This is a genomic window from Waddlia chondrophila WSU 86-1044, from assembly GCF_000092785.1.
Lineage (GTDB): Bacteria > Chlamydiota > Chlamydiia > Chlamydiales > Waddliaceae > Waddlia > Waddlia chondrophila.
Genome location: NC_014225.1, coordinates 690,658 through 921,343 on the forward strand (window position 1 = coordinate 690,658; position 230,686 = coordinate 921,343).

Below are 230,686 nucleotides of genomic sequence, written 5' to 3' on the forward strand. Positions count from 1 at the left end.
GTTTGCCCAATGTTTTTTGAGTCACATCATCTGTTTCTTTTAACTCCCAATCAATTCCAAGATGGGGTACTTCATCAACGTGAAGATGTCTAAGTTTTTTGGGAGAAAGTAGTTTGACTCCCACTTCATCGTCAATTCGCAGGCGCCCTTTATATTGCTTTTCTTGTTCAGCACGTTTTTTGAACAGGTGATGACCAGGGTTATGGGTCGCTTTTTGATCCAAGCGATTGATCACTGGGTTGCGTTGTATAATGGAGCGTTGACGCTCATCTCTAGCTGTACGAAGTTTTAAGAATCGAATTTTCAGATCATCATCTTCTCCCATCCATGCTTCTAGTTCAAGCGGATATTGATCGAGATAATGCGCATTTCCAGCAAATGCGTTGAGCTCAAATATTCCTCTTTCTACGCATTCTTCTTCCAGAGGGAATAGTGAGTGATCTGTCCCAGTCGCAAATGAAGAACCATCTAGTTGGACGAGCCAAACGCCTTCTACCTCTTTAGAAGAGTTAGAGTCTTCTGCATTTTCAGCATACATTTTTAATAAATGTTTTCTTGCTGCATTTGCCTCTCTCTCTGAAAGAAGAAGCCAACAAAACTGATCCTCTGCAACTTGAATTGCTAGAACTTGTTGTGGTGGGCGCTGTGTTTGATGAAAAACAGGTAAAACTTCACCTTCTACTGTGTGGAAAAAGGCGTGAGTGCCGTAAATAGGTTCGCGAAAGGCGTTTTCATAGTGAAATCGATCTTCAAATAGGCCATATGAATAGGAAGCTAGTTGACGTTGTAGAGAAACAACTCTCATCGGAATCTCTTCTTGTTTTCTGGCAGTTTGAATCAAGGTCAAAAAAGTTTTCCGATCCATTTTTTCTTCTTTTAAAAGTGGTTGCCTAGGTAGTCTTTCATAGTGCTCAAGCTCTAATCGAATTTCTTGCTCCAGTTCATTTTCGATCATTATCTGGTCTTCAACATTGAATTCGACGCGCATCTCAACTTCTTGCTCGATTCCGATAGAAGACGCTCTTTGAGTAGATTGCTCTGGCAAGCAGGTGGCGTTCTGGATATGTTTACTCAACTCCTCCTGTTCTTTAAGGATCGATTCACGCGCTTTATGATCATTGATTTGATCGGTAAATGCCTCCACTTTCTGCTTGAGTTGCTGGGCAAGCATCTCTTTCGTTTCAACTTTAGATTCTAGCTTTCCATGTGAAAGATAGAACTGATTGCTCATCTTTGTGACATAAAAGGGTTCATTTTTTCCGACTTCTTCAATAAACGCATCTTCAGAGCCTTCTTGGTCAAGTAGAAGAGCTGCATCGGTAATCCTTTCGACAGCAAGGTCGCGAGCAGATGCCTCAATTTGCTGCCTGAAGTAGCGCACCATGTGATCTGTTTTGCGCATTGATTGATTCTTTTCAGCTGAGAGGATAAAATCTTCTAAGTTCCCACCTCCATTGATGATGAGCTGCCGTGTTCCTTTTGTGACCACTAATTCGACATTTTGCTCATACAAATACTGCCGCAAGCGCATTGTTCCCTGTCCAATCGTTCTTCTCAACATTTTTTCGTCAAAAGTGAGAAGGTTAACTGCTTCCGGAAGTTGTAGAATATCGACACCTGTTGTGTGCCGTTCGTCATAGTAGACAAAATATTTCGAAGGATCTAAACCTCGGGCACGAAGTGTTTCCTTTGAACTGCCTCCTATCCGCTCAGGCTGATTGGCTCCTTTCTTCCAAACGTAGAGGGTATCCGATTGTTCTTGACCTGAATCTCGGTGGAAAAAGAGCACCCCTTCAATGCTTGCATCGACACGTCCATCATTTTGCCAATTTGCAAGGCATTCCATGATTTGACGCGCCACTTGAGCGTTATCTTCGAAGGCTTTAAAAATTCCACCCGTTTCAATAATTCCCCGAATTTTTATCGGATCTGGGTGGTTGTGAAAAATTTGAGTCAGAAAATCCTCAACGGTTTGGAAGTCGACTTCATGGATCTGCCCTTCTTTCGCTTTTTTGGCCATCGTATGAAGAATTTTTCCTTCAGTACCGATATCATGTTCCAATCGGTTAAATAACTTTCGATCATACCCCCCGGCATTCCAGGGTGTTCCTGACATGGTACGTCTGGTATTTACCTGTCGAAGAAGATGACGTCCATTACTTGTTAAACGTTCTGATCGGAATCCTACTTTTTCAGCGACAATCTCGAATTGAAAATCCAACCGTTTTTCCACGTCTTGAGAAATGTTAAAGACGGCACGCTTGAGCATTTCAGGATCTTTCACCTGATCGAGTGTAATTCCAAATAATTTGTAAAATTCTTGATATTCAACTGTTTGCTCGAATTTCTCTCGATTTTTCTCGACGTAGTATCTGGCTGCAGATTCAGCTGTTGTCGCCACATTCAATACATCTTGTTCTTGGATAGGAAATCCTGCGATCCACTGGTAATAGTAGCAAGCCTCTTCTAAGTAGTAGCCAAATTGTGTTGTTGCAGGTGCATGTACACCAATATAAGGAATAATGGTGAGTGATTTGTCTTTGAGAGAGGGGCCGTAGCTGCGGCACCCACTCTTGCTTAATGTTGCAGGAAGAATGTCATTAAGAAGGTGGCGCGTGAGGGCGATGAGGTTGGTTCCTTTTTGTGACTCTTCATCTTTTGCATGGTACTGGTGCTCCAAGTATCGGAGAAAAGCGATATCTAACTCTGCCATTTCTAGTGAGTAGCCCAATTGATCCCAATTTGGAATAGCTTCTTTTAACACTTGAAGATCGACTGGCCGGCCTTCATCATCTGCATACTCTTGTAAAATGGATGGAATTTGATTCGAAGCATACCGGATAAAGCTCTCTTGAAACTCTTCAGGCACAAAATTCTTAATGGGTTCAAAAGAATCAAACAGGTACTTGGAAACGACAGGAATAATTTTATTCAAATACCGATGGGTATCCATCAGAGTTTGTGCATTTTCTTCTAAACGCACAACGTCTGCAACGGAAATTTTCTTTTGCTCATCGACCATCAGTTTTTTGCTGACTAAAGCTTTAAAACATGTGTGGATCAAGCTATTCGTCGTCGGATCGATTGGCACTGTTTCTCCATCAGGAAAATTGACCTCTTGGAGGCAGTCTAAAAGAAGGTCTACCTCATCCATCAAAGCATCACATTGTGTGGCAAACCTCTTTGTCACTTCAGCTAACTTCATGATCTTTAACTTAGATGTATGATGGATTGCACGATGAGCTTCTAACGCCTGTTCGAGTTGGTTCAAAACAGCTGTTAATTGCTTCAGTTTGTCTTGTTTTCGGAGAACTTCAACCGATTGTTGATGCTGGTTCATTAAAAGCCAGCTAGTAAGCTCTTCTTTTTTCCTTAAACATTCTTTTTGTTTTTCCAGCAAATGTTTTTGCTTTTCCGAATATTTTTTGAATAGACGTCCTTGATACAGCAGCTCAAGTTCAAGAGTTTGAAGAGTTGTGGCTTTCACAACAATGGGTTGCTGTTTCTGTTGAGCCTGCTCTAACTGTTCGATCAATTGATCAAGTTTATAGAGTGTTAAATCTTCCCGATTGAGATCAATCGATTGCACATGTTTTTGAAAGGCATTCCAAATCGATTCACTGATATTGGTTTCTACAGTCGAAAATAACGAAGGAGGCACAATAAACAATGCTAATCTTCCTTTCCGTTTAGCTGCGAGATAAAGAATAATGGTTGCTAGCACAGAAGTCTTTCCGCCGCCCATGATGAGCTGGATGATGATATCTTTATAGCGCTCAGGATTTTCCTCTTCCATTTCCAGCATTTTTTTGATCAAATCTGCTTGCTTTTTGTGGGGAATCATTCCTGTTTGACCAGAAAAAACCCTTAGAGCTGCATGGACTTGCTTTTCCTCTTCAAAAGATTCAAAATAGTATTCAGCCTCTAATTGGTCTGTTAGCTGCTGGCAGAGGTAACGGCGGGTTGGGTCATTGACGTTATCGATCTTTTTGATTTGCCGAGCAAGGTGATGAATCTGACCTGTTTGCGCAAGATAGGATTTAAGATCCTCGATTTCAATTGTCATTGAAGCAATCTTGTTGATCTCTTGTTCACTTAGATTCGGATTGAGTTGTTTCAATCCCTGAGAATCGAACGACAATACGAGCTCTAAACAGTGAGAGAAAGAGATCCTTTGTTTCGTCCCTCCTCCTATGGAAGCAAACTCAGCTTGCCTTGTGTGTAAATGATCAGATGCTTGATTGGCGGCATGGAGCAAAGTCTGCATTTTCTCTTTTAATTCAATCTCAAGCTGCTGCTTGACCAATCCTGATTGAATCATTAATTCTTTCGCATGGTCTTTGGTGATGTTCCACTGTATTTTTCTTTCATTTTGCTTCTTACCCGAAAGGTATTCCTGCCTTAATGCAAAGAGATCATTTGCTACGGTTTTTTCATATTCATCTTCGCCAGGATTCAACAAGGATTTCTGATAGTCAAATTTAAAATCTTCATAATTCGTGACCTCTTGGTCATTAGGAGGAGTAAGAAACCTTGATTTCCAATCCCTTAACGTCAACCAACGTTCATCATTTGAGGGAAATGAAAAGTTGAGAGGAGATGGTTGAGGCAAAAGATTGCTTTGAAGAGCCAAAGCGCTGCGGGTAGGGATAGGATAATGTCCAGTTTCAGTTCTATCTTCGAAAATGATTTCTTGAGGAGGTGAGAGGAAGTTTTGAACACATTTCAACGTTTGAGATCCAGAAATTTCATCGCGCCAATTGTCATATGCTTTTTTTAGATGATTAAGGTAGTCCCTTTTTTGTTCACTGGAAGGACTATTAGAAAGATGAAGAGGGTCTGGATATTTTTCCGGTTCCAAAAGGATATGAATCATGAGGTCCAGCTGCATGATATTGTCTTTAACGCCATTGGAATGGAGCCTCCATTGCCATAGGCGATAGACAGTTTCTCTTCTTGCATCGATTGACTCTTCTTTTGCGATTCTGTGAACTTCTAAGAGCATCGCTCCGTTTTTTTTCAAACCGACATGTTTAGAAGGTCTTGTACATAGTGTTGAGTTGGAACCATGAGAAAGCCAGGCAACAGAATGCTGGAGTTGTTCTAAATATCTCTCGTATACTTCTTGCGCTTCTAGCATTTCTTGTTCAGCTGCATCACCATAAAGACGTTTGTAAATCTCGAGATCGTATACTCGGAATTGATAAGGAAGATCAAAATCGATCTGCTGGCAAAAGGGCTGACGGTAGCGCCCGTTTGTATCAGAATCGGGAAGGGTCCTCTCTCCATAGCTGCCAACTTTTGGCAGTTTGTAGGATTGAGTTTCTAATAACTCTAAACGTCGTTCTAGTTGTTGGATGAACCCATCGAATGCACCGATAGAAAGAGGTTCTGCTTTAAAGATAAGATCTCTTTTTGTTTTTCCTTCTTGTAGAAGTTTTAACAGGAGGTCATGCTCTTGTTCGAAAGATAAACGGCAGGCAAGATCCACATTATTTAAAGACTGGAGGTATTCGTGAGTTCTGACAATTGTTCCCCAAAGCTTAGTTAATCCTTCCTGACCGGGATAAAATTCTTCTATCTTGGTTGTGGATTGTTTCTCTCTATGTGTGATCGAGAGCGATTCCGCATGAAGATAAACAGCGCGGGAGTTTGGGTCATCTTCACCAAATGGGGAGGAAAGGATCAGGTCGATGATTTTTTCACATTGAGGAGTGAGTTTTTGAGTCGGCTTAATTTCTCTTAGCCCTTTAACAGCTTCTCGATAATTTTTTTGTGAAAGAGAGAGATAACTGAGAAAAAGCTGTCCTTCTAATGTTGTAGAAGTGACTTTTCCATTGATAATATTGTAAACAAAATATTGATAACGTCCCCACTGTTCGCCGTTTGAAGAATCTATTGGAGGGACAAGTGATTCAATAGACAGCGTTCCATCGGCAGCAGGGATTGACTGGGATTCAATGGTTTGAAAGGGGACAAGAAGTTTATCTGTTTCGGTACTTTTTAAACTCTCCAGGTAGAGATAGTTGGGAATCGTTCCAAGAAATCCTTTGGGCATTCGCTCAGGGAGTGCGTATTGAGTATTTTCGCTCCAAATCATTTTTCCTTGGATATAGCGAAAAACAAGAGGGTTTCCTCCCTCTTGAGATGTGTAGCGGGGAAGGACCACCTTGACCAAGTCCGAATCGAATGCATTTTCCCTTTTGTAAGCTAGGATGTGGTCGGGTACATCAAATCTAGAAAGCATCCCGTCCCTTTCCACCTCATACATATCAACGTGCAGGCCTTCGATAAGTTCTTGGTTGTGTGGATCAAGGCCAAATTCAATGATTGCTCCATCATCAATAGAGGCATAGTTGAGATCATGCTTGTCAAGAGTGGCAAACAATCCATTGATGCTGTGTCCAGATGGGGAGCGTATGGAGCCGTTGGTTGGGATCCAATAAGTGTGGTCGTAGGAGAGGATGCGTGGATAACCGTTGAGTTTTTCTGTTGACTTCAACTCGAACCAATTCCCTTCAAATCCAGGAAATTGTTTTTGAATTGCAAAGAATGTTCGACCAAATTCGTTAGATTTCATCAAGCGAATGATGCCCATCTTTGGGTGATGGAACGTAAAACTGGAATTTCCAATAGAAGTATAAGAAAAACCTCTTTCCCCTTTGAAAAGGCGGATAAAATCTTGTTGGCTTTCCCAAGGGAAGTGACCCATTCCCCAACCGATTTTCCCTGAGGGACCATACACAACGCCAGAAATCAGATCAATATCCCATTCTTCTCCATTATTAGATATCCCTTTTAATAAATTAGGCGTTTCAACGTCGAAAGTCCAACCGATCACTGTTTCAGGGTTCTTTAATTTTAAGGCTTCTAAAACTCCATTTCCAAGAGAAGTTTGGAGGTGATTGTCATTAGATAAGTCGGTGAAAAGTTCAGATGTGAATTGTGTGAGGTAGCGATTAAGGTGTGATTGAAGGATTGGCGAGTGCCACGCGCCGCTATCTGGATACATTTGGTATGAGATCCAACTTTCGTAAACGGAAACGCTCTCATTTTGTGGATACAAAGAGAAAAATAATAGCCGATACTGATGAATGATCGCTTTTTCAGTCGGTTTTAAATCTTCTAAATCCAACCACCTCTGAATCGATTGCAAACAGGTGTCGATGAGCTGTTTTTCTAATCCCATTTTTGCATCGATTAAATACTTGGAGGTATAAAAAGCAAACTCAAGAAAAAATCGTGCTCCATCAACCGGGTTTCCCTCTGCGTCTGATGGCCGATCCTCTTTGTTTTCCATCTGTTTTCGCATGTTAAAAAAGTGATTCAACCCAGTTTGAATGAATGGATGACAAGAGTCTAAATAGGAAGGATCTTCTTTCAACACTTCGGCAAATCCAAGATGATGTGTTCCTTTTTCTGAAATTGGACACCGGAGAAGTAATCGAAAAATGATCGCCTGGAGCTTCGGGTCAGCCAGCCTCATTTTATTTTCGTTCAAGACGCGGATCATTTGATAGGGGGTTAATCTCCATTCCGAGGCCGACCTAAGAAGCTCTTTTAGCACAGGGTGATCGTGTACAAGTGCTGTTGATTTGAGTGTAGAGCCTTCCGCAACAATACGGTCCCATTCACTTTTATGTCTGGAGGCAACTTTTTGTTCGTAAAACTGTATTTGGGTTTCAGATTGTGCTCGGTGTTGAAGATCAAACATCCGTTTTTTAGTACTTTTGGACATCTGTTTACTCGATCCGGGCTTTTTTACAAATGCCTCGCATGAATAAGGGCTTTTTCTTTCCGCTTTAAAATTATACTTGTTGAGTCTGATATAAGTGAAATTTCCATGTAATGCCAGATCCATGCGGTAAGTGATTACTCTTAGCCATACAACATGACTGTAACCGCGTGCAATAAGGGGATTGCTGTCATCAAGTGCCACAGATTCCTCAAGAATAAGCGTCCGTTTTGTGCTTTGGGGCAAATTGACTCTTTTTTGAGGTTTTGCGGGCTCCATCTCATAAGGAGGTTCTGGTTCATTAAAAGGTTCAGGCGCTTCTTTCGACAAACCAAGTTGGAATCTCCGAAATTGTGTGTCATAATTATTTTTTTTGCCGCGCCATTCCATATAGGTATGATAACGAGCTAGCTGTTTTTGATAGCGATCTACATCACTTTCGTAAATTCTTTCGATCTCATCTTCTGTTAGACTTTTCCACTTTTGATCAGCTAATGCGTCAATATCTTGGGTTAGCGCTTCATCAGCAGTCAGTAAGCTTTGCCAGTATTGGCCATTGAGTGGTGATTCTTTAACTGTTGTTTTGACCACCTCTGTGTTGTTTTCGTTATTAAATAATTGATGACGGTTATTTGTATGAGCGTCAAAGGACTTAAAATAGTCGCAGGCAGACTTGACTCTGTTAAATTCGCTCGTTTCAATGAAAACAAGAGCTTCTAACTCCTCTGTTAAGGATCCAAAATGGGGGACAGGATAGCCTTCCAGTCTTGGCATATTCGGTGAATCGTCTGCCTTGCGGGTATCAATTTTCACCGCTAGGTAGTGGGAGAGTGTGTGAAGGCTCAGAAGTGTTGCATAATAACGTGTCGGCTGTTCATTTTTGTGGGTTTGACTATATAGATCAATTAAGACTGAAAAACTTTTTAAAATCTCTTCTATTTCTTTTATTGTTAGATTTTCCCAAAAGGGAGCTTGCACCTTTTGAATCCAGGCGAGCCTGCTTCTTTCGTCAACAGTAACTTGAGGAAGAGGAAGTTGGTCGATGAGTTGAGAAAGTTGCATATTCACAACGACATCTCGATTCTCTTTTTTTCCATAGGTGATATACAATTTTCTGAACGCTTCAACAGCTTCTGGAATTTGATTCGCCCGGCTGATCACTAGAGGGTCTGGAATGATAACAAGGGATGGAGCAGTGTCATTGCCATGCATCTGCGTTGCTTTTATTGTCCTTTGTGCAACCTTTCTGAGGACTCTCTGATCGAGCGTGAGTTCGGTTATCCGGCTCTCAACGAAACTCTTTTTTCTAGAAATTTTGATTTCAGATTCATCAAACTCTATTTCTTTGAGAATGTGATAGATCGTTGCCTGTGTTTGCTCAGCCAACTGCGGATCAACCAAATATCCACCGCTGTGGTCCTCATCTAATGCCTTTGCTATTGTGCGTAAGAAATTACGTGAAAGATGATTGACCAGCCTCCTTGAGACAGCTCCTTCTTTTGTATCTTGGGCACAATCGTCTTTCAAGGATCGATAGGTTGCCACAATCAGTCGAAAGTTCAAATGTAAGAGGATTTGTTTGTAACGTGCGAGATTTCCTGAATTGCGACGCATCCAAGCTTTTGTTGAAGATGGAACGCAAGTTCCTGCACGTTGGCCTGTAATTGCTCCCGACTCTTCCCAGTCTACTGTTTTTCGGAATTTCTCTAGATGATCGAATACCTCAAGAACATCCTCTTCATCAACCACAAAGTTGTTGTCCCATTTTGATAGCGCTTTCAATTCAATCATATGTTGAAAGAAAGCAGGACGAAGGATGCCGTCACCATTTAAACAAATAAGGTCTTCTGGCACTTGAGTAAATTGGATATACGGTTTAATGCGGATCTTATCACCGGCAAACATTTGATCAGTGAGTTGGTAGCCTGTAGCTGTATAAAGAAATACTTCAAACGACTGATCTTCGTTCCGTTTAAATTCATAAATTAAAGCGTGCCCAGATCCACCGCCTACATTCGACCAACCGCCGTAAAAACATTGCGATTCCCCTGGATTCAATGCATGAACTTTTCCCGTATATTTAAGAGCAATTTGATGTAAATAGTCTTCTCCGTTTCGAGAATTAGCAATTTGATCAAGATCTTCGGTGTATTCTTTGAGTTGCGCAATTCCTGTCAGGAGATGATTGACAGTTTTGAGATCTTCTGAATCTTCATGATCCATTGAGGCCTTGAGGTTGCTGAGCAACCATTCCCAAACGATAAAATTCGGCTGTGGTGATGGAAATCCATCCAAGTTAAAGGGGTTTTCTTTTCCACCTGTCGTCAATCCTCCTGCTGCAAAGTTTGCTGCAATGGCTCTAATCGCATCATTGAGTTTTTTTGCATGCATTAACTCTTTGATTCCCGGTGGAAATTCTCCAATTTCTAGTGTTTCTAGTAAGCTGTATTTTAGAAGATCTTCCTCGCTCATTGGACAATCGGGAAGGCTTTCACTCAAAGAACTCTCTATTTCGGCGTTGAGTAAGTCCAAACGGCGATCTTCCCAAATTTGACGGATCCGTTCTACAGAGTCTTTATCTTTAGGAGATGTTAAAAGGCAGTCGGGTGAAGTGAACAGGCTTTTATATTGATTAAAAATATGATTTTGGATGTTATTGTTCATGAAAGGATCTATCTAGTTAAAAAAAATAATTTATTTATTTTAACTTTCTTTAGTTAAATCCCGATTAGTTTATTTTAAAGATTTCGTAAATATCGACTAAATTCAAAATATTTTCTTTATTGATAAGAACGATGGGTTTGGATAATATAGCTGCTTTCTCGTATCAAAGGAGAAAAATAAATGGGCTGGACATTGATTACAGGGACATCTGGAGGACTGGGGCGTGCCATCGCTTTGCGCTTGGCTGAAGAGGGGCGCTCTCTTTATATTCATTACAATCAAAGTTCGGATCAAGCGCAAAAGGTAGCTGTCGCATGTGCGCAAAAAGGAGCCAAGGTCAAAGTGGTGCAAGGCGATTTTTCTACAGATGAATCGATGAATCGATTTTTTGGCCAAATTAAAGATGTCGCCCACTTGGTGAATAATGTCGGTTGTTTCCTTATTCAGCCCGGCTCTGAGACCCCTTATTCTGACTGGAAAGACCTGTATCAGGTGAATTTTTTTGCTCCTTTGGCTCTCATTCAGAATTGCCTTCCCGATATTGTTAGCCATCAGGGAAATATTGTTAACATCGGTTCGGTCGGCGTGGGGATGCTCCGCGCAGACGCAAAATTTACAGCTTATACATCATCGAAAATGTCGCTCTATTTTTTGACAAAATCCTTGGCTAAGGAGCTTGCTCCCCGCGGTGTCCGGGTGAACATGGTGTCTCCGGGTGAAATGGAAAATTCCTTATCATTTCCACGGGGAGGAGGAGAGCTTCCCATGAGAAGGAAAGCTTCTCTTAAAGAAACAGCGGATGCTGTTGCGTATTTTCTTAGCCCTGAAGCGGGCTACATAACCGGACAAAACCTGGAAGTAGGAGGGGGTCTTGCATTGTAAAGAACTTGCTCTATTGGCGGGAAGGGCTTGGCAAAGCAAGGAAACCCGTTTTGTCCACTATTGTTACCATTCCGATTCCAGGGACCCGATTCCCTTAAAAGAAAATTTTTGTTTTGTTCTTGCCTTGCTGCGCAGTCGCACTGCGGAAAATATCCTGGAAGCAAAAGAGCTTTTGGAGAAGCTTCTCAGCTATCAGGTGGACGGAAACTTTCCCATTTACCTCCATGAATTTCCTACTTGCTACGATCGTTTTAGGGCTGCAGAGGTGCTTCCTTCCCTCATTTGGATGGCTCGGGGATTTCATCATGTCTTGGGAAAGGAGCTGAAAGATAAGCTGGAACTCTCAATTCGTGAAGCGGTCAAGCAAAGCTTAGCTGTACTGGAAAGCTATCAAGTTGATGAACTCACCGCTCTCAGAATTGGCTGCTCCACTCTAGCAGCTGGCTGCTATTTTGGATGCGATCATTGGAAAGAGCTTGGCTCGAAATTGACGGCACAAGCGGAAGCATTAGGAATTCAACCTTCTTGGTTTGTTTCCGAGATGTTGGGACACAGGCTGGCGTCGCTCAATCAAATTGACGTTTGGCCTCGTCTTTGGCAGCATTGCAACGAAATGTACCATGAAAAACTCGCTGCATATTGCGGGCCCCATCTTTCAGAAAAGCAGTGGTTGGCTGGTCCTGAACCAAATCTTTTTAATCTTTACATGAAGGATTCTAAGTTTCAAGAGCGCTTGCATCCTTCTTATCTTCTTGGCGCATTGGTGCATCCATTTGAAAAACAGGAATATTTGCCACAGTATCAAACGGGGTCTTTGTTAGGTCGAAAATGGGAAGTCTACAAAACGGATTGTTGGGCAGTGAGTCTGTTGGAGCAGGAAATGTCTGTCAACCAGATGTTTTCTCCTGTCTATCTGATTTGGAATGGCGGCGAAACGTTGCAATCATTAGTGGCGCAAGGAGGAAATGTAGAGCAATCCCGCTTTATCTGGAAAGATCGAGAGATTGAATTGCTCTTCTATTTAGGTCCTGAAGCGGATAACGATCATCCAAAGGACCGAGTTGAAGCAGCGTTTTTTTGCTCAAGGGAAAGCACTGCACTTTCTATTGAGGGGAAAAAAGCAACGGTTTTTCGCTTGGGAGAAAAGGTGGAGATTAAAAGCTTGCTTCCTTTTTCAATAGAGTTTTCTTTGTTAGAAGGCAGTGGGGACTTCACGGGGCATATTTCCATGGGAAACCGTCCTTGTCAAATCTTCAGCGAAGGGGAGGCGCGGGATTGGAAAATTGCGATTAGATCTGTTAGACGTACGCCTGACTGTATTCTTAAAGCTAAACTGACGATCAATGGTTAGATTTGGTTTCTTTTTACTGAGCCTGTTGACATCTTGCGCCTGGCATCCTTGCACAACGGAATATCATGTGCAGTATTGTCATCTAAATGATCCTCCCCCTGTGGAACTCCTTGATCCCTGCCCGCATTATTTGGTGGTGCTTGTCTGCGCCAGACACTTGGACTACACAAATGGCAAGCAGCTTCTTAAGACAATCGCAAGACATCCTAGTGATGGATCAAAAAACAGCGATGTTGGCCATGCATGGGTGCTTCTCCAAGGAGAAAAGGAGAGGTTGGAAGGGGGGCATACCGGAGAATTCGGCGTGGTTCAACCAAGATATTTCGAAGGAGTTGCCGATTTAATCGATTATCGCGATCCCAATCCCGTCCGCTATCTTTGGGCCACGCAAAAAGATGGATGTTTTCAAAAAGGATCGGGAGGATTTGTCCCTACATTTGCTGCACGGATCAAGCTCTCTCAGGAACAATATGAGGAAGTGCGAGCGTTTATTCTTAGTTATTCTTATCGTGATTATGCGATCACGAGACATCAGTGCGCCACGTTTGCCGCCGATGTTGCAGAAATTGCCGGAGTGGAACTGAAACATTCCGTCACAGTTCCTATTGAGCAGAGAATCACCTTGTATGGAGAAAACATCCAGTTGTGGAGCGATCCTTTCTACGCCGAGTTGACAATTTCTTCTCCCGATATTTTGGAAAAAAGCTTGATGCAGGCGGTAAAAGAGGGGAAGGCTCAAAATGCGACAAATTGGTATTTAGAAAATTACCGCAAGAAAACAACGCTTTTCGATCGAATTCATTCGATAAAAACGATCGGCTCTAAGCTCAACCGTTCCTTGATGCTGAAATGATACACCCTAATTCAAGGCTTGACTGTCCATCGCAACACCCATGGCGTGCATCCCTTTATCGACATAGACGGTTGTCCCAGTAATGGCTCCAGCAAGAGGCGAAGAAAGGAATGCTGCCGTATTTCCTACATCTTCTGAAGTCATTTCATCTGTCAACGGTGCATTGGCACATGCATACTTGATCATTCCATCGATAAAGCCGATCGCTTTAGCTGCTCGGCTTCTTAATGGACCTGCTGAAATCGTATTCACTCGGATTTTCCACTTGCGGCCTGCTTCCCAGGAAAGGATGCGTGTATCGCTCTCAAGCGCAGCTTTTGCAGAACTCATGCCACCGCCGTATCCAGGCACTGCGCGCTCGGAGGCAAAATAGGTGAGGGAAATTGCTGAGCCGCCTGCATTCATGATCGGGCCCAGATGTTGCAGTAAACTAATGTAGGAGTAAGAGGAAGAACTAAGCGCTGCTAGATAACCATTGCGGGAAGTCTCAAGAAGAGGTTTGTGTACCTCTGGGCCATTGGCAAGAGAGTGGATGAGAATATCAATTGATCCGAAATCGTTGTTAATCGCTTCCGCTACCTCTGCGATGGTGTAGCCTTCTGCATCTTTGTAACGCTTGTTTTCTTTCACTTCTTCCGGCACATCTTCAGGAGAATCGAAGCTTGCGTCGAGCGGGTAGACTTTGGAGATCTGCATAAGCGAACCATCGCTTAAGCGGCGGGATGCATCGAATTTTCCTTTCTCAAGACTAGTCAGGAAAATTTTCATTAAAGGAGTCCATGTGCCAATAAGGATTTCTGCGCCCGCTTCCGCTAGCGCCTTGGCAATTGCCCACCCATATCCCTGATCATCTCCAATACCGGCGACAAAAGCTCGTTTACCTTTTAAATTAATTGACAACATGACTTTAACTTGTCCTTATTTAAAAATTTAGATAAAGTATACTTTACCACGGACATACAATTATTTGATATTTAAAAAATGAAGTTTATGCAAGGTAAATACTTGCGGATTTTTCTGTTCGTGTTTGCGGTTTCCGTTGCTTTGTATGGAGGGGGCCGCCTTTGGTTTCACTTTACAGATGGATTTCGCATTGCCCATATTACCTCCAACTTTAAGCCAGACCCTAGATGGGAAATTCGAAAGCTGAATCTCGAAGAGGAAAAAGAGGTAGAGGCAGCTCTTTCTCAATCTTACATTTATTTGGGGAAAGGGTGCCAGTCTTACGCTTTTGAAAGCGAAGACGGACATTATGTATTAAAATTTCTAAAATATAAGCGCTATAGGCCGCAGTTTTATTTCTACTTATTCACGTTCTTTCCTGAATTCCAGAAGTATCTTGATAGAAAAATCGAAGAAAAGAAAAAGTTATTAGATGTTTTGTTCACCAGCTGGAGCATTTGCTTTGATCACTTGCCGCAAGAGACTGCAATGGTCTATTTGCATTTAAACAAGTCTAACCATCTAAATAAGCGGATTGTCATTCGAGATAAAATTGGAAGAGAGCATCAACTGGAAATGGATAACATGGAATTTATGATCCAAAGAAAGGGGGAGATGCTTTGCCCAGCAATCGATCGGATGATGGCAGAAGGGAGAGCGGAAGAAACAAAAAAAATGCTGTCGGGGTTGTTTCAAATTATCTTGAACGAATACCGTAAAGGATTAGCGGATATGGATTATGCATTGATGCAAAACACGGCTGTGGTAGATCAAAAAGCGTTTCAGTTGGATATCGGACAGTTTGTTGCTGATCCGATGGTTTCCAATCCCGATTTTTATTATCAGGAAATATTCAATAAGTATGACAAGTTCCGTAAATGGCTGGGTAAAAACCATCCATCTCTTGTAGAACACGTGAACAACGAGCTTGTTCAGGAGATGGGAGAGAAATTTCACACAATGCGATATATGCCGAATCCTAATCAATTTTGAGCACAATTTTACCCTGCGTATGCTGGGTCTTGATTTGCTCCCAGGCTTTGGCATATTCATCCAAAGGCAACTCCTTGATACTGGGAGGTACGACTTTCCCTTCGTCGATTAAGCGGCCAATCTCTCTAAGCTGGGAACCATCAGGTCTAACAAAGGTAAAAATGCCTCTGATTCCGTGTTCGGAGCACTTTTCAGGATCCGGTCGGTTGACAATACTTACCAGGCATCCTCCTTTTTTAACGATCGCGTAGCTTTGCTCAAGTGTGTCATATCCGGCGCAGTCAAACACGACATCGACCCCTTCAGGCTCCAGCGATCGTACAGCTTCGGCAAACGGCTGGTTTTTATAATCGATCGCAACATCTGCACCTAATTGCTTCGCATAATCGTGGTGATTAGCGCTTGCCGTCGTATAGACTTTAGTACCGGCATGCTTGGCAAACTGCAGCCCCATGCTGCCAACTCCTCCCGCTCCTGCGTGGATCAGCACGGTCTGCCCTTTTTGTAAACGGGCGTCGTCAAAAAGCGCTTGCCAGGCAGTTAGAGCAACAAGAGGAATAGAAGCGGCTTGTGCGGAATTCAATGTCTTTGGCATCGGGGCCACATGCTCTGCGTCGAAACAGACGTATTCAGCGTACGTTCCCCACTGCACGGTGGGTTTGCGGCAGTATGCAAAGACTTTGTCGCCGACTTTAAAGGCATCGACTCCATCACCTATGGCAGATACTGTTCCAGAGGCATCCCAACCGGGAATTAGAGGAAATGCATGAGGGAGCAGCTTATTGAGATATCCTTCGCAAATTTTCCAATCGACTGGGTTGACAGCAGCGTGAGAGATCTTGATTTGCACCTCTTTTGCTTGAGGTTGGGGAATTGGAAGGTTTTCTTTGGAAGTTTCTTCAATGCCGCCAAATTTATTGATTGTTACAGCTTTCATCTTGTCATTCCTCATGTTATTCTATAGGATTAAATGATAATGAATTTATTTATCAAGGATTGTCATGCTAGAGATTAAAACAGATTGTGCTCCAAAAGCTTTGGGTCCTTATTCTCAAGGAATTAAGGTGGGAAATTTTCTATTTGTTTCGGGACAGGTTCCCCTTGATCCGCAGACTGGAAATCTTGTAGAGGGGGGGATTGCCAAGCAAGTGACGCAAGTCATAGACAATCTCGAGTCTGTGTTGAAAGCTGGAGGGGCGGATCTATCAAAAGTTGTTCGAGTGGATATTTTTTTAACAGATTTGAGCAACGATTTTCCCATTGTCAACGAGATTTACTCCAGCCGTTTCATCGGTTCTGTAAAGCCTGCGCGGCAGACTGTTGAAGTCGGCAAACTTCCGGCGGAAGCCCTTGTAGAGATGTCTTGTGTCGCTTATTCGGAGGAAGCATGAAACAGGCGCTGGTTATCTTTTTGTTGAGCATGGTTGTTGGGCCTCTTTTCTCACAGGAAGAGGGCGAGGTGCGCGTTGCGTTGGTTGGAGACGGAATCGGCCAAGGCTCTGAAGGGGTTGATGCGGAATCCTTTGCGAGATTATTGGCAAAAGTTGCTGAACAGAAGCCGAATGTTGTTTTTTTCTTGGGAAACCTCGTCGATGGGCTTGAGCAGTCCACAGCTCCAGAGAGCATTAAAAAACTGAAAAACCATCTTGAACAGTTTACTCGTTTGACGGACACATATCTTGGAAAACAAGTTAAAATCTATCCTGTCATCGGAAACCATACCTTTGTCAATACACAAGCTGCGCAGTTATTCAAAGAGCATTTCAAAATTAAAGATACTGCTCCTCTCGAATCTTACCAATGGGCTTATGCGGTGAATATTGAACAGACTCAGTTTATTGTACTGGCAAGCGGCTTATTTGAGAGGAAATATCGCGGCTATCGTCAAGAAGTCCTCACGATGCCGCTTCTCGACTGGCTTGAAAAGGAGTTGCGCACGAATGCCGATTCGATCCGCTACCGTTTTGTGATCGGACACATGCCGGCATTTTCTTCTCGTGCTACAGAAGGTATTTACAGTGGGTTGGACAAAGATCTTGAACGGAGAGATGCGTTTTGGCAGGTGTTGAAGAACAATGACGCACTCGGTTATTTTGCTTCCCATGAGCCCTTATATGATCGTTTGAACCGCGACGGTGTTTGGCAGATCATTTCAGGAGGTGCAGGAATGATGGAGAACGGAGATGGCTCAAGCTCTGTCTTTCAGCATTTTATCTTAATCTCAATCCCGAAAAACAAAGCGAAAAATCCGGTGCTTGAATCGATCGATATCAAAGGGAAAATTTGGGATGAATTTGAGATTGTACCTCTCGACAAGCCTGTGCATCAATTAAGAATTTCGAATAGAGGGTAGTGTAAAGAAATGAAAAAATTTTGGATTTGTGCTCTTTTGCTTTTGGTTTCGCAATTGCAGGTCTTAGATGCTGTTTTAGTCGGTATTGCCGGAGGAACAGGCTCCGGAAAAACAACGCTGGCCACAAAGCTCAGTTTGTATTTCGGCACAGAAGCTGTGTTGATCTCCCAGGATTGTTACTATAAAGATTTATCCCACTTGTCTACCGAAGAGCGGGCTTTTGTCAATTTCGACCATCCGGATTCTTTGGATTTAGAGCTGATGCTTGAGCATCTTAGCGCATTGAAACAAGGAAATTCCGTTGTCATCCCTTCTTATGATTTTACAACGCATACGCGGGTGGATCAGGTAAAAATTGTCGATCCGGCATCTCTGATTATTGTGGAGGGAATTTTGCTATTAGCTGTCCCAGAGATCAGAGAACTCTTCGATCTTAAAATTTTTATCGATACCGATGATGATATTCGCATTCTCAGAAGGTTGGAAAGAGATCTGCTTGAAAGGGGCAGAAATTTCGATAGTGTCAAAAATCAGTACTTATCAACAGTTAAGCCAATGCATCACCAATTCGTCGAACCTAGTAAAAACCAGGCGGATGTCGTGATTTGGGGAACTAATGAAAATTTTGATGTCGCTACCGGGCTCATTTCGGGTTACTTAAAAAAATTATGAATCTTGACGATTTGAACATTTGCAGTTGAACTTGTTGTAAAGCCAAGCAAGAACAAAGAGTCCAATGGATCCATTCAAGAATCCATAAACTAGGCCTAAGAAAGCTCCTCCAAAGGTGATGCTATATCCTGGGTAGAGATCGGCAAGCAATGCCGACCACATTGACGCGTATCCTGTATACATGCAGATGAAAGTAAAGATGAAGACGAAAGCGCCGAATAATAGGCCTCCGGCTAAACCAAGTGCCTTTGAATTGATCATTGTTTGATCCTCCTAATCAATTTGATAAACGATGGTGACGCCGGCAGACATTTCGACATCGCCTGCGGCAATAGGTGTATTTTCCGCAGCCATTGCTTTCATCATGAACTGCCGCGGCGCTCCAATTTGCGAGCTGTCAATAGAGATTGCAGTGATTTTAATCAGCTGGACATCTGCTGCTTGGCTTAGCGACTTCGCATCTTCAATAGCATTTTTAGTAGCAGCTCGGATGAGAGCGTCGCGATGCTTTTGCGGATCGCTTATCTGAAACTGAATGTGGTTAATGGAGTTTGCTCCAGCGCTTGCCGCTGCATCGATAAAAGTACCTGCCTTATCTATTTGATCTGTGGTTACATCAAGTGAGTTGCGCACTTCAAATCCAATGATTTCCGGAGACCAGTCGGAGGCCGCATCGCGAGGACGCGGGCTATAGAGAGGGTTGATGGAAAAATCACCGGTTTGGTAGTTATTTTCGCCAAGGCCTGAATTTTCAAGAGCTTTGATCAGCTGATTCATCTGCGTGTTGTTTTTCAATAGCGCCTCTTTGGCGTTTTTTCCCTGCGACACCACTCCCAGGCTAATGTTCAACTGATCAGCCGGCTGAGAAAGCACGGCATAGCCTCTTACACTTAAAGAAGGAAGCTCTTCTACGGCGGACAACAGAGTCGTTGCTGCCATGCTTAAAGCAATGATTAGATTGCGCATTACAAGATCCTTTTATTAATAACTGTATATATTTTTTTATTTATTTGCAAAGATCATTAAAAATATAAGTGGCAATTTATGCCGTTCTCAGACACAATTTGCACTCAAGAATAGAATTAAGGGAGTCTGTAATGGTTACGACAGATTATTTACACGAGCTGCTTGGCTCAGAAGCTGATGAACTGCTGAATTACACTTGCGAGAAGGTGGGAAAAGAGAGCATCAACGCTCCTGGACCGGACTGGTTAGACCGCGTGCATATGAACAGCGACAGGTCTCCTCGTGTTTTGCGGAATTTGGGAGAGCTTTTCAACCATGGCAGGCTTGCCGGCACCGGATATTTGTCGATTCTCCCCGTCGATCAGGGGATTGAGCATTCTGCAGGCGCCTCTTTTGCTCCCAACCCGATCTATTTTGATCCCGAAAATATCGTCAGATTTGCTATTGAAGCTGGTTGCAACGGAGTGGCATCGACAGTAGGGGTTTTGGGGAATGTTGCTCGTAAATATGCTCACAAGATCCCATTCATCGTCAAGCTTAACCACAACGAACTTCTTTCCTATCCCAATCAGTTCGATCAAATTTTATTTGCCAGCGTAGACCAGGCGTTTGAAATGGGGGCTGTGGCTGTCGGCGCGACCATCTATTATGGATCGCATGAAAGCCATCGCCAGATACAGGAGATTTCTCAGGCATTTAAGTATGCTCATGAGTTGGGAATGGGAACAATTCTCTGGTGCTACCTGCGCAATCCTGCTTTTAAAGTAAATGGTGTCGACTATCATGATAGCGCGGATTTGACAGGACAGGCAAATCACCTGGGAGCTACAATTGAAGCCGATATCGTTAAGCAGAAACTACCGACGAAGAATGGGGGGTATCAAGCGCTCAACCAGGAATCAAAATTCGGAAAATACAGCGAATTAATGTACAGGAATCTTCTGTCCGATCATCTAATCGATCTCTGTCGATACCAAGTCTTGAATAGTTTTAATGGCAGGGTGGGATTGATCAACTCCGGAGGGGCTTCGGGGAAAAATGATATGGTTGAAGCTGTGAAAACTGCAATCATCAATAAGCGTGCAGGCGGAATGGGATTAATCAGCGGAAGGAAGACGTTTCAAAAGCCTATGAATGAAGGGATTAAGCTCTTTCATGCCATCCAGGATGTATATCTCAATCCTGAGATTACTCTGGCTTAATTAACAATAGAGATCCTATTTTTAAGAATTTATTTTAATATAAATGTTTTTTTGATAGGATAATGATTAAGAGAGTATTGACAAAGCTTTGTCATAGCTCTCTAAAAAATTCAAAGGAGCATCGCTATGCGATTCATTTTCAATTTTATTTTTTTTGGATTGTTATTTTTTATCATCTACAAATTTTTACCGGAAACATTTGAAACATTGGTAGGTTGGGTAGATAAACTATATGACGTGCTTAGAGACGCGGTTGTTTGGGTCTTTGAAAAAGTGCAGTCAGTCGCTTCAAACTCTGGAAACGCTGCTTAAATCACTGAAAGCCTGTTTTGAAAAATTTTCGGTTTGAAACGGCAGCGCCTCCCGTATGCGGCTGCTCCCAGACGGGAGGAGGCAGTTTCAATGTTTCCAATAAATTTCCATAAAGCTCATTTTTTGTTGGATGGGCGTCCTCGACTAGATGATAAATCCCTGTCAGACGATGATGGACGCTCCAGATAATCCCTTTTGTAATGAGCGGCAAAGAGCTGTGATTTGTGGGAGAGTCTCTACCCGTCATCGTTTTCCCAGAAAATCTGCGTGCTCGGTCGATGATCTTTCTTCCGGGTCCATAGATTCCTCCCAACCTTAGAATACAGATGCTGACCATTGGGCTTGCAGCTCTGAGATAGCAATTTTCTGTAGCGATCAATATTTTTCCATTTTCACTGTCAGCAAGAAGGGGGCTTGATTCATCAATTGTAGCTCCGTTGTGGTTCCCGCAAACAGAGGTGCTGCTGGTGTATAAAAGATAAAAAGATCGGGAGCGGTCAGAGAGCGCTTGTGTGATCCCTTCGGCTGTTTCCAGATAGGTTTCTGTGTATTGATTCCAGTGATTTGGAGCAGCGCAGATGATAGCAAAGTCTGCCTCTTTGATGAGTTCAGCGACTTTTTTTCGGTCGCTTCCCTTAACGACTTCAACGCGTGGAGTCAGTTTTCGCAGTTCAGCAACTTTTTCCTCTTTTGTCGTAGTTGCGATTAAAGAGTCTTGTTTATTCGGCCATTCTTTGATGCATGCGCATCCTACATAACCAGCTCCAAAAATGATTCCATTCATGCCTAATGATTCCAATGAATACAGTCGGCCAGATGATCATTAACGAGGCCGACTGCCTGCATGTAAGCGTAGATGATCGTTGAGCCGACAAAGCTCATTCCGCGCTTTTTTAAATCTTTTGAAATTGCATCGCTGATGGGAGTTGTTGTCGGGACATCTTGCATCGATTTCCATTTATTGACGATCGGCTTGTTATTGACAAATTTCCATAGATATCGATCGAATGAGCCGAATTCTTTTTGGATCTCTAGAAACACGCATGCGTTTTTTCTGGCTGCGGAAATTTTCAGTCGATTGCGGATGATGCGTTGATCGCTTTTCAATTGATCCAGCTCCTGATCATTCATCGCTGCCACTTTCACAGGATCGAAATTGTGAAAGGCTTCCCGGTATCCCTTTCTGCGTTTTAAGATTGTTTCCCAGCTTAGGCCAGCTTGCGCTCCTTCCAGGATAAGCATTTCAAACAAGCGTGTGTCGTCATGGACAGGGATTCCCCATTCTTTGTCGTGATATTCAGCGTAAAATTCTTTATCCGGTCCGTTTCCGAAGCATCTTTTCATGATTCAACATCCATTCTTTGCGGTGAATTCCTCCTCCGTATCCTCCCAGCTTTCCATTCGCATTGATCACGCGGTGGCAAGGGATAATGATTGCTAATTGGTTTGATCCGTTCGCTTGCGCCACAGCCCGCGATCCTGTCGGTTTGCCGATAGCTTCGGCAACTTCTCGATACGAGCGCGTTTCTCCTGTAGGAATGCGGCAAAGTTCTTCCCATACACATCTCTGGAAGGGAGTGCCCATCATTTGAATAGGAGTGTTAAAATCACTGCATTTTCCTGAGAAATAGAGGGAAAGTTCTTTTTCGATTGAATGGATCGGCTTTGTTTTTCCCTGAATAATTTTACTATTTGTGTGTTTTTTGAGTTGTTCAATTTTTCGTTCCAGTTTTTTTCTCTCGGTAAACTCGAGAAGGCAAAGAGCGTTTTCATCTGCAATAGCCAGCATCGTCCCCAAGGGAGAGTCTATCCATGAGGAGTGAAAAATTTTGGCCGCTGATGTTTTTGAAGGCGGGGAGTTCATCATCTTTGAAAGCGAGTCGATGAATTTCGAGTTGGCAGGTAGTTGCGTTTGAATCATTTTTCCTCTTTTAATTTCTTCCCTATTATGCAGATTTCAACGATTAATCGCCTTTAAAAAATAGAAATAGAAATTCCTTGTCAAAAAAAGATTTTTGAAGTTATACCGAATCAACTTCAAGATTCGGTATATACCGGTCATTATTGGAAAATGAATTTTATAGCTAAAAATTTACTTTAAGGAAGTTTTGTGATGAAAAGAGATCGCCCAGCCACTACAAATGATGCTGGAGCTTTTGTGCCTAGCGATGAGTATTCTCTCACTGTCGGACCTGATGGGCCTATTTTACTGCAAGACCACTACCTTATCGAGCAGATGGCTAATTTTAATCGGGAGAAAATTCCCGAGCGTCAGCCGCATGCCAAAGGATCTGGAGCTTTTGGCTATTTTGAGGTGACTCAAGATGTCAGTGCTTACACCAAAGCTTCTGTGTTTCAGCCAGGGCAGAAAACCGATACGTTGATTCGATTCTCAACTGTTGCAGGGGAGCAAGGCTCTCCGGACACTTGGCGCGATCCACGCGGTTTTGCTTTGAAGTTCTACACAGAAGAGGGAATTTACGATATTGTTGGAAACAATACTCCCATATTTTTCATTCGAGATCCTATGAAATTTCAACATTTCATTCGATCTCAAAAACGGCGTGCGGACAGCGGTTTGCGCGATCACGATATGCAATGGGATTTTTGGACGCTTTCTCCAGAGTCTGCACATCAAGTGACATGGTTGATGGGAGATCGAGGAATTCCGAAGACATACAGGCATATGAATGGTTATTCAAGCCATGCCTACATGTGGGCAAATGCAAAAGGGAAGCGTTTCTTTATAAAATACCATTTTAAAACAGATCAGGGCATCGATTTCTTAACTCAAGAAGAGGCAGACCGTTTAGCCGGTGTTGACGGCGATTTTCACCGCCGCGATTTATTTGAGGCGATCAAAGGGGGAGATTATCCTACTTGGACTTTGAAAGTGCAGATCATGCCTTTTGAAGAGGCTGCAACCTATCGGATTAATCCATTTGATTTGACTAAAGTTTGGCCTCATGGCGATTATCCTTTGCACGAAGTTGGCAGACTAACGCTTAATCGCAATCCTGTAGATTTTCACACAGAAATTGAGCAGGCAGCCTTTGAGCCAAGTAATTTGGTGCCGGGAGTTGGACCTAGCCCTGATAAAATGCTTCTTGCACGTCTTTTTTCCTATGCGGATGCCCACCGTGCCCGTTTAGGGGTCAATTATAAGCAGATACCTGTTAATCAGCCAAAAGTTCCAGTCCATAGCTATAGCAAGGATGGAGCGATGCGTATTCAAAATGTATCCGATCCTGTGTATGCTCCAAATTCCAAAGGAGGTCCTAAAGCCGACGGTCAACACTATCCTCAAGTAGAAGTGTGGAATGCAAGCGGAGAATTTGTGCATGCTGCATACACTAAACGGAGAGACGATGACGATTGGAGCCAGGCAGGTGATCTTGTGCGTCATGTGATGGATGATGCGCAGCGTGATCGACTTGTTTCAAATGTTGCCGGGCACATTAAGCAGGGAGTATCAGAGCCGGTTTTGCAAAGAGTTTTTGAATATTGGTGCAATATAGACAAAGAGATCGGAGAGCGAATCAAAAAAGCAGCAGGCTGTTCCAGCTAATTATTTATACCGAATCGACTTCAAGAACCGGTTTTTGACGTCGATTGGGTATATAGTCATGGTGTTTCAAACAGCAAGCTTTATCTGAAAGTTATCATTAATTCGTGATTTCAATAGTTCTATATTTTTTGAAAAAAAATTCTAACGGCATCGAAAAACAGATCTGATGATTCGTAAAAGCGATTATAAAGCGTTTTTTCCCTCATGATTTCCCATAGCTCAATATTACGCAGAGTCTATTTCTTTTCTGAGATCCTAATTGCTCTACTATATGTTTCAAACGGAACCACTTCTTGGAGTTGATTTTTTATATATTTATTTTTTCAAATTAAAATTTAATTGAATTTTAGGAAGAGATATGATCAAAAGTTGTGTTTGAGATAAAAAGAGCGTACCCTATGAAATTTTGAAATCAAAAACAAATTTTACAGGAGATACGCTCATGAAAGATGATGTCATTTTTTTGGATAAATTTCACGCAACAAGTGAAATGAAGAGTTTTCTGGAACAAACTTTGAGGGAGGGAGCTCGCTTTTTGCTTCAACAGGCTGTTGAAAACGAAGTCAATGAATACCTTGAATCGATGAGTAGCAGGACGAACTCAGAAGGAAGAAAACAATTTGTCCGCAACGGCTACCTCCCTGAAAGAGAAGTACAAACAGGAATCGGACCGATATCAGTGAAGCAACCTAGAATTCGAAACAGAGAAGAGAGCTCTGAAGGGTACTCAAGCGCAATTCTTCCGAAATATCTAAGGAGGGTGCCATCTCTTGATGCGGTGATTCCAGCTCTTTACCTCAGGGGGATTTCTACAAGCAATTTCCAGGATGCACTTGAAGCGATCATGGGCAAGGATGCGAAAGGATTATCCGCAGCTAACATCACTCGTTTAAAACAATCTTGGGAGCAGGAATACAAAGACTGGAACAAGCGCTCTCTTGAAGGAAAGCGCTACGCTTACATCTGGGTAGATGGGATCTATTTCAATGTTCGTCTTGGAGATGACCGAATTTGCTTTCTCGTGATTCTTGGCGCTCTTCCTAATGGTAAAAAGGAACTTGTGGCGATCCACAATGGTTATAGAGAGAGCAAAATTTCCTGGACAGAGGTATTGGAGAGTTTGAAGCGGCGCGGGCTGTGTACAGCTCCTGAGCTTGCGATAGGAAATGGTGCGCTTGGATTTTGGTCGGCAATAGAGGAAGTTTTTCCGAAGACAAAGCAGCAGCGGTGTTGGGTGCATAAAACGGCCAATGTGCTCGATAAAATGCCCAAAAGTATTCAAGTGAATGCGAAAAAGGCCATTCATGAAATTTATATGGCCCCTACCAAAGAAGATGGACTGGCGGCGTTTGAGGTGTTTTTAAAAACATACCGAGACAAATACCCCAAAGCCTGTGCTTGTCTTGAGAAGGATAAGGCGCAACTGTTTACCTTCTACAATTTTCCGGCGATCCATTGGCAGCACGTCAGGACAACTAACCCGATTGAATCGACTTTTGCAACAATAAGACACCGGACAAGGCAAACCAAAGGCTGCGGTTCAGTGGCTGCCACTTTGACAATGGTATTCAAGCTGGCTACTACAGCCGAGAAAAAATGGAGAAAACTCAAGGGTTGTGAAATGATTGAAAAAGTAATCAACGGAGTGGTCTTTAAAGATGGAGAAGAGGTTCTGGAAAAAGAAAAAGTAGCTTAAAAGAATTTTTAAATTAGGGTGCGTTTAAGAATTCCAAACACAACATTTGAAAATATCTCATTTTAGACTATCTGAGAAAGATACTTTTTTGTAGTATTCTACTCATTTGAAGTTTTCAGGAGTTCGTATGAGATTATTTTCCTTTTTGTTAGCATTAAATTTAGTATTTTCCGAAGCTTACTCGAATCATGTTTCTGTTCCTAATCAAGAAATTATTTCCAAACAATTTGCTGCTAGATTTTGGAATCCTTTACCGGATTCGATTGTTGAAAGGATAACGGGAAACTCATGGAACACTGATTGCCCTATACCTCTTGAAGATTTGGCTTATATTCAAGTAACGCATTGGAATAATGAGGGTGAAGTTTGTATAGGAGAGCTTATCTATCACAAAAATTTAGCTTTAGAAATTATAGAAATATTTCAGGAGCTTTTTGAGGCTAATTTTCCAATAAATAAGATGATTTTAATCGATAATTATAGATCGAATGATGAACTATCTATGGAAGATAATAATTCATCTGCTTTTTGTTCGCGTTCAATAACAGGTAAACCTGGTGTTTTTTCAAAACACAGTTATGGTGGGGCTATTGATATTAATCCTTTATTAAATCCTTATGTTAAAGGAAATGTTATTTTGCCTAAAGGAAGTGAAATTTATCTGGATAGAAGTTTGGAAGCACCTGGATTAATTCATGAAGGAGATGTTTGTTATCGAGCTTTTATTAAAAGGGGATACACCTGGGGAGGTCATTGGATTTCTCTTAAGGATTATCAGCATTTTGAAAAAGATCCATTACAATAAGGTAAATTTTACTTAAAATTATAACCTGTGATTGTGACCTAATCTCGTTTATCACGTGATTTAGTGATTCAGATGTGCATTTACGTCCCGAAGAGTAAGCTCTATGAGCTTACCAAGGGAGATAAATTTCTTAGATGGATTGCTAAAATCACTTGATAAACGATCAACTCAATGGAAATGATAGATTAATCATATACGCGAGAATAAAGAAAATAATTTTCAGGCAAAATCCGACTTCTGTTCTTGCTCGAATATTCCTTGGACGCAGATTGCTACCGAAACTTGCCTTAGAGGTCATTAGTTTGGTTCAGATGCGTAGAAGGGATTTGAAGAGTAAGGGTAATCCCTTACCGAAAATCAATTCTTAGCAGATGAATCGAAATAATGACCTCTAAGGCAAGGAAGCGTAATATTTTCCATTTCGTTAAAGGAGAATATTCATGGAAATGTATGCAACCACCGTTTACGTAATTGCCGATGAAGTGCTTCGAATTCTAAATTTAAAAGATGACAGTCAATCAAGAATGTCCAATGCAGAAATCATCACCTGTAGTGCTACCCGTTAATCAAGCAAAAACTAAGAGAGTTTTCGCCCCCCTGATACAGGAATTTTCGAAGCTCTCAGATTGCAGTAAATGCTGCCTTTCAGCTCGCTAACGCTCGGCATTGACCGCAATCTGATTTCTCCTTCAATGCTTCCTATCAGGGGCGCTCGCATTAAGCAGCCTCACATTTATAATAATGTTTTTCCATTTCATTTGGAGATCGGTATTTCAAAGTAGAGTGCAGGTAATCGGAATTGTATTTCAGAACCCAACTTTGCAATTCTTTTGAGAGTTCTTCTGAAGACCTCCATTCTTTTAGCCATAAAAGCTCCTCTTTCATGGTGCGCATGAATCGCTCGGTCTCTGCATTTCCCTTTGGATTGTTGTAGCTTGTGTAAATTTGCTCTACATCTACTTTTGAGCAGTAACGCATATAAGCCTCTGAAGTGGGCTGACATCCGTTATCTGAGACAAGTTTTAGTCCTTTGCCACGGGCCCCTTCTGGAAATTGCGTGTTAAGCGCCCGGTCTAATGCTTCTAGCCAGTCTATTGACTTAGAGCGCCTTCCAGACTTCAACCCCACAATTTTTTTCGTGTACCAGTCAAGTACAACTGTTATGTAAGTCCAGCCATCGCCTTCGACAAAAACTTTTGTCATGTCTGTTCCCCATATCTGATTAGGTTTTTCCGCCTTGGGCTTCGGTCGATGATGTCTATCAGCAGTTTTAGGCCTCATTTTTTTGGCGCAAAGAAGATTTCGCTCTTTCATAATTCGATAAATGCGTTTCAAATTGCACGGTATTCCATCTCTATAACGCAAACTTGCCCATACTCGCCTGTAACCCCAAAAGGGGTGCTCCATTTTTATCTGAGCAATTCTTTCGGCGAGGACATCATCGATTTTTCTTCTTATCTCAGGACGTTTTCTCTTCACAGATACCACTCCTCGTCGTTTTTTTTTAACTCGAGAGTAAGATCTGCAACCACTTGTTTCAAACGATTGTTTTGCTTCTGAAGACGTGCTTCCTTTTGGTCTGATTTTCCTTTTTCAAACGCTCGGCTCGCATTGTTTAGAAAACAGTCCTTCCATTGGTAGAACTGAGCCTGACTTATTTCGTATTCAGTGCAAATTTCGGCAAGGGGACGACCCTTTAATCCTTCCAATACAATTTTTGTTTTTAATTCAGGAGTCCATTTTCTTCGTTTCATGAGTAAAACCCTATAGTTTAGATAGTTATTTTACTCTCTTAGCACCTTTTATGTCTTAACGGGGAGCAGTATACACCTTTGCCATATGTACGGAAAGTTCTTTTCAGGAAACTTCAGAATGGGAAGATATATGTTCAAGAAACTTGGATTATTTCCAAATATATTGAGCAATAGCAGGTTAAATCGTAGAATTCACAAAATACCCAGTAATTGCTGGGATGCTATTTTCAGGTTTTTGTCCTTCCTTGCAATCAAGTCATCCGATACCTGTTACTTTGCAGTCGATAGCTTTCCGGTCACTTACTGTCAAAAAAACCGCATTGATAAAAGAAAGCGGTTTTTAGATCGGAAATATATTGGCTTTGCAGCCTCAAAGAAACGATATTTCTGCGGCATCCAAGTTCATATGGTTGTTACGAATCAGGGACGTCCGGTTGAAATGCATTTTAAACCAGGTGCAGAAAGTGATCTCAATGCCCTATGGCAGATGGAGCTGGATATTCCAGAACATTCGATTCTTTATGCTGATGGGGCATATAACTGTTTCGACTTGGAAGACATACTCTTTGAACAAAACATCATATTATTAGCAAAACGTGGAAATAAAGCAAAAAATAGGGTGCGCTCAATTAGCGAAGAACGTTCGATCAGCAGCAAAAGACAAATCGTTGAGACTGCATTTAACTCAATTACGACACTCTTTCCAAGAAATATCAAGGCGAGTACGGAGAGGGGATTTTTAACAAAAATCATTTGCTTTGTTATAGCCTATAGCACCTCGTTCCTGTGTCCGATGAAGCTCATTTAGAACGGATTGAAACGCACCATCTACAGCTCTAACCATCTCGGTAAGGGATTACCCTTACTCTTCGATGCTTAAAACTGTATCTGGCACCTTTCAATCCGTTCTAAATGAGGTTTCGGTAGCAATCTGCGTCTTGGCATCCTACTTGTGATATTACTAAAAACTGTTTCTATTTTGTTTCTTTCAGACCGCAGCTTTTTCTCTATTTTCGGTGGTAGTCCTAAACATGTAATGCTCAAATCAAAATTCGTTTGACACTGATGGAAATTTAAAGTTTCATATTCAGCCATAACAGCTGGAGAAATGAAATGAACCCATCGTGCCCTAAATGCGAGTCAACCGCGGTAAAAAAGAATGGACATATCCACAATGGAAAACAAAATCATCGTTGCCTTGTTTGCGGCCGCCAATTTGTTCTAGACCCCCAACAAAAAATTATTACAGATCAAACTAAAAGTGAGGTCTGTCAAGCACTTCTGGAAAGAGTTTCTTTAGAAGGCTTCTGTAGAATTTTCAGTGTGGGTATGCCCTGGTTATTGAGCTTTATACAACAGATAATTTATGAGTTGCCCGACGATTTAAACGCTACTGTGGTCAAGGATTATAAGGATTTTGAAGTGGCAATTATAGAGCTTGATGAACAGTGGAGTTATGTCGGAAATAAGAAAAATCAGCAATGGCTTTGGTTGGCGTTCCATTTGGCTAGCAGGCAGGTTTTGGCAATGCATGTAGGAAAAAGGGATAAGAGAGCTGCCGAAGCATTATTAGCAAAACTTCCTGAGGATTTAAAAAAAAAGCCTTCTTTTACTCTGATAGGTTCTCTGTGTACTACGAAGTCCTTCCTTGGAAGCAACACCAGGCAGTCGGAAAAAATTCAGGAAAAACGAGTTACATTGAAAGATTTAACAACACCTTGAGGCAAAGATGTTCGAGGCTGGTTAGGAAAACCCTGTCATTTTCAAAAAAATTAGCCAACCACATTGGTATGATTCAGTATTTCATTTGTGATTACAACAAAAGGATGGCATTACATGTTTAGGACTACCCCTTTTTTGCCATCGAATTTCTCGATTCCAGGCTCGTTGGTCTTCATGGTGAGGTCCTCTTTGTTCTATTGCTGAGGATTGCTGTGCAGAATCTGGGTTTTGGCAATTTTTCAGCAGGTTCAACAAAATTTATTTAAAATCGTAAACTCTGCTGAGAGAATAGTTTGAGAAGGAAATGAAAATCGGAAGAGGAGGGATTCGAACCCCCGGACCCTTGCAGGTCTTCTGTTTTCAAGTCCGAGGACTTCTACAATTTCTCAACAACTACCATGTGCCTACAACAGAGTTTTAGAGAAGGGCTTTGTTGTATATTGACGCTGATATTCGTCTGCACTTGAGGATGAGTGTGCCAAATTTGTGCATAAAGCACAAGCTGTGTTTGCTAGACGTTAGCAGTAGGTTCGGTGACTTGATCTGAGTTTTGATTCATTAAAACGGAAATTTTTTCACACAAATTGTGTATGAGGGTATCAATAGGTGGATTTTTTCGTTTGGTTTGTGGTGATTCCCAAAAATATGGTTTGTCTAGTTCTTTTATACAAATTTTTTCTACCACTTCTCCCGCAATCCGAGAAAGGTGGATGACTAGAAGCAAAATATTTAGCGTAGCTTGAGACCTTTCCGGATTAAAAGGTTTTAGGTGGGATAATAAACCGTCTCTGTTCACCCACTGCCGGACAATTAATTCCTGCATTGAATGATGCGAAATTTTTGAAAGAATTCCATAAAGTTGACCAATTTCGTGGGTAGAATAATGATTTTTAGCAAATCCGACGGAGTTTGAGGCTTGGTGTTTACCATTATAAAGACGTTCCAGAATTTTATCGTCTTCACTCGAATGAATTACACAACATATGTCTTCAAGTATCATTCTGAGATTGTTATGCACAGTACGATCTTGCCCTCTTTCTGCTGAGTCTAAGCAGCAGCAGCAATCAGACAAAGAATTTCGTATGATAAGGATTAAATAAAGATCTTTTTCATTATTGATAGCTTTATCTGTCTGTATACCGTTTATTATTCGAAAATAAATTTGACATCTCCTAAAACTGCATCTTAGGGGGTGGCGGGAGCCCCCATTGCTCGGAATCTATCTCCAACTCGAGATCTAAAACAACTCCCTAAAGTGCTCCCAGGATCTAGACCCGATAAAGTACGGAAAAACCCAAAAATTGCTTGACGGAACTCATAGAAATCCGAGTAGTACGTATTATAAACCACTGTTTCTTTCATCCACTTCCACAGTCGTTCGATTGGGTTCAAGTTTGGGCTATAGGGAGGGAGAAAGTGGAGTTGAATTTTAGAATTTTTTAGATATTTTGTAACCTCCCGGTTCCGATAATATGGGGCATTATCACAGAAAACGTGTATCCGGGTTTTCCCTGAATAATGTTGTTCAAGAGACTGAAAAAAGCGGATAGTCGCATCAGCATTTAACGTTTTGTCCTCTTGAAGAAATACTTTGTAAGATAGGATATCAATGGAACCGGTCAAATTAAGTCTGGATCTACCTGTATTTGCAGGTATCAGTTTGTCTACACCTTTTTTAATCCATCCATATCCAAGTTGAACGTTGTGAGTAGGGTGAACACCGTCCGTGAAGCAAATCGTTTCATCACCAGGAAGATTTGCCTTGAATTTTGCATATGCGTCGATCCATTTCTGCTGTTCATCTTTGTCGGCTTTTCCTGGCACAAGCTTGGGTTTTTTGTAAGAAAATCCATGTCTTTTAAGCCAAGATGTCATTCCTGGTATCGAATAATGATGGCCAAATCTCACGTTCACATATGCAACAATGCTGGTAACGTGGAGATAGGTGTATTCAAGCAAGTGCTTCTCGAGTTCACTGGATTCTGAATCAGAAAGCTTTTCCATGCTGCCGCCACCTTCAGGCCGTAATTTTTTATGGCTCTGATATTCTTTGATATGATTACGAATAGCACCCTCAGAGAGTAGCAGAGCTTCGGCAATCTCCGGAAAGGTCCACCCTTTATCGTAAAGCAGTATTGCCTTAATACGATCGCAAATACGTCGATCTCTTTCGAATCGATGTTGTGCCTGAAGTTGTTCTCTTTCTTGTTTTGTGAGAAATTGCATGCTAACAGCATGCTGGGAAGTCGATTTAGCAACAAGTAAAATTTTCATTCATGAACGGTATAAACAGCGATCAGTTACTCTTGAGCAGATTTGGACTATTTCCCATACGCCGTCAAATATTTTTCCAAAATGAAGTTGTAATTCATTGGAATAATTTTCAGCCATTTTTTTGAACTGAGTGCGCATATTATTGGTGGGAGATTCTGCCATTTTTAGATAAGACCTTTCTTAAGAAAAAAGCGATTATATCGATTAAAAATCTTCATTGTCAAAGAAAAAGTGTTTGTTAATAAATATTTAAAAACAAGTGTTGTTTGAAATTTTTTATCTTTTAGATCTCGATAAAACACTGTCTGTTCGAGGTAGGCAGAATTATATCTTAGGTAAAAGTTCTTTTAGAGGGCACCCTAATGCCTTTGAAAGGGAACATAGGGAGGTCAAGGAAGGGTTTCTTTCCGCGCGCTCTATGCCTCCGATGTAATTAACGTGGAAACCCGCTCTTTCAGCTAATTGTTCTTGAGTAAGGGGGATAGAGTGACGCATATTTCTCACTTTGGCAGCAAAATCAACAAGAATGGGATCCTTTTTTTTCTTTAACGTCATATCTTTTACCCTTAAATCGTCAAGGGTATCTCGATCGCTAAAGCAAATACACACACGATAGTGTTGAAAAAATACACGATGGTAGTTATTATCTACGATCCTGTCTTCAGCAGCCATGTTGAAGATAGATAAACCCGGCACGGTTCGGCGGGGTTCGGCACGGCTGCGCGAGGCGTGGTGTGGTGTGGCATAGGCATGGCAAGGATTTTTTTACAGGAAAAAATATGGCGTTATTAAAGGCAAAAATATCAATTAAGGGTAAACGCCCTTTATTATTCCATCGTTTTTCGGTGGATTCGATTCCTCTTGAGCGCCAGGAGCGAACAGGAGTTGCAGGCAACAATCCAGAGGAATGGAAAAATACCGTTCTTAAAACACAAGACAACCAGTTATATCTAGAGTCGTCATACATTTTTGGCTGTTTAAGAGATGGCGGTAAACACATTAAATCCGGGCGAGGCACGCTTCAAGCAAAAGTTGCTTCAACATTAGTGGTCCTGGAAGAAATTATTTTGTTAGATCAATATTTACCCTCTGAAGAATTGTTGACCCAAGATAAAACTCAACCAGTTTACCTTGATATACGAGGGGTAAAAAACCCAAATTCAAAAGGTAGTATGCATATCCGTTATCGGGTAGCAGCTGCCCCGGGGTGGAGCACATCATTTAGTATAGAGTGGGAAAATACTTTAATCTCTCGCAATGAGATGACGAGCATTTTAAATAGTGCCGGTTCCTTTGTTGGACTCGGAGATGGAAGAAGTATTGGATTTGGCCGGTTTGAAGTCACTAAATTCAAAGTTCAAACCCAGTGACAACTTTTCCGATAGAAGGTATAATCTATGCCAAAAAAGCGGCAACCAAACGAAATCTGGCAAATTACAAGGGTCAAGGTTCTAGAGCGCGATGAATATCGGTGTCAGAGGTGTTTGACTTCCCTTACAGTCAAAACCGCTCATATCGACCATATCATCTCGGGTAAACGAGGTAGTAACCATCTGAGTAATTTGAGAGCTCTGTGCCGGCGTTGCCATGTTCTGCGCGCAGATAGTCGACATCGTGGAATGATAGCCTCCGCACTTCGTGACGGCATTATCGACGTTAATTGGAGAGACGAGGTTTGGGATAATTAAGGTATCAAGGTGATTTTATGGACTTAGACAAAAAATATGAAGAAAGAGAGAAAGAAAGACAACTTCAAAAAATAATTGAAAAAAGGAAGTCTTTCAAAACTGTTGCCTACATATTAACCCTTCTCTTTATTGGGTTTGCATTTCTCCTGGGATTTTTGCCTATATATTCAGTTTGGGCTGAGCGTCTTTCGGGAGAAGCCGAGCTTGCAAGAGCAGAATCTAACAGACAGATTAGAATTCTTGAGGCTCGAGCTGAACAGGAAGCCGCAAAATCTCTAGCAGAAGCGGAAGTTATCAGAGCGGAAGGTGTAGCGAAAGCCAATAAGATAATCGGTGACTCTCTCGAAAATAATGAAGGATACCTCAGATATCTTTGGATACAGGGCCTACAAACAAATCAACAGCAGGTTGTATATATTCCGACTGAAGCTAATCTTCCAATCTTAGAAGCAAACCGGATAAATAAGAATAATTAAAATGGGAATAGAGAAAATATTATGACAATTAGTTTATCCGACCTTTTAACAAAAGAGCCTCCTTTTTATAAAAGAGTAATCAAGAGAAAAAATCACTATGCTGAACATAATTCAGACATACCTTCCAGGTACAATGCAATTCCTACCGGATTTTCTGATATTGATCAACTGTGTGGTTTAGTTGAGCATGGTGTTAATGTAATTGCTTCCGTCCCAGCAATGGGAAAAACAGCTTTAAGCATTAATATTGCATTAAATATAGCAAGTTTAAAAAAGTCTGGCTTATTAAAAGATATCAACAAAATCAAATACTTCAATTTCGAATCAACAAAAGAACAGTTTATTTTAAGATTACTTTCTAACAAATCTGATATTGAATCAGATAAGATAATAAAAGGAATTTTGGATAAAGATGAAATAATTGAGATCGAAAATGCAGTAGAGGATCTCCAAGCATTGGATTTTGAAGTTTTACAAGAACTTCCTCGAAATGAAGAAGATGTTTTAGAATATTTGGATCAAACTTGTAACGAAGGAGATGTAATCTTTTTAGATTACCTCAATTTGATTGTTAATAATATTAGATCTGAACCGTATACGAGCGGTGTTGACTTTATTAGACATTTAAAGCTATTGGCTATAAATAGAAAAGTTACTTTTGTAATATTAAGTCAATTAAATAAAAAAGTCGATGAAAGGCCGGGGCACCGTCCTATGATGCAAGACCTTCCTTATGGAGTACTTTCAAATCATGCGGACCTCATCATGTTTCTTCTCAGAAGAGAATACTATGATCCAATGGACAAACCGGGAATGGCAGAGATCATAATCGGAAAAAACAGGAATGGGTGCTTGGGATGCGTTAATTTAGTTTTCCGAAAAGAAATTTCACAATTTTGCAACTACATCCCTATCAATACTTTCGAATGAATTAATATTTTTACTTTATGAATTTAATGAATTTTATATATTTAATGGTTTCATTTCTAATATTAATTAGACTTTTCAGGGTATTGAAAAATAAATAATATTTAGTTTTTTTATATGAATTTTTTAATAATCAATTTATTATATTTATTTATTCTAATTTGCGTTGCAATAGTTTTTTTTGTTCTCTCAAAGATATTTGCTGCGATTTATGGACTCGCTATGCTGCCATTTCTTGCGGTAGGCAATCTCATTGACCGAGTTGAGTCGGAAAAAATTAGAGTTCCCCTTCTAGTTGGATTCAGCTCCATCTCTAAGATTTTGAGCTATTACTTCATTTGTATCTGGCCTGCGCTTGTGGTGTATTTATTCAGCACACCGAATATACCGAATTTTCTGACACTTCCTTGGTTAGGTGCTTGGTGTTGGTTTGGGGTAGCTATTACAGCCTTTTTGGTGGCAGGACTAATTGATTTAGTCACACTTTCTGCGTTTATCCTTTTTTGTTATAATCCTGTTTTAATCGAAAGGGTTTATAATTGGGTGCCATTCTTTTAGAATCATAACCCATTGAGTTGATGCTCCCTTAGAACTTTCCATTGATCCGCCGTCAATCCTTTATCGCCAAGCTTGTTAAAACTTACCGCCAACATCCGAAAGGCATCCGCTCCATGGCTGGCGAAATTGTGGAGTGGACGGCTTGACCAGCAACCATGACGATCATTCCATTCTTTCTTGTAATTCTCGAGAGCTTTGATCCCTGATAAGCATTTGCCTTCATTGAACCAACAACGATTAAAAATATTACGCACGGCATCGATTCCTTCGATCAGATCAATCTTAGGGGCTATGGTGAAGGACACGCCATGATTGCGCGCCACCTCAACCCTTGAGAGCCCTGTGCTGTACTCGTGAACCGCTGCATCATGAGGGACAATATGTTTGCCATAAACATAAGGCTTGCTCTTTACGATCTGAAGATAATGTGTAAGAGGCTCTCCGCTGTTTTCATAGTACTCAAGCAAATGGATCTCTTGCCCGCAGACTTGATACCACCAGATTGCCGTGGAGTCATTATACCCCAGATCCCACGCGGTATGAACAGGTACGTTGGCATCATAATAGACATTTCTAATACGCCCATGCTGCCGAGCTTCGACAATTTGCCGGCCATAATACAGGCCTTCATTGGACACCTCAAATGCTTCTTCAGGAGTGCTAGGAAACTCCCGCTTCATATCCTCACCCTGAGTCTCGGATCGCTTGATATACCATGCTTTTTGTTCCGGAGACAAGGAACGTCCCAGAATCCCCTCTAATCGGCTAAAATACCTCTGCATATGGGACGGTAGCTCCAAGGTCTGAGAATCGATTTTGTACGCTTGATGCCCATGCCATGGGAAGAAATGAAACCGGAAGTCAAGGGAGGTTAATTTCTTCCCTGAGTCTTGAGCTGCCTGCGCTTCTTTGCACATCTCGTAAAAATATCCCTCTCGCCCCTCGGCAGTTGATTCAATGAAGATATATTGCCCCGGTGCAATTGCATTTAAAGACCCCGTGATGATCTCCCTGGCTTTTTCTGGATACTTGGCGCAGATCTTCCCAAACTCGCTGATATGAAGATATTGAAGGGTGCTAGAGCGCATGGAGGTCCCAACTCGCAAAGTTGACCCATTGCTCAATTGAAGCTCTCTTGCGTTATCTGTGTTAGCCCGGCGAAGGGATTTGATCTCTGGAGGCAAGTGGTCGTAAGCAAACTTCACTCGTCTGAAAAGTATCTCAGCATCTTCTCTGGTATGAGCAATAATGCCGGCATGTTGGTTGCTGTTGAAAAGACAACGATCCAAAAATAAAAGACCGATAAATGTGCTGATACCGAGCTGTCTTGCCTTCAAAATCAAGTTGCAGTACCACATCTCCTGATAGAGTTTTTCTTGCGCCCAGTTGGGTTTAAACAGTTTCAGTGATCCCGTCTTATCAATGATCCAATAAAGATGACTGAGCCTCCATACGGGATCGCTGAGAAGCTTTTCTGCCTCTTTAACATCCTGGGTTGTCATCCACTAAATCCTTGGTAGAGCCATCGATTTTATGCATGAGAAGCGTGAGCGGGTTTGAGACATCGCCGCTTAATTGCTGCTTGTCCGACCAACTGGAAAGGTTGGCCATGGCAAACTTGGCGAAGTTGGCATTAAGTTTATTAAACAAGGCCCCCTCAACGATTTTACATTCCTGCCATTCCTTGGCGAACAAGTACGCTCGCTTGAAGACTTCGCTCTTTTTTGCAAACCTGGCTAACTCGTCAGGTGAGTAGCCTCGCTCCAAGGCAAAACGTTTAAAGTAGATATTCCTGGGTTTGGAAAACCAGTGAACAAAAGCAATGGCTTCTTGTTCGATGAATTCATCGGTGTATTTACTTGGTGCTGGTCCGCTGTTCCCGACCGCATATTGATTTCCTTTTGGTGCTGGCATAAAACCTCCTTTGTTCACGCACTTTTTAACCATTTTTCCCTTATGTTTATTTCTGAAAAAACCGTAAATATGTTATTTACAATGACTTAAGATGTTTTGTTCAGGCGATGTTCATTTCAATGTTCAAGAAGGAGCAGGTTTGTTCATTTGTTCATTTATCTAAGAAATGAACAAATGAACAACTCTACCACTGAACATCTGTCACTTCAGCAATCCATTCTCCTTTGCCTCCTTTACAAGCTTGTTGACCTTACCCACTGAGATACCCATTTCTTTAGCTAGATCTCTCTGCTTCGTCATCCCATCCATGTACAGTTCGGCTAGTATCTCTACTTCATATCCGTCTACCTTGCTACAGCTCCACTCGATGGAATTATCTGTATTTGTTTTTAATCTGGCTTCAAATGGCTCCGCATCTATTCCAAAGAACCCGCGCGATTTTTCGAAATGAATTTCGAATCTCGCCCCGTCTTCGGGAGCATAATTGCCTGGTTTTTTCAATTTGATCACGGTGTCTAAAACATCCTCTCTTTTACTCGTCCCGCGAGAAGTGCCGTTTTTTCCAGCATGGTGGATGAAAATAACAGACTTTCCTTGCCGTCTTAGTGCAAGCACCCACTCTTGAACCAAAAGCCAGCTCTCTGCCTCGTTCTCTTTCCCAGACCTTATCAGCGTTGATAGATTATCGAGGATGATCACATCTGTATCAGAGATCAGCTCATTCACGTCTTCCTGTCCAAGAAAGGTTCCAAGATCTCTGATCCCATCAGGCTGGAAGTCTTGTGAGAAAATGCGAAAATACGAGTCTTCTGGAGGGGTATTTTTAAACATCTTGGAGATTGACCGTAATCTTTCTTGAAGGGCTTCTCCAGGCATTTCGCCATCAATATAAAGAACTTTTCTTGCTTCTGGTATTTTCCACTTACAAACCGGTTCCCCGCATGCAACGGCATAAGCGATCGTGAGAGACAAGTAAGTTTTCCCTATTCCTCTCTCGGCATAGATCATTGCAAGACCCTTTTCCGGTAGCCAAGGATCGATGATGAGCTTTTTGGGCTTGATGTTCATTAATAACAGCTCGTTGGCCGTTAACACTTGAAGAGAAGTCTTGATCGATGAGAGCTGTTTCAAAACTTCATCAATCCCGCAATGGACGTGAAGGTCATTAAAATCAGTTAACCTACAAGTCGATTGCATTTCTTTTGTGAAAGCCGGTAAGACAACTTCACAATCATATTCTTTCGCAGCTTCTTCGGCTTTTGTTTTTCCCGGATTTTGAGCGTTGCCGTCATCATTATCAGCGGCAATAGTTATCTTAGCTCTAGGGTATTTCTTGCGAAAGCTTGCGATGACAGGCTTTAAATTCCCGCAATCAAATGCGACGATTACAGGGCATTTTGTTGCCTCGTGAACACTCGCCCCCGTAGCGTATCCCTCAACGACATAAACCTTAGAAGATCCTTCTAACGACCCGATAACATGGAAATTTCCCTTTTTAAGGCCATAGATTCGTTTCTTGCCATCTTCATAGATGCACTGAACCCCTTGGAGTTCCTCTTCGGTATTCCTCAAGGGTATTACGATAACAGGGGAGCCTTCTCTTTCAACTCTATACTTGATATCATAAGGCTTGATTTTCTTTTGCTCCAAGTATGACGAATGACCTTGACAATGATCTTGATTGCTCGATTCTTCCCAAATTTCATTTGCTCTGGCAACTCTTTTTTCTTGCTCTTTTTGCAATAGACTTTCTTGGTGTTTCTTTCTTTTTCTGTACTCTTCTTCTAGTTGATGTCGCTCAGGACTCGACTGAGGAAGGTTTTCATAACTTTTGTAAACAAATCTTTCTTGATTTCCAGACCATGTGCCATAACAGCAGATTAGATAAGGATTGTCTTTTATCGACATGCCTTCATAACAGACATACCATTCATCCGGCTGGCTCCTTTTTGAATCACGCGAAAATCGGTGAATCTCTCCATCAGATATTAATGGGCCATCAAAAGGAATTCCATTCTTGGACATACTTTCAATGCATTGCTGGTGAAGTTCATGTGTTAAGGTTACTACCAAAATTTTCCCCATAAATATCGGCTTTATCTGTTTGACTTAAATTTAAAATCAGAGAATCAACCCAATTTAATTCCCCCATTAGATGCAGAACTCTCTCAAGCCAAATTTGTTTTTGTTTTACATTATTTTTCGTAACGCTGAATTGAAAACGTTTTGATGTGAATTCGTAGCTTTCCTTAATAATCTTTTTTGCGAAGAGAGCTCCGTCTAGAGTAAACGCAGTCGATGAATTCATAATATCAACAGGGATGGTGTTTAAGTTGTTTCAAGAAGTTAAAGTATTTAGATTCGTCGATAAAAATTCGTCGGGAAACTCTTACAAGACAGTCCTCTAATCCAGGGGGACTTTTGAAAATAAGCCATCTGATGCTGTTTTCTGTCATGAATGGATGTTTTTGCGCCATTTGTCGAATGGTCAGTAGGTGAGGAATTACTTCGTTGCTTTTGTCTTGAGAAAGATTATTCGATGTCATGCTTGCTCCTTTGATTTAATAAGGAAGAAGATCAGGAAGATAAAGACAGCATTGAGCCAATATCAGCAATTGACACAAAACCAATAGATGAAAATAATGGAGTAAAGCTCGGGTCGCGAAACCTGCTTTTCTTGGACCTAGGTGTTAGAGCACTTAGGTCCAACTTCTTTTCTATTTTCTCTTTATTCCTAACTCCTCCTCCAAAAATTTTGGTATATTTCTAATCTTAAATTCATCGAGTACTTCTTTAATATTCCTCTGATGATGAGTTAAACTTTTTGCAACTTCGCTCCATTGAAGCATTGTTATCGTTGCTCGGAATCCAAGCTGAATTTTTTCACTTGCTTGGTCAAGAATATGTTGAAAATGAGTTCTGTAAACGGGTTTTCCAGCTCGCGTTATAAATAAAGTTAGGTCTTTTCTTTGATCTTTGGTGGCTTCAATATATTTTTTGAGGTCTTCTACTAAATCTTTGCTTAAAGGGAGGTTAGTATCTTCACCATCGCTAAATTGAATGAGACTTGATGTAAAGTTGATGTTATTGGTTTTTAATTTCAGGATTTGATGTAGGCTGCGTGCGAAATATGATACGAGCCGAACGATCAAATAGTCGCGTAGGCTACATTCCTTGATCTCGTGAAGCAGCTGGCGTAAATTTTGATCATTTAAAACAAGGGGAGGTTCTTGTTCATTTGTCAGATTGAAGCCAAATGAAATCGGGGGAATCAGAGGGACTACTTTACTTTCAGTGATTTCTTCTAGAAATTTTGTGAAGGCAATCAGAGCATTAAGGCGGTATCTTTTCTCATTGATATTAAGGGATTCATCCAAGTCAAGGTCTTTACAGATGGTCGGGTATTGCTCTGGTAGCTCAATTATTGAATAGGGGCGACCTTTCTCGTTAGACACATGCAAAATATGTCGTCTTACCAGGTCTTTGAGATAGTTGCGGTAATTTTGGATGGTGGCTGAAGCTGAGCTTTTTTTGAAATATAGCCACCAAAATCCGACCGCATCCTCAATAGAGGAGTGGCACAGTCCGTCAATTAATTTTTGCTTTTCTTGGTTTGCTGTAACTTGCTGTGCCCAAAGTTTATGAGCAGTTTCTGATTCTAGAGTCTTATTTGTCATTTTTCCCAACTTGTTTGTCCCCCTTCCACAGGTTCCCAACAATTAAAGTAATTTATTTGCAAAATACGATATTTCTCAAAAAATGTCAATATGTCATCTATTGTGTACATAAACCTTCAAAGTAAGAACCAATATCTGCAGATGCTTCCTTGGCGTGATCTAATCCGAGGTGGCTGTATCGAGTTGCTGTGATTGTATGGCTTCTGTGCCCAACAATTTTGCTGATCACGTGCAGGGGATATTTTAACTCACTCAAAGTGGTGATAAAATCGTGTCTAAGATCATGAAACTTAAAATCTTTTATCTTCGCTTGTTTTAATGCTGCCTTCCATGAGGCTCGGAAATCTATAGGGTTATGTCCCTTTTTTTGAGAAAATACATATTCGTCGGTAAGTTCACCAAAATGAGCACAATGAGCACGGAGGCTTTTTAAAATATTCAATGAAATATCGGGAACCGGGACAACGCGGCGGTCATTGTTTTTGGTGTGTTCAAGTGTAACGCTTCCATTGGTTAGATCGACGTGCTTCCATTTTAAATTGAGAATTTCTCCTTTTCTCATCCCTGTTGATAAAGCCAGTAAGACGATGGGATAGAGGAGTTTGCAGGAGCTGTTTTGACAGGCGAGCAATAATTGCTTTTTCTCCTCTTTAGACAAAAATCGTTCTCTTCCGCGAGGTTCGGGAAGCTTTCTGACGTTTTTGAGAGGGGAGTAAGGGAGGAGCCTCCATTCACGTACTGCCAAATTAATAACAGAGCCCAGAGAGCATAAATAACGGTTAACGGTTGCTGATGAACGAGAGCGTCCCCATTTATCTGGCTGTTCTTTTAGCTTGTCTCGAGCTTGAGCGATGATGTCTTCTCGCAGTTGACTTAAGATGCAGTACCCTATCTCGTCTTTCCACCAACTGAGGTGACCCTTGATGGTTTTGTGATTGCGGAGCTTTAGGAGGTCTGAGGAGATAAATCTGTCGATGAGATCGCTTAGAGTTAAGCGGCGCATTTCGGTCGTCTCATATGGTTGGCCAGACTGAATGGCCGCGATGGTTTTGCGTTTCCAGTCTTTGGCTTTTTGAAAAGAGTCGAAATTTTTTGAAATATGGGGGCATCCTTTTAGACGGATTTGGACTCTATAATAAGAGCCTCTTGTCCCTTCAATGATTTGGATGCCGGGTTCTTTGGTCGCTTTGGTTTTTGCCATAATACACCTTTTTACACAGTTGTTGAGGATTGCTGTGCATAATTTGTGCATTATGGCTAAAAAACCATAAAAACAAAAAAATCTCATACCACAGCAATCGATTAATCACTGTCGTTGAGAATATATTGTGGAAGGGGATATGTAAAACGGAAGAGGAGGGATTCGAACCCCCGGACCCTTGCAGGTCTTCTGTTTTCAAGACAGACGCATTCGGCCACTCTGCCACTCTTCCAGAAACTGTAAATCTTCCCAAATTTATACATCTTAGCGCTCTTTTAATCAAGAAAAATAATAAATATAAAAGTATTAGTAAAATTTTGACTTTAAAATAGATAAGCATTATGATTATTTTAGAATATAATCTAAGAGGCATGACTCTTTAAGGAGGATAATTATGCCTAATAAGCAATACGATAAACAAAATTATTTGTCTATATTAGATGCCGTCGAAACACTCTCCAGTATTGTCGATATTGATTTCGAGCGAGAAATCGAGGTGGCAAATGACGAAGAGATCAAAGAGCAAGACGAAATGGTCACTGCACACACAATGCATTGGCTGGAAACAGAAGACAGGCAAAATACTGTCAAACATATTAAAGAAACTTTTCACGTTGTCCATGAGTACTTAAAGGATTTCTACGAACACGAATATAGCTATGTTTCGAAGCCGAAAGTGATGGAGGGGGTTAAAACAATCATGGTACTTGTCGGCGAGGCAGCAAAAAAGCTAGACAAGTTTACCACTCTTTTTAAAGAGACTAAAGAAAGAAGCGTTAAAAATCTCAAAGAGTATCGCGATCTTCAAGAGTTTTATTTGACTCGCATTGCCAGAAAGATTGATGAGGGGATTTTGGGTAAATGGATCCTGGAGTTGACTAAAGGGTCCATGGCAAAGCGAAAGGCTAAAGCTGAGCTGAAAGCTAAGCCGATGATAAGTGTGAAGCATGTGTTCATTGACATGGAGTCGGTGAAAAACGATACGGAATATGAATTATTTTTCCTGAGAAAGGAGGATGGTTCGCGATTTTTTAACCCCCGTTTGATACGCAATATTAAACTCACAGCGGATTTTGGTCAGAAAATCCGGTCTAAAAAATCATCAGATCCTTTGGAGCAGATCAATATTTGGCAAGATCATTTGATTCATGTTGCTGCGAGAAATATTCTTCAGGCTCAAGGAGGTATCTTGGACAGGTTTTTTCGTGAGGCAAAGGAATCTTGGAGAAGGGAGTTGGCATCCGAATTATATAAAGCAGTTGTTGCTCTTATGATGTGTGCTTGCCCTAAAAATTTACTGTCAAATGCGCCGACTAAAGCATGTACGGAATATTTTATTGATTTTCATCATTTTCTAAGAAATGCATATGTCACAGGGGAATATCAACGTTATTTAGCTTATCCGCCTAAAAAATCGAGTAAGATGGCGCATATTTTAATGGATCTTGTTCATGGACTTTCAAGAGCGATGTTCACGCGTATTAAAGCGTATCAACAATTGGTGACGGTATTTGAGAAAATGGTGGAAGAAGCGAATCAAATGCAGTCTGAAGAGCATCAAAAGGCTGCAGAGGAGTCTAATACATTGTGGAGTCGACTGGCAGGGGACTATGCTGCACTGAGCAAAATGATGAAGACGCATCCTAATGGCCCTTTGGTTAAAGTATTAGAAGTTTTGGAAAAGGGGGCCTACCACGTTTTCGATCCAATTGCGCAGTTGAATTTGCCCGGCGTCATGTATTCTCTTTTTATGGGAGAAAATAGAATCACTAATTTGCATCTTCCAGCTCCTATGAATCAAGGGTTTATTCATCAGGCAGAGATTGTCAATGAATTTAAGGGATTTTTGCGTGCCTACATGAGCGGGCAGTTCAAACGGAAGCATCTTCTCTTTAATTTTCAGGACAGAACGTCATGGAAAGAACACGTGCGTGCAGTGAATTTAGAACAACTTTCGAATCAAAGGTTGTTTTCCAAGTATCTGACAGTGGTCTCTTTGCCTAAGGATACTGATTTTTATCACCAAGTCTCTCCATACCAAGACGACCACCAAGCGGGACTTTTCATTGAGCATTTTAAAGATAACCTTTCGGATGAAAGCTGTGGTTTTGTCTTTCCCTTCTATCTCTCAAAGAAGCTATTTCCCAATTTTATCAATCAATTGTTTGAAGGGGTTCACAAGTTGTTTTTTCATGAGCGGAATGTGCTCTCTGTTAAGGATAGGCTGGATTTCATTGAAATTTTCTACATGCTGTTGGAATTAAAAATTATTGAGGAAGAGCAGCCTGCAACATTCAGTATGACGTGCAAAGATGGCATAGATATTGGCGGGTGTGCAAGTGCAGAGTTGTTTGGTTTTTTGAAAATGATTAACAATCAGGTATTGTCTAATGATGAATACATGGAGTATTGCACCTCTCTTTTCATGCCTGCCATTATTTCGAGAGAGCGCATTATTCATACAGATAGATTTGGAAGGATGATCACAGCGTTCAAAAGAATTGAATCGACTCAGCAGGAGATGGGAAAGAAAGCTTTTGCAAAAGCTTTCGATGAGTTGCTAGGCAGCCTTTTTCATAGTCCTATATTAAGGTCGGAATTGGCCTTTCCTAGGCAATGAACCGATATATATCTTTGAATATTTGTTGTTCAAATAGCTCTCGAAAGGCTCGGAAGTAAACGCTTTTCCCGAAACTTTTTTTAACAGCTCACGGCTGCTATAACGGCGGCCATGCACGTGAATGTTGTCTGTCAGCCACTTTTTGATAAATTCAAATTCGCCTTTTTCGACTAAATTTTCCCAATCAGGATGCGCTTTTTCAAACGCTTCGAAAAATTGCGAAGCATACAAATTTCCCAAAGCATAAGTAGGAAAATAACCGAACGCTCCCATTGACCAATGAATATCTTGCAAACAGCCCTGAGAATCAGTTTTAGGTACGATTCCTAGCAATTCCTCCATTTTCTGGTTCCAAGCCTCCGGCAAGTCTTTGGGAGACAGCGACCCTTCAATCAACGCCACCTCCAATTCAAACCGAAGAATGACGTGCAAAGCATAAGAGACCTCATCTGCTTCAACTCTAATCAAAGAAGGTTCTACTTTGTTCACTCCTTTCCAAAGTGTTTCCAGTTTGATGCCATCAAGTTTGCCTTTGAAATGCTTTTTCATATGAGGCATTAAAAATTTCCAAAATCCCTTGCTGAGACCGATGCGCGTTTCCCACCAGCGCGATTGACTTTCATGCACGCCTAAGGAAACAGATTCCCCTAAAGGAGTCCCGTAGTGCTGCTCCGGAAGCCCCATTTCATAAAAAGCGTGCCCGCATTCATGAAGAATCGAGCGAATGTTGCTAATCGGCAAATTTGGAATGATCCGAGTTGTAATCCTACTGTCTGTGGGATGGGAAGCTGAAGAAAATGGATGCGTTGAAAGGTCAAGCCGCCCTCTTTCATCCGTATACCCGATCATTTTTGCAAGCTTGTTTCCAAAAGAAAGCTGGAGGGAAGGAGGGTAACGCAACTGTAGCTTGGAATCATCAATCTGCTTAGCCTTCTGTATCCTCCCAAGAAGCTCCATAATTGACTTCTTAAGGGAGCTGAAGACCTTTTCCACTTCCTTTTTTGTCATTTCAGGCTCGTAAATATCCAAAAGCGCGTCGTAAGGATGATCAGAATATCCAAAATATTCGGCTTTTTGCTTATTAAGATCGATCACCTTTTTAAGCGTCGGGAGAAATGAAGCAAAATCGTTCTGTTTTTTTGCCCGATCCCAAACGAGATGCGCTTCAGATGTGACTTTAGCGAATTGCTCGACAAAGGCGCTTGGCAATGATGTCTGCATCTTATAATCTTTGTGCCACCTCTTTAAAGCAGCTTTTTGCTCAGGCTTTAACCCGTCTTGCTTAACGCTGCCTGTTTTTAAATCGACCAGCTTCGAAAGGGCATCGGCAAAGGGTTTGCCGGTCTTTTGTCTATGGATTAATCCGGCGATTATCTGAAGTTGTTCGGCGCGGATCGGGGACGCGGCTTTAGGCATGCAGGTTTCCTGATCCCACTCAAGAAGGTGGCTGATTCCTTCTAGAATTTTTGCTCTGCGCGAGAGCTGGCAAAGATCTTGGTACGCTTTTTCACTGTTAGTCATCTTTTTAAACCTTATTTACATGATTTTATCGTTCTCTTCATGAATAAATACGCGTTGTATCCGCGGGCCGAGACAGGAGATCAATTCGTAGACGGATGAGTTCCCCTGCTCGGCTAACTCATTGGGAGATAAAACGTTCCCTTCGGCATCTTCGCCGAAGATGAGAACGGGATCACCGATGCAAGCGTCTGGAATGTGTGTGATGTCAACCATCATGTAGTCCATGCAGATCCTGCCGACGATGGGAGCTTCCGCCCCATGGATCATCACTTTTCCTTTGCTGCTGTAATTTAAGTGAAGCCCGTCATAGTACCCAATGGGGATCACGGCAATCTTCTCTCTTTCCCTTTGTACTGTATAGCTGCGGCCATAGCTGATCGTCTCCCCTTTAATACAGTGGTTGATGCCCACAATACGGGAATGCAAGGAAAGAGCAAGGGTTCCTCCAGGACAAAGGCCATAAAGAGCCATCCCGATTCTGACTATGTTGTATTGAGGAAAATGGAGCCTCAAAGCAGCTGCTGAGTTGCATGCATGGCGAAAAGGGATCGAAATTCCTTCCTGTTCAATCGCTTCGATGGAGTGGTCGAAGATGCGGGATTGCTCTAAAGTGAAAGTGTCCTCATCAGGATTGTCGGAGCAAGCGAAATGAGTCATGACACCTTCGAGTTTTAAGTGAGGGTGCGCTTGAATGATTCTGGCCAATGGAAGTGCTTCCTCAGGTCTGCAACCCAACCTGCTCATTCCAGTGTTAATATGCAGGTGAACGCGCGTGATGGTGCCCCTCTCTGAAGACATGCGCCCAATCTGATCAATGGTCTCCTTATCATTAACGGCAATTTCAAACTGCCAGCTTACAGCTTTTTCAATTTCGTAGGGCGCTGCGTTCAACACAAAAATGTCTTGATCCACCCCTTCTTTCCTGAGAGAAATTCCTTCATCAATATAAGAGACTCCCAGCCGTCGGATCCCTTCTGTTTTTAAGAATTTGGCCATAAGGGCGTCTTGCGTTCCATAAGCTGTAGCTTTGACCATCGCCATGATTTCCGTATGAGGAGTCAAGCGGGAACGGATCTGCTTGATATTGGATGCAATCGCCGCTAGATTAATGCGGCACTGGTTAGAAAAAATGCTGCCTTGCACTGTTTGTGTCAGTTGATCGAACGGCAGCTTCTTTTTTCCTTTGACGATCAGAATGTCTTCAGGCCTCATCGATCCGGCATGATCCTTCAAAGCTGCCTCAACGGTGGAAAAATGGCGGATGGCTGTTTGAGGCGCAATTGTTTTCACTGCATGCTCTAGCTGGAAGGAAGGTTCGATTAACATCAAAGTATCAGGCATGGAATTTCCGATTGCCTCTCCAATTCTGGCATCAAGTGCGGGATCATTCTGTTTGATACCGCTAAATAGAAGCGTTTTTTTTCCTTTCGGAGAGTGAAAATCAAAGCGGCGCAATGCACAGTCCAGGCTTTGCGGATCTTCACAGTAAGTCTCGTTGATGAAGGTCGCGCCGTTTTGAGACTTCCAAATTTCAGTGCTCATTGGCTCAGGCTGATAAGTTTTCAAAGCATCAACGATCTGTTTCTCAGGAACTCCCAAAAGGTAAGCTGCTTTTAATCCGATATTGATCAGATCGAGGATATAGCTCATCCCAAGCGGCCGCAAGATCGTATGGGCATCTCCTTTAGGAAACTGCACGGTGATCGCTTTGCTGTTTTCGTGAAAAGAAGCATGAGGCAGGTTAGGCTGAGGGGTGTCCCAGTAGTAGGGCTTTGGAAGAGGACTAAGGATCGGATCTTTTGGTAATAAGGTCCAGGATGCATCCGAGGAAAGGGAAAAATGACACATTTCCTGAGCAATCTGTTCTTTGGAGCCGATTGTGTGCAGATGCTTGTTGCCTACATGGGTGAGGATGATATGGGAGGGACGGATGATTTTGCATAGTCTTGCCATCTCTCCAGGATGGGAAAATCCTGCTTCAATGATGACCTGCTCATGCGCCTTTGCCGCACCTAGCAAGCTTAACGGAACGCCGACTTGGCTGTTGAAGCTTTCCGGAGATGAAGCAACAGTAAATGAGGAAGATAGTAGGTGGCGCAGCAGATCCTTAACCATTGTTTTTCCGTAGGATCCGATGACTGCGATTACATTCCCTCTAAGCTGAGAGCGGTAGCTGCCGGCAATCTCTTGAAAAGCTGTGAGCGGATCGTCCACTTTGAGAAGAGAGGGACCGTCTGCTGGCCCCTCCCAGTGTTTTTCTACTAAAGCGAATTTAGCGCCGCTTCCGGAAACAAAACTATGTCCGTCTTGACGTTGCCCTTTTAAAGCTGCAAACAACGCGTTTGAGGCGTAAATCCTTCTCGTGTCAATGACAATTTGATCAATCAAAGCCGGTCTGTTGGAGTCCCCTCCGGCAGAAATGAATCCGGACCAGTTTCTTAGATCAAATGCATCCATAGGCGCTATCAGGAACCGCTTTCTGTTTCGGTTTGCCCTCTAGAGACAAAGCGAAGGGTGATTTCATCCGACATTGTGCCTTGAGACTCTTCTTTACTGGAGAAAATTATCGAAAAGTCTGTGGCTAAATTGGATTTGACAAGCAGGCCTGTATTGACATTAATGGTCATATTTCCTTTAAAGAGAGTTCCTTTGAATGTGATCTGATCATTATCGGAAACGGGGATAGCCGGAGGCTGTGTCAAAGGCATCTCTATGCTAAATTTCGCGTATTCGCCATTTTTTTCGATCAACGTGATTTTCTGCTCTAAAAGAGCCAGAAGTGGAAGAGCTTCTTGAGGAATCGATGCTTTAATTTCATCAGGGATTGTAATATATGGCTGATTCAAGCTTTCTCCGATTTTCATCAGCGTGTTCGGAAGGCGGATTCCTGTCAAGTAACTTGGCAGTTTGAATTGGGGAGTCAATTGTGAAATCGATCCGATGGTTTCTGAAATTTGAGCCAGTTGATTGCTTGGCAATCCATTTTTCTTGGCTTGGGTTGAAATTTTTTGCTCAAGATCATCAAAAGCAATCACTGTTCCATCTTTTGTCACACGAGCGGTGATCGCTTCCGTTTGCTTCATCGCTTCATCGATTTGTTTGAAATCAATCGGAAAGGGAAGATTGCTGAAATTATTCTTTGGATTGTCCGCATCGTAAGCAAGTGAGAACTGATTGATCAAGTTTTCCTGTATAGAAAATTTATTGCCTACACTTGACGTAGAAATGGTGTAGTACTGCCCATGATCCTTTAAAATCGTCGATTGAACAGTGGTTTTCACATTTCCTGTGAATACCGGCTTGTCTACGGTTAGCTGATTTAAGGCATGCATATACAAAACGGTCTCTTCTGTCGGCTGGGTTTCATGCATTTTTTTTATTTGATCGGAAAATTGTTCAGAAGCTTCCAAATAACAACTAAAATCTAAGGAGACTGTTTGTTTGATTTTTTGACCCTCTTTTAAACGGAGAGAGAGCGGCAGAGGTTCAGCTTGCAGAGAGCTCATTCCTGCAAAAATCAAGAAGATAAAAGAGAGTATCGTTTTATACATGATGAATTCCTTGTTTTTGAATCATGATCGGTATAGAAAGCGGTAAAGTGTAGTGCTGGAAAATAACATAAAAGGGACTCCTATTGCAACCTCAGGAGATAAAACTTGCCTCTCGCTGATGATTAAAGCTGCATTGAGTATCAGATAGCTGCCGACTAAAAAAAATAAAGAAAGCGAATAGATAAAAAAGATCGGATGGGAGCGTCCATATCTTACGCAAAAAGGGGCTGGAGCAATGACGGCGAAAAAACACAGCCACGGCAATGCGGATTTGTGAAAGAAAGACGCAGCAAATTCAGCCTCCTTTTCGCTTTCGATCTCTTTGGAGTGAGGGAGCCTTTTCCATAGAGTCGAAAGAGAAAGCTCCCTCGAAGGGGTCAAAGTGTCTAAGAGAATTTTTTGATTGAATTTCATCTCGGGGAAGGAGCGCGACTCGAAAGACTCGATCTTGTGCAGGGTATTGTCGGGCATCCTCTGAAAATGGCCGACTCCAATCCCTTTGGGGGGCTGCTCATAGGGGGAAAGATGCTGGAAGCGCCAAATCTCATCAAAACTTTTGACCCAGTACGCATCAAAAAAACTGCGCTCTGCAAAGTTGTAATGCTGATAAAGCAAAGTACTCCCGTCTTTGAGCCCTACGTGTTGAACAAAAAATTTCTTATTCTTATTGTTTTTCTGTATCTCTTTCTGATTGCGAAGATGGCGGCTTGCCGCCATTGCGTTGGGCAGAAGAAATTCAGTATTTGCATATATCAAGAGAGTAAACAAAAGCCCAAGGAAAATAAAAGGACGAAGAATTTTTTTTAACGAAATCCCCGAAGCTTGCAGAGCGACAAGCTCGTTGTGGATGTTCAGATCGCATAGTGTTCGGATTGTGGCAATCATGAGCGCAAAAGGAACAAGGACGTCCGCTCTTAAAATCCACTCGTTAGCATAAAATTTGATTAACTCGCTCCATTCCATCATTGACTGGTGGTGGCGTGCGCCGCTATGGCTAGCGTAATCAATAAGCACGTAAAGTCCGTAGAAGCAAAATGAGATAAAGAAAAACGTTTTGAGCGTTTCCTTGATAAAATAACGCTCCCATATTTTTGTCAGCATTCTCTAAGCTCCTTCAATGCCATGATTCACTCGGTACAAAACGGCTGCAGATAAAGAGATGATTAGAAGGTGGGGAATCGTATAGAGCGCAAGAGAAAGAGAGAGGTTTTGTCCCGCGCTTTTTCCTATAAAAAGGGTGGTGATATAGCCTCCGGCAAGCAAAACAACCCAGAGAATTTTTTTCAAGGAGTGTGTGCGGCTAATGCTGATGCCGAAAGCCAGTCCCATCAATGTAAAGGAAAAAGCGGAAAAGCCAAGAGAAAAGCGACGAATGATCTCTGAATAGCAGCAGTTGATGTCGTTAACGGAAAACCCATTTGCTTGCTCTTCATACAGTTTGGCTAACAGCTGTTCCATTGTGAGATAGTCGTTGCCAATTTTCCACTGTTTTTGCTTCATCAATTGGGAAAAATCGTCAGTCAACGTTTTTGTTTTGGCAGCATTTTCTACTAGCAGATGATCAAAAGAATCGGGATCGCCTGAGGGCATCGCAGTGATCATCGTCACATCAGTGCCCTCGAAAAAATTGTCGTCAGAGATCAGCTCTTTTGCTAGAAAAAGAGTGATTCTTGATTGGTTCTTATTGGGAAGAGCCAGAATAACTTCGCCTGCATTTTTTCCAAGTTTTGAATCGCCGAGGGAGTTGAAAAAACCTCCCTTGGCACCCATTAAATGCTTGTTCCGAAGCAAGTGGAGAGGATTTGTGGATCGCAATTCTTCTTTCCAGATGATCGTTTGATAATGGGAATAGGTGGATAGCTCTGAAATGATGTAAAAGTTGATAAAGGCAACCAGGACGGAGCTAAAGAGAATAGGGGTCAGAAAGTCTTTAAGCGAAATGCCGCATGATCTAAAGGCTGTCAGCTCATGCGATTTTGAAAGGCGTTGAACAAGCAGAATGGATGAAATCAGGCAGCTGACAGGGATGACGATCGGCAGAATATAGGGAATTTGAAGCAAAATGAACTGCGCGGCAAGTGCCGGCGTTGGACTGAGAACTGCAAAATGTGCAATCTCATCTAGTCTGGAGGTTAACAAAACCGCGATAAATGCGGCCACGCAAAGCCCCATTACTTTAAAATACTGGGAAAGTAAATAACGCCAAATAATAGGAAACATCAGTTTAATATCATACTAAAATGAAGACTTTTGATACAATAACAGGTGTGAGAATAGGCGATTTTAGGCTCAAAGGATAGATGATGGGAAAAATCTGGTTTTTATACATCAATAATAAACAGGAAGGGCCCTACTCCTACCTTGAATTATCGAAAGATCATCGTTTGACTCCAGACACTTTTGCCTGGAAAGAGGGGATGGAGGACTGGAAGCCGATCGCTGAAATCGATGAACTGAATGGGCTGGTTGACAAAAACGAAGAGGGCTGGGAAGAAACCGATTCAGATGAGAAACAGCCTGCTCCCGTGCCGGATGAGCAGATCGTCCTGGAAATGAAACATGGGCGTCCCTTTCCTTGGGGTTGGATGTTGATCGTTCTTATTATTCTCCTCTTCTTTTACGAATATTTTTGGCGGTAAATGAATCTTTACACTTCCCACTTTCTCCCTTTTCTCAAACGTTGCACACCTTTCAATGCTCCGGTCCTCATCGCTTGTTCGGGCGGGCCGGATTCCATGGCGCTCTTGAGGATGATGGTTGAATACCGGAAAACACATAGTGTGCGGTTTGGTGTCGCCCATGTTGACCACCGCTGGCGTAAAGAGAGCGCCGATGAGGCGGAAACGCTTAGGGCGCTGTGCAGGGAGATCGATGTTCCTTTTCATTTAAAAGAGATCGATCCCGAGGCAATGCAAGGGAATTTGGAAGAGGCTTGCAGACATTTTCGTCAAACATATTTTCTCCAGCTTTGTTTCGATCATGGGTATGGCAGCGTCATGCTGGGGCATCATCTCGATGACCAGGCTGAAACGGTGTTAAAACGTGTATTTGAAGGAGCAAAATTGGAAAAATGCGGAGGGATGCAAGAGATTTCCGTTTATGAAACGATCCCTTTTTGGCGCCCGTTTTTGCAAGTTCGCAAGCAAAAACTGATCGCATGGTTGAACTTAAGAAATTTTCCCTATTTTATCGATCCGACGAATAACGACTCTTCTTTCCTGAGGTCGAAAATTAGAGGGAATATCCTGCCGGAGATCAGCCGGTATTTTGGCAAAGAGGTATCGCCCGGCCTTGCTTTTCTTGGCCGTGAAGCACATGCTTTAAAAGAATTTATGGGTTCTCACATTTATAAATGGCTAGCTCTCAAAGAGAAAACCCCTTGGGGGACAGTTCTAGACCTCAGCTGTCAAAATCCCAGCCATCTTTTTGAAGCGCGCTGCCTAATCTCAGAATTATTGCCGCAGGCATCGCGGGAAATCGCGTATTCTGCTGCAGAGAATCTGATTGGCGGAGCCGCTAATAAATGCTATCATGCTGGCGGCAAAACACTCTATATCGATCGAAAAAGAATGTTTTTGACCGAACGATTGCATGCAGATCTTCCGCATCAAGAAACCTCCCTAAAAAAATGCGGATCAATAGGCTCTTGGAATTACCGTATCCAATCCGCGTCTAATAAGCGGTTAAGTGGTTGGAAACAAGTTCTATACGGAGTTCTTCAGTGGCCGGTCGGAGGGAATTTTGAAAAATTAAGAATTGGATCTCCTGCAACGGTGCATTGTCAAGATGAGCTTAATCGCATGAGGAGGCAGGCACGCGTGCCGGTATTTATGAAGAACTGGGCGCCTGTCATTACGAGAGAAAATGAAATTGTGCAGGACTTTCTTTCCGGTAAAGTCGAGCAGCAGGCAGCAGACGCGCCGCTTGAAGTTGTTTTGACAAAAGCTATGGATTGAAAATGAAGGTCATCTTATGTTATCATTGAGCGTTAGATAGGAAATGATGTGCTCAAATGAGCTCAAAAATTGAAAATTTTGTAAGAATTGTTCCAAAGTAATTATTTGAAATGGTATTTGAAGTAGTGATGAGTCATCTCATCAATTCAGCACTCTTTGGGAAAGATTTAAAGTAGAAAGGTAAACATGGCTGACGATAAACAAGATTTTAAAAAAGGCGTGCCCGGCGGATTCGTTTGGTTTTTAATGGCCGCTTTCATTTTAGCCTTAATGGTTCAGAACTTTGTCGATACGAAATTCGCCAATGTCTCTTTCAGTTATCAGCTGGAGCATCTTGTCAACTTGGATTTAATTCAGCCGAAATATAGCCGAAAGATCGCTTTGAATGACAATTTGGTCACTTTTAGCGGTAAATTCAGGGAGAATTTGACTGAAGAGGGGAAAAATCGTTTTAAATTCCTTGAGTTGTTGAATACGAACCATCAATTGAACTTTGAGAAGTCCCGTATTGAAGAGGAGATGGACAGTCTAACGAATCGTATTCATGATTCTGTCGATCTGTTTTTACATCTATCAGGGCTGCCTATCCCTCAGGGAGGATATGTAGTCGTCGACGATATGTTTACCAGCATTGATGATAAAGACAATAGCTTGATTGTCGACAAACTCTCCTCCCGCTCTATTGTCAGTTTAGCTGATTTGCGCAACGAGTATGCGCTGCTTGTCAAAGATCCACAGCCAAAAATGGTTTCGCAATTCGGTGATACGTTAATGGGATTTATCCGTAATTTTCGTTCTCCGGCATTAGGGATTGGCAATGAAGAGATTAAGCAATCTTTAAGAGCGCTTGATAATGAAGTTTCCAATGCGGGCACCGGATCTTCCGGAGTCAGTTTTAGGTTGTCAGTTTACGAGAAAGTGGTTCATCAGTTGAGCGGCATTGTTGATGAAATGAATGCGATTCACGATCATGTTAGATTGGAACAGCTGCGAAGCGTAAGAAATTATAAAGAGGCCGTCGACGAATACAACGCTATTGCGGTCAAGCTTGATGAAAACGAAGCTCAACTAAACAAAGCCTACCAGTCAGTTTCCACGGTTGTCTGGTTTTTCGATAATAAGGAACTTTCCACAAAATCTTTGGAAAAGCAGGATCCTGAAAAATATTCTCAGTGGTTCAATAATGCTAGAAAGGAATGGGAAAATTTCAACAGCAACCGCAGCGGAGTGTTCAAAGCTCCTGACCAGCCTTTGAACAAAGTGCTTGAAAAAACCTTTAAAAGCGAAGAGCCGGCTCCTAATTATATGAGCTACATGGTGACTATTTTGCCGGTGTTATTGGTCGTTCTTGTGCTGTATTTCCTTTTCTCTCGTCAGATGAAAGGGATGGGTTCCGGAGCAATGAACTTCGGCAAATCACCAGCAAAGTTGATGACCAAGGAAACAAATAAGATCACGTTTAAGGATGTTGCCGGAGTGGATGAGGCTTTAGAGGAACTTCAGGAGATTGTCGAATTTCTGAGGAACCCAAAAAAATTCACCGCTTTGGGCGGACATATTCCTAAGGGAGTGTTGTGCATCGGACCTCCGGGAACCGGAAAAACTTTGATTGCAAAAGCCGTTGCCGGTGAAGCAGATCGTCCGTTCTTTTCAATTTCAGGATCAGATTTTGTCGAGATGTTTGTTGGAGTTGGAGCGAGCCGTATTCGCGACATGTTCGAGCAGGCAAAGAAAAATGCTCCTTGCATCATCTTCATTGATGAGATCGACGCAGTCGGTCGCCACAGGGGAGCCGGTATTGGCGGCGGCCATGACGAACGTGAACAAACCTTGAACCAGCTTCTGGTTGAAATGGACGGGTTCGATACCACAGATGGTGTGATTTTAATTGCAGCGACCAACCGACCTGATGTCCTGGATAAAGCGTTGCTCCGGCCTGGACGGTTCGACCGAACAGTGATTGTCAATTTGCCCGATATCAAAGGGCGGCATGAAATCCTTAAAGTGCACGCGAAAAAAATTAAAATGGATGATTCTGTTGATCTGTTTACCGTTGCGAGAGGAACTCCTGGAGCTTCAGGAGCCGATTTGGAAAATATTTTGAATGAGGCAGCTTTGATCGCTGCGCGTAAAGAGAAAACGGCAGTCACCAATATCGATGTGTTGGAAGCTAGGGACAAAGTTCTTTTTGGCAAAGAACGACGCAGTTTGGAAATGGATGAGAATGAGAAATTAACGACTGCTTACCACGAATCGGGCCACACGATTGTCGGCTTGGCTGTCGAACATTCCGATCCAATCGACAAAGTGACCATCATTCCTCGCGGAATGTCTTTAGGTTCCACCTTATTCCTGCCAGAAAAGAATCGGCTAAGTTATTGGAAAAAAGAGATCATCGATCAACTCGCAGTGCTGATGGGTGGACGATGCGCCGAAGAAATTTTCGTCAATGATATTTCAAGCGGTGCGCAGCAAGACATTGAACAGGCAACTAAACTGACCCGCAGCATGGTTTGCGAGTGGGGGATGAGCGATAAACTTGGCGCTGTTGCTTATGATGAACGCGATCGGGGCGGTCAATATCTTGGTATGATGAATTATCATGAGAAGCGTTATTCGGAACAGACAGCGCGCGCGATCGACACAGAAGTGAGAGCGGTTCTTGATGAGGCTCATGATCGAGCCTATCAAATCATCAAAGACAACAAGGATCGTGTGGAATTGATGACTCAGATGCTTATGGAGTTTGAAACTCTTGATCGGGAAGATATCATTAAAATCTTCAATGATGAGTGGGATATTGAAGAAAAACGGGAACGTTTGAAAAAGGAAGCTGAGTCTCATAAAAAACAACCAGCGACACCTCCACCTCCTCCTATAAGTGCAAAGAGATCTGAAAAACCGATTTCTAAACCCGCTTCAGAGCTTAGAAGCGATCTAGGAGCTTAATTCGTCCAAACTCAAGAATCAGGTTCTGATTCTTGAGAATAGGCTCACCTTGGAATTGATTCAGTATAAATTCTGAAAACTAAGAAAAGATGTATTCTCTTGGGAGTCTTTGTATGAGTACCTCCAAAGAGATGTCAAATAAATCTGATCCAATGCCTGGTAAAAACTATGCGAGGAGTCAGAATTCCTGCTAATAATTTGTTGAACAAAAAATGTAAAATCTTTTTTCCCTTGCGAAGTCGATAACGACTTGTAAATTTCACATCCAAGTTCACAAAGCTTAACGTTGGCAAGCCTGCGCATATTGCGTTGGATATTTGTCATATTGATGTGGGGCAGATAGCGTTTGCATAGATCAAGCAGCAATGGTTTCGCCTCTTCAGGTAAAACGGATTGGTATAAATTTTTGATCGTCATGTTGCGCGCAAACGCAACAGCTAGATAATATTCTGTTGGATCTTGAGAGATTTTAATTTCAGGGTCTGATGTTTGCAGATCTTTGCAAAACAACGGAGAAAAACCATCTTTTCCATACCATGTTTCCCCGGTTGGAGAAATAAGAGGTAGATAGGATCGTATTGGAACAGTAAGTGTTTCCATTGTAAACTTGGCATCATCATTTAAATAGACCAGATCGGGCTTTAACGTATTCAGCAAGCATAGCGCCAAATCCTTCATCTGATTTCCTGATAAATGCTCTCCTTTTTGAATGTAGACAAGCTCTGCAATATTTCCTTGTGGATTGATGCGCAGCTGAATCAATGGAGTTTCTCTTTGCTCTTCATCAAAAATTTTGATGTGAAGAAAGGTGTGGGTATTGGTTTCTTGACTTGATTCTTGTGTCAAAGCATTCGATTCAAAAGGGCCAAAAACTGCATAAATCTCTAAATTGAACTCACATTGAAAAGCTCTTAAAGAACCGGCGGAAATATTCAACCAAGCTTGATAATAGTCAATATCAATACTTTGAGATTTGTGAATAGGCGTCAGCTGGTTGAGGAAATGATTAAGCCTGTTGTGAAAAAGGGGATCGTCAGACGTAGATAGATTTTTTTTAAATTCGTCCAATGAAACCCAGCGCACAGAAAACTCTTCATCTGTCTTGCCCGGTGTAAATTGTGGAGAAAGAGGGGAATTTGAAACTTGGTACATAAATCTATCATCATTAGAGAGCCCTATCCATATGCAATGAATAGGGCTTTTAAAAGAGTAGAAACTACTTGCTTACAAGAAGAACTTTTCTACTGAGGACAAGTTGTCCACGCTCGTTGATGTCCATCACTTTAACACGGACATTGTCGCCGACTTTAACCACCTCGTTCAAGTCATTAGTGCGTTGAGTGTCGAATTCAGAAATGTGGCAAAGTCCCTCTTTTCCGGGAAGGATTTCGACAAAAATTCCGAAAGGAACCACAGACGTGATTTTTCCTTCATAGACTTTACCAATCTCAACTTCAGCAGTCAGGTCTTCGATGATTCTTTTTGCTTTTTGCAAGCCGTCAAGATTAGAGGAGGATATGGTGACAAATCCTTCATCATCAATATCGATCTCTGCTCCAGTCTCCTCAATGATCGCTCGGATCTGCTTGCCGCCAGGCCCGATAATTGTCCCGATTTTGCTCGGTTTAACTTTAAGCACTTCGATTCTTGGTGCATATTTCGACATCTGTTTTTTCGGCTCAGGGCACGCTTCAAACATTTTTTCAAGTATATGGATACGTCCCTCTTTTGCCTGAGCAAGAGCTGCCCGCATAATATCGATCGTGATCCCTTCAACTTTGATGTCCATTTGAAAAGCAGTGATCCCATTTTTGTCTCCAGTCACCTTAAAGTCCATATCTCCAAGAGCGTCTTCGATGCCGAGAATGTCCGATAAGATCGTGTAATGGTTTTCTTCAAGGATCAGACCCATTGCGATTCCCGATACAGGACGAGTGATTGGAACTCCTGCATCCATCATCGCCAGGCAGCCGCCGCAAACAGAAGCCATTGAGGAGGAACCGTTGGATTCGGTGATGTTTGACTCAAGGCGGATCGTGTAGGGGAATTCCTCTTTACTTGGAAGAATGCTTGCTAATGCCCGCTCAGCGAGTTTCCCATGACCAACTTCCCGTCTTCCAGGAGGGCCGACACGTCCCACTTCGCCAACAGAAAATGGAGGGAAGAAATATTGAAGATAAAAAGAACGGGAACCTTCGCCGTTGAGATCCTCATAACGCTGCGCCATGTTATTGCCGCCTAGAGTACAGATGGCAACTGTTTGAGTTTCACCTCTGGTAAACAAAGAGCACCCATGCGTACGAGGCAGCAAGCCTTGCTCGATCCAGATCGGGCGCACTTGGTTTGTTGCACGTCCATCGCTTCTTTTGTTCTCTTTGACAATCATGCGTCGCATATGGCCCGAAGAGACTTTTTTAAACGCCTTTGCTACCTCAAGAGCTTCGAATTTAGGAGCTTCTTCTCCTTCTGGACAAAGCGTTTCATTCACCCTTTTTTTGATTTGATCAAACGCTTCTTCCCGTTCCTTCTTATCAACGATTTGAAGCACTTGATTCAAATCGTCTTTGACAAGTTCTTCAACGGCGTCGATCACCTCTTTTGCTAAAGGCTTGAGTTTGCTGAGGTTTTTCGGCTTGCCGACCTCCTGTCTCCAGTTCTCAAGAGCGCGGCAGATCGTTTGGATTCCCTGATGTCCAATCGAAATCGCTTCGATCACCTGCTCTTCCGTTAGGAATTTGCAGTAGCCTTCAATCATCAAAACAGCATCTTCTGTTCCGGCAATCATCAGATCGAGTACGGATTTTTCTTGATGTTCCACTGTCGGATTGAGGATAAATTGTCCGTCGATCATGCCAACGCGAACAGCTCCGACCGCTTTTTTAAGCGGGATATCAGAGATGGTCAATGCCGCCGATGCCGCACAGATTGCCAACGCATCCGGGGAATTGACTCCATCATAAGACCATACGTAGCTCAATAGCTGAGTATCTTGATAATATCCCTCTTCAAATAGAGGGCGGATCGGTCTGTCGATTAAACGGCAAACGAGAGTTTCCCGTTCCGTCGGCCTTCCTTCCCGCTTGATAAATCCGCCAAGCGTTTTCCCTGCTGAAGCAAATTTTTCCTGGTAGTCGACTCGCAAAGGAAGAAAGTCCACGTTTTCAAGAGGCTCGGCTGTTGCGCATGCGCTGCAAAACAGCATCGTTTCGCCAGATTTTACAACAACAGCGCCATTGGCTTGGCGGGCGATCTGTCCTGTTTCGAAGGTGATTTCTTCTTCTCCTACGACAACTTTCATCGATTTTTTTTCCATATGTAGATCTCCTTTAGTATCGTTTCAATGTCACGGGGAAAATGCGAAGGGAAGGAAAGATAGAATTCAGAAAACATCCTTCAAATAAATCAAAGGATGTTTTCTGACTTCTATATCTACCCTAATTCCCCCCTAGCTATATAAAAAAGAAAGGCAGCTTTCGCTGCCTTTTCTTATCTTCTTAATTTTAGCTTTTTGATCAAGCTTTGGTATCGCACCGTATCGGTGGAATTCAGGTAGTCTAGAAGACGACGCCTTTGACCTACCAGCTTTAGTAGGGCCAGCCTTGAAGCGTGGTCTTTCGGGGAGCGCTTCAAATGTTCGGTCAACTCAGCAATTCTTTCAGTTAAAATTGCGATTTGAACGTCAGCGGATCCGGTGTCTTTTTCGTGTAGCTGAAATTTCTTGGTAATTTCTTCTTTTGTGCCTTTGTCTAATGACATTCAATGCCCCCAGTAATTTGCAATTCTTATGGTTATGAAGGCATATTTTACCATAAAAGACTAATAAAAGTCAAGCCAACCCTTAAACCTCTGATTGCGTCCTAATCCCCGGACAAACGCTGTAGTTAAACTTTGGTGTCCAGAATCACTTCAACGATTTCCGGATATTGATTCGAAGAATCTTTGCGGATCACGACTTTAAACGGAATGGTGATGTTGCCGAGATGCTTTTCCCACATAAGCTCGTTCCAAATTGTTTCCTTCAACTCTTCGCTTGCGGGCTCTTTCCGGTATTTTTTTAAAAGCGTTTTAATGTACTTTTCTTCTCTGTCCCTGTAGATCTCTTTTCCATAAAAAGGATGGTTGCTCATCTGCTGCCTCTTGAATTTCGAGCAGGTTTTCTGCTATTCTTTTTTTACCATGAATGAGACTTTAAAAGAACATTTTCCCTTTCGTATTCAACCTGCTAATGAAGATGAAACGTACATGCTGGCCGCGCTTAAAGAGGCGTGGAAGGCTTTTGTCAAAGGAGAGGTGCCTGTTGGGGCTATCCTTGTGAAGGAGGGGAAGGTGATCGCCCGCGGCCACAATCAGGTGGAAATGCTCCGCGATGCGACTGCACATGCAGAAATGTTATGCATTACTGTTGCTGAAGCCGCTGAAGATAATTGGAGGCTGAACGGGGCGACACTCTATTGCACGATTGAGCCTTGCAGTATGTGTGCCGGCGCCATGCTTCTCTCTCGCGTAAGCACTCTTGTTTGGGGGGCTCCGGATATTCGCCACGGAGCAAACGGAAGCTGGGTGAATCTCTTCGGCAAACCCCATCCGACACATGAAATACAAGTGAGGAATGGGATCTTAGCCGATTTTTGCGCAATGCTGATGCAGGATTTTTTCAAAAAAAGGCGATTGGAGAATAAAAATAATGAATTGGGAAAAAATCCATGAACTTGCAGATCAAATGGTAGAGAATCAACGTTCTCATCTGCTGAAATTGGGAAGGCAGGTCATTCCTTCTTTAACATCTGAAGATGTGCTTCAGCCGAACGATTATCCAGAGCTTGAAGAAAATCCGGTTTTCCGCTATGAAGAAGGGATTCTTGCCGGGCTGCAAGGTCTTCAGATGGCTTTAAAATCTTTGGATAAATCAGCTTAAACGGTGTCGAAAACCAATTTTTCAATTCATTTCAGTATTGGTAGATATTTTTGTTCAAATGTATCGATCGTGCTTTCCAGCTTGAAGCGAAGTTCGATAATCGCCTGATTAAGAAGCTCTTCTTTCTGATGCTCTTCCAGCGATTCCGATTTCACAATCCTATCGACGAGATGAATACACTCAATTTGTAAACTGTCCAATTTGTCGAAAACTTTGCTCCACTGGTGGTAGAGTGCATCGGATTGCTCGTCATGAAAAAGACTTGTGAACATGTAAAAGCTGAATTTGCGTCCGATGAGCCTGTTCAATTTCTTTTTTGCCTTGCTTACGGCCATTTTGACCGTTTCTCTTTCTGTAGAGATGAAGAGGCCATAGTAGATGGAAATTGTGCTAACAGCTCCGCAAATCATTAATAGAGGTGTTTTTACTGCTACAGAGCTGCCGAAAAGCAAAGAGCAGGTCCAGTTTAAGGATTTAGACATCAGAATAAACGCCAAGATAAAATAAACAGCGCCAATCGTTAAGAATACAATCCGGTAATACATGATGGATGGTCTCATATACGTATACGGACGGTTTTCTGGAGAATTTTTCTCCAGTTCAATCTCTTGCTTAAAAGAATAAAGAAGTGGATAGTTTTGTTTTCTTGAGGGATACATAGTTATTTGACATGACTTTTTATTAAATTAAAAAACAATATGATAACAAAAAAATAATAAGATGTCAATATTTGGACTTTTTTTCAGAAATTGCTTTCATCCGTTTTCTTTCGCTGAAAGATAGGGAGCTTTCTCCGTATTTAGAGATTTTTTCCAATATGGAATCAACAAACGCCTCATCATCATCGGGTTCGCCAGTTTGAATATTGACCACTTTGCTTTTGGAAGTGCTCTTTTTGCGGAGGATTTGTTGGCGTACTTTTTGCGAAGCCCTAATGATTGCAAGCTCGGTCTTATACATGAATGGAAATGGGCTGTGGATGCCCCAGATGATTAGACCGTAGAGATAGCCGGAAACGGCGCCGAAAAAATAGTGGAAAAAGGAGATGAATTGTAAACCGGAGATGCTGACAAGCAGTGCAACTCCTAAAATTCCAAGGGAGAGCCATTTCGCCTTGACTGGAAGGAGAAAGAAAAGAAGGAGTTCCTGCTCCGGATTTAGAAAAGCCCAAATGATCAAGATGGCTATAATTGAAGACACAGGGCCTGTTAGAACGGCGTATTGGCCGATGACGGGCATGAAAAACAGTATTGCAATTCCACTGATGATTCCACAGATTAGATAAAAGCGTGTAAAAGATTTTTCATTGATGCGCTGGCAAATCTCGCTTCCCATGACCCAAAGAATGTAGAGATTGAAAATTAGGCCGATAAAATAGGAAAATCCGATGCCGCCGTATCCGATCGGATGGATGAAAAGGTAAGTGAATGGCTGCCACAGCAGATAATGTTGAAGGCCCCACCAAGACAGGCTAAACCATTCCTGCGGTCCAGGAATTCCAAAAATTTGCGTAAAGAACGGGTTGAAAAAAACCGACCCTATGCTCATGCATAAGGTGTAAATCATCAACTTGCGGACAGCTGCCGGAGTGAATTCCGGCCCTAGGCGGAATGAAGAGGTTGTCATTGTCATGCTGTAGATCATACCAGCTGCATTGAATAAACTCAAAAAATAAGCAATTTAGCTAAATTTGAAGATCGAGATAGGTTCTTGCTTGAGATTTATAAAATCGAGGTGTATACTTCCCTTTATTATAAAATTAGGAGACCCTTTAAATGAAGCAAGATACACATCCTGAATACCAAGACGTTCTATTCGTGGATTCTTCCACAGGAGTCAAATTTATTTGCGGATCAACTTTGAAATCAGATAAAACCGAAACGTTTGAAGGAAAAGAATATCCTGTCTGCAACGTTTCAGTTTCTTCCGCATCTCATCCCTTTTTCACTGGAAGCACGCAATTTGTCGACGCCGAAGGACGGGTTGATAAATTTAAAAAGCGTTATGCAGTCACTCGTAAAAAGAAAGCTCAAGATTAGTACTGAACGCGGAAGGGTTCATGAAAAATAAAGTGGAGGAGATGCTCAACCGGCTCCCGGAATTAGAGGAACTTCTTGGCCAGCCTGATGTCGTTAACGATCAGAAGCGTTACCGCCTGCTTACGCAAGAGCATGCGCATCTCTCTCAACTCAAGCAGGTCTATGAAGATCTAATCTCCAGCCGTAAAGAACTTTCGGATAATGAGGAGATGTTTGCTTCGGAAGAGGATGCTGAATTTATCAAAGTTCTCGAAGAAGATATTGAGCGTCTCACAAAAAAAACCGGAGAACTTCAGAAGAAGCTGGAAACCCTTATTGTTCCTCCAGATCCCAAAGACAATAAAAATACCATCCTTGAGCTTCGTGCGGGAACCGGCGGTGATGAGGCAGCTCTTTTTGTCGGCGACTGCGTGAGGATGTACAAAATGTTTGCTGACGAAAGGGGATGGAAATACGAGGAATTAGCCAGCAGCCCTTCCGATGCAGGGGGATTTAAGGAATACATGATGGCCTTAAGCGGTCCCAATGTCTACCGCTACTTGAAATATGAAGGGGGGACGCACCGTGTTCAGCGTGTTCCTGAAACGGAAACGCAAGGAAGAGTGCACACTTCCGCTATTACAGTGGCAGTCTTGTTGGAGCCTGACGAGGATTCTGAGGTGCAGATTGACGAGAAAGATTTGCGGGTCGATACCTACCGCGCTTCCGGCGCTGGCGGGCAGCACGTTAACACCACAGACAGTGCTGTAAGACTTACTCATATACCGACAGGAATCGTAGCTTATTGTTCAGAAGAGCGCAGTCAGCACAAAAATCGCGACAAGGCAATGCGCTTGCTAAAAGCGAAGATCATGGAGATCGAGGCACAGAAAAAATTTGAGGAGCGCGCATCGGAACGTGCTTCTCAAGTAGGTTCCGGAGATCGCTCAGAGAGGATCCGCACCTACAATTTTCCTCAAAATAGGATTACCGATCATCGCATCAATTTGACTAAGTATAACTTAGACAAAGTGATGGAGGGAGATTTGGAAGAGATCGTCAATGCGATTGTCGCCCATTTTTATCAGAAAAATTTCGAGACATGATTGCGAAGGAAGCTCTCGATAAATGCATTGTTTTTTTTAGGGAGAAGAATTTATCGCATCCCCGTAAAGAAGCGGCCACCATTATTGGAGATGCGTTGGGAATGAAGCCTCTTGAACTCTACATGCAGCATGATCGCCCTTTGACCGATAGTGAATTGAAGAGATGCCGTGAGGCGATCGCCAGACGTGTCAAAGGAGAGCCGAACCAGTATATTCGGGGAATTGTCGATTTTTTTGACTGCGTGTTAACTGTGGACAAAAGGGTATTAATCCCTCGAATGGAAACAGAGATTCTAGTGGACAAGATTGTTAAAGAGCTTGAGAACGAGGATCTTAAAGGAAAAACTCTTTGGGATGTATGTACCGGTTCGGGCTGTATCGGGATTGCTATTAAAAAAAAGTTTCCCGAGCTTGAAGTTGCCTTGTCGGATCTTTCTGCAGATGCACTGGAGGCCGCTTCTGAAAATGCTGTGAAAAATGGAGTTGATGTTCGGATCGTCAAAGGAGATCTGCTCGAGCCTTTTAAAGGAGAACGCGCTGATTTTATAGTTTCGAATCCTCCTTATATTAGAGAAGAGGAATTTTCAACCCTTGCCGTGGAGGTGAAGAATTTTGAACCGAAAATGGCTTTGGTTTCAGGAGAGACGGGGCTTGAAATCTATCGACGATTCAACGAAGAGCTCCCGGGCTTTTTGAAGGCGGGAGGCCGGATTTGGATGGAGATCGGAATGGGGCAAGGAGAAGATATCGTCAAAATTTTCTCCGGAGAAAATTGGGAAAATGTTTGGTTCGAGCAAGATTGGAGCCAATTGGACCGATTCTTCTATGCAACGCGAAAAAGCCCTTGAAATTGAATGAATTTTTAAGTATCCTATCTAAGTTAAATTAAGTAAAGTTATCTCTATGCTGGGCGCTTTAACAGATAAAATGCAAGATCTCTTCTCGAAAATTACAGGGAAGAGCAAGTTGACTGAAGAGAATATTGCGGAAGCGGTCTCTGAAGTGCGGTTGGCCCTGCTTGAAGCTGATGTGAACTATTCTGTCGCCAAAGTTTTAGTGAAGCGGTTAAAGGAAAAATCGTTGGGCGATGCCGTGCTCAAATCGATCTCTCCCGGTCAGCAGTTCATCAAAATCGTACACGACGAGCTGATTGAACTCATGGGCGGAGAAGAGGCGCCCCTCGATCTTAAATCGAAACCCGCAGTCGTGATGATGTGCGGCCTCCAAGGATCGGGAAAGACAACGCAGTGCGCCAAATTGGCTAATTATCTTAAAAAGCAAAAAAAATGCCGTCAACCTTTGTTGGCAGCTTGCGACCTGCAGCGTCCGGCTGCAATCGAACAGTTGAAAACCTTAGGCGGCAAGATTGGGGTTCCGGTATTTTCTATTCCTAACGAGAATAGTCCTGTAAAAGTTGCCAAGGCTGCTTTAGAGCGCGCGCGACAGGAAGGATTCGATCTGCTGATTCTCGACACTGCCGGAAGGTTGCATATCGATGACGAACTGATGGATCAGCTTCAACAGATCAAGCAAGCGACAAAACCGCATGAGATTCTGTTTGTGGCAAATGCTGCGACAGGGCAGGACGCTGTCACAGTGGCGAGCGAATTCAATCAAAAGGTTGAGGTAACCGGAACGATTCTGACAATGCTCGACAGCAACACGCGCGGGGGAGCGGCGATTTCGATCAGGGAAGTGACGGGAAAGCCTTTGAAGTTCGAAGGCGTGGGAGAGAAAATTGATGATATTCAGCCTTTCAATCCCAATTCGATGGCTGACAGAATTCTTGGAATGGGCGATACGATCAATCTTGTGCGTAAAGCAGAAGAGCATATTGATGAGAAGGAAGCGAAAAAGCTTGAAGAGAAAATCCGCAAGGCGACATTTACTTATGAAGACTATCTCAAGCAAATTCAAATGGTAAAAAAAATGGGATCGTTTAAAAGCCTGCTTGGAATGCTTCCTGGAATGAGCAAAATGAAAGAGATGGAGATCGATGATAAGGAATTTTTTAAAGTTGAAGCGATCATCCAATCCATGACTCTGAATGAAAGAATTTGTAAATGCGATCTCTCGATTCCCCGAAGAAAAAGAATTGCGAGGGGAAGCGGGACTGCAATCGATGATATCAACCGTTTGGTTAAATCATTTAAAAAAGCAAAACAATTTTTTAAGAACATGCCAAATATGAAACAATTAGAAAAATTAATGGGAGGCTCCCAATGGCGTTAAAAATTCGTCTTCGTCAACAAGGTCGTGCGAAGCGTCCTTTCTACCGCGTTGTTGTTACAGACAGTCGCAGTCCACGTGATGGACGTTATGTAGAAACGGTCGGCTGGTACAATCCTTTGGAATCTGAAGCAGAAAAAAATCTAAATATTAAAGGCGATCGCGTTGAGCACTGGATTGGCCAGGGGGCGATTTTAACAGAAAAAGCGCATGCGCTTGTTGCCAGGGCAAATCCTGAGATTGTAAAAACGATTAAGGATAAAGAATTGGCTCGCAAACAAAAAACGGTAGCGAAAAGGAAAGCGCGCAAAGCCGCTAAGTAGTGTCGCCTGATGCGGATGGATATCCTTTCCCTTTTTCCCGATTATTTCAAAGGACCTTTCGATGAAAGTATGATTCGAAGGGCTATTGATGCGGGAATTTTAGATATCCGGCTGGTCGATATTCGCGATTTTGCGGAAGGCAAGCACCGTAGAGTGGACGACCGCCCTTATGGAGGCGGACCGGGGATGATCATGATGCCTGAGCCGGCAGTTCAGGCAATCCGTTCGGTTAGGCAGCCTGAAGCCAAGGTGATTTATCTTACTCCACAGGGCAAGCCTCTAAACGCAGCCAAGTGCCGAGAGCTGGCAGAAGAGTCCCATCTGATCTTTTTATGCGGACATTACGAAGGGATCGATGAAAGGGTGATCGATATCGAAGTCGACGAGGAGATCAGCATTGGGGACTATGTTTTGACTAACGGATGTGCTGCAGCGATTGTTTGCGTAGACGCGATTGCACGGTTTGTGCCGGGGGTGATTGGACACGAAAGTGCTGCTGATGAGGACTCGTTTGAAAATGGGCTTTTAGACTGTCCGCACTATACTCGGCCGGAAGTTTTCGAGTCGCTTTCCGTACCGGAAGTTCTGCTGAGCGGAAACCACAAAAAGATCTCCCTTTGGAGAAGAGAGAAAGCTTTGGAAAAAACACAAAGGATCCGGCCTGATATGGCCGACCGAAGATGCAAGGAGAAATGACCAATGAGTAAAGCATCAGTCATTCAAAGACTGGAAAAAACACAGCTGAAGAAAGATATTCCCGATTTCCGCGTTGGCGATACGATTAAAGTACACACGAGGATTATTGAGGGAGAAAAAGAGCGTATCCAGGTTTTTACGGGTACGGTGATCGCTAGGACTGGAGGAGGTCTTTCCGAGACATTTTCTCTCCACCGCGTGGCATATGGAGAAGGAATGGAGCGCGTTTTTCCGTTGCACAGCCCTAGAATCGCTAAAATTGAAGTGATCAGGCAGGGACATGTACGCCGTGCAAAGCTCTACTATCTGCGTGGCACTTCAGGTAAGAAGGCGAAGGTGCGTGCCCGCGTGACACAAAGACGGGAATATGTCAGGAATGATGAAGTTGTTCCTGCAGAAGACGAAATCAAGGAAGAGATTGCCGCAGTATCAGCCGTTGAAGCGGAGACTAAAGTTGAAGCTCACAAAGAAGAAGCTGCTGGTGGCAACGCAAAGGAAGAAGAAAACGCCTCTTCCTGATTCGGAAGAGTTTCTTCTCGATTTTTCCCACTATGAAAATGAAGCTCGTCGCATGGGGTATTCCCATCCGGCGGGCATCGATGAAGCAGGACGCGGACCTCTTGCGGGACCCGTTGTCGCTTCTGCTTGCATTCTCCCTGCCGGATATCATCTGTCCGGTCTTAACGACAGTAAAAAGTTAACTCCCTTGCAGCGCAAGCGTTTCTTTGAGGTTTTGACTCAAGATCCCAATGTCTGCATCGGCATTGGAATAGCGACTCATGAAGAGATCGATACTGTTAATGTTTTAGAGGCGACTAAACTTGCGATGTGCAAGGCGGTTGATATGCTGAAGCCGCAACCCGATTTTTTACTGATTGATGCGGTCAAGTTGTCAGAGCAGCCGATTCCATTTTTGAATTTGATTAAAGGCGATTGCCGCGTACAGGCGATTGCCGCAGCTTCCGTGATTGCCAAGGAAACACGGGATAGAATCATGGATGAGTATGACGTCAAATGGCCGATGTATGGGTTTGGAAGACATAAAGGGTACGGGACGGAAGCGCATCGCGAGGCAATTAAACGCCATGGACCATGCCCGATTCATCGCAAAACCTTCGAGCCTATCAAGTCAATGCCTTAGATTGCCTCTTGCTACCCTCTTAGCTGAGGAGGTAGATATTTTTCTTCCAATACGCGGTAATTCGTTTTTCCTGTTCCCATGATCGGGATCTCTTTGACTTTCACAACTTCCGAAATGCGAATAAGATTGCTGAAACCGCAGACGCGCAGTGTTTGATTCGCCTCGTCAACATCAGTGTCGAATGTAGAAATAAGAATCACTTCAGGCCGTGCTCCGGGATTTTCCTTGGCAATGATCGCAAGTGCCGGTCCTTCATCTTTGATAAGCCACTTTTTCTTTTCAGCCGAACTCACCAACGCTGTTTCAATGGCAAGAAGGCTGACCATTTCCCCTCCCACTTTGATGAAGCGCTTTTTTCTTCCTGAAATGTGCATAAACCCATCATCGTCAAGATAGCCGATATCTCCGGTGTTATACCACTGTTTGCCATCGATTTCGATAAATGGCGAAGGAATGTCTTTATTAATGTAGCCTTTGAAGACATTTGGCCCGCGCACCAGAAACAATCCCTCTTGTCCTTGAGGGAGCTTTTCATATGTTTCAGGATGCACGACAATGACATCGCAGATCGGAATTGGTTTACCTACCCCTTGCAGAGGTCTGCCGTACAAGTTCCCGGCAATGATGGGAGAACATTCTGTAATGCCATATCCTTCCACCAGACACTTTTCTTTGCCAAACTGCGCAACCAAATCGATCAGTTCTTGAGGTGTTTTTTCCGCTCCTGTGATGCACAAACGCATCTTTTCTAACTGCTTCGGTGTTGCCGCCTTGAAAAGCGCTTTAATAAATGATGGCGCGCCTACACTTACTGTGCAGTTCCATGTTTCGAAATTTTTTGCCAGCCCTTTTCCATCTGTAGGATCAGGATAAAAGGCTGTGCGTATTCCGGCAAGCAGGCCTATTGTGCCTGTGACTCCGAAGCCGAATGTGTGGAACGGAGGAAGAAAGGAAAAAATAACATCGTCTGTGTACATCTCCACAACAGTGAGCGCGCTTCTCTGATTGGAAAGGATATTGTCATGGCTTAAAGGAACGCCCTTCGGCATGCTTTCCGAACCGCTTGTAAATAAGATAACCGCAATGTCGTCTTTTGTCAGCTTGTCCACGCCAAAGATCTTCATGATCGCCTGGTTGCTTCTTTTTGAGCGCGTAAAAGCTCGCAGCTTGTCTCCGATCGAAAGCTCACGCCTCATCGTTTCCAGCATCACTAATTTGTCGTCAATTCCTGTAAGATCGACTTCATCCAGGCGTTCCAAAAAAGCCCAGGAGGTTAACACTGACTGTACATCGGTCAATTCTTGAATCGAGCGTATATGCCTGGGCCCGATCGTCCAGTTGATCATGATGGGGATCTTTCCTGCCAGCTGGATGGCAAATGTGCAGAGAAAAGATCCGACACTTGCCGGAAGGAGGATGCCAATGTATTTCCCCGGCATGTGTCTGATCTGTTCTGCCAGCAGACAGACAGCTAGCCTCATGCGCGAATAGTCGAGGATACCGGATCTAGCATCGGCATAAATCGGTTGATTTTTAAGTTTGGATGAAGCGTTGAGGAACACTTCGATCATCGTTTTCCCTTCAAAAGTGGCTGCAGTCTTGCGTTCTCCCTTGAACGCCCACTTGTTCATGTCGGCTTGCGCCTCTTCCTCTTTCTCTTTTATTTTAACTTGTTTAGCGGCAATTGCCATCACTTTATTGACATGGGTCAACTCTGTGACAGGAATCGGGCCTGTGTCGAAGCTGTCATTGATAAACATCGCCAATTCGGAAGTGTCTAAAGAATCAAGGCCAAGGTCTGATGAAAGCGACATGCTAGGAGAGATTTTCTCTTTTTTGATTTCAGTAAGATCTTCAAGTTTTTGCAGCACTTTGTCTTGAATTTTGTAGTCGATGCCCTCTATGTGGACGATGTGATGGTCAGTCTCTGCTACTGGATCGCAGATGGCTGGAAGCTCTTTTTTCCAAAAGCTGTAGGAGGTTAGAACCAGAGACTCTCCCGGATATTCTCCTTTTTGTTCTGTGAGTCCGTCAGGGCGGTTGTAATAATTTTCCAGCCAACGGTTCATCTCAAGGCGGCTAGCTTCATAAGGAAAATTTTTGGGCGCCGGCTCTAATTCAACCAACACCTCCCTTTTGGGGACAAAAAAGATCAGATTCTTCAGTACAGTCCATATGTGGCGTTTCAACGTAGAAAGGAGGTCCGGCACTTCTCCTGTTTGCGCTCTGGATAAACTGCTGCCCCACAATCCTTTAATCCTAACCAGGACAACATTGGCTTCAGGGGTTTCAGAGATGATCTTTTGTGTCGCTGAGGAGCCGCCGATCTTTTCGATTTGTGTATGCTTCAGACGGCCTGCCGGATAAAGAAGAAAATGCTGCCCCTCTTTCAACCCTTTGATCACTTCATTTAACACCATATCGTGACGTTTTCTTTTTAAGCTGTTGTTAGAGCTTTCAAAATTCGGTACCGGAATCGCGTTCAGATATTTCATTGCTGCATGGACGCCTGGAGTGAAGTACATATACTCAACAATAAGGGGGCGGATAGGAAATTTAGGGAATACGGATAGGGCAACGATGGCCGGATCGGCTAAAGCGGCAGGATGGTTGGGGAGAAAAAGAACCCCGCCTTTTCGATTAAGCGCCTCAGGTGTCAATGTTTCGAGCCCTTTGACCCGGATTCGATATCTTAGGCGCAAAAACAAACGGAAAATTAATGCAATTGCAAACAAAAAGAGTTTTTTCATCTTAAATAAACTTTATTATAAAAAATTTAATATTCCAAGTTCCGAGAGCATGAAGATGAGGTAGGATCGTTTGATTTTCCCTGTTTCCATGTCGTACACTTTTTCCTCTAAGTAGGCGTATGTGCGTTCAGGCTTATTCGGTTTCCAATCATCGGGAATATGCTGTTTGGCCCAATCAATGAAAAGTTCACGGTCTATGGATGTTTTTCCCCCATTCAGAGCTTCATCGATCTCTTCGATAATCTTAGTCGGTGTGTAGATATTTTTAAAGGATTCGATGAGTGCCGGCAGATTTTTTTTGTAGCTGGAGAAGGGGTCTTTGAAATGGGAGCGGTTTTTCCGCTCTTCTTCAGAGATGCCGAAGCTAAGTTCGATCTCGCATTGGATTTTTGTTCGTTCATGGCGGTTTTGGCCGTTATTGAGGGAAACAAAGCTGTCGAGCAGACCTTGGTAGAAAACGTTGAGAACAGTGAGAACCTGCGTTCTAAAATCGTGAACGAGACTGAATTTTTGCCGGTAGATTGCAAGCGCATCGCCCATGATCCAGCCGCCGCAGTTGCCTCCGGCTAGTGCAAGCTCCAAAAGGGTTGGCACAGCATCTTCGAACGGCTCCTTTTTAACCGCAAGCAGAATAGCTTTCACAATGTCTTCAAGCTGTTGATACCACTCTTCGAACGCTTGTGCTTGGCAGGAGGGGGGAGCTCCAGCTTTGGGGGATCTTTGGGAAATGTCTGTGATCAACGCAGTTAATTTCTTTCGAAGATTTTCGGAAGAGTAGGATTCTCCGTTGGAATCCTTGATGTTGGCCGGGTTGCGATAGCCGGGTTTATCAGGTTCGGTAAGGTTGATTTGGTCGAATAGAAGAAGTAAATCTTTTAGGTCTGTTTGATCGAGAATTTTCCTATCGGGCAATGTTTGATGCGCCAAGGCTCCAAGTTCGATGAGATGTCCCTGGTCAAGGGAAAGTTTGGCATCTTCGAGCAAAGTAAAAGAAGCTCCTGGATAGGCGCCGCGCAATAGTTGGCACTCCTCTTCATATTTGCTCCGTGTCATTTGAGCGGCAATCATTTGCATCCATTCGAAGTCCTGAAACAAAAAGGGCAGCTCTAATAGAGGGAAGCTGCTATCGAGGCATGCAATGGGATCTTGTTTGATCTGTTTTTTCAGCAGATTAAAGCTGTTTCCCGATTTTCTAAATTCCTGGATGACTAGAGGCCATTGAATAAGGACTTTAGAGGCTATGCGGATGTTGCCCAACCGCAAAGGGAGAGCATAAGGAGGTTCATTGTTGATGTCCCGTTTTGTGGGATCCGCGCCTCTGCGTGCTAGCTCTTTAGCTGTTTCGAGGTCGCAAGCGAGTACGGAGCAATGGAGCGGAGTCATCTGCTGGCGGCCGGGAAGGTTTAGATCGGCCTTTGACTCTAATAAATATGAAATGCATGTTTTTGCGCTGTGCAGACAGGCTAGGTGCAGGGGAGCGTTTCCTCTAAACATTGGGATGTTGATGCGCTCTTGAGGAACAATTAGCTGAAGAAGATCAACATTGTCCTGTTTGATGATCTCGTCAATGAGCTCTCCATTGTTTTTGTTTTCTTCGATAAAGAGATCCAGATGGCTTTTATCCTGGAGGCGGCATAAAGCTTGAAAATAGACAATCAAGTCCTTGACTGACGAGGAAAGGGGGAGGGGAAGGGAAGGGAGGCTTCCTCCGGCAATTAAATAGTAAGAGAGAAGGCTGGTAAATATTTCCGGGTCTTTTGTTTGAAAAAGCTCTGTTGCAAAGGCATGGATTTTTTCGGCAGCAGAGCTCTTCTCCCATTTTTTCACTTCTTTTGAAAAAACAGTATTTGAAAGGTGGTTTTTTTTGCAGATTTTACAGATGGCTTTTTGACCGATGCCGCCAGCCATCAACGCATGAAGAGAGGCGGGATCTCGATTTTTGAATGCAGCAATGACTGCAATTTCTATTTGAGGATTTTGATTTAAAATTGCGATCATTATAATTTATTTAAATTTTATTAAATAAAACTAATTAAAAAATCAATAAAAGTCAATATTCCTCACCTGCCCATTTTTCTAATTCTTCTTTAATTAAATCGTCTGCATTTCTATCTATCCATTTTTGTGCGGCATTATATTTTGTCTTCGCATAAGGATCTTCGACAGCTTCCTTGATTTGTTTTTTAGCTTCATCAATGTCTGATATTTTGTCGACTGAAGCTTTGCTGCCTCCGAGAGAAATCGCTTCTGATTTGGGCTTATTCCACATGTGTTTAGCTGCCGAATCAAGGAGGGAAGGGTTGCTGGAGGTGAGCGTTTTTTCAAGCGAGTTTTTCACCTCATCTTGGGCGTCTTTATCTAAAGAGGTCCAATACGCTCCAATATCTTCCCACCCTTTCTCGGAAATAGGAGAAAAGCCAAGATGAATGAACGATAGATAAATCTCTCCTTTCAGCTCTTTTTTTTCATCGAATTCATCTCTTAAGCTGTATCCTGTTAAGGATGTATCGCAATATTGCAGCTCCATTTCCCCCTCTTCATTAAACCAGGGTTTTACGCTGAATCCTGAGGTTTCCCTGCTCGAGCTGTTAAGTAGAATGCTCATATGGCCTATGAGATTATCAATATCGGCAGCATTGGATAAAATAATCGCCTGCTCCCCTTCTTTTGGTTCGTCAATGATTAGTGCTTTTATCTCTATTCCTTTGCCTTGACCGCCTGCTATTTCGATTGCATGCTTTAAATTTTCGGTGATTCTTATACCGCTTTTCCATCCTTCGTGAGTATTTCTAAAATCGGGCAGGTATTGATAAGTCATGAATTTTTTAGGGGATTGCTGCAATGAATTTAATAAGTCATGATCAGGGACAGTAAGAATATTTCGCGTTTGCACGGTCCGTTTTTTCCTCTCTGTATCGGATGTCGATTCAGAGGTGGTTTCTGCAACTGCTTCTGCTTCCGCTTCAGCTTCTGTCTCGGAAGTCTCCTGGGTTGCAGGAGCCGATGAAGTCTCGGTTGGCAACTTGCGAGAAAGAGTTTCCTCCCAATTTTCTTCTATGTTTTTTTGTTCTTCTTCCAGTTTCTTTTTAGCTTGACTCAACTCTTGAGTAACAATATCCAAAGCTGTTTTGAGTTCCCGATCATTTTCTGTTTTGATCTCATCGATTTCTTTAAGAAATCGATCAATTCGAGCGAGCTCCTGTTCGATGACAACAGTAGTAAGGTACTCGTTTGTCGGCATTGTTCCACCTTGGCGGGTTTCGCTGTTCAGGGAACTCAAATAGGCGCTGTTTCCTGTCTCTCTGATAAAAAGCCTCTCAACAATTTCATTAACTTTGGCTCTCGCAGTAATTTTTTCTTGATCGGCCTCTGTCCAGTCGCTAAAAGATTTGATAGATCCGTCTTTAAGCTGGATCCGTTCTTTCGCCCTGTCAGCAGCAAGGATCACTTGCCCTTTGATGTGCAGGACATAGGCGGCAAGATCTTCCTGGCTCTCTTCTTCCCTTGTCTGCTCGTGCTGGATTTTTAATAGGTCTCTCAGTTTCATTTCCTCGCCATTCTCTTCTTTAAATTCTGCACTCTGCTTTTCTGAAATGAAGGGGACTACAGTATGCTCTTCTCCCAATCCTCTTGCGCGGTAAAAGGCTTGATCGCGGTCATTAGCATTAACTGTCGGCGATAGCATGATGGCGCCTTTTGATCCCGGGAGGTCGAAGTGTGTTCCCCGCACATGAGGGGTATGGTAGTAAGTAAATCCCTCTTCCTCTACTTGCTGTTTTTCTTCCCGGCTGAGATCTTTTAAAGGACGCCTTACGCCATTGATCAAGGCAACTTTTTCTGTTCTTCCCTCTTCGTCCATATCCAGGTAGACAATAGGCCTTTCGCATCGCACGTGCAGTTGCTGAGTAATCTCACGTAAAGTGAGCTCATCACAAGCTCCTGCTTGGTTGATGAGAAAGCGGTATCCGCTTTCCTTTTGGGCGATGTTGATAAACTGTTCTAAAGCTTTTTTGGTATCGAGGGAATAGGTTTCAACAGGTCTTTTCAAAATCTCTGCAGGAGTTTCCGATCCTTTTTTCAATGCTTTGACGAAACGGTAAACAACTTCTGCTGTGCTGTCTCGTCCAGTTTCCGTAATGCCTTTCATTGCCTCTTGATGCCCTGTCCCCGTAATGACGTGACTGGTGTTTTCTGTTGCCGTTCCCGTTAATCCGATCACATGACATCCGCGTAGAGCGTGTTGATTTGGACGCGAGACTTCGTTGTTGCTGACATAGATCATGCCCCGTTTTGCCGCAGCTCTTGCGAATCGCAGACGCAGGAAGGTGTTGAGTGGATCGGAGCCTTTAATTGCATTTTGGTATGAAGGAGGACTGTCCGGAGAGAGGGTATCGATATATTCCTCTAGGTTTTCGATCTCTTTCTCTAAATCGCTGCCGACACTTCCTTCTTTTGCAGCAAGCTCTTGCTTAAGTTCGTTTCTTAAGATTTCGGGGATCGCAAGCTTTGAAAGTTTTTTGATCCCTTCTTTTAGCTCATCCCGTTTTTGTTTTAAAGAGTCTGAAGAAGCTTCCTTTAACTGACCTTCAACGATTTTTAAATCCGATTTCATGTCAGCAATCACTTCCTTTGCGACTGCGTTCAAGTACGCTTCTCCTTGAGGTTTGTAAAGAGCGATCATTTGCGTGAGGACCACTTGCATGAGAGGGTCGCTATATTTCGTCGTTTTAGATGTTACCCCCTGGGATGCTGGTACGCCGATCGCTCCATGTGTGGGGTCAAAGTCTCCGCTAAGACCGGCTTTAAGAGCTAAAGAGGAGCGCAGTGCACTATTCAAGGCTTTGCGCTGAATTTTTAATTTGTCCGCAGCAGCTCCTAGATTTTTAAGCTCTTTGGCATCAAAAGGACAGGCTGTTTCTCCCGTCAGCCAGTTCAGTACTTCGTCTTTTTTATGTCCCTGAAGATCGATATTTTGGATAAGGACTTCGCCGATTTTTTTGATGAAATCGTTAACTTGGCTCTCGTTAAGCGTAAATTGGTTATTGCTTTGAATTTGCTCTAAGAGACCTTCAAGTTCGGGATTTTCCCGGATAATGTCGAAAATCTCAGAGGCGACATTTTGAATAGCAGGAGCAATCGGGTCTTTTCTGCCGATTTCTGAATTGACGGTTTTGTTTGATTTGGCAACGGAGTCCACTTCGTCGATGATTAAGCGGGTATGTTTAGCCTCAAAGACAGCTTTGACTCGATAAAGCATGTCTAATGCCATCTGGTGATTGTAAAGTGAAGGATAGAAAGCTTCGATTCTCTTCTGTTTGTCTTCTTCGGATATATCTTCGTTTTCTTTAATGTCGTTGATCCTTGATTGAATGAATGCTTGTGAGCGTTCCACTTCAATGATTTTATTATCCAAAGAAGCTTTAGATTCGATGGTTGTTAAGATATATTCTTCTCTATTCAAGGCGTCGAAGAACTCTGCACATTTTGTCGATAATTCGTTTAAACTTAGCTTGTCCAAAGGAAAGTTTGCGTCCTGTCTCGAAAACAGAAATCGACTACCGGCCATTTCAAAAACAGCGCGAGTTGTCTCGTCCATTTCGTCAAAGTTTGTATCGAAAAGAGCTTTTGGCACCATTCCGATAGCATTGTATCCTTTGGCGCTTAAGATCATCAGAGCGAAAGGGAGGATCACGCTGGTTTTACCTAGTCCCATGCGCAGTTGTTTTAAAAGAGCCGGATTATCAATAATTTCTTGTAATGTTTGGACCTGGTCTTCTCTTAACACAAGTCCTAAGCGTTGTTGCAGGTAGTTAATGTGGCGCGTGTATGGGGCTAATGACCCTAAATCTTTTTGCAGATGCGGCTGGCTTTGGCAGCGGCCTGTGAAATCCCGAATTTTATCCGATTCCTTTTGCCATTTTGATTCAATGCGGGCTAACAGAGTGTTAAAATCATCATAATGAAGAAGTGCATTTCTCAATCCCTCGATCTCTTTACGAAGCTCTTCGTTTTCTTGTTTTGATGTGGATTCTTTTGCTAACTCGACAAATTTTTTTATTTTATTCTCTAATTTTTCTTTTGTGTATTGGGAAGCAATCGCTCTCAGACGCATCAGCTCCTTTTTCTCTTCGCGTAAGACGTATAGGTTCTGAATGGATGTGAAAGCGTTAAATCTGGATCCTTGCAACACTTGCCGACGTGTATCGTCGAATAGTGTTTTGCCAATCAGTGTATCAAGGTCCAACTCTTTGAAGGCGCCATCAGGAATTGTTGGCTTAGATTCTTGAAAAGATCCTTTGCGGTACTCTTTGTAGGCTGCCTCAAGAAGTTCTTGGGACGATCCCCTTCGCATCCGTATTTTCTGCAGGGATTTTGGAAGATTCCCCAAAGAAACTGCTTCTAAACGCCTAATTATTTCGTCTTGCTGTTGTTTGACTTGCTCTTGCAATTGGGCAACATCTGTAGCGATCAGCTCCTCTACATCTTCGACTTGATCTTCTCCGATCACTGTTGAGTAGGCCAGCGGGTTGTTTTTTTCAATTCTTTCAAGTCCCTTGCTGTATTCGTCCGCATAATGGGAGTCTTTCGGCATCGTTTGATCGATAATTTCAGAAATAAGAGCTTCGTGCTCGTGTTTTGCAACAAGGGGAGCTAGCTGATCGTGTGCTGTTTGGATGGCAAGAAGGAGCTCTTCTCCTGTAGAGATTTTTCTTATCTGATCTGCGAAATTTTTTGCGCCGTCTATTTTGTAAACTGCAGCTTTTCCGATCAAAGCCAAAGCATCAATATAAGGTTCGATTTCTATCGGAATCGGTTGCGGTTGAATTCTCTTACGGATTTCATTAATTGTGTCGTTTACTTCTTCCAAGCTTATACTAAAGAGGGGGTCAGCAAGGTTTTCTGCACGATTTTTCAAAAAATCTAATGTGTCCTCATTTCTTTTTGTTGTTTCTTCAAGTTTCTTAAAGAGTGCAGCAAGCTTTTCCTTAGCGACAAAACCCGTTTTACTTGTGTAGTGATCTGCATATCTTTGTTCCAGGCTTGTTCCCGTGATTCCTTTGAAAGAGTGCGGAGTTGGGTCAGATTTGCCTTCGTGAGTACCTTTCAGAACCTTTCCTAGAGACTTATTGATCGATTCGATGCGGCTTTGCAAGCCTAGACTGGCATTTAAAAGGGATGCTTGCATATTAAGAGCTGCTTGCAGCTGCTTCACATAGGTTCTTTTTTCATATCCGCCCATTCTGGAAAGATTGCTTGCGATCTGTTCTCTCTCTTGATCAGTGAAACATTTTTTGAAAAAAGGATCATTAAGGATCTCCTCAGAGACTGTTTGTTCTCCGACTTTTTTGATGGTCTCAGGTTTATACTCGATCGGTTTGAAGTCCAGAATAGCCCCGGCAGTAACCAAAGAACCCAGCGCCATTCCTGCAGCTTCCAGATTGCCTTGAGGATTGCTCAAGAGCTTTTGCATAATTTTTGCCCGCTTGCCTTGCAATTCTTTTTTTCTTTCGGAAGAAAGATTATCCGTTCTTAGCTCCTTGTCAGTTTCTTTTAAACGAGTGCTCAATGTTTCATATTCGGACGTTGAACGAGCAAGTCGGATGGCTGTCACAGGCCCTAGCTGCCTAATGAGAGAAATCCCTGCGCTAAACAATGAAGGCTCTTCTCCTGTTTGCTGTAATTGATATTCGATAAAAGCTTTTGCTGCCCCAGCTTCAGGCATATCGAACCAGTCGTTGCGTTTAAATGGCACTGTTTCAATATCGCGCATGCATTCCTCGAGTTCATTCCAGCTTTTAAGCAGGCCGGCTTTTTCTCCGATCTCTTGAATGGCATCATCCAATTTTTCAATTGATGACCGGGTTTGCTCAGCTACTTTTTTAAGGTCTTCTAAGAAGACAGACTCAGCATACTCGTTAGAAACAAATGCGCTTCTTGGAAGTTTTTCTCCCGTTAAAGGGTCTAAAATTTCTTCCTCTGTATAATTCAAATGCTCCTTTATTGCGTTTTTTACCGCTTCTTGCAATTTGTGTATTTTCTCTTCGTATTCTTCCTCTCCTAGTTCATCAACCCCTTCTTTGTGATCGTCAATGGCTTTTTCCAGGGATTTTTTTGCCGTGAAGATTTCTTCTTGAAGCTTTTCATCTCTTGCCCTTATTTCGCTGATTTGTTTGTTTGCAATATTTAAGGCATCTTCTAGTTGATCCTTAAAGTTTCCAAGAGGCGTTTTTACCTTGTTATTAAGATCATATATAAGCTTATCGAGATCCGGAATAGGCGGGTCTGTATCTGGAACAGGGTCAATTTTCAATTCCTCAATCCCTTTTAATCCCGAGTCGAAATTTGTTTTAATCCCAGTCATCCCTTTGTAATTAGAGAGTAAACTTCCCAAGTCTTTTTGTTCTGTTGTAAGGATGTGCGCTTTACTTTCTTCCAGAAATTTTTCCGCATCACCCATGATGTCCGTGCTTCCTCCGGCTTGCTCTATTAGATCTGCCATGGTTAAAAGAAATTGCCTGGCTTGCAGATCAAGCTCGCGAAGCTGCTGTTCCTGTTCCGGGGAATCGGTCGGAGGCAGGATGGATTCTTCAAAGAGAAACATCAGATCTTCAGTTGTCAGTCGATTTGTTTTGATAGAAGTTAAATAACTCCAGAAATTTTCTATCAGGTTGGCAGCTGGCAGCGGGGCATTCACTCCTTTAAGAGTGATTTCAGGGTTTCGCGGTTTTGCCATTCTCAGCAAAGCAAGGAGAAATTGCGGATCGATTGTCTTTGGCCTATCTAATGAGACAGTGGTTGCTAAACGTCCCGTTGTTCCAAAATAGAGTTCTTGGTTTTCCATTGCTGAAGATAGTCCTTGCAGCATTCTTTTGTTGATACCAATTAAAGCAGCATCTTCTTTGTCTGTAAGGGCGAACATATCTCTGTGAAGTTTCCCTTTTTTTGCTGCCGTCTCCTCTAAGACAGTATATGCCTGGTACATCTGAGCGATTTTAAAGAGTTCATTCAGCTCTTGTTCGCTTCCGGACTGAAGCGTTTTGATTTTTTGTTTGACCGCTTGAGAACGGATATGTTGGACAAACAATTCCAGCTTCAGCGCCATTGAGAGAGCTTCAAGAGTCGGAGGGGGGCTTAAAGAAACGGCAGGAGTGGCAGCAATCTCTGCAAGGACAAAACGGAGATTTTCCACTTCTTGAGGATTGCTTGGGGCAGGCTGTCCTTGTACTCTTTCCAAATGTTCTTGCGCTTTCATCATTAAGTTTCGAGCAATTGTCGGATTACTGGTCTTTCCGGCTTGTAAAAGAAATCGATGTGCAAGATAGACATTAGCGGCCATTGTTCCCTGCACTTTTCCTTCTTCTGTCATCCTGAGTTCATGCATGCCGGGAATTGTGTCCAGCATTGATTGATCGACAGAGAGTTGCCCCTTTCTGTCGACTTGTTGCCGGTACGGGATCATCAAATAAACGGTTTCTGTCCTTTTAGTTGTAATTTTTTCTCCTTTTTTCATGAAAATTTTGTCTACTTCCCTTTCAACAGGGACGACAAATTGATCCCAGTGTTCACCGAATGCAGTGCGTAAAAACTTTTCCTCGTCTCTGCCTGGCACTTTGAGCATGCCGAGAGGTTTGCCGCTTTGAGAGAGCTGCCACCTGTTTTCTGTTTTACGCATCGCAACATTAAGCCCGGGGATTCGAAGTTCATTAGGGCGGCCGGTTTGCGGATCGACTAAAATTAAAGTGTGTTTTGTATCTGCAAATAAAAGTGGAGAAGGACCGTTTAAGCGGGTAGCAGAGCCGACGCGCGCTCCCCCCAATGTGGACAGAAAGGAAATGTTGTTTGTGTCATTCATTGTTGCTTGATAGATCGTTTCTGTTGTGGGAAGTTCCATTCCCGATCCAAAGACATAGCCAATTTTGGGCTGTTTATCTATTTTCCAAATGCCGTTTGCATTGAGGAGGTGTTCAGCATGAGTCTCGATATTCTCAAGCTGCACGGGGTAAAATGTGTATTCGTCTGAAGGAAGTGTTGAATGAGAACTGATTTTTCTTTTGATGTCGACTTTAAAACCGTCGGTTCTTAATGTAAATTCCTGTCCTTGATGTTCCCATGTGTAGGTGGATGTCTTGCCTCTTTCGGTTTTGGTGATTTTTCCTTTGATGATGGATGTCCCGAGAGCCTGCTGTACATCTTTTCTTTTGAGAATCTTTTCAGGGATCGCAGCAGAGCCGAGGGTTTCTTTCGTTAGCTCGATCCCTCCGATTTCCATCGTTGATAAGTGAATTGTGATCTCTTGCACACCTGTTGATAGCTCGAACTGATTGATCTTGCCTTCGGTCGCTTTAAAGCGGGCTTCATCACTCAAAGGATCTTTTTTTTCAGCTTTCAATTTGGCGTTGACAATCTGTTTGAGCAATCCGTCGCGCTTGTCTTCTTCCATCGACTGGATGGCTGGCAGAACGTCTTGCCTTATCCAGGAAGCAGCCTCCTGCTCTAGGGAGATCAGGCTGGAAGCTGCTTCTGTAGAAGGTGATTGCAAAAGTTCATATCCTTTGAGAATCTCCAGATAATCGTCATCGTCAAGCGAACCAATACCCATTGAGTAATAGTATTGCAAAAGATGAGTGTAAGCTCGCCTCTTAGCTTCAGGATTGGTGATCTTATCGATCGGACGTTGTCCTTTCTCTCCAGATAGCAGAATATTTTTAACGGTAATGGCAGAATCTCTTTCGATCGAAGAGATTTCCATATGGCAAAGTTCAAGAAAGTATAATTTAGCTGTTAACGGCTGTATGATCGCCTCCGTGTCGAGATCTTCCCGATTGATGACATGAGTTAGTTCGGTTGCTTGCTGAACGTGTCTGTAGATCGCTCCTAATCCATGTTTATCTCTAAAAACGGGAAGTTTGGATAGCGATCCCGCCATTACACCTTGATTCTGCAACTGGTTTCTCGCTTCGTTGATATGCCCTTCCAATCGATTGAGAATAAGGGTGTAGAAACCGAGCATTTCATGGTTACGGCTTGTTTGCGCTTGCAAAATGGCTTGTTCAAGGCTTTTTATATGACTGATAAAGGCTTCGGGATGGTCTATTAATGACTGTTGAAGGACCATTGGCCCAAATAAAGACTCTAAAAGAAAATTCTGAACAAAGTCGTGTTGGATATGGGGTTGGTTGCTGATGTCAGTCAAAAAATCAAGAGCAAGAAGCGCTGTATCTGAAGAATAGGATGCGACAACGATTCCTTGTCTGCTGTCATTTGGAGCTTGACGTATTTGAAAGAGTTTTCCCAAGACTTGCGTTGGAATACTTAGAACCTGTCCTCCTGCAATCTCTTTGACATATTCACTCCAGGCATCATAACTTTTTAATACGCGTATTTCCCGGACATCTTCGTTGGAGCCAAATCCATCTGGATCTCCGAATGGATCTGGCTGATTTGTTGTTGGAAGGAAAGGCTTTTTGGGTTTCATGGCTAAATGCAGCTGATCTTCGTTGATTTCTTCTTCAATTGCTCCAAAAGAGCGCCTGTCAGATTCCCCCTGTTTGCCATAGATGTGCACTTCGGCTGCAACTTTGCCCGATTCATCCTTGATTGTGTAGAGCCCTTGCTGAGATGGGTGAATGTGAAGATCAATGGGAGACTGCTTGCCAATTAATAGGTTCGGACGTTTCTGAAAGAATGAGCGTCCGCTAGGTTCCTCTGATTCTTCGGCATATAATGTGAAATCAGGATCGGATGCCGTGTTGAAGTAGAGTTCGTTTTTTGCTGCTTGGTTGACAGCAGTATAAAAGTCTAAGGCCATCTTTATTTGACTATCGTGTTCTGCAAATGCAGCAAGATCTTTTTCAAGTTCCGGGTTATCCCAATCGATTAACAGCTCATTTTTGTTCTTTTCGTCCCATTTAATCGCTTTTAATTTGGAGACATCAATGTTGTGCGTTTTCTGTAGTTCCTTAATCTTGGATTCGACTTGACGTTTGTTTCCGTTTGAGAGAATGTTTAATAGGCTTAACTCTCTTAATAGAGGGTTGACGACAACGGTTGCGCTTTGTCTCAGCAAAGGAGACCTGGTTGCTTTGTTGTTCTGACGATAGATGCGATCCGATTTTCCCCTGTTTTGGTCGGTAACCACAAAATGGTAGACTGCCTGTACTTCCCGTTCTAATTTGGGATCAAGGGATAGGCATGTCGTTAAATCTTGAGTCAGGACACAGTTTAATCCATGTGTATCCAGGGTTCGGGCATCTAAGAGTAATAGCAGGGGATTGATCTTTAGATCTCCCATTAAAATTGTATTGTTTTCAAGGACCTTTTTCATGAATCCCCAATCCAGCTCCTTCTCATTCCAACTGATGATTAACTCTTTCTTATCGGCATTCCAGTTAATTCCGTTTTGCTTGAAGGAATCTTGATTGTTTTTAATTAGGCACTGCTTAAGAAGATCTATCATCGAATCCTTGTCTCGATCTTGAATTTTGGCGTTGTTCAGATCTTCAACCCAGGAAAATTGCTCGCGCGTTTCTGCTATAAATCTTGCAAGATCTTTAATTGTTTTTGGGTCCAACTTCTCTAGGTTGATGATGACGCGCCCCTCGCTTTCCAATACGTCTATTCCTTCCATATTGGCGAATGTTTTGAACTCTTCGGGGGTTTTTGTGTAGAGGTCTGTTAAGAATTTTTCGATTTTTTTCTGCTCTTCTTTAACATCCTCGCGAATCAATGCCATGCCGATGGCTTGCCCTTTAATCATTAGAAATTTTTCTTTTCCGGATAGGTCGGTTTTAGACAGGCGCATTTGCGCTTCCCAAATGTGATGCTCCAATTGCTGCACATTACGCCTCATCTCGACTCTTTGCTCTGCTGTTAAGGATCTCCAAATAGAGGGCGTGCCATGCGCTCCGTCTGTTCCTGGAGGAGGCAGCATGGCAAGGAGCTCTAGAGAACGTGTTTTGATTTCCTCATACATCGCCTGCTTTTTAAATGGATCAGGCTCTCTGGAGATATCTTTGCTTAACTGTTGCAAATGAGCTGCCATTGCATTGACTGTTTCTCCGAATGCTTCAAGAATAGGTTCTAATTTTTCAAGATCAGGAGCAGGAGATTCATCGATCTCTTCAAGATTGGAAGGGGTTAGGGTTTCAGGAATTGCAGGATGTGAATCAATCATTTTCAGGAATTGTTTTTCAATTTCGAGAAATGTGTAGAGTCCTTCGCTATTTTTCAAATTTGTTAAAATTTCTTTGAAAATTTCCTCTTGATCTGTATCTTTTACTTCTTCCTTTATGCTTTCGATCTGCGTTTTAAGTTTTTCAAATTTCTTAAAAATTCCTTTTTCTTCGCTCAAGGGCTCTAGTATCTTTAACATCATTTCGTATTCACGCAGTGCTTTTTCTGTCTTGGCAATCTCTTGAGGATTTCTCTCCTCGCTTTGATTCAGTTCTTCCAGCTTCTTAGAAAATGTATCGACATTCTCTTTTGTCGCTTTTATAAGGTCCGCAGTTTTGTGTTCGACTTTTTCTTCGCTTTTTTTCTTTTTTAACTCGAGTTGTTCTTCCCATAATTTTTGGTAATTCTCTCCCATTTTCTTTCTAGGAAGAAGGTGGCGAATATTGATCAGAGCCCTAAGGTCATCTGTGATTGAAGCATAAGGAGAGCCGCTTGCAAGTTGGGGATCGAGGATTCGGTAGATCACTTCGAGGTATTCTTGTAATAGAATGCTCTTGCCATTAGGCGTGTCGATGGTTGGGAGCATTTGGGGGCAGATGATCAGTTGTCTAATGATTGAAGCAAGTTGATCTTGATTAATCCCTGCTTGTCGACTTGTTCCCAAGAAAGCCAAAGCCTCTTTGTCCATGCTTCCGAAGATTGCCTGGATGATTTTGTCCAAACTTTCTTCGTCGACTTTATCCTCTTTAATGAGGCTGCTGATTTCAAGAGATTCTAGTAAATTTTCTGATTTGGAAATAAGGTTCTCTATGATCTCTTGAATAGAATCAGCATTCAGATTGTTCGGTATTTCAAGAGTTTTTTTGTCTTTTTCAGAAAGGGGAACCGGAGAATTCATGATCTTTTGAATCAGCTCATCTTTTTTTTCGGGCTCTAAATCATCATAGTCTTTTGCTTCTTCTTTTAGCTCTTCAAGTTGATCTTGCGCATCTTCAAAACGTTGGATGCTGCGCTTTTTTACATCGTTAAACTCACGGACAATTTGCCAATTTCTTTGTTGAACCATCTTTTCAGGAGAGAGCAACTCCTCTAGAGATCTGGCCTTTGACTGCCACTCCTTCATCCATTCAGCTTCGTCCAGATTTACGGCCAATGAAGCGTCCATCATTGTTGCTGCCGGATCTACAGGAGGCTCCAGATTTACAGATCCAACTGTGATTCCGGAAAGTTTGGAACTTTGTGTTTTTGACAAAATTTTTGACATTCCCGCTCTTTTGCTGTCTCTTATTTTACTTTCAAGATGTGCGATTTTCTTCTGGCAAAGTTCTTCGGTATTTTTAAGCGATTGCGGAATCCCGCGTGTGTCAAGCATGTGATCGCCGTTGATGCTCACAGCAAGCCGTTCTCTCATGTGCGCAATTTGCTCTGCAACATTTTTATAGACAGCCAGCTGCTTTTCAGGGCTTGGTTTTCTGAATCGAGGCGGCTTGCGCTCCAATTGACGCATCTGGTCTTGGGCATAGTCTTCTGTCAGGAAAAAGAGAAGGTTCAGCTTCTCATTTTTATGCAGCTTTTGTTCACCTAGAAGATGGTTAAACCAGCCGGCAACTCGTTCGGATGGGGTTTCCGGCTGCCTTTTCATTTTTTGCTCGCCGATCTCTACACTGTCCCATGTGCCTTTCATGGATGTGTCGACTGATCGCATAAAGCGTTCGAATGTCAAACTAGTTACCCGTTCCTCTTGAGGGGATTCAAACCTTTCTTCTGCTGTCTCTTTCCTTTTTGAAACTTTTTTAATTTCTTCCTGGAGCCTGGGTTCAATTTGACTCCTTGTGATCGCACCAAAGGTGTTACTGGGTTTTACCGCTTTTTTTAAAGCCTTTGTATGCGTTTTGGGAGAAATCAAAGGCTTGAATGCTTCATCAAGAACAGCTTTGATGTGAGGTTGTGTCACAGAGTTTGAATGAAATTTTCTTCGATGCAAAGGGGCTATTTTCCCTTTTCCCTCATGGGTGTCGGCATAGATTTCGAGAATCAGACCGCCTTCCTTTGTGTTCGAAAAGTGAAGCATCACAGGTTGCAATGCCCCGTCTTGGTTGCGGTACCCTGTTGCTAATGTAAACGAACTTTCTTTATTTAGATCGAAGATTTGTTGTGCAAATCGTTCGGAAAGTTCATCCAGCGCTTTTGTTTGATTTTTAGAGTCCAGAGCATGCTCGATTTTTTTTGCGTTGATGATCAGACCCCCAATCTCTTTTTCGAGCTCCTTTTTTTCCCCTTTTCGAATGCTCCCTGCAGAACTGAGCCATTGTTTACCATTTTCCAAGCTTTTCCTTAAGGCGCGGAAATCTTGTTTGACCGTCTCTCTATGCGTGCGCTGTTTCAACTCTTTTGAAGGATATGTCGGCTGGTAAAAAAGATTAGCGATTGCCTGAAAGAAATCCCTGATAGAGTTGACAAACGATTTTGTCTTGATCCTTTCTTGAACCACAACAAGTGAATCTTCTTCTTTTTCTCGTTTGACAATGTGAAATTTGTCTGCATGATCAATCACGACGGAAAATTCATACTCTCCGAGAACCTCAATACGCATGTGATGGTCTTTGTTAGTCGATAACGAAACATTATTGTTGATGACGCTGGCAATGAACTCTTTCTGCGTCAAACTTAAGTTTTTCCGCTTCCCTGACTGCTCGACGCTTTCGTAGCGGATCTTGCACGGCTTCTCGCTTTCGGTCTGCTTTAAAAGTTCTTCCCTTCGAGGGTTATACTCGAATTCACCTAAAGACATCTCTATCTCCCATTAAATAACCTTTTCGATTTTAATTATAACAGATAATTTTTTAATTTAAATTTTTTATTTGATTTTTGATAAGAAATTAAGGCTAAGAATAAAAAAGCGATATACCGATTTTTAGCTGGTAATTTTTTGAAGAATACACTATAAACACATGGTAGCCAATAATTTTGACTTGAACTGATCTATGTTAAATAGTATGACGGCCTATGGACGCGCCGAAAAAAAATCGGATTTTGGAAATGTCGTTGTAGAAATACAGTCTGTGAACCGAAAATTTCTCGATCTGGCCATTTCTCTTCCGAAAGAGTTCTCTTCGCTCGATGTTCCGGTGCGTCATCGAATATCTTCTTTGATCAAAAGGGGGAAGGTCAATGTTAAAGTTTTTGTCGAGTGTTGTGGAGAAACTCCGGTGACTGTCAGGCCAAACCTTCCTTTGGTTCGCCAGATTAAAGAGGCATGGGAACTGATGGAAAAAGATCTCCATGTCGTTTGCGGGATCGATTTGAAAACCCTCTTGCAAATGCCCGATGTCTTCCAATTCTCAACAGAGGGAAAGTCTGAGGAGAAGTGGAATCTGTTGATCCATGAAGCTTTAGACGAAGCGCTTGCAAATGCGGCTGAAATGAAGCAAAAGGAAGGATTTGCGATTCAGCAGGACTTCGAGTCCCGTTTGAAGACCTTGAGGAATGCACTCGAAGAGATTCAAGTGTTTTGTCCGGAAGTTAAGGCGAGGAATAAGGAAAAGCTTAAGCAAACGTTATCGGAAGTGATGGATGAGGGAAAAGAGTTTGAAGAGCGTTTGCTTCGGGAGGCGTGCCTATTTGCAGAAAAAGTGGATATTGAGGAGGAAATCACCCGCCTCACTTCTCATCTGAAGCAATTTGACGAGAGAATGAAAAGCAGTAGCGAACCGGTGGGGAAAATATTGGAATTTTTGCTTCAGGAGATGCTTAGAGAAGTGAATACAATCGGTTCGAAAGCGCAGGATTTGCGAATTTCCAATCTCGTTGTACAGATGAAAACAGAGGTTGAGCGGATCAGGGAGCAGCTGCAGAATGTCGAGTAAATTGCTTGGAAACCGTGAAAAAGGGCTTGTCTTTATCGTCAGCGCTCCTGCAGGAACGGGAAAAACGACATTGACCCAAATGCTCGTTGATGAGTTTCCTTGCGTTGTGGAAAGCATATCGTATACGACGCGGGAAAAGCGTGAAGAGGAGGTGGACGGCGTCCATTACCGATTCATCACCCGCGAGAAATTTGAGGAAAAAATTCAAGCCGGAGAGTTTCTAGAGTATGCTGATATTTACGGAGACCTTTACGGCACTTCAAAAAAGTGGGTGGAAAGCAGATTGGAGAAGGGGCTTCATGTCGTTTTGGTGATCGATACGCAAGGAGCTTTGAAGCTTAAATCGCGCTATCCTGCAACCTATATTTTTATTAGCCCTCCATCTTTTGAAGAGCTGCGGCGGCGGCTTTTGGAGAGAAGAACCGAAAGCGACGAAGTGATTGCAAAAAGGCTGGCATGGGCAAAGAAAGAGGTGGAAAAAAAGAATGAGTACGATTACTGGCTAGTGAACAATGACTTGGAAACTGCTTATCAGGTGTTGAGAAGCATTGTTATTGCCGAGGAATACAAAATTAAAAAAGTTAAGAAAGGAGTCTAAATGGACATCATCGATCATTTGACAAACGAGAAGATCAGCAAAAATTTCAACAATCAATTCGATCTCGTCAATTATGCGATCAAGCTCGCAGCAAATATGATTCAAACAGGCCGTGAACCGCGTGTGAAAATGAATACGGAGAATCCTGCATTATTGATATTGGAAGAGATTATCGAAGGGAAGGATACGTTTGTTGAAGTTTCAGCGAAAAAGGAACAGAAGAATTTCAAAGAGATAGAATTAGAACGTGTTAAGGAAAAAGTAGAAGAGGAAGCCGACGATTCAGAATTGTTGGAAGACGAGGAGGAAACTCAAGAAGTCCTGTCTTAAATCATGTTGATTGTTGCTGTTACCTATCAGGAGATTGTTTATTTTGGGGCTTTACTTGTCCTGGTTCTGATTGGGTTGATAGCCGTTTCTATTTTTAATTGGTGGGTTTCCCGCAATCCGACCTGTCCCTCTCCTTATACAGGAAGTCCGTTGAGGAGAGGTTCTGACATTCATTGGATAACGGCGGAAAAGGTGCTCCGTTTTTTGTACGATAGGCATGAGTATCACAATCGGATGTTTGATTTGAGAAAAGCCGCCATTTGCCGGGAAACCGGACGCATTTTTCCCGATGCAGTGAACTGGTATGGCACGATCAAAGTTGACTGGAGTTTCATTTCCAAACGTTATCCGGGAGATTTTGTTTCCTGGGGGAGTTTAGCGGAAGTCCAACAGCTGCATATCGTGGACATGCATGAATCGATGGAGGGATTTCAGACAGAGTTTTCCTCTTCGACCCCTTCTCCGAGGAACATTGAGAAAGATTATGCCTACATGTCTCCCGGTCCCTTGTATGTTGATTTGAAAACCGGAATTTTAATGGGATGGAAAAAAGTGCCCGAAACTGAGCTTGAGGTTTTGATTGTTCAAAAGCCGATTGAAAAGTACCTCCCTGGAATTGATAGTAAATATTGAGAGTAGATAGATTCATGAGCCGTCAAAAAGTCTTGATCACATCAGCATTGCCCTATGCAAACGGCCCGTTGCATTTCGGCCACATCGCAGGAGCTTATTTGCCCGGAGACTGCTATGCCCGTTTTCAGCGGTTAATCGGCAGCGATACTTTGTACATTTGCGGATCGGACGAATATGGGGTAGCCATTACGCTGAGTGCCGAGATCGCCGGCCGCACTCCAAAAGAACATGTCGACCTTTACCATGAAGTGATCAAAGGGCTTTTTCAAAAACTCAACCTTTCTTTTGATCACTATTCCCGCACCACCTGGGAAGGGCATGAGAAACCGGTGCATCAGTATTTTAAAGATTTGTTGGAGAACGGCTACATTGAAGAAAAAGTGACCGACCAGCTTTACTCTGAACAAGATAAACGGTTTCTTGCCGATCGATACGTCGTCGGCGTCTGTCCGGGATGCGGATTCGATTGCGCAAGAGGGGATGAATGCCCGCAGTGCGGTGCAAGTTATGAGGCAACCGACCTGAAGAACCCTCGTTCCAAGCTGACGAACGCGCCATTGACGCGCAAAGCCACAAAACATTGGTTTTTGAAGCTTGATCGTTTTAAAGAACGGTTGACTGAGTGGCTGAACTCTAAGGAGTGGAAGCCCAATGTTGTGAATTTTGTCAAAGGGTATATTAAAAACCTTCGTCCTCGAGCGATCACTCGCGACTCCGAATGGGGAGTGCCCGTGCCTCTATCCAATACAGAAGGCAAGGTTTTGTATGTCTGGTTTGATGCTCCAATTGGATATCTTTCCGCAACGATGGAGTGGGCATTAAAGAAAGGAGATCCTGAACAGTGGAAAGCGTATTGGTGCGATGAATCCACCACCTTGGTGAATTTCATAGGGAAAGACAATATCCCTTTTCACGCGGCGATCTTTCCAGCGATGACGATGGGACAGAACCAGCCGTACAAATTGGTCGACCACCTTCCCGCCAATGAATTCTATCTGTTGGAAGGCAGACAGTTCAGTAAATCGGAAGGGTGGTACATCGATCTCGACCAATTTTTTGAACGGTATACGGCAGATCAAATCCGCTATGCGATTGCTGCCAATGCTCCTGAAACATCCGACTCAGAATTTACCTGGAAAGACTTTCAGTATAAATGCAATGGCGATTTGCTTGGAAAATATGGCAACTTGGCCAACCGGATCATGGTGTTCAGCCACAAAAATGTTCATGGCAAAGTGCCTGCCAGGAAGAATCTTGACGAAGTGGACAAGGCGTTTCTTAGCAGTATTGACGTCTTGGTTGATCAAGCTTTCCAGTGCTATCAGTCGTTTTCGCTGCGAAAAGCTTGTCAAGTGATCATGGAACTGGCACAAAGGGGAAACATCTACTTTGACGGCAAACAACCTTGGAAACTCGCTAAAGACCCTGAGCAACGAGAGGTGCTTGAGACCGTTTTGTCTTGCTGCTTGGAGTGCTTGAAGGCGTTAGCATTGATCTCATCTCCTATCTTACCGGAGACTGCCGACAAACTTTGGACGATGTTAGGGTTTGAGGGCAGATTGTCCGATACCGGATGGCAAAAAGCGGCCGCAATGGAAATTCCTGTGGGGCAAAAACTTGGTCAGCCTCAAATTCTCTTCAAAAAAATTGAGGACGAACAGATTGAAGAGGAGCTGGCAAAATTGAAGGCGCTTTCTAAAAAGCATCAACCGACAGAGAAATTGTTGGAAATCGAGCAGTTCAAACAACTGGATCTGAGAGTTGGGGAAATTGTCTCTGCCGAAGAAATTCAAAAGAGTAAAAAATTATTGAAACTGCAGGTGAATCTTGGAGAGGAAAATCGAACCATTGTTTCCGGAATCCGCCCCCATTACCAAGCGGATCAGCTGATTGGAAAGAAAGTGGTCATTGTTGCCAACCTTAAACCTGCGAAGTTGATGGGAATTGAGAGTCAAGGGATGGTTCTTTGCGGAAGCGACGGCAAGATTATGGAACTTTTGTCGGTTGACACCCTCCCTGCAGGCAGCAGAATATCCTAAATTGAATATCTTAGTTGAATCTTAATAGAGAAATTTGCTAACATCTTGCTACAAAAACACAAGAATTCATGGAGAAGTCATGCCAAAGTGTCAAGTGACAGGCAAGAAGACAACACGCGGCAACAAATATAGCATCCGCGGTATTGCCAAAAAGCAGAAAGGGATCGGTCTAAACATTACGGGAAAGACAAGACGGACATTCAAGCCGAATATCATTGAGAAAAAACTCTGGTTTCCTGAGGAAAAGCGTTTCATTACGCTTAAACTTTCTACTTCGGCGTTACGCACGATTGATAAGGTTGGCGTGGGCCCCATTGTCCGCAAACTGCGTGCGCAAGGCCACAAAATTTAATTGAGTGGTAGCGGGCGGAACGATTTTCCGCTCGCATTGTCCATCATTTTTAAATCTTCAATCATCATTTTATTTGAAGTTGACATTGTCTAGTTTTAAATGTTACATAAATTTTTTTATTATTTTGGTAGCATTGGAAGGTGTGATGTCTGCAAATATCCATCATCAGCCTTTGGGCTCTTTATCGAATTGTGAATGTTGCGAACAAATTTTGCCTGAAGCGCCCACTGAAAGCGAAATTTCAGGGGTCATCCATTTTTTTTGCAGCACGGAATGCGAAAAAAATTGGTCTCAAAATCGGAAACTCAAGCTGCACGATGGATTTACCGACGATATCACAGCAAATAAAACAGCAGAGATCTCTTCAGCTCTCTTTTCCTCTTATGAGAATGCTTTTGATTGGAGCGGGATGGATTTAAGTGTGAAGCCTGGGGATGATTTTTTTCATTACGCGGCAGGAAAGTGGATCGCTAATGTCCAAATTCCCAAAGGCCATTCCGGTTGGGGATCATTTTATGAGGTTGCCAAAAAGAATCAAGATCGTTTGCAGGAGTTATTAACGGAGCAGTTTGTGCCGACATGCGATTCCGACGAGATTCTTCTCAATTTTTACAAGAGTTATTTGAATCTGGAAGCCCAGAATGAAGCAGGGCTTTCACCGATTGCCGATTATCTTGAAAAAGTCGACAGCATTGCAAGCTTTGAAGATGTCGTTGACGTCTTGGCTTTCTTGCAAAAGCATGGAATTCCCTCGTTTTTTAGTTTATGGGTAAGCGCCCATCCATACGAGAGCGAAAGGAATATCGTCCGCATCGGCCAGGGTGTCTTAGGCATGGGGGATCATCAGCTCTATATCGATGAAAAAAAGGATGACATACGCAAAGCTTATCTTAAGTATGTTGAAAAAATTTTTGAGTTGTCGGGAGAAGACGAAAAATCGGCTGCAGGATTGGCTGGCAAGTTGTTTGCATTTGAGAAAGAGTTAGCTGAAACATTCATGAGCAAGGAGAATGAGAGGAAAATAGAAATGACCACTCACTTGTTCGATCGATCGCAGCTTCAAAAAACTTTTGACTTTCCATTTGATCGTTTTTTTAAGCAAATGGGAATTTCCCCTTTAGTCGTGAATGTAAAGAACGAGGAGTTTTTAAAATTTGCAACTAAGCTATCTCGTGAAATTGAAAGCATCAAGCTCTATTTGCGATTTACCATTATCAATAGTTTCAAAAGCGCGCTAGGAGCTGAATTCTTTCAATCGTCTTTTGATTTTTATCAAAAAACGTTAAATGGCGTGGAAACACCCAAGCCGATTCAGGAAAGGATGATAGACTCCATGAACTCCATGTTAGGGGATGCTCTTGGTAAACTTTATGTTGCTAAGTTTTTCTCTCCTGAGAAAAAACGATCCGTAGAGGAGATGGTTTCTTTTGTAAAAAAGGCTTTTTTCCAAAGGATTGACCAGTTGGGATGGCTGGGAGAGAAGACGAAAGCTAAGGCGATAGAAAAAGTGCAGGCGATGGAGATACAGGTTGCCTATCCGGATGAAGAGCATTGGACCGATTATAGCCGGATGGAAAAAATTTCGGGGGATTCTCCTTTAGCGTATCATTTTAAGGAAATTTTTAGCTTTGAAAGTCAGCGTGAGTGGAGCAAAGTGGAAAAACCTGTCGATCGCAGGGAGTGGCCTTGGCCTCCTCAGGTGGTGAATGCGTGCAACATGCCGAATCGGAACATGCTTAATTTTCCGTGCGGCATTTTGCAGTACCCGTTTTTTACCAGCGATCCAGCGGTTAATTGGGGGGCATTCGGAATGGTTTTCTGCCATGAAATGATCCACTCTTTTGATGATCAAGGGAGAAAATTTGATCTGCATGGAAATCAGGCGGATTGGTGGTCTGAAGAAGATAAAGAAACGTATGACAAATATGCCAAAGAGATTGTGGAGCAATTTAATGAATATTCTTTGTCTTTTTCCGATGGGACGACGCAAAATGTCAGGGGAGAGCTCTGCCTTGGAGAAAATATTGCAGATTTAGGAGGACTTCAGATCGCTTATTGTGCTTTTCAAGAGTACTTAAAAAGCCATCCTTTGCCGACTGTGAACGGATTTACTCCTGAACAAAGATTTTTCTTGGGATACGCTCAGGTATGGCGGGTGAAATTAACTGAAGAGAGTGAAAAATTGAAATTGAATAATGATCCGCACAGCCCGCCTCTTTGGAGGGTTAATGGCGTGCTTTCTCAGATGCCTGAGTTTAAGCAGGCTTTCGGATTGGATGATGATTGCCCTATGGTGCGGCCTGAAGAGAAACGCTCCAAGATGTGGTCGCCTACACGCTCTTAATTTCTAGGAACATCAAGTGGAATCCATTTTTCGCTTACGTTGTGCCTCTTATAATGATGGCGGTCGTTTTCCTCTTCGATTAGATCTTCGTCATCGATTTGAGGCATTTCTTTCTTTTTATACTTCTTGATGATCTCCAAAAGCTCGTCAATTCGCTTCACTTCCGATTCTTTCAGACTATCCCTTCTTTTCTTGATGATTTCGGCTAGAGAGGAGATTTCTTTTTTACTGATTTTAATCTTTTTGTAGATATCCGGACTTGTTTTCTTTATCCACTTCAGTTCTTGAACGACGGCGATAAATTTCTGGGCAGGATGAAGAGCTTTTGGATCATCCTTATTTTTTGAGCTTTCCAGAATCTGGTTGACCTTCATCTTATACAAGCCTTCCGTAAGGGCTTCTTCTACTTTGGAATAGTTCATTTTTCCCATTATTAAACCTCTTTATCTATGTCTTATTCTATCATTTTTTTTTAAAAATATCAAAAAAATATTACAATGAAACATCCTCCATTGCAAAGTCTTTAGCAAAAAGGTATATTGAATTTAATGGAAGAGATTACTGTAGACATGGTTGTGATCGGATCCGGACCTGCGGGGCAGAAGGCTGCTATTCAAGCCTCGAAGCTTGGCAAGCAGGTCATTGTGATCGAAAAAGCTCCGGATCCAGGAGGCAGCTGTCTGTTTGCAGGAACGATCCCGTCTAAAACATTTCGGGAAGCGATCATCGATCTGACACGTTTTCATGAAAGGCGTTTTTTTAGTGGAAGGCTGCCGAAGGATGAGATCTCTATGACGGATCTCCAATATCGGCTGGATAAGGTGATCGATGATGAAAAAAGCATGCTTTACCGCCAGTTCAGAAGAAATCGAATCCGTTTAATTCAAGGTACTGCACGTTTTGAAAATCCTCATATGGTGGTAGTCATCGATGAAGAATATCGCATGCTTTATCAGATCCGGTCCGAGCACTTTGTCATCGCTACAGGCTCTAAGCCTCGCAAACCGATTGATATTCCTTTCGATAATGATGTGATTCTTGATTCGACCAGCCTTTTGCGTATCAAGGATGTGCCTAAAAGTTTATTGGTTTTGGGAGGAGGAGTCATTGGAGCGGAGTATGCGAGCTTTTTTTCGGCTTTGGGCACACAGGTGACAATTATCGACAAGAAAGACCATATTTTGCCTTTCCTTGACTCAGAGATCGGCATTCATCTGCAAACGGCCCTCACCGATATCGGTTTGAAATTTTTAGGAGGCAAGATCCCCAAGAAAATAGCGCGGGTCAATAACCATGCTGTGGTCGAATTCGAAGATGAATCTGTATTGGAGGCTGATAAGCTCCTGTTTGCATTGGGCAGGACAGCGAATGTAGAAGGGCTGCATATTGAAAATGCAGGTTTGAAGACAAATGATTGGGGGTATTTGGTTGTCAATGCACTGTTTCAAACGCAGCAATCGCATATTTATGCCGTTGGAGATGTTATCGGCGGGCCAAGCCTCGCTTCAACCAGTATGGAGCAGGGGAGGCTAGCTTCCAGACATGCTTTTGGAGCTGAATCGCATCATTTCCCAGCCTTTTATCCTATTGGGATTTATTCAATTCCGGAGATATCAAGTTGCGGCTACACGGAAGACAAAATGAAAGAAATGGGATTTAGTTATGAAGTGGGAAGAGCCTACTATTACGAGATTGCCCGCAGCCACATTGCCGGCGGATCGACAGGGCTGATCAAAATTGTCTTTCATGCGGAAACCCTGGAAATTTTAGGCGTGCACGCGATTGGCAGGGGTGCGACAGAATTTATTCATATCGGACAGATGGCAATTAGCTTTCGAGCCAAAATCGACTATTTTATTGATCATATTTTCAATTACCCGACCTATGCTGAGGGGTATCGCGTGGCAGCCCTGAACGGTTTTAATAAAATTAAACACAGGAAATAACAGACAGGATAATGGAGCATAAAGATCATCAAGAGATTGAAAAGCCTGAGCGCATTTATGTTGAAACTGAAGATTATGATCCCGGACATGAATTTGGAGGGTTTCAGAAAGAGTTTAAGTCTTCTTATCAAAGAATCGGAGCTCGAAGCTATCCTGTTTCAGTTAGAATTGCCTGTTTGTTTCTGACACTATTTCTTCTCTTTTTTCTTCTGATGGCAACGCCTTTTGTCTTGCTGTTTTTTGGCGTCAACGTGTTGACGTTTTTTCAGTGGCATAAGCTCTGGGAGCGCACGAAAATCGTGTGGAGCACTTATAGCAAAATGATCGTCACAGCATTTGGCCTTTTGGTCGGAATTTTCAGCCCTGCATTAGGGTTATCGATCATTGTGGTCTACTTGATGATGCAAGGTCAGAAAAGTAGCAATACTTGGGTGGAAAGAATTTTTAAGGCAAGTAAGAAAAGGCAGGGTAGATAATATCTTTTAGCCAGCTATAATTTTACTAGCTTGAAATCTGCAATTCAGCATATGATGGAGTTACTTAAACTGTTAGTCTTTTCTGCTCTCGGATAGTTCCCTGTAAGGTGAAGACTTTAATTTTTTTTTAGTATTGGAGAAAGTCATGAAACTTTATGTAGGAAACTTGTCCTATCGTGTATCGGAAGATCAATTCAAAGATTATTTTGCCTCTTTCGGCGAAGTCTTGAGTGCGAAAATCATTACTGATCGTTTTACCGGTCAGTCTAAAGGATTCGGATTTGTCGAATTTGCAGATAAAGAAGCTGCAGAAGAGGCAATTAAAGAGCTCAATGGATCTAACTTCGAAGGACGCAGCATTGTCGTTAACGAAGCGAAGCCGATGGAAGATCGTCCTCCTCGCCGCAGCAAAACACGCGGTTAGAGAAGACCTTGAAGAGCAGAGGAGATTTCCTCTGCTCAATCAGAAGAAAGCGAATCCGCTTTACGCGCTGCAAGGATCTCTTGCATGCGAGCCTCTATTTCCTCGATAGATGGCTGATTCTCTCCCGAATCTCTGAAAGGCAGCTGCCACATGGCAGGATAAAGACAGGCAATCCCTGCGCCAATGACCATGCCGATGAGTCCAGCTCCTGAGCTGTCTTCGACTGCCCTATCGAATGTCGATGTTGAAGAACCTTCATCCTGAGGTTCGAGTTTAATTCCTGCTACGCATTGACTTAGCTTCATTCCAAGAAATGAGATTCCGCTTCCCGCTAAAACTCCCGAAGTGGTGCCGAATCCAATGATATTGTTCATCACTGTATGCGGTTTTTTAAATGATTTGATCGGAGTAAAAATAAATTGCAGCATGCCGCTAGTTGTTGCTGCAATCAAGGCAACACTTAATGCTGCAATCTTACTGGCGACGTTGACGAGTGTTCCGATTGCAAATCCAAGGCATCTGCCAGCCATTTTCAACCTTCCCAAAACAGGGCCTAGATTTTTATCTTTTGCCCAGGATTCCCTGAAGCTTTTTTTGATTTCTTTCGGAGAGAATCCTGTCAATTGCCTTGTTACGGCTTCTCCGAGATTTTTGTACAAACTGCCAACCGGAGCGCCTCTCATACGTTTGGCTGCTGTTTTAATGTCGTTGACGGAACTTCTTTCCGGTGTTAAAGGTAGGAGAAGGGTGTCTAGTGATGGGTCGGCATCATCGATTGATTCGAAAGAACTGAAAGAAGTATCTCCTCCTCCTAAGGAAAGGGGGTAATCGCTGTTCATTTTTGCCTCTTCTTTAAAAAACGGATAAATTCTTTTTGTGATTTCAACAGCTCTTGGTCGCACTCTTTCAATGCGTGATCCAATGTTTCAGCTGCCAGCTTGTGCTCTCCAATCGATAGATAGATCTCCGCTGTGTGCAGGTGAGGTCCAGGATGATCGTAATTGACGAGGGAAGCCATTGCAAATGAGCGCATCGCTTCGGAAAAATTCCCCTTCTTTTGCCAGCAGATACCTTGCGCATACCAAGGTTCGAATGTCAAATGGCTAAGGTTGGTTAACAGTAAAAAAATGCTTAGCGCATTGCTGTATTGTTTTTGATGAAAAAAATCAGCAGCAATGGTGTAGAAACTGTTAAAGGTTTCTTCACTGAGTCCGAACATTTCTAAAAGGGTATCGTAAAAAAAGGGGATTTCATCGTTTGACGGTTTTTCCTGAGAAATAAAACGGTGTCCTGCTTGTTGCAGGTCTTCAATGATGACAGTAGCGTTTGGCAATTTGTGCAAATGCTGCAAAGCTAGATCAAATCCCTTTTCCATAAGGGAAAGCTCTTCTCTTCCCAGCAAGAGGTTTTTAAATTCCTGCATCTCCTTTTCCACGTTTTTTTTCAAAGCGGGAATAGAAGCTCCTAGCTGCCCTTTGGAGATTTGTTGCGATTGTAGATGTTCCAGATACATCCGCTCAATTTCTTCCATGAGAGGCTTTATAAGCTGATCTTGGATCTCAAATATCATTTTATCCATCATATGAAATGATATATTAAATAATTTAAAGATGTCAAATAATAATTATATCATATACACACTCTTATCCCTTTTGCTCAAATTCCTGTTTTGCTATACCGATTATTTTGGAAAACGATAAGGTGTAAGGTTATGCAGAATCAAAAAGTGCAGGGGATCGAAATTTTAGGAAAAATGTCTTCTGAATATGGGGAAATTTTAACGGATGAGGCGCTTTCCTTCATTGGAGTACTGCACAGGAGGTTTAATCAGAGGCGTTTGGATCTATTGGAGCAAAGAGCGGAAAGGCAGCAGAGGCTAAATAGGGGAGAGCTGCCGATGTTTCTTAAGGAGACTGAAGCGTTGAGAAACGATATCGGCTGGACGGTTGCCGAAACTCCGGATGATTTGCAAAAGAGATGGGTAGAGATCACAGGGCCGACAGATCGAAAAATGGTGATTAATGCCATGAATTCCGGAGCCGATGCGTTTATGGCGGATTTTGAAGACGCGAACTCTCCGACTTGGGATAATCTTGTACAGGGGCAAATCAATTTGCGTGATGCGATCGATGGCTCTATCTCTTTTGAAAATCCCGATGGGAAAACGTATGCGCTTAATGAAACGCATGCGACCTTGCTCGTACGCCCAAGGGGGTGGCATTTAAATGAAAAGCACTGCAGGGTCGATGAAGAAGAGGTTTCCGGTTCGTTGTTTGATTTTGGGCTCTATTTTTTTCACAACGCCCATCGCCTTTTGAGAAAAGGAAGCGGCCCCTACTTTTATCTTCCCAAGCTGGAAAGCCATTTAGAAGCCAGATTGTGGAACGATGTGTTTCTCGCAGCTCAAGAGGCTTTGGAAATTCCTCGGGGAACAATCCGTGCAACCGTTTTGATCGAAACAATTTTGGCTGCTTTTGAAATGGAGGAGATCCTTTTTGAACTGCGGGAACATTCGGCTGGGCTGAATGCTGGAAGATGGGACTATATTTTCAGTGTGATCAAAAAATTTCGCCGTCTTCCGGGTTTTTCTCTGCCTGATCGCAATCAGATCACGATGACTGTTCCTTTTATGCGGGCATATACAGAACTTTTGGTGAAGACGTGTCATCAGAGGGGTGCTCATGCGATTGGCGGGATGGCTGCGTTTATTCCGAATCGCAAAGATCCGGAAGTCACAGAAAAAGCTTTGCGAAAAGTTAAAGAAGATAAGCTGCGCGAAGTTGGGGACGGCTGCGACGGCACATGGGTAGCGCATCCGGACCTTGTGCCAGTTGCAAGGGCTGTTTTTGAGGAAAACCTTGAGGATAAGGCAAATCAAAAAGATCGGTTGAGGGAAGATGTCCATGTTGCCGCAGAGGACCTTTTGCATTTTAGTATTCCAAATGGAACGATTACAGAAGAAGGAGTCAGGCATAATATTAATGTTGCGCTGCAGTATTTGGCTTCCTGGCTCTCTGGGAAAGGTGCAGCGGCCATTGACAATTTAATGGAAGACGCTGCGACTGCGGAGATTTCGCGGGCACAGGTTTGGCAGTGGATCCATGCAGGCTTGAAAACTGTTGATGGAAAGGCTGTCACTGATGAGTGGGTGTCGATACTGATCGAAGATGAACTAGCCAAAATTCGTGCGTTTTATGGCGAGCTTTACCAGGAAAAGCTTTTTACGCAGGCACGTGCGCTGTTTGAAGAGCTTGTTTTTTCCAAACATTTTGTGGAATTTTTAACATTGCCGGCTTATCAAAAACTTAGGTAGGTTCATGTATACAAAAGAAGATGTTGCGTCGTTGGAAAAGGAGTGGGAGACCTCTCCCCGCTGGAAGGGGGTTGTTCGGCAATATTCTGCAGAGCAAGTGATCAAGTTGCAAGGATCGATTGCCATTGATTATCCATTAGCCAGAATAGGAGCGGAAAAACTCTGGAATTTACTGGAGAGTGAAACGTTTGTGCGGGCTTTGGGTGCTTTATCGGGAAATCAAGCGGTCCAAATGGTGCAGGCAGGGTTAAAGGCGATCTATGCCAGTGGCTGGCAGGTGGCTGCTGACGCAAATGACGCCCTGCAAACGTATCCAGACCAAAGCCTTTATCCTGTGCAGAGCATGCCGCATTTAATCAGGCGGATCAACAACGCGCTGAAACGTGCAGATCAGATCCAGCATATGCAGAACAAAGTAAATGGAGATTGGTTTGTTCCGATCATCGCAGATGCTGAGGCGGGATTCGGGGGCAATTTGAACACCTTTGAGTTGATCAAGGCAATGATCGAAGCAGGATCTGCAGCCATTCATCTCGAAGATCAGCTCTCTTCGCAGAAAAAATGCGGCCATATGGGGGGCAAGGTTCTTGTTTCAGGTGATGCGTTTATTGAAAAATTGATGGCTGCGCGCCTTGCAGCTGATGTCATGGGAATTCCCACGTTAATCATAGCAAGAACCGACGCGCATTCTGCCAAATTGATCCGCTCCGATTCCTATTCGGTAGACCGGCCGTTTTTAACAGGGGAACGCTCTGTGGAAGGCTTTCATTATATTGAAGGGGGAATCCCTTATGCGATTGCAAGAGGGCTTGATTTTGCTCCTTATTGCGATCTGGTCTGGTGTGAAACATCGACACCCGATCTGGGAGAAGCTAGGGAGTTTGCGCAAGGAATTCATGAGAAATACCCCGGCAAGTGGCTAGCTTATAACTGCTCTCCTTCTTTTAACTGGAAAGCGAAGCTAGATGATCGATCTATCCGGGATTTTCAGGAAAAGCTTGGGGAAATAGGGTACAAATTTCAATTTGTCACTTTGGCTGGATTTCATACGTTGAACGCTTCAATGTTCGATTTGGCTAGACAATACAAAGAAGAGGGGATGGCGGCTTATTCCCGTTTCCAAGAACGGGAATTTGAGTTGGAAAGGCAAGGCGGTTTCAGTGCAATTAAACATCAGCAGTTTGTGGGAGCCGGTTATTTTGATATGGTGACGATGACGCTTAGCCAAGGTCAGTCATCGACCACGGCGCTTGCGGGCTCGACAGAAGAAGAGCAGTTCAACCTGTGATTGACGATGTGCTTTTAGCCGATCTGTCGATGCAGTAGATGCCTAGATTAACCATGACAATGCTCACGGCCAGTTCGATTGTAAAGGGGGTAATTTTGGCAAGGATAAGCCAGATGATCGAAAGAACAGGAGTTGCATTGGATAGGGCGCCTGCCATTTTCGGATCTTTCTTCAATGTGATGCGCCAAAGATAATAAGGGATACCGAACATGCTGACGGAATAATAGCCGAGCATCATCCATTCATTTGTATTGGGTTGTATCCAATGCTCTGTGATCATCAGATGGAAAAAATTGAAAATTCCCAGGATGAGGATATCTTCTCCGATGCTTGTAAACCCTTTTTTGTCTTTTTTTTCCTGATCGGTGTATAAAAGATAAGCAACCCATCCTAATGCACCCAATATGCTTCCGAGATATCCGGATAAGTATCGAAGGCTGAAGGCATCTTGCTTCAAATCAGGAGAAAGCAAGATGGCAATTCCCATAAACCCCAGCCAAATTCCTGCAATGTCCCACTTGTTCAACTTTCGAGTAATGTTCCAGGCTTTGATGATGATGAGGATTGCAGGCCATGTGTAGAAAATCAGGTTGATTTGAGCCGGCGGAGCATTTTGGAAGGCATAGATATAGCCGTACTGGCTGATCCAAAAGATTGCTAGAATTGCCCATCCCTTTCGGATGCGGTTTTTCATGGAATGCAACGAAAACCGGCTCTTTTCAAAGTAGATGCTGATGAGTCCGCCAACTAGCTGTCCAACTACTAAAATTTGGCTGACAGGGAGGTTTTTCATTTTAAAAATAAAATAGGCTCCGGTTGACCATAGAAAGATCGCGATCACCCCAGGTAAATATGATGTTATCTTTCCCAAGGAGTCAGAATTTCGCATCCGTCCTCTGTGATTAAAAGTGTATGCTCCCATTGGGCGCTTGGCTTTCCGTCTACAGTACGGGCAGTCCAAAGGTCTGTCGGATCAATCACAGCTTCACGCGCGCCAGCGTTGATCATGGGTTCAATGGTAAATGTCATTCCAGCTTGAAGAGGGATGTGCATGCTGTTCCGGCAATGGGGGATCTGAGGTCCTTCATGAAACTTGACGCCGACGCCGTGTCCGACGAATTGGTTGACTACAGAGCATTTCTTGGGGTGGGCTATCGATTCGATCACTTCTCCGATTTGCGAAACTAAAATGCCCGGCTTCAAGATCGCGATCGATTCCATCAGGCTGTCGTAGGAGACATCGACCACTAGCTGTTTTTCTTCGGAAATCTTGCCAATGGAAACCATGCGGCTGCAGTCGCCAAAATAGCTGTCAAGGATGCAGGTGACATCGATGTTCAAAATATCGCCTTCTTTCAGTGGAGTGAGATCAGGAATACCGTGGCAGATCACTTCATTGAGAGAGGTGCAGATGTGCTTGGGAAAAGGGGGAGAGCCATAGTTTAACGGAGCCGCGATCGCTCCAGCCTCTTTGTGCAGTTTTTTGGCCAGCTCATCCAATTCCAAGGTGGTGGTCCCTTCTTTGGCAGCTTTGCAGAGTTCGTCAAGGAGTTCAGCTGCGAGCCGGCAGGAGCGGCGGATTCCTTCGATTTGCCGATCGTCTTTAATTAGAATGTTGTGTTTTTTATAATATTCTTTTTTGATTTTTTCGAGGTTATTGTCTTTTCCTTGTTCCGGGTAGTGGCATTTTTTCCATTTTTTACCGCTTCCGCACCAGCAAGGGTCGTTTCTTCCGATCATGAGGTTCACGTTTGTTTGCATTTGTTCTTTCAGTATTATATAATACTCTCTCCATTTTACAAGTTTTTCCATCAAGGGTAGGTTCATGAAGCCCAAAGATTTAAAATTTCCCTTTTCTTGGGAAGCCAGGCAAGTGCTGCTGAAAGACCGCGTCCTTTATGTGCCGGAGTATTACGACAACTACGATCAATTCACCTTCCCCGGATGGGAAGCTCCCTCTTTATTCGGCAATTCCAAATCGGTTGTGATTGAGTATTGCAGCGGCAATGGAGCTTGGATTGTTGAGAAAGCGAAATCCAATCCTCAGAATAATTGGGTCGCAGTGGAAAAAAGATTTGACAGAGTGCGGAAAATTTGGTCCAAAATAAAAAATGAACATTTGGACAATCTCGTTGTTTTTTGCGGTGAAGGATTTCGGATGACGCAGGAGTATTTCCCTTCTGGAGCTGTTGATCGGATTTATATCAATTTTCCCGATCCCTGGCCAAAGAAAAGGCATGCAAAGCACAGGATTGTTCAAAGGCCTTTTGTTGAGCAGATATCCAGGATTTTAAAGCCTCAAGGAGTCTTGACTCTTGTCACGGATGACGCAGTCTATTCGGAACAGATGATAGAGGTGTTGAATATGCAGGAGGGCATGTGTTCTGCTCATCCAGAGCCCTACTATGTTAACGAGCTTGAAGGCTATGGAACGTCTTTTTTTGACGCCTTGTGGAGGGATAAAGGCCGAGTGATCCGTTATCATCAATACCGTAAGCAGGAATTGATGCATGCAGTTGATTGAAAAAAAAGAGCCCTGCCTTTACCGCGAAGATTCTCTCTCGGCCTTTTACTCGATCGCTCCATATGATTCTAAAGGAGCGGAGAAAGCGGGCGCTTTGGTTCAAGGCAGAACCTTTCAAAGAGATACTTTGGCAGATATCTTAGAAACGTACAACCGCGGTCTTGGAAATGGTGCAGCTGCTTTGGAAAACATTGCTCGATTCCGCAAACCGTCGACTATGTGCGTGTTCAGCGGGCAGCAACTGGGGTTGTTTGGAGGGCCTGCTTATACCGTTCTCAAAGCGTTGACCTGTTTGCTCCTGGCTCGGCAGCATGGAGCCGTTCCCATGTTTTGGATGGCGACAGAGGATCATGATGTCGATGAGATCGATCATACGTATCTGATCGACAACTTAGGCAATCTCAATAAATTTCACCTTTCCCTTCCTAAGGATGGAAGGTTTGTGGAAAATCTTACACTTTCCGGCGAGCATCAAAATGAGCTTAAGAGGTTTTGCCAGGTGATTGGCAGAGAGGATCTTTATCAGATCGTTCGGGGGGAAACCAGCTATTGCTTGGCGATGGCCAAGGTGATGGCAGAAATCTTCAAAGGGACGGGGCTGATCTTTCTTGAACCTCGGATCCTGCGCCCTTTTGCTGTGGAATTTTTGAAAAGGGAGATTTCGGACTGCGATCAAATCGCGCACTCTTTAAGCCAATCGGCGCAAAAACTTTCTTTGGCTGGCGGAACGGCTGTTCTGGATGTGTCTCAAGGAACGAACTTGTTTATTAAAATGAGGGGATCTTTACGATGCAAGATCTATCGCATGGGTAAAGATTTTGAAGTTAGAGGTGAAACGTATTCTGAAAAGCAGCTGTTGCAGTTGATTGAAAAAGAACCTGAGCGTTTCAGCACGAATGCTGCGGCCCGCTGTGTCTTGCAGAGTTGGTTGTTTCCAGTGCTGGCCTATGCAGCAGGTCCGAGTGAGTTGATGTACTACAGACAGCTGAAAGATTACCATGAGTATCACGGGATCTCTATGCCTTGGATTGTTCCCCGTTTAAGTTTGTCTGTTGTCACGCCAATTGCGCAGGAGATGCTCGAGAAAATCGGCAGAGATCCTTGGGATAAGCTTCCCGAGAGTTGGATAGAGATTGTTCCTTCGATCGAGGAGGGGGGGGAAGGGCTCACGCATGAATGGATCGCTAGCGCAGAGAATCATTTTGGTCGGGACCTTTCAGAAGAGTCGATACGGAGGTTTGCCGCTTTTCAGTCGGAGAAGCTTAAGCGAAAGGCGATTCTGTCAAGGTTGAGGAAAAAGGGGATCGCTCCTCATTCTCTGCATTATCTTAAGAATTTGTTGCATCCCCACGATAACATTCAAGAGAGAGTGCTGAATTGGTGGGAGTTTCAATCCCATGTTGATTATTCAGTCATTGATGAACTTTTAAAACAACTTAACACAGTCCCTCGCGGACATCTTTACTGCTTTTTATGAACATCTATCTTGCCGACACATTGCCTGTTGAAGTCCCTGCAGGTTTCGAAGCTGTTTCCATTACGCTTGATGCCGGGCTGAAAAGCCTGCTGGAGTGGAGAAAGGAGCTCCTGGAAGCAGATCGCCTTAAAAAGAAAGGGTTTAAACTTTTTTGGAATTTAGATTTCGATCTCCAATTAACATGCACAGAGGCGCAAGTTTCTTCGCTTCGCCTGGCAGTCGAACATTTTTGCTCTGCTGTTTGGGAGAAATTTCGGGAAGAAACCGCAGGTGTTTGCCTTTATTTGGGAGGCGATCTACTGAACGATGAGCAGATTCGCGTGTTGGAAATTTTGGCAGGCGGTTTACCCGATGAGGTGGAAGCCTTTATCATGCTTGATGTTTCATCTCTTTCCAGCCCTACAGAGATTTCACGGGCGATTTCAAAAGAGCGGTTTCCCCATTTCACTCTTGTTGTAAAAGGCGTGGAGAATCCTTTACCGGAATTTGGTTGGGAGAGTGTCTGCGGATCTAGAGGAATGATTGGAAGACATTTGGTAGAAAATGCGATCGTTGAACCAACGATCGGGCTTTGTATACCGGAGAAAGGAGCGTCGCCATCTTTGGATGAGATTGCGCTTTGGTTGAAAAGTAAAGACCTTCCGTTTCGCATGATCCCTGAAACTTTGTTGACAAGCGAGTGGCAAGGATTGGATGATGTCATTGTCGATTCTGAAACTGTAGCTTCACTTTGCAAACGGCGGCTGATGGGGTTCTGCGCTGCAGGAGGAACGATTGTCACGATAGGCAAGTCTCTTGGCTTGCCTATAGAAGTGAGTTGCGAAGAGTGGAAAGATTCGTTGCGCCTTAAACAGGATTTGTCAAAGTCCCGTTTGCTATCATGACATGGGCATCAAACGGATTGCCGTGCAAAGTCTCCGAACTTAAAACAAAACCTTGCTTATGTGTCATCACGATAGAGACCTTATATCCAAATGTTTTAGTTAGATTAGGCAAGCCTTTTGGCTTGCCTATAGAAATGAGTTGTGAAAGACTACCGCGTCAGGATGCCGCCATATTCAACGAATACAGGGACAAAGACTAAGCTGACAATATTCATGACATTAATCAGAATATTTAAGCTAGGGCCGGAGGTGTCCTTAAATGGGTCCCCAACTGTGTCGCCAACAACAGCAGCCTTATGACTGTCAGACCCTTTGCCTCCAAGCTCTCCTGATTCGATGAATTTTTTAGCGTTGTCCCAAGCGCCTCCGGCATTGGCCATCATCACCGCCATTAAAAAACCGCTGATCAAAGAACCAGCCAATAGTCCGGCTAAAGCTTCGTTGCCTAAAAAGAGGCCGACGGCGATTGGAGAGGCGATTGCGATGATCCCCGGAATGATCATTTCCTTCAATGCAGCTTGAGTTGCAATATCGACGCATTTTCCATATTCCGGTCTCGTTTTTCCTTCCATTAGACCGTCAATGGTCTTAAATTGCCTTCTCACCTCTTCGATCATTTTAAAAGCGGTTTTTCCGACCGCCTTCATGGTTAGCGAAGAAAAAAGGTAGGGAAGCATTGCTCCAAGAAACAAGCCGATCAGCACTGTTGGATTCGTGATAGAGGTGTTCTCAAGTTTTGCAGCGATGCTGAAGGCGGAAAATAGTGCAAGGGCTGATAGCATCGCTGAGCTGATTGCAAATCCTTTTCCAATAGCGGCAGTGGTATTTCCCGCTTCATCCAAAGTATCTGTCCGTTCGCGCACCACTTTATCGAGCTTCGCCATTTCTGCGATTCCACCGGCATTGTCTGCAACAGGGCCGTATGCATCAACAGCAAGAGAGATCCCAAGAGTTGAAAGCATGCCGACGCCAGATAGGGCGATGCCATACAGTCCGGCTAACAGGAAAGCCAGATAGATGACGCAGCAGATCACGATAATAGGCATGACGACACTGCGGTAGCCGACGCTTAATCCTGTGATAATATTGGTTCCTGCTCCGGTCGAGGCTCCTTGGGCAATCTCTTGCACAGGAGAATAGGAGCTGGAGGTGAAAAATTCTGTGATCAATCCGATCAGTATTCCTCCAATCAATCCTGTGACGATCGCAAAAAAAACGCCATTTTGTGTATAGCTGGCACCTAGAAGTTCGAATGATTCCGGCAGACAGGTTCGAGAAAGAAGCCAGACTCCGGCTACAACAAGAGTGCTGGCGAAAAAAAGCCCGTTCCTAAAGGCTCCATGAACAAGAGGCTGTTCGGATCGTCTTCCTTTGGTGACAAAAAACGAGCCTAAAATAGATGCCACAATGCCAATGCCAGCGACCAGAATCGGGAAAATGATGGCAGGAAAAGAGTGGAAAGTGAAAGCGCCGATTGTAAGCGATGCGATAATCGTTCCTACATAAGATTCAAACAGGTCGCCTCCCATTCCAGCGACATCGCCCACATTGTCTCCGACGTTATCGGCGATGACGGCTGGATTGCGGGGATCGTCTTCCGGAATGCCGATCTCTACCTTGCCTACAAGATCGGCGCCGACGTCCGCAGCTTTTGTAAAGATGCCGCCTCCTACCCGTGCAAAAAGTGCGATCGAGGAACTTCCAAGGCCGAAACCTTTGATGATATGGATGGCAGATTCATGAGACATTCCCATGATTGGAACCAAAAAAAGGTAAAGGGAAGACAGGCCGAGCAATGCGAGGCAAACGACGCAAAGTCCCATGACCGCTCCACTGGAAAAAGCGAGTTGCAATGCTTCGTGAAGGCTTTTAATCGCTGCGTTGGCAGTTCGGACATTTGCCTGGACGGCAATGCGCATTCCCAGATATCCTGCGCCTCCTGAACAAAGCGCTCCGATGACAAAGGCGATCGCGGTATATTTCCCTTGGTTGACAGAGGAGCCGGCTTCATCGAGCGAATACCAAAGAATGGGGGTCAGGATGAGAATAAAAATTGCCAATACTTTATACTCGCGGTGCAAAAAGGCCATTGCGCCTTCTTGAATAGCACGTGCAATAGACTTCATCTCCTCTGTTCCTTCCTCATGGGAAAGGATCCAGTTGGCAAGATAGGCGGCAAACAAAAGGCCAGCCAAGCTGATGAATGTGATGATTAACAATGGAACCATTTGCAATTACCTCTTCACTAAAAAAAAAGTTTGTTTAAAACTCTCGACTATAGAGAGTTGATCTTTAAATGAGAAGTTAGTGGGTAAAATGACTGATTTTAAAAAACTTAAAGCATTCGATCAGCTGACAAAGCTGGCAGAAGATCCGATCGATTTGACTTCTGAAGGTGTTTTGAACCCCGAGAGAGTGCAGAAATATAAAGCTTCAGCCGAAGGGTTTAGGCTTTTGTTCGGAACGGAAAGAGTCACTGATGACGTATTGGATGGATTGAGAGGCTTAGCCGTTGAATCTCAAGCTGTGGAGAAGATGAAGGAGATGCAGACAGGTGCCGTCATGAATCGGATTGAAGGGTATCCAAGCGAAGAGCGTAAAGTGCTTCACACGGCAACTCGAGATCTGTTCGGCAATCCTCAAGAACCCGAAGCTGCGGCTTTGGCGCGCAGGGAAGTTGATAAGCTCGAAGCATTTCTTCCTGGTATCGAGGGACGGTTCAATGAGTTAGTGATGATCGGCATTGGCGGCTCGGACTTGGGGCCGCACGCAAATTATTTAGCTTTGCAATATTTGCAAAAAGCTGGAAGGAAGGTGCATTTTATCAGCAATGTCGACCCTGATGACGCAGCGGGTGTTTTTGATGAAATCAACTTGGAAAGGTGTCTAGTCGGTGTCGTTTCGAAATCGGGCACGACGCTGGAAACCCTTTCAAACGAAGAGCTTGCCCGTCGACGTTTTGAAGTGGCAGGATTGAATAGCCGTCATCACTTTATTGCGATCACCGGTGAAAACAGTCCAATGGACAATCCCGAAAGATATCTCGAAAGCTTCTATATTTGGGATTGGATAGGAGGAAGGTACTCCAGCACCTCTATGGTCGGAGGAGTCATGATTGCCTTTGCCTATGGATTTGATGTTTTTATGGAGTGGTTGAATGGCGCTCATGCAATGGATCGTGTAGCGCTTCGGTCCGATATTGAGTATAATCTTCCTTTGCTCGCTGCGCTTTTGGGGATCTGGAACCACAATTTTCTTGGGTATTCGACTCAAGGTGTGATGCCTTATTCTCAGGCTTTGATTCGGTTTCCCGCTCACCTTCAACAGCTTGATATGGAGTCAAACGGGAAAAGGATCGACAAGACAGGAAAGCGTGTTGATTTTAAAACAGGTCCTATTATTTGGGGAGAGCCTGGAACCAACTCGCAGCACTCCTTTTTTCAGCTTCTTCATCAGGGAACAGAGATTGTGCCGCTCGAATTTATCGGATTCAAAAAATGTCAATATGGGCAAGATCTTAATGTCAAAGGAACGACATCTCAGCAGAAGTTGTTAGCGAATCTGTTTGCTCAAGCGATTGCGCTTGCAACCGGAAAATCCAGCAATCATCCAAATCAATGCTTTCCCGGCAATAGACCTTCGCGGTTGTTGCTCGCAAATCAGCTCACCCCTTATACTTTAGGAGCTTTGTTGAGCTATTTTGAGCATAAAACGGCTTTTCAGGGATTTATTTGGAATATCAACTCTTTCGATCAAGAGGGAGTGCAGTTGGGAAAAGTTTTGGCGAATCGCTTGTTAGATCAATTTAAATCCGTAAAAGAAGGGGAATATCCTCTTGGGCAAGCTTATTTGAAACAGTTGGAAGAGATTTAATGGCGCTTCACACCTTTGACATCCCCCGAAGGCATCGCCGGTGTGTGTTGGGAAACGAGGATTTCACGCCCGGTCAATCTTATTACTCTTTGCTTGAACCAAGTGAAGAGGGGTATATGCGAAAAGATTATTGTCCGGCATGTTGGCAAAATGTGCAAGAGCCTGAAGGGAAAGTTTTTTGGAAATCCTCCATACCTGAAAAGCAGCAAGCATCTGCGGAAACGATGCGAAAAGATGAACGGGCGCTGGAACTTTTAAAAGAATATCGTTCAAGCAAGTGCAGAGAAGAGCAGAATCAAGCTTTTATCCTGGCGCTTTTGCTGACGCGCAACAAACTGCTGCAGCTCAGGCAGGAGATTGAAGAGGATGAAGGGAGTGTACAGCTCTACGAAGTTCGAAGCACAGAAGAGATCATCGGAGTTAAAAAGGTCGATCTTTCATCAATCCAAGCTGATTTAATTCAGACAGCGTTAACGTCAGCGCTAGTACCCAACCATGAAAATTTTTGAAACAAATTCTCATTATGAGCGTTGTGATGAGTCGATCGCAAGCGTCTCAATATTAACTATATTAAGTCGTTTGCGATCGACTCATCCCAACAGCTCAGAATGGGAATTTGAACCGAAAGTTTTCATGGTTGGGTACTAGGATAGGTTCATGATTGAACAACTGGATGATTTTTTGATCTATTTAGGGTCTGAAAAAGGGCTGACTCAAAATACAATCGAGGCTTATCAACGAGACGTTTTCTCTTTCATCTCCCACCTTGAATCGAAAGGCATCCAAGGATTTAATGAAGTTGGCCAGGAAGAAATCGTCGATTTTCTCTCTTATCTGAAATCAAGGCAATTGGCTGTCTCCACAATTTCAAGACATCTGATAGCGATCAAAGTGTTCTTCCGCTTTCTCAAACGGGAAGGGGTGGTTGAGAATAACGTATCGCTTTATCTGCAATCGCCTAAAGGTTGGCAAATCATTCCCGATGTGTTAACGATGGAAGAGATGGAGATCCTTTTAAACCAGCCCGATCCAGAAACTTCTGAAGGTGTGCGGGATCGAGCAATTCTTGAGCTCCTTTATGCGTGTGGATTAAGAGTGTCGGAACTGTGCCAAATGAAAATTGAGGATTTGGAAGAGGAGACTGTACGCGTTTTTGGCAAGGGAAGGAAAGAGCGGATTGTTCCTTTGGGAAGCCATGCTTCTCAAGCCATTAACCGATATCTTGCGAAACGCGCCGATTGCAAAAGCATTGATGAAGCCGGCTATCTGTTTGTCAATAAGCGGGGAAAACCGATGAACCGTGTTTTGATTTGGAAGATGATTAAGGAATATGGCGCGCAGGCCGGCATCACCAAATCTTTGTCGCCTCACACCATGCGCCACTCATTTGCTACCCATTTGCTTGATAATGGCGCGGAATTAAGGGTGATTCAGGAGATGCTTGGCCATGCCAGCATTAGCAGTACGGATCGTTATACCCACATTAGCCGAATTCATTTGCAAAATGCATTCGATCGGTATCATCCCAGGAGTTGACAGCTCTTTGTGCGCGTTGGACCATACAGCGTCCCAAGTTAGCTGCATAAAAAATTGAGCCGGCAGCCCAGGTCACTTGCAACGCAAGAAAAGAGGCGATGCCAGCGAGCAGTAAAACTCCTCCGGTTTGGCTCTTCCAAATGGATTTGATCTTGTCGGTGATTTCCTGCACTTTAGCATCCCAGATAATGCCGGAAATAAAGCCGAGTGTAAAAAGAGTGGGGTTTGTTGCAAACATGGCAGCTCCCGCCAGTCCTATAAGGATGACTCTGGCGACGTGCCAAATTTTTCCCAAAATCGATTTTTCCTGATTTTGAACAGAATTTGGCACGCTGAGTCGAGGATCTTTATGAAAAATGCGGGGGACTTGATACACTTTAACAACCTGCTTCTAAAGTTTTAAAGAACACTTCTCAGTATACACGATTTTCACAAGAAAATGCAAAATAGGTTCAATATTCACCCTTTCACGATTTTTTTGCGATCTTATCAGAATTTCGAGATGAAATCAAAATTAACAGGGTTTTATCAAATAAAATAATTGACATTCAATAAAAAAAGTTATATTATATAAGTATAATAGGTAAGCATTATATAATGTCTATAACCTAAGGAGGTTCCTTAAAGAAAAAAGTGAAATTTTTCCTTTAATTTAAGAGGTGTTGGTCATGAAAGACGATGATCTAGGCGAATTCAAAATACCAAAAAAAATCCAAAAGAAGCTGAATGATAAGGAATGGCTGAAAAAGGAATTTGCCAAAGGAAGATCTGCACAAGAAATTCTAGAGTTTTCAGATGAGACGATGGCAAAGTTTTACCATGCAGCGTATCATCTTCTTGAACATGAAAAATATACTGATGCTGCCGATGCGTTTCTATTTCTGGTCACATTAAATCCTAAAAATCCTGAATTTTGGCTGGGGCTCGGGATGTCTACGCAGATGTGCGGGAATTTTGAAGATGCAATTGACGCTTATGAAATGGTGGCCTTTTACAAACCGGACGATCCAGTGCCTTATTTTTATTTAGCTAAATGCCTTTTTGCAGTTAATGAAAGGGAAAACGCTTTGCAAGCGTTGGATCTGGCAGTTGAATACGCATCTGATAGTGCAGAATTTGCGGATTTAAAAAAACAAGCCATACAAGCAAGAAACCTCATTCGAGGGTATGAATAATCGATTAATCTTGATAAGATTTCTGTATGTTTACAGGAATTGTCAAAGGAACGTTTCCCATTGTCGATATCATTAGGGAGCGCGGCTTCAGTTGCGCTGTTTTGCTTCCTTCGGAGTTAAGGGAGAAGCTTGCCATTGGAGCGAGCGTTGCTGTAGATGGCGTGTGCCTGACGGTTGTGGAAATTTTGGGAGACCGTGTCTATTTCGACCTAATCGAGGAAACACTAAAAGTGACAACTTTCAACGCAATGGAAATTGGGCGTCTAGTCAATGTTGAACGTTCCTTGAAATTCGGCGATGAAATTGGTGGACACCTGCTTTCGGGACATGTGATGGCAACGGCGGAAATTTTTGAAAAACAGACGCGAAACGAAGAGACGATTGTCAAGTTTCTTGTGCCGGAAAGGATTGAAAAATATTTCTTTAAGAAAGGGTTTGTTGCCATTGACGGGATCAGTTTGACCATTGTTGAAATAAATCCTCTCTCCGTTCATTTGATCCCTGAAACTTTAAGAATGACGACTTTAGGTCTCAAACAACCCGGAGATCGGGTGAACATAGAAGTTGACTACCAAACTCAAGTTCTTGTCGATAGGCACTCCATGTAGGAGTGCCTTGTTGTTAAGTTAGAAATTCACGACAACCTGTGCAGAAATAATATCTGTCTTGGCATTGAATTTGCCTAGCAATCCTCCTTTAAACCAGTCTTCCGGATCATTGACAAGGTTTGTGCTTTTGTCAATTTCAGGATCCCGTGCAAACAAGTGAGCGTAGCCGATATCAATACGGGTGCAGGAATTGATCTTGTAGCCGACTCCTGTTGCAATCCAGAAACGATCTTCATCCGGAACTCTAGGAGTCCTGCGCTGGCTGTTGGGAACAGGTGTTTCATCATAGGAGACGCCAAACCTTGCAATGAAGCAATCACTTGGACGGTAGTGAACGCCTAATGAGTAGCGGAAAGAATTCTTCCACTGAAATGTTGTCACATTTTCAGGTTGATTGGGATTGTCAAAGACAAAACGCAGCTCTTGCAATGAACTCCATTTGGTCCAGGTGACATCTCCCATAATGGCAAAGCATCGGCTGAGTTCATGATAACCGCTCAAAGATAGCTGCATGGGCAAGGTAATATCGGCTTTTGCTCCGGTATCCTGAAAGGCAGCTGCTAAAGGGTTGTTAGGATTTTCCATTCCAGGCGGCAAGACTTTGAATTTTTCTTCTCCCTTTACTTTGTGTTTCACTTCTGAACGGTAGCTAAAACCAATGCGGGTGCCGCAGCAAGGTTCATGAACCTATCCAACTAAATCTAACATCCAAGTATAAATCAAACCTAGAGTCACGAATCCATCCCAAATAACCTTTTTTCTTTCCCAACGATTCATTAAACGCCTACACCTCCTCTTTAGCCATGCGAAAGCACGCTCTACTTGCCACCTCCTTTTTTCTAAGTGGAAGGCATTCATTATTTCCACGCTTTTTGGAATATCTCGCCCTTGTATTTTTCGATAAGGAATAAATGGAAAGATACCACTTGATAAGAGTTTTTGACGCAGCCAGCTACAATCGTACCCCTTGTCGGCCTCGAGAACAATCATTCTTTCTGACAAATTTGACTTAGGCAAAATTGTTACTTTTTGAAGTAGTTTTTCAACTTCGGTCCTTTCGTTTCCTCCAGCACCTGTTGTGGTTGCTGCTAAAGGTTTGCCTCTTCCATCTACGATTAGATGGATTAATGAGCCCTTGCCTTTGTATCCATGAGATACCCCCTCGCCTCCTCCTGCTGAGGGGGGAAAAAGACCCGTCAACCGCTAGCTGGCTAAGGTCGATCAATCCTTGTTGGACTCCCTTCTGTAAGAGTCCGCTTAGAACCCTATCAAGGGTGCCATTTTCCGATAATTGTTTAGCCCATTTATGAGCTGTTGATCTAGGGACATACCACTTTGGATTTGATGGTAAATCAATCCAGCGACAACCTCTAGTTAAAATATAAATAATCGAATTCCAAACCTTTCTCATGTTGCTTCTAGGTGTTCCACGTTCCAAAGGAAATTTTGTATCCATAAGTCTAGAAATTATTTCCCATTGTTCATCCGAAAGGTAATTGAAGCCTCTTTTCATCGTTTCTCCACAAAAAGAGAAACTTATAACATACTCAATATTTTAGTTGGATAGGTTCATAGAGAATGCCGGCATTGCCGCCGTAGCCCCAGCTGTTGCCTTTTAACTCAACCGTCCCATCTGATTGCTGGGGAACTAGCCCCAAAGCGCCTGCGGCGGCTTCTCCAAGAATATTTACCCCAATTAAACCGAAGTCGACGGCATTTGTTAATTTGGCGTGCAGATACATTGCGCTAAATCCAGCTCCAATGCTCCAGCGATCGTTGATTTTCCAGGCGATGCTTGGATTGATATTGACTGTTAGCACAGCAGAGCGGATCGCGTGGTATCTGCCTTTCCAATCATTTCCATAATCGGTAACCAGACCGTAAGGAGCAGTAATCCCTAATCCAACCCATAAACGGTTGTTAAGCTGTGCGCTAAAGTAGCTTTGACCAACAAGAGCCGGTTCATCGCTTTTACTGTCGTTGCCGATTAATGGTTGAAAAGTTGCAGGAATGCCCCCAGGCGCAGGACTATTACTGAAGGTTTCAACAGCGATTGATCCTTCATCATTATAGTCTAGAGAAGGAAACACGCCATGTCCGCCTCCAACAAATTGCCTTCCGCAAATCTTTGTCATCCCTGCCGGGTTGAACCAAATGGTGGAAGCGTCTTCTGCGTATGCGGATCCGCTTGCATAGGCAGTTCCCATAGCGCTGACGCTCTGTTCAATCAAGAAAAAACCAGAAGAAAATGCCTTTTCACAATTGAGCAGGAGGATGGCGCTAGATAATAGCGATAAGAATTTTTTGTTCATGATTCCTCCATAAATAGGAAAATTTAATTGCTCTTTGTAATATAAAGGGAGATTTTAGAGCAAACCTAAATTGCTGAATGGATCGAACCGACAGATTCGTTTCGGCTGTTCAGAATTTTATGCCAGTGAGGATGTGCTTGCTTCAATGTATGTAATCCGTGCTTTGTCAATAGGTTGAGTTTTTCAAACAGGCTGAGTGCCGCCATTGGAATTGGACGATGGGATCCATCTTCACATTTGATTGAGATCCCCATTTTTTTAGAAGGGATGCTGATGCACAAGATCCCTTCCGCTCCACGTTTCGCAATCACTTCGCCTCGAAACGCACGCATGATTTCTGTATCAAATCTCTGTGATCCTCCGACATACCAGGGATGTTTGCTCATCGCTTTAGCCACTTGCCCAAGATTGCTTTTTCCAAATTCTTCACCCATCCGCGCATATCCTAATGCGATTTGCTCTAAAGGGATAGCAACTGTCGGCAATCCGCAGCCATCAATGCCGATCGAGGTTGGTGTATAGTCGCAATAATGGGAAATCTGTTCCATGACCATCTCTTGTACAGGATGGTGGAGGTAGCTCACTTGATTGTGATCTTCGCCTATCTGTTTGGCTGCAGCGATCAGCCCAATGTGTTTTCCCGAACATTCATGGTAAGTCTTATCAGGAATCTTAGAAGACCCTTCCTGCGAATGCTTGGATCGTCCGCAGTATAGAGAGTTTGCAGGAATTTTGACCCGTTGGAGAAGCTGCTCTAGACATTCGATATGCTTAGGTTCCGATGTGTGGGATGAAGAAACAAAGGCAAGTTCCTTTGTCGACATTTTATACGCTTCCAACGCACCGGTGGCGATGACGGTGGAAGCTTGGAACGGCTTCAGTGCTGAACGGAAGAAGGTCAAAGACGAGGGATTTCCTAAAGAGTAGAGGAGCTTTCCCTTGCTATTGACCACAGCTATATGGCCGTAGTGTTTTGATTCTACGATATCGCCGCGCGTGACGAGACCGATCACATGGTTATCATAAGACATCAAGCGATATCTTGCGATAATTAAAGAAATTATTTCAATAAAGAATTGATTTTTTCTTTAAGCATCTGATTGACAACTTCAGGGGAAGCTTTTCCTCTTGTTGCTTTCATGATCTGGCCAATCAGAAAGCTGAAAGCTTTGTCTTTGCCGTTTTTGAAATCTTGAACGGATTGAGAGTGGTCGATAAGCACCTTGTCCACGATCACTTCTAAAGCTCCTATATCATCCATCGGCTGATAATCAGGGTTTTCAGCAATGATCGCTTCGGGATCTTTTCCTGGAGAAGCAACCATATCATCGGCAACTGATTTTGCTATCCGTCCAGTGATTTTGCCGCTGTCGATCAGCTGGACAAGTTTGCCAACGTGTTCGGCAGGAATGCCGGATGTGGTCAAGTTCGTTCCGGTATCTCGGAAACGCCCGGCGAATTCGACAATCAGCCAGTTGCAAAGCTGCTTGGGACGATTGCAAATGTTAAGCGCTTGTTCAAAGTAGTCTGCCAGAGGCTTGTCGCTGGTCAATACAAAAGCTGCTTCAGGGGGAAGTTCCAGCTCTCGGATGTAGCGCCTTTCTCGTTGCAGGGGAAGTTCGGGAAGGGTGGATCGGATCTCTTCAATATAAGCATCTGTCAATACAATTGGAACAAGGTCGGGTTCTGGGAAATACCGGTAATCATCCGCGTGCTCTTTCCTGCGCATTAATACCGTTTCTTTTCTATCAGGATCAAAGCGGTAGGTGGCTTGGCTCATCAGTTCATTCGGGTCGACATCCGGGTGATCTTCATAGAGTTTGATTTGCCTTTTGATTTCCGACTCCAATGCGATTTGCATGTTGGAAAACGAGTTCATGTTTTTGATCTCGGTCTTGTTGCGAAAGCCTTGCTCACCCTTGATCCGTACGGAAATGTTCGCGTCAAAGCGCAAAGACCCTTCCTCCATGTTGCAGTCGGATGCATCAATGTACTGCAAGATCGCTTTGACAGCCATCGCATAGGCGACAGCTTCTTTTGGACTGTGGATGCAGGGCTTGGAGACGATTTCAACTAAAGGAACGCCTGCCCGGTTGTAGTCGACACCGGCAAAACCGGAGAAATGCTTGAGCATTCCTGCGTCATCTTCCAGATGAACGCGGTCGATTTCAAAGATTTTTTCCTCTCCTTCGACTTCAGCGATGACGTGGCCGCCAAGGATGATTGGCTGATCGAATTGCGTGATTTGGAAATTCCTGGGACTATCGGGATAGAAGTAGGATTTGCGGTCGAATTTACTGAATTTCGCAACCTTAGCTTGCAAAGCGCAGCCTAATTGAACGGCTTTTTTGACAGCTTCCTTGTTGAGAACAGGGAGAGCGCCCGGCATGCCGGTGCATACCTCTGTGATATTTGTATTGGGCTCATCGCCAAAACGGTTCGGGGCTTCACTGAAAAGTTTTGATTGAGTATTAAGCTCGGAGTGGATTTCAAGCCCGATCACTGTTTCCCATTCGTTTCTATAAGCCATGATCAAATTAATCCTTGAATTGTGCAGGAAGTTTGTTAAAGGAGGTTTTCGATTCGAGCGCATGAGCGTAAGACAAGACGCGCACATCCTCTTTTTGAGGGCCGATCAGTTGAAGTCCCAAAGGCAGCATAGAATCGGAAAAACCATTGGGAATACTAACGGCGGGCAGGCCGGCAAGATTGATGGAGATGGTGTAAATATCTTCCAGGTACATTTCCAATGGGTCTTTTTTAGAGCCGATTTTAAACGCCCCTGAAGTCGCTACCGGCATGGCAATAAGATCGCAATCCTTAAAGGCTTTTTGATACTGCTCGATCATCAATGTCCGCACTTTTTGCGCTTTTTTATAATAGGCGTCCTGGAATCCTGTGGAAAGAACGAATGTTCCAAGCATAATCCTTCGCTTCACCTCTTTTCCAAAACCAAGCTCCTTTGAACGATCGTAAACTTGGTCGAGCGTTTCCGCATCCGGAGCCCTCACGCCATAACGCACTCCGTCGAAGCGGGCCAGGTTAGTCGATGCTTCAGCCGTTGCCAGGATGTAGTAGACAGGGATCGAATATTTCAATGTACTTAAGTCCACTTCCACAACTGAAGCTCCATTAGCTTTCAATGTTTCCAGGCTGTGATCAAACGCGTTTTTCGATTCCCCTTGTAGATCCTTCAAAAATTGGAAGGGGACGCCAACCTTTAGTCCATCCAGTGTCTGAGTGAATTTTTCGAGGTAAGCTTCACTCCCTTGAGGAATGCTTGTCGAATCTTTCCTGCAGTGGGCGCCGATCACCTCCATGATAAGAGCTGCATCAGCGGTATTCGTTGCAAAAGGGCCGATTTGATCGAGGGAAGATCCGAAGGCAACCAATCCAAATCGAGAAACTCTCCCGTAAGTAGGTTTGTAGCCGACGACGCCGCATAGAGAGGCTGGCTGCCGGATCGATCCGCCCGTGTCGCTTCCCAAAGCTAGGGGAACAAGGCGTGCGGAAACGGCTGCCGCCGATCCTCCGGATGACCCTCCGGGAGTACATGCAAGATTCCAGGGATTGCAGGTCAATTTCACCGACGAATTTTCTGTCGACGACCCCATTGCAAATTCGTCGAGGTTCGTTTTTCCAATAATGACAGCATCTTCTTCTTCTAGGAGCTTGACAACTGTTGATTCAAAAGGAGCTTTGAAATTTGTCAGGAACTGGGATGCACAGGTGGAAAGTTCACCTTTCACGTGGATATTGTCTTTAATCGCGATGGGAATGCCTGCAAGTTTTCCTAAGGGTTGCCCATTAGCCCGTTTTTCATCGAGTCTTTTAGCGCATGTTCGGGCCCTTTCGTGAAAAACTGCAAGGAAAGCACCAATCTGCTCGTCATAAGTCTCTATTCGCCTTAAAAAATGTTCGATGATCTCTTGTGCGGACAATTCCTTATTTAGAAATTTATCTCTCAATTCGATCGCTGTCAATTGATGCATGTTTATTTCCCTTTGATTACAGGAGGAACGCGAATCATGCCGCCGATTTGAGCAGGTGCGTTGTTTAAGAATGCTTCGCGAGGCATCGTTTCGCCAACCTCGTCTTCGCGCATGACGTTGCGCATATCGGCCAGAACGTGGTTGCACGGCTCAACCCCTTCAGTATCGACCTCATTCAGAAGATCGATATAAGCAAGAATTTTTTCGAGATCTTCAAGAAGCGATTGCTGCTCCTCCTCGGATAGATCGATGCGTGAAAGATCGGATAGATACTCGATCATTTGTTTGTCTAAGTGGGCCATAAATGCCTCTTTGGTAAAAAACTTTCTGCAATAGCATCAATTTTACTAGAAAACCCGCTTTTTTTTCTATAAAATATGCCGACAAAAAATCTTTGCCAAGGAGATCGTAGATGATGAATATCGCTTCTGACTTTTCCGCATTCCATGACGCTTTGATAAACAGCCCTGCAAAAATATCGACAGATAATCAAGGATGCTGGAAAGAGGTTCCTTTTCTTAAACGTCAGCTCTATTCACTGGAATGTTTTGAAAAAAGGCGTTTGTCTTCTCTTGCGGCAAACATGGTCAAAGAATTTGACAGGATGGAGAAAGTCCCTGTGAAATTCAATGGAATCAGTGAACAAAGTGAGCAATTTAAGAAATATTTTGAAGCTGCAAGTTATATTAAAAACCAAATGAAAATATTTTCCTCTTCAAAAAAAATATTTGCACAATGCCAGCTTTTGAAGCAGAGGGCAGCGGCTTTAAAGTATCGGATAGAGCAGATCAACGGCGGGCTTGACAAAGGAGAGGTCTCCTCTGAAGCCACAGATGAGCTGAAACAACTAGCGGTTGAGTGGAAGGGGAGCTGCCTGTTGTACCAGGATGAATCTCTTTCTAAAAGCGAGGTGGATAAACTGCGCGAGGCGTCTCGATACCCTAAATTTGCCAAGCTTTTAAAGGTTGACCCTGAGATTCGCAATCAATTTTTCCGCTGGGCGATTAGGGATAACAACCCTGTTGATACATTTGTGGAGTTTCCGTCGACTTGCTGTCGCTTAAAATCCGCGCTGCTTTCCGGAAGGATCGGAAGATTTGCAAACAATTTTCGGTTTCTAGCCAAGAAAAATGGAGAAAAGGAGTTCAGGCTCCCTTTTCAAGTGGAGCTGGAAGATGGAAGATTGAAAACAAAACAGATCAGTATTTTATCTGAAAACCGCTTAGTAAAATTAAGAGGCGGCTATCAACTGACAATTCGAGAGATTTTCAATACCTTCAAACGGAAAAATCTGAGTCCCGGTCAGCTTGAATGTTTTGGTTCCTGTGGAATCTCAAACTGGCACGCACATGAACTTGGCTGGTTGAATCCCAAAACTGATACTTGCGAAAGAATCGATCTTGATCAGGAAAACTCCGAATGGTGGAAGCAGATGCCTGTTTTTGAGCATCTTTCAGATGGAGAAGTCTGCCGCAGGTTTGGCATTGACAGCTTGCAACCGGGACAGTGGGTGGCTGTTGCGAAATCGACAAGAGAATCTTTGTCGCTTGATATTGATCGCAGCCACGGCTATTTCGAGATTGTGGTTCCAAATAAGGATGAAGGAGGGTACGATCTTTATCCATTGGGAAAATTCGCTCGAGAGTTTCCAAAAAACATCATTGAAAAATTTCTTTTCGTAACAAATACAGTGGAAAGCCGTATAGAATATCCTGATGAAAATCCATTTTATTCCCACCGTCAACACGCTTCAGCTCCATTTGTGCTTAGCGAAGCTGATGGGATTGCCCTTATGGAAATGATTCGGAAAGATTTAAAAGCAGCCAGAGAAGGGAATGTGGTTTTTCAATTCGCATGGGAAAATTGCGCTTGGTGGCCTCAGGAAAGATTGGAAAATCTTTTGGGTAAAAAGGAAAAAGAGGCGGAGGCAAAAGCGCCGAATTTATTCGTAAGCCCTCTCCTTGAATCCAGGCCCGAGGTGCAGCCTTTGAAAGGGATCCTTAAAATCTGCCGCGCTCTCCCGGAAAAACTGCAGATGATCGCCGTTAAAATCAGCGCTTTTATTCTAGGGTCTTGGAGAGGTGTGTGGGTTGTCGAGGAGGGCAAGCGTGTGTTTAAGTCGATGAAAAACAGTCGATTCAAAAAAGAGTGCAAGATGTACCATCCTGCGCTTTTACACGAAAGAATTCAGAATGGATCGGTTAACGGAGTCGTGACGATGGGTCACCACTTTCTTCCACAGTATAGTTGAAAAAAAAGCTTAAGGATGTCAATAATTTTAAATTTAGAGACGTTACAGGAGATTTGATGCCTTACACTTTGCAGATCGGAGAGAATGCTCCGGATTTTATGCTTCCTGCGACAGATGGAGAAACATACCGCTTAAGCGATTTTAATCGATTTGATACACTGGTTGTCTTCTTTACCTGCAATCATTGCCCTTATGTGATCGGATCAGATCATGTCACAAAGCAGACTGCAGAAAAATATCAAGATCAAGGAATTGGGTTTGTCGCGATCAATGCGAACAGCAAAAACACCTATCCCGAAGATTCTTTTGAAAAGATGGTCGAGAGGATGAAAATTCATCAATTTCCCTGGCTCTACCTGTATGACGCTTCTCAAGATTCCGCAAGGGCATACGGAGCTTTGAAAACTCCCCATTTCTATGTTTTTAATAAAAACAGAAAACTTATCTATACTGGAAGAGGAGTTGACAGCCCCAGAGACACATCAAAAATGACCGTAAACGACCTTGACCGCGTATTATTTGAGCACACGGCAGGCAAGGAGATCTCAACGCCTGTGACAAACCCTATCGGCTGCAACATTAAGTGGGAAGGTAAAGACCCAAAATGGATGCCTGGGGAAGCTTGTGATTTGATATGAAAATGTTAATTTCCGGATCTTCCGGGCTGATCGGTACAGCACTCATCGCTTCCTTTAAGGAAAGAGGGCACGAGATTGTTCGGCTTGTTCGCGACGTATCCCGAATGGCTGAAGACACTCTCCTTTGGGATCCTGAACATCGAGAATTAAGGCTTGAAGAATTTGAAGGGTTTGATGTGGTGATTAATCTTGCTGGCGAGAATCTTTCTTCCGGCAGGTGGAATGACCAGAAAAAGCAAAAAATTCGGGATAGCCGGGTGATCAATACGCATATGCTTGCAGAGCTCTTGGCGAGGCTGGACAAACCGCCTTCCCTTTTTATTTCCGCTTCTGCCATCGGTTTTTACGGTGAAAGGGGCGATGAAGAGGTAACGGAGGCGTCCGCTCCAGGTGAAGGATTTTTATCGGATCTCTGTCAAAAATGGGAAGAAGCTTCCAATGCAGCTCAAAGTGCTGGAATCCGCGTGATCAATTTACGGATTGGAGTGGTTCTTTCGACAGAAGGAGGGGCATTATCGAGGATGCTGACTCCATTTAAAATGGGATTGGGAGGCGTTGTCGGTTCTGGAAAACAGTACATAAGCTGGATTTCAATTGATGACCTCATCGGCATTATTTTGCACGTCATCAATACAGAATCCCTTAAGGGGCCGGTTAACGCAGTCTCTCCAAATCCTGTGACTAACCGCCAGTTTACCAAAACTTTGGGACGTTTATTGAAAAGGCCGACGTTTTTCCCTTTACCGGCATTCATTGCACGGTTAGTTTTAGGGGAGATGGCGGATGCTCTGCTGCTATGCAGCACTAGAGTTTTTCCAAAAGTCTTGAAGGAATCAGAGTATTCATTTCTTTATCCCCAGCTTGAATCGGCATTGAAACATCTGCTTGGGAGAAAATAATGCTGGCCGATCCAAAATTGCGCTGGCTGATCTTTTCTGCTTTTCTTGTTGCGATTTTTGAGATTTTATCCCTCATAGGAATCCGGCTTGAGCCGAGCGAAGGGGCGTTTGTTTTTGGGGTGATTATCCTGGGAATTGGCTACCAAGTTATCTGGGATGGCTTAAAAGCTCTATTCACATTGAAATTCAGCAGCATCAACCTTCTAATGTTAGTGGCGGTTATCGGAGCTTTCTATATTGGAGAGTATGAGGAAGCTGCTGTTGTCATTGTGTTGTTTTCCCTTGCCGAGCGTCTGGAATATGTTGGAATTTCAAAAAGCAAATCTTCTTTGGACGCTCTTGTCGATGGAATGCCTAAATATGTGAAAATCAGAGGATTGGATGAACCTATTGATGTCTTACAAGTGAGTGTTGGAGATATTATTGTAGTCAATCCTTATTCATTGATTCCATTGGATGGCGAAGTGGTTGGAGGCGTTTCCTTTGTCGATGAGTCGACCATGACAGGGGAACCGATTCCTGTTGATAAAAGAGCGGGAGACAAGGTATTTGCCGGTACGATGAATAAAAAAGGAGGGCTTGAGATCCGGGTTTCGAAGACAACCGGTTACAGAGCTGTGGATAAAATTCGAGAGATGACCTTCAATGCGATCAAACACAAATCTCAGACACAGCAATTTATTGAGCAGTTTTCCTCTTATTATACTCCGGCGATTTTATTGCTGGCGTTGATCATCGCTTTCCTCCCACCTCTTTTTGGATTGCGCGGTTTTGAAGAAAGTTTTAAGCAATCGTTGGCACTTCTTGTGATCTCGTGCCCTTGCGCTCTTGTGATTTCAACACCTATTGCCATCTATTCTGCGATTGGAAACGCCACTTCTGCCGGTGTTTTGATTAAGGGAGGGCGCTATTTGGAGGCAATGGGGCAGTTGAAAGCGATTGCGTTTGATAAGACACGTACTTTGACTTATGGCAAGCCGGTTGTCACGGATGTGATCCCTTTCAATGGTTGTTCGAGAGAGGATTTATTGAGTTGTGCAGCAGGAGTCGAATTATTTTCCGAGCACCCGTTAGCGCAAAGCATTGTAGATGCAGCAAAAAAGGAGGGGTTAACTCCTCACAAAGTGGAAGAGTTTGAGAGTGTTGTCGGAAAAGGCGCTAAGGCTGAGTGCCTGGTCTGTCCGGATCGTCATCACTGTGTTGGCAAGCTGGATTTCATTCTTGAAGAGCATCATGTGCCCGAAGAGGTGAGGTCTGAACTGTCGCGGTTGCAAAACGAGGGGAAAACGGTGATCATTGTTTCTTCGGATAGACAAGTTGAAGGGGTCATCGCTATTGAAGATGAGGTAAGATCCGAAGCCGCTGGCGTGGTTAAAGCTCTTCTGAATTTTGATATTAAAAGCGTGATGTTGACTGGCGACAATGAGCTTGTTGCCAAAGCGGTAAGTAAAGTTGTGAAAATCAAACAGTTGAAATCAGAACTTCTTCCGCAAGACAAGGCTAGGGAGGTAGCAGCTCTTGTAAAAAAGCATCAAATTGTCGGAATGGTTGGTGATGGCGTCAACGACGCGCCGGCTCTTGCTTCTGCAACCGTTGGGATTTCCATGACATCCCTTGGCAGTGACAGTGCGATTGAAGCGGCAAATATCGTTATTCTTAACGATCATTTAAAGATGATCCCATATTTGGTTCGGCTTGGCAGGGAAGCATTAGGTCTTATTCGATTCAATACCACTTTCGCACTTGTTTTGAAATTTTTATTTGTCGCTTTAGCCATTTTTGGAATGAGCAATCTTGCTTTAGCCATTTTTGCTGATGTTGGTGTGACGTTGATTGTTATTTTAAACAGTCTTCGACTGTTAAGTTTTAAATAGGAGTTTTAATGATTGTTCAAAATGAAGCGATTTCTAAGCAGTATGTGTCTTGGGAAGAAATTCGAGAAATTATCTACGACATTTGTCAGAAAGTTGATAAAAGCAAGGTGGATGTAATTTGTGGGATCAGTGTTGGAGGGTTGGTGCCTGCTTCGTTTTTTTCATTGGAATTGCAAGAAAAAAATGTCGTTTCAGTTTCTTGCCAGTCCTATACAGAATATGAGCGAGGCAGAGTCATCATTAAAAATGGTCCCGAAAAATGCTTCCTTGAAGGGAAAAAAATCCTTTTAGTTGATGATATTTTTGATTCTGGAAATACGATTGTGAGAGTTTCCGAGCATTTGTATGAGTATTATGGTGTTGCAAGCGTGGACGCTGCTGCATTATATCTGAACACGGATCATTACAAATATGAATATCCCACTTATTGGGGAAAGGAAACCTCGAAATGGATTGTATTTCCCTGGGAAGTTTCCTACTCAGAGTTTGCGGCTAAATCAGGGATAGTTTGACCCCGTTGGTATGAGAATGTGTCCATTTTATCTAAGTCTACCGTTCTTATCAATGAAAAATTATAAGAAATACTTGACCCCCAGTCACTTGCACAAATTTGTTGGGGTTTTTTTTTCCCTTTATAGAAGTTTGGCCGCACAAAGTTGAAATAGAGCCGGTATGATTCGACTTTTTTGAAAAAATCGCTGCGATCCTTGAACCTCGTGAGATCGAAAAATTCTGTTTCGATCAGTTCATGTGAACTTTCAACATCTGCCTGAGCATTGCAGTGTCCAGGACGAATGTACACATGATTTGCACCATGTATTTTTTCGATCATCCGGACAAAGGGTGCTTTCTCAACCCTTCTCGCCTGACCACTAAACTCAGATCCGTTATCGGTTTGGATGGTAAGTTCTGAGATGTCAAAGGGCAAATCCTGCTTCATTTCATCCAAAACATAATCGATCATCGTGCGGGCATTGAGCTCGGAAAGCTCATCTGAGTATCCAAGGAATAACATCCCTGTTTTTGTTTCTCGCACAGTGTATTGATACTTAGAGCGTGTAGGCAATTTAAATGAGAACATCTTGCGCCATCTTTTTTCCATAGAGAATGCTTTCAGACTCAGCAACTGATACCAGTTTACTTCGTCTTCCAAGCAATTCTCCTAGAGAAAAATCTACCGCAATCTGCATCTCATTTAAATTGCCTACACGCTCTTAGGCAGCCCAAGCGGTTTAAGCTGCTCCCAATAGTTGGGAATGTCTGTTAAGTACTTCACATCCATTTGCATGTGAGTCATGTGTCAACAACGGTTTAAAATTGACCCACTTTTTCTAAAATCAGCGGTTTAAAATTGACCCACCCACATACTTTTTCTTTAGCTGCCCGCAGATCCGAAGCCGCGCCGAGCTAGCCACCCCGCAGCTCGGCGAGGCGCGGCAAGGATCTTAGCCTTCTTCTTTGGGATTAAAAATTCCCATCTTCTTTTTTTCTTTTAAACGATAGCTGTCTCCCTTAATCGGAATGATGTGGCTATGGTGCAACAGCCTGTCCAACAAAGCCGATGTCAATGCCTGGTCTCCGGAAAGAGACTTGTCCCATTGGGAAAAATTCAAGTTCGAGGTCACTATTGTCGACCCTTTTTCGTATCGCTTGGCAATGACTTGGAAAAAATGATCTGCTTGATGCCTTTGCAGGGGCAAATATCCTAGTTCATCAATAATCAATAACTTGGATGATAAAATTCCATTGCGAAACACAACTTCGTATTTGCCCTCCTTATACGCATTCTCAAGCAGTACCACAAGGTCTGCTGCTGTGATAAACCGAGCTTTTAACCCTGACTGGGTGGCTAAATATCCCAACGCTATTGCCAAGTGGGTTTTGCCAACTCCACTTGGACCGAGAAACACAATGTTTTCCGCTCTTTGGATGAATCCCAGGCTTGCCAACCCCATTATTTGCTTTTTATCAACTCCTTGAGCGAAGCTAAAATCAAACTGCTCCAAAGTCTTTATTGAGGGAAAACCGGCAAATCGCGTAAGGGTATTTTGCCTTCTTGTTTGTCTCGCTAAATACTCTGATTGCAACACTTGCTCTAAAAAATCCACATAGCTTTTATCCTCTTTGACAGCCTCTGATGCAAGGGATTGAAATTGGTTCTCAATTCCGATCAAGTTCAGCTTCTGGCACAAATCTTCGATTCTCTCATGTTGGAGATTCATATCATATCCCCCGTCATTTCATAGATCTCTAAAGGGTGTGGTCGGACAATTTCAATTTGTCGTATTTGACATCTTTTATCGGAAAAATAAGCGGGAGCCAATGGCTGCAAATGCTTAGATTCTTCCACAAACCTTCGTTGGGGAGTTGACTTCAACTCTTTGATCCATCGCTTGTTTGCAATTTCCGACAGCCATTTCTTTACTTCATAGTTCAAAGAATAGAGGTCGTGATCTTCCTTTGTCACCAGAGGATAATAGAAACTGCGTTTTAAATATCCGATGAATCTCTCGACTTTTCCTTTGGTTTTAGCTCTGTATGGACGGCATAGACGGGGGATGAATCCCCAGTGTTTAGAAAAGTCCCAAAAAGCCTTCTGAAAACCATGTTGAGATGGCCCATATTTATCCCTTTGAATGACAACGGTTTTCATGTTGTCGTACAACAACTCCTTACAAAAACCGCCAAAATACTCAAATGCATTTTGATGACATCTCATCAGGCTCTCTTCGTTCGTGGATTGAACAAACTCAACGTATGCGCATCTGCTGTATCCCAAGATCATGACGAAAGCGTATAACCCTTTGCTTACCACTGTCCAGTCCACCTGAGCCTGATGCCCAGGAGGAGTTTCAAATCGCACAACTCTTTTTTGGGACTCTACTTGCTTTTTTCCTTTTCTTACCCAGTCTCGCAAAATTGTAATCCCTCCTTGATAGCCGAGTTCTTTGATCTCGCGATACAGAACAGTAGCCGGAATAAAATGGCGCCCGGCATTTTTTATCCGTTTTTCAAGAAACGCTTTAAATGGATCCAATTTCGATGGCCGCTTCTGGTTTGAGTGATATTTTGGCGGCTTCTTTGATCTTAAATATTTCCTTACTGTGTTTCTCGACAAACATAGTTCATTGGCTATCTGTCGAATTCCCTTTCCTTGTTTTCTTAAAATTTGAATTTCCATGAAATACTCCTGAGTGATCATTTCTACCCCCTCGATATAAAGGGGATTGTTTACTCAGGGTGGGTCAAAATTCAACCGCTCAGCTGGGTCATTTTATCACCGTTGCTAACACATGGAAGCTCTCTTAGCCTTGACAGCTCTCATATCCCTTCTTTTCTGGTAAGTCTTCTTTCGTTTTCGAGTAAGGCCATGAGAGCGAATGACTCTCTGAATAGCTCCTAAAGAGTAGGGAATGTCATAAAAATGTTTTATTCTCTTCGGACCGAAACAGGAAATCATTTGCCTGATGCTCACAATCTTTTCCTCCATCTCCTTCGGCATCTTGTTCGGAATTCGACGAGGGCCTTTTCTTCGATCGTAAAGCCCTTTTTTGCCCTGTTGCTCAAATCTCTTTTTCCAGTTTCGTAAAGTATCCTGGTAAGTTTAAACTTTCTAGCTGCGGGCTTTATACCCAATTCCTGTGCAGCAAACACAGCATTTTGCTTCAATTCGAAAGAATATTCTTCCCCTTTATCGATGACATATGTAGAGTAAGAGGTGCGCTCCATAGGTATCCTTTTTGTTGTGTTGTAATGACAATTGGATACTCTATTCGGAGCGTTTTTTCTATTTATTTTTATATATTTAAGAGGTAGACTGAAGTTACCCAAAAAAGTAGCCGTGATCCTTTCTCCCTCAGCTAACAGCATTGAATTAAAGATCTTCTCTATCGAATAGCGATCTCTTTTTCCAAACCTTCTATTGTTCTGATAATCCTTGAAAAACACATGGGACTGAAACATGGGATGACCTCCAGTTTTAGGGGGTCAAACTTTCCCTGTGTTTTACGTTTCAATATATTTTCTTTATCTGCTCTTAATAGTTAAAAGATATAATTATATATAAAATTATAAATTAGATAAAGTTAAGATATGTATGACCAGAATAAATGGGTATGTTAACCCTTTTTCTAAAGAATTTCACAGATCAGCGAAAAAATTTGTATCGCTAAGTCCTGGAAGCATGATCTTAACGATCTTTTTTTCCAGCATCGCTTTTCTTGTGACTCTTCCCCTTCTCGGTATTGGTGGATATGCCACCTTTCGATCTCTTGTCGATCGTTTATCTCCGATTAATCGCGAGAATTCTGAAACGACGAAAAAAACTGACGATACAGCAAAGGAGATCCTTCAAACAACTGACAGTAGAAAAAAAGAAACAGCTCGTTCGCAGCAGATAAAACAAGAGGAAAAACAGCTAGATGATTTGAGTTCAAAACTTGAAGAGATATGCAAGAGGTCTATGGAAATCACAGAGATGCTCGACAAAGCTTTGCATTCCGATGCGTCGATTAGCGATCAAGAAAAATGCTTGGAAGATCTTGCGGAGCTTTACAATACCTATTCCATTTTTAAGACTTCAATGTCCAGAGTAGGAGGGGTGATTGCTCGAGATGAGGACAGAAAAGAAAAATTTTCTGGGCGTTTTTCAGAGTTAGAGACTCAATACAAGGATTTAGGTGAATCGATGCAAACGATTTTCGCATCACATCAGGCGAAAATCGCACGGATATTTATTTTGGTCAATGATGAATTTCAAAGTAATATCAAGTTATTGCCAGTCGCCAAGGATTCTGTACTTAAAAGCTATGAAAAGGTTGCAGATTTCTTGTATCAGATCTTTACCCGCATCAAAAAGACTCCTGAAGAGCAAAAAGAGATTAAAGAGCTGCAAGATCTGACTCCGAGTACGTGGAACCTTTCTTCTGTTGTAAGTTGGATAACCGGAATGAACTCCGAAACTAAAGTTCATGAAGCTGTATTCAATCGTATTAAAAATTTTCGAGTCAAATTAAAAGAGGAAGTCAATAAAAGAGAAATTAAGAAAAAGCGAACTTTCAGTTCATATTCCAGCTATTACTCAACTTATAGTCCCACTGTTGATCCTGGAGGACTCCCGAATTTAGGAAATACATGCTTTATGAACAGTTCGTTGCAAGTGATTCTGAATACGCCGAGCTTAAGTGCTCTGATTGATCGAGATCCTCCTGAGCCGCAGACCGAACATGAGTGGAAATGCGTTGAACATTTAAAAGCCTTGAAAGTATTGAAAGCAGTTTATGAAGGCCGAAATAAAGACATGACTTTGAGAGAAGCTTTAAGAGCGCTTCGAAATGTTGTTATTAGCAAAGAGACCAGGCTTGTACAGCTTCCTCCTTCCTATTCCCAGCAGGATGCCGGAGAATTTTTGACTGCAGTGCTGCAAGGGATTGGATATTCGTTTACTCTTCGGAAAACAATTACTGGCGAAGATAAGGAGCATTCTACGATTAAAGACGTGTCCGAAGTCTACATTTCTCTTCCAATGATCAAAAAAGATAAAGGCAAAGCAACATTTCAGGAATTAATAGACGCGTTTAAAGAGGAACAGGTCGATGATCCAAAGAATATTTGGAATGTTACAAACGAAGAGGAAAAAGTCATTTGTCAATATCAGAAGTATACGAATACTTATACAATTGCCGAAGAAATTCCCGATACTTTAGTTGTTCAGCTTAAACGATTTGTTCATAAGGGCGGGGAGCTTTTTGCTAAAATCGATGATTCAGTCGAAATTGGTGAAGAGGTCGATATGAAGGCATTAATCGATAAGTCCTTATTAAACGGGGATGATGTTCCCTCGACGCGATACCGTGTGACGGGCGTTGTCCTTCATGGCGGTTCCCTTGATGGCGGACACTACACTGCAGATGTAAAAATCAAAGGTAAATGGGAGTCCAGGAGCGATTCCTCTGTCAACTCAAATCCAGAGGAAGGGGAAATCGAGGAAAACCGAGAAAAAGGATATATCTACGTTTTGGAAAGGATTAAATAGCTTTTCCGGCCATCCTCAGAAGCTCAGACTCTTTCCCTTCTTGTCTTAGAACATTGATGACGCTCACGGTTCTTTCATCTTTTTCTTTCTTTGAGATCTGAATGTGATGCACAGCGCTATCTGCCACTTGGGGGAAATGGGTGATGCACAGCAATTGATGGTTTTTCCCGATCTGCTGAAGTTTCCTGCCTACGATGGCAGCTGTCTGTCCACCGATATTTGCATCGATTTCGTCAAAGATCAGGCTGGGTATCGATTCCTTGCCGGCTAGCAAAGTTTGAATGGACAGCTGGATTCGGGAAATCTCTCCTCCGCTTGCACACTCGCGAATGGGAACGGTTTTTTCCCCTTTGTTTGGAGCAAAGTAAAATTCTACTTTGTCTTGTCCTGTTTTACCTCGATTCATCATTTCCACTTTCACGGAAAAAATGGAGTGGGGCATGTTTAAGTCCCGAAGCTCCTTGGTCATGGCTTCCGAAAACAGCAATGAGGCGCGGTTTCTTTCTTTTGTCAGTTTTTCTGCAAGCTCTTGAGAGCCTTTTTCTTGTTCCTGCAGCGCGTGTGTCAGCTCTTCAATTTCAGTTTCTGCGTTTTCCAAAGAGGCAAGAAGCTCCTCTCTTGAATGCTTGTAGCGAATCGCCTCTTCGATCGTTGGACCATATTTTTTTTTCATTTTATTGATCAGCGTCAGCCGTTGGTTGATTGTTTCCGTCTTATAAGGATTGTGTTCAATGCTGTTGCTGTAATCATGGTAAGATCGGGTAAGCTCTTCAATTTCTAATACTGACGAGGCAAGTTGTTCATGTGTTTCTGCAAGCAGAGAATCGAGTGAAAGAAGTCTTTCAGCTGATTGTTTAACTGAGCGGAGTGCTGGCAGTATTTGATCGTCCAGTGTTGAGGTGATCAATTCAGATAGCTGCAATAAGGTTTCTGTGTTTGTCAGTTTGGTATATTCAGCAAACAGCTCCTCCTCTTCTTCTTCTTGTAAATCCGCAGCAGTAAGCTCTTCAAGCTCCCTAAGGCAGACTTCCTGTTCCCGAATTCTCTTTTGTTCGCTATTTTTCAAGCGTTCCAGTTTTTTGCGCGTATCCATTTCCTTGTCAAAGGCTGCTTGATACTCTGCGCGTAAGCCCTTCAAATTTCCATAGGAGTCTAGAAGTTCAAGGTGATGATCGAGATCGAAAAGCTGCTGGCTGCCGCGCTGGCTAACAATCTTGAATAAGTTGCCGCCTATCGCTTGCAGCGTACTTAAATGCGTAAGTTGGCTATTGATGAAAAGACGGCTTTTGCCCGTTCTGGAGATTTCTCGCCGTATAAGCAATTCATCGCCTGTTTCGTGGTCGATTCCCGACTCATTCAGCATCTGCTGAACTTTGGGAAGTTCATCGATATCAAAGACAGCTTCCACGATCCCTTTATCAAAGCCGTGACGAATCAGCTGAAGATCCGCTCGGAAGCCATGGATTTGCTGCAAAGCTGCCATTAAAGCTGATTTTCCCGCACCGGTTTCTCCTGAAATGACATTGAATCCCTTTTTAAAGGGAATGACAGTCTCTTCGATCAGGACAATATTTTTTAGATACAGCTGCTTGAGCATCTCTTTTAGCCGAAATTATTGAACCGCTGCCGCTTCGGTAAATAGCTTGTTAAGTTCTCCGGGCCCTGTTTCCCTGATCAATCCCTCTGAATTCCATTCAGGAACTACCATGAGAAGCTGCGTGTTCACCAGTCCATAAGGGGTTACAGAGATTTCTGGACCTTCGAATTGATGGATCAGCACCTTGTCATAGGAAAATGGGCCGTTTTTGACTTTAAGATCACTTTCATAGTCTGTTTGCACCGACAAGTTGATGATCTCGACGAAGCGATTCTGTTGATCGAATGTCAAAGGATGAGCGACTCCTTTGCTGATGACTTCCACTGCCTTGACGTTGTTTGCTTCTAAAAAAGGTTGAGTTACAGATCCTGTTTGAATATTGAAGAAATTCAATACCATCAGAATACCTGTTAAAATCACAACTAAACCCACTAACAGAGATAAAGTACGGTTACTCATATAGACTCCTCAATCACGTCTTGATATGTTTTAAAGTGGCTTTTTGCCACTCCGGACAGCTTTTCTTTTCCGAAGCGCCGCAAAAAATCGACCCCTGCTTTCACTACCTGGCGAGACGCCCCCTTAGGCAGCGTCATTTCCCATTGCTTGCTCAACTTGTCTAATTCCGTCACAAACGCTTCACGCGCAAGGATCGATGCTGCGGCAACCACTAAATCTTCCTCTCCTCGGTGCCGTTGCGTTAGGTTGACTTCAAGCTTTTTCTTCTTCAAAGCTCCGATGACGACCTGCTCAGCAGCGAACTGATCGATGATCACGTTTTTGCAGCCGGTTTTGGAGACAAGATTCTCAATGGCTGTGGCATGCCCCCAAGCAAGCAAATGGTTCAAATTTTTGAATTTACCGTAGAGCTCATTGTATTTCAATGGATTCATGCGAACAACGGTCACTTCGCATCTTTTTCTGATCTCTTTAGCAAGTTTAAAAACATTTTTCTCTGTCATGTTTTTGGAATCTCTGACTCCGGCAGATTTGAGTTCGGAAATTGCATCTCCCTCAGCATAAACGCCTGCAATGCAGAGGGGACCGAAAAAATCTCCTTTGCCGGCTTCATCGATTCCAATTCTGCCCGATGTGTCCAATTGCAAGTCGGCATAGCTATAATCAAAAGTTCCGAGAATTTCAGGCTCGAGATAAAATTCCATAAACTGGGGCGTTTCTTTTCCCTGTACCATCAGTTTTCCGGATTCATAAAGAGTGCAGTTCAATCCCTTTTTTTTAGCGCTGAAGATCGTGTATTGCGGCTTGGAGATTTCAAACCCTTGAGATTTAAGATCATTTAAAAGTTTTGATGCAAGCTCAAGATTGAGCTTGGTTACAAACATTGTTGAGGAGTGTTTCGAATTCATGATCAGTCATTGTCCGTTTATGGAGGGAGAGGATAGCCAATGTTTGTTTTTGGAACAAGATCTCTTGCAAGACTTAAGGAAAATTCGGTATAAATAGTGGTTAATTAAGTGAAAAGAGATTTATATCGAATAGGTTTATATGACGACAGAAAAAGTCAAGAGTTTAGGGGAACTGCTCAAACAAAAACGCAAAGAGCGCAATCTTTCTTTGAAAGAAGTGGAGAATGCCACTTCCATTCGAATGAACTACTTGCAGGCGATTGAAGAAGGGGATTTCAAGCAGCTCATCTCTCCGGTTTATGCACAAGGGTTTATTCGTCAGTATGCCGCTTATTTGGGAGAAGACGGCGAGGCGATCATTCGCAAGCATCCCGAAGCATTTTCCCGTGTTGAAAGCCAGGAATTTTCCTATGGGATCGGGACCTTGGAAGCTAGAGGCAATCCTGGAGCGCATGTTAAAAGCTTACCCAACATTATTTGGGCGATCCTTTTCGTCTTCGTTGCTGCAGTTGCTTGGTATTTGGCAAAATTCCTCGAGGTCATTTAGATGACGGTAAAATCCGGCAAAGATTGGTACCGCCTCTTTTTTTACGGAGCATGCATGGGGGCTGCCGATCTTGTTCCCGGTGTATCCGGAGGAACGATGGCACTGATCTGCGGGATTTATGAAGAATTGATCGTTTCTATTAAAAGTTTCGGCACGGTTGATGCGTTGTCGCTGTTTTGGCTAGACTTTAAGCGATTCAATCAAAAAGTTGGCTGGAAATTTCTTTTGACGGTTCTTTTGGGCATTTTGTTTTCTCTCGTTATTTTTTCTCGGGCTATCCATTTTATGCTAGGAGATCCTGTCTGGCGCACTTACCTTTACGCTCTATTTCTAGGGATGATTCTTTCTTCCATTGTCATTTGCATCTGGCGTGTTCCGGGTTGGAGTAAGAGGCTTTGGTGGGGACTTGCAGTGGGAGCTGCTTCAACTCTGTTTTTTACAGGATTTCGATCCGAACCTCTTTTAGATCAGCAGACATATCAAGTCAAACTGCCTTTTAAACTAGGCTATCAAGGAGACAAACAGCTTGTCAATTATGATAAAGAAACAGGGCTGTTAAAGGGGCTTGATGCCCAAATTCTTGAAGCGATGTGGGCGAAAGGGTATTTGAACTCCGATTCAATGGTTGCTGAACAAAGCTCTCAACGTCTATTGCGTTTAGGCGACTTGATGCAAAAAGGGGAAGAGAGTTGGTTTGATCCTTGGCTGTTTTTTTGTGGAGCCATTGCTGTTTCTGCCATGTTGCTGCCCGGAATATCGGGGAGCTTCCTCCTGATGATATTGGGAGCTTATCCCGTTGTCATTGCTGCTTTGGCAGAGCTTGTCAAGGGATGGACCGCTTTCACATGGGATGGAGAAGCATTTACTGTACTGATCAACCTCTCTTTGGGAATTGGAGCAGGGGCGGTGATTTTTTCTCGTGCCATCGATTGGTTTCTTAAAAAAGATCACGATTTAACGATTGCTGTCTTAATTGGATTTATGGTGGGGTCGCTGCGCGTTGTGTGGCCTTACAGAACTTATGCTTGGGGGTTGGATCCATTAAAATTGAAAAATGGCCCTCAGCTTATTCCAGAAGGATTCTATCAACCTTCCATCTGGGATGCGATGTACTGGAAGTCGGCGATATTCATGGTTGCTGGGCTTGGAATCGTTTTCTTAATCTATACGATGTCTGAAAACGTGAAAAAGCGTTAATCCATGTGCAGGCGCAGTTGGTCCAAGCTGCGTTCGATCGCCATTAAGCACCAATTTTTTAAGCGTATTCAGCTGAATTCTCTTTTTGCCGATATAGACTAGCGTTCCAACGATGTTCCGCGCCATTTTGTAGAGGAAATGGTTTCCCTCCATGATCACTTCAAGGGTGTCATTTTCAAGTTCTGCAAGGGAAAGTTTGCTGAGGGTTCGTATTGTCGAGTCATAGGTATCGTTTTTTTTCACATTGCAAAAGGCTTTAAAATCATGAGTTCCTTCTAAAGATTTTGCTGCAAGCCTCATCGCTTCGATATCAAGTTTTCCAGGGATGTGCCATTCCCTATGACGCACGTGTGGAAATTGCACAGGGCCAAAAGAGAGGCGGTAGCGGTACTGTTTGCCGGTATTATTCAAAGTCGCGTGGAAAGAGGCCTCAACTTCTTCGATTGCAGTGACTTTAATTTCACCAGGCAGCAGAGCATTGATTGACTTAAGCAGGGTAAATAAGTGCGGCTTTTTAGTTGTGTGAAAATTTGCAAGTTGCCCGAGTGCGTGTACCCCTGCGTCCGTGCGGCTTGCTCCGTTTAGCTTGATTTCCTCTTTTAAGATGATTCTTAAGGCTTTTTTTAATTCCCCTTCGATGCTAGGCCCTTCTTTTGTTTCTTGCCATCCCAAGAAAGGAGTGCCATCATAAGCGATGGTCAGAAGAAAGTTAAAATGTTGCGACATATTGCCTGATACCGTCAAGAAAACGTTGAATAGCGATGAGGACCAGCACCATGCCCATCAGTTTTTCGCAAGCCATCAGGCCATTTTCCCCTAAAGCTTTGTAGAGAGGCTTGGAAGCAAGCATCACGATCAGAGCTGCCATCCAGGCGCATAGGATAGAGGCCAGCATCACAAACAGACTTTGTTCCATGTGGGCGTAAAGCATGATGGTGGCAAGCAGGGAAGGGCCGGCAATTAGGGGAATCGCCAATGGGATAATAAATGGCTCCTCTTTCGGCAAGTTTTCTCGCAATCCGGTTGAATTCGGGAACAGGATTTGTACCGAAATAATGAATAAAATCACTCCGGAAGAGAGCTTGACAGCGGGGTCGGAAATTTGCAATAAACTGTAGATCCCTTCACCGATATAGTTGAAAACGATCATGGCTAAAAGGGCTATCAACATTTCCCTTAGCAGAATCAGCTTTTGTTTCTTTGGGTCGATCCCTTCTACCATTCTCAAAAAACTGGCGATATTGCCGATGGGATCCATAATGAGAAAAAGGACCAAGGAGATTGAAAAAATTGTCATATTCTGTTCCTTATAACGATTTGATGAACAGGGCCAGCCCCTGAACAACCATTTCAACTGCCATCATCGAAAGAATCATGCCCATTAACTGTTCTAATGCTCCCAGCCCTCGGCGGTGCAGGATTTTTTGCAGATACGGCGCAAACATTAGTAATCCCCCCACGGCAATCCAGGCAATGAGGATTGCAATGGTGATTGTCAGCGGATTTTCCTTCTGAGTGAACAACATGATGATGGTCAGCAGAGCCGGGCCTGAAATCAATGGGGTTGCAATGGGCACAATTAAAGGCTCTTTTTTCTTTATCTGGATGGTGCTTCCAGCGTTTGGAGAAAAAATCATATTCAAGGCAACTAGAAAAAGGAGAATTCCCCCGCATAAAGAGACAGTGTAGTTTTGAATGTTAAGCTGGCTCAAAAATAGTTCGCCTAGATATTGGAAAAAAATGGCAAGAAGCAAAGCAAAAACAGATTCTCTGAACATGATTTTCTTTTGGCGTTCAAAATCGAAATCTTTGATTAACGCAATGATTGCCGGGGAATTTCCGATAGGATTGGCTACGAGGAATAAAGTCAAAGCAATATTGAAAATAGACATAGATGCCTCTCTTGGATTAAAAACCAGCTGGCCAGGAGGATGGAGAGAAAAGGTTGAAGCGAACTTCTTGTTCCCGGGTATCCTGTTTGATTTTTTGTATTTGGATTTGCACAATCAATCCTTTATAGGTTCCTATTCCAATTCCCAGAACGATTCCCAGGGCAGGGAGCACTATGCTGACAAGGATGGTTGCTGTGTACGCCATATAGTAAAGATTTCTGTATTTGGAATCATTTTCATCCATTTTTTCGTTGAATTGGACAAACAAATCAAGATCACTTTTTTCAAGGACTTTAACAATCATTCTCGTTAGGGTTACAGCGCACGTAAGAGCAAGCAAGGGAGTGGCAAGGTTGAAGGAAAAAATGGAGAAAGCAATGCCGGCAACACCTGTAGCGACAATGCTTAAAGGTGTTTCATAAATAAAAGAAGTCACCTTATTTAAAGAAGTTTTTAAAAAAATAAAGGTAATGTTGCTCATTTGGAAAAGATTTTATCTATGCAATGCAAATTTGTAAAGGTTATACCGATCATTTCAGAATAGGCACAACGGTAGAATAGACTTTTATCCAACTTTTCTTGGATTCAACACAAAGTTCCACCTTGATATCATGCGATGAAGGGTCGTAAGTGAGTTGCGCCCAATTGCGTTTTGATAGAAGAATTTTTTCCTTATCTTGGTCGATCCGCTTTATAGAAACGAGCTTTGCTTGAGCCTTTTCATTAAAAAATTCTGTTTGGTTGTTGAGGTAGGAAAGAAAAAATGCGCTAAATTTTCCGGTGGGGGCATTTCCCATAGGAGATGAGATAATTTGAGCCATGTACAAAGGATCTTTTTCTTTAGAGAGAGCTTTTGGGTCAAAAATTTCTCCCATTCCTCCCAAATGAATATCTCCAGAAAGAAAAGTCACTCGAATATTCATCTGAGTTGCTATTTGCTGCAATCTCTCAATAACGACTCTCCTTTCTTCCCGATGGTATTGATTTCTCCAGTAGTCGGTTAGATCATCTTGAATTTCAAGAGTTTCCCAAGGAGAAAAAATCTTCTTTTTCAATGAGGAGCATTTAAAAAAGTCTAAGATGTTTTTTGCAATTGAAGCGATTTTTGAGACCTTGTTGATAAAAGATGCAAGCGGCTCGAAATCAGGGTAGATGATCGGAATCGGAAGGATGACCAACAAGTGTCGGCATTCTGTAGAAATGTTTTTGCAAGCCTGAAAAATTTCTTCCCAAGCTTCATCTGGTAAAATTTCTTTTTGAGTTCTTTTTGAGCGTGTGTCGACTGACAAGATGGCGATATCTTCGACTATATGAAGAGAGGAAAAACTCCTTGTGCCAATAAAAGTCTTATCCGTAAAAGAGGTGCCTGGAAAGACATGTTGTTGAAAAATGAGGTAATATTTTTCAGCAGCTGCATAGATTCCTTGAAAGACTGGGCAAGACTGCAACTTTTCAGAATAAGATCCCCAACCGTCAAAAATGTCATGGTCATCCCAGTTCATCACTGATGGAGTAGAACTTAAAGTTTCGGCAAAACTGGTGTCTGTCGCAAATTTGGCAAGGTATTTTTGTAAATAAAAGTGATCGACTTCCTCTGCCATTTGTTCTGTGAAGAGATGCTCGATCCGCTCTTCCAAAGGTAAACCTAGCCATTCCTTGATCGAAGGCAGATTAAAAATGGAGTCGAAATACTCTTGATCTCCGCCAAATACGAGTAGGTCTGCTTTGTCAGCTTGCGACCTATAACGGTCCCACATCGGCATAATGCCGCCCATTTTTTCTTCATCTTCTTCCAGATGAAAACCATTACAAGTGAAAAAAGCCATTTTAAGAGGGTCTTTTTCTCCAGGAACTGAAAAAGAAAATACGCGATCATAAATTTTGTAAGAAATTGAGCGCTTATTTTTTTGTAAGTCAATCATCAATTGAAATTTTTCAATAGCCAAATGGTGAATTTTAAAAAAATCGTATTGAATTTTACTCGTTTCTTGACAAATCAATTTATTTTTATCTTTAACATTGGAGACAATAAGAACGCTCACTTTCCACGCCCGATGATTTCGATCTTGTCCTAAAAATCGTATGAGCGGGGTACATTTAAGCATTGGGGTTGGAAAAATAGAGAAAGCTGAGCTGATTCCCATTGACAATATCTTGCTTTTTATTAAATGTTTCTTATTGTAAATTTTGTTTTTTAAGGCAAGTGTCAAAAATCGAATGTTGAGATGGATTCATGATAAGCTTATGTGGAGATATCGGGGGAACAAACGCGAATTTATGCGTTTCCAGGTGCAGCAATCAGATTGAGCTCGACTGTATCGACCATCTTTCTACACAGGAATACCTCTCTTTTTCCGATCTGATTAATGCTTATTTAGAAACTTGCGATGAAAAACCGACCTCTGCCTGTTTTGCCGTCGCAGGCGTTGTTAAAGATCAACGGGTTGAAATGACAAATGCCAGCTTGGTGGTCGATGCTAGGGAAATCCTTGCGAATACGCCGCTTAAACAAGTAAAAGTGATCAACGACTTTGATGCCGTTGGTTACGCAATCAATGTGTTGGATTCCTCCGATTTTATTGTATTGAATGAAGGGGAAGTCGAGAAGAAAGGGGTGAAGTGTGCTTTGGGGGCAGGGACAGGGCTTGGGAAAAGCTTATTGTTGTACGATGAGGAATTGAAGTCGTACCTTCCTGTCTCTTCAGAGGGTGGACACTCCGATTTTCCTGTTGCATCGGAAGAGGAATGGATATTTGTTGAGAATTTGCCGCAGGCGACTTGGGAAAATTTGATTTCAGGCAGTGGAATTGAGCGTATTTATCAATCGTTGCAAAAGCATCGATATCCCAATGAGCCTGGAAACATGGCAGCAAAAGAAATTTCAGAAAAGCGGCATGACCATGAGTTGTGCAAGGAAACATTTAAGTGGTTTGTGAAATTTTATGCCCGCGCTGCGCGTAATTTTTCCATTGAGTTGCTGGCTAAAGGAGGGGTATATCTAGCTGGAGGAATCGGCGCCTCGAACCAGGATGTATTTGGCAGCTTATTTATGGAGGAGTTTACTCGGCACCATCTGCCTCTTTTCAGAGAGTTGTTGCGAAAAATCCCTGTCAATTTGATCACAAATTACGAGATAAGTCTTAAGGGAGCCGCTTTTGCTCAAGTCGTGCATTCGGAGAACACATCGGTAACCCACATTCCCTCGCGCAATTGAGGCGGGCCGAATGAAATGTCAAGCGGCCGCAAAAATAAAGGACCATCAACAACTAAAGTGTGAAATTCTCCGTTTTCACCGCATAGATCAATCTTTTCTTTTTTTAAGTCTTCGATTGTCTCTTCACTGAACTCTCTTCCAACAAAGCTTGGATCCAATTGTCCATTTCGTACACAAACGATGTACGCTTTAAATCCGTTGTTTAAAAATGTTTCCACGATTTTTTCTCGATCGTGTTTCCATATGGGGTGGATCGCTTTCACTCCATAATGGGAGCAGACATCGATGTTCCATTGCTGATGGGAGTTGATATCGATATCGCCGAAAATGCCGGCTTTTATTCCTTGGCCAGCAAGTAATTTCAACCCATTCAGAAACTCCGTTTTATAAGCATCCCAGCTCGCAGAGCGGCACTTCCACTTCAATCCCATGAGCTCTGCTTGCTTTTCAAGAATTTCTTGTCTTATACCATGGGAACGGGAACGTTTAATTTTCGGAATCATAACGGTGAAAAGAGTCGATACCCTGATCTCTTGTTGAAGGGCAAGATACAAGGAGATGCAGCAGTCTTTCCCTCCACTCCAAGAACAAAAAGCTTCAAGCATGATTTTTTGAGTAAACGTGTTGGCGGCTAAGGCGTGCCATCGCTTCGAGTACCGTCTCTTTGGAACCGAAGGCGCTGAACCGGACGAAATGTTCGCCGCAGCTGCCGAATCCGCTGCCAGGAATGGCCAAGATATGTGTTTTCTTCAGCAGCTCATCAAATGCTTGCCACGAAGTTTTGGGGGAGTAGTCGACCCATACATAGGGTGCGTGGCTGCCGCCGTAACAGGGATAACCAAGAGAGACAAAAGTTTCTTTAATCAGTTGAGCATTTTCAAGATAGTGATCGATTGTCTTTTGTACTTGTTCCCATCCTTCGTTTTCCAAAACTGCAACGCCGGCGCTTTGGACAATATTCGAAGCGCCATTGAAAAAAGTGGAGGAAATTCTGCTCCATGCCGCATGGACCGGAGTGCCGTTAGAAAAGTTGAGCTCTTTTGGAACGACGGTCCACCCTAGGCGCAAGCCTGTAAATCCAGCCAGCTTGGAAAAAGAATTCACCTCAATGGCAACTTCGCGGCTGCCTTCAATCTCATAAATGGAGCGTGGGAGTGTATTGTCCCTGATAAATGCGGAATAGGCTGCATCAAAGATGATGATGGAGTTGTTTGCTTTGGCAAAATCAACATAAGCTTTTAATTGCTCTTTAGTCGCTACACTGCCCGTAGGATTATTTGGTGAACAGAGGTAGATTAGGTCTGCATTGATCGGAGAGGGAAAAAAATGATTCTTAGGTGTGCAGGGCATGCGGATAATGGAATGGGACAGTCCGTAAATGGTTGCCGTGTCCACATAGACGGGATAAACCGGATCCTGAACGGCAACGGTAGAGTTCGGCCCGAAAAGAAGCAGCAAGCGCCCGCAGTCGCACTTAGCTCCGTCCGAGATAAAAATCTCTTCCGGTTCAATCATTTCTTGATAGATCCGTTGAGAAAGTTTTTGTCTTAAAACAGGGGAGCCTTGGTCGGGGCCATAACCTGTATATCCCTCCGGAGTGCCCATTGCATGAGCTTGGCAGGAGATCTGTTCCACGACAGATGGAGCAATGGGGCAGGTGGTGTCCCCAATCCCTAAGCTGATCAGTTTGGCTCCAGGTTCCTCGATTAGGAACGCTTCTTTTTTTTTCTGAATCTCGGGAAATAGGTAGCCTGATTTTAATGCAGCAAGATGAGGATTGATTTTAGCCATGAACGATTTCTTTAATGAATTTTACGTGGTGTTCTTCTAAAGGCGTTAAGGGAAGCCGGCAAGGTCCTGCTGCCATATTGATCAGGTTCATGGCTGCTTTGACAGGAATCGGGTTTGAATCGATAGAGAGCGCTTGCATAAGAGGAAGAAGTTGATAGTGGATCTCGCGGGCAGTTTGAAAGTCGCCTTGAAGTGCGGCAGAAACCAGATTGATCATTTTTTTAGGGGAAAGATTGCTTGTTACCGAAATGACCCCTGAGGCTCCGATGGAGAGCATGGGAAGTGTTAGAGGATCATCTCCGCTTAAAACGCTGAAAGAAGGGGCGACTTTTTCCAGCCAGCAAGTCTGGGTTGCGAGATCTCCGGAAGCGTCCTTGATTCCGGCAATGTTGGGGATGCCCGACAGTTTGAGAAGTGTCTCTGTTGTGATGCGGCATCCGGACCTGCCTGGATGGTGGTAAAGGATCATCGGGATGTGCACGGATTCTGCGACCGCCTTGAAGTGATGGTAAATGCCTTTCTGATTTGGCCTGTTGTAATAAGGAGTAATCACTAGGCAGCTATCAGCACCCAACTCTTCCGCGAGCTTGCTCATGCGAATGGTTTGTTCGGTTGAGTAGCTGCCTGTTCCTGCCATTAGATGGATTCGACCTGCGCACTCTTCTTTTGCGATCTGCAGAATTCTTACCTTTTCCTGTTCGGAAAGGGTAGGCGCTTCTCCTGTTGTGCCAAGTGCAGCAATCCCTTCGACTCCTTGGCTGATTTGGAATTGAATATTGTTTCTCAGCCCCTCTTCATCCAGAGTCTTGTCTTTTTTGAAAGGGGTGACAATCGCGGTATACACTCCTTTTAGTCCATCTAGGCGAGGCATAGCATATCTTCCATTGTGTAAATTCCCGTTTTACCTTGCATCCATTCTGCGGCCGAAACAGCGCCTAATGCAAAATCTTCTCTGTTGCGGGCTTGGTGGGTCAATGTTATCGTATCTGAAGGGCTATCGAAGTAGACTGTATGGGTGCCTGGGACAGAGCCGCAGCGAACGCTTGAGAAACTTGGAGATTTTCCTCCTGTACGTGCAATCGTCTGCTGGATGGCAATTGCCGTGCCTGAAGGGGAATCAAGTTTTTGTTGATGATGGATCTCTACTCCTGCGACATTGTAATTTCCTGTATTCAGAAACAGGTCGGCGGCCTTTTCCACTGTTTTTAAAAAGAGGTTGACCCCAAGAGAAAAGTTGGATGCATAGAACAATCCTGTACCGGATTCAGCAACCCACTTTTCGACATTTTTGAGAGCGTCGTTCCAGCCGGTCGTTCCTACGACAATGTTTTTGCCAAGGCTTAGGGCCGTGCGGATGTTGCCGAGGACAGCGTTTGGCTGGGTGAATTCAATGCAGACATCTGCTTTCTTCAGAGAGTTTTGGACGGTTTCCCGATCTTCAGTTTTAGGATCGATGATTGCAACGATCTCATGGCTGCGCTTGACCGCTATTTGCTCGACCATCTTGCCCATTTTGCCATATCCAATGAGTGCTATCTTCAACATGCCACAGATCATAGTTGATTAAGAGTGTGTCGTCAATATTCAAATTTGGAAAAAGGATCAAAAATATTTTCCTTTCTTTATTTTAATTTTTCTAATAATAAACGGTATATTGATTGGTTGAAAATCTCTTAGTATTATGTTATTCATATTATTATCCATTATTTATTAAAATTAATAAGATATTTTATATTTTTATTAAATAAAAATAAACTTATTTTAATAATCTTTCGTTGTTGTGCTGCAAGATGTTCACATTTAAATCGCCTACACGCTCTGAATCCTGCTCTTGTATTTAGACGCATCGTCTACTATAATCGATTCGCTTGTTATCACCGACCAATGCAGTTGTCATGGAAAGATCTATTTTTTTGTTATTCGTCCTTTTTTTTAACACTTTGACATCTCTGGAACATGTGTCTCGCCAACATGTTCAAAAAGCCATTGATCAGATTGACCGATTAGTGATCGAAAGCATGGATCGGCTTTCTGTGCCTGGAGCTGCAGTCGCTGTCGTTTACAATGGCGAGGTGCTTCTCCTTAAAGGGTATGGAGTGAGGGAGTGGGGAAAAATGGACCCTGTCGATAACGATACGGTTTTCCAATTGGCCTCTCTTTCCAAGCCGATCACCTCATCAGTCCTTGCGGCAGTTGTTGCAGAAGGCCGGGTGCGTTGGAATAGTCCCGTTATTTCGCTAGACCCTTCATTTAGGCTGTCTGATGCATGGGTGACTCAACATGTCACTGTAGCCGACCTTCTAAGTCATCGCAGCGGATTGTATGAACATGCCGGCGATCTATTAGAAGATCTTGGATATGATGGCAAAACGATCATTCATCAGTTGAGGTTTATTCCTCGCCTCAACCCTTTCCGTGCAAGCTACGCTTACACGAATTTTGGATTTTCTGAAGCTGCGTATGCCGTAGCCAATTTTTTTAATACTCATTGGAATACGCTTGCGAATCAAAAGCTGTTTGCCCCGCTGAGAATGAAACATGCAAGTTTCCGTTACTTGGATTATCAAAATGCTGTGAACAAGGCAGTTGCTCATCAGGTTAAAGAAGATATTCCCATTCTGAAGCATGTCAGGAATCCGGATCCTCAAGCACCTGCCGGAGGAGCAAGCATGTCGGTCAAAGACTTCGCAAAGTGGATGATCTTCAGTCTAAATGGTGGAACATATAAGAGCTACAGGCTAGTGCCGGAAACTGTTCTGCTTGAATCGCAAATGCCTTATATTGTCTCTGCTGTCGATCTTTTGGATGACACCATCAATTTTTATGGACTGGGCTGGGGGATTAAATATAACCGTTTTGGAAATAAGGTCTTAGATCACTCTGGAGCGTTTTCTCTAGGGATTCGAAGCCAGGTTGTTCTTATTCCTGAGTTGAAGGTAGGAATTGCAGTTCTGACTAATTCCTACCCGCATGCCCTGCCGGAAGCAGTTACCCAGAGCTTTATGGATTTGATCTATACCGGCAAGATAGAGAAAGATTGGCTTCCGATCATGAACGAAAAATTTATCAAAGTTATGGGCGATGAACACCGTTTTTATAAGGCTCCTCAAATGTATGTTCCCCATATTGAGCTGGAACGTTATGCAGGGGATTATTACAATGAGTTTTACGGGGGAATGCGCATCGTTAGCGAAGAGGATCGGTTAGTTTTAGTCATAGGGCCTAAGTCGTACCGCTTCCCTTTGAAACACTATAATAAAGATGCCTTTATGATGGAGACTAAAGGGGAAAACAGTGTGGGCGAGACTAAGGTAGTGTTTGAGTTTTCTTCCGACGGCAGCCTTAAGCGTGTCGTTGTGGATTATCTGAATAATCATGGGCTAGGGGTCTTTTTACCGGTTAAAGAATAGGAGTAGATGATGAATCTTTTGCTTGTTTCGGGAACATTTCTATCCGGATTAGGTGTCGCTTTAGGAGCTTTTGGCGCACACTATCTCAAAAGCAGGCTCTCTCAAGAGATGCTTGCAATTTTTGAAGTCGGAGTCCGTTACCAAATTTACCATAGTTTGGCCCTTTGCCTTTTGGGAATTTTGACTTTGCATTATGCGAATTCCTACCTAAATTATGCAGGGGCATCTTTTTTATTCGGCATTTTGCTGTTTTCGGGGAGTTTGTATGCGCTTGCGCTTTCGGGCATTAAAGCTTTTGGTGCGATCACTCCTATCGGAGGAGTGTTATTTCTATTGGGATGGGGATTATTTATGATAGGAAGCCTGCCCCGCGGTTAAGCAGGGCAAGCATACTTTAGACTAGTAGAGGCAAGTGCCGATTGAATAGTTATTCATGTTGACGTTGATAAGAATATTAGGATTCGTCCCGGAGAAAAATCCGTCGTTGATCCCAATGATGACGGTGTCATTTGGAAGCCATGTATTGACGATCGATTGATCAAAACTAGACATTTTCCAAATGGAGCCATCTTCAAGATAAATCTCGCGGAATAGGTAGTCGATAGCAACGATCCAATGGGTGTAAGCACCGTTATAGATAGGCCCAAGATAAAGATTCACTTTAACTTTCGCACCTGTATTCAGATTGACCAGCTTGTAATCATGAGAAGAAAAGATGCTGTCGTTTGGAACGATAATAATCATATCGCTTGTCAACCAGTTTAAAGTTTTATAGGCGTCATTTGAACAAACTTTCCAAATGGAGCCGTCTTCAAGTTCAACTGTATCTCCCAAAAATGAAACAGCGATGGGAAAATGAAACGCGCCTTCATGAGTGGTGACATAGGTTGCTTGCAGAAAATCTTTTTTAACGATTTTTTTAGCGTTGGCTTCCTCATCTTGCGACTCTTCTTCGTCTGCTTCTTCCATCTGAACGAGGCGGTCTTCATACATTTTGACTTGTTCCGCGCGGACGACAGCCCTGTCGCCGACAGGAATGCGCTCTTCCGTTTCGACTTCATCAGCAGACAAAGGCATTGAAAAAAGAGCAAGGCCTAAAAAAACATTTAAGAATTGTTTGGTTTTCATTACTTAACATCTCTTATTGGTTGGTTAAAAATTTAAATAGGGATGTTGGCAGACGAAATTTAAGATAAAATTAAGAATGGGTTTTAAACCGATAAATTTGTTGAGTGGAGCAGGATTTCGTCCCACATTTCTTCCAGAACTTTTTGTTGAGAGGGTTTTAGAGGGGTAATGATCATAAAAAAGTCGTCATTAATGGTAAAGGCTGCTTTTGTCCAATTTGCGGATCCGTTCAACAGCGTTTGATGATCAATGAGAAGGAATTTGTGGTGCAGCAGCTCCGGTCCTTGATTGACTTTTACGGGAATACCTCCTTTAAGCAGTTTTTCTGCTATCCGTTTACTCACTCCACTCGAGGCGTTTCTATCAAGAACAACCTCTACATGGACTCCGCGCTTTTTGGCTGCAATCACGGCATCGGCAAGATCGTATCGCGTCCAGGTAAACATCGCAATTCTAATGCTTTTTTCAGCAGACCGGATGAGCTGTTTAATTTTTTCAACGCCTTCGGGGTGATCGGGGAGAAACCAAAATTCGAGATTTTGACCATTGATGACAGTGTTGAATTGAGGCGCCTTTTCGACACGTCCTTCTTTCTTCATGGTGTTGAATTTTATGAGAAGGTGGGCGGCCAATTTTGGTGAATAGATCCCCGTTACTAGGTTGCCGTGCATCTTTAACGACGCTGTAGTCAGGTTTGCAGATCCGCACAAGATGGTGTGTTGATCAACGATGAGAATTTTTTGATGCATCAGTCCTTTATCGTTGTGATAGAAAACATGCACATTTTTACCGATTTTGGATGCCAGGTGCGAAGAGGCGTTGCGATCGCAGATGATTTGGATATCCACTCCTCTGCCTGCTGCTCGGCGTAAAGAGTTGATCACCTTCTTGTCTCTAAGGCTGTAAATCATGAGGTGAATGGATGTTTTTGCCTCTTCGATTGCCTGCGTAAAAGTGATTTGCAAGTCGTGATGGGTTTCTGTTGCATACAACTTAATTGGAGAGCCAGACGACGGAAGAGAGGCATGAGTGAGCGTGTATCCAAGAAAACTGAAAACGAAAGCAATAAGGGCAACAGTTAGCGTTTTGAAAATTTTACTCATTTAATCTAACGCAGGGTTGTGTTTTTCCAAAAGAGAGGCCAAAAGGCCTGTATATCGGCTTTTCACTTCGTCGTTGTGGATGGCTATCGCCAGCGCTTTTTTTGTTCCTGCAAGGATGACTAGCTTTTTTCCTCTTGTAACTCCTGTATATAAGAGATTGCGGTGCAGGAGTTTGAAGTGGGAAGTATGCACGGGCATGATGATGCAGGGACACTCGCTTCCCTGGTACTTATGCACAGAAACGGCGTAGGCAAGGACCAGTTCATCAAGATCGGCAAAATCGTAAGAGATCAGCAGATCTTCCATTTTTACATAAACTTTCTGATCTGTTTCATCGATTTTTTCTATTCTACCGACATCTCCGTTATAGACTTTTTTGTCATAGTTGTTTCGGGTCTGCATCACTTTGTCTCCTTTAGCAAAGCGGCGCCCGTATTTGTAAATGTGGTTTTGGCTAGGATTTAATGTTTCTTGCAAAAGATGATTGAGGTTGTCTGTTCCAATGACTCCTTTTTTCATTGGAGCCAGCACTTGAATGTCTGTAAAAGGGTCGAAGTGATAAGTTCTGGGAACGCGTTGCGCTGCCAGGGTTAGGATTTGATTGAGTAGTGCGTCTTTATCTTCTTCGGCAATAAAAAAGAAGTCGCTCTCCTTTCCGTTGTAAAGTTCGGGAAAAATTCCTTTGTTGATCCTGTGGGCATTGGTGACAATCCTGGATCCGGAAGCTTGTCTGAAAATTTGGTTGAGTTGGGTAACCGCAAGCGTGCGGGAGGCGATCATGTCCTTGAGTACATTTCCTGGGCCCACGCTGGGCAGCTGGTCGATATCTCCAACGAAGATCAAACGGGAGTGGTCCGGAACAGCTTTTAGCAAGCTGTACATGAGAAGGGTGTCGATCATGCTTGCTTCATCGATAATCAGAAGATCGCAGTCGAGCGGATTTTTTCCGTTTCTTTTGAAGCCTCCGGCGCGGAAATCAAATTCTAGAAGGCTGTGGATTGTTTGTGCTTTTTTACCCGTGATTTCGCTCATCCGCTTGGCTGCCCGCCCGGTGGGCGCTGCTAAAAGGATTTTGTCGGATAATTTGGATGAAATGGTTAGGATCGCATTTGTGATTGTGCTTTTACCTGTTCCTGGGCCTCCTGTGATGATCTGCGCTTTTTCGGAAAGCGCCAGAAAAACAGCGGTTTTTTGATTGTCTGCAAGAGTGATTGAAAGCTTTTCCTGAACCCATTCTAAAGCTTTTTCCCCATCGATACGTCTTAAATGAGAGGCGCCTTGCATGACTCTGAGAAGCTCCTTGGCGATTCCTTTTTCAGCAATATAAAGAGGTTTCAGCCATAAAAACGTTTGCAGCGCGCCATGATGCACCTGTTCCTGGATCACGATGCTCTCTTCTTGCAGATTTTCGATGTTTTTTATGATGAGAGAGCTGTCCACTTCTAGTATTTTCGCTGCTTCTTCGATGAATGGATCGCGGGGAAAACAGACATGGCCGTCATTGGATAGCTCAGAAAGAACATAGAGAATGCCTGCTTCAATTCTTTGTGGGGAATTTTTTTCGATCCCGATTTTTTCCGCAATTTTGTCTGCAGTTTTAAATCCGATTCCATGGATGTCTTTGGCAAGCGAATAGGGGGCCTCGGAGACCACTTGAATACATTTTTTTCCATAGACGCGGAAGATTTTTTGGGCATAGACAGGGCTGACGTTATGGGCTTGCAAAAAGATCATGACATCTCTGACAGATTTTTGCTCTTCCCAGCATTGACGGATCATGTCAACCCGTTTTTCTCCAAGCCCCGGTACTTCCAGCAGACGCTCGGGCTCTAAGTCGATCACGTCCAGTGTTTCCGTGCCGAATGTACTGACGATTCTCTCAGCATAAACGGGACCGATCCCTTTGATCAGGCCGGAACCCAGATATTTTTTGACGCCGTTTAGATCGGCAGGAGCTTCTGTCCTGTACTCTTTGGCTTCGAATTGCAGTCCGTGTGCTGGATGCTTTTTCCAACTTCCCGTACAGCTGATTGTTTCACCCGGTTGAACAGAAGGCATAAATCCGACGACACAGGTCAGATCGGACTGGCCTGGCTGCTGCATTTTGACGACGGTATACCCATTTTCCCGGCTTTGAAAAGTGATCCGTTCGATGTATCCTTTGATCTGATCCATATTTCCGACTGCGCAAAATGGTAAGAGTATCAGGATGAATTCTTCTTGGCTATTAATTCCTCCTTCTTTTAAATAAGAGATAAAGAGAACCTTTTGAGGTAAGATCATGATTGTCAGGTTTTTGCTCTTGGCCAGTTTGATTTTTTCAATTCCTCTCTTTAGCGAGGAGTATGAAATAGGCGAAAGCGGGGGCGAAGAAGAAGGACTCTGCATTCCTGAAGAAGAGTGCGAATCTGATGAAGTTTCGTACCGCTGCCGCAAGCGGTGCAGAAATCGCCGTCGTTGTTGCTGGCGCGATATAGATGCTTCTTGGCCCGGGAAGATGGAGAATTCTTTTAGAGAAGAGATGAGGCGGTGAGAGCCGCTCTTATTTTCTTTTTTTCACTTCTGGCATGCGCTTTTGTCAATGCCAGCGACCAAAGGCTGATTTTGCAGCTCTCCTCAGGAATCAATGCGGAAAGGGGCAATGCTGCTTATCTTTTGGGAATGAGCAAAGATCCCGGCGTTGTCGGTTTGCTTCTTCGTCAATTGCAAGAAGAGACGGTCAGAGAAAATAAACTGGTGATTATCGAGTCTTTGAAAAAATTGGATTCCGAAGAGGGATATTACGGTTTAAGCACATTTTACCAAAACGAATCGGATAGCGTTGTTCGTCGGAAAGTGATTCAAGCATTGGGAGAAAGCGGAGATCGGCAGTATGTCCCTCTGATCGCAAAAAACCTTGAACAGGCAGAAGCTTTTTCTGCTCTGAGCCGAATTGACCATCCCGAAGCTGCCAAAGTTCTTTTGACCGCCTATGGTTCAGCCCGCTCCCGTTCCCAAAAAGAACGGATATTGGCTGCCATCGCTGCGCAAGGAAGAATTGAATCGGTGAAGCCCCTGATTAGCTATGGACAACAAGCAAAAGATCCTTTGGAAAGGGTGTGGATTGCAGAAACACTGGCTGATCTTGGAGAAGGTGAGGTTCAAGATGCTATTTATCAGTGGTTTCAGGATTCCAATGATAGCATTTCTAAAAGGCGGTTAGTAAAAAGCCTCAAAAGCATCGGCAGCTCTAAAATGGTTGAAAAATTATCTAAAGATTTAAGAACAAACGATTTAAGCTTGCAGATTGAGATTGTTGAGGTAATGGTTTTTATCGATAAGCAAGCTGCAGCTCCTTATTTGCGTTCCTATTATGAAGAGTCGATGGAAAGGCAGGATCCTAACATGTCCAAATTGGAGGCTGTTAAAACTGCCAGGCTGTACAATTTGCTTAGACAGAATGGCTAAGTTGAGGCAAAATAGTCTCTTATGCGTTTATTTACCCAAGAAAGTTTAGAACGGCTGCGGTCGCGGGTTGATTTGATTGACGTTCTCTCTTCTCATATGGAGTTGAAGCGTTCGGGCTCGGCGTATAAAGGGTTATGCCCATTTCATGATGAGAAAACCCCCTCTTTTATTGTGCAGAAGGGAGAGCGCCACTACCACTGCTTTGGCTGTGGAGAGCATGGAGATGCGATCAAATTCTTGATGACCTATTTGAATCTTGGGTTTCAAGAATCTGTTGAAAGCCTTGCAGAGCGTTTCCATGTCCATCTTGATTGCGTAGAGGCGAAAGACCAATACACAGGGCCGAGCAAAGCGGCAATGAAGGAAGCAATGGAGATCGCTTCCTGCTTTTTCCATTTTATTCTCCTTCATACTCCGGAAGGGCATGAAGCTTTGCACTATCTCTATTCCCGAGGTGTTTGTTTGGAATTCATCAAGCAGTTTCGTCTAGGGCTTGCGCCAAAGGTTTCAGGGATGTTGCACAAGGTGTTGCATGAAAAAAAAATCGGCGATGATGTGATGCGCGGGTGCGGATTGCTTACCCGCTCAGATTCTGGCAAGACGCGTGAATTTTTTTCCGATCGGATCACATTTCCTATTTACCATCCATCCGGATCAGTGATTGGATTTTCTGCTCGGAAATACCGAGAAGAAACTTTTGGCGGGAAGTATGTAAACACTCCGGAAACCCCTCTTTTCAAAAAGTCGCGTGTGCTTTTTGGATTGAACCACTGCCGCCGCCGCATCGTAAAAGAGAGACGGGTCATCATTGTGGAAGGACAGATCGATGCCCTCAGACTCATTTATGAAGGCTTCAATTTTGTTGTCGCTGCACAAGGGACTGCATTTGGCATTGAACATGCTGCTGAATTAGCAGGAATGGGGGTCAATTTGATTTATCTTGCCTTTGATTCAGATGACGCCGGCAGGGAAGCTGCGGCAAAAGTGGGCGATCTGTTTCAAATGCGAGGGATTGAAGTGCGCATTGTCTCTTTGCCTGGAGGAACCGATCCTGATACCTTTCTCATGGAGAAGGGGCCAGAAGCGTTTCAGAAGTTGATGGAGAAAGGGCAGGGGTATCTTGAGTTTTTGGTTGGCCATTTGTCTAGAGGGATTGCAATTGATACTCCTGCAGGAAAAAATCATCTTGTCAAACATGTCTCAGAGCAATTGAGAAAGTGGGAAGACCCGGTCATGGTGCATGAGAGCTTGCGCAAACTTGCCCGGCTGCTTCAGGTTCCGGAAGAGTATTTGGGAGTTGGGCAAGAGTATCTGCCCAACACTTTAATCCGAAAATCTGCAAGCGTCGGCTTTGAAGAGGTAGATCCTGAGAAAATCCTTGAGCTGGATTTTCTCAGATGGCTCATCGTTGTCGGAAGTCAGGAATTTGTCGAAATTGCCCAATTCAATCTTCACCCAGGAGATCTTCGGCACGAAGGGTGTCGGAGGCTGTACCAAACGTATCTAACAAGTTTGCATAATCATCTTCCTAGCGACTTGCTTTCTCTTATTCAAACTGAGGAAGATCAGGAACTCGTTGCTGAGTTGATGAGCCGAAAAGTTAATAGAGAAAAAGGAAAAGAGCAATTCGCGCAATCTATCCAACGAATCCTTGACCGTAACTGGATGGAAAAGCGGGAAGAGATCCGCCGCCGTATTCACAGTGGTCAGCTTAGTGATGAAGAGGCTTTATCTTTACTGAAAACATTTGATGAGTTAAAGAGAAGTAAACCTGAGGTCAATCATGGCACAGCATCTCCTGTTTTATGACGGCAAATGCGGAATGTGCGACCACCTCGTTCAGCATGTTTTGAAAGCGGATCGAAGAGGGCTGTTTTTATTTGCCCCGTTGGATGGAAAGACTGCTGATAAAGTGCTCAAAGAGATCCCAAACGAGATTAAGCAAGCAGACAGCCTCATTTTAATCGAAAATTTCCAACAGCGCGATTCCAGTTTGTGGATGTATGGGAGAGGCGCACTCAAGGTTGCTTGGCTGCTTGGAGGTTGGTGGGTATTGTTGGGATGGATCTCTTTTTTACCTCCCTTCCTGTACGATTGGGGATACCGCTTGGTCGCTAAAAATCGCCGCAAATTATTTTCAAAAAACTCCTGCCGCCTTCCCAAATCCTTCGAAAAAGAACGATTTCTTCCTTAAGTTTCTTATTCTTAGTTATAAATAAATCTAAAAAAAACTCTAATCATCATTATTTTGATTTGAAGTGGCAAAAAACAAAGTCTAAGCGATTTGCATTAAAAATAATATAAAAAATATTTTGAAATCAAATCAAAATACGTTAAATAAAGAAATTAGAAGCACATAATTTCGAGAATTCGAAAAGGAGGAGAATGATGCTTAGACAAGTAGTAAGAAAAACACCAAAAAAAGCGGTAAGAAAACCTTTAAAACGTGCCGTTGCTAAAAAGCATGCGAAGACAAAAAAAGCGTTGACACCGGCCGCTAAACCGATTTTTATTCCACGAATCAAGACATTTGTCAGCAATCTTGGATCTTTTATAGATCAGCATAAGAAGAATTTTTCCACAAAAGACCCTATTTACAAAAGGCTGTATGCGATTCACTCAGCTCTTCAGCGTGAATTAAGAAAAAATCATGCATTTAATCCTACGACAGCCAAACATTTAAAAGCTTTAACGCCTGCTCTTCGAGGTGTAGCGAATCTTCCGGCTAATGTCAAAGGGCAGGTGGGGAAACTGGCAATTTTCATCCGCTCTCAAGTGAATAAGGATGTACAAGCGCTGATGAAGCATTTTGCTTCTCTTTTTACTCCATTGCATCATGAACTCAGTCAGTTGAATAAAACATTAAACGCTGACATCAAAAAAGCTAAGACTCAAAAAATCCAATGGAAAATAGATGCTTCTATTAAGAGAAAAATCGGTGCGCTTAACACGCATTTTAACCGTTACAAAACAAAGTGGTTCAGCCGTTTGAATAAAATTAGTCTGCATGGGAATGCCCAGATTAAAACTCAAGTGAAAGCTTTGAAAAAGCAGATTGAAGAAGCTCAGAAACTCTTGAGAAATAATCAAACGATTATTAACCGCTATGCGAAAACGCCAAAGGCTCGCAAAGGGTACAAAACTCAGTTTTTGATGAATGAGAATCAGATGAAAACGTTGGAGTCAAAGATGGAAAACATCGAGACAACTTGCGAAAAAGCCCGCATGCAAGTTGAGCATTTTTGGGATCAACTGAAAGCGGTTAAACTATTTTAGATTTCGATCTTCTGATAAGCGATCCCTTTTAAAGGGATCGCTTTAGAGCGTATCATCAACCTATAAAAAATTTTTCCCCAACTTATTCATTCCCACTAATAGTGCTTTCCAAGGAAGCTGCCTTGCCTTTGGAAGGTGCTTGATATACACAGCCGTGTATTCAAGATCTTTTACAGCCTTCCTCAGCAGCTTGTAATGACCGGCTCCGGAGCTTTGGTGTAGAAAATGCGCATTGTTTTTTGCGTCTTTCAAAAGAGCTGCAGAAATCTGCCTATACAACCCCGTTTCCTGAGGCAAAGAGGTATCGTATCCGAATAATGGAGAAGTCACGATGCCGTCCTGGGTGTAATAACCAAGCACTGCATGCACTTCATGATCTTTCATCCAGGCTTTGAGATTAAATCCGGAGATAGAACGCATAAGGTTCAATAATTCAGAGGTGTACTGCGGATTGCAGGCGGAATATTTATCGATGTTGAGCATTTGGTAAAGAGAGGCTATCCTCTCCAAAGAGAATTCGGGGATCTTGTCGTTCTCAACAATCGAGTATTCTGTATTGTTTAAAAGTTTTAGGTCGCTTTTGGTCATGCGCGCTTTGAATGGCTCTGGGGACTGGGTGTCTGTATAGTAGATGTCCCGACACAAAAGAAAGTCGTAGTTCAATGATCGAAGATGATTTTTCAATCCTCCGGGAGCATGGTCATTGACGGAACGAAATGCAATGGTATGTTTGGGAAAATGATTAACTAAAGCTTTTGTAATTCTTGAAAGCTGATCCTGAGTCAGCGAAGGATAAAGATTTGTTGGAAGCAGCCAATTGTTGACAAAAACAGTTTTATCCACTTTGCCTGTTTTTAGAAAGGCGCCAAATAGGCGGATCACTGGTTTGGCAAGTTTTTGCAGCCATCGATTTTTAACCCTCTCAATCTCTTCAAGAGCATAGCTGACATAGTGTGTATAGGTAGAGCAGACGTAGGCATTTGGCGCCACATTGTCATTGATGGTAATTGGAAGAAAGATTTTATCTATCTCCAATAATCTTAGTTCTGTCTCGACGTTCTTAAAATATCGTCTTGTTCCCTCTTTAATCATCGGAACAAGAAACTGTCTGGCCAGCTTGCCATTATCTGTTTCCGGCCAGCAAACTTTGTCAATTGTTTCTTTGTTGTGAATCCGCACTTGCATAAGCTATAGAACCATTTGAATCTGAAAGTGTCCTCCCCAGATGTGGAACTTGGTATCAATATAGTCGGCAGGGTAATTTGCTTGATGTCCATAATGCCTGTAACGATAAAAAGGGGCGAGCATGAATCCTAGTTTTTTCCCCATCCAGCAACAGCGGTAACGGATGGGAAGCTCAATTTCATATTGCGATTTTACTCCCAGGTTTAAAACGACGGTTCCATAATCCGGATCATTTTTAATCGTGCATTTGGGCTCTTCAGGCAATTTATATTTAAAATGAAAGCCGGCATTCCAACAGTCTCCAATAGAAAGAAGAACCATGCCTCCTCCGGCAAGGTAGTAAAAAGTACTCTTGGAGTTGTAAATCAGCGGAGTCGGTTTCACAAAATCGTTATGGCTGGTGAAATATCCGTAACCAAGGTAAGGAACCCATGTGATGCAGCAGCTTTTAGGAAAACTGTAGGAAGCGCCGATCCTTCCTTCAATCTCATATTCTGTAACCTCTGACTTCAATGGATTTCCCGCTTTGGAATTGCCCTCAAGCTCTCCGGTGACCCAGTAGCCGTCAACAGAAAGATAGAGACCTTTGCTGTTAAGCTTTTCATAGCCCCCACGCACTCCAAACAGCCACCCGTCTTGCCAAGTCCCTCCTTTTTTATTTCGTTTTAAATAATAAGCTTCCGGGCCTAAGGAAAAAAAATGGGGACCGGAGATTCTTACAGATTCCACAGGTACTGTAAAAAGGAGAAAGATCAAAAGAAATAAACGTTTCGTTAGCATTGAAAAGGATCAGGTAAGTTAAAAACGACCTTTTATAGCGTGTTTGGATCAACTTTGCAAAAGAATTCCCTTGAAAGCTTGTCTTTTCTCCTCTAATGTATTGAATTTACTTGATTCTTTGACAAATAGGAGTGTTCTCATGAAAAAGGGGGTGTTAGGGTGTTTTTTAATCAATGCTGTTGCTTTATCGGCAAGTCAAGCAGTTTTCTATACAGAGCAGGGGGAAGAATATTTATGCGACATTCAAACACCCGCCACTGTTTGGGAGATTAAAGAATCTCTTGAGGATGTGCTTCCCTTTACAAAAGAAGAGATGTTATTTATTACGGAGGGGGCTTTTCTTTGCGAAGAAGAATATTTTCTTCCCTTTGACGGGCAGAAGATCTGGGTCACTTCCCTTGATTTCGATCAGCCTGTTCCCAAGAAAACATATGCTGGCTATCGCAACTATGATCGAAAAGCTGCTGAGTCGGAAAAAAAAGATCTTCGCTTCATCTTAAAAACCTTGGCAACGAAATCGATTGCCGGGTTGTTGAAATACCGTTCAGAATTGGAAGCTGCAGGCGATAGGATCGATAAGCTGCATCCTTTGCGTTTTTTGGAAACGGCCTTCACAGATGAGGAGCTTAAAGCTTATATGCATAACATTCGTCAACGAGGGGGATGGATTTGGGGAGAATTTATCAAAGGGATCAAAGGAAGTTTGCAGGATGAAGCGGATATCGGTAATCTCACAGATGACATGATTTTAGATTTTTCCTGTCAGGTAGAAATTGATCTTTCTAAGATCGAAGGGCTGATACATAGAGAAAAATGGGAGGATTTTATTAAGGCGCTCATTATCCATATTCCAAGAAAAGGAGATTCAGATCGCTATGACCAGTAACATCTTATTGACTGGAGCTCGTTCAACTTGCGCTCTTGAAATTGCGCGCCATCTCAATGTTCAAGGACATCGGGTTGTTGCATGCGATACGTCCAGAACGCATGTGTCCAAATATTCGAATGCGGTTGATAAGTTTTTGAAAATTCCCAGCCCCCGTTTTGAAACTGAAGAATTTATCCTTTCTATCAACCGCATCATTGAGGAAGAAAAGATCGATTGGGTCATTCCTGTTTGGGAAGAGGTGATGTATTTGGCTCTGTTTTTGAATAGGCTGCCAGGCCATGTCAACGTTTTTTGTCCAAACTTTCAGATTGTTCATACGTTGCATCATAAATGGCTTTTTATCGAAAAGCTGCGCTCTATGGGAATTCTTGCGCCTGAAACGTTTCTCCTTCGTTCTCGGGATGATCTTAATCAGTTGAACTACTCAAAACCTTATGTATTAAAAGCTTGTTATTCCAGAGGGTCTAGAAAAATCGTTAGGATGGAGCCTGGAAAAGAGATTCCGAATATTGAAATTTCTAAGGAAAATCCTTGGATTGCCCAAGAGTATATTCAAGGAGAAAAGTATTGCTCGTACAGTATTTGCCATGAAGGCAAAGTAAAAGCGCATACCGCCTATCCGGTTGAGCATACAATGGATGAGAGCTCTTGCCTTGCTTTTGAATCCATTGAGCATCCTGCCATCTGTCGCTGGGTGGAAAATCTGGCAGATAAGCTTGACTTAACAGGCCATGCAGCGTTTGATTTCATTGAAACTCCTGAAGGGAAATTGTATTCAATCGAGTGCAACCCACGTGCAACAAGCGGAGTGCACCTATTTCGATTAAGCGAAAACCTTGCCTCTGCCTTTCTCAATCAGACAGATTCCTGTGTTTATGCTGGAATTGGCAATACTCAGCAGATATTGGCAGGTATGGCAATCTTTGGTTGGAAAGACGCTATCCGTCATAAAAATCTGCTAAAATTTATGAGAAAATTGCTAACAACTAAGGACGTTGTCTTCAGCGTTAATGATTTGCGCCCGTTTTTTTGCGAGCCTGTCGTTTTGGGATCTTATCTTTGGAAAAGCCGAAAGAGCGGGTTATCGATTCCTGTCTACTATACTCATGATCTTGATTGGGATGAGATGTTGACTGTGGATTCAAAGCCTGCACATTCTGAAGTGGGCAATGAGTGATAAGGCAGTAAGAGGGGCTGTATCTGTTCTCAAAATGTTTTGATGCAGCTTAACTCCAATCGCGTGAAGTTTTTCTAGCTGAAGAACTTCCTCTTCGTGGAGGCCGCTTTCCGGTCCGATCACAAAGGCGATCCCCTGTTTGGGGGGAGATGTATTCCAGCGCTTAAAGAAAAGCGGTGCATTGTCGGAAAGATCGCCAAAATAAAGAGGAATGTCGGAGGGGGGCCATTTGCTGATTGGGGGATAAAAGGTGATAGAAGGGATAAAGAGTCTTCCTGATTGCTTTGCTGCAGAAATCGCAATTTTAGTGAGTCTAGCCAATTGACTTTCTTTGAGATCTTTCTTTTCACTTAATTTTCCCGGGAACAGTCGCAGCTCATCCATTCCTAATTCGGTGCATTTTTCCACAATCGTATCCAACCGGTTTGGCCGAGGGATCGCTTGAGCAATGATGATTGGAAATGCTGAAGGCTTTTCACTGATTGTCGAATGAATGAGTAAAGAAGCTTCGTTTTTTTTGATCTCAAGAACTTCTGCAACTGCCAGTGTTCCCTTTCCATTGATCAATTCAACCTCTTCTCCGGCTCGGGCACGGGAGACGTGAGCCAAATGATGCAGCTCTTGTCCACCGATTGCAATGCGGGAGTCGAGTTCTAGGGGGCTATCTAGATAGAAGCGGTCGACAGGCATTAGTTGATGGGGCTGAAGGTAATCGTGTGTTCTTTTAAGATCGGAAAGATCTCTAATTTTTCTCCATCTTCCCGATAGAATGCAAGTTTTTGCATATAGTCTCTAAAACGTTTGCGCAGAACCTCTTCACGCTTTGAAAGGTTTGATACCTGATCCCCCTGCTCTTTTTGTTCGGCAATGACGTAGGCAACATAGGTGTCTTCCATTTCTTTGGGGTCGACCACTTCAATGCTCCACTGAAGGTGCTCTCTTTCATTTTTTGGAGAGGCAACGAGAACGATTTCGATATTTTCCCTAATGATGTCAAGAAAGAGTCGGCTGACATCTTTGACATAGAGAGGGAGAGTAAATATTGTGATTCCGTTTTTTAATTTGACTAAAGGCCCTTCTTCAAGCGAGTGAGTCGTTGGATTGATCGTCTCGCTGTATTTAATAGGATAATACACGGTAATCGGGATCTCTTTTCCTATAGGGATCAGCTGCTGTTTCAGGAAGTTAATCCTTAAGTTGCGGGCTTCGGGGTCATTGATCTCTTGAAGGATGTTGTGTCTAAAAGGGATAGGGACTTTTTTCCACTTTTCCGGGATAAGGTAGCTGATCTCATTGCCGTGATTTTTCTGCTGTGCTTCCTTTATTCTATCCAGATCATAAGCTGTGATCTTGTCCATGTTGATGACAAGGCTTAGCCCTTTGATCTTCAATTCTTGTATCGCTTCTTTAGGTCCGCTGATCGTTTGAGAAAGCCGTTCAGGCCATATATCCAAGAATTCGTATCCGTGAGGCGGGTGTCCAGTTGGAGTTTCTACCCAGATCGGTACCGTATCGCTGATTAAATCGCTGAGTTTGATCACAAATTCGGGATGGGAAACGGAGTTGATGTGGTGGCGCAAGTCTAATGAAGGATTAAGGCTGACGAGGTTTTTTTTAGAGACCTGGATTACCCAGTTGTCCGAATCCGCAGTGGATGCATCCAGAAGCACTTCAAGATCGCCTTGCTCCAGCTCCTTGACGACGTCTTTTGATCCGCTTAGAGTCAATGTTAGCCGTGTGCTCAGATATCCGTTTGGCAAAGAGCCTCCGATCGTTTTATCTTGAGGAAGGTTAATCACTTTGATTGGAATATTGGGAACTGTTTTTGTTTCTGTAATCGATTGGTTAACAAAAATCCAAACGATGATTGCGACACCTAAGGAGATTCCTTTGCGTTGCCAGTTTTGGAAAAAAGCTTGCGAAATTATTGATTCCATTGCTTAAACCTTTCCAAAAAGTCCAGGCTGCTTTCGACTGCGGTTTTCTGAGGAGTGAAGACACTTCTCAAAATCCCTTTGAATCGATCCGGTTTCACGCCCCTAGTCATGATTCCATCTCTTGCAATGGCGACTTTTCCTGTTTCCTCGGACACAACGATCACTAAGGCGTCGGTAATCTGACTGATGCCAAGCCCTGCTCGATGCCTTGTTCCCATTGATTTGCTAAGCTGTACGCTTTCATCGGAAAGAGGAAAGATGGTTGCGGCAGACAAAATGCTGGTTCCTCTGATGATGACGCCGCCGTCGTGCAAAGGAGTCGTGGTGCTGAAAATCGACTCGAGCAGTTCTTGAGTAAATTCTGCATCCAGCCTAACGGCTTTATTCGCAAATTCATCGAGGGAAGTCTGGTTTTCAAGGGCGATAAGTGCGCCGATTCTCCGTTCCGACAAACGGTAAACGGAGTGGGTGATCCCCTCGAGAAATTTATCAAACTCTGTGATTTCCCGATATTTTTTCCCTTTAACGCTCAGCCTTGACAATGCGATACGCAGTTCAGGTTGGAAGATAATGAGTAATCCAACCACGGCGACATTGACGAAATTCCACATAAGTTTCTGTAAAACAGGAAGGTGGAAGATAGCGGCAGCAACGTAGATCAAACCGAACGCCATGATGCCGAAAAGCAGATCCATGCCTCGGGTATTCCAAAAAAAGGTTAACAGATAATAGACCATGATCGCGATGATCAGGATCTCTAAACCTGGAACCATTAATTGAAATATTTTCATGCGTTTATGTGTCGCCCTTTCATTTCCGAACAGCTGAGAAATTTTTCCATGATGACCGCTGTACTGCGATGCTCTTCTACGTCGTGAACGCGGAGGATATCGATATTTTCTTTCATCGCAAGAGCGCCTAGCGCAATTGTCGGCGCCAGAAGATCTTCCGGAGGTTTATTTAAAACCTTACCCATAAATGATTTACGGGAAAGGCCCAGAAGTACTGGAAAACCTAGCTCTTTAAATTTTTGCAAATTGTGTAAGATTTGGTAATTATCTTCAACTGTTTTTCCGAACCCTATGCCTGGGTCGATAATGATGTTGTTTTCCTTGATTCCAGCTTTTTGCAAAGCTTTCAGTTTATCTTCAAACCAAAAGAGGAGCTCTTTGATGATGCCCTTTGGATAAATGGGGTTTGCCTGCATCGTCTTTGGTGTTCCTTGCATGTGCATGACACAGATGCGCGCTCCTGTATCTGCTGCCATTGCGATCATTTCCGGATCTTGCAAGCCGGAGACATCGTTAATGATCGATGCACCGGCATCCAGGGCGGCTTTGGCGACTTTGGCTTTCATTGTGTCGATAGATAAGGGAATTGTGAGTTGTTTTTTAAGAGCTTTGATTACGGGAACGACGCGCTCCAACTCCTCTTCTTCACTTACCGGATCAGCATATGGGCGAGTGGATTCGCCGCCGATGTCGATGATGTCAGCGCCCTTTTGAAAGAGTTCCAATCCTCTTGCAATTGCCAGATCGTTCCTAAAGCAGCGGCTTTGGCTGTAGAAAGAGTCGGGGGTTGCGTTGAGAACTCCCATGATTTGCGTTTTTAAAATGGCCATATCAGCTAAAGTATAAAAGATATCAGCAATATTTGACGATTAATAAGTAAATTGTCATATTCCATTATACGATTCGGGAGATTCTTATGGACGTTGAGATTTTGGCGCGTATGCAGTTCGCGTTTACGATTATGTTTCACTACATCTATCCTCCTTTGAGCATTGGTTTGGGGCTTCTTTTGGTCATTATTGAAGGCATCTACATGAAAACAGGGGATCAGTCGTACCTCCGTATGGCGCGTTTTTGGACAAAAATGTTTGCTGTGACGTTTGCGATTGGCGTAGCAACCGGCATTGTCATGGAATTTGAGTTCGGGACAAATTGGGCTTCGTATTCCCGTTATGTTGGCGATGTATTCGGAAGCGCTTTGGCTGCTGAAGGGGTTTTTGCGTTCTTTCTCGAATCAGGGTTTCTCGCTCTCCTTCTATTCGGTTGGGAAAGGATCAGTCCCCGGCTGCACTATTTTTCAACGATTATGGTCTGCTTAGGAGCTCACTTCAGTGCAATTTGGATTGTGGTTGCGAATTCCTGGATGCAAACGCCTGCCGGTTTTCATATTGTCGGCGATGGGTTGAGTGCCCGGGCTGAAATTATCGATTTTTGGGCGATGGTTTTTAATCCTTCTTCAGTTGATCGTCTCCTTCATACGATTGTGGGGGCATGGCTGGCTGGTGCGTTTCTTGTCATCAGCGTTTCAGCTTATTACCTCTTAAAAGGCAGACACAAGAAGTTTGCAGTCAATTCTTTGCGTGTTGCATTGATGGTTGCGGGAGTTTCGGTTGCTTTGCAAGCCGTGATAGGGGATATGAGCGCGCGCGGTGTGGCAAAAAATCAACCGATGAAGCTGGCTGCAATGGAAGGAATTTATCAAACGCAAAAAGGAGCTCCGTTAGTGCTGTTTGGAGTACCCGACTCTGAAGCTAAATTGGTAAAAAAGGAAGTCTCCATTCCCAAGTTCCTAAGTTTTCTTTCCTTCCATGATTTTAATGCGGAAATCAAAGGGTTGAATGAAGTGCCCCGAGCAGATTGGCCCAATGTAAAGGCAGTGTTTACGACTTACAGGATGATGTTGTTCATGTGGGGCCTTATGGTGGTTACTGTGATTTTAGCTTGGTGGAAGTGGAGAAAGGGAACGTTAGCCGAGAGTAAAGGGGTGTTGAGGTTGATGGCTGTTTCCGTTATCTTTCCTCAGGTGGCCAATCAGGCGGGATGGGTGGCAGCTGAGATGGGAAGGTATCCTTGGATTGTTCAGGATCTGCTTAGAATCTCGGAGGGATTGTCGAAGTCTGTGTCGGCTGAACATGTCTTAGGTTCGCTGATTATGTTTACAGCCGTTTATCTGTTTCTTTTTTTCATGTTCCTTTACCTTTTCAATGAAAAAATCAAACACGGCCCTGATGAGCCGGAAGCAGAGACTCCTTATCACAGCTTGCATGTTTTAGCCGAGAGGTTTGACAATGAGTGAGGTGTTTACCCTTGAGTTCTCCTGGTTTGCAATCTTTGTCGTGTTGTTGACCGGCTTTGCCATTCTGGACGGTTTCGATTTAGGAGTTGGAATTTTCCATCTCTTTTCCAAGAGCGACGAAGAGCGTCGCTTAATGCTTAATACCATTGGTCCTGTGTGGGATGGAAACGAAGTTTGGCTGGTGACTGCAGGAGGGGCTTTGTTTGCGGGCTTCCCAGATGTTTACGCAACCTTCTGCTCAGCATTTTACATTCCGATCATGCTTTTGCTTTCCGGGCTGATCTTTCGCGCAGTGGCGATAGAGTTTCGCAGTAAACAGCCGATGGCTTGGTGGAGGTGGATGTGGGATCTGTTATTCAGCGCTGCTTCATTGGTGATTGCTTTAGGGCTTGGGATTGTGGTGGGAAATCTTATTGTAGGAATTCCTTTAGATCATCAAAAAGAGTTTATCGGGAGCTTTGAAAGCTTGCTCCACCCTTACGCCTTATTGGTAGGCGTTTTGGTCGTTGCTCTGTTTTCCATGCATGGAGTGATCTATGTTTTGATGAAAACCGAAGGAACGCTTCATGATAAGATGCGAGAGTGGGTAAACCCGGCGATCATTCTTTTTATCATGCTGTATGCTTTCACCACAGTAGCGACTCTGATTTATTATCCGCATATGGTAGAAGCGATTAAAGAGAGGCCTTTCTTTCTTCTCGTAGCCTTCATCAACATGCTTGCTATTGCGAATATTCCTCGCGAAATTCATCACAATCGCGATGGAAGGGCTTTCCTTTCTTCGGTATTGAATATTGTCTGTTTGATGGCGTTATTTGGCATCGGTACTTTTCCGAATGCAGTCCGGGCTGTTAATGATCCAGTTCAATTAAGCATGACAATTTGGAATTCGGCATCATCTCACAAAACTTTAGCTATCCTGCATTTAATCGCTCTCATCGGTATTCCGATGGTATTAGGTTATACGATTGCCATTTATTACATCTTCAGAGGGAAAGTCAAATTGGATTCAACCAGCTACTGATTTGTAAGTTCAATTTGCTAGCCGAACACTTATGAACAAGAAAGCCAGTAGAGCTTGTTCGTGATTTAAAACTGCTTGAATTGTAGGGATTTTTCTTTAAGATTCTGTAAATTTCAGAATGGCCTCACCTCGCCAAGCTGTGAGGGCAGCTCGGTTCGGCCATTTCATAAATTTAATGGCATTACGGAGCTTTCGCTCCTTAAATGCCCCGTCCACGGAACAATCATCATGTGAAATTTAACATTGATCAGAAGTTCTTATTCAAGATCAATGAGACATTTAGATAGCTTAGCCGATTCGTTTTCCCAACAATATTCAAACACCTTCTCAGGGCTGTTGAAGTTTAGAATTTTTCGAGGCCTGCGATTTAGCAAGGACGCAATCCCTCCTAATTTCTCTTGTGAGTGAACACTCAGATCTGTACTTTTTGGAAGAAACTCTCGGATCAATCCATTTGTATTCTCATTGCTTCCCCTTTGCCAAGGACTTCTTGGATCTGCAAAATAAACTTTTGTTCCTACCTGTTCATAGATCTTTTCATGATAAGCCATCTCTGATCCATTATCATAAGTCAAGCTGCGTCTCAAATGGGCGGGAATTCTTTTGAGAAATGAAATAAATTTACTGACAACTGTTTCAGAATCTCTGCCATCTAGTTGAACCAAAATCGTATATCGGGAACTTCTTTCAACGAGTGTCCCAACAGCGGAACCCTGTTTTTTTCCAATGATAAGATCTCCTTCCCAATGACCAACCTCCTGTCTATCCTCAACAGATCCTGGGCGTTCCCGTATACTGACACGGTTTTTAATTCCACCTCTATGAACACCTTTTACGTTTCGATTTCTCCGGTATCTATGTTTCCTTCTCAAAAAACCAGTGATGACTTCCCGTCTTTCATGCCTGTAAATCCAAAGATAGATAGCTTCTGGAGATACTTGCATTTCAGGCATAGACGCATAATCTTTTCGAAGGTAGCCGCTGATTTGCTCAGGAGAACATCTTAGCTCTGTAAGTAGATAGAGGATCGCTTCTTCTAAAAAACCTGAAATTTTTCGCTTTTTCACTCGTTGGCAGGATTTCTTGATCGCATCTTGTTGAGCCGTTTTCGCCTTATAATCTGTAAAACGACGATGCAATTCATCAGAAATCGTTGAAGGGCTGCGACATAAGGACCTTGAAATTGATCTTACTCCGTACCCTTGTTTTTTTAGTTGCTCGATTCTGCATCTTTCTGCAAAACTGAGCCTGCAATATTGAGCCATGGCTTGTTTTCCTTTTTAGTCTTAGGAACAAGCTATGGCTTTTTTCAACTTTTTATTTCATCATTTTTTTGTTCATAAGTGTTCGGCTAGCAAATTGAACTTACACTGAAACATGGGATGACCTCCAGTTTTAGGGGGTCAAACTTTCCCTGTGTTTTACGCTCTGGCTCTCTCTCTTTATTTAAAATTAATACAGCCTTGCTAATCTGGCCCCTTAAAAAGGTACATCTATGCAGCAAGTTAAAAATTTTTTTAGTTATTTTAATCCAACAACCGACAAATATGAAGGCGCTTGGGAGGCTTTTGATTCTGCTTTGACGTTTGGGCAACAGTTGCAAGTGATCACACTGACGGCTTTGGCTGCATTGGTTTCTCTTCCCATACTAGGATTGGGCGGGTTGGCTGCCTTTCGCGCTCTTGTTAATCATTATGTTCCTTATACAGCTGATGATCTTCCCGATTCTTTTAATGGAAATACTGCAGGAAAAGTCCACGATATCGGGTTGAATGCATTCAATCCAATGGGTCAGGCACAATTTGTTGAAAATGCGAAACGTTTATTTAACGTTGCGTCAACTTTTGATGCTCTTTTTGATCCGGAATTAGACACAATTCTAGAAGAACTGTTCGATAAATATAAAAATGGCCCGATTCTTCTTACAGCTTTGAAAGTGGGGAATCCTTCTGAACGTCTTGAGATATTAAAAGATGCTCAGAAGCTTGATGGAAGTATGGATGCGGCTCAAGAATTTTTGCAGTTAATGAAGTTTGTCTCTGAAATAAAGGCGAAAAGAGAAACAGCAGTGCCTAGACTGGAAAGATTTGGAGAAGGGATATCAAAAGCTGCCGAACTGAAAAGTCTGCATCGTGCCCTTGAAAGCATCCCTGTAGAAGAAGAGGAGGAATTGCTTAACGCAGCTTCGATTATTTTCAAGAATTTCAAGACAGCGTTAGAGCGGATCAACTGTCTTCAGGTGATCCGAAATCATATCTCTATAGGGAAAAGAGCTGACGCCATTGCTTATCATCAGAAAGTTTTGAGTACGATTACATCGCCGACTATATTGGCTGACGTTCTCCCATTGATTCAAGAGCAGACTAAGGAGAATCTTAGAGCAGTAGAAGAACTTGTGCTTCTCTTATCAAATCCTGAAGACGACGGCACTGTCCTTTTGAAATGTTTGAGATGTATTGAAGGCGTTTCCGACGATGTGAGCATATCGCTCTTAGAGAATATTTACAAATGCCTTGACGGTTTAGCTGGCGAAAATCTTAAACCTGTTTTACAAATTCTACATCATATTTCAGGATTAACAGTTGAAAGGAGAACAGATGTTGTCGCTGTTGCTCTAACGCATATTAGAAGTTCGATGCATCCTACCGAAAGGCGTCTAATCATGAGTGCGCTTTGCGATTTGAATGATCCTGCTGAAGTTAACAAGGATGAGCTGCAGGATTTGATTAAAACGAAAAAGATTATCATGGAGTTTTTCGGAAAAATCAGCAACGCTTTAGATAAACAAAAAATGATGAAAGAGATCCAACGGATACCGGAAAATCAACGCGAGTCTCTTTTTTCAACGATTTCACCAGTTCTTTCTCAAGTGGCTTCTGTTGAACAATTTAAAGAGCTGATTACAGGTATTAAGATGATCGCGCCACAGCATAGAAACAGTGTCATCGCTAATCTTAGTGGAAAACTCTCTGATCCTTTTGATTGGTTGACTATTGTGAGGCAAGCATTGCAAGATACTCAAATTAAGGCAGATTCTAAGCAATATTTGATTGAGTTACTAAGAGTGGAAACGGATCAAGAGATTGCTCTTGATATTGCGAATAAAATTTGGGATAACCGCAACGTTTTTGGTGTTGTGGATGGTGACGATGGTGACGAACTTTTTATTCTTTTGCTGGGAATTGTACCGATAGCAGATGGGCACGCACGCAGTCCTTATACGCTCTATGGCCGTTTATTGAAAATGGACAAGGAAATATCAACGCCTGAAGTGCTTAAACCGACAAGAGATCTGCAAGGCGTTCGGGTCAAGATGAACCAGCCCCATTTTGAAAAGATGGTGCGGGAAACTAAAAGAGTCACTTTTGAAGAACTTGATTCTTCGGTAACATTTGAATTTCTTGAAAAATTGTTTAGCAGCTTTGAGACAAGACTTTCGCGTCTTTCCAGTGAAGAGAGAAACAAAGTATGGACCTCTGGCGTTGCCAACTGCGTTGTTGTAAATGGTGCTATAACAGCAGGAAATGTCAAAAATGCCTATGAACTTTTACGTCATACGTTCATGGGAACAGGGGGATATGTTAATCAAATTTTGAAAATTAAGGGAGCTGATCATCAGGTTGTCCCAACAGGGTATTTGCATGTGTATGCCGTGATTAAGTATGTTGCGGCATGCTCAATTGAAATCCAGTCTGGATCCGGCCTTTCTTCTCAGGAGGAAACATTACTTCGTATGCTTTCATCGATTCAGAATTGTGCGACTGGGAAAAGTGAAGGTTTTGCCGCTTTTTATAATCAGCTTCCTCATGAATACCGCAAGTTTGGAGCAGCTGCAGCTTCAACGCCTGCAGAAAAAGCGAAAGCTTATCTTGGAGGCGTTGTACAGAAAGTGATCGGTTCTTACTTAGATCATACAAGCATTAACCGTATGGCTAAAGAGTTAATCGGTGCTCCTGATGACGGGCAATATGTCCATACAAGTAAATATTTGAAAAATCTAATCGCTAAGCGTGTCGGAATGCCCTGGGACATCAGCTTCGATGCGTATCCTGGCTGCATTAATGACACTTTATTTAACCGTGAATTACAAGATGTTTTGGAAATTTTCTATAAACATGTCACTCCGAAAGACTTTGCCAATAAGGTTTATAAAGAGATGCTCGAGGAGATTGTCCCTAATCGCGACGAGATTAAAAGGATTGATGAAAAGTTAAGACAAGCAAAAAGTGCTCTTGAAAAGAAAATGGAAGAGGGAAATTTGCCGGAGCTAAGGAAGAGTGTAAATGAGTTAAACCGGCAATTGTCTAAAGTTCGTATAGAAAGAAATGTAGAAGAAGTGACACGGTTGACTAAGGAATTAGAGGAAGTTCGAACAAAACTCAAAAATGAAGAAGAACGACTTGGAGTCGCTTCTCTGAAAGAAAAAGTCGAGTTGATCGAGGAAGAGTTTGAAGGGCCGCATAAAAAAGTCAAAACAGAGCTGACAACGCAATTCATGCAGCTCTTGTCGGAAAAGAATCTCGATGGCTGCTTTTGTTCCATTGACGACACAGAGATGGTGCATGCAATCACTGAAAAAGGCGTTGTTTTGGCACTTATAGAAGCTGGATATTTAGCCGCCTCTTAGTCTATCATAGCTCTCATGAAATGGAAGGTATTGGATACAGGGATTTCTTCTGCAGAAGAAAATATGGCCGCTGACGCCTCGTTATTAAACGAGGTGTCAGATTGTAAAAATCCGATTCTTCACCTCTATGAATGGGAAGGGTTGGCGGCGACATACGGCTATTTTTCCAAACCGGATGATTTGCTTAACCTGGAAGCTATAGCTGCTAATAACGTTCAACTGGCTCGCCGTCCTACAGGCGGGGGGGTTTTGTTTCACTTTACAGATTTTGCTTTTTCTATCATTGTCCCTAAGAGCCACCCTTTTTATTCCACAAATACTTTACGCAATTACGCTTCGGTTAATCGAGTCGTTGAACACGCTGTTCGTGATTTCATCGGTGCTGAATCTCTGTTTTTAGAGGAAGATATTGCCTCGAAGTCTTCAGCTCGTCACTTTTGCATGGGAAAACCTACAAAGTACGACCTTATTAGAAAGGGGAAAAAAATTGCGGGTGCAGCACAGCGACGTACAAAAGAGGGGTTATTGCACCAAGGCACCATCCACTTAGCGCTTCCGAATTGGGATGATCTTTCTTTGTTGATTAAGGATAGCTCTGTCTTAGATGCCATGCGCCTCTACAGCGCAGGACTTGTCGATTTTGATCGTCTTCCGAAAGCTCGAAAGGAGATTAAGAGGTTGTTGATCGAAAAATTTTGTGGAGTAGACACATGATCCCTATTTTATCCCACACTCGCGAATCTTATAGTCAAGCTGTTGCAAAAGCTCTTGGAAAAGGTTTGCAGCATGCTGCACTTCTCTACAGAGAATGGATGAGAACGGGAAACGTTTCTTCAAAGCACCCCGCTTTTTACAATGCACCTCTATTATATGAGGAGATCTTACAGGTGACAGATTTTAGTTTGCCGGAGATTTCCCACCAATTGACTGATGGTGATGTACGCAAGCTTTTAATCAGATTCGATGATGGAAACGTGGTGGAGTCTGTTGTGATTCCGATGCAGTTTGGGTTGTCTCTTTGCGTGTCTTCACAAGCGGGATGTCGGATGGGGTGTACGTTTTGCCAAACGGGACGGATAGGGCTCAAAAGGCACTTGAGATCTGAAGAAATTGTTGCTCAAGGCTTTATTGCCAGACATGTTTTGCGGTTGCCGATTCGGAATATCGTTTTCATGGGAATGGGAGAGCCTATGGATAATTTCGATGCTGTTTCGCAGGCGATCAAAGTCTTTTCTGATCAGGGAGGTATGGCATTTGGAATGCGGCATTTAACCGTGTCGACTGTAGGAAGGGTGGATGGCATCAGGAGATTTGTCAGTGAAGTAAATCCGGCAGTCAACTTGGCAGTTTCTATCAACGCTCCCAATGATGCGTTGCGCAAAACATTGATGCCTCTAACCAGAAAATATTCCCTTGGAACGATCAAAGAAGCGCTTCTTGACTATTGCTCTCATCCCCGCCGCTCTGTGTTGATTGGATATGTTTTAATCAAGGGAGTGAACGACTCGTTGGAGCTTGCAGACGAGTTAGCTGCCTATATTAAGGGATTAAGGGCGAAAGTGAATCTGATACCCTACAACCCTCAAGAGAGCGATCCGTATGAAACGCCTGAATCAGAGAGTGTCAATGCATTTGCCGCACGTTTAAGAGCGCAAGGGGTGTCTACCCTTTTGAGACAGACGAAAGGAGATGAGATGATGGCAGCTTGCGGACAGTTGGGAGGAGTTAACAAGAGCGTTCATTCAAGTCAAAAGAGTCCGTTTCGTCCATCATTCCAAGAGCTTTCCTAGCTTCGTTCATGATAAAAAATGTTCCGATGACGGCTGTGTTGCCTTTTTGGGATGCCTTTGTTACAGCATGGGAAATTGAGGAATCAATCGAGATGTTCCGTGATGGAAACCCGATCTCTACCAAGATCGCATACAAATCTTCCGGAGTGGATGATCTTCCATTCGGAGCTGTGACAAGAGAAATGCATTGGGCGTGGTTGGCGATAATCTCAAGGCAGCGTTTAAGGTCTTTGTTTTTTGAAAGAGTGCAGACAACGTTTAGGGGGCGCCGCTTATCCTCGCAGAAATAGCGCTCCAATGCTGCCGGGTTGTGCGCGACATCGAGAATGACGTTTCCCTGTTTTTCCATTCGGCAGCAAGGTCTGGCCTCAAGCGCTTTCATGATTAAATAGGGAGAAATACTCAGTTGCTCTAGAGCTTTTTTTGCAATGGCTCTGTTTTCTTCTTCAACAGAGGAAAATTTCCCCTTGATTTGGACGGCTTGCGGAGTAGAAATGTGCAGAGCTGAAGGACCTAGAATAACAGGAACGCCAGGCTTAATGATTCCTGCTTTTTCTGCAGCGATCTCCTCTAAGGTGCTGCCTAAAAACTCTGTATGCTCAAGGCTGATTGACGTAATCACAGATAGATCGGGATGAATAATATTGGTGGCGTCAAGGCGGCCGCCGAGGCCAGTCTCAATCACCGCATACTCTACGTTGTTCTCAGCGAAGTAGAGAAACGCTAACAGGGTTGTAAGCTCGAAAAAGGTTCCGGGAAGATCGATGATTTGGCTAAGAATTCTTTCCACATCATCTTCAGAGATCATTTTCCCATTGATTTTGATTCTTTCTCTGAAAGTGGAAATGTGGGGAGAGGTGAACAGGCCGACTTTGCTGAATTTAGATTCCAACCCTTTGGCAATTTTCTCTGCTGTCGATCCTTTTCCATTTGTTCCTGCAATATGGACTGAACGGAATTGGCGATCCGGATTCCCGACCGAAGTGGCTAGAGCTCTCATTTGTTCCAATCCAAGCTTCATTCTTTGATGCGTATTGACTGTAAATAATTGATTTATGAGTTGTTCGTAAGACATTTTTCATAGAGGAGTTGGAACGTTTCTTCGTTCACCCATGAGCATCCAAGTGGAATGTGAGGTTTGACCGTTCCATGAAAATCTGATCCTCCTGTCATGATCCAATTTCTGTAGAGGCCGATTTTCACCCAAGGCCTTTCCTGGTGAGGAGGAATCTTAGCGTAGTAGGCTTCAATTCCATCGAATGGCATCTTTAAAAGACCAGTCACAAGATGAGGCTGATTGATCAGGTGAGGGTGAGCAATGATAGCAACGCCTCCGGCAGCCCGGATGACGTCAATGGTTTCTTCAATAGAAAACGCATCTCCTGACACATAGCAGGAGCAGCCTTCACCTAAATATTTTTTAAAAGCCTCTTCCATTGTAGCGACGTAGCCTTGCCGCATCATCTCCATCGCCAGGTGCGGACGGCCGATGCTTTCCAAATTTTTGGTATCAATGGCAATCGGCATTCCGTGCTCTTTTAATTTTTCCAAGATGAGCAGTGAGCGTTGAAGTCGCCTCTCTTTATGTTTGCGGCAGAAAGCATTGAGTTGTTCATTCGATAGATCGAAAGCGTAACCAAGGATATGGACGCTTTCATTTTGATGGAAGCAGGAAAACTCCACTCCTGTCAGGAGAGGGAAATTCAGTTTTTTAGCATAGGGAAGCGCAGTAGAATAAGCGTTGAGGGTGTCGTGGTCTGTAATGGAAAGGCCTGAGAGTCCCTGATCGATGGCAAGGTCGATCAACTCTTTAGGAGAGGCAGTCCCGTCTGAACATGTAGAGTGGCAATGTAAATCAGCTCGAAATTGTTTCATCACGGTAAGGAATATACCTCACTTCGCTTTCCAGCTCAATCCCATACTTTTCTTTAACTTGTGTTTGAATATTCCGGACAAGCGCAAGAACGTCTGCCGAAGAGGCTTGATTTGTATTGATTAAAAAATTCCCATGAAGAGAAGAAACTTGAGCTTCCCCTTGCACCGATCCTTTTAAACCGCACGCTTCAATCAATGCTCCTGCAGTTTGGGAAGGAGGATTGCGGAACATACAGCCGGCGGATTTTTTGCCGTAAGGCTGAGTTTTGGTGCGGTATTCAATGATGGATAGCTGCTTGCTCTTCGCATTGCAGGACGGAGTCAGAGAAAACGTTGCTCCGACAATTGCTCCGTGCAACGATTGAAAGGAGGAGCTGCGGTAGCCGAATGTGATTTCGTGACGGTCAAAATGCTTCAGCTCGCCTTTCTCTGTCACATAATCGACAGAAGCGAGGCTCTCTTCAGTTTCAGATCCATTTGCTCCGGCGTTCATGAAAACAGCTCCGCCGACAGTTCCTGGAATGCCTGAAGCAAATTCCAATCCCGACCAACCTTGTCTGGCTGTCTGCGCTCCCAGGCGGGAGAAGCTGAATCCTGCTCCGACGTGAAACATTCCATCGGAGATTTCATTGCAAAACGAAATTTTATTGTGAATCACCAGCCCGTCAAATCCTTTGTCGTCAAAAAGGGTATTCGAACCTTTTCCTAAAATGAAAGTGCGAAGATTTAGCTTAGAAGCCTTTTTGAATGCTTCTTGCATCTCTTCAATGGAGCGCACTTCCAAATACCACTTAGCCGGCCCGCCAATACCGATGGTGCATAGGTGTCTTAAAGAGCGGCCAGCTTCCATTCGAATGGAATCATTCATCTTTAACTTGAGGTGTGCATCGCTTTTGATAGAGCTCGTCCATAATAGCGTTAATGAAAGTTGCAGATTCCGGTGTGCTGAACTTCCTCCCCAAGCGGATGGCTTCGGCGATGGCGACTTTTGGAGGGATTTGTTCATCAAAAAGAAGTTCGTAGATTCCTAAGCGCAAAATATTTCTCTCGACTCTGGGAATGCGGTCAAATGCATAAGATTTGGCGGATTCTCCGATCAGCTGATCCAGCTCTTTTTCGCGGCCGCGAATGAGATCGACCCGTTCTTGAGCTTCTAAAATCACTTTTTTAGAAATCTTCGCTTCTTTGGATAAAAACGTGTGAAATGCTTCTTTTTCCGGAGAATGCCAATCATGCCCATAAAGGAGTTGAAAGACGATTTCCCGAATTTTCTGTTGTGGAACTGCCATTTGAATCACTTAGTCTGTTGCGAGGTGCAGTTCGACTCCTTGATCCGATTCAATTTTTTTGTGTTGGATATAGATCCTTCTTAAGCGGGCATCCTCATCGAATTTCAGGTTGAATTCCAGCCATCCTTCGTTGAAATAGTAGGAAACCAGGGTGTTACGTTGAAATTTCTCTTTTCGCTGAGCTCCGCAGAACGCGTTTTCCGCCTCCCGCCGCGTCATCAGCTTGTGCAGTCTAGTCGGACAGCACTCAGGAGCTGTAATCCTCTCTACGAATTCGTCAAAAGTGACGAATTTTGAGACATTGACCCCAAGAGAGTTAGCAATGTCTTCGGGAAGAGTAAACGGATGGCGGAAACGGATAAAAAATCGAAATAGACAATCTAGTGCTTTCATAGACCTGTGCGCTCCCTAAGGGAAAGTAAAATGACAAAACACATGTGATAGGCGAGTCTTAATGACCTCTGTTTAATTCCAATAATTTTAACGTTTTTCGTGAAAAAGTGCCAATAAAATTTTCTTTCCTTTTATTCTTCTTCGAAAGAGGGGTAGCAAAATTTCTCAAAAAATGAAAAGATCTGAATCAATAGCAATTTAAATCGCCTACACGTTCTAAGGGCGCGTGCAATGCAAAGCGTAGAGATGACACGATAGAAAAAATACACGGAGCGGAAGCGATTTTAACAGGCAATCTATCAGAGATTGAAGAAACGAAAGTACTTGCCGATAAAGTGAATAAATTAAACACAGGTATGGCTGGCGTTGGAAGAAGATAAACAAACCAAAGTAAGCGGCCGTTATTTCTTCCATCAAAAGGAAGCGTATTCCAATCCTGATGCTGATAACGTTGCTTTGCAAGAAAGATTATTGGACGTATGCGCGGGAATCACCGGAATCTCTTTTTCTTAGATATGTATGCAATTTTTTTAGACATTGAAACGACAGGGCTTGATCCATTTATCCACAAACCGATCGATCTGGCTTTTAAAATCTATGACATCCGTCAAGACGTTTCCATTGCAGAATATCAACAAAAAATTTTTCAATCTATCGAAGATTGGAATCTCCACGATCCCGAATCTATTAAAGTGAACGGATACACCTACAGGGATTTAGAAGAGGGAAAGAGGAGCGAGAAAGTTGCAGAAGAGGTCATCCAGCTTCTCTTATCTCATGGAATTGAAAGAGGAAAGGCGTTTTTCATTTGTCAAAATCCTGCTTTTGATCGTGCGTTTTTCGATCGTATTATCCCTGTTTATACTCAAGAAAAGTTGAATTGGCCTTATCATTGGTTGGATTTAGCCTCTATGTATTGGGTTTTTTTATTAAATGAGGAAAAAAATGAAAGGAGCCAGCTTTCCGAAACGATCAACTTGTCAAAAAATGCCATTGGAAAGAGATTTGGAATTGAACAAGAAGCGGTGCCGCATCGAGCGATGAATGGAGTTGAACATCTTATCAAATGCTATCGAGCGGTGATTTCATCCTTTTCTGGATAAGTAGGAGAGAAGGGGCTTTCGAGCGGTTTAACCAGCGGTGGTGGCATAAGCTCCATCGTTTCGGATCCAGCTTTGAGGCGAATTCAAGAATGTGTTTTTCTTCTCTCTTTCCTTCTGTGTGGCCGGGATAGCAGGTGATGCTGACCATTCCTCCATCCTGAACAGCCTCCAGGGCTTTTTGGATGCTTTGCAGTGTTGTTTCCGTTTGTGTCGTTTTGGCTTTGTCTCCCCCGGGAAGATAGCCGAGGTTATAGGCGGCAAGCCTAACACTGTTTGGCTGGATTTCATCTGGAAAAGAAGAATGGCAGCCGTGAACGAAAAAAATTCTTTCCACAATTTTTTTTTCCAGTTTTTCCAGAAGTGATTGCTTGGTTGAATTGATGGCGTCTTTTTGAAGATCGCAGGCATACAGTTTGCCAGATTCCACAGTCAAGGCCAGTTGGGCGAGCACAAGCGTGTCGTGCCCGTTTCCACAGGTAGCGTCGATGACAATATCGCCAGGTTTAACAAGAGACTTCCAATGCTTGTGAGCAAGGTCGATATGGGAATGAAAAAGAGGGTATTGCTCGTACATGCCTTTCAATTTTATGGAAAAGGGAATTTTATGGAAAAAGGAATTTTGTACAGAAAAGCAGGGCAATCACCCAGACGATCCAGTTTGTTTCCCGCACTTTTCCGGTTAGCAGCTTGATCGAAGGAAAGGCGACAAAGCCAAGAGCTACTCCGGTAGGGATGCTGAATGTCATGGGAATGGCAATCAGAGTGATGAATCCTGGAACAAATTCGGTCATATCCTCCCAGTCAAGCAGGCGTGTCTGTTTCACCATGAGAGCTCCGATCACAATCAACGCAGGGGCTGTAGCAAAAGGAGGAATGGAAGAAGCTAGCGGGGCAATGAAGAGCGCTGTGAGAAAAAGAAAGGCAACGGTGACGGCGGTCAGTCCGGTGCGTCCTCCTGCGGAAATGCCTGTGGCAGATTCAAGATAGGTCGTAAAAGGCGCTGTTCCGAAAATCGATCCTGCAATTGTCCCAAAGGCGTCGGCATTAAGCGCCTGATGTGTACGGGGAATCCTGCCTTCCGGTGTCAGGAAATTTCCATGGCTGGCGAGGCCTAGCAAGGTGCCTGCTGTATCAAAAATTGCAACAAATACTAAGGAAAGGACTACGGGAAGAATCTGGAGATCAAGCGCCCCTAAAATATCTAGCTTCATGAAGGTGGGAAGAGGAGTTGGCGGCAGGCTGAACAGCCCCTTCCATTCGACGAGTCCGAGAAAAAGTCCGATTCCCCAATTAAACAGTGCACAGATAAAAATGGCGCCCCTGACATTTAGAGTCATTAGGACGGTGATCATGATCACTCCGGTGCCTGCAAGAATGATTTGGGGATCTTTAATATTTCCCAAAGTTAGCAGAGTCTTCTCATCGGGAACGACGAGATTGATGCTTTTAAATCCAATAAATGCAAGAAATAGTCCGATTCCTCCAGCTGTGCCCAACCGAAGATCTGCGGGAATGGAATTCATGATCGCTTCTCTAATTCCTGCCTGATTAAGGATAAGAAAAATGATCCCAGCCAAAAAACATGCTCCCAGAGCTGTCTCCCATGAGTATCCTTCTCCAATCACAATCCCATAGGTAAAATAGGCATTCAATCCCATGCCGGGAGCTAGTGCGAAAGGGAGGTTTGCTCGTAGTCCCATGTAAAAAGAGGCAAAAAAAGTTGCAATAATCGTAGCGGTCATCACAGCGCCATTATCCATTCCAGCCTCGCTCAAAATGCGAGGATTGACGAAGATGATGTAGATCATTGTAGAAAAGGTCGTGAAACCTGCGAGAATTTCGGTTTTGATGCTTGTCTGGTTTTTCTCTAAATGAAAGGTGCGTTCAAGAAAACTTCTCACGTCTTAAAGCTCGCAGAGAGATAAAACTCCTCTTTTAAACCCAGTATATTGCCCAAAGTTTCCGCGAGGTCGTGTTCGATGCTCTCAAGAAAAAATTTTTGTTCAAATGAAGGGAAGTAAGGGAGGCTGACGGTAATATGGATTTTGTTATTTTTGAGAGAGATAGCACTAGGGATTTCTTTTTCTGGGAATAATTCCTTAAAATAACAGTCGACGAGTTGCTGGATAAGGTTTTCATCAACGTCGATCGCGTTTTTTTTTGATTTGATGCTGTAGTAGCGATGCTGTGAAGAGATGATGACATTGATGAATAGAGAGATTCCCAAAATGATAAAAAGAAGGCCAAATGAAGAAATGAGGGTGGTGTTCTCGATGATAAAGAGGATGATGTGGGTGCGGATAGCAGATGACCAAGGAGTCAGAAGGCATGTGATGCCTCCAAGGATAAAAAAGATGGACAGCATCGCTGCGATGAAAAAATGGATCAGTTTACCGATATTCATTTAAAATTCGTCATTATATTCATCTTCGTCTTCAGTGCTGATCAAAACTGGAGCCTGCAGCGCAGTGTTTGGAATGTTGAATTTTTTCAGCTGTTCTTCTGGAACGATATTCTTAAACACAACATGGATATCGGAAACATGAAGTCCGGTCAGCTCTGTGACCTCTTCAGAGATCATAGTTTGGATCTCTTCAGCTTTTGCAGGAATAGACACTCCGAAACCAACGTTGACTTCCAACTTGATGGAAACGCATTGGCGGTTGCTGTCTTGTTCAATGTGGATTCCGCGGATCCCTTCGAGGCTATCTCTGCCGAGAATGTTGTCGATAAAATTTCCCTCAATTGGGGTGACGCCGTGAATTCCTGAAAGGCATTTGAGGACAATTCCTTGGAAGACGCGGTTTTCAATATCGCGGACAAATACAGTTTCGGGAAGCTCAAATTCTTTTGAGTCGTATTTATTGCGTTTTGTTTCCATTCTGTTGCTCCATCATAGGAATTGATCAAACGTTTTGACACTGTTTAATGCTTTATATTATACTGAGAAAAACTTTACAGCGCCATGATAGGCGTGGTTATCAAACATTTTCCTTAGGATTTATCCCAGTATAGCATGGGGTTTAAAACTTGCCAACGAATTTGGTGTGATGGAATTTTCTACTCAATACACAATCCTAACAATCATCATCAGTGCGCTTCTTGGCTTTGCCGTATCGGCAATGGCTGATAATAGAGGCAGAGATGGCAGAATTTGGTTTTTTTTGGGGTTCTGCTTCGGACTGCTGGCTTTGGCTGCCCTGTTTATCCTGCCTAATCTTGCGAATCAGGAAAAAGAAGAGGGTGTAGAAGAACTGCTTCTTTCTGAATCTGCCGTTGAAGAGGCCGAAAGCAAACAGTGGTATTACCTGGAAGGGGAAGCCTCTCAGATCGGACCGCTCAAATTTGAAGAATTGCACAAATTGTTTCAAGATAAAAAAATCTCTTCCACAACCTACGTTTGGAGTGAGGGCATGGAAGAGTGGAAAACTGTCGAAGAGTGCAGGCTGTTTACCAGCTAGATTTTGTGACTCCAGGAATCATTCCTATGGAAGCCATCTCTCGGAATACAAGCCTAGAAACTTTGAATTTGCTCAAGTAGCCTCTGCAGCGGCCTGTGATTTGGCAGCGGTTGCGCAGACGAACCGGAGACGTGTCGCGCCTCATTTTATTCAGCTGGATGCTAGCTTCCAGACGCTCTTCTTCGCTCAAATTAATGTCGCTGACTTTTTTCTTCAGCTCTTGACGTTTTTCCCAGTTGCGATTGACGATTTTTTCGCGACGCTTCTGTTTTGCAATCGATGATTTTTTAGCCATGTGTACCTTTTACTTTTTGCGAGCCGGCCCTTTCTGCCGTTGTTTGCGGTTTGGGTCTTTTTTGTTAATGACATAGAGGCGACCTTTGCGGCGCACCAGTTTGTCGCCTTTCGAAGGATCCGCCTTAATCGAAGCTTTGACTTTCATTGGATGTTCCTTAACCTTTCATCATAAACGATGCTAACCTTATAGACGATCTTCCATTTGAATTCAACCCAAATCTTTTAGAAAGGCGTTTACAAAAACCGTATGCGGATAGGTTCTTGATTTTAAACTTGGAATTCTATAGCATCATTGCTTTAATTCATTAAAATGGATAAGGAAAATCGATGGTCAAACGCACTTACCAACCTAGCAAGAGACGTCGCAAATCAGAGCACGGATTCCGAAAAAGAATGGAGACCGCTAGCGGCAGGAAAATTATCAACCGACGCCGCCGCGCAGGAAGAAAAGCCTTAACCCGCGTGTGAGAGCTTGCTTCAGTAAACAGTCTCGGCTTTTAAAAAAATATCAATTCCTGCGTGTCGTCCGATATGGAAAAAGACATGCGGGAAATTTTTTGGTGGTCGAATCAGTCAAAAATCGACTTAACCGTTCTCGATTAGGCATTACAGTTTCCCGTAAATTTGGAAAAGCGGTTCAAAGAAACCGGTTTAAACGTTTAATAAGGGAGGGGTTCCGTCAGCTTGGCAGTTTGCGGAATTCCGGTATCGATATTCATGTCAAACCGAGATCGAAAGCTAAAGATGTCGATTTTGAAATGATGAGAACAGAGCTTAGCGCACTTCTGAAATTTGTTCTTGAATCTTGTTAACTGCCTGGGAGATTTCTTTTTGAATAGCAGGAGGGGCGTGCGCACAGGCGTCTTGCGCAAATTTCAAGGACTTTTCAAGTTGATTTTCATCCAAATACACTTGAGAGATGACCATATCCAGTTTCCAAGTGTTTTCGATATCTTTTTCCTTAAATTGATTGATATAGTTGACTAAAGGATAGACCACCGCGTCTGCGTTGACTTTTTTCGATTCTAATTCTTTGCTCAAGCACTCGAATTCCGCAATGGCGACTTGATAATGCGTTAAATGTTTATTGTTTGGATCATTGACAAGGAGTTGCTCTTTAATCGCAGCAGCTTCTTCAGAATGTAGAAGGCCGTTTTTGAGCAATATGCGGTAACGTTCAGTCAAAAAAAAATGGGGAAGGTCTGAGTGGATTCCAGCTTGAACAAGTTTGTCGGAGTCGGCGGCAAGGCCTAGTTCTTGAGATTTTTGATAGAGTCTTTTCAGTTCCTTTCCAGAATATTCGCGCAGGGAGGGCCTGCGCATTTTTTGTTTGTATGCCGTGAACTCTTGCACCATTTTGATTAGATGTTGAGCATACTTTTGTCCGCCACCAGAGAGATAGCCTGTCGTTCCGATCAATTCTTCGTTGCCGTTGATCAAGACAACTGTCGGGTAGCTTTTGATGGAATAACGCTCCTTTAGCGTCTGGTTCTGTTCGCGAGTTTTTGCATCGAGGTTCTTTTTCATTGGATAGTCTAAAACAACAAAAATCATTTTGTTTCCAATCGCCTCTGCAAATTCCTGAGTATTCAGCACCTCATTTTCAAGTTTTTTGCACCATCCGCACCAGTCTGAGCCGGTAAAAAACAGAAAAATCGGCTTCGATGTGGCTTTCGACTCTTGTAATGCTTTTTCGTAATTTGTGTGCCATGCAATCCCGTTCTTTTGTTCGCTTGACTCCAGTATCGGCAGCGCAGCTAAGAGAAAGATGGTTAAAAATAGATAACCTTTCATTTCAAATAAACTCCTTCGTAAGGTATCATGATGCATCGAATTAGCCTCAAATTTTGAATTTTGAAGCTTCACCAAAACTACTTCAGGAATTGGAATTTTAGCAAGGAACTGTTTTTGAACTTGACCAGGCAACACCATACTGTTGTTTTAAGGCACCGCAAGGAGAATCTTAAAAAGTGCAGCCTGACGGGATTGGAAAGTCGGAAGGATATGTGTTTTTTCAGTTATCCGACAGACATTTTGCCCGACCTATCCGAATATGTCTTGCTAGCCATGAATGCACCTTCTTTGTCCAAAGATGATGGAGAGCGAGGCTTGTTTTTGATCGATGCTACCTGGCGTTATGCGGAAAAAATGGATCGCTTTGTCGCTTCTCATCAACAGGTTGCTAAACGTAGTCTTCCGAGCGGATGGAAAACAGCGTATCCCAGAAAACAGGAAGATTGTCCAAATCCTGAGCATGGCTTGGCATCGATAGAGGCGTTGTTTGCAGCGTATCATATCCTGGGATGGTCAACAGAAGGCTTATTGGATCATTACTATTGGAAAGATTTGTTTATTCAAAAAAATGAAAAATTAATATCTTTTAATCTTTTTGAATGATATTATTAGTTTTTTAAAATCGGAGTTTTATAATCTTGTGTTTTCTTTTCTGGAATTTTTCGAAAATTTTATTTGGGAATACCTCGGTGTGCCGGCAGTTGTGATTCTTGGAATCACATTAACGATTCAATCCCGCGGGTTTCAGCTGCGCAATCTTCCGACAGTCCTTAGGCGATTTTTCAGCTATTTCTTTATGAAGACAGAGGGGAAAGGCGTGCACCCGATCAAGGCTTTTTTTGCCTGCGTCGGAGGGTGCGTCGGCGTTGGCAATATCGTCGGAATCTGCACTGCCATTCAGATTGGCGGCCCAGGAGCGCTTTTTTGGATTTGGATAACTGCAATTATCGGCATGGTTGTTAAGTATGCGGAAGTGTACTTGGGAGTCAAATACAGAAAAGATCATGGGGACGGCACTTATTCGGGGGGACCGATGTTCTTCCTTAAGAGGGCGACTGCGCAAAGTTGGATTCCGGTCACTGTTTGTCTGCTGCTTTGCATCTATGGTGTTGAAGTCTACCAGTTCCGTGTTATCACTGAGAGTTTGTCGGAAAATTTCCATCTTCATCCGGGTTTTGTTTCTGCCGCTTTGATCGTTTGTGTGATCTTTGCCGGCAGCGGAGGGGTTGCAAGGGTTGGCCATATCGCAAGTTATTTAATACCGGTTTTTGTCTTCCTGTTTCTTGGAATGGGTTTTTGGGTTTTGGCGCATCATCTTCATCAGATTCCCATTGTTTTATCCCAGGTGTTTTCTCAGGCGTTTACGGGAAATTCAGCAGTTGGCGGCGCATTTGGAAGCGCGATCATGATCACTGTTTCTCAAGGGGTTAGAAGAGGGTGCTATACAGGAGATCTCGGCGTGGGCTACGCTTCGGTGATTCATAGCGAAAGCGAGGTGGAGTCTGCCGAGAAACAAGCCTCTTTAGTGATTGTCGATGTGTTTCTGGATACCTTCGTGATTTGCACCATGAGTGTGATGATGATCTTAACAACTGGAATCTGGCAACAGCCGATGGAAGCCGGAATGTTGATCCAAACTGTTTTGCGTGATTACTTTCCCGGGATGGACTACTTTATGCCTTTATTTCTTTTCCTTTTAGGGTATTCAACGATTTCCGCCTATTTTGTCGTCGGACTTAAGTGTGCTGAACACGTGTCTAAAAAATGGGGCGTATTGATGTTTAACGTCTACGCAGTTCTGGCGCTTGTTCTTTCTGTGTTTTTCGATACCTCGCAAGCACAATCTGTAATGGCGATTGCTGGCGGTTTGCTGTTGTTGATCAACAGTTGGGGGATATGGACGCTGCGCAAAGAGATCTCTTATGCAATTCAGGAAGAGGTCATTCTTTCCACGATCTCCGGCCAAGAAGAAGAGGGGATTTCAGCTCCGATCAGTTGAACAACTGCTGCGCCGGTGATCGCTCCGTATCGGGCGCATTCTTTTAATGGAAGCCCCTTGAGCATCCCGTGCAGAAAACCGCTGGCAAAGAGGTCGCCGGCACCGGTTGTGTCTAAGGGGACAGTTGGAAAAGCAGAGGAGTGGAAGAGCTCTTCTCCGCTTCCTATCCAGCAACCGTTTTTTCCTACCATGACAGCTGCTGTTTGACAAAGCGAGCTCAAGACTTTACACCCTTCTTTGGGGTCTTTTCCGGTAAAAGAGCGCGTTTCTTCTTCATTAGAAAAGAGAATGGAAACATATTCGGAGAGCAGTTCGTATAGGCTGCTTTGAAACTCTTTAACAATCTCAAAGCTTCCCATGTCGAATGAAATAAGAGCTCCGGCCTCTTTTGCATATTTCATCGCTTGTTTTGTTAAACCTGGAACGAGTAAGGAATACCCTTCAATGTGGACGAGCTTCACTCCTTGAAAATATTTGGGGTCAAGGTCTTCAGGCGTCATTTCGCCTCCGGCACCCATAAATGAACGGCAGGTGCGTTTCCCATCCGGAGTGATTAAGCAGGCAACATGAGCTGTCGGAGATCCGTTGTAGCAGACAAGAGGTTCGACTCTGGATTTCTTCAGTTCGTTGATCACTTTTTCACCAGTCAAATCCAGACCGATTTTTCCGGTTAAGGCGCATGCGTGGCCCAAAGAGGCTAGACCTTTGATTGTATTGCAGCAGCTGCCTCCGGCGATTTGAAGAGGGATAGATCCGCTGTTCTCAATGATGGAAATCATTTCGTCGTAAGAAACCAATTCCATGCCGTATGGCTTTCCCTGAATTGTTTTTAAAAAGGAGGGATCTACTGAGATTAAATGATCAAGGATGGGGGTGCCTACTCCCAAAACTTCACGTATTTTAGTCATGATTTGTTAAAAGTTTGGTGATGTGCTTGCGATTGGCGTGCAAATATTCAAACCCTGAAAGCAGGGCATAAGCTGCGGCAATTCCCACAATCCAAGAGCTCGCCAAATGCAGTGTTTGAGTGCTTAAAATCCCAAGAGAATGAGGAATCATCAGAATCAAGATGGCAAATGCAGCAATTGCTTGAATGACAGCTTTAAGCTTGCCGCTGAAACGGGCTGCAAGGGTAAATCCACGCAGCGCACAGATGGTGCGAAGTGTACTGATGACAGAGTCTCTGTAAAGGAAAACAAATATGAGGATCATCGGTACACGGATTGGCTCTAGAGTAAAGGTTAAAAAAACAGAAATGCGATAGATGCTGTCAGCCATGGGGTCAAGAATTTTTCCTAAATCTGTGACTTGATTTGTTTTACGAGCGATATAGCCGTCGAATGCATCGGAAAATTCTGACATGCTCAGCAAAAAAATTAGGATGTAGGGGAGGGCAATATCACTAATGCCCAGTTGAGCATGAGCAATATAAATCAACAGAAAGATTGGGCTGATAAAGATGCGAAAAAAAGTAAAATAATGAGCAATATTCATAACTGTAAGAGATCTTACAGGATCTTGCGTATCAGATCAAGCAGTAGCTGCGGTTAAAGGCGCTGCTTGATCGATGATGGCTTGATGTTCTTTAACGGCTCCAGAGTCGGAAAGAGCCTTTGCATCAGGTTTTGTCGCTTCGAGATAAGCTTGAGCAACCTCTTTCATCTCTTGACTTAAGTAGGGATTTTGCTCCACGCTTTCAGCGCTCATGTCGTGGTCTGCGAGCGTATTGCCATGTTGACAGTCACGCAGCACATGGTTCGCGTCTCTGTATTCATTGAGCGCATTCTGAATGCGTTTGCGTTCTTCGTCGCTCAAATTTTCTTTTTCAAGTTGCTCAAGAAGGTGCTTTGTAAAACTTGTGTCGCTTGTCAATCCCTTACGTAGCATTAAGCCGATTCCCGCGCCAGCTTTTTCCACATAGGTCTGCATGAGGGTCATCTGAAATTTTTGACCTGATAATTTAGCATTCCTTTTATAGATCTTTGCCTGTGCTCTTCTTGCAGTTAACCGCTCCGCTTTAACTTCTTCAAAGGTCATGCCCCTTGCGTTTTTTCCTTCGAATCGATCCGCTTCCATCAAAGCTTCCAGCTCTTCCGGTTTGGCATGCAGAACTTTCATAAATTTTGAAAATTCAGCGTTTCCTCTGGTAACCATGAGGTCTCCCTGCTCTTTTCTTTTGAAAGCAAGAGGAGTGTAATCATGATCGGGTTGTTCAGGGTCCAATCCTTTTTTTAGATATTTGTTGCCGGCTTCATTGATTTTTCTTCCTTCTTGCGATTGATCAATATAGATGTGCACCTTTTTCCCTGACCGGTTGTATAGTCTGATCCCCAGGGAGGATGCGGCTTCTTTTTGATTGATTGAATCTTCCAGCTGATGGCTGCGGTCGTCTCCTTTAGCGGTTAGATCCAGTTGCCAGTTTGAAAACATCATGCGGTTTTGGTCTGTGTAGCCTTGTTTGCCGACAAGGTTTGTTTGGCGCAAATCATCGATGCAATCTTTGACGTAAGTATAGTCTTTGTGCTGTGGATTGAGTGCTGCTTTGTGTAGGTGTCGATGGCATTTCACAGCTAGAATCGCTCGGTGCTGCTGTAAGCGGATCTGCTCCGGATCGCTGAAATCTTGTGGCTGTTCGACCCCGGTCACAGTCCATTGGCTTTTTTTGATTGTCTTCTGCTCCCCATCGATTGTGACGTCAATTTCCCAGGTTGTCAGAAATTTGTAGTATTTTTTTCCTGTAGCTGGATCAGTGTGCGTATCTGCGACAACAGAAGAGTCCGCTCTGCCGCTTTCCTTAAGTAATTTGCCTCGAATGCCGGTCACTCCTTGCTTTAAATTGACGAGCGCTTCTTCTCTTGAAGAGCCGGTAAGGCGGCCTTGGCCTGCTTCGTCCAGCAAGGCCTGTTCAAGGCAGCGCAAGGTGTTGCCTTCGGGAAGATCAGAGTTTGGAAAATGGGTCTCCACCTGGTCGGCAGGAATCAGCCGTCCGCTTTCTACTTGAATATCAGCAGTATAATCATCTCCAGTTTGTTCAACACTAATATCGATGTCGCTTCCCGTGGATTGGACGCCTAATGTAAAATCTTGCTGTGGACCTGTGGGATTTACTGACATAAAACAATTCCTCTCTCTTTAAAAGATATTATAGATAAAATTATATTATTTGTAAACTAATGTTAATATTTTCTTTACAATTAGAGTTGTGTTGAAAAAAACTGAGAGGAAAATTTTTGCAAAATAGATCCTTGCAAATAAATCCGCTAAAAGGTAACTTATTGTCTTTAAATTTACCAAATTGGGGTGTAGCCAAGCGGTAAGGCAGCGGTTTTTGGTACCGCCATGCGCAGGTTCGAATCCTGCCACCCCAAATGATACTGTGGTTTGATTGATGGCCGAAAATTTTCCGAAGGCAATCCTTTTTTCCGGAACTTCTCATCCGAAGCTGGCAAAAGGGATTTCGGATAATTTGGGAATCGAACTTGGTCGAGTGGCTTTGGATCACTTTCCTGATGGAGAAATTTCTGTTCAAATTCAGGAAAACGTACGCGGGAGGGATGTCTTTATTGTACAAACCGTCGCTTTGGATCCGAATAATTACTTGATGGAGTTGCTGATCATGATCGACGCTTTGAAGCGTGCTTCTTCTCAGTCCATTACTGTTGTTATCCCTTATTTTGGGTATGCCAGACAGGACAGAAAAGACAGGCCTAGAGTGCCGATTACGGCTAAATTGGTTGCAAATCTTCTTCAAAATGCCGGGGCATCCCGTCTATTGACGATGGATCTGCACACCGATCAACTGCAAGGCTTTTTCGACATTCCTGTCGATAATTTGTATGCGAGACCCTGTATTGTTGAGGGGGTCAAGCGCGATCTTGACCCGTCTAATCTGGTCGTTGTCACTCCCGATATCGGAAGTGTCAAGCTCGCGAAGGCTTATGCTCAGCAATTAGGCGTTGATTTTGCAATTGTCGATAAACATCGATGCGACTCTTCAACGATTGATGTGGTCACATTGATTGGGGATGTAAAAGGAAAAGATGTTCTTCTCGCTGACGATATGTGCTCTACAGCAGGCACTTTGGTGTCAGCAGCGAAAGTTTGCCGAGAGAAGGGCGCCAATCGGATTTTCGCAGCTGTGACGCACGGTTTATTCGTTGGTTCAGCTGTTGAAAAAATTGAAAATAGTCCGATTGAAGTGCTGTATATGAGTAATACCATACCATATACCGAACGTTTAGACGGAGCTGAAAAAATTCGCACCGTCTCCGTCGCGAATCTCTTTGGGCAAGCGATTCACTGCATTTTGTCTCGCGAGTCTATCTCTTCCTTGTTCAAGCTCGATTGCAGCGCTGAGCCATCTCTCAGTCGCAGCTAAGGGATACCGAACGGCTTTAAAGTCGGTATCATTTAAGTGAGAAACCAACAGTGGTTGCGGCAAGAGTCGTTGACCATGCTATCATCCTAACGATTAGGGGGGTGTTTTAATGAAACTGAAGTTTGAACAGAGAACCGCTGAAAAGAAAAGCGATTCTAGAAGTCTTCGCAATCTAGGGAAAATTCCTGCTGTGCTTTATGTCCGCGGCAAGGATTCAGAAGCGATTGCGGTTGATGCAGCCGATTTTGAAACGGTCTTGAGAACAGTTAAAAAAGGGCGTTTGTCGACAACAAAGTTGGCGCTTGTGGATGGAACCGGCAAAGAGAGAAATGTTTTAGTCAAAGATATTCAATATCATGTCACGACATACAATGTGTTGCACCTCGATTTTGAGGAGTTGCTTGACAATGTCAAAATCAAAGTCAAAGTGCCGATTGAGTGTGTTGGGGAAGTGGATTGCGTAGGAATTAAGTTAGGTGGAGTTCTCCGTCGGGTGATCCGTTATTTGCGTGTGCATTGCTTGCCAAAGGATTTACCGGAATTTTTCAAAATGGATGTGAAAACTCTTGGTTTGAAGGAATCGCGAAAGCTTTCGGATTTGGAGATTCCTGAAACTGTCAGGCCTTTGATGGATCTGAATGAAGTTGCGGTAACAATCGCTAAGAGATAAGGGTAAGCGCTTGTGACGGAAAAAGAGCAAAAAGCAGTTGTATTCGTTGGATTGGGAAATCCTGGTTCAAAATACGCAATGACCCGTCACAATATGGGGTTTCTCCTGATCGAGAGCTTTGCCCGCCTTCATGGAGTTATCCTAAAAGAAGAGAAGAAATTACAAGCTAAAACAGGTAAATGCCAGATTGGCGAATGGACTGTTCATCTGTTAATGCCGCTGACTTATATGAATCTCAGTGGACAGGCGGTCGGAAGATTCATCAATTATTTTAAGCTCACTACAGACAATGTTGTCGTGGTGACAGATGACGTTGCGATCCCGTTTGGAGAGTTGCGGCTTAGGGAAAAAGGGTCTGCGGGCGGACACAACGGTTTAAAAAGTGTCGAACAGCACTTAGGAAGCCATTGTTATACTCGGTTGCGCGTGGGCATAGGGCGTGGGGTTGATCCCAGCCAAGAGCTCAGTGATTATGTCCTGGACCCGTTTAACAAGAGTGAGATGGAGCAGTTGCCTTCCTTGTTAAATCAAGGAGTCAAGGCTTTGGAGCTCTTGTTGAAAGATTCTTTGCAGAACGCAATGAACGTCGTCAATAGCAAGTTAAAACCCCAAGAGGAAATACAAAATGGGTGAAAATAAGCAAAATTTATACGAAGGGATGTATATCATCAGCGCGACCTTAAGCGAAGATGCGCGCAGTAAAGCTCTGGAAAGAGTGCAAAATGAGATCACATCACGTGGTGGTGAGATTCACAAGGTTCACGAACAGGGGAAGAAGCGGATGGCTTACGAGATCGACGGTCATCGTGAAGGGCATTATTATGTCATTTACTTTAGCGTGTCTCCGGCAGCCATCTCAGAAGTTTGGAATGAATACCATCTTCATGAAGACTTGGTTCGTTTTATTACGTTGAGAACGGAAAAAGTATTAGAAAAAATTGAATTCAAGGCTTTGGCCGAATCCCAATAAGGAGTGCAGATCATGTCACGAAAAAAATCAAAACTCAGATCTCGCCTGGCAAGAATGACTGGTGGCCGGCCACGTAGAAAGAAGCGTTGTCCTTTCACGACTGCCGGTGTGAAGGAGATCGACTACAAAAATATTGAACAACTTTCAAAATTCATCACCGAGCGGGGAAAAATTCTGCCGCGCCGAATTACCGGTGTATCAGCGCATCATCAAAGGATGCTTTCCACTGCAATTAAACGAGCAAGACACATGGCGCTTTTGCCGTTTGTCGCGGAATAATCAAAGGAGACGTATCAGATGGCAACACAACTATTACTCATCGAAGATGTCGAAGATCTTGGTAGAAGCGGCGACGTGGTTAGCGTTAAGCCTGGTTATGCTCGCAATTTCATCCTACCCAAAGGTTTAGGGATTATTGCTGATAAAAATGCTTTGCGTATGCAAGCGCGTTTGCAAGAAGAAAGACAAAAAAGAGCAGCTGAAGACCGTTCTGAGGCTGAGGCGCTTGCTAAGGTGATCGAAGGAGCGACTCTGACTGCGGTTGTCAAGGTGGACGCGGAAGGACACATGTACGGTTCCGTTGCTTCGTTAGACATTGTGCACTTGATGCAGGAGCAGAAGAGCATTTTAATCGAGAAGAAAAATGTTCAGTTGAAGCATCCAATCAAAACAACAGGTGTACATCAAATTCCTCTAAGGTTAAAAGAAGGTGTAGAAGCTTCTTTTACATTGAAGGTGATTTCTGAAGAAGGAGAGCAAACAGCTCCAGCTGAAGAAACTCAAGAAGAGCCGAAAGAGTGATGCCAGTTTTTCGAGCGTCAGCTGTTCTCAGCTGGCGCTGCCTTGGATGTAATGGGGCACAATTTTCCATAGGGAGATGAACGCATGAATGTTGATGATCTGATTATTGTAACTGGGGCAGCAGGCTTCATCGGTGCATCTGTTGTGAGGCATTTAAATGACAATGGCCGCAAGAACATTATTCTTATCGATAATTTAGAAAAAACTGAGAAATGGCAAAATCTCATTGGCAAATCCTTTATCGACATTATTCCCATTGAAAATTGCTTTGATTGGTTGAAGGGAAAAGAGTCTGAAATTGGCGGGTTTATCCATTTGGGGGCGTGTTCCAGTACTGTTGAGAAAAACGCCGATTATCTTCTTGATAACAATTACCGTTTTTCTGTGAAGCTGGCTGAATATGCGCTTAGCCATAATCACCGCTTTATTTACGCTTCATCGGCGGCAACCTATGGAAATGGTTCTAAAGGATTTTCCGATGACCATTCAAAACTTGAAACGCTTGAGCCATTGAATATGTATGGCTATTCCAAGCATCTTTTCGATTTGTGGGCTAAGAAAAACGGGGTGTTGGACCGGGTTGTCGGTTTAAAATATTTCAATGTTTTCGGCCCGAATGAAGCGCACAAAGGAAGGATGGCCTCAGCGATTGTCCATCTTTTATCCCAGGTGCAAAGGGAAGGAGAGGTTCGTCTGTTTCAGTCATCGGAGCCTGAAAAGTTTGCTGATGGCGATCAGTGCCGAGACTTCATCTATATCAAGGACGCTGTCAGGATGACATGCGCATTCTTTAATAACGATGCTGGTGGGATTTTTAATATAGGTACAGGCAAGGCCGGCACTTGGAATCAGATTGCGCATGCTCTTTTTAAAGCGCTGGATAAAGAGCCTAAGATCGAATATATCGAGATGCCTGAAGATCTGATCGGCAAATACCAAAACTACACGCGGGCGGACATGAGCAAAACAGCGGGAGTTCTGGGGCAGAGCGCCTTATGCGAGCCGTTGGAGGCAAGTGTGATCGATTACGTAAGAAATTACCTTCTAACCGGAAAAAAATGGTAAATCTTTTTAGTTCTTTTCGCCGCTTAAGCAAGCAGTCGGTCATGGTAATTGGCGATTTGATGTTAGACACCTATACGATTGGGAAAGCAAGCCGCATTTCTCCAGAGGCGCCGGTTCCTGTTTTGCATGTCCAAGCGGAGGAACACAGACCTGGTGGTGCAGGAAATGTTGCTCTTAACCTAGCAGCGATGGGTGCTGAGACATTGATGGTCGGCCGTGTAGGCGCAGACGATCATGGAAAGATCCTGATTGATTCGCTTAAAAGGGAGGGAGTGCAGACGCATGGAATTTGGATTCAGACAGGTTGCCAGACTCCTGTGAAGAATCGGGTGATCGCCGATAATCAGCAGATGGTACGGGTGGACTATGAGACTGCGCTGCCGTTGCATGAGGCGATTGAACAGCAGATCATTGAAGCGCTTCCCACTCTTCTTGAGTCGATTAAAGTGGTTGCGATTTCCGATTATGGAAAAGGAATGATTACGAAAACGTTGATGGCGGCTGTGATTGAAGAGTGTTTGCAACGGAACATCCCAATTATCGCTGATCCCAAGGGGATTGACTTTACCAAATATCGAAAAGCGACAGTGGTTAAGCCAAACCTTGGAGAGGTGTATGCAGCAGCGAATCTGCCAATGGATGCACCTTTAGAGGCTGCAGCGCAGAGAGTGCTTGAGATTACGCAGGCGGAAGTGTTGATGGTGACAAGATCGGAAGAGGGGATCTCTCTTTTTTACCAATCTGGTAAGCGGGAGGATTTTCCTGTCCGCGCTCGAGAAGTGGTTGATGTGACAGGGGCGGGAGATACGGTGTTGGCAATGTTGACAGTTGCTTTGGCGAATCAGCTCACCGTTTCGGATGCGACGCGTCTTTCAAATGTTGCTGCTGGAGTTGCGGTTTCCCATTTTGGCTGTGCACGCGTGACGCTTGCTGAGTTAGCAAGGCAGTTACTTAGCGAAGATGTTGGCAATAAGGTATTTGATGAGGAGCATCTGTTTGCGCTGCAGGAGGCGTTGAAGGGAAGAGAATTTGCGATTTTATCGCTCTCTTCTAAAGGGGGGATTGGAACAGATCTATTTGAAGCGATTCGCAAGGTGGCCCAGAAGAAGTCTTGGGATTTAGTTGTGCATATTGAAGACGAGAATCCGAGTCCCATTTTTGTCGATGTCATTGCTTCACTGCATGATGTGGACTATATTATTGTGAAGAGAGGTGGTTTGGAGTATGTCAGCAAACTGCTTTTTGCTGATGAAATTTTTTCTTTTTCTTAAAAAAAATTTGAGTATCAGTTCTTAATTTGTGTACTTGGAGGCATATTCCCTTAACATTTCTGCGTATTCTGGTTTGTCCTGAATATTTTCCTTTTCAGTAAAAAACCCTATATTTTTAGGTATTTCACCTCTGATTTTTTGAAGTTCCTTTTGATGTTTTTCAGCAAGAGGTTTGTATTTTTCTTCAAAAGCTTTAATGTCTTTGATTACATCTTCTAGACCTTTCGGATCAATTGTATCTGCTCTTAATATTTTCATAATTTTTTTGTTGATATTTGATCTGTCTTCCATAAAATCTTTAAAATCGGAAATTTCTTCAAGTCGGCTCTGGATCATATCATTTCTAGTCATTTGTAATGGCGTAAGATCATCGCTTCCTTCTTTATCTGCGCGTTCAGGATCAACGATAAATTTAGCACAAAATCCATCGACACATCTGTCTAGTTGCTTTGCCATAGTTGTGGTAACCGAAGGTCCACCACCTGTGGTACGCGCAACTCTACCAAATATCTGAAAAGAACTTATTTCGCGATCACCCTGCCTTTGAGCTGCTAACTCTTGCCCAGATGTAAGAGCATATCCCTCTTCTGGATTATCTTTAAGGAATTGTGTGTGATCAATGATATCTTGAATAATTGCGCTGCCAGAATGTTCGCTAGGAACTAAGCCAAAGAACTCCTCCATTGGAATACCAAGTAGATCTGCTCTGCCTCGGGATGAGATATCAACGGTTTTTTTGGGATCCATTCCTGAATTTTCCAGAATTGTTTTAAGCGTGCCAGAATGTTCTGTTAAGGTATCAGATAGCCCTTTATAGTCTTTGCTTTCAAGGTCTCCGGAAACTTTGCCTACCATCTCGGAAAAGGTGTTCAGATCGCTGCTGCTTGGTTTAATGGTTAGGTGAGGAAAATTATTTTTGATGGCTTGGAATCTTGCTTTCATCTGGGGATTTTGTTTTAAAACATCTCTGCTCCAACTTTTTGAGTTTATAGATCTTAAAGATTTAAAAACCTCGTTTTTAGCATTTTCCGGACCATTTCTCATAATTTCTTCCATGACATCAAGCATGGTATTCATTGATTCTTTTGTTTCTTGAGATTTTCCAGCTTTCCCAATTCTCCCTCTTTTTTTAGTGGAGATGTTTACATGGCCATCTTTTCCCAAAGATACACCCAACTTTGTCTTTTTGTTTAAAGAAGCAAGAGCATTAGATATTGTTTTAATGTTTTCATCAGAAGGTCTCTGAGCTGTTTTCAATTCTTTTGGTGGTTCGGAAAGATCCTTAACATCTCCGCCGTTTTCATGACTTTGAGCACGGATTCCTCCAATGACTTTTTTATCAAAAAACTGATGCGGCATCCTCCTGAGCTCTGGTTTTGGATTGGGGTCTACTTTTTTTTCCGAAAGAGGTGGGCTTTCCTCGCTACTTTGTTTGAAAATTTGTGTTTCCTGCACAACATGATCTGTCTTTTTTAGACTAGCGAGGTTTTCAACATCTGCACCGCCTTCCAGGGCTTCTTTAACGATTCTTTGATCTAAAATTCGACCTTGTCTTTTCTCAGATTTTGAAAAAAACTTCTCTTGCTGCACTGTATCAGCTTTGTCTGCTGTTGGTTTAACTTGTGATGGTAAATGAGTATCCACCCCTATTTCTGAAAGAGGCCGCTCTGATGAGCTTTCTTGAGTAAAAATCTTACTTTCTTCTACAACACTGCTGGTTTTTTCAGCTCCCATACCCTCAGGATTCGTAGAAACTGTTATTCCTGTAGAAGGAGAACTTGTTTGCGGCCCTGTTGTGGAGTCAGTCTTTGGCTTTGTTGTATACTGCTCCCCGTTAAGACATAAAAGGAGCTAAGAGAGTAAAATAACTATCTAAACTATAGGGTTTTACTCATGAAACGAAGAAAATGGACTCCTGAATTAAAAACAAAAATTATATTGGAAGGATTAAGGGGTCGTCCCCTTGCCGAAATTTGCACTGAATACGAAATAAGTCAGGCTCAGTTCTACCAATGGAAGGACTGTTTTCTAAACAATGCGAGCCGAGCGTTTGAAAAAGGAAAATCAGACCAAAAGGAAGCACGTCTTCAGAAGCAAAACAATCGTTTGAAACAAGTGGTTGCAGATCTTACTCTCGAGTTAAAAAAAAACGACGAGGAGTGGTATCTGTGAAGAGAAAACGTCCTGAGATAAGAAGAAAAATCGATGATGTCCTCGCCGAAAGAATTGCTCAGATAAAAATGGAGCACCCCTTTTGGGGTTACAGGCGAGTATGGGCAAGTTTGCGTTATAGAGATGGAATACCGTGCAATTTGAAACGCATTTATCGAATTATGAAAGAGCGAAATCTTCTTTGCGCCAAAAAAATGAGGCCTAAAACTGCTGATAGACATCATCGACCGAAGCCCAAGGCGGAAAAACCTAATCAGATATGGGGAACAGACATGACAAAAGTTTTTGTCGAAGGCGATGGCTGGACTTACATAACAGTTGTACTTGACTGGTACACGAAAAAAATTGTGGGGTTGAAGTCTGGAAGGCGCTCTAAGTCAATAGACTGGCTAGAAGCATTAGACCGGGCGCTTAACACGCAATTTCCAGAAGGGGCCCGTGGCAAAGGACTAAAACTTGTCTCAGATAACGGATGTCAGCCCACTTCAGAGGCTTATATGCGTTACTGCTCAAAAGTAGATGTAGAGCAAATTTACACAAGCTACAACAATCCAAAGGGAAATGCAGAGACCGAGCGATTCATGCGCACCATGAAAGAGGAGCTTTTATGGCTAAAAGAATGGAGGTCTTCAGAAGAACTCTCAAAAGAATTGCAAAGTTGGGTTCTGAAATACAATTCCGATTACCTGCACTCTACTTTGAAATACCGATCTCCAAATGAAATGGAAAAACATTATTATAAATGTGAGGCTGCTTAATGCGAGCGCCCCTGATAGGAAGCATTGAAGGAGAAATCAGATTGCGGTCAATGCCGAGCGTTAGCGAGCTGAAAGGCAGCATTTACTGCAATCTGAGAGCTTCGAAAATTCCTGTATCAGGGGGGCGAAAACTCTCTTAGTTTTTGCTTGATTAACGGGTAGCACTACAGTTGGTTCGTCGATCATGCTTTGAAAAAAAGCGATTCTTGATCGCACTCCTCCAGAACCAGACATCATGACCTCCTAAATCTTTGAAATATACCCTACGTCTATTATACAATATTTTTTTTAATTTGCATTTAACTTAAGATCTCTCTAAAAATCAGGTGAAAATAGGAGAAGAATTCATGGAAAATGAACTGCAGTTTAAGTGGGAAAGGCAGCCGGCAGCTGAAAAGTGTCTTAGCGATCTTTTAACACTCTACCGTGAAAAAAATGGAAAAATCAGACAATTTGAAGAGGATTTGCAGAAACACACGAGTACACGGCTTTTCGACTGGATCGATTATTTTGCGGTTGTCGATCAAAGTGCAGTCAAATGTTTTGAGGAGGTTGGATTTGAGCTTCAAGCTGAAGGCGTCTACTACCACCCAGGAGCGCAATTACCGCGTATTGCTGTGATGCAAAAAGAGGGGGTCGCAGTCAAGGTGGAACAATGTGCAGATTTTTTAATGGTTCATGGCATCTCTTCAAATATTGAGGGTATTCCTTATGGCAGATTCAGAAGAGCACTTGTGGAAAAGGAAAATGATTGCTTTCTTTGGGTGGTGGAAAGGCGTTGCTATCCAGAAGTTGAACCTGAGGAAGCAGAGAAAAATGGAACGGAAAAGTATTTAAAAGCGCTTGAGATATGGAAGACGCGTGAACGTGCTGCTGACGACGAAGAAGAAGGGATGCAGAACGCTTTCGATGCAGTAAAACAGATGATCGCATTAATCGGCAGGGATTTGGCAGCTTGGGCTGTTATGGAAGGAGAACGCGCTTATTGGCAAGCGCGCAATCACGCTGGACAAGTACAAAAAAACAGGCAGGATAGGCTGGGAATGGGATGGGCAAATCATGACCACCACACCTTCCGTTCATCCCGCAAATTTTTCCCTCAATTGATTCGGTTATTTGAGCTTTTAGGTTTTCATTGCCGTGAACGGTTCTACGCAGGAGAGGAGGCCGGCTGGGGAGCTCAAGTGATGGAAAACCCGGGTGCAGGCCTTGTTCTTTTTTGCGATCTCGACCTTTCGCCTGAGGAGCTGCACATTGATTTTGCTCATGAGAAGCTTTCTGAGCTCCCCGAATTGGGAACGATAGGGCTTTGGTGTGCACTGCATGGAGATTCGATTCTCAAAGCGGGTATGCATCATCTAGAAGCGCAGTTCTCTTTCGAAGAGCTGACAAACGATCTTCATCAACAAGGGGTTGGAATGATGGATCCTTTCAGCAACTTTTCCTATCTAAAGCAAGCGTTCACTCATGGCGAGCAATGGGTAATCGATCCAAAACGATTGGATAAGTTGCTGGTGGAAGGAAAAATATCTTCGGAAGAAAAAGAGAAATTCCTTAAGTTTGGCGCCGTTGGAAGCCATATGGAAAATTTGCAGCGTAGAGAGGGGTATAAAGGGTTTAATCAGAAAAACGTCAGCTATATTATTAAGGAAACAGACCCCCGCGTCCGCTGATTCTTCCAGTTGCTTTAATTCCAGTCTCTTTCTAGAATGTTCTTTATTTAAGGAATATTCTTATGTTCAGAATGATCTTAGTGGCCTTTACTTTTCTTTTTGCATTTGGTCTTGAAGGAGTCACTTGTGCCGGGTATTCAGATTTTGGAGCCAGCTATATTTGGTTCAATGTCCCTGAGACGAACGCTATTGTCAGAGGAACTGGCGAGGAGGTAACGACCCTATCTCCAAGAGGCGGAATCGATACGGATGAATGCGGCTGGGGAGTGATGGCTGCGCTTGGATTTCAATGGAGTGGTTGCTCGATGGGCGAGTTGCGGGGATTTTATTCACAAAACGAAGAAGGCAGCGATAGCACAACGGCCCTGAGTTCGAATTCTCTTCTTTTTTACGAAATTACAGGAAATGGCAACTTCTATACGACGGCAGCTGATTATGGAGTCAGTGCACTGGAATTGAAAATTTATGGAGGAGATGCGGTTTTTATTTGTGATTTCTTTTGTACTGACTGCAATCGAATAAGCTGGGCGGCAGGGCTCTCTTATAAACGACTTGAGCAAAACCATCGCTTTTATGGAACGTTTCAAGGGGCAAAAGTGACTAATTTTTCAGTCGAAGACGAGCTCAGCACAGATTACGTTGGTTTAGCGCTGGGTATTAGAGGAGAAGCGTTTTTCACCTCTTGCATGGCATTCTTCCTCTCAGGAGATCTCGACTTCTACTATGCCAATGACTGTTTGACTTCAAATCAGATCGTGAGTGCTTCCAACGATTTTACCATGGATCTCAGTCATGATGAATTTGCGATCTACGGAGAGGGGAAAATGGGCATGATGTTTATCAACGGGTGCTTCACTCTTGGAGTGCATGGGTTTTACGGCGCCTTTTCCTACGCTCCTCAAGTGGTGTACCCTTTAAGTGCTGATGCAGGTGCTGTGCATCTTGCGTGCGATACACTCACCCGCTACGGTGCAGAACTGACTGTAGGGCTTAGATTTTAATCAACTTCAAGAAGTAATCTTCGTCCAGAATCGCTTCGATTGTCTCTACTTTTCGAAGATAGAGTTTGTGGAGAAGAGAAGAGCTAACCTCACTCTCATTGATCGGCAAAAGATTGACGATTCCGAATTCTGAATCGGGATCAGAGTTGATATTATCGTCAAAGAATAACGATAGAATTTCTTTATCTGCGGGATCAAAAATAAATGGCTTGCCCGACCTTCTTCTTTTGTTGTCTTTAAGCCAAGTCTTCCAATCATCTTGTATCGCTACATGTCCTATTGTATCGCGAAAAAAGAGGTAGATTTCTTCAGCTTTTCGCATGCTGTCCATTCCTTTGATTTTTAGGGTGCCTTTTTTAAAGCTTCCTCGATAGAAAAAGCGATCGCCATCGAGAACGCTTTCAATCTCCTTTGTGACTTTTCCAAGGCGTATGTCATTGCCATATGTCCGTAAGATGATTCTGAAAGCTGCTTTTTGCTCCTTTAGTATACACAAAAATTTTACAAAAGAGGGGATGAGATATCTCCCTTCCATCTTTTCTATACAGGTATAATACTGGGCAATGATTGCGTTTTTATCAGGATGATCGGAGTTTTCCAAGATATTGATAAAATTTCTCAAAATTTTCTTTCTCTTTTCCTTGATCTCTTTTGTTGTTGCTCCCGGCACCAAGATCTTTCTCACATAATCGGCGTAACTCATGGGGGGAAGGTTCGGCTCCCATTGATGAACAGTTTTTTCAGCAATCTCGCTGGCAATCATGAATTCCAAAGACTGGCCTGCTGTCTGATCTTCTGCAATCAATGTTTTATTAACATCTAAATGCAGCAATAATAATGGAGTGTTGCATTCCTGCGAGAAAGTATTAAATTGATATAGAATAAAGATGAAAAAGATGATTTTGTTAAACATATTTTAAATTAGCTAAGTATTGTGCAAGATGAAGCGGTGTTTTTCCTGTTGCGTGTGCGATTTGGCAACGGCACGAGAAACCGTCGGCAATAATGGGATCCTCCGTCTGCCGCACTGCTGGAAAGAGTTTGAGCTCTCCGATTGCCATTGAGATCTGATAATGCTCCTTTTCATAGCCGAAAGAGCCTGCCATTCCACAGCAGCCGGAAGGAATTTCAGAAGGATTTCCAAGAGTGTGCAAGATTTTCATCGCGCTGCTTGTGCCTGTCAATGCTTTTTGATGGCAATGTCCGTGCAGTTTAACTGAATCTTTTGTGTTTTGGAAAGGAAGTTTGTGATGGGATGCGATAAACTGGTCAAATGTTTGGCTCATCGCATTCACTATTTTCAGATCAGGATTTTCATAGCCTAAAAGTCCTTGAAAATCGTCCTTGATCGTTAGCAGGCAACTGGGCTCAAGCCCTATGATGGGAATGTTTTCTTTGGCATAGGGGAGAAGGGTGGCGATAAGTTTTTCGGCTTGTACTTTAGCTGAATCAAGCATCCCTTTGGAAATTAAAGTGCGGCCGCAGCAGGTCCAAGGAGGCGAAATGATTTGATATCCCAGTTTTTCAAGCACTTTCACAGCTGCAATTCCTACCTCTGGGCAATTAAATTCGTTGAAAGTGTCATTGAATAACAAGATTTTTCTGCCGCCGATCTTTGGATGTTTGGAAAACCATTTGGAAAAACGCTTGAGAGCAAGCTCAGGCAGCTCTCGTTGGCTGGTGATGCCCAGGGTTTCGATCATTTTTTTCGCTGGCCGTGTTTTTCCAATTGCGTTGAACAGGCGTGGGAAATGGGAAGAGATTTGGTTGATTGTACCGATATGTCCGAAGATCCTGTCTCTTAAGGTAAGACCGTGCTTTTTATGGAAATGGTGCAGAAACTCTGTTTTCATTTTTGCCATGTCGACTTGCGAGGGGCATTCCGATTTGCACCCTTTGCATTGCAGGCAAAGGTCAAGGACGTGATACAGCTCTTTTGACGCTAATCCATCGGCAGACAGGCTGCCGTGAAGAATGCCGCGCAGCGTTTGTGCCCGAGCACGTGTGGAATCGTATTCGCGGCCGGTTGCTTGAAAGGAGGGGCACATGGTGCCTTCTTTTTTTCGGCACTGCGCGTTTCCGTTGCACAGGTCGGCAGAGAGCTCTATGCCTCCTTCTTTTGAAAAGTCGAGAAAGGTGTCCAGGCTTTTTACTGGAGTTTTTCTAAGATTTTGAAGAAAAGGAGGAGCTCTTACGATTTTTCCCGGGTTCATCAAATGATTTGGATCGAAAATCTCTTTTACTTGCTTAAACAGGGAGTAGATATTTTCTCCGTAGAGCTTAGAGGTTAACCAGGAGCGCACAAGCCCGTCTCCATGTTCACCGCTGAGTGTCCCACCGTACTGCATCACAAGATCGGCAACGTGTTCTTGTATCTGTTTCATGGTCTGGCGTTCTTTGGGATCTCGCAAATCGATGTAGGGGCGGATATGCAGGCAGCCTGACCCCGCATGTCCATAGATACCAGCTCTTTTTCCTTTTTTTTCAAGGTATGCAAGGAATTCTTGCATAAATTCCGCAATGTTTTGAGGATCTACGCTGATATCTTCAATGAATGCAATCGCACGGCTGTAGCTGCGCTTAGATAGCAAAAGACCTAGTCCTGCTTTCCGTACCAGCCAAACATGTTCCTGGATTTTGGGATCTTTCAAAATGGTTTGCGCATATCCGATCGGTTTCTCAAGAGCTTGATCCGGATCTCCTTCAAATTCTGCAACTAAGACCATTGCAGGGTTCCCATGCAGCCAATCGAGTTTGTCTTTGAGTGCAGGGGAAGTTTGGCCGGCTTCCAGGATATTGCGGTCGATCATCTCTAGGGAGATGGGGTTGAATGAAAGGAGTCTAGGCACTTCTGACAACCCTTCAATCATGTCATCAAAGTGGATCACGGAAAGAGATGTTTGTTTGGGCAAAGGGGCGATTGCGACTTTGATTTTAGTCACGACTCCTAAAGTTCCTTCAGATCCTACAATCAAAGGGCAAAGGTTTGGAATCCCATCTCCTAAGAGAGCGTCGAGATTGTATCCGGAAACCCTGCGCGGGATGGATGGAAATCTTTTCTTGATTTCTTCTTTATTTTGATTGCACATCTGCAAAATTTTTTGCACGATTGGGTGTTGGACTGGGGTGTTCGGGCCGAAGGTGATTATCTCTCCTGTGGCAAGAATCATTTCAACTTCCAGCACGTGGTCGATCATGCGGCCGTATTTCAGGGAGCGGGCTCCAGCAGCATTGTTGGCAAGCATTCCTCCCAAAGTTGCTCGATTACCGGTTGAGGTATCAGGCCCCAGCCGATATCCATTTGTTCGCAAGGCGTCGTTCAGCCGATCTTGTACAACGCCAGGTTCGCAGAGCGCATATTCCTGCTCAAGATTGATTTCTAAGATGCGGTTTAGATGAAGGGAGAGATCGAGGATAATTCCGGAACCTAAGCATCCTCCTGTAATTCCTGTTGCAGCTCCTCTTGGAGTGATGGGAATGTGGTGTTTGGCAGCGATTTTGACAGCAAAGCGGATATCATTGATGTTTTTAGGAAGGACAACGGCTGTCGGCATCACTTCATAAATAGAGGCATCGACGCTGTAGATGCCAAGGCTGGCAGGATCGGATAAGATCGTGCCTTGAATAGACTGTTTAAGATCATTGAAAAGAGTCATTGTTGAAAATCGTAGATGCGGCCAAGGTCGAGAATCTGGGTCAGCACGTTGAGCGCTTCTTGAGTTTCGTCTACTAGAGAAGGGTCTGCGAGATCCTCAAGCTTTAGCGAATCTCTATAGTGGATGTTGATCCATTCGCTCAATCGATCATAGAGCTTATCGGTGAGAAACAGGTTGGGGTTCACTTGCTCAAGCTCTATATCTGTTAGCACGGTGGAAAAACGCAGGCAGGCAGGTCCGCCGCCATTGCGCATGCTTTGGTCGAGATCAATATAGTGAATATCGGCAATTGGACTTTTCGGATCTTTGAGAAGATTGGTGAGGTACTTATTGACATCTTGATGATTTTGGCATTGTTTTGGACAAAAGAGGACGAAGCCGCCGTCTTGAAGTTTGATGATTTGAGAGTTAAAAAAGTAGGTTTTGATAGCAGCTTTCAGGTGGATCTCGTTATTGGCTACTTTAATTGTTTTTAGAGGCTGGTCGCAAATTTCGTTAAATGTATTTTTAAGTTCATCGAGCACTGCTTCAGGGTTTTCAAAGGCTAGCTCGTGATAAATGAATAGGTCGTGGCATCCCATGGAGATGAGATCGTTGTGAAAGACTCCCTGGTTCAGAGCCTCGGTTGACTGCATGGCATAGACAACTTGTGAAGGATCCAAGCGGTGCGATCTGGCAATTGCCTTTTGCGCTTCCAATGTTTGACGGGGAGTGTATATCCGCTCTTCAGGCAAGTCGTCCATTTCATTTGCTTTGCCATAGACAAAGAGGTGAACACCGACATAACGAAGATCGGTGCAGAAACGGATGTGGTTAGCGGCTCCTTCATCGTGAAAAAGGGGGTGGAAGGGGAGTGGCGGATGAATGGTAAAAAAGGTTGGATTAGGAAATATTGTACGGAGTAGACGAAGAGTTGTTTCCGCTTCAATGATCCGATGAGGCGTTGCTGCTTTATTTGCAGGGGTTAAATGCAAACGGTTGTCAGCTGCGTCTATGGAAGGGGTCGCTGTTGCGGCATTAGCTGCAAACATCGAAGCGGCAGAGGAGTACTGGTAAAGAAGCTCTGGATTGTCTTGATAAACTTTTCCAGGGATGCGGTTATCTACTCCGGTATAGCCCAAAGCGCGCAAGGTAGGTAGGTGAGGGCGTTCGTGCGGTGGAAGGATCAGTTGCCGATAGCCGTAGTCGGCCATCTGTTTCATTTTATTCAATCCTTGAAGTGCTGCAATTTTTGGATTCGAAATGTTCCCGGCATTTTCTATGGATGCTAGATTCCCTTTGGATAACCCACCGTAAGAGTGTGTGGGGCCGACAAGGCCGTCAATATTGACTTCATAAGCAGGAGCGTTCATCGAGGGATTCCAGGGCTTAAGGATTCCGGTAAAGTGAGAGTTGTGCTTTCAAGAGAGGCGACGGGATAGTTGCAGTAATCAGCTGCGTAATAGGCGCTTGGACGGTAATTGCCGCTTTGGCCGACTCCTCCGAAAGGCGACAGGCTGGAAGCTCCGGTCGTTGGGCAGTTCCAATTGATTACGCCGGCGCGTACGGAACGGTAAAAATGTGTATACTCCTCTTGCGACTCCGATAACAGCGAGGCGGCTAAGCCATAAGCTGTGCGATTTGCTTCTTGAACTGAGGCTTCAAAACTGTCAGTGTAGACGAGCTGCAACAGAGGGCCAAAAATCTCTTCATCAGGGACGTTTGAAGCTGTTGTTACATCTAGCAAACCGGGAGAAAGCATAGGTAGATCGGGATTGATTTTAGAAGATTTTAGCAAGGCTTTTGCACCCTGCTTCAATAAATTGGATTGTGCGTTTAAAACCTTTTCTGCAGCAGCTTGAGAGATGAGAGGTCCCATAAATGGTTCTGGAGTTGAGTCATAGGCGCCGATTTTTAATTTAGGCAGCCATTCCAATAGGCAGTCGATAATTGGTTGGTGTTTTTCCTGAACGATCAATCGCCTGGCACACGTGCAGCGTTGTCCGGATGTAAGATAGGCGGATTGGATAATGGTATAGGCTGCAGCATCAACCTGTTCAATATCACCTAAGACAAGTGGATTGTTTCCTCCCATTTCCAAGGCAAGCAAGCGATCGGGGCGGGAACCAAACAGCTCTGAAAGAATTTTACCTGTTTGCCAGCTGCCTGTAAAAAAAAGAGCATTGATTAAGGGGTGGTGGGCCAAATATTGCCCAGTCTCTGCATCTCCTTGCACTAGGTTGAGCACTCCTTTGGGAAGCCCTGCCTCTTTCCAAATATCGACGATTTTTTCAGAGACAAATGGAGTGATCTCGCTGGGTTTCAAAACGATTGTATTTCCTGCAAGAAGAGCGGGAACAATATGCCCGTTTGGAAGGTGTCCGGGGAAATTATAGGGGCCGAATACAGCGCAGATACCCAGAGGCTTGTGGCGTGTGCAGGTGCGGAAGCGGGCGGATTCCGAGGTTTTTTCCGGACAGCGCTCTTTTTGCGCCGCAATCGAAGTTTCGATTTTACCGATCATTGCACCGACTTCTGTTTTTGACTCCCAGAGAGGTTTTCCCATCTCCTGAGAAATGGTCAATGCGATAGCTTCGCGCTTTTTTTCAAGAAGTTCTCCAAAATGTCTGACCAGCGCTTCTCGTTCTCTGAATGAAATTCCGCTCCAGAGAGGAGCTGCTTGAGCGGCCAAGCTGACGGCAGCATCAACTTCTGCTTGGCCTGCAGGCAGCCCTTCCCAAAGTATTTCCCCTGTAGCTGGATTGATGGATCTAATCATTTGGCCCCATCATTAGTGATTTAGCCAATAAAATTCAATATACCGTTTATTATTCGAAAATAAATTTGACATCTCCTAAAACTGCATCTTAGGGGGTGGCGGGAGCCCCCATTGCTCGGAATCTATCTCCAACTCGAGATCTAAAACAACTCCCTAAAGAGCTCCCAGGATCTAGACCCGATAAAGTACGGAAAAACCCAAAAATTGCTTGACGGAACTCATAGAAATCCGAGTAGTACGTATTATAGACCACTGTTTCTTTCATCCACTTCCACAGTCGTTCGATTGGGTTCAAGTTTGGGCTATAGGGAGGGAGAAAGTGGAGTTGAATTTTAGAATTTTTTAGATATTTTGTAACCTCCCGGTTCCGATAATATGGGGCATTATCACAGAAAACGTGTATCCGGGTTTTCCCTGAATAATGTTGTTCAAGAGACTGAAAAAAGCGGATAGTCGCATCAGCATTTAACGTTTTGTCCTCTTGAAGAAATACTTTGTAAGATAGGATATCAATGGAACCGGTCAAATTAAGTCTGGATCTACCTGTATTTGCAGGTATCAGTTTGTCTACACCTTTTTTAATCCATCCATATCCAAGTTGAACGTTGTGAGTAGGGTGAACACCGTCCGTGAAGCAAATCGTTTCATCACCAGGAAGATTTGCCTTGAATTTTGCATATGCGTCGATCCATTTCTGCTGTTCATCTTTGTCGGCTTTTCCTGGCACAAGCTTGGGTTTTTTGTAAGAAAATCCATGTCTTTTAAGCCAAGATGTCATTCCTGGTATCGAATAATGATGGCCAAATCTCACGTTCACATATGCAACAATGCTGGTAACGTGGAGATAGGTGTATTCAAGCAAGTGCTTCTCGAGTTCACTGGATTCTGAATCAGAAAGCTTTTCCATGCTGCCGCCACCTTCAGGCCGTAATTTTTTATGGCTCTGATATTCTTTGATATGATTACGAATAGCACCCTCAGAGAGTAGCAGAGCTTCGGCAATCTCCGGAAAGGTCCACCCTTTATCGTAAAGCAGTATTGCCTTAATACGATCGCAAATACGTCGATCTCTTTCGAATCGATGTTGTGCCTGAAGTTGTTCTCTTTCTTGTTTTGTGAGAAATTGCATGCTAACAGCATGCTGGGAAGTCGATTTAGCAACAAGTAAAATTTTCATTCATGAACGGTATATAAGACTTCTCTAATTGTTGGTATACGCTTTGGGGACCTTTGTTGCCTCCTCCATGTCCTGATATTGCTAAAAATAGATGCATATTATTAAAGATTGAATTAGTTTGTAAATTAATTTTATGAATTCTATAATTAGTTGTCAATTAGCTTTTTAAGTATCCTCTCAAAACCAGAGGCTGACGATGACGTCAAAAACCTATTCTTGAAGTTTGTTCGGTATAAACCTAACGTCATCTCCAGGTGAAACTTGAAGTGCTTTTGCATCTTCATACGCCAATGTTATCCCTTCTCTTTCTTTGAATAGAGCTCTGGCAAAGCAACAGCGAAAGTCCAGAAGGCAGTTGCTGATCAGAAATAAAGGGGAGTTGATAGGGACGGTATCCACCTTGGCAACTGTCGTTCGACGACTTTTGACAACTGTGCGGATTGTGGAAATGTCCCCTTGAAGAATGGGGCCTCCGTCAAAGAGGTCTATATCGGAAGAGAGCGACATTCCCTCTTTTTTCAACATATGAAGTGCTGGGCGAGTTGTCTCATGAATGCGCCCAATCATTGCTTGCACTTGTTTGCTTAATAGGTGCGTATAGATGGGGAAGCGAGGAAGAAACTCTTCGATATAGGGGTAGTCCTCTTGTTGCAGTTCGCACACTTTGGAAAAATCTATCGCAACAAAATGTCTTCCTATTCCATCCCAAAAAGGAGAGGTATTTTTTTTCGAATCAACAACTCCTCTAAGTCTTGCACAAATAGTTGTTTCAATACGATGCTTGTGGTTGGCAATAAATAAGAATCTACTCAAAGATAGCAGTTCTCCAAGCTTTTCCTTTCGCCACTCTTTTTTTAAGAAAAGCATGCTGAGTTCTGCGGGACCTTCTGAAAGCTTCATTGGCTTCAATACTGTGATTTGACAGGGAACAGGAAGCGTTTTTGAGGAAGGATAGCTGGTTTCCAGACGATAGATGTATACTGGCTCCTTAATGCCGGTTTTTGCGTAGATTGCACAGCATCCACCGACCTCTCCGGTTTCTAAATTTTCCAGGACAAAGCAGTAAATTTCATTTCCTGGATTTTGAACTTGCTTGTCAAAGCAGGAGAGGGAGAATGCAATCTTTTTTTTCAGCAATTCCGGATTTTTTGGCAGGCTGATAATTCCCAAAGCTGCGTTTTCAGCAAACTCTTTTAAAGCTTCGATATCTTCGAGCTTAGCAGGACGGATTACGAACATTGCAGCATCTCTTCTACTATTGTGCATACGTTGTCAATGTCGAGATTTGAGACCGCCCCTACGGGAACGAGGAAGCGAGTCCGAGTCGGTTCTTTGCCGCAGATAAAGCTAAGAACGCCGGCATGGTAGAGGCGATCGACAAATGCTTTCACCTTTTTTGCGTCTCCATTTAATGGAGTGAATGCAACCATTGCTCCCAGTCCATAGGGTCCTGATATGTTGCGTATCTCTTCGAATCTTTTGACAAACTGCCGATGAACTTGGTTGTTTTTGCCATTTTTGCCAAAAAATCCCTCTTCTATCATTAGACGGATGATGGATTTAGCAGCATGGATTGCTTGCGTGCTTGAGGTAAATGTCTGAGATAACAGACCGGGACGAGGCTTGTAATCGGTTTTATACAGGGTTGCACACACTTGAGAGAGCTTGCCGATCGTTACAATATCGGCGTATTCTTCCAATGCATAATGCTGAAATGCAAATAGGCGGGAAGTGCGGCCAAATGTTTGCACTTCATCGATGATCACTGCAATTTCGTGCTCTTTTAGAATCGTCATGATCTCTGTAAAAAATTCCCGAGATCCTGGATAGAAGCCTCCTTCGCCTTGAATGAGTTCGCAGATCATCGCTGCGTGGCTCTTCGGATAACGTTTGAGGTATTTCTTTAAGGCGGCAACAGCAAGGGTGATGCTTTTTTCGGGATGGTTATGATCATAAAATGGGATGTAGTCGACAGCAAGGTTAACAGGCAAGCCCTCGCGAACGTCGTTTTTCTCTGTAATTTGCGCCATTGCCCAGGTACGTCCGCAAAAAGCTCTTTCAAATGCCAGCACGCGGTTGGCTGGAAAGTTTTTTTGCAGCGCAATCTTTAATCCATTTTCGTTTGCCATTGCTCCGGTTGTGGATAAGAAACAATGGTCTAACCCCGATTCTTTGACGAGAAGTTCGATAAGCTCTACTTGATCGATATTTTGCTGCAAATGCCCCTGCATGACTGTATCGCTGATGGCGGCATCGATACTGCTTTCGATAATTTTAGGATGGCTATGGCCAAAATGATGAACGCCGATTCCACTGATAAAATCATACTTTATGCTTCCGTCGAGAAGCTGGACAAAAGGCCCCTTTCCGATTCCCGCTCCGATAAAAGGAAACCAAAGAGGGCCTCCTCGGTTTTGGCTGAATCGTTCGATGATTTCTTCGTACTCTTTTTCAAGAGCCGGATCGGGTAAACGAATTCCTGTGATTTTTTCTTGCTGTTCACGCACAGCTTCCAATAGAAGCTTTTTTGCTTCTTTTACGCGTGGGTCATTAATGAATTCATAGCTATTCATAGTTGAATTTCTCCTGCGGCGATCTGCATTAAAAACCGTGCGCTGAGTTTTGCACGATCGATAATGCTTTGCAGTTTTACATATTCCTCCTCAGTATGCAACCCTCCTCCAACAGCTCCCAAGGTATCGATTGTCAACAGCCCTTGGTTGGCGAGTACATTTCCGTCGCAAACACCTCCAGAGGTGTGCCAATTGAGGTGGATGCCTAAATGTTTAGCAGATAATTTGAGGGATTCGAAAAGATTGCGCGTCCTTTTGTCAAAAATTTTAGGAGGTCTGAGCGAGTCTTGAAAAATAACGATTTGGAGGTTTTTCCGATTGTTTTCGATTTTAATGATCTCTTTGATTTTGGATAGGGCAGTTTGCATTTCTTGCAAGGTTTGACAGCGGATATTGAGCTTTAACAAAGTGGAGTCAGGGACGATGTTGACGGGTCCTCCGCCATGAATAAAACCTATATTGACCGTAAGCTCATTGCTTAAATCGTTCAATCCTTCGACAGACAAAGCGATGCGGGCGGCGGAAAGAATGGCATTTTCTCCTTCTTGAAATGCACGGCCGGCATGCGCCGATTTGCCGGTGATGCTGATGGTAAAATTTCCAGAGCCTTTTCTGGCGCTGGCAAGGTTGCCGTCTGGAAATGAGGGTTCATAAAGAAGAGCGCATTTTTTTCCAGAGGCAAATTGCTTCCAATAGCTCTGTGAGCCAGGAGAGCCAATTTCTTCATCTGGTGTGATGAATACTTGCCAGCCGATTTTGTTTGCAAATGGGCTGCGTTCCAGGCTCAGTAGGGCATAGAGAAGGACCATTAGTCCTCCTTTCATGTCGACTGATCCCCGCCCAACTAATGTATCCTTTTTTTTGATCGAGCATTTTTTCAACACGTGGTTTTTTGAAAAGGCGATATCCATGTGTCCTCCCAGGAGAATTTGCATATTTGCCTCAGGACGCTTAACGATAGAGAGTGCTTTACCCAAAGGCTCTTGGATGATTTTTCCTTTTTTATTCATGAGTTTGCGAGGGGGAAGCCCGATCTCCTCGATTTTCCCTTCAAGTCTTGTGAATGCATCGATTAGAGTACGGTTCATAAGAGACAACCCTTCCAAATGGTCGGAGCCGGAGTGGATAAGAACCCAATCGATCAGTTTTTCGGTCATGGATTCTTTTTCGCTGTCAAGCCATTCGAGATAAGTAAAATATTGATCAACCATATCTTACTTTATAAGCTCTCTTATTTAAATTTTTGAAGATGATTTTTTAGTTTTCTAAGTTGCCTGGCCGAAATTCCCATTACCTCTGTTGCTTCTGCACATGCTTCTTCTTAATTGAACCTATCCCGATATTGCTATTTGTGCAGATTTGTTTTCTTTTTGAGGGATTTTTTCTGATCGCTTCGCTGTGAATCTTAATGAAGATTTAGAGGTTGTATGTGAATTAAACCTTTAGGTATAAATTAGCGCATTTTTTGAATATGTGGGGGCTAAAATGCGCAAACCTTATCCGGATGACCTAACAGACAAAGAGTGGGAGCAAATCAAGCCACTTTTAACCAGCTCAACTTACCGTAATGCCGGCAGGAAGCCAAAGCACTCTCGACGGGAAATGTTTAATGCTATCTTTTACCTTTTGAGAACAGGATGCCAATGGAGACATCTCCCTCATGATTTTCCTCCATGGACAGCTGTACAGGGCCAATATTCTCGTTGGAAAAGAAAGGGAGTTTTTCACATGGTTCACGATTATTTACGTAGAAGATTGCGAATTCTTCTTGGTAAAGCCGAGGATGCAAGCGCGGGTATAGCAGATAGCCAGTCTGTAAAAACAACAGAAAAAGGGGGCTTAAGGGCTATGACGGAGGTAAAAAAATCAAGGGTCGAAAAAGGCATATAGTAGTTGATACCTTGGGTTTCATCATAGCTGTAGCAGTTGGGAGCGCTTGCTCAGGAGATCGAAATGGGTTGAGAGTCCTGCTCGATAGATTTCAAAGTGCTTTTCTCAAGCTAAAGTTATTGTGGACAGATATGGGGTACAACGGGGAAGAGATGCAAGACGATCTTTTTAGTTTAGGAGTTCGACAAGAGGTAATTGGTGGAATCAGATCAAAAGGCAAAGGGTTCCATGTTGAACCGAAAAGGTGGATCGTGGAAAGAACTTTTGCATGGCTTGGACGGTTTCGAAGGCTCAGCAAAGATTATGAATACTACCCATCCACGAGTGAATCTATGATTTACTTAAGTATGAGTCGTTTAATGCTGAAGAGGATTGCTAAATTGAGTTAATTCGCCTACACCCTCTTACAAGAAACGGTCGGAAAAAAGAGCCAAAAAGAAGGAAAAGATGTCAAATTTGAATATCGGGATAGGTTCTTGATTTTCTATTAAAAATATAATATAATATTTTTGTAAGAGATTATTATTAAGGAGGGAAGGTGAGTTACAGTTTTCCGACTGATTTTAATTCAGGAGCAGCCGCATATTCCCAATTTACATTCGATGAAAAGGATGGAACTATTCAGCTATCGAATGGCAGAAAATATGCTGTGCAAATTGGTAATAGCACTTTAGGTCTTAATAATCAAGATTTGATTAAAATGATCACAGATATTCTGGATCAAGTAGGTCTAGAAAAAAAAATTAATTATATAGACTTAAGCCAGACAACAATCACTCACGAAGGGGTAAAAACCAATCAAAAGGAAGAGGGCGGAATATATAAAGTAGAAACGTATGATGAAAGGTATCAAAAGATTACAGAAATTGCTCAAAACGCTTTATCAAGTCTATCCAAATCGCCTCTTACTTCAAGCAGAATAGTTACAAAGGATAATAAAGGAGAAGATATCGAACCTCTTGGAATTGAAGTAACAATCGAAAATGCGGACAGTCGTATGCTTTCTAAATCGCAGAAAAGCCCAATTCCAAAGCATGAAAATCGTAAGACTTATGAATTATTTAAGCGTTGTTTTAAATGGCTTGCAGTCAAAGACAAGAAAAATTTTTTCCCTTTGGAAAAACTGAGATTGAAAATAGAAAAAATTAATTTACCGGAAAAAGAAAGAACAACTGGAAGATTTTTGGAAATATTGAAGGGAAAGGAGTTGTTAGACGAAAAAGCTTTAAGGAAACAGTTTGTGCTTGATCTTGATAGAGGGGAGAAGAATCTAGAGATATTGGTCGGTAAAAAATCTATTAATTATAGGAAACAACTTGGCCGAATAGATAAAGAATCCCAAGACATTAGTTGGAAAGACGTGTTTCCGGAAAAGTTGAACGAATTGATAGATAGCGATGAAATAAAAAGAGATATTGCTCTTTTAATGCAGCAAGGTGCCCAGGCTTCAATGTGGAAGGAGGCGCAAACGGCTGCGACACAAAAATTTACTGATCAGTTAGTTCTTTTGAATCAGGAAAAGAGGAAAAGTAAATATATTTTCTCAAAAGATTCCGATGGGAAAATTATCTTGGAAATCTATCAACGTTACCCTGTTTCGATTCTTGATGAAGATGGGAATAAGAAGGATGCGAAGAAGGATGTCAAAGTATTGATGAGAATCAATGTGAGCGATCCTAATTCTGAGATAGAATTGAAAGTTTTACTATAAAGTGTAACAGATTAAAAAATGTTGAAAAGACAGCAAGCGATTGAGCCTATGATCGGGCGCATGAAAAGCGATGGTAAATTGAATGGAAATTACTTGAATGGATGACTGGATTTTCTACAAAAATCGTAAAATTTTGAGCAATTTACAAACTCTCAGATATTGATATCAAAAATGATCTTTGAGCATTGAGATAACTTCAAATGTTTCTTCAAAAACCTCAAAAAATCTGGGTTTTTCAAGGCCGACTAATTAATATTGGTATAAAAAAACCTCTATCATGTAATGTGACGAAGTATGGGAGATATTCTCTCTATTGAAGGAGCTATGGTCAAACATATTGATAAGGATATCAGAGAGAAATTGGCAAAAAAACATGCTTGTTATGTGCTTGTCACTTGCGGACAACCCTCTGAAGAGGGAAAAATAAACGTGGAAATGAGTTACGAAGGAGACCCTGCGTTAGCTTCGTTCTTGCTTCAAGGAGCGCAAGAGTATCTTATGGAACAAGACAGCGACTAAAGGTTGACCGTTAGTCTTTTGAATTGTAGAATTTGTGAAAATTAACTTAGGCATCTGCAAGGTTTTATGAACCTATCCGCAAATTCATGAAAAGTGATCAACAAGGGTATCAAGTAAAGCTTTGGGCGATTGTCGGACCGTTAATCTGCCTTTTCTCCTTATTTGTTATCTCAATCAAAAATGCACAAGTCCCTTTTTTTCTCCCTTTTGCGTTGTTAATCGGGATGCCTGTCTGCTGGCGTTGGCGTTTGTGGGGATGGGGTGGAGCAACCCTTTTTCTCATTGCTTGTCTTGCGTTTGAATACGATCTTATTCCTCTTGAAGAGAGATTTTGGGTTGTGGGAATCAGCTTCTCTAACTCCCTGGCTCTGTTAATTACAGCGCTTTCCTTTGAAGAAGTTGAGACGCAGATCGAGTCTTTGGGCGTCGAATCGAGAAGCCGCCTTGAAAATTTGTGGAAGGTTGATGAAAAGAAACAAGCGATTGAACAAGAGCTTGCTGCAAAAAAGGAAGAGGTGAAGAATCTTAAATTCAAAGTTCGGTCGTTTCAGAAATTGATAGATCTTTCGACAGAAGAGATGCACTCTGCACGTGCCGATCACGATAAAATTTTGCAGGAATTTTGCCAAATAAAAGATGAAAATGAAAAACTGACAGAGCTTTTGGCAAAATCGGAAAGCGATCCTCCTATGGAAGCTAAATACCGTCAATTAAGGGAGCAGTTTAAAGAAAAAGCGAACGTTTTAGTGGAAACGAGACGCGATCTTTTTCTCGCTAACGAAAAAATTTCCAGATTGCAAAGGGAACTTGATGAAGAAAGGTGGTATACCCTTAGCGAAGTTGAAGAGTTATTGGAAAAACATATCCTGGAGCTTTCCAGGGAAAAAGAAATTCAGGATGAGCAACATCAACGGGAAATGGAAGCTTTGCTGGCGCTTGTTGATAAATTTATTCTAAAATGAATTTTTAATGGACGAAGTGATATGAAGAAATGGTTAGTATTCTTTTGTGTGTGTGTATTGTCGCTGCTTTCTGCCTCAGAAAAGAGCGATTATTTTGCTAAACTCACCCCTCAAGAGGCAAAAGATATTCAATATATTGTGACAACTTTAGGCAATACATCAGCGATAGGACTTCTATTTAAAAAGAAGTCATTGGAACAAGCAGGAGCTCGGATAGATGACGTTCATCCTCTCCGCTTTTTCGGTTATGTGATGACAAATCCTCAATTGAAAGCCTCCTTCGACAAGATTAAGGGGGTCGCTTGGAGCCGTTTTAAGGAAGGGATGGCTGGCAGTTTGGAAAAAGCAGATTCTAGGGATCACTTGAACGCAGAAGTCATTGACGACTTCTCCAGTGAAAGTCATCTGGACAGATCAAAAGTGCAGGCGTATGTCGATCGCAAACAATGGGAAGCGCTCATTGATTTTATGCGTCGCTAATCCTATTCAGACTAGCGCTGCTTGACGCGCGGGCTTCGCCTGGCTAAAATTCAAGGCAACTCTTTGTCAAAATTCCGATTCTTGAAGTTTGTTCGGTATAAATCCAACTTCGTCTCCATCCAACATTAGGTGAACGGTGCTATTAGAGGGAATTTTCCCTTCTAGGATTGCTGTCGACAGCTTATTTACCACTTCATGCTGGATCAGTCTTTTCAGAGGTCTCGCACCGAAAGAGGGATCATAGCCTTTGTTAGCCAAAAATTTGACCACATCATCCGACCAGGTCAGCTTTGTCTCCCGGTCAGCCATACGTCGTTTAAGATGTTGGAGTTGGATCATGACAATTTTTTCCATGTCCTTTTGCTGAAGAGGCAAGAAGGGGAGGATTTCATCTAACCTGTTGATGAATTCTGGACGGAAATGCTGTCGGATCACGGGCTCTAATAATTTGACAATGCTCTCTTTCGTGATTGAAGAGGGATCTTTCTCCATCTGTTGAAGCAGTAAGTCCGATCCGAGATTTGAAGTCATGATAAAAAGAGCATTTTTGCAGTTAACAACTCTTCCTTTGCTATCGGTCAGCCTTCCATCATCAAAAATTTGCAGCAGGATGTTGAATACATCGTGATGAGCTTTTTCTACTTCGTCTAGTAAAACGACGGTATAGGGGCGGCGGCGCAAAGCTTCTGTCAGCTGTCCTCCCTCATCATATCCGACATAGCCTGGAGGAGAGCCGATCAGCTTTGATACGGCGTGTTTTTCCATATATTCAGACATATCTAGGCGGATCATGGCCTCTTCTTGATCGAATAGCTGTTCTGCAAGAGATTTTGCAAGTTCTGTTTTTCCGACGCCAGTCGGTCCCAAAAACAAAAACGCTCCGATAGGCCGATTGGGATCGCTCAGTCCGGAACGGGAGCGGCGGATCGCTTCGGAAACTGCTTTCACACCCATTTCCTGACCGATGACCCGTTTGCCAATCTCTTTTTCAAGATGCAAAAGTTTTTCCGCTTCTCCTTCCATCATTTTACTGACAGGGATTCCCGTCCATTTAGAGACGATTTGAGCGATTAATTGTTCATCAACCTCTTCTTGAAGCAGACGGTTCGGTTTAGCATTAAGTTTTTCCTGGGCTTCTTCAATTGCTTTTTTCAGAGCGGGAATTTTTTCATAGCGCAGCTCGGCTACTTTTTGGTAGTCAGCCTTTCGTTCAAGCTCCTCCTCTTGAAAACGGAGCTGCTCGAGTTCGTTTTTCTTTTGTTTAAGGTTGTTAATTAATTTTTTCTCTTCTTCCCACTGCTCTTTTAAAGCGCTTAGCTCCTCCTTAATCGAAGCGATTTTCTCTTCGAGTTTGGCAATATTTTCGCTTTCAGGATTTTCTCTGCGCACTTCTTCTTGTTCAACGATTAATTTGGAAAGCTCTCTCTCTTTGTTGTCGATGGGAAGGGGACGGCTTCCAATTTGCATTCTAATCATGCTGGCCGCTTCGTCAATAAGGTCGATCGCTTTGTCGGGTAGTCTTCGGTCTGTGATATAGCGGTAGGAAAGAAAGACAGCTGCATGAAGAGCGGATTCGGTAATCCTTACACCGTGGAAAATTTCGTAACGCTCTTTTAACCCTCTCAAAATAGCAATCGAATCTTCAAGAGATGGTTCGCGAATCGTTACCGGCTGGAAACGTCTTTCCAGCGCAGGGTCTTTCTCTATGTGTTTTTGATACTCTCCCAATGTTGTGGCGCCGATGCAATGAAGCGTTCCTCTAGCTAGGGCAGGTTTAAGCAGATTGGCAGCGTCCATTGACCCTTCGACCGCTCCGGCACCGATCAGCGTATGCGCTTCATCGATAAACAAGATCACTTTGCCTTCATTCGATTCGACTTCCTCAAGGATTCCTTTTAGCCGCTCTTCAAATTCGCCGCGGTATTTTGTGCCGGCAACCAGAGATCCCATGTCGAGGGCATATATTTGCTTGTCTTTAAGAGAATCGGGGACATCTCCTTGGATGATCCGAAGAGCCATTCCCTCTGCAATCGCCGTTTTTCCGACGCCGGGCTCTCCAATCAACATGGGATTGTTCTTGGTTCGTCGGCTAAGGACTTGCATTGTCCGTCTGATCTCTTCATCTCTGCCGATCACAGGATCCATTTTGCCATCCCGCGCCAGCTTAGTCAGATTGCGGCAGTATTTGTCGAGAGCTTGCAAGCTTTGTTCAGCGGCAGGGGAGTCTATATGACGGTTTCCACGCATTTTTTTGATATGTTCTTCGAGTTGCCTAAAAGAGATTCCTGCCTGCCCTTTCCAAGAGATAAATGGTTCGCCTCCATTTTTCCAAAACGATAGAAGGAAATGGTCGCTGCTTATGTATGAATCTTGCCATTGCTTTGCGATCTGTTCGGCATCAGTGATTCTTCCTTGAAGATTGCGTGCGACTTGAGGAGGTTCTGTGCCGCTTCCTTCGAAAGTGGGAAGCTGCTGCAAGAGGTCTTTCACTTGGGATTGCAATTGATAAGGGTGAGTATTTAGGTTGTTAAGTACCGATTGAAAATACCCTTTCGGATCTTCGAGAAAGGCTAGAAGAAGGTGGTTTTCCGTGACTTCCGGATTTTTTCGCGACTGCGCGTTTGCAAACGCTTCTTGTATCGCTGTTGAGACTGCATCTGTGAAATTCTGAGCCATTTCTTAAGGTCTCCTTATCTTATACTGAAATGAATTCAGTATATTGAATCGCCCTTCTTATCGTCAAAAAAAAATATTTTTTTTATTTTTTATAAAATCTTTATTTTCAAGATATATGATTCAGTTTAGATTAAAAAAACATATTTTTATTTTTATTATGAATCCATCTCAATATTCAAACATAACATTTGAAAGAAGTAGAGAGAGCGCTGTATCGGAAAATGGAGTCAGAAAGCAGGCTTTTGAACGTTTTACCGAGTGGTTTGTTTCTCTAATGCGTGAATTTTTGACCTCCATTGAAGAGCTGTTTGCCTATAGCGAGCAAGAATGGATTCCTTTGAAAGACAGCCAATTTCAAGAGATTCTTGAACATATCAGAAAGTCTCATTTGCAATGTTTTGTATTACCGGAGGACTATGTTTTAGGCAAAAAGAGTCCTGAAAAGCTAACACGTCAAGAAAGAAAAGCATTGTTGGATCGTGTGAAAGAAGTGAAAAGAGACTTTTATCATAGCTGCATGGATAATGTCTCGGGAATTCCTAGCAATTTGGATGGTAATACGGCAGGAAATAGTTTGTTAGCTTTCCTTTTCGATTTGCACTATCTGAAAAAGGATCATCCTGATGACACTAGTCTCCATGAGATGATCAAAACTTTTTCCGAAACGTATAAATTTGTTGTTGAACGAGAAGCTGTAGAGAGATTGGTTAATAAGAAAGAGCAGGCTTTCAGGAAACAGGAATACATCGGAAAAGTCGAAGCTAAATTGCGCTCTCTTAATCCCGGAGAGCGCTTCGTTTATCAAATGTCAGTCAGTCATCACGCCGTCTTATTTGAGTTTAAATTGAAAGAGGTGGAAGGAAAGCAGGTTCTGGATATTAAGTTATTAAATAGTGGAGATGGTGTTGATCACCATTACTCTAAGAGTTTTTTTGCAGATTTGAACCCTTTTGCGAAATTTCAGACATATTTGATTGAAGGTGTTGAAAAGGATACCTTTTTATCGAGCGATTTTGTTTCGAAATTGATTGAGTTGGAAGTGCCTGGAGAGGTGAAAGGAAGGCATATTCCTGTTTTTGGATATTTGTTCTCTCTTGTTGATTCAATTCATCATATGTTTTTTGGTGTTGGCAAGATTTATCGGCTCCTCAATGTTCACGCAATTCATGACGGATGTGGAAAAAAAGTCATCAGTGATGATCCGAGATTGCATCACTATACGCAAAGCAAAGGAACATGCTCCCGGCGCATTTACGAATATTGGATGCGGGAAAATTTAGCGTCCGACTCTGAGTTTCAGAATTATTTGACGAAAACGGCTGAGTATGGCGTTGCTCGGTTGAAAATGGCTGAAGCGCTGGAAAACCATCTAAAAGGGAGATCTGTGAAAGTTGATTCCCTGAAAGACCGCCTATTTGTTCAACCTCATTGGTTTTCGAAAGGGGTTGCTTGTCTAAGAAATAGCTTGAAGACGCGTACAATGATCTTAATCGGAGAAAAAATCGTGCAAAAACGGCAAAGTGGATCACTTGATTGCTAAATGCTGTTTCCAAGGTGTTTCCGGCATATTGGCCAAATGATTGTTCCACCTTGAAGCCATAAATAGGTAGTCAGAAAGTCGATTTAAGTAACGGGTGATTTTATCGGAAACATCGGAATGGCGGCTAAGGGGAATCACTTGCCTTTCAGCTCTTCGGCACACACTTCTTGCCAGATGCAGCATGGCCCCTGCAGGATGCCCTCCGGGAAGAATGAAGTGCTTTAATTTGGGCAGCTGAAGATCCATCTCATCAATCCATTTTTCCAAAATTTCTATCTCTTCTTCATCAAATCTGGTTTTGTTGATTTTGTCCTCCTTAGCGCGTGTTCTGGGAGTGGCAATGGCTGCGCCTAAGTCGAATAGGGCGTGTTGAATCATGACCAGCTGTTGTTTCAATCCTGAATAGATCTCGTTGTCCGGCATGTGTGCAATGGCCAGCCCAATGGTGCTATTGCACTCGTCTACGGTGCCAAGAGCTTCAATAAAGGGGTCGTTTTTCAGCACTCGTTCGCCTGTAAAAAGAGAGGTTTCTCCCTTGTCTCCGCTGCGTGTGTAAATCTTTGCCATATTTAGGTATTCCTCCGAAGTGGATAAAGCAGACTTAAGTGTCTGCGTAATTCTTTTAAAGCTTTCGGGTTGTGGTCGAAAGGTTTGAGAAGCTCCAGGCTAACATTTAAGTGCTTCCAGGCGTTTTCATATTCAAGTCTTTGTGTATAAATAACTGCTAGATAATATTCAACAGAAGGGTCTTCGGAGTAGAGTTTGTGGTAGGTTTTTAAGTGTTGAAGAGCTTCTTTGCTGCGGTGAAGCTGCAGCCATGTGATCGCAAGGGCTTTCCATCCGTCGCGGAAGTTAGGATGCTTGATTAGGATTTTTTCTAATGCTGTTTTTTTGTTTAAAATCGAGGTGCGGTCTTCGTCAACTCTCAAAAAAAGTGTTTGAATCCCTTCCTCATCAACAGCTCCTTCTAAATAATCTTCAACTAACGTATTTGAAGTGGTGGCATGCGAAGGAATGTGCCCTTGGACGCTTTTCAGAAGAGTTGTTCCTCGAACCTTATCACCTGTAAATAGGTAGGTAAAACCTAAAAGTTCTTTCAATTGGGCATGTTCGGCCAGATAGGGCTGCGCTTTTTGGTAGCTGGCCAATGCTTTTTCGAATTGCTGGTTGTGGAGATAGATGGAGGCTTGGTTAATATGAGCCATGCCGATCACCTCTTTTAGAGGACGGATTTCCAGTTCCTTGGTTTCGATCCCTAAATACTCTTCTGAATCAATATGAATCCCTCTAGCCGTTGTTTCGATATTGCGGACTTTAGAGTCTCCTTTCCATCTGACATAAATATGACCGGGTGGCGTGATCACCTCTAATTCCAGACCAATTCTTTGGGCAAGGCTCAGGTACAAAATAGAAACTCCCAAGCATACTCCTTGTCTGGAATCGAGGACCGAAGGAAGAAATGTGTAATGGTCGATATCTTTTGCATAGATGGAATGGGGAGGGAAGCGGAATCCCATCTCGTCAAAGATCAACGTACTGATTGCTCGAATTTTGTCTTCGGGAGGTGTTTGCAGAGATATTTTTGTCAGAAGTTGAAGAGCCATTAAATCGATCATGGCTTCATAGCTGCGAATCTCATCCCATTGATCAGCTCCCAGTTGAGTGAGGAATAATCCATGAGCAAGATCAATTTCCTCATTGGGAAGTGCGATCACCTCTTCTTCAGTTTTGGCATCATAGCCTTTCAAACGTCTGTTTGGAAGGTGTCTGGCGAGCGAATCGATTAGAGAACGTTCTGTGTCGGACAATAACTGTGTGTTTTCGTTTACAGGCTTGTTGACGAGATGAATAATGCTGTTAAGAGCCTCTGAGGAGATCATGGAAAGGCTGCCTGGCTGTGTAATCTCTTTGCCTCCAGAAAGCAGATTCCAGGCATGTTCAAGAGATTGTCTTCCTTCCGGGGTGTCCGGATAGTTTTCATAAAAAGCTAGGTGCTGAGGGATGGACAGAGGATCAAGGCTGTTATATAATGTGCGAATGTTTGCTCCGGATAAAGCCGTGCAGTAGATAAAAATAAGAAAAATTAAGAGACGAGGCATTCTTGCATAACTTCCCTTAAGGAGGGATCTAAAATGAGTTCTTCCACAGAGGGTTTAATAGATAGGCTCCATTGGTCCGCATCTTCTTCTGTTGATGCGATCCAGTTCAAGTTGGGGATTAAAGAAAGATATGTTGTTAAGGATATCATGTGCAGTAAACTGCTGGTCGAATGGGAGTGCTTAATCAACTGCTTACACTGTTCTCGGGAAACAAATTTGCTTGGTTTATCAAGGATCGTGAGGCTGTGATCTGCGCACTGTTCACGATTTGGATAGATGACCGTTGGACAGAGATTGCTGTTGCAATCAAGGTTGGTTGTCTGGAGCTCATTAAGGATAAGGAGAAGGGGAAGCCCTGTTGAAATTTCTTTGAAAAAGCCGTTGCTGTCGATCGGGCGGTCGAATTTGCAGGCATCAAAATAGGCTGCTGCGTGGAAAAACCGCTCTTTCCACCAGCTATAACCATCTCTTTCCATTTCTGACCAGTTGCAGCCTGCTTTGTCATTGTCTATGGTGAACCAACTAGGGTGGTATTTTACGTCAGGAGCTTCTGCTTGCAGTTGCGTCGGAATTTCTGAGATTAGCAGGATCCCATGCTTTTCAGCTTCCGTTTTTACTTGTTTCATTTGCTGGTGGCAAAGAAACTGGATAAATTGATAAAACCTCGGGTCTTGATTTTTGAGCCCTACATAATTATCGAGCCAAGGATTTTCTTCGGAAAATTTTATGAAGGCATCGCTTTCAAAGACCGTTTCTCCGTGATCGTAATAGAATTTAATCAATAGAGTTTCTTTAAATTTGGCAGCAGATGTGTAGTTGATTGTTTTCTGTAGGTACAGTTCTTCTTTGTCGTTTGAGTGGGGAATTTCCGTAAGCGATAAGAATAAAGGATTGAAGGCAAAGGGAGAATAGGGGAGATGTGGATTTGCCATGCCCCTTGTGTCGCATAAGGGGTGCAGTTGAACTGCTGAAAATCCCATTGATTTTATCCAAGGGAACAATTTGATAAGCTCTAAGAATTCGCCGATTCCATAAGTTGTTTTACTGTGGAGTGCATGGATGGGGATGCTGATCCCGTACCTCTTCGCGTTCCCCACTTTTTCCCAGTTGCTGATCATGCGATAAATTGTCGACGATGCATTTCTTTAATGTCAACCACAGTTTTAAGTATCAATCACGTGGTATTCATTTTTTGTCTGGAAGGTGTTGTTCAGCTGGCGATTGACTCTGATAAATGTTGTGCATTTTGGAAGGTCTTTCAATCTTTTTGCTCCAGCATAGGTACAAGCTGAGCGCAAACCGCCGAGGATTTCCGAGAGAGTATTGTCTACAGCACCCTTATATCCGACCAGGACGGTTTTACCTTCGCTGGAGCGGTAGTGTTCAACTCCACCGAAATGTTTTTTCATGGCTGTATCGCTGGACATTCCATAAAATTCCATGAGTTTTTTCCCGTCGACCTCGATGAGGTTTCCCAGACATTCATCGTGTCCTGACAACATTCCTCCAAGCATCACAAAATCGGCTCCGGCTCCAAACGCTTTCGGAATATCTCCCGGAACGATGCAGCCTCCATCCGAAATGATATGTCCGCCGATTCCATGTGCAGCATCCGCACACTCGATGACAGCAGATAACTGCGGATAACCAACGCCGGTCATGCGCCTTGTTGTGCAAACGCTTCCGGGCCCGATCCCTACTTTGACAATATCAGCTCCGGCTAGAATGAGCTGTTCCGTCATTTCTCCTGTCACAACGTTGCCGGCGACAATGATTTTTTTTGGATGGGATTCTCTGATATGATCAATAAATTCAACGAAACGCTCTGTGTAGCCATTGGCTATATCGACGCAGATCCACTGGATTTCGGGCCTTTTCTTTAGGATATCGTTAAATGTCTTCCGTGCCTGGTCGTCGTTGATTCCTGTTGTTGCCATCACGCTTCCTATTGGAATTTCAGGATCGCTCCAGTCGTTGACGCGAGTGAATTTATGCACAGCTGTCAACATTTTCCTCTTACCCATCGCTTTCGCCATCTCGATGGTTCCTATGGTATCCATATTGGATGCGATAATCGGGATTCCTGTCCACGAGGTATCTGCCCATCGGAAATGAAACTCTCTTTCAACGTCAACGTCTTTGCGGGAATAAAGAGTTGAACGTTTTGGCTTGATCAAAACATCGACGAAATCCAGCTTCAAATCTTGTTCTATACGCATAAAATCCTCTCAGAAAATGTTGCAAAACGGAGTATACCAGTTTTCCCTTTTTTCAAAATGGTGTAAAATGTTTCGCATGAAATCTTTTGGACTTATCAGAATTGTCTCGGTTTTTTTATTCCTTTTTGCAGCGGTAGATGCAGAAGAGCTGTTTAGAGGCGATCTGCCGCTGTCAGAAGAAGAGATCAGGCTGTTGCAGGATGAAGGATACCGCATTGCAGGCGATAAGACCTTTTGTGCGGACTATCAGAACGAAAGTCTTTATCTAAGCGGAAACATTCCCCTCTTTAACAGGCATGGCGAGAGGTGCTATGCCTGTCAGAAATTGGTGTTGCCTTTGGAAAAACTCCGATTTCCTCTGATTTGCAAGGAGGAAGGAGAGCAGGCGATGGTCTATTACGGTCCCTACTCCTTTTCAATTGCAAAGATGAACAGCAAAATATGGAGCAGGCTGAAAGAAGCTGCGGAACGGGAGCCGCAGTTGGAAATGCCGATCACTCATCCGACACACATCGCAAAACAGCAAGGGTGTGTTTATTTGGCACATAGTACGAGACCGGAAAATTTGATTGAGATCCTTAAGTCGGGAGAACTGAACCCAAGCAGGGGAAAGACTGGAAGGCTGAGAGGGGATTTATCCGGTAATGATCGGTTTGTTTTTTGTTCTCTTGTCATCGGGAAGCCTGAAAGGGATGTTCTCCTTCCATTGACCGGCAACGGCTTGCCCATTCTTGTATTTAATACAGATCCTTCTCTCGATCGTTACCCCTGGCATGCGAGTGCTGGCCATCCAAGGGGAGCGTTTTTGGAAATAAAGACGACGGATAAAAAACTTTACTATTCCGCGCATTATTCGGATTCAGAGCGCTTTGCCAAGCTATTATCGCAGCCTCAAACAAAGAAGCGCAATGAAATTGTTTTTCATCATCCCTTGCCGCTGGACGGGTTGGAAATGATTGTAGTCAAAAGGGGAATGAAGCAGGCTCTGATCGATCAGCTCCCCGACAATAAATATCAGGCGATGATTGTTGAAGTTGATCCTTTGCATGAGAGCAGTTTCAATTTTCCCGCATGGCTGAAACCTTACAGTGGAAACTCCCATGACAAAATCCGGTTTGGCTTGAAAAATCCGGAAATGGATCTGCTTGAATTTAAATCCCTTGTGCGAAATGAGTACCCTCAATTGATCGAGTGTGAAGCGCTCGAGGCTGACAGCAAGGAGTTATGGTTTCGCCAACTAATAGATAGCCTTCTAAGGTCTTAGCCCGAACAACCCTCCAGGAGCTGCAGCATGACTGGTTGTCATCGTGTCTGCGAGAGGAACATCGCCCCTTTCTAAGGTGTTTTTCCATGCAGCTGCTTTCTCCATGAAAGGGTACATGAACGAAGCAATTTTTTCTCCATTCAGCTCTTTTAAGGAAAGCAGCCCAAAAAAGATTAAATGATTGCTTTGCTCGCTGTAGGCAAAGATGCCTGGCCTTGGATGGGGAAGTCCATTTGATTTTAACGCCTCTCTAAAGACATCCTCGCGGTAACGGCCCGGAGGCACTTCTCCTAAATCACAGACAATGAGGAGAAATTCACCTCGCTCATAAGGCTCGATTTGCACTTCGATCCCTGTATCAAAAGCGATCAAGCAGCTATTGTTGGAGTCTGCATGCAGATCGGGAATATTCATCGCTTTTCCCATCTCTTGCAGAAGTGATTCAAATAAGTCTTCAACCATCGTTATTTTTCCTCCTCCTCCTCGTCTTCTTCCCAATCTTCTTCCTCTTCATCCTGCTCCTCGAGCTCTTCAAGCTGATCTTCGAGTTCTTCCAGAGCTTCAATGATGGCAAAAAGCAATTCATCGCGGTGTTGTAAGGAGCGGTAGATCTGGCTCATCGCCATCTCTTTGATTGAGTCTCTGAATTGGCTAAAAGCTATAATTTTTGCCAGAATCCAATCTTCAATTCCCAGACGTTTGGCTTGGGCAAGCACTTTGTCTGAGCTGGGATAACGCTCGCCGGCTAGATTCATAAAACATTTAGACATCAATTCAAAGTTAAGTTTTTTCGGCATGTCAAGACCCGATTTTGCAAACATTTTTTCCATGAGTCCCATGCGCGTTTTAAAGAATCTGTAGACGCCGAGAATAGCCTGCAGCGAGCGGGTTTCTGTAATCAATCTGTGCAGTTCGCCCCTCGATATGGAAGGTCCTTTAGATTTCATATCGGAACCAAGGGAGTGCAGAAGGAATTTAACCACTTTGTGCATCTCTTTGAAAGCGTATTTCTCAGAAAGCTCTTGAAACATAGTGTTAGAGTCGCGAGGGTTGCCTGTAATATCCCTGTACATTTCCCGCAAGCTAGTCGGTGTCCCAAGGCCCTTGTCGGACGCCTGGCGCGCTTGCTTGCTGATGTTGCGGCCGGCGGTGATTTCACGCCCTTTATCTTCGTTGAGCTTTTCTTTTGCTTCCTGCACTTGCTGATGAAGTTGGCCTTCGGTTGTATCAAGTAAAAACTCCATGGCATCGTCAGCCAGGGTAGGATCGGGATAGAACTCATCGAGAATCTCCTGAATGTCTTCGCTGCTTGAATCAGGTTTAATTCTTTCGCGCAGAAGTTTGAGGACTTTGGCCTTGAGTTCGGGATTTTTTCTCTCGTGCTCTTCAGCTTTTTTTGCGATTTGCTGGATGGGAAGAAGTTTTTTCTCCTTCTTCATTTTAGCCATTTTGGCAACTGTTGTTGAGATCTGCTTCAGCTTTTTCTTTTCAGTTTTTACCTTAGGACGAAAAGCTGTTAGCGCGTTTGAGGCCTGTGCTGACTGTGCTGCAACTTTTTGTTCCTGTCTGACCTCTTCGGCTGTTTCTTTGCCGACTTCTTTCATTGCTTCCAAGGTTTGCCTTGCATGAGGTCCTTGGATTCCGCCGGCTCCTCCTCCAAACATAGTCTGCCCTCCAGTTCAATGCATGTTTAAGACAGTTGTATTCTCCCTAACGGTTGTATCCGTATTTCCGGAACGATTTCCTGGTAGGAGACCACAGAAACATCAGGAAATTCCATTTCAATCAATTTGCGCACAAACCGCCTTACGTCAATTGCTGTTAACAAGACAGGTTCCTGTCCTCCCGGCGGCGGGGGAGCGACAGTGTTGCGAATCCCTTGAAGAATCAATTGGACAGAATCGGGGTCTAAAGCTAGATAGGATCCGGCAGAGGTTTGCTTGATCGCACCCCTTACCATATCCTCAATTTCAGGATCTAGGATATAGACCGACAATACTGATTGCCCTTGAGAGAATTTATAACTGATATATCTCTTCAAAGAAGAGCGTACATATTCTGTTAAAAGGACTGTGTCTTTTTCCGTTTGAGCCCATTCGCTGAGAGATTCAAGAATCGTTCTTAAATCTTTAACCGATATCTGCTCCTGAATTAGACGTTTGAAAATGTCTGTCATTTTCTGTAGGGGAATCAAGCGCGTCACTTCTTTAACGAGGTCGGGAAAGGATTTCTCCATAAACTCCAACATCGATTTTGCTTCTTGAATGCCGACAAATTCGTTGGCATAGTGCCGAAAGAAATAGGAGAGGTGTAAAATCATCACCTCCAGAGAGTCCCAAGATTTGATGCCGGCTTTTTCTAAAATTTGCTTATTTTTATCCTCCACCCATAATGAGGGCATTCCTAGAGAGTTTTTATACGCAGTGAATGAGAGGTTGTACCGATTAAGGTTCTCTTCTGTTTCGTTGGTCAGTACATGGCCGGCTAATACTTTTCCGCGAATAATCGGCACTTCGTTCAAATGGATCGAGTATTCGTCCGGCTCAAGAATGGGAGAATCTGTACGGACGTGGACGCCTGGAAACCTGACTCCAAGATCAGCATATAGGGCTTGCCTCATGCGCGGAATCATCACGTCGATAAAGCTTTTTCCTCTTTGCGCTTTCTGGATTTTAGAACTAAGAGAATTTCCGCATTCTAAAATAACCGGAAGCGTAAGAGAGTAGGAGTCGACACCGCCTCCAGTGATTGCACTGTGCCCTTTAACAGCTGTTTCGATCGTCGAAGACTCCTCTTCAGCTGCCGAGGAGATCCCCCCTGCCATAGCTCCGCCGCCACCGCCTCCGCTGCTGCCGCCGGCTGCACGGCCGGCTTCTCCCGACCATAAGGCATACCCCATAATTCCGAAGGTAAGCGCAAGGATCATAAAAGGAGCTTTTGGGAAACCTGGAAGGATGGCAAGCCCCATGCAAAAGCCTGCAGCAATCATCAATGCCTTAGGCTGCTTTAACAGTTGCCCGGAAATTTCTTTACCGAGGTTAGCTTCTTTTTCGCTGCTGACGCGAGTGGTTACGATACCGGCTGTGATTGAGATCAAAAGTGCCGGGATTTGAGAAACTAAACCGTCACCGATTGAGAGGATCGCATACGTAGAAATCGCGTCTTGAGCAGGCATCCCGTTGATGGCCATACCAATGGTCATCCCGCCGATAACGTTGATCAGCGTAATGACAATCCCTGCGATAGCATCTCCCTTAACGAATTTCATCGCACCGTCCATGGCACCATATAATTGAGACTCTTTTTGAATTGCCAAACGTTTTGCACGCGCTTCATTCGAATCCAGGATTCCCGCTCGCATATCGGCATCGATACTCATCTGTTTACCAGGCATGGCATCCAAGGTGAATCGTGCGGCAACCTCCGCCACACGTTCGGCACCTTTGGTGATCACGATGAAGTTAACTAATGTGATGATGATAAAGATGATTCCCCCAACGACGAAGTTTCCGCCGACAACGAAATTACCGAAAGAGAAGATGATTTCCCCTGCATTGGCGTTCAACAAGATCTGTCTTGTTGAGGCGATGTTGGTGCCGAGCCTGTACAGAGTCGTGATCAAGAGCAGCGAGGGAAAGATCGAGAGGTGGACTGCGCTAGGAATGTAAAGGGAAACCATCAAGAGGACAACAGAAGCAGACAGGTTGACAGCGATTAAATAGTCAATCACATCGGGTCCGATTGGAAGAATGATCATTCCCAAAATACCGACAATGAGCAGGGCAAGTGCGATGTCGCTGCCTTTGGAGATATTGGAAAGGGATTTTTCTCCCCCTAATCTCTGTGTGATACCATCAAGAATGTTGGTAATAAAATTCATAGAATTCCTCAGTTGGCAATACTTTTAG

206 protein-coding genes, 2 tRNA genes and 4 pseudogenes (1 of these 212 cut by a window edge) are annotated in these 230,686 nt (G+C 43.3%); 103 read left to right on the forward strand and 109 right to left on the reverse strand.

All coding sequences use genetic code 11. From position 1 onward, the window contains the following. Positions 1-10,399 carry the 5' portion of a DEAD/DEAH box helicase family protein gene (locus tag WCW_RS03055; RefSeq protein ID WP_013181727.1) on the reverse strand. The gene continues 2,792 nt to the left of window position 1, outside the view, so only the first 10,399 of its 13,191 coding nucleotides appear in the window; the start codon lies at positions 10,397-10,399; its stop codon lies off the left edge, out of view. A 180-nt stretch (positions 10,400-10,579) separates the two neighbouring features. Between WCW_RS03055 and WCW_RS03060 the strand changes: the two genes are divergently transcribed. The 3 genes from WCW_RS03060 to WCW_RS03070 are packed head-to-tail and all read left to right on the forward strand — an operon-like array spanning position 10,580 to position 13,485. Beyond that, complete coding sequence (locus tag WCW_RS03060) at positions 10,580-11,281, forward strand: SDR family NAD(P)-dependent oxidoreductase (protein WP_013181728.1); 702 nt, start codon at positions 10,580-10,582, stop codon at positions 11,279-11,281. Next, positions 11,271-12,632: a hypothetical protein gene (locus WCW_RS03065; protein WP_013181729.1), complete on the forward strand. Its 1,362-nt coding sequence runs from the start codon at positions 11,271-11,273 to the stop codon at positions 12,630-12,632. The genes WCW_RS03060 and WCW_RS03065 overlap by 11 nt, the downstream gene beginning before the upstream one ends. Beyond that, positions 12,625-13,485 carry a hypothetical protein gene (locus WCW_RS03070; protein WP_013181730.1) on the forward strand — a complete coding sequence of 287 codons (861 nt, stop codon included), beginning with the start codon at positions 12,625-12,627 and terminating at the stop codon, positions 13,483-13,485. Before WCW_RS03065 ends, WCW_RS03070 begins: the two co-directional genes overlap by 8 nt. 6 nt (positions 13,486-13,491) lie before the next feature. On the opposite strand, the gene WCW_RS03075 is transcribed toward WCW_RS03070, so the two are convergent. Next, a complete protein-coding gene (locus tag WCW_RS03075; protein WP_013181731.1) occupies positions 13,492-14,388 on the reverse strand; it encodes an enoyl-[acyl-carrier-protein] reductase in 897 nt (298 codons plus the stop codon). A gap of 78 nt (positions 14,389-14,466) precedes the next feature. On the opposite strand from WCW_RS03075, the gene WCW_RS03080 reads away from it, so the two are divergent. Next, positions 14,467-15,420, forward strand: coding sequence for a hypothetical protein (locus WCW_RS03080; RefSeq protein ID WP_013181732.1), 954 nt, complete (start codon positions 14,467-14,469; stop codon positions 15,418-15,420). On the opposite strand, the gene WCW_RS03085 is transcribed toward WCW_RS03080, so the two are convergent. Then, a complete protein-coding gene (locus WCW_RS03085) occupies positions 15,407-16,357 on the reverse strand; it encodes an NADP-dependent oxidoreductase (RefSeq protein WP_013181733.1) in 951 nt (316 codons plus the stop codon). The two genes, WCW_RS03080 and WCW_RS03085, sit on opposite strands and share 14 nt — an antisense overlap. Positions 16,358-16,421: 64 nt before the next feature. Between WCW_RS03085 and WCW_RS03090 the strand changes: the two genes are divergently transcribed. The 3 genes from WCW_RS03090 to udk are packed head-to-tail and all read left to right on the forward strand — an operon-like array spanning position 16,422 to position 18,445. Further along, positions 16,422-16,811 (forward strand): Rid family detoxifying hydrolase, encoded by a 390-nt coding sequence (locus WCW_RS03090; RefSeq protein WP_013181734.1) that lies wholly within the window; start codon positions 16,422-16,424, stop codon positions 16,809-16,811. Then, positions 16,808-17,773, forward strand: coding sequence for a metallophosphoesterase family protein (locus WCW_RS03095; protein ID WP_013181735.1), 966 nt, complete (start codon positions 16,808-16,810; stop codon positions 17,771-17,773). Before WCW_RS03090 ends, WCW_RS03095 begins: the two co-directional genes overlap by 4 nt. A 9-nt stretch (positions 17,774-17,782) precedes the next feature. Further along, entirely contained in the window at positions 17,783-18,445 is a 663-nt protein-coding gene (gene udk, locus WCW_RS03100) for a uridine kinase (protein ID WP_013181736.1), read from the forward strand. Here udk and WCW_RS03105 read toward each other — a convergent pair. Beyond that, on the reverse strand, positions 18,440-18,706 hold the full coding sequence (locus tag WCW_RS03105) for a bacteriophage holin (protein WP_013181737.1): 267 nt from the start codon (positions 18,704-18,706) through the stop codon (positions 18,440-18,442). The genes udk and WCW_RS03105 overlap by 6 nt on opposite strands. A gap of 12 nt (positions 18,707-18,718) precedes the next feature. Continuing rightward, positions 18,719-19,411 (reverse strand): SIMPL domain-containing protein, encoded by a 693-nt coding sequence (locus WCW_RS03110; protein WP_013181738.1) that lies wholly within the window; start codon positions 19,409-19,411, stop codon positions 18,719-18,721. A 131-nt stretch (positions 19,412-19,542) separates the two neighbouring features. Here WCW_RS03110 and WCW_RS03115 point away from each other — a divergent pair, with 131 nt between their 5' ends. Both WCW_RS03115 and WCW_RS03120 read left to right on the forward strand, forming a co-directional pair. Continuing rightward, positions 19,543-20,613, forward strand: coding sequence for a class I fructose-bisphosphate aldolase (locus WCW_RS03115; RefSeq protein ID WP_013181739.1), 1,071 nt, complete (start codon positions 19,543-19,545; stop codon positions 20,611-20,613). A gap of 126 nt (positions 20,614-20,739) precedes the next feature. After that, a complete protein-coding gene (locus WCW_RS03120; protein WP_013181740.1) occupies positions 20,740-20,925 on the forward strand; it encodes a hypothetical protein in 186 nt (61 codons plus the stop codon). A gap of 1 nt (position 20,926) precedes the next feature. On the opposite strand, the gene WCW_RS03125 is transcribed toward WCW_RS03120, so the two are convergent. Genes WCW_RS03125 through WCW_RS03135 form a run of 3 tightly spaced genes read right to left on the reverse strand, consistent with a single transcriptional unit; the run spans position 20,927 to position 22,846 of the window. Further along, the gene (locus WCW_RS03125; RefSeq protein WP_013181741.1) at positions 20,927-21,709 is read right to left on the reverse strand and encodes an NAD-dependent epimerase/dehydratase family protein; all 783 of its coding nucleotides are present in this window, start codon (positions 21,707-21,709) and stop codon (positions 20,927-20,929) included. 2 nt (positions 21,710-21,711) lie between these two features. Continuing rightward, complete coding sequence (locus WCW_RS03130) at positions 21,712-22,269, reverse strand: DNA-3-methyladenine glycosylase I (protein ID WP_013181742.1); 558 nt, start codon at positions 22,267-22,269, stop codon at positions 21,712-21,714. Continuing rightward, positions 22,238-22,846, reverse strand: a complete 609-nt coding sequence (locus WCW_RS03135) for a methylated-DNA--[protein]-cysteine S-methyltransferase (RefSeq protein ID WP_013181743.1) — start codon at positions 22,844-22,846, stop codon at positions 22,238-22,240. The genes WCW_RS03130 and WCW_RS03135 overlap by 32 nt, the downstream gene beginning before the upstream one ends. A gap of 192 nt (positions 22,847-23,038) precedes the next feature. On the opposite strand from WCW_RS03135, the gene WCW_RS03140 reads away from it, so the two are divergent. The 4 genes and pseudogenes from WCW_RS03140 to WCW_RS10515 form a co-directional block, all read left to right on the forward strand. Beyond that, positions 23,039-24,493, forward strand: a complete 1,455-nt coding sequence (locus WCW_RS03140; RefSeq protein WP_013181744.1) for a catalase — start codon at positions 23,039-23,041, stop codon at positions 24,491-24,493. 442 nt (positions 24,494-24,935) lie between these two features. Further along, positions 24,936-26,189 (forward strand): IS256 family transposase, encoded by a 1,254-nt coding sequence (locus tag WCW_RS03145; RefSeq protein WP_013181745.1) that lies wholly within the window; start codon positions 24,936-24,938, stop codon positions 26,187-26,189. A gap of 127 nt (positions 26,190-26,316) precedes the next feature. Continuing rightward, a complete protein-coding gene (locus WCW_RS03150; RefSeq protein ID WP_013181746.1) occupies positions 26,317-26,994 on the forward strand; it encodes a M15 family metallopeptidase in 678 nt (225 codons plus the stop codon). 440 nt (positions 26,995-27,434) lie between these two features. Further along, a pseudogene (locus WCW_RS10515) lies at positions 27,435-27,542 on the forward strand (IS982 family transposase); the annotation flags it as partial. Between the two features lie 169 nt (positions 27,543-27,711). Here the strand turns inward: WCW_RS10515 and WCW_RS03155 are convergent. Then, positions 27,712-28,473 carry an IS3 family transposase gene (locus tag WCW_RS03155; protein ID WP_013181286.1) on the reverse strand — a complete coding sequence of 254 codons (762 nt, stop codon included), beginning with the start codon at positions 28,471-28,473 and terminating at the stop codon, positions 27,712-27,714. After that, positions 28,470-28,748 (reverse strand): transposase, encoded by a 279-nt coding sequence (locus WCW_RS03160; RefSeq protein WP_013181641.1) that lies wholly within the window; start codon positions 28,746-28,748, stop codon positions 28,470-28,472. The genes WCW_RS03155 and WCW_RS03160 overlap by 4 nt, the downstream gene beginning before the upstream one ends. Positions 28,749-28,816: 68 nt before the next feature. Here WCW_RS03160 and WCW_RS03165 point away from each other — a divergent pair. Continuing rightward, positions 28,817-29,556, forward strand: a pseudogene (locus WCW_RS03165) (IS982 family transposase); the annotation flags it as partial. 305 nt (positions 29,557-29,861) lie between these two features. Continuing rightward, a protein-coding gene (locus WCW_RS03170; protein WP_420805048.1) for an IS1 family transposase occupies positions 29,862-30,592 on the forward strand; the annotation gives its coding sequence in 2 pieces (ribosomal slippage) (positions 29,862-30,333 and positions 30,333-30,592; 732 coding nt in all). 389 nt (positions 30,593-30,981) lie between these two features. Here WCW_RS03170 and WCW_RS03175 read toward each other — a convergent pair. From WCW_RS03175 to WCW_RS03185, 3 genes are all read right to left on the reverse strand, one after another. Continuing rightward, positions 30,982-31,470 carry a hypothetical protein gene (locus WCW_RS03175; RefSeq protein WP_041941493.1) on the reverse strand — a complete coding sequence of 163 codons (489 nt, stop codon included), beginning with the start codon at positions 31,468-31,470 and terminating at the stop codon, positions 30,982-30,984. Between the two features lie 185 nt (positions 31,471-31,655). After that, complete coding sequence (locus tag WCW_RS03180; RefSeq protein ID WP_013181751.1) at positions 31,656-32,744, reverse strand: IS630 family transposase; 1,089 nt, start codon at positions 32,742-32,744, stop codon at positions 31,656-31,658. Positions 32,745-33,068: 324 nt separating this feature from the next. After that, entirely contained in the window at positions 33,069-33,416 is a 348-nt protein-coding gene (locus WCW_RS03185) for a helix-turn-helix domain-containing protein (protein ID WP_211259912.1), read from the reverse strand. Positions 33,417-33,523: 107 nt separating this feature from the next. Here WCW_RS03185 and WCW_RS03190 point away from each other — a divergent pair, with 107 nt between their 5' ends. Genes WCW_RS03190 through WCW_RS03205 form a run of 4 tightly spaced genes read left to right on the forward strand, consistent with a single transcriptional unit; the run spans position 33,524 to position 35,838 of the window. Next, positions 33,524-34,114 carry a hypothetical protein gene (locus tag WCW_RS03190; protein WP_013181753.1) on the forward strand — a complete coding sequence of 197 codons (591 nt, stop codon included), beginning with the start codon at positions 33,524-33,526 and terminating at the stop codon, positions 34,112-34,114. Between the two features lie 27 nt (positions 34,115-34,141). Then, positions 34,142-34,432 (forward strand): HNH endonuclease, encoded by a 291-nt coding sequence (locus WCW_RS10520; protein WP_013181754.1) that lies wholly within the window; start codon positions 34,142-34,144, stop codon positions 34,430-34,432. A 17-nt stretch (positions 34,433-34,449) separates the two neighbouring features. Continuing rightward, positions 34,450-34,908: an SPFH domain-containing protein gene (locus WCW_RS03200; protein ID WP_013181755.1), complete on the forward strand. Its 459-nt coding sequence runs from the start codon at positions 34,450-34,452 to the stop codon at positions 34,906-34,908. Positions 34,909-34,929: 21 nt separating this feature from the next. Beyond that, positions 34,930-35,838 (forward strand): DnaB-like helicase C-terminal domain-containing protein, encoded by a 909-nt coding sequence (locus WCW_RS03205; protein WP_013181756.1) that lies wholly within the window; start codon positions 34,930-34,932, stop codon positions 35,836-35,838. Positions 35,839-36,395: 557 nt separating this feature from the next. Here the strand turns inward: WCW_RS03205 and WCW_RS03215 are convergent. From WCW_RS03215 to WCW_RS03255, 8 genes are all read right to left on the reverse strand, one after another. Continuing rightward, complete coding sequence (locus WCW_RS03215) at positions 36,396-37,895, reverse strand: terminase large subunit (RefSeq protein ID WP_013181758.1); 1,500 nt, start codon at positions 37,893-37,895, stop codon at positions 36,396-36,398. Continuing rightward, positions 37,876-38,307 carry a hypothetical protein gene (locus WCW_RS03220; RefSeq protein WP_041941494.1) on the reverse strand — a complete coding sequence of 144 codons (432 nt, stop codon included), beginning with the start codon at positions 38,305-38,307 and terminating at the stop codon, positions 37,876-37,878. The genes WCW_RS03215 and WCW_RS03220 overlap by 20 nt, the downstream gene beginning before the upstream one ends. A 201-nt stretch (positions 38,308-38,508) precedes the next feature. Further along, on the reverse strand, positions 38,509-40,332 hold the full coding sequence (locus WCW_RS09675) for an AAA family ATPase (protein ID WP_049767111.1): 1,824 nt from the start codon (positions 40,330-40,332) through the stop codon (positions 38,509-38,511). 25 nt (positions 40,333-40,357) lie between these two features. Continuing rightward, positions 40,358-40,615, reverse strand: a complete 258-nt coding sequence (locus tag WCW_RS10245) for a hypothetical protein (RefSeq protein ID WP_041941495.1) — start codon at positions 40,613-40,615, stop codon at positions 40,358-40,360. 4 nt (positions 40,616-40,619) lie between these two features. Further along, on the reverse strand, positions 40,620-40,853 hold the full coding sequence (locus WCW_RS10420; protein WP_041941496.1) for a hypothetical protein: 234 nt from the start codon (positions 40,851-40,853) through the stop codon (positions 40,620-40,622). 171 nt (positions 40,854-41,024) lie between these two features. Beyond that, complete coding sequence (locus tag WCW_RS03245; protein ID WP_013181761.1) at positions 41,025-41,984, reverse strand: tyrosine-type recombinase/integrase; 960 nt, start codon at positions 41,982-41,984, stop codon at positions 41,025-41,027. Between the two features lie 97 nt (positions 41,985-42,081). Next, the gene (locus WCW_RS03250) at positions 42,082-43,185 is read right to left on the reverse strand and encodes a tyrosine-type recombinase/integrase (RefSeq protein ID WP_013181762.1); all 1,104 of its coding nucleotides are present in this window, start codon (positions 43,183-43,185) and stop codon (positions 42,082-42,084) included. A gap of 147 nt (positions 43,186-43,332) precedes the next feature. Continuing rightward, positions 43,333-43,417: transfer RNA gene (locus WCW_RS03255), tRNA-Ser, on the reverse strand. 162 nt (positions 43,418-43,579) lie between these two features. Between WCW_RS03255 and WCW_RS03260 the strand changes: the two genes are divergently transcribed. Next, a complete protein-coding gene (locus tag WCW_RS03260) occupies positions 43,580-45,805 on the forward strand; it encodes a hypothetical protein (RefSeq protein ID WP_013181763.1) in 2,226 nt (741 codons plus the stop codon). Here WCW_RS03260 and WCW_RS03265 read toward each other — a convergent pair. Genes WCW_RS03265 through WCW_RS03285 form a run of 5 tightly spaced genes read right to left on the reverse strand, consistent with a single transcriptional unit; the run spans position 45,773 to position 53,097 of the window. Continuing rightward, on the reverse strand, positions 45,773-47,326 hold the full coding sequence (locus WCW_RS03265; protein ID WP_013181764.1) for a carboxypeptidase M32: 1,554 nt from the start codon (positions 47,324-47,326) through the stop codon (positions 45,773-45,775). The genes WCW_RS03260 and WCW_RS03265 overlap by 33 nt on opposite strands. Positions 47,327-47,341: 15 nt before the next feature. Then, positions 47,342-49,783: a bifunctional UDP-N-acetylmuramoyl-tripeptide:D-alanyl-D-alanine ligase/alanine racemase gene (locus tag WCW_RS03270; RefSeq protein WP_013181765.1), complete on the reverse strand. Its 2,442-nt coding sequence runs from the start codon at positions 49,781-49,783 to the stop codon at positions 47,342-47,344. An 8-nt stretch (positions 49,784-49,791) separates the two neighbouring features. Beyond that, on the reverse strand, positions 49,792-50,877 hold the full coding sequence (locus WCW_RS03275; protein ID WP_013181766.1) for a hypothetical protein: 1,086 nt from the start codon (positions 50,875-50,877) through the stop codon (positions 49,792-49,794). A gap of 21 nt (positions 50,878-50,898) precedes the next feature. Then, the gene (locus tag WCW_RS03280) at positions 50,899-51,978 is read right to left on the reverse strand and encodes an LptF/LptG family permease (protein WP_013181767.1); all 1,080 of its coding nucleotides are present in this window, start codon (positions 51,976-51,978) and stop codon (positions 50,899-50,901) included. A gap of 3 nt (positions 51,979-51,981) precedes the next feature. Continuing rightward, positions 51,982-53,097 carry an LptF/LptG family permease gene (locus WCW_RS03285; RefSeq protein WP_013181768.1) on the reverse strand — a complete coding sequence of 372 codons (1,116 nt, stop codon included), beginning with the start codon at positions 53,095-53,097 and terminating at the stop codon, positions 51,982-51,984. 80 nt (positions 53,098-53,177) lie between these two features. Between WCW_RS03285 and WCW_RS03290 the strand changes: the two genes are divergently transcribed. From WCW_RS03290 to ftsH, 3 genes are all read left to right on the forward strand, one after another. Further along, entirely contained in the window at positions 53,178-53,516 is a 339-nt protein-coding gene (locus tag WCW_RS03290; protein WP_079891158.1) for a DUF4339 domain-containing protein, read from the forward strand. Then, on the forward strand, positions 53,517-54,833 hold the full coding sequence (gene tilS, locus WCW_RS03295; RefSeq protein ID WP_013181770.1) for a tRNA lysidine(34) synthetase TilS: 1,317 nt from the start codon (positions 53,517-53,519) through the stop codon (positions 54,831-54,833). It abuts the gene before it with no gap. A 186-nt stretch (positions 54,834-55,019) separates the two neighbouring features. Beyond that, complete coding sequence (ftsH, locus tag WCW_RS03300; protein ID WP_013181771.1) at positions 55,020-57,782, forward strand: ATP-dependent zinc metalloprotease FtsH; 2,763 nt, start codon at positions 55,020-55,022, stop codon at positions 57,780-57,782. A 60-nt stretch (positions 57,783-57,842) separates the two neighbouring features. On the opposite strand, the gene WCW_RS03305 is transcribed toward ftsH, so the two are convergent. From WCW_RS03305 to WCW_RS03320, 4 genes are all read right to left on the reverse strand, one after another. Beyond that, entirely contained in the window at positions 57,843-58,934 is a 1,092-nt protein-coding gene (locus WCW_RS03305) for a hypothetical protein (RefSeq protein WP_013181772.1), read from the reverse strand. Between the two features lie 64 nt (positions 58,935-58,998). Further along, a complete protein-coding gene (gene pnp / locus WCW_RS03310) occupies positions 58,999-61,095 on the reverse strand; it encodes a polyribonucleotide nucleotidyltransferase (protein WP_013181773.1) in 2,097 nt (698 codons plus the stop codon). A 173-nt stretch (positions 61,096-61,268) separates the two neighbouring features. Beyond that, positions 61,269-61,538, reverse strand: coding sequence for a 30S ribosomal protein S15 (gene rpsO / locus WCW_RS03315; RefSeq protein WP_013181774.1), 270 nt, complete (start codon positions 61,536-61,538; stop codon positions 61,269-61,271). A 125-nt stretch (positions 61,539-61,663) separates the two neighbouring features. Further along, positions 61,664-61,909, reverse strand: coding sequence for a hypothetical protein (locus tag WCW_RS03320; RefSeq protein ID WP_013181775.1), 246 nt, complete (start codon positions 61,907-61,909; stop codon positions 61,664-61,666). Between the two features lie 49 nt (positions 61,910-61,958). Here WCW_RS03320 and tadA point away from each other — a divergent pair, with 49 nt between their 5' ends. Further along, entirely contained in the window at positions 61,959-62,489 is a 531-nt protein-coding gene (gene tadA, locus WCW_RS03325; RefSeq protein ID WP_013181776.1) for a tRNA adenosine(34) deaminase TadA, read from the forward strand. Continuing rightward, positions 62,467-62,697, forward strand: a complete 231-nt coding sequence (locus WCW_RS03330) for a hypothetical protein (RefSeq protein WP_013181777.1) — start codon at positions 62,467-62,469, stop codon at positions 62,695-62,697. The genes tadA and WCW_RS03330 overlap by 23 nt, the downstream gene beginning before the upstream one ends. A 26-nt stretch (positions 62,698-62,723) precedes the next feature. Here the strand turns inward: WCW_RS03330 and WCW_RS03335 are convergent, their stop codons facing one another. Together WCW_RS03335 and WCW_RS03340 are read right to left on the reverse strand one after the other, a co-directional pair. Continuing rightward, the gene (locus tag WCW_RS03335; protein WP_143876345.1) at positions 62,724-63,242 is read right to left on the reverse strand and encodes a hypothetical protein; all 519 of its coding nucleotides are present in this window, start codon (positions 63,240-63,242) and stop codon (positions 62,724-62,726) included. 178 nt (positions 63,243-63,420) lie between these two features. Further along, a complete protein-coding gene (locus tag WCW_RS03340; RefSeq protein WP_162268155.1) occupies positions 63,421-64,329 on the reverse strand; it encodes a rhomboid family intramembrane serine protease in 909 nt (302 codons plus the stop codon). A gap of 143 nt (positions 64,330-64,472) precedes the next feature. Between WCW_RS03340 and WCW_RS03345 the strand changes: the two genes are divergently transcribed. From WCW_RS03345 to WCW_RS03380, 8 genes and pseudogenes are all read left to right on the forward strand, one after another. Continuing rightward, complete coding sequence (locus WCW_RS03345) at positions 64,473-64,736, forward strand: type B 50S ribosomal protein L31 (RefSeq protein WP_013181780.1); 264 nt, start codon at positions 64,473-64,475, stop codon at positions 64,734-64,736. A gap of 20 nt (positions 64,737-64,756) precedes the next feature. Next, positions 64,757-65,821, forward strand: a complete 1,065-nt coding sequence (gene prfA / locus WCW_RS03350) for a peptide chain release factor 1 (RefSeq protein WP_013181781.1) — start codon at positions 64,757-64,759, stop codon at positions 65,819-65,821. Then, positions 65,818-66,669, forward strand: coding sequence for a peptide chain release factor N(5)-glutamine methyltransferase (prmC, locus tag WCW_RS03355; RefSeq protein WP_013181782.1), 852 nt, complete (start codon positions 65,818-65,820; stop codon positions 66,667-66,669). Before prfA ends, prmC begins: the two co-directional genes overlap by 4 nt. Before the next feature lie 55 nt (positions 66,670-66,724). Beyond that, the gene (gene ffh, locus WCW_RS03360) at positions 66,725-68,053 is read left to right on the forward strand and encodes a signal recognition particle protein (protein WP_013181783.1); all 1,329 of its coding nucleotides are present in this window, start codon (positions 66,725-66,727) and stop codon (positions 68,051-68,053) included. After that, on the forward strand, positions 68,044-68,373 hold the full coding sequence (gene rpsP / locus WCW_RS03365; RefSeq protein ID WP_013181784.1) for a 30S ribosomal protein S16: 330 nt from the start codon (positions 68,044-68,046) through the stop codon (positions 68,371-68,373). Before ffh ends, rpsP begins: the two co-directional genes overlap by 10 nt. A gap of 9 nt (positions 68,374-68,382) precedes the next feature. Next, positions 68,383-69,042, forward strand: a pseudogene (trmD, locus tag WCW_RS03370) (tRNA (guanosine(37)-N1)-methyltransferase TrmD); the annotation flags it as partial. Positions 69,043-69,072: 30 nt separating this feature from the next. Next, entirely contained in the window at positions 69,073-69,588 is a 516-nt protein-coding gene (rplS, locus tag WCW_RS03375; RefSeq protein WP_013181786.1) for a 50S ribosomal protein L19, read from the forward strand. After that, the gene (locus tag WCW_RS03380) at positions 69,524-70,210 is read left to right on the forward strand and encodes a ribonuclease HII (protein WP_169302725.1); all 687 of its coding nucleotides are present in this window, start codon (positions 69,524-69,526) and stop codon (positions 70,208-70,210) included. Before rplS ends, WCW_RS03380 begins: the two co-directional genes overlap by 65 nt. 11 nt (positions 70,211-70,221) lie before the next feature. Here the strand turns inward: WCW_RS03380 and WCW_RS03385 are convergent, their stop codons facing one another. The 3 genes from WCW_RS03385 to WCW_RS03395 are packed head-to-tail and all read right to left on the reverse strand — an operon-like array spanning position 70,222 to position 88,924. Then, positions 70,222-72,960 carry an AMP-binding protein gene (locus tag WCW_RS03385; protein WP_013181788.1) on the reverse strand — a complete coding sequence of 913 codons (2,739 nt, stop codon included), beginning with the start codon at positions 72,958-72,960 and terminating at the stop codon, positions 70,222-70,224. Positions 72,961-72,975: 15 nt separating this feature from the next. Then, the gene (locus WCW_RS03390; protein WP_013181789.1) at positions 72,976-74,958 is read right to left on the reverse strand and encodes an ankyrin repeat domain-containing protein; all 1,983 of its coding nucleotides are present in this window, start codon (positions 74,956-74,958) and stop codon (positions 72,976-72,978) included. Positions 74,959-75,010: 52 nt separating this feature from the next. After that, positions 75,011-88,924 carry a hypothetical protein gene (locus tag WCW_RS03395; RefSeq protein WP_013181790.1) on the reverse strand — a complete coding sequence of 4,638 codons (13,914 nt, stop codon included), beginning with the start codon at positions 88,922-88,924 and terminating at the stop codon, positions 75,011-75,013. 205 nt (positions 88,925-89,129) lie between these two features. Here WCW_RS03395 and WCW_RS03400 point away from each other — a divergent pair, with 205 nt between their 5' ends. From WCW_RS03400 to WCW_RS03430, 7 genes are all read left to right on the forward strand, one after another. Further along, positions 89,130-89,999 (forward strand): YicC/YloC family endoribonuclease, encoded by an 870-nt coding sequence (locus WCW_RS03400; RefSeq protein ID WP_041941498.1) that lies wholly within the window; start codon positions 89,130-89,132, stop codon positions 89,997-89,999. Beyond that, a complete protein-coding gene (gmk, locus tag WCW_RS03405; RefSeq protein ID WP_013181792.1) occupies positions 89,989-90,597 on the forward strand; it encodes a guanylate kinase in 609 nt (202 codons plus the stop codon). Before WCW_RS03400 ends, gmk begins: the two co-directional genes overlap by 11 nt. After that, positions 90,598-90,927 carry a DNA-directed RNA polymerase subunit omega gene (locus tag WCW_RS09680; RefSeq protein ID WP_013181793.1) on the forward strand — a complete coding sequence of 110 codons (330 nt, stop codon included), beginning with the start codon at positions 90,598-90,600 and terminating at the stop codon, positions 90,925-90,927. It begins immediately after the preceding gene. A gap of 3 nt (positions 90,928-90,930) precedes the next feature. Continuing rightward, a complete protein-coding gene (locus WCW_RS03415) occupies positions 90,931-91,560 on the forward strand; it encodes a hypothetical protein (protein WP_013181794.1) in 630 nt (209 codons plus the stop codon). 14 nt (positions 91,561-91,574) lie between these two features. After that, positions 91,575-93,599, forward strand: a complete 2,025-nt coding sequence (gene metG, locus WCW_RS03420; protein ID WP_013181795.1) for a methionine--tRNA ligase — start codon at positions 91,575-91,577, stop codon at positions 93,597-93,599. A 79-nt stretch (positions 93,600-93,678) separates the two neighbouring features. Continuing rightward, positions 93,679-93,951 carry a 50S ribosomal protein L28 gene (rpmB, locus tag WCW_RS03425; protein WP_013181796.1) on the forward strand — a complete coding sequence of 91 codons (273 nt, stop codon included), beginning with the start codon at positions 93,679-93,681 and terminating at the stop codon, positions 93,949-93,951. A gap of 145 nt (positions 93,952-94,096) precedes the next feature. After that, complete coding sequence (locus tag WCW_RS03430) at positions 94,097-96,295, forward strand: M13-type metalloendopeptidase (protein WP_013181797.1); 2,199 nt, start codon at positions 94,097-94,099, stop codon at positions 96,293-96,295. Here the strand turns inward: WCW_RS03430 and WCW_RS03435 are convergent. Then, positions 96,292-96,726, reverse strand: coding sequence for a hypothetical protein (locus tag WCW_RS03435; RefSeq protein WP_013181798.1), 435 nt, complete (start codon positions 96,724-96,726; stop codon positions 96,292-96,294). The genes WCW_RS03430 and WCW_RS03435 overlap by 4 nt on opposite strands. 117 nt (positions 96,727-96,843) lie before the next feature. Between WCW_RS03435 and sthA the strand changes: the two genes are divergently transcribed. From sthA to WCW_RS03450, 3 genes are all read left to right on the forward strand, one after another. Further along, positions 96,844-98,241, forward strand: coding sequence for a Si-specific NAD(P)(+) transhydrogenase (gene sthA / locus WCW_RS03440; RefSeq protein WP_013181799.1), 1,398 nt, complete (start codon positions 96,844-96,846; stop codon positions 98,239-98,241). 11 nt (positions 98,242-98,252) lie between these two features. Next, positions 98,253-98,717 (forward strand): hypothetical protein, encoded by a 465-nt coding sequence (locus WCW_RS03445; protein ID WP_013181800.1) that lies wholly within the window; start codon positions 98,253-98,255, stop codon positions 98,715-98,717. A 145-nt stretch (positions 98,718-98,862) separates the two neighbouring features. Continuing rightward, positions 98,863-99,141: an RNA recognition motif domain-containing protein gene (locus WCW_RS03450; RefSeq protein WP_013181801.1), complete on the forward strand. Its 279-nt coding sequence runs from the start codon at positions 98,863-98,865 to the stop codon at positions 99,139-99,141. Positions 99,142-99,176: 35 nt separating this feature from the next. On the opposite strand, the gene WCW_RS03455 is transcribed toward WCW_RS03450, so the two are convergent. Both WCW_RS03455 and WCW_RS03460 read right to left on the reverse strand, forming a co-directional pair. Then, positions 99,177-99,980 (reverse strand): hypothetical protein, encoded by an 804-nt coding sequence (locus tag WCW_RS03455; RefSeq protein ID WP_013181802.1) that lies wholly within the window; start codon positions 99,978-99,980, stop codon positions 99,177-99,179. After that, positions 99,977-100,711, reverse strand: coding sequence for a hypothetical protein (locus WCW_RS03460; protein WP_041941499.1), 735 nt, complete (start codon positions 100,709-100,711; stop codon positions 99,977-99,979). Before WCW_RS03460 ends, WCW_RS03455 begins: the two co-directional genes overlap by 4 nt. A 141-nt stretch (positions 100,712-100,852) precedes the next feature. Between WCW_RS03460 and aceB the strand changes: the two genes are divergently transcribed. Together aceB and aceA are read left to right on the forward strand one after the other, a co-directional pair. Beyond that, positions 100,853-102,454 (forward strand): malate synthase A, encoded by a 1,602-nt coding sequence (aceB, locus tag WCW_RS03465; RefSeq protein WP_013181804.1) that lies wholly within the window; start codon positions 100,853-100,855, stop codon positions 102,452-102,454. A gap of 4 nt (positions 102,455-102,458) precedes the next feature. Beyond that, positions 102,459-103,742, forward strand: coding sequence for an isocitrate lyase (gene aceA, locus WCW_RS03470; protein WP_013181805.1), 1,284 nt, complete (start codon positions 102,459-102,461; stop codon positions 103,740-103,742). On the opposite strand, the gene WCW_RS03475 is transcribed toward aceA, so the two are convergent. Further along, positions 103,732-104,664, reverse strand: coding sequence for a DMT family transporter (locus WCW_RS03475; protein WP_079891159.1), 933 nt, complete (start codon positions 104,662-104,664; stop codon positions 103,732-103,734). The two genes, aceA and WCW_RS03475, sit on opposite strands and share 11 nt — an antisense overlap. Then, positions 104,601-105,479, reverse strand: coding sequence for a methionyl aminopeptidase (locus WCW_RS03480; protein ID WP_041941757.1), 879 nt, complete (start codon positions 105,477-105,479; stop codon positions 104,601-104,603). The genes WCW_RS03475 and WCW_RS03480 overlap by 64 nt, the downstream gene beginning before the upstream one ends. Before the next feature lie 88 nt (positions 105,480-105,567). Here WCW_RS03480 and trmB point away from each other — a divergent pair, with 88 nt between their 5' ends. From trmB to WCW_RS03495, 3 genes are read left to right on the forward strand one after another with little or no spacing between them, the layout of a single operon-like run. Then, positions 105,568-106,266: a tRNA (guanosine(46)-N7)-methyltransferase TrmB gene (gene trmB, locus WCW_RS03485; protein ID WP_013181807.1), complete on the forward strand. Its 699-nt coding sequence runs from the start codon at positions 105,568-105,570 to the stop codon at positions 106,264-106,266. Then, complete coding sequence (bshC, locus tag WCW_RS03490) at positions 106,253-107,743, forward strand: bacillithiol biosynthesis cysteine-adding enzyme BshC (protein ID WP_013181809.1); 1,491 nt, start codon at positions 106,253-106,255, stop codon at positions 107,741-107,743. The genes trmB and bshC overlap by 14 nt, the downstream gene beginning before the upstream one ends. Continuing rightward, the gene (locus tag WCW_RS03495; protein ID WP_013181810.1) at positions 107,740-108,627 is read left to right on the forward strand and encodes a hypothetical protein; all 888 of its coding nucleotides are present in this window, start codon (positions 107,740-107,742) and stop codon (positions 108,625-108,627) included. Before bshC ends, WCW_RS03495 begins: the two co-directional genes overlap by 4 nt. A 149-nt stretch (positions 108,628-108,776) precedes the next feature. On the opposite strand, the gene WCW_RS03500 is transcribed toward WCW_RS03495, so the two are convergent. After that, positions 108,777-110,855 (reverse strand): sodium-translocating pyrophosphatase, encoded by a 2,079-nt coding sequence (locus tag WCW_RS03500; RefSeq protein WP_013181811.1) that lies wholly within the window; start codon positions 110,853-110,855, stop codon positions 108,777-108,779. A gap of 88 nt (positions 110,856-110,943) precedes the next feature. Between WCW_RS03500 and WCW_RS03505 the strand changes: the two genes are divergently transcribed. The 3 genes from WCW_RS03505 (at position 110,944) to xerD (ending at position 114,036) form a co-directional block, all read left to right on the forward strand. Beyond that, the gene (locus WCW_RS03505; protein ID WP_013181812.1) at positions 110,944-112,500 is read left to right on the forward strand and encodes a glucose-6-phosphate isomerase; all 1,557 of its coding nucleotides are present in this window, start codon (positions 110,944-110,946) and stop codon (positions 112,498-112,500) included. Beyond that, a complete protein-coding gene (locus WCW_RS03510; RefSeq protein WP_013181813.1) occupies positions 112,500-113,009 on the forward strand; it encodes a hypothetical protein in 510 nt (169 codons plus the stop codon). Before WCW_RS03505 ends, WCW_RS03510 begins: the two co-directional genes overlap by 1 nt. A 148-nt stretch (positions 113,010-113,157) precedes the next feature. Further along, positions 113,158-114,036: a site-specific tyrosine recombinase XerD gene (gene xerD / locus WCW_RS03515; protein WP_013181814.1), complete on the forward strand. Its 879-nt coding sequence runs from the start codon at positions 113,158-113,160 to the stop codon at positions 114,034-114,036. Here xerD and WCW_RS03520 read toward each other — a convergent pair. After that, the gene (locus WCW_RS03520) at positions 113,984-114,412 is read right to left on the reverse strand and encodes a hypothetical protein (protein ID WP_013181815.1); all 429 of its coding nucleotides are present in this window, start codon (positions 114,410-114,412) and stop codon (positions 113,984-113,986) included. The genes xerD and WCW_RS03520 overlap by 53 nt on opposite strands. A gap of 292 nt (positions 114,413-114,704) precedes the next feature. On the opposite strand from WCW_RS03520, the gene WCW_RS03525 reads away from it, so the two are divergent. Together WCW_RS03525 and WCW_RS03530 are read left to right on the forward strand one after the other, a co-directional pair. After that, positions 114,705-115,211, forward strand: coding sequence for a SycD/LcrH family type III secretion system chaperone (locus WCW_RS03525; protein ID WP_013181816.1), 507 nt, complete (start codon positions 114,705-114,707; stop codon positions 115,209-115,211). 26 nt (positions 115,212-115,237) lie between these two features. Next, a complete protein-coding gene (locus WCW_RS03530) occupies positions 115,238-115,819 on the forward strand; it encodes a riboflavin synthase (RefSeq protein WP_013181817.1) in 582 nt (193 codons plus the stop codon). Between the two features lie 18 nt (positions 115,820-115,837). On the opposite strand, the gene WCW_RS03535 is transcribed toward WCW_RS03530, so the two are convergent. From WCW_RS03535 to gatC, 8 genes are all read right to left on the reverse strand, one after another. Continuing rightward, complete coding sequence (locus WCW_RS03535) at positions 115,838-116,479, reverse strand: OmpP1/FadL family transporter (RefSeq protein ID WP_079891160.1); 642 nt, start codon at positions 116,477-116,479, stop codon at positions 115,838-115,840. Positions 116,480-116,506: 27 nt separating this feature from the next. Next, positions 116,507-116,944, reverse strand: coding sequence for a transposase (locus tag WCW_RS03540; RefSeq protein WP_211259916.1), 438 nt, complete (start codon positions 116,942-116,944; stop codon positions 116,507-116,509). Then, entirely contained in the window at positions 116,862-117,332 is a 471-nt protein-coding gene (locus WCW_RS09940) for a transposase (RefSeq protein ID WP_013181820.1), read from the reverse strand. The genes WCW_RS03540 and WCW_RS09940 overlap by 83 nt, the downstream gene beginning before the upstream one ends. 34 nt (positions 117,333-117,366) lie before the next feature. After that, a complete protein-coding gene (locus WCW_RS03545; protein ID WP_013181821.1) occupies positions 117,367-118,131 on the reverse strand; it encodes an OmpP1/FadL family transporter in 765 nt (254 codons plus the stop codon). Positions 118,132-118,196: 65 nt separating this feature from the next. Then, the gene (locus tag WCW_RS03550) at positions 118,197-119,162 is read right to left on the reverse strand and encodes an asparaginase (RefSeq protein WP_013181822.1); all 966 of its coding nucleotides are present in this window, start codon (positions 119,160-119,162) and stop codon (positions 118,197-118,199) included. A 29-nt stretch (positions 119,163-119,191) separates the two neighbouring features. Continuing rightward, positions 119,192-120,661 carry an Asp-tRNA(Asn)/Glu-tRNA(Gln) amidotransferase subunit GatB gene (gatB, locus tag WCW_RS03555; protein ID WP_013181823.1) on the reverse strand — a complete coding sequence of 490 codons (1,470 nt, stop codon included), beginning with the start codon at positions 120,659-120,661 and terminating at the stop codon, positions 119,192-119,194. Between the two features lie 7 nt (positions 120,662-120,668). Continuing rightward, entirely contained in the window at positions 120,669-122,123 is a 1,455-nt protein-coding gene (gatA, locus tag WCW_RS03560) for an Asp-tRNA(Asn)/Glu-tRNA(Gln) amidotransferase subunit GatA (protein WP_013181824.1), read from the reverse strand. Positions 122,124-122,125: 2 nt separating this feature from the next. Further along, positions 122,126-122,425 (reverse strand): Asp-tRNA(Asn)/Glu-tRNA(Gln) amidotransferase subunit GatC, encoded by a 300-nt coding sequence (gene gatC, locus WCW_RS03565; RefSeq protein WP_013181825.1) that lies wholly within the window; start codon positions 122,423-122,425, stop codon positions 122,126-122,128. A 110-nt stretch (positions 122,426-122,535) separates the two neighbouring features. Between gatC and WCW_RS03570 the strand changes: the two genes are divergently transcribed. The 5 genes from WCW_RS03570 to WCW_RS09685 are packed head-to-tail and all read left to right on the forward strand — an operon-like array spanning position 122,536 to position 128,297. Further along, the gene (locus WCW_RS03570) at positions 122,536-124,374 is read left to right on the forward strand and encodes a hypothetical protein (RefSeq protein ID WP_013181826.1); all 1,839 of its coding nucleotides are present in this window, start codon (positions 122,536-122,538) and stop codon (positions 124,372-124,374) included. A 56-nt stretch (positions 124,375-124,430) separates the two neighbouring features. After that, entirely contained in the window at positions 124,431-125,012 is a 582-nt protein-coding gene (locus tag WCW_RS03575) for a thioredoxin family protein (RefSeq protein ID WP_013181827.1), read from the forward strand. Continuing rightward, complete coding sequence (locus tag WCW_RS03580; RefSeq protein ID WP_013181828.1) at positions 125,009-125,911, forward strand: TIGR01777 family oxidoreductase; 903 nt, start codon at positions 125,009-125,011, stop codon at positions 125,909-125,911. The genes WCW_RS03575 and WCW_RS03580 overlap by 4 nt, the downstream gene beginning before the upstream one ends. Next, complete coding sequence (locus WCW_RS03585) at positions 125,911-127,785, forward strand: heavy metal translocating P-type ATPase (protein WP_013181829.1); 1,875 nt, start codon at positions 125,911-125,913, stop codon at positions 127,783-127,785. Before WCW_RS03580 ends, WCW_RS03585 begins: the two co-directional genes overlap by 1 nt. An 8-nt stretch (positions 127,786-127,793) precedes the next feature. Further along, a complete protein-coding gene (locus WCW_RS09685) occupies positions 127,794-128,297 on the forward strand; it encodes a phosphoribosyltransferase (protein WP_013181830.1) in 504 nt (167 codons plus the stop codon). Here the strand turns inward: WCW_RS09685 and WCW_RS03595 are convergent. The 5 genes and pseudogenes from WCW_RS03595 to WCW_RS10470 form a co-directional block, all read right to left on the reverse strand. Then, positions 128,261-128,938: an integrase core domain-containing protein gene (locus tag WCW_RS03595; protein WP_041941500.1), complete on the reverse strand. Its 678-nt coding sequence runs from the start codon at positions 128,936-128,938 to the stop codon at positions 128,261-128,263. The genes WCW_RS09685 and WCW_RS03595 overlap by 37 nt on opposite strands. Positions 128,939-129,230: 292 nt before the next feature. Then, the gene (gene istB / locus WCW_RS03600; protein WP_013181833.1) at positions 129,231-130,007 is read right to left on the reverse strand and encodes an IS21-like element helper ATPase IstB; all 777 of its coding nucleotides are present in this window, start codon (positions 130,005-130,007) and stop codon (positions 129,231-129,233) included. Next, complete coding sequence (gene istA / locus WCW_RS03605) at positions 130,004-130,966, reverse strand: IS21 family transposase (RefSeq protein ID WP_169302731.1); 963 nt, start codon at positions 130,964-130,966, stop codon at positions 130,004-130,006. Before istA ends, istB begins: the two co-directional genes overlap by 4 nt. Before the next feature lie 105 nt (positions 130,967-131,071). Continuing rightward, a pseudogene (locus tag WCW_RS10525) lies at positions 131,072-131,347 on the reverse strand (hypothetical protein); the annotation flags it as partial. After that, the gene (locus WCW_RS10470; protein ID WP_041941501.1) at positions 131,257-131,748 is read right to left on the reverse strand and encodes a hypothetical protein; all 492 of its coding nucleotides are present in this window, start codon (positions 131,746-131,748) and stop codon (positions 131,257-131,259) included. The pseudogene WCW_RS10525 and the gene WCW_RS10470, both read right to left, overlap by 91 nt. Positions 131,749-131,881: 133 nt before the next feature. Between WCW_RS10470 and WCW_RS03615 the strand changes: the two genes are divergently transcribed. Beyond that, on the forward strand, positions 131,882-133,819 hold the full coding sequence (locus WCW_RS03615) for a ubiquitin carboxyl-terminal hydrolase family protein (RefSeq protein WP_013181836.1): 1,938 nt from the start codon (positions 131,882-131,884) through the stop codon (positions 133,817-133,819). Here WCW_RS03615 and recN read toward each other — a convergent pair. Genes recN through rnhC form a run of 3 tightly spaced genes read right to left on the reverse strand, consistent with a single transcriptional unit; the run spans position 133,812 to position 136,783 of the window. Further along, entirely contained in the window at positions 133,812-135,416 is a 1,605-nt protein-coding gene (recN, locus tag WCW_RS03620; protein WP_013181837.1) for a DNA repair protein RecN, read from the reverse strand. The genes WCW_RS03615 and recN overlap by 8 nt on opposite strands. A 15-nt stretch (positions 135,417-135,431) precedes the next feature. Continuing rightward, positions 135,432-135,875, reverse strand: coding sequence for a hypothetical protein (locus WCW_RS03625; protein ID WP_013181838.1), 444 nt, complete (start codon positions 135,873-135,875; stop codon positions 135,432-135,434). After that, positions 135,872-136,783 (reverse strand): ribonuclease HIII, encoded by a 912-nt coding sequence (rnhC, locus tag WCW_RS03630; RefSeq protein WP_013181839.1) that lies wholly within the window; start codon positions 136,781-136,783, stop codon positions 135,872-135,874. Before rnhC ends, WCW_RS03625 begins: the two co-directional genes overlap by 4 nt. A 139-nt stretch (positions 136,784-136,922) precedes the next feature. Here rnhC and WCW_RS03635 point away from each other — a divergent pair, with 139 nt between their 5' ends. Next, complete coding sequence (locus tag WCW_RS03635; protein ID WP_013181840.1) at positions 136,923-137,330, forward strand: helix-turn-helix domain-containing protein; 408 nt, start codon at positions 136,923-136,925, stop codon at positions 137,328-137,330. After that, positions 137,331-138,527 (forward strand): DUF368 domain-containing protein, encoded by a 1,197-nt coding sequence (locus tag WCW_RS09690; protein WP_013181841.1) that lies wholly within the window; start codon positions 137,331-137,333, stop codon positions 138,525-138,527. Here the strand turns inward: WCW_RS09690 and truA are convergent. The 5 genes from truA to WCW_RS03665 are packed head-to-tail and all read right to left on the reverse strand — an operon-like array spanning position 138,489 to position 142,461. After that, positions 138,489-139,253, reverse strand: a complete 765-nt coding sequence (gene truA / locus WCW_RS03645; RefSeq protein WP_013181842.1) for a tRNA pseudouridine(38-40) synthase TruA — start codon at positions 139,251-139,253, stop codon at positions 138,489-138,491. The two genes, WCW_RS09690 and truA, sit on opposite strands and share 39 nt — an antisense overlap. Continuing rightward, positions 139,237-139,824, reverse strand: coding sequence for a MarC family protein (locus tag WCW_RS03650; RefSeq protein ID WP_013181843.1), 588 nt, complete (start codon positions 139,822-139,824; stop codon positions 139,237-139,239). Before WCW_RS03650 ends, truA begins: the two co-directional genes overlap by 17 nt. A gap of 10 nt (positions 139,825-139,834) precedes the next feature. Then, entirely contained in the window at positions 139,835-140,419 is a 585-nt protein-coding gene (locus WCW_RS03655; protein WP_013181844.1) for a MarC family protein, read from the reverse strand. A 16-nt stretch (positions 140,420-140,435) separates the two neighbouring features. Next, the gene (locus WCW_RS03660; RefSeq protein WP_013181845.1) at positions 140,436-140,900 is read right to left on the reverse strand and encodes a hypothetical protein; all 465 of its coding nucleotides are present in this window, start codon (positions 140,898-140,900) and stop codon (positions 140,436-140,438) included. 49 nt (positions 140,901-140,949) lie between these two features. Then, on the reverse strand, positions 140,950-142,461 hold the full coding sequence (locus WCW_RS03665; protein WP_162268182.1) for an alkaline phosphatase D family protein: 1,512 nt from the start codon (positions 142,459-142,461) through the stop codon (positions 140,950-140,952). Between the two features lie 191 nt (positions 142,462-142,652). On the opposite strand from WCW_RS03665, the gene WCW_RS03670 reads away from it, so the two are divergent. Beyond that, positions 142,653-143,633, forward strand: a complete 981-nt coding sequence (locus tag WCW_RS03670; protein ID WP_013181847.1) for a glucokinase — start codon at positions 142,653-142,655, stop codon at positions 143,631-143,633. On the opposite strand, the gene WCW_RS03675 is transcribed toward WCW_RS03670, so the two are convergent. Genes WCW_RS03675 through WCW_RS03690 form a run of 4 tightly spaced genes read right to left on the reverse strand, consistent with a single transcriptional unit; the run spans position 143,579 to position 146,969 of the window. After that, positions 143,579-144,238, reverse strand: coding sequence for a Dph6-related ATP pyrophosphatase (locus tag WCW_RS03675; protein ID WP_013181848.1), 660 nt, complete (start codon positions 144,236-144,238; stop codon positions 143,579-143,581). The genes WCW_RS03670 and WCW_RS03675 overlap by 55 nt on opposite strands. Then, the gene (locus WCW_RS03680; RefSeq protein WP_013181849.1) at positions 144,231-145,424 is read right to left on the reverse strand and encodes an LL-diaminopimelate aminotransferase; all 1,194 of its coding nucleotides are present in this window, start codon (positions 145,422-145,424) and stop codon (positions 144,231-144,233) included. Before WCW_RS03680 ends, WCW_RS03675 begins: the two co-directional genes overlap by 8 nt. Then, entirely contained in the window at positions 145,417-146,295 is an 879-nt protein-coding gene (gene dapA, locus WCW_RS03685; protein WP_013181850.1) for a 4-hydroxy-tetrahydrodipicolinate synthase, read from the reverse strand. Before dapA ends, WCW_RS03680 begins: the two co-directional genes overlap by 8 nt. Then, positions 146,283-146,969: a 4-hydroxy-tetrahydrodipicolinate reductase gene (locus WCW_RS03690; RefSeq protein ID WP_227738830.1), complete on the reverse strand. Its 687-nt coding sequence runs from the start codon at positions 146,967-146,969 to the stop codon at positions 146,283-146,285. Before WCW_RS03690 ends, dapA begins: the two co-directional genes overlap by 13 nt. A gap of 350 nt (positions 146,970-147,319) precedes the next feature. Between WCW_RS03690 and WCW_RS03695 the strand changes: the two genes are divergently transcribed. Further along, entirely contained in the window at positions 147,320-148,834 is a 1,515-nt protein-coding gene (locus WCW_RS03695; protein ID WP_013181853.1) for a serine hydrolase, read from the forward strand. A gap of 9 nt (positions 148,835-148,843) precedes the next feature. Then, the gene (locus WCW_RS03700; protein ID WP_013181854.1) at positions 148,844-149,212 is read left to right on the forward strand and encodes a DUF423 domain-containing protein; all 369 of its coding nucleotides are present in this window, start codon (positions 148,844-148,846) and stop codon (positions 149,210-149,212) included. A 21-nt stretch (positions 149,213-149,233) separates the two neighbouring features. On the opposite strand, the gene WCW_RS03705 is transcribed toward WCW_RS03700, so the two are convergent. The 3 genes from WCW_RS03705 to recD2 all read right to left on the reverse strand — a co-directional run bounded on the left by WCW_RS03705 (position 149,234) and on the right by recD2 (position 153,240). After that, complete coding sequence (locus tag WCW_RS03705; protein ID WP_013181855.1) at positions 149,234-149,962, reverse strand: hypothetical protein; 729 nt, start codon at positions 149,960-149,962, stop codon at positions 149,234-149,236. Positions 149,963-150,045: 83 nt separating this feature from the next. Beyond that, the gene (locus tag WCW_RS03710; RefSeq protein ID WP_013181856.1) at positions 150,046-151,065 is read right to left on the reverse strand and encodes a phospholipase D-like domain-containing protein; all 1,020 of its coding nucleotides are present in this window, start codon (positions 151,063-151,065) and stop codon (positions 150,046-150,048) included. Beyond that, positions 151,066-153,240 carry an SF1B family DNA helicase RecD2 gene (gene recD2, locus WCW_RS03715; protein WP_013181857.1) on the reverse strand — a complete coding sequence of 725 codons (2,175 nt, stop codon included), beginning with the start codon at positions 153,238-153,240 and terminating at the stop codon, positions 151,066-151,068. Between the two features lie 106 nt (positions 153,241-153,346). On the opposite strand from recD2, the gene WCW_RS03720 reads away from it, so the two are divergent. From WCW_RS03720 to WCW_RS03740, 5 genes are all read left to right on the forward strand, one after another. Then, entirely contained in the window at positions 153,347-153,598 is a 252-nt protein-coding gene (locus tag WCW_RS03720; RefSeq protein ID WP_041941503.1) for a hypothetical protein, read from the forward strand. Further along, positions 153,595-154,512 carry a HEAT repeat domain-containing protein gene (locus WCW_RS03725; protein WP_013181858.1) on the forward strand — a complete coding sequence of 306 codons (918 nt, stop codon included), beginning with the start codon at positions 153,595-153,597 and terminating at the stop codon, positions 154,510-154,512. Before WCW_RS03720 ends, WCW_RS03725 begins: the two co-directional genes overlap by 4 nt. 21 nt (positions 154,513-154,533) lie before the next feature. After that, the gene (gene dnaG, locus WCW_RS03730) at positions 154,534-156,321 is read left to right on the forward strand and encodes a DNA primase (RefSeq protein WP_013181859.1); all 1,788 of its coding nucleotides are present in this window, start codon (positions 154,534-154,536) and stop codon (positions 156,319-156,321) included. Then, positions 156,296-156,706 carry a thiol-disulfide oxidoreductase DCC family protein gene (locus tag WCW_RS03735; protein WP_013181860.1) on the forward strand — a complete coding sequence of 137 codons (411 nt, stop codon included), beginning with the start codon at positions 156,296-156,298 and terminating at the stop codon, positions 156,704-156,706. The genes dnaG and WCW_RS03735 overlap by 26 nt, the downstream gene beginning before the upstream one ends. Before the next feature lie 191 nt (positions 156,707-156,897). Next, positions 156,898-157,788 (forward strand): hypothetical protein, encoded by an 891-nt coding sequence (locus WCW_RS03740; protein WP_143876346.1) that lies wholly within the window; start codon positions 156,898-156,900, stop codon positions 157,786-157,788. 60 nt (positions 157,789-157,848) lie between these two features. Here the strand turns inward: WCW_RS03740 and WCW_RS03745 are convergent, their stop codons facing one another. Then, on the reverse strand, positions 157,849-158,973 hold the full coding sequence (locus WCW_RS03745; RefSeq protein ID WP_013181862.1) for a hypothetical protein: 1,125 nt from the start codon (positions 158,971-158,973) through the stop codon (positions 157,849-157,851). A 3-nt stretch (positions 158,974-158,976) separates the two neighbouring features. Then, the gene (locus WCW_RS03750) at positions 158,977-159,753 is read right to left on the reverse strand and encodes a hypothetical protein (RefSeq protein ID WP_013181863.1); all 777 of its coding nucleotides are present in this window, start codon (positions 159,751-159,753) and stop codon (positions 158,977-158,979) included. Positions 159,754-159,892: 139 nt separating this feature from the next. Between WCW_RS03750 and WCW_RS03755 the strand changes: the two genes are divergently transcribed. Together WCW_RS03755 and WCW_RS03760 are read left to right on the forward strand one after the other, a co-directional pair. After that, a complete protein-coding gene (locus WCW_RS03755; RefSeq protein ID WP_013181864.1) occupies positions 159,893-160,639 on the forward strand; it encodes a DUF8085 domain-containing protein in 747 nt (248 codons plus the stop codon). Beyond that, complete coding sequence (locus WCW_RS03760; protein WP_013181865.1) at positions 160,629-161,819, forward strand: ATP-grasp domain-containing protein; 1,191 nt, start codon at positions 160,629-160,631, stop codon at positions 161,817-161,819. The genes WCW_RS03755 and WCW_RS03760 overlap by 11 nt, the downstream gene beginning before the upstream one ends. On the opposite strand, the gene WCW_RS03765 is transcribed toward WCW_RS03760, so the two are convergent. The 4 genes from WCW_RS03765 to folP are packed head-to-tail and all read right to left on the reverse strand — an operon-like array spanning position 161,784 to position 165,377. Then, positions 161,784-162,509, reverse strand: coding sequence for an RsmE family RNA methyltransferase (locus WCW_RS03765; protein ID WP_013181866.1), 726 nt, complete (start codon positions 162,507-162,509; stop codon positions 161,784-161,786). The two genes, WCW_RS03760 and WCW_RS03765, sit on opposite strands and share 36 nt — an antisense overlap. Next, entirely contained in the window at positions 162,509-163,756 is a 1,248-nt protein-coding gene (locus WCW_RS03770; RefSeq protein WP_013181867.1) for a YbbR-like domain-containing protein, read from the reverse strand. Before WCW_RS03770 ends, WCW_RS03765 begins: the two co-directional genes overlap by 1 nt. Beyond that, positions 163,744-164,547, reverse strand: coding sequence for a diadenylate cyclase CdaA (cdaA, locus tag WCW_RS03775; RefSeq protein WP_013181868.1), 804 nt, complete (start codon positions 164,545-164,547; stop codon positions 163,744-163,746). Before cdaA ends, WCW_RS03770 begins: the two co-directional genes overlap by 13 nt. Next, positions 164,544-165,377 carry a dihydropteroate synthase gene (folP, locus tag WCW_RS03780; protein ID WP_013181869.1) on the reverse strand — a complete coding sequence of 278 codons (834 nt, stop codon included), beginning with the start codon at positions 165,375-165,377 and terminating at the stop codon, positions 164,544-164,546. The genes cdaA and folP overlap by 4 nt, the downstream gene beginning before the upstream one ends. Positions 165,378-165,463: 86 nt before the next feature. Between folP and WCW_RS03785 the strand changes: the two genes are divergently transcribed. Together WCW_RS03785 and cydB are read left to right on the forward strand one after the other, a co-directional pair. Next, positions 165,464-166,843 carry a cytochrome ubiquinol oxidase subunit I gene (locus tag WCW_RS03785; protein ID WP_013181870.1) on the forward strand — a complete coding sequence of 460 codons (1,380 nt, stop codon included), beginning with the start codon at positions 165,464-165,466 and terminating at the stop codon, positions 166,841-166,843. Continuing rightward, entirely contained in the window at positions 166,836-167,867 is a 1,032-nt protein-coding gene (gene cydB, locus WCW_RS03790) for a cytochrome d ubiquinol oxidase subunit II (RefSeq protein ID WP_013181871.1), read from the forward strand. Before WCW_RS03785 ends, cydB begins: the two co-directional genes overlap by 8 nt. A 257-nt stretch (positions 167,868-168,124) precedes the next feature. Here the strand turns inward: cydB and WCW_RS03795 are convergent, their stop codons facing one another. Next, positions 168,125-169,132 (reverse strand): IS30 family transposase, encoded by a 1,008-nt coding sequence (locus WCW_RS03795; RefSeq protein ID WP_013181872.1) that lies wholly within the window; start codon positions 169,130-169,132, stop codon positions 168,125-168,127. 230 nt (positions 169,133-169,362) lie between these two features. Between WCW_RS03795 and WCW_RS03800 the strand changes: the two genes are divergently transcribed. From WCW_RS03800 to rlmN, 3 genes are read left to right on the forward strand one after another with little or no spacing between them, the layout of a single operon-like run. Further along, positions 169,363-172,494, forward strand: coding sequence for a hypothetical protein (locus WCW_RS03800; RefSeq protein WP_013181873.1), 3,132 nt, complete (start codon positions 169,363-169,365; stop codon positions 172,492-172,494). A gap of 15 nt (positions 172,495-172,509) precedes the next feature. Beyond that, positions 172,510-173,208 (forward strand): lipoyl protein ligase domain-containing protein, encoded by a 699-nt coding sequence (locus tag WCW_RS03805; protein ID WP_013181874.1) that lies wholly within the window; start codon positions 172,510-172,512, stop codon positions 173,206-173,208. Then, the gene (gene rlmN, locus WCW_RS03810) at positions 173,205-174,284 is read left to right on the forward strand and encodes a 23S rRNA (adenine(2503)-C(2))-methyltransferase RlmN (protein ID WP_013181875.1); all 1,080 of its coding nucleotides are present in this window, start codon (positions 173,205-173,207) and stop codon (positions 174,282-174,284) included. The genes WCW_RS03805 and rlmN overlap by 4 nt, the downstream gene beginning before the upstream one ends. On the opposite strand, the gene WCW_RS03815 is transcribed toward rlmN, so the two are convergent. From WCW_RS03815 to WCW_RS03835, 5 genes are read right to left on the reverse strand one after another with little or no spacing between them, the layout of a single operon-like run. Further along, a complete protein-coding gene (locus tag WCW_RS03815) occupies positions 174,220-175,359 on the reverse strand; it encodes a bifunctional folylpolyglutamate synthase/dihydrofolate synthase (protein WP_013181876.1) in 1,140 nt (379 codons plus the stop codon). The two genes, rlmN and WCW_RS03815, sit on opposite strands and share 65 nt — an antisense overlap. Beyond that, positions 175,338-176,159, reverse strand: coding sequence for a PHP domain-containing protein (locus WCW_RS03820; protein WP_041941504.1), 822 nt, complete (start codon positions 176,157-176,159; stop codon positions 175,338-175,340). Before WCW_RS03820 ends, WCW_RS03815 begins: the two co-directional genes overlap by 22 nt. Beyond that, positions 176,140-177,027, reverse strand: coding sequence for a UDP-N-acetylmuramate dehydrogenase (murB, locus tag WCW_RS03825; RefSeq protein ID WP_013181878.1), 888 nt, complete (start codon positions 177,025-177,027; stop codon positions 176,140-176,142). The genes WCW_RS03820 and murB overlap by 20 nt, the downstream gene beginning before the upstream one ends. Next, positions 177,020-177,448, reverse strand: a complete 429-nt coding sequence (nusB, locus tag WCW_RS03830; RefSeq protein WP_041941771.1) for a transcription antitermination factor NusB — start codon at positions 177,446-177,448, stop codon at positions 177,020-177,022. The genes murB and nusB overlap by 8 nt, the downstream gene beginning before the upstream one ends. Before the next feature lie 9 nt (positions 177,449-177,457). Then, on the reverse strand, positions 177,458-177,841 hold the full coding sequence (locus tag WCW_RS03835; protein ID WP_013181880.1) for a hypothetical protein: 384 nt from the start codon (positions 177,839-177,841) through the stop codon (positions 177,458-177,460). A gap of 366 nt (positions 177,842-178,207) precedes the next feature. Here WCW_RS03835 and WCW_RS10250 point away from each other — a divergent pair, with 366 nt between their 5' ends. Together WCW_RS10250 and WCW_RS03840 are read left to right on the forward strand one after the other, a co-directional pair. After that, entirely contained in the window at positions 178,208-178,354 is a 147-nt protein-coding gene (locus tag WCW_RS10250; protein ID WP_013181881.1) for a hypothetical protein, read from the forward strand. Beyond that, positions 178,321-178,944 carry a 3'-5' exonuclease gene (locus WCW_RS03840; RefSeq protein WP_079891161.1) on the forward strand — a complete coding sequence of 208 codons (624 nt, stop codon included), beginning with the start codon at positions 178,321-178,323 and terminating at the stop codon, positions 178,942-178,944. Before WCW_RS10250 ends, WCW_RS03840 begins: the two co-directional genes overlap by 34 nt. Here the strand turns inward: WCW_RS03840 and mnmM are convergent. The 4 genes from mnmM to WCW_RS03860 are packed head-to-tail and all read right to left on the reverse strand — an operon-like array spanning position 178,904 to position 181,825. Further along, positions 178,904-179,518: a tRNA 5-(aminomethyl)-2-thiouridylate-methyltransferase MnmM gene (gene mnmM, locus WCW_RS03845; protein WP_013181883.1), complete on the reverse strand. Its 615-nt coding sequence runs from the start codon at positions 179,516-179,518 to the stop codon at positions 178,904-178,906. The genes WCW_RS03840 and mnmM overlap by 41 nt on opposite strands. Positions 179,519-179,546: 28 nt before the next feature. Then, the gene (locus WCW_RS03850) at positions 179,547-180,845 is read right to left on the reverse strand and encodes an NCS2 family permease (RefSeq protein WP_013181884.1); all 1,299 of its coding nucleotides are present in this window, start codon (positions 180,843-180,845) and stop codon (positions 179,547-179,549) included. Further along, entirely contained in the window at positions 180,842-181,348 is a 507-nt protein-coding gene (locus tag WCW_RS03855) for a hypothetical protein (protein ID WP_013181885.1), read from the reverse strand. The genes WCW_RS03850 and WCW_RS03855 overlap by 4 nt, the downstream gene beginning before the upstream one ends. Next, positions 181,349-181,825 (reverse strand): Asp23/Gls24 family envelope stress response protein, encoded by a 477-nt coding sequence (locus WCW_RS03860; RefSeq protein WP_013181886.1) that lies wholly within the window; start codon positions 181,823-181,825, stop codon positions 181,349-181,351. Between the two features lie 169 nt (positions 181,826-181,994). Here WCW_RS03860 and WCW_RS03865 point away from each other — a divergent pair, with 169 nt between their 5' ends. After that, the gene (locus WCW_RS03865) at positions 181,995-182,405 is read left to right on the forward strand and encodes a DUF4339 domain-containing protein (protein ID WP_013181887.1); all 411 of its coding nucleotides are present in this window, start codon (positions 181,995-181,997) and stop codon (positions 182,403-182,405) included. Here the strand turns inward: WCW_RS03865 and rpsN are convergent. After that, the gene (gene rpsN, locus WCW_RS03870; protein ID WP_013181888.1) at positions 182,395-182,700 is read right to left on the reverse strand and encodes a 30S ribosomal protein S14; all 306 of its coding nucleotides are present in this window, start codon (positions 182,698-182,700) and stop codon (positions 182,395-182,397) included. The two genes, WCW_RS03865 and rpsN, sit on opposite strands and share 11 nt — an antisense overlap. Before the next feature lie 9 nt (positions 182,701-182,709). Continuing rightward, positions 182,710-182,847 carry a 50S ribosomal protein L36 gene (gene rpmJ / locus WCW_RS03875; protein WP_013181889.1) on the reverse strand — a complete coding sequence of 46 codons (138 nt, stop codon included), beginning with the start codon at positions 182,845-182,847 and terminating at the stop codon, positions 182,710-182,712. A gap of 182 nt (positions 182,848-183,029) precedes the next feature. Here rpmJ and rpmH point away from each other — a divergent pair, with 182 nt between their 5' ends. Beyond that, on the forward strand, positions 183,030-183,170 hold the full coding sequence (gene rpmH, locus WCW_RS03880; protein ID WP_013181890.1) for a 50S ribosomal protein L34: 141 nt from the start codon (positions 183,030-183,032) through the stop codon (positions 183,168-183,170). Beyond that, positions 183,167-183,514 carry a ribonuclease P protein component gene (rnpA, locus tag WCW_RS03885; RefSeq protein WP_013181891.1) on the forward strand — a complete coding sequence of 116 codons (348 nt, stop codon included), beginning with the start codon at positions 183,167-183,169 and terminating at the stop codon, positions 183,512-183,514. The genes rpmH and rnpA overlap by 4 nt, the downstream gene beginning before the upstream one ends. Here the strand turns inward: rnpA and WCW_RS03890 are convergent. Further along, the gene (locus WCW_RS03890; protein WP_063124708.1) at positions 183,477-184,496 is read right to left on the reverse strand and encodes a thioredoxin family protein; all 1,020 of its coding nucleotides are present in this window, start codon (positions 184,494-184,496) and stop codon (positions 183,477-183,479) included. The genes rnpA and WCW_RS03890 overlap by 38 nt on opposite strands. A 120-nt stretch (positions 184,497-184,616) precedes the next feature. Here WCW_RS03890 and WCW_RS03895 point away from each other — a divergent pair, with 120 nt between their 5' ends. Both WCW_RS03895 and WCW_RS03900 read left to right on the forward strand, forming a co-directional pair. Then, on the forward strand, positions 184,617-185,099 hold the full coding sequence (locus WCW_RS03895; protein ID WP_041941772.1) for a DTW domain-containing protein: 483 nt from the start codon (positions 184,617-184,619) through the stop codon (positions 185,097-185,099). Between the two features lie 37 nt (positions 185,100-185,136). After that, complete coding sequence (locus WCW_RS03900) at positions 185,137-186,495, forward strand: amino acid carrier protein (protein ID WP_013181894.1); 1,359 nt, start codon at positions 185,137-185,139, stop codon at positions 186,493-186,495. Here WCW_RS03900 and WCW_RS03905 read toward each other — a convergent pair. Genes WCW_RS03905 through WCW_RS03915 form a run of 3 tightly spaced genes read right to left on the reverse strand, consistent with a single transcriptional unit; the run spans position 186,426 to position 189,609 of the window. Continuing rightward, complete coding sequence (locus WCW_RS03905; protein ID WP_013181895.1) at positions 186,426-187,403, reverse strand: adenosine kinase; 978 nt, start codon at positions 187,401-187,403, stop codon at positions 186,426-186,428. The genes WCW_RS03900 and WCW_RS03905 overlap by 70 nt on opposite strands. Next, on the reverse strand, positions 187,396-187,989 hold the full coding sequence (pgsA, locus tag WCW_RS03910) for a CDP-diacylglycerol--glycerol-3-phosphate 3-phosphatidyltransferase (RefSeq protein ID WP_013181896.1): 594 nt from the start codon (positions 187,987-187,989) through the stop codon (positions 187,396-187,398). Before pgsA ends, WCW_RS03905 begins: the two co-directional genes overlap by 8 nt. A 36-nt stretch (positions 187,990-188,025) precedes the next feature. Next, positions 188,026-189,609 carry a hypothetical protein gene (locus WCW_RS03915; RefSeq protein WP_013181897.1) on the reverse strand — a complete coding sequence of 528 codons (1,584 nt, stop codon included), beginning with the start codon at positions 189,607-189,609 and terminating at the stop codon, positions 188,026-188,028. Between the two features lie 182 nt (positions 189,610-189,791). Between WCW_RS03915 and WCW_RS03920 the strand changes: the two genes are divergently transcribed. The 9 genes from WCW_RS03920 to rfaE1 all read left to right on the forward strand — a co-directional run bounded on the left by WCW_RS03920 (position 189,792) and on the right by rfaE1 (position 195,650). Beyond that, positions 189,792-189,863, forward strand: a tRNA-Gln gene (locus WCW_RS03920). A gap of 20 nt (positions 189,864-189,883) precedes the next feature. Beyond that, complete coding sequence (locus WCW_RS03925; protein WP_013181898.1) at positions 189,884-190,873, forward strand: ribose-phosphate diphosphokinase; 990 nt, start codon at positions 189,884-189,886, stop codon at positions 190,871-190,873. 109 nt (positions 190,874-190,982) lie between these two features. Continuing rightward, positions 190,983-191,543, forward strand: a complete 561-nt coding sequence (locus WCW_RS03930) for a 50S ribosomal protein L25/general stress protein Ctc (protein WP_013181899.1) — start codon at positions 190,983-190,985, stop codon at positions 191,541-191,543. A gap of 12 nt (positions 191,544-191,555) precedes the next feature. Next, positions 191,556-192,176: an aminoacyl-tRNA hydrolase gene (gene pth, locus WCW_RS03935; RefSeq protein ID WP_013181900.1), complete on the forward strand. Its 621-nt coding sequence runs from the start codon at positions 191,556-191,558 to the stop codon at positions 192,174-192,176. Next, on the forward strand, positions 192,169-192,513 hold the full coding sequence (rpsF, locus tag WCW_RS03940) for a 30S ribosomal protein S6 (protein WP_013181901.1): 345 nt from the start codon (positions 192,169-192,171) through the stop codon (positions 192,511-192,513). Before pth ends, rpsF begins: the two co-directional genes overlap by 8 nt. Before the next feature lie 54 nt (positions 192,514-192,567). Next, positions 192,568-192,792 carry a 30S ribosomal protein S18 gene (rpsR, locus tag WCW_RS03945; RefSeq protein WP_041941774.1) on the forward strand — a complete coding sequence of 75 codons (225 nt, stop codon included), beginning with the start codon at positions 192,568-192,570 and terminating at the stop codon, positions 192,790-192,792. 18 nt (positions 192,793-192,810) lie between these two features. After that, entirely contained in the window at positions 192,811-193,314 is a 504-nt protein-coding gene (gene rplI / locus WCW_RS03950; RefSeq protein ID WP_013181903.1) for a 50S ribosomal protein L9, read from the forward strand. 84 nt (positions 193,315-193,398) lie between these two features. Next, positions 193,399-194,379, forward strand: a complete 981-nt coding sequence (gene rfaD / locus WCW_RS03955; RefSeq protein ID WP_013181904.1) for an ADP-glyceromanno-heptose 6-epimerase — start codon at positions 193,399-193,401, stop codon at positions 194,377-194,379. Further along, positions 194,373-195,650, forward strand: coding sequence for a D-glycero-beta-D-manno-heptose-7-phosphate kinase (gene rfaE1, locus WCW_RS03960; protein ID WP_143876347.1), 1,278 nt, complete (start codon positions 194,373-194,375; stop codon positions 195,648-195,650). Before rfaD ends, rfaE1 begins: the two co-directional genes overlap by 7 nt. A gap of 21 nt (positions 195,651-195,671) precedes the next feature. Here rfaE1 and WCW_RS03965 read toward each other — a convergent pair whose 3' ends face one another. Continuing rightward, on the reverse strand, positions 195,672-197,384 hold the full coding sequence (locus tag WCW_RS03965; protein WP_013181906.1) for a hypothetical protein: 1,713 nt from the start codon (positions 197,382-197,384) through the stop codon (positions 195,672-195,674). A 159-nt stretch (positions 197,385-197,543) separates the two neighbouring features. Here WCW_RS03965 and WCW_RS03970 point away from each other — a divergent pair, with 159 nt between their 5' ends. The 4 genes from WCW_RS03970 (at position 197,544) to WCW_RS03985 (ending at position 201,254) form a co-directional block, all read left to right on the forward strand. Continuing rightward, positions 197,544-197,822 carry a transposase gene (locus WCW_RS03970; RefSeq protein ID WP_013181285.1) on the forward strand — a complete coding sequence of 93 codons (279 nt, stop codon included), beginning with the start codon at positions 197,544-197,546 and terminating at the stop codon, positions 197,820-197,822. Next, positions 197,819-198,580, forward strand: a complete 762-nt coding sequence (locus WCW_RS03975) for an IS3 family transposase (RefSeq protein WP_013181286.1) — start codon at positions 197,819-197,821, stop codon at positions 198,578-198,580. The genes WCW_RS03970 and WCW_RS03975 overlap by 4 nt, the downstream gene beginning before the upstream one ends. Positions 198,581-198,927: 347 nt before the next feature. Next, entirely contained in the window at positions 198,928-200,253 is a 1,326-nt protein-coding gene (locus WCW_RS03980; protein WP_013181907.1) for a hypothetical protein, read from the forward strand. 62 nt (positions 200,254-200,315) lie between these two features. Continuing rightward, positions 200,316-201,254 (forward strand): hypothetical protein, encoded by a 939-nt coding sequence (locus tag WCW_RS03985; RefSeq protein ID WP_013181908.1) that lies wholly within the window; start codon positions 200,316-200,318, stop codon positions 201,252-201,254. On the opposite strand, the gene WCW_RS03990 is transcribed toward WCW_RS03985, so the two are convergent. The 8 genes from WCW_RS03990 to WCW_RS04025 form a co-directional block, all read right to left on the reverse strand. After that, positions 201,244-202,167: a hypothetical protein gene (locus WCW_RS03990; protein WP_013181909.1), complete on the reverse strand. Its 924-nt coding sequence runs from the start codon at positions 202,165-202,167 to the stop codon at positions 201,244-201,246. The two genes, WCW_RS03985 and WCW_RS03990, sit on opposite strands and share 11 nt — an antisense overlap. Then, on the reverse strand, positions 202,160-204,910 hold the full coding sequence (locus tag WCW_RS03995) for an FAD-binding and (Fe-S)-binding domain-containing protein (protein WP_013181910.1): 2,751 nt from the start codon (positions 204,908-204,910) through the stop codon (positions 202,160-202,162). The genes WCW_RS03990 and WCW_RS03995 overlap by 8 nt, the downstream gene beginning before the upstream one ends. Further along, the gene (locus WCW_RS04000) at positions 204,907-206,262 is read right to left on the reverse strand and encodes an N-succinylarginine dihydrolase (RefSeq protein WP_013181911.1); all 1,356 of its coding nucleotides are present in this window, start codon (positions 206,260-206,262) and stop codon (positions 204,907-204,909) included. The genes WCW_RS03995 and WCW_RS04000 overlap by 4 nt, the downstream gene beginning before the upstream one ends. Continuing rightward, entirely contained in the window at positions 206,259-207,668 is a 1,410-nt protein-coding gene (gene astD / locus WCW_RS04005) for a succinylglutamate-semialdehyde dehydrogenase (RefSeq protein WP_013181912.1), read from the reverse strand. Before astD ends, WCW_RS04000 begins: the two co-directional genes overlap by 4 nt. 88 nt (positions 207,669-207,756) lie before the next feature. Then, positions 207,757-208,845, reverse strand: a complete 1,089-nt coding sequence (locus tag WCW_RS04010) for an IS630 family transposase (protein WP_013181389.1) — start codon at positions 208,843-208,845, stop codon at positions 207,757-207,759. Between the two features lie 210 nt (positions 208,846-209,055). Beyond that, positions 209,056-210,084 carry an arginine N-succinyltransferase gene (locus tag WCW_RS04015; protein ID WP_041941506.1) on the reverse strand — a complete coding sequence of 343 codons (1,029 nt, stop codon included), beginning with the start codon at positions 210,082-210,084 and terminating at the stop codon, positions 209,056-209,058. Next, positions 210,075-211,418 (reverse strand): aminotransferase class III-fold pyridoxal phosphate-dependent enzyme, encoded by a 1,344-nt coding sequence (locus WCW_RS04020; RefSeq protein WP_013181914.1) that lies wholly within the window; start codon positions 211,416-211,418, stop codon positions 210,075-210,077. Before WCW_RS04020 ends, WCW_RS04015 begins: the two co-directional genes overlap by 10 nt. Further along, the gene (locus WCW_RS04025) at positions 211,415-212,629 is read right to left on the reverse strand and encodes a hydrolase (RefSeq protein ID WP_013181915.1); all 1,215 of its coding nucleotides are present in this window, start codon (positions 212,627-212,629) and stop codon (positions 211,415-211,417) included. Before WCW_RS04025 ends, WCW_RS04020 begins: the two co-directional genes overlap by 4 nt. A gap of 274 nt (positions 212,630-212,903) precedes the next feature. Here WCW_RS04025 and WCW_RS09945 point away from each other — a divergent pair. The 5 genes from WCW_RS09945 to WCW_RS04055 all read left to right on the forward strand — a co-directional run bounded on the left by WCW_RS09945 (position 212,904) and on the right by WCW_RS04055 (position 216,980). Continuing rightward, positions 212,904-213,697 (forward strand): IS5 family transposase gene (locus tag WCW_RS09945; RefSeq protein ID WP_143876348.1). Its coding sequence is split into 2 segments (ribosomal slippage): positions 212,904-213,249 and positions 213,249-213,697, totalling 795 coding nucleotides; the frame shifts between segments, so codons are not numbered across the junction. Between the two features lie 149 nt (positions 213,698-213,846). After that, the gene (locus WCW_RS04040; protein WP_013181916.1) at positions 213,847-215,019 is read left to right on the forward strand and encodes a hypothetical protein; all 1,173 of its coding nucleotides are present in this window, start codon (positions 213,847-213,849) and stop codon (positions 215,017-215,019) included. 324 nt (positions 215,020-215,343) lie between these two features. Continuing rightward, entirely contained in the window at positions 215,344-215,538 is a 195-nt protein-coding gene (locus tag WCW_RS04045; protein ID WP_049767152.1) for a hypothetical protein, read from the forward strand. Positions 215,539-215,624: 86 nt separating this feature from the next. Continuing rightward, the gene (locus WCW_RS04050) at positions 215,625-216,500 is read left to right on the forward strand and encodes a hypothetical protein (protein WP_013181918.1); all 876 of its coding nucleotides are present in this window, start codon (positions 215,625-215,627) and stop codon (positions 216,498-216,500) included. Positions 216,501-216,521: 21 nt separating this feature from the next. Next, positions 216,522-216,980, forward strand: a complete 459-nt coding sequence (locus WCW_RS04055; RefSeq protein WP_013181919.1) for a DUF8085 domain-containing protein — start codon at positions 216,522-216,524, stop codon at positions 216,978-216,980. Between the two features lie 66 nt (positions 216,981-217,046). Here WCW_RS04055 and WCW_RS04060 read toward each other — a convergent pair whose 3' ends face one another. After that, complete coding sequence (locus WCW_RS04060; RefSeq protein ID WP_013181920.1) at positions 217,047-219,656, reverse strand: ATP-dependent Clp protease ATP-binding subunit; 2,610 nt, start codon at positions 219,654-219,656, stop codon at positions 217,047-217,049. A gap of 157 nt (positions 219,657-219,813) precedes the next feature. On the opposite strand from WCW_RS04060, the gene WCW_RS04065 reads away from it, so the two are divergent. Further along, positions 219,814-221,196, forward strand: coding sequence for a hypothetical protein (locus WCW_RS04065; protein ID WP_143876349.1), 1,383 nt, complete (start codon positions 219,814-219,816; stop codon positions 221,194-221,196). Here WCW_RS04065 and WCW_RS04070 read toward each other — a convergent pair. From WCW_RS04070 to WCW_RS04085, 4 genes are read right to left on the reverse strand one after another with little or no spacing between them, the layout of a single operon-like run. Next, positions 221,182-221,763, reverse strand: coding sequence for a cob(I)yrinic acid a,c-diamide adenosyltransferase (locus WCW_RS04070; protein WP_013181922.1), 582 nt, complete (start codon positions 221,761-221,763; stop codon positions 221,182-221,184). The two genes, WCW_RS04065 and WCW_RS04070, sit on opposite strands and share 15 nt — an antisense overlap. Before the next feature lie 2 nt (positions 221,764-221,765). Continuing rightward, positions 221,766-223,295 carry a transglutaminase family protein gene (locus WCW_RS04075; RefSeq protein WP_013181923.1) on the reverse strand — a complete coding sequence of 510 codons (1,530 nt, stop codon included), beginning with the start codon at positions 223,293-223,295 and terminating at the stop codon, positions 221,766-221,768. Continuing rightward, positions 223,280-224,413 (reverse strand): 4-alpha-glucanotransferase, encoded by a 1,134-nt coding sequence (locus tag WCW_RS04080; protein ID WP_041941510.1) that lies wholly within the window; start codon positions 224,411-224,413, stop codon positions 223,280-223,282. Before WCW_RS04080 ends, WCW_RS04075 begins: the two co-directional genes overlap by 16 nt. 45 nt (positions 224,414-224,458) lie before the next feature. Continuing rightward, a complete protein-coding gene (locus WCW_RS04085) occupies positions 224,459-225,514 on the reverse strand; it encodes a GMP reductase (RefSeq protein WP_013181925.1) in 1,056 nt (351 codons plus the stop codon). 67 nt (positions 225,515-225,581) lie between these two features. Between WCW_RS04085 and WCW_RS04090 the strand changes: the two genes are divergently transcribed. Next, positions 225,582-226,778, forward strand: coding sequence for a hypothetical protein (locus tag WCW_RS04090; protein ID WP_013181926.1), 1,197 nt, complete (start codon positions 225,582-225,584; stop codon positions 226,776-226,778). Here WCW_RS04090 and WCW_RS04095 read toward each other — a convergent pair. Genes WCW_RS04095 through sctV form a run of 3 tightly spaced genes read right to left on the reverse strand, consistent with a single transcriptional unit; the run spans position 226,767 to position 230,649 of the window. Further along, positions 226,767-227,240 carry a CesT family type III secretion system chaperone gene (locus WCW_RS04095; RefSeq protein WP_013181927.1) on the reverse strand — a complete coding sequence of 158 codons (474 nt, stop codon included), beginning with the start codon at positions 227,238-227,240 and terminating at the stop codon, positions 226,767-226,769. The genes WCW_RS04090 and WCW_RS04095 overlap by 12 nt on opposite strands. A gap of 2 nt (positions 227,241-227,242) precedes the next feature. Continuing rightward, on the reverse strand, positions 227,243-228,442 hold the full coding sequence (locus tag WCW_RS04100) for an HrpJ domain-containing protein (protein ID WP_013181928.1): 1,200 nt from the start codon (positions 228,440-228,442) through the stop codon (positions 227,243-227,245). A 26-nt stretch (positions 228,443-228,468) separates the two neighbouring features. Beyond that, positions 228,469-230,649, reverse strand: a complete 2,181-nt coding sequence (sctV, locus tag WCW_RS04105) for a type III secretion system export apparatus subunit SctV (protein ID WP_169302737.1) — start codon at positions 230,647-230,649, stop codon at positions 228,469-228,471. Between the last annotated feature and the right edge of the window lie 37 nt (positions 230,650-230,686).

Coding starts and splice junctions, on each gene's coding strand:
- rpsN (WP_013181888.1), bottom strand. CDS start 182,700: ATGGCTAAAAAATCATCGATTGCAAAACAGAAGCGTCGCGAAAAAATC.
- WCW_RS03505 (WP_013181812.1), top strand. CDS start 110,944: ATGACTGATTTTAAAAAACTTAAAGCATTCGATCAGCTGACAAAGCTG.
- WCW_RS03550 (WP_013181822.1), bottom strand. CDS start 119,162: ATGTCTTATGATAACCATGTGATCGGTCTCGTCACGCGCGGCGATATC.
- udk (WP_013181736.1), top strand. CDS start 17,783: ATGAAAAAATTTTGGATTTGTGCTCTTTTGCTTTTGGTTTCGCAATTG.
- WCW_RS03205 (WP_013181756.1), top strand. CDS start 34,930: ATGACAATTAGTTTATCCGACCTTTTAACAAAAGAGCCTCCTTTTTAT.
- gatB (WP_013181823.1), bottom strand. CDS start 120,661: ATGGCTTATAGAAACGAATGGGAAACAGTGATCGGGCTTGAAATCCAC.
- WCW_RS03570 (WP_013181826.1), top strand. CDS start 122,536: ATGATGAATATCGCTTCTGACTTTTCCGCATTCCATGACGCTTTGATA.
- ftsH (WP_013181771.1), top strand. CDS start 55,020: ATGGCTGACGATAAACAAGATTTTAAAAAAGGCGTGCCCGGCGGATTC.
- cdaA (WP_013181868.1), bottom strand. CDS start 164,547: ATGAAAATATTTCAATTAATGGTTCCAGGTTTAGAGATCCTGATCATC.
- pnp (WP_013181773.1), bottom strand. CDS start 61,095: ATGGAAAAAAAATCGATGAAAGTTGTCGTAGGAGAAGAAGAAATCACC.
- rpmB (WP_013181796.1), top strand. CDS start 93,679: ATGCCAAAGTGTCAAGTGACAGGCAAGAAGACAACACGCGGCAACAAA.
- WCW_RS09685 (WP_013181830.1), top strand. CDS start 127,794: ATGATTGTTCAAAATGAAGCGATTTCTAAGCAGTATGTGTCTTGGGAA.
- WCW_RS03430 (WP_013181797.1), top strand. CDS start 94,097: ATGTCTGCAAATATCCATCATCAGCCTTTGGGCTCTTTATCGAATTGT.
- WCW_RS03680 (WP_013181849.1), bottom strand. CDS start 145,424: ATGGCTAAAATCAATCCTCATCTTGCTGCATTAAAATCAGGCTACCTA.
- astD (WP_013181912.1), bottom strand. CDS start 207,668: ATGATTAGATCCATCAATCCAGCTACAGGGGAAATACTTTGGGAAGGG.
- rpsR (WP_041941774.1), top strand. CDS start 192,568: ATGACTGGTGGCCGGCCACGTAGAAAGAAGCGTTGTCCTTTCACGACT.
- dnaG (WP_013181859.1), top strand. CDS start 154,534: ATGCGTTTATTTACCCAAGAAAGTTTAGAACGGCTGCGGTCGCGGGTT.
- rpsO (WP_013181774.1), bottom strand. CDS start 61,538: ATGTCATTAGACAAAGGCACAAAAGAAGAAATTACCAAGAAATTTCAG.
- WCW_RS03245 (WP_013181761.1), bottom strand. CDS start 41,984: ATGACAAATAAGACTCTAGAATCAGAAACTGCTCATAAACTTTGGGCA.
- WCW_RS03290 (WP_079891158.1), top strand. CDS start 53,178: ATGATGGGAAAAATCTGGTTTTTATACATCAATAATAAACAGGAAGGG.
- WCW_RS04065 (WP_143876349.1), top strand. CDS start 219,814: ATGAATCCATCTCAATATTCAAACATAACATTTGAAAGAAGTAGAGAG.
- WCW_RS04090 (WP_013181926.1), top strand. CDS start 225,582: ATGTTTCGCATGAAATCTTTTGGACTTATCAGAATTGTCTCGGTTTTT.
- WCW_RS03500 (WP_013181811.1), bottom strand. CDS start 110,855: ATGGTTCCATTGTTAATCATCACATTCATCAGCTTGGCTGGCCTTTTG.
- WCW_RS03285 (WP_013181768.1), bottom strand. CDS start 53,097: ATGTTTCCTATTATTTGGCGTTATTTACTTTCCCAGTATTTTAAAGTA.
- istA (WP_169302731.1), bottom strand. CDS start 130,966: ATGGAAATTCAAATTTTAAGAAAACAAGGAAAGGGAATTCGACAGATA.
- WCW_RS03660 (WP_013181845.1), bottom strand. CDS start 140,900: ATGAGCAACATTACCTTTATTTTTTTAAAAACTTCTTTAAATAAGGTG.
- WCW_RS03650 (WP_013181843.1), bottom strand. CDS start 139,824: ATGACAATTTTTTCAATCTCCTTGGTCCTTTTTCTCATTATGGATCCC.
- WCW_RS03700 (WP_013181854.1), top strand. CDS start 148,844: ATGAATCTTTTGCTTGTTTCGGGAACATTTCTATCCGGATTAGGTGTC.
- WCW_RS03180 (WP_013181751.1), bottom strand. CDS start 32,744: ATGAAAATTTTACTTGTTGCTAAATCGACTTCCCAGCATGCTGTTAGC.
- WCW_RS03395 (WP_013181790.1), bottom strand. CDS start 88,924: ATGTCTTTAGGTGAATTCGAGTATAACCCTCGAAGGGAAGAACTTTTA.
- WCW_RS03710 (WP_013181856.1), bottom strand. CDS start 151,065: ATGAGTAAAATTTTCAAAACGCTAACTGTTGCCCTTATTGCTTTCGTT.
- WCW_RS03060 (WP_013181728.1), top strand. CDS start 10,580: ATGGGCTGGACATTGATTACAGGGACATCTGGAGGACTGGGGCGTGCC.
- gmk (WP_013181792.1), top strand. CDS start 89,989: ATGTCGAGTAAATTGCTTGGAAACCGTGAAAAAGGGCTTGTCTTTATC.
- rpmJ (WP_013181889.1), bottom strand. CDS start 182,847: ATGAAAGTCAAAGCTTCGATTAAGGCGGATCCTTCGAAAGGCGACAAA.
- WCW_RS10470 (WP_041941501.1), bottom strand. CDS start 131,748: ATGTTTCAGTCCCATGTGTTTTTCAAGGATTATCAGAACAATAGAAGG.
- WCW_RS03965 (WP_013181906.1), bottom strand. CDS start 197,384: ATGGGAGCTGAAAAAACCAGCAGTGTTGTAGAAGAAAGTAAGATTTTT.
- WCW_RS04020 (WP_013181914.1), bottom strand. CDS start 211,418: ATGAATAGCTATGAATTCATTAATGACCCACGCGTAAAAGAAGCAAAA.
- WCW_RS03785 (WP_013181870.1), top strand. CDS start 165,464: ATGGACGTTGAGATTTTGGCGCGTATGCAGTTCGCGTTTACGATTATG.
- murB (WP_013181878.1), bottom strand. CDS start 177,027: ATGAATGATTCCATTCGAATGGAAGCTGGCCGCTCTTTAAGACACCTA.
- WCW_RS03635 (WP_013181840.1), top strand. CDS start 136,923: ATGACGACAGAAAAAGTCAAGAGTTTAGGGGAACTGCTCAAACAAAAA.
- WCW_RS03545 (WP_013181821.1), bottom strand. CDS start 118,131: ATGAACAAAAAATTCTTATCGCTATTATCTAGCGCCATCCTCCTGCTC.
- WCW_RS03860 (WP_013181886.1), bottom strand. CDS start 181,825: ATGGAAACAAAACGCAATAAATACGACTCAAAAGAATTTGAGCTTCCC.
- WCW_RS03115 (WP_013181739.1), top strand. CDS start 19,543: ATGGTTACGACAGATTATTTACACGAGCTGCTTGGCTCAGAAGCTGAT.
- WCW_RS03855 (WP_013181885.1), bottom strand. CDS start 181,348: ATGAATATCGGTAAACTGATCCATTTTTTCATCGCAGCGATGCTGTCC.
- WCW_RS04070 (WP_013181922.1), bottom strand. CDS start 221,763: ATGGCAAAGATTTACACACGCAGCGGAGACAAGGGAGAAACCTCTCTT.
- WCW_RS03495 (WP_013181810.1), top strand. CDS start 107,740: ATGAACATCTATCTTGCCGACACATTGCCTGTTGAAGTCCCTGCAGGT.
- WCW_RS03265 (WP_013181764.1), bottom strand. CDS start 47,326: ATGACTAACAGTGAAAAAGCGTACCAAGATCTTTGCCAGCTCTCGCGC.
- WCW_RS03080 (WP_013181732.1), top strand. CDS start 14,467: ATGAAGTTTATGCAAGGTAAATACTTGCGGATTTTTCTGTTCGTGTTT.
- sthA (WP_013181799.1), top strand. CDS start 96,844: ATGGAAGAGATTACTGTAGACATGGTTGTGATCGGATCCGGACCTGCG.
- prfA (WP_013181781.1), top strand. CDS start 64,757: ATGAAAAATAAAGTGGAGGAGATGCTCAACCGGCTCCCGGAATTAGAG.
- WCW_RS03250 (WP_013181762.1), bottom strand. CDS start 43,185: ATGGCAAAAACCAAAGCGACCAAAGAACCCGGCATCCAAATCATTGAA.
- WCW_RS03260 (WP_013181763.1), top strand. CDS start 43,580: ATGCCTAATAAGCAATACGATAAACAAAATTATTTGTCTATATTAGAT.
- rnhC (WP_013181839.1), bottom strand. CDS start 136,783: ATGAATTCGAAACACTCCTCAACAATGTTTGTAACCAAGCTCAATCTT.
- WCW_RS03280 (WP_013181767.1), bottom strand. CDS start 51,978: ATGCTGACAAAAATATGGGAGCGTTATTTTATCAAGGAAACGCTCAAA.
- gatC (WP_013181825.1), bottom strand. CDS start 122,425: ATGGCCCACTTAGACAAACAAATGATCGAGTATCTATCCGATCTTTCA.
- folP (WP_013181869.1), bottom strand. CDS start 165,377: ATGGCCATTTTAAAAACGCAAATCATGGGAGTTCTCAACGCAACCCCC.
- WCW_RS04045 (WP_049767152.1), top strand. CDS start 215,344: ATGGTCAAACATATTGATAAGGATATCAGAGAGAAATTGGCAAAAAAA.
- WCW_RS03795 (WP_013181872.1), bottom strand. CDS start 169,132: ATGGCTCAATATTGCAGGCTCAGTTTTGCAGAAAGATGCAGAATCGAG.
- WCW_RS03815 (WP_013181876.1), bottom strand. CDS start 175,359: ATGTCTTACGAACAACTCATAAATCAATTATTTACAGTCAATACGCAT.
- WCW_RS04095 (WP_013181927.1), bottom strand. CDS start 227,240: ATGGTTGAAGACTTATTTGAATCACTTCTGCAAGAGATGGGAAAAGCG.
- WCW_RS03805 (WP_013181874.1), top strand. CDS start 172,510: ATGAAATGGAAGGTATTGGATACAGGGATTTCTTCTGCAGAAGAAAAT.
- WCW_RS03720 (WP_041941503.1), top strand. CDS start 153,347: ATGATTGTCAGGTTTTTGCTCTTGGCCAGTTTGATTTTTTCAATTCCT.
- WCW_RS03200 (WP_013181755.1), top strand. CDS start 34,450: ATGGACTTAGACAAAAAATATGAAGAAAGAGAGAAAGAAAGACAACTT.
- WCW_RS03985 (WP_013181908.1), top strand. CDS start 200,316: ATGTTCAGAATGATCTTAGTGGCCTTTACTTTTCTTTTTGCATTTGGT.
- rfaE1 (WP_143876347.1), top strand. CDS start 194,373: ATGGTAAATCTTTTTAGTTCTTTTCGCCGCTTAAGCAAGCAGTCGGTC.
- WCW_RS03385 (WP_013181788.1), bottom strand. CDS start 72,960: ATGAAAAAACTCTTTTTGTTTGCAATTGCATTAATTTTCCGTTTGTTT.
- WCW_RS03110 (WP_013181738.1), bottom strand. CDS start 19,411: ATGCGCAATCTAATCATTGCTTTAAGCATGGCAGCAACGACTCTGTTG.
- WCW_RS03770 (WP_013181867.1), bottom strand. CDS start 163,756: ATGGAATCAATAATTTCGCAAGCTTTTTTCCAAAACTGGCAACGCAAA.
- WCW_RS03450 (WP_013181801.1), top strand. CDS start 98,863: ATGAAACTTTATGTAGGAAACTTGTCCTATCGTGTATCGGAAGATCAA.
- WCW_RS03340 (WP_162268155.1), bottom strand. CDS start 64,329: ATGACAATGACAACCTCTTCATTCCGCCTAGGGCCGGAATTCACTCCG.
- WCW_RS03190 (WP_013181753.1), top strand. CDS start 33,524: ATGGCGTTATTAAAGGCAAAAATATCAATTAAGGGTAAACGCCCTTTA.
- WCW_RS03655 (WP_013181844.1), bottom strand. CDS start 140,419: ATGTCTATTTTCAATATTGCTTTGACTTTATTCCTCGTAGCCAATCCT.
- WCW_RS03510 (WP_013181813.1), top strand. CDS start 112,500: ATGGCGCTTCACACCTTTGACATCCCCCGAAGGCATCGCCGGTGTGTG.
- WCW_RS03905 (WP_013181895.1), bottom strand. CDS start 187,403: ATGACTAAAATACGTGAAGTTTTGGGAGTAGGCACCCCCATCCTTGAT.
- WCW_RS04050 (WP_013181918.1), top strand. CDS start 215,625: ATGAAAAGTGATCAACAAGGGTATCAAGTAAAGCTTTGGGCGATTGTC.
- WCW_RS03930 (WP_013181899.1), top strand. CDS start 190,983: ATGAAACTGAAGTTTGAACAGAGAACCGCTGAAAAGAAAAGCGATTCT.
- tadA (WP_013181776.1), top strand. CDS start 61,959: ATGAATGAGACTTTAAAAGAACATTTTCCCTTTCGTATTCAACCTGCT.
- WCW_RS03835 (WP_013181880.1), bottom strand. CDS start 177,841: ATGAAAGCACTAGATTGTCTATTTCGATTTTTTATCCGTTTCCGCCAT.
- gatA (WP_013181824.1), bottom strand. CDS start 122,123: ATGCATCAATTGACAGCGATCGAATTGAGAGATAAATTTCTAAATAAG.
- WCW_RS03800 (WP_013181873.1), top strand. CDS start 169,363: ATGCAGCAAGTTAAAAATTTTTTTAGTTATTTTAATCCAACAACCGAC.
- WCW_RS03175 (WP_041941493.1), bottom strand. CDS start 31,470: ATGATACTTGAAGACATATGTTGTGTAATTCATTCGAGTGAAGACGAT.
- rfaD (WP_013181904.1), top strand. CDS start 193,399: ATGAATGTTGATGATCTGATTATTGTAACTGGGGCAGCAGGCTTCATC.
- WCW_RS03150 (WP_013181746.1), top strand. CDS start 26,317: ATGAGATTATTTTCCTTTTTGTTAGCATTAAATTTAGTATTTTCCGAA.
- rpsF (WP_013181901.1), top strand. CDS start 192,169: ATGGGTGAAAATAAGCAAAATTTATACGAAGGGATGTATATCATCAGC.
- WCW_RS03530 (WP_013181817.1), top strand. CDS start 115,238: ATGTTTACAGGAATTGTCAAAGGAACGTTTCCCATTGTCGATATCATT.
- WCW_RS03105 (WP_013181737.1), bottom strand. CDS start 18,706: ATGATCAATTCAAAGGCACTTGGTTTAGCCGGAGGCCTATTATTCGGC.
- aceB (WP_013181804.1), top strand. CDS start 100,853: ATGCAGAATCAAAAAGTGCAGGGGATCGAAATTTTAGGAAAAATGTCT.
- WCW_RS03160 (WP_013181641.1), bottom strand. CDS start 28,748: ATGAAACGAAGAAAATGGACTCCTGAATTAAAAACAAAAATTGTATTG.
- aceA (WP_013181805.1), top strand. CDS start 102,459: ATGTATACAAAAGAAGATGTTGCGTCGTTGGAAAAGGAGTGGGAGACC.
- WCW_RS03575 (WP_013181827.1), top strand. CDS start 124,431: ATGCCTTACACTTTGCAGATCGGAGAGAATGCTCCGGATTTTATGCTT.
- WCW_RS03735 (WP_013181860.1), top strand. CDS start 156,296: ATGGCACAGCATCTCCTGTTTTATGACGGCAAATGCGGAATGTGCGAC.
- WCW_RS04085 (WP_013181925.1), bottom strand. CDS start 225,514: ATGCGTATAGAACAAGATTTGAAGCTGGATTTCGTCGATGTTTTGATC.
- WCW_RS03185 (WP_211259912.1), bottom strand. CDS start 33,416: ATGGCTGCTGAAGACAGGATCGTAGATAATAACTACCATCGTGTATTT.
- WCW_RS03460 (WP_041941499.1), bottom strand. CDS start 100,711: ATGATATTTGAGATCCAAGATCAGCTTATAAAGCCTCTCATGGAAGAA.
- WCW_RS03475 (WP_079891159.1), bottom strand. CDS start 104,664: ATGGGAGCATACACTTTTAATCACAGAGGACGGATGCGAAATTCTGAC.
- WCW_RS03990 (WP_013181909.1), bottom strand. CDS start 202,167: ATGTTTAACAAAATCATCTTTTTCATCTTTATTCTATATCAATTTAAT.
- WCW_RS03750 (WP_013181863.1), bottom strand. CDS start 159,753: ATGCTAACGAAACGTTTATTTCTTTTGATCTTTCTCCTTTTTACAGTA.
- trmB (WP_013181807.1), top strand. CDS start 105,568: ATGAAGCCCAAAGATTTAAAATTTCCCTTTTCTTGGGAAGCCAGGCAA.
- WCW_RS10245 (WP_041941495.1), bottom strand. CDS start 40,615: ATGAATTCATCGACTGCGTTTACTCTAGACGGAGCTCTCTTCGCAAAA.
- truA (WP_013181842.1), bottom strand. CDS start 139,253: ATGTCGCAACATTTTAACTTTCTTCTGACCATCGCTTATGATGGCACT.
- recN (WP_013181837.1), bottom strand. CDS start 135,416: ATGCTCAAGCAGCTGTATCTAAAAAATATTGTCCTGATCGAAGAGACT.
- WCW_RS03925 (WP_013181898.1), top strand. CDS start 189,884: ATGGCCGAAAATTTTCCGAAGGCAATCCTTTTTTCCGGAACTTCTCAT.
- WCW_RS03120 (WP_013181740.1), top strand. CDS start 20,740: ATGCGATTCATTTTCAATTTTATTTTTTTTGGATTGTTATTTTTTATC.
- WCW_RS03675 (WP_013181848.1), bottom strand. CDS start 144,238: ATGCTTGAAGCTTTTTGTTCTTGGAGTGGAGGGAAAGACTGCTGCATC.
- WCW_RS03695 (WP_013181853.1), top strand. CDS start 147,320: ATGGAAAGATCTATTTTTTTGTTATTCGTCCTTTTTTTTAACACTTTG.
- WCW_RS04075 (WP_013181923.1), bottom strand. CDS start 223,295: ATGCCTCGTCTCTTAATTTTTCTTATTTTTATCTACTGCACGGCTTTA.
- WCW_RS03270 (WP_013181765.1), bottom strand. CDS start 49,783: ATGGATGCATTTGATCTAAGAAACTGGTCCGGATTCATTTCTGCCGGA.
- WCW_RS03400 (WP_041941498.1), top strand. CDS start 89,130: ATGACGGCCTATGGACGCGCCGAAAAAAAATCGGATTTTGGAAATGTC.
- WCW_RS04100 (WP_013181928.1), bottom strand. CDS start 228,442: ATGTTTGGAGGAGGAGCCGGCGGAATCCAAGGACCTCATGCAAGGCAA.
- WCW_RS03220 (WP_041941494.1), bottom strand. CDS start 38,307: ATGCCAGCACCAAAAGGAAATCAATATGCGGTCGGGAACAGCGGACCA.
- WCW_RS03130 (WP_013181742.1), bottom strand. CDS start 22,269: ATGAAAAGATGCTTCGGAAACGGACCGGATAAAGAATTTTACGCTGAA.
- WCW_RS03095 (WP_013181735.1), top strand. CDS start 16,808: ATGAAACAGGCGCTGGTTATCTTTTTGTTGAGCATGGTTGTTGGGCCT.
- rplS (WP_013181786.1), top strand. CDS start 69,073: ATGAGTAAAGCATCAGTCATTCAAAGACTGGAAAAAACACAGCTGAAG.
- cydB (WP_013181871.1), top strand. CDS start 166,836: ATGAGTGAGGTGTTTACCCTTGAGTTCTCCTGGTTTGCAATCTTTGTC.
- WCW_RS03390 (WP_013181789.1), bottom strand. CDS start 74,958: ATGATCGCAATTTTAAATCAAAATCCTCAAATAGAAATTGCAGTCATT.
- WCW_RS03995 (WP_013181910.1), bottom strand. CDS start 204,910: ATGACTCTTTTCAATGATCTTAAACAGTCTATTCAAGGCACGATCTTA.
- dapA (WP_013181850.1), bottom strand. CDS start 146,295: ATGCCTCGCCTAGATGGACTAAAAGGAGTGTATACCGCGATTGTCACC.
- WCW_RS04010 (WP_013181389.1), bottom strand. CDS start 208,845: ATGAAAATTTTACTTGTTGCTAAATCGACTTCCCAGCATGCTGTTAGC.
- WCW_RS03690 (WP_227738830.1), bottom strand. CDS start 146,969: ATGTTGAAGATAGCACTCATTGGATATGGCAAAATGGGCAAGATGGTC.
- rpsP (WP_013181784.1), top strand. CDS start 68,044: ATGGCGTTAAAAATTCGTCTTCGTCAACAAGGTCGTGCGAAGCGTCCT.
- WCW_RS09690 (WP_013181841.1), top strand. CDS start 137,331: ATGACGGTAAAATCCGGCAAAGATTGGTACCGCCTCTTTTTTTACGGA.
- WCW_RS04015 (WP_041941506.1), bottom strand. CDS start 210,084: ATGTTCGTAATCCGTCCTGCTAAGCTCGAAGATATCGAAGCTTTAAAA.
- WCW_RS03980 (WP_013181907.1), top strand. CDS start 198,928: ATGGAAAATGAACTGCAGTTTAAGTGGGAAAGGCAGCCGGCAGCTGAA.
- WCW_RS04060 (WP_013181920.1), bottom strand. CDS start 219,656: ATGGCTCAGAATTTCACAGATGCAGTCTCAACAGCGATACAAGAAGCG.
- WCW_RS03125 (WP_013181741.1), bottom strand. CDS start 21,709: ATGAATGGAATCATTTTTGGAGCTGGTTATGTAGGATGCGCATGCATC.
- WCW_RS03455 (WP_013181802.1), bottom strand. CDS start 99,980: ATGAACAGCGATTACCCCCTTTCCTTAGGAGGAGGAGATACTTCTTTC.
- istB (WP_013181833.1), bottom strand. CDS start 130,007: ATGAATCTCCAACATGAGAGAATCGAAGATTTGTGCCAGAAGCTGAAC.
- WCW_RS03305 (WP_013181772.1), bottom strand. CDS start 58,934: ATGTACCAAGTTTCAAATTCCCCTCTTTCTCCACAATTTACACCGGGC.
- WCW_RS03740 (WP_143876346.1), top strand. CDS start 156,898: ATGATGCTTAGACAAGTAGTAAGAAAAACACCAAAAAAAGCGGTAAGA.
- WCW_RS03765 (WP_013181866.1), bottom strand. CDS start 162,509: ATGCCTGTCGACCGCTTCTATCTAGATAGCCCCCTAGAACTCGACTCC.
- ffh (WP_013181783.1), top strand. CDS start 66,725: ATGCTGGGCGCTTTAACAGATAAAATGCAAGATCTCTTCTCGAAAATT.
- WCW_RS03320 (WP_013181775.1), bottom strand. CDS start 61,909: ATGAGCAACCATCCTTTTTATGGAAAAGAGATCTACAGGGACAGAGAA.
- WCW_RS03445 (WP_013181800.1), top strand. CDS start 98,253: ATGGAGCATAAAGATCATCAAGAGATTGAAAAGCCTGAGCGCATTTAT.
- WCW_RS03755 (WP_013181864.1), top strand. CDS start 159,893: ATGAAAAAGGGGGTGTTAGGGTGTTTTTTAATCAATGCTGTTGCTTTA.
- WCW_RS04080 (WP_041941510.1), bottom strand. CDS start 224,413: ATGATCAGCAACTGGGAAAAAGTGGGGAACGCGAAGAGGTACGGGATC.
- WCW_RS03075 (WP_013181731.1), bottom strand. CDS start 14,388: ATGTTGTCAATTAATTTAAAAGGTAAACGAGCTTTTGTCGCCGGTATT.
- WCW_RS03670 (WP_013181847.1), top strand. CDS start 142,653: ATGATAAGCTTATGTGGAGATATCGGGGGAACAAACGCGAATTTATGC.
- WCW_RS03970 (WP_013181285.1), top strand. CDS start 197,544: ATGAAACGAAGAAAATGGACTCCTGAATTAAAAACAAAAATTATATTG.
- WCW_RS03145 (WP_013181745.1), top strand. CDS start 24,936: ATGAAAGATGATGTCATTTTTTTGGATAAATTTCACGCAACAAGTGAA.
- WCW_RS03585 (WP_013181829.1), top strand. CDS start 125,911: ATGCTGGCCGATCCAAAATTGCGCTGGCTGATCTTTTCTGCTTTTCTT.
- WCW_RS03140 (WP_013181744.1), top strand. CDS start 23,039: ATGAAAAGAGATCGCCCAGCCACTACAAATGATGCTGGAGCTTTTGTG.
- metG (WP_013181795.1), top strand. CDS start 91,575: ATGAGCCGTCAAAAAGTCTTGATCACATCAGCATTGCCCTATGCAAAC.
- WCW_RS09680 (WP_013181793.1), top strand. CDS start 90,598: ATGGACATCATCGATCATTTGACAAACGAGAAGATCAGCAAAAATTTC.
- WCW_RS03090 (WP_013181734.1), top strand. CDS start 16,422: ATGCTAGAGATTAAAACAGATTGTGCTCCAAAAGCTTTGGGTCCTTAT.
- WCW_RS03335 (WP_143876345.1), bottom strand. CDS start 63,242: ATGTATTACCGGATTGTATTCTTAACGATTGGCGCTGTTTATTTTATC.
- xerD (WP_013181814.1), top strand. CDS start 113,158: ATGATTGAACAACTGGATGATTTTTTGATCTATTTAGGGTCTGAAAAA.
- WCW_RS03820 (WP_041941504.1), bottom strand. CDS start 176,159: ATGAAACAATTTCGAGCTGATTTACATTGCCACTCTACATGTTCAGAC.
- WCW_RS03415 (WP_013181794.1), top strand. CDS start 90,931: ATGTTGATTGTTGCTGTTACCTATCAGGAGATTGTTTATTTTGGGGCT.
- WCW_RS09675 (WP_049767111.1), bottom strand. CDS start 40,332: ATGTCCAAGAATGGAATTCCTTTTGATGGCCCATTAATATCTGATGGA.
- WCW_RS10420 (WP_041941496.1), bottom strand. CDS start 40,853: ATGACATCGAATAATCTTTCTCAAGACAAAAGCAACGAAGTAATTCCT.
- WCW_RS03745 (WP_013181862.1), bottom strand. CDS start 158,973: ATGCAAGTGCGGATTCACAACAAAGAAACAATTGACAAAGTTTGCTGG.
- nusB (WP_041941771.1), bottom strand. CDS start 177,448: ATGGCAGTTCCACAACAGAAAATTCGGGAAATCGTCTTTCAACTCCTT.
- WCW_RS03890 (WP_063124708.1), bottom strand. CDS start 184,496: ATGAAAGGTTATCTATTTTTAACCATCTTTCTCTTAGCTGCGCTGCCG.
- WCW_RS09940 (WP_013181820.1), bottom strand. CDS start 117,332: ATGAAAAGAGGCTTCAATTACCTTTCGGATGAACAATGGGAAATAATT.
- WCW_RS03085 (WP_013181733.1), bottom strand. CDS start 16,357: ATGAAAGCTGTAACAATCAATAAATTTGGCGGCATTGAAGAAACTTCC.
- WCW_RS03840 (WP_079891161.1), top strand. CDS start 178,321: ATGCGCGGGAATCACCGGAATCTCTTTTTCTTAGATATGTATGCAATT.
- recD2 (WP_013181857.1), bottom strand. CDS start 153,240: ATGGATCAGATCAAAGGATACATCGAACGGATCACTTTTCAAAGCCGG.
- WCW_RS03625 (WP_013181838.1), bottom strand. CDS start 135,875: ATGAGTAACCGTACTTTATCTCTGTTAGTGGGTTTAGTTGTGATTTTA.
- prmC (WP_013181782.1), top strand. CDS start 65,818: ATGATTGCGAAGGAAGCTCTCGATAAATGCATTGTTTTTTTTAGGGAG.
- WCW_RS03705 (WP_013181855.1), bottom strand. CDS start 149,962: ATGAAAACCAAACAATTCTTAAATGTTTTTTTAGGCCTTGCTCTTTTT.
- mnmM (WP_013181883.1), bottom strand. CDS start 179,518: ATGTACGAGCAATACCCTCTTTTTCATTCCCATATCGACCTTGCTCAC.
- WCW_RS03525 (WP_013181816.1), top strand. CDS start 114,705: ATGAAAGACGATGATCTAGGCGAATTCAAAATACCAAAAAAAATCCAA.
- tilS (WP_013181770.1), top strand. CDS start 53,517: ATGAATCTTTACACTTCCCACTTTCTCCCTTTTCTCAAACGTTGCACA.
- WCW_RS03070 (WP_013181730.1), top strand. CDS start 12,625: ATGGTTAGATTTGGTTTCTTTTTACTGAGCCTGTTGACATCTTGCGCC.
- WCW_RS04025 (WP_013181915.1), bottom strand. CDS start 212,629: ATGGTTGATCAATATTTTACTTATCTCGAATGGCTTGACAGCGAAAAA.
- pgsA (WP_013181896.1), bottom strand. CDS start 187,989: ATGAATATTGCTCATTATTTTACTTTTTTTCGCATCTTTATCAGCCCA.
- bshC (WP_013181809.1), top strand. CDS start 106,253: ATGCAGTTGATTGAAAAAAAAGAGCCCTGCCTTTACCGCGAAGATTCT.
- rplI (WP_013181903.1), top strand. CDS start 192,811: ATGGCAACACAACTATTACTCATCGAAGATGTCGAAGATCTTGGTAGA.
- WCW_RS03915 (WP_013181897.1), bottom strand. CDS start 189,609: ATGTCAGTAAATCCCACAGGTCCACAGCAAGATTTTACATTAGGCGTC.
- WCW_RS10520 (WP_013181754.1), top strand. CDS start 34,142: ATGCCAAAAAAGCGGCAACCAAACGAAATCTGGCAAATTACAAGGGTC.
- WCW_RS03615 (WP_013181836.1), top strand. CDS start 131,882: ATGACCAGAATAAATGGGTATGTTAACCCTTTTTCTAAAGAATTTCAC.
- WCW_RS03345 (WP_013181780.1), top strand. CDS start 64,473: ATGAAGCAAGATACACATCCTGAATACCAAGACGTTCTATTCGTGGAT.
- WCW_RS03435 (WP_013181798.1), bottom strand. CDS start 96,726: ATGGGAAAAATGAACTATTCCAAAGTAGAAGAAGCCCTTACGGAAGGC.
- WCW_RS03330 (WP_013181777.1), top strand. CDS start 62,467: ATGAATTGGGAAAAAATCCATGAACTTGCAGATCAAATGGTAGAGAAT.
- WCW_RS04000 (WP_013181911.1), bottom strand. CDS start 206,262: ATGAACGCTCCTGCTTATGAAGTCAATATTGACGGCCTTGTCGGCCCC.
- WCW_RS03580 (WP_013181828.1), top strand. CDS start 125,009: ATGAAAATGTTAATTTCCGGATCTTCCGGGCTGATCGGTACAGCACTC.
- WCW_RS03760 (WP_013181865.1), top strand. CDS start 160,629: ATGACCAGTAACATCTTATTGACTGGAGCTCGTTCAACTTGCGCTCTT.
- WCW_RS03135 (WP_013181743.1), bottom strand. CDS start 22,846: ATGATTCAAACGCAACTACCTGCCAACTCGAAATTCATCGACTCGCTT.
- WCW_RS04055 (WP_013181919.1), top strand. CDS start 216,522: ATGAAGAAATGGTTAGTATTCTTTTGTGTGTGTGTATTGTCGCTGCTT.
- rpmH (WP_013181890.1), top strand. CDS start 183,030: ATGGTCAAACGCACTTACCAACCTAGCAAGAGACGTCGCAAATCAGAG.
- WCW_RS03275 (WP_013181766.1), bottom strand. CDS start 50,877: ATGTATAAAACGATACTCTCTTTTATCTTCTTGATTTTTGCAGGAATG.
- WCW_RS03865 (WP_013181887.1), top strand. CDS start 181,995: ATGGAATTTTCTACTCAATACACAATCCTAACAATCATCATCAGTGCG.
- rlmN (WP_013181875.1), top strand. CDS start 173,205: ATGATCCCTATTTTATCCCACACTCGCGAATCTTATAGTCAAGCTGTT.
- WCW_RS03215 (WP_013181758.1), bottom strand. CDS start 37,895: ATGACAACCCAGGATGTTAAAGAGGCAGAAAAGCTTCTCAGCGATCCC.